The organism is Streptomyces sp. NBC_00829 (assembly GCF_045161795.1).
In the GTDB taxonomy this organism is placed as follows: domain Bacteria; phylum Actinomycetota; class Actinomycetes; order Streptomycetales; family Streptomycetaceae; genus Streptomyces.
Window position 1 is genome coordinate 4296065 of sequence record NZ_CP108867.1, and the last position, 225413, is coordinate 4521477.

Consider the following 225413-nt stretch of genomic DNA (forward strand, 5'->3'; position numbering starts at 1 on the left):
GTGAAATAGTACCTGAAACCGTGTGCCTACAAGCCGTGGGAGCGTCGGACATCAAGCTTGCTTGGTGTCTCGTGACTGCGTGCCTTTTGAAGAATGAGCCTGCGAGTTTGCGGTGTGTTGCGAGGTTAACCCGTGTGGGGAAGCCGTAGCGAAAGCGAGTCCGAATAGGGCGATTCAGTAGCGCGCTCAAGACCCGAAGCGGAGTGATCTAGCCATGGGCAGGTTGAAGCGGAGGTAAGACTTCGTGGAGGACCGAACCCACCAGGGTTGAAAACCTGGGGGATGACCTGTGGTTAGGGGTGAAAGGCCAATCAAACTCCGTGATAGCTGGTTCTCCCCGAAATGCATTTAGGTGCAGCGTCGTGTGTTTCTTGCCGGAGGTAGAGCACTGGATAGGCGATGGGCCCTACCGGGTTACTGACCTTAGCCAAACTCCGAATGCCGGTAAGTGAGAGCGCGGCAGTGAGACTGTGGGGGATAAGCTCCATGGTCGAGAGGGAAACAGCCCAGAGCATCGACTAAGGCCCCTAAGCGTACGCTAAGTGGGAAAGGATGTGGAGTCGCAGAGACAACCAGGAGGTTGGCTTAGAAGCAGCCACCCTTGAAAGAGTGCGTAATAGCTCACTGGTCAAGTGATTCCGCGCCGACAATGTAGCGGGGCTCAAGCGTACCGCCGAAGTCGTGTCATTCACGCATATATCCCCAACGGGAGTGTGGATGGGTAGGGGAGCGTCGTGTGCCGGGTGAAGCCGCGCCGGAAGGCAGTGGTGGACGGTTCACGAGTGAGAATGCAGGCATGAGTAGCGATACACACGTGAGAAACGTGTGCGCCGATTGACTAAGGGTTCCTGGGTCAAGCTGATCTGCCCAGGGTAAGTCGGGACCTAAGGCGAGGCCGACAGGCGTAGTCGATGGACAACCGGTTGATATTCCGGTACCCGCTTTGAAACGCCCAGTATCGAGCCCATTAATGCTAAGGCCGTGAAGCCGCCCTGATCTCTTCGGAGTTGAGGGGAGTGGTGGAGCCGCCGGCCCAAGGTGGTAGTAGGTAAGCGATGGGGTGACGCAGGAAGGTAGTCCAGCCCGGGCGGTGGTTGTCCCGGGGTAAGGGTGTAGGCCGTGTGATAGGCAAATCCGTCACACATGAGGCTGAGACCTGATGCCGAGCCGATTGTGGTGAAGTGGATGATCCTATGCTGTCGAGAAAAGCCTCTAGCGAGTTTCATGGCGGCCCGTACCCTAAACCGACTCAGGTGGTCAGGTAGAGAATACCGAGGCGTTCGGGTGAACTATGGTTAAGGAACTCGGCAAAATGCCCCCGTAACTTCGGGAGAAGGGGGGCCATCACTGGTGAGAGCACTTGCTGCTTGAGCTGGGGGTGGCCGCAGAGACCAGCGAGAAGCGACTGTTTACTAAAAACACAGGTCCGTGCGAAGCCGTAAGGCGATGTATACGGACTGACGCCTGCCCGGTGCTGGAACGTTAAGGGGACCGGTTAGTCACATTTCGGTGTGGCGAAGCTGAGAACTTAAGCGCCAGTAAACGGCGGTGGTAACTATAACCATCCTAAGGTAGCGAAATTCCTTGTCGGGTAAGTTCCGACCTGCACGAATGGCGTAACGACTTCTCGACTGTCTCAACCATAGGCCCGGTGAAATTGCACTACGAGTAAAGATGCTCGTTTCGCGCAGCAGGACGGAAAGACCCCGGGACCTTTACTACAGTTTGATATTGGTGTTCGGTTCGGCTTGTGTAGGATAGGTGGGAGACTGTGAAGCGGCCACGCCAGTGGTTGTGGAGTCGTCGTTGAAATACCACTCTGGTCGTGCTGGATGTCTAACCTGGGTCCGTGATCCGGATCAGGGACAGTGTCTGATGGGTAGTTTAACTGGGGCGGTTGCCTCCCAAAGGGTAACGGAGGCGCCCAAAGGTTCCCTCAGCCTGGTTGGCAATCAGGTGTTGAGTGTAAGTGCACAAGGGAGCTTGACTGTGAGACCGACGGGTCGAGCAGGGACGAAAGTCGGGACTAGTGATCCGGCGGTGGCTTGTGGAAGCGCCGTCGCTCAACGGATAAAAGGTACCCCGGGGATAACAGGCTGATCTTCCCCAAGAGTCCATATCGACGGGATGGTTTGGCACCTCGATGTCGGCTCGTCGCATCCTGGGGCTGGAGTCGGTCCCAAGGGTTGGGCTGTTCGCCCATTAAAGCGGTACGCGAGCTGGGTTTAGAACGTCGTGAGACAGTTCGGTCCCTATCCGCTGTGCGCGTAGGAGTCTTGAGAAGGGCTGTCCCTAGTACGAGAGGACCGGGACGGACGAACCTCTGGTGTGCCAGTTGTCCTGCCAAGGGCATGGCTGGTTGGCTACGTTCGGAAAGGATAACCGCTGAAAGCATCTAAGCGGGAAGCCTGCTTCGAGATGAGGACTCCCACCCCCTTTGAGGGGTTAAGGCTCCCAGTAGACGACTGGGTTGATAGGCCAGATGTGGAAGCCCCGCAAGGGGTGGAGCTGACTGGTACTAATAGGCCGAGGGCTTGTCCTCAGTTGCTCGCGTCCACTGTGTTGGTTCTGAAACAACGAACTGTCGAGTCCCCATGGCCGGGACTCCGGTGAACAGTTTCATAGTGTTTCGGTGGTCATTGCGTTAGGGAAACGCCCGGTTACATTCCGAACCCGGAAGCTAAGCCTTTCAGCGCCGATGGTACTGCAGGGGGGACCCTGTGGGAGAGTAGGACGCCGCCGAACAATCATTGTGGGAAAGCCCCGCACCTTCTGGTGCGGGGCTTTTCTGCGTTCAGGACCGGCCGGCACGAAACCACGTTGCCGCCCGCGGCGACGGCCGGTCAGTATCAGGACATGGACTATGTGATTCGCCCGGTACAGGCCGAGGAGTGGGCCAAGGCCCGCGAGATCCGGCTTGCCGCCCTGCAGGATCCTGTCGCGCCCCTCGCGTTCCTCGAAACGTATGAACAGGCCGTCGAGCGGCCCGACGCGTTCTGGGAGGAGCGCACGGCCGTCGCGTCGGAAGGCATCGGGGTACGGCAGTTCATCGCCGAGGCGCCCGACGGAACGTGGGCGGGCACGGTCACCGTGCTGGTCGAGCGGCCGGCGGGCGAGGTGAGGTTCGGAGAGGCTGCGAAGCTCGACCAGACCCATCTGGTCGGGGTGTTCGTACGTGCCGAGGCCAGGGGCGCGGGCGTGGCGGAGGCCCTGTTCCAGTCGGCCATCGCCTGGTCCTGGGAGCTGGCCGGGCCGCCGGTGAAGCGAGTGCGGCTCTATGTGCACGAGCGCAATGAGCGAGCGATGACGTTCTATCGGCGCGTGGGATTCATTGCGAGCGGGGACTCCGTTCCCGTGCCGGGCGATTCCGCGGCACGGGAGCTGGAGATGGAGGTTCTGCGCTAGCCGGTCGGCCCGGTCACTGCGGGAGCGGCTCCGCCCAGCGGGCGCGGGCCTGCTCGGCGGAACGGAGCAGGACCAGGGTGGGCAGCCCCTGGTCCTGGCCCTTGGCCAGTAGCTCCGGAAGCCGGGGAAGGGGAGCCACGGCCGCGACGTCGTCGAGGACGAGCGTCATTGGTGGGTCGAGCCGACCGTCGGATGACCGTGCGGCCATGCGGCGGCCGTGCTCGACCACGTCTGAGGCCAGTGCGGTGAGCAGGGGCATCGCGCCGGGGTGGGATCGGGGGTCCTCGATGGCTTCCCCCACCAGGTAGAGACTGCCCCCTTCGTTCATAAATGATTCCAAGGTGAGCGAATCGCTTCGGTTCGGGGTGCAAGCCTCGCGAATATGGATCGAAGAGAGGGCGGAAAGCGCCCGTACGACCAACTGCTGGGCGATCTCGCGGCGTTCGGGGTGGGCGGTGAGCGCGGACTCCAGGAGTCCGGCGAGACCGGCGGTGGCCTTGGGGTGCGTACGGAGGATGCGTACGGCGTCGTGGGCGCTGCCGCCCTGTGCCCAGCGATGGAGCTGTTTGAACGGGCGTCCGTCGACGGCCGCGGCATGGAGCCAGCAGCGAAGGAGTGTTTCGGCGGTGTCCGCCATGGCGGCGTCGAGGAGGGCACGGGGCCGTACGGGGGCGAGGAGCGCGGTGGCGCGTTCCTGGGCCGTGGCGGCGTCCTCGCAGTGCGCCGTGGGGGACCAGTGGAGGCGGGCCGGTGTGTCGCACAGGTGCCCGGGGTCATAGACGAGGACGGGGCCGAGCTTGGCCCTGGCGTCCTTGGTCTCGGCCCACACGGTGGGGTCGGAGGTGATGACGAGAGCGGGCCCGGCGGCGTCGAGGACTGCCTGAACGGCGGCGGGGCGCCGGGTGGCCGGGTCTCCGTACAGGAGCCGGGGGACGGGGGCGGCCCTGGGGGCGGGCACCGGGTTGCCGCAAGGGGCGTCCAGGTCCGCGCCCGGCCCTTGCCGTGTGGGCTGGTTGGGAGCGGTGGGGCCGGGGTGCGGGCTCGCGGCTGAGCCGCCCGCGGCGATGGGGTGCGGGCGGGCTTCTCCCGTACCGGGGAGGCCAGGGCCCTGCGCCTGAGGGGTGTCGGCATGCTCATGGACGGTGTTGGCAGATTCCGTACCGGTCCCGGCGTAGCCCGTGTCTGTGCCGCGGTCGCGGTCGAGGCCATGGCTCCGGCCACCGTCCCCGGCGTCCGAGGCTTCCGAGGACGGGAAGTCCCAGCCGGCCGCCCCCGTCCCCTGGCCCGAACGATCCGAACGATCCGAACGATCCGAACGATCCGAACGATCCGAATGAACCGAATGAACCGATTGGTCTGAGGGACGGGCACCCTTCGCGGTGCTGGTGTCCTTCGGTCGTCGCGCCGAGGTGCCACGGCCCGCGCGGACCGCTCGCCAGCGGGCCAGCGTGCCCATGGTGAAGATCGCCAGAACCACCAGGACCATCAGCTCGCCGATGGCCAGGCCCCAGAACAGGCCGTAGCCCGACAGTTCCGCCGGCGGGGTCTCCGGCCATGCGGAAGACAGGTCGTGCGGCTTGGACGCCAGCGCGCGCATCGCCAGGGGGGTGTTGGCGAAGGTCACGCCCGTCGGCCACGCGCCGTGCGACAGGACGCCCGACAGACCCGTCGCCGTCCACACCAGCAGCGTCAGGCCGAGCAGGAACCCGAGCAGGCCCACCAGCAGGCCGTCCGGGATACCCCGTTCCTCCTCGGCCGGTCGGCGACGATCGCGCATGTCAGGCCACCGTCGACTCGGAGGACGCGTCCAGCTTCTGACGTTCAATCAGGGCCGCGCGCTGCTCCGCCTCCCACTCCGCGGCTGCTACATCCTCCGGCAGTGCCGGACCGGACGACTCCGTCATCGCGCGGTCCGTGAAGACCAGTGGCCTCTCCGCCTCCGTCACCAGGTGCTTGACCACCTGGACGTTGCCGTTGACGTCCCAGACCGCGATGCCGGGTGTCAGCGTGGGGATGATCTCGACCGCCCAGCGGGGCAGGCCGAGCACGCGTCCCGTCGCTCTCGCCTCGTCCGCCTTCTGCGCGTAGATCGTCCGTGTCGAGGCCATCTTCAGAATCGCCGCAGCCTCCCGCGCCGCCGCGCCGTCCACCACGTCCGACAGATGGTGGACCACCGCCACGAAGGACAGGCCCAGTCGGCGGCCGAACTTCAGCAGCCGCTGGAAGAGCTGCGCCACGAAGGGCGAGTTGATGATGTGCCAGGCCTCCTCCACCAGGAAGATGCGCTTCTTGCGGTCCGGGCGGATCCAGGTGTGCTCCAGCCAGACACCCACGATCGCCATCAGGATCGGCATCGCGATGGAGTTCCGGTCGATGTGGGACAGGTCGAAGACGATCAGCGGAGCGTCCAGGTCGATGCCGACCGTGGTCGGGCCGTCGAACATGCCCCGCAGGTCACCGTCGACCAGCCGGTCCAGTACGAGCGCGACATCCAGGCCCCAGGCCCGTACGTCGTCTATGTCGACGTTCATCGCCTCCGCGGAATCCGCCTCCGGGTGGCGCAGCTGGTCCACGATGTCGGTCAGTACGGGCTGGCGGTCGACGATCGTCTCGTTGACGTATGCGTGGGCCACCTTCAGCGCGAAGCCGGACCGCTCGTCGAGGCCGTGGCCCATCGCGACCTCGATGATCGTACGGAGCAGGGCCAGCTGGCCCGTCGTGGTGATCGCGGGGTCCAGCGGGTTGAGGCGGATGCCGGCGTCCATCGCCGTCATCGGGTCGAGGCGGATGGGAGTTATTCCCAGCTCCTGGGCGATGAGGTTCCATTCGCCCACTCCGTCCTCGCCCTGCGCGTCGAGCACGACGACCTGGCGGTCGCGGAAGCGCAACTGCCGCAGGACGTAGGTCTTCTCAAGCGCGGACTTGCCGTTCCCGGACTCGCCGAGGACGAGCCAGTGGGGGGCCGGCAGCTGCTGGCCGTACAGCTGGAACGGGTCGTAGATATAGCCCTTTCCGCTGTACACCTCACGGCCGATGATCACGCCCGAGTCGCCGAGGCCGGGGGCGGCGGTGGGCAGATAGACCGCTTGTGCCTGGCCTGTGGACGTACGGACGGGCAGGCGGGTCGTCTCCACCTTTCCGAAGAGGAAGGAGGTGAAGGCATCCGTGAAGACGGACAGCGGATCTCGCATGGCGGACTGCCCTCTCGTTCAGCGTCGGATGCCGGTCGCGAACGGCAAGGTGTTCACAAAGGCACGGTGGTGTTCGCGGTCGCACCACTCCAGCTTGAGATACGACTTGCCGGCCGATGCCCTGATCGTCCGCTTGTCGCGAGCCAGCGCCTCCGGCGACCGCGAAGACACTGTGATGTACCCGACAAGGTTGACTCCTGCCGCACCGCTGGCGAGATCTTCACCCCTCTGGTCCAGCCGTCCGTGCGCGGCGATGTCGCGCGGGTCGACCGTCCGGTTCATCTTGGCGGCGCGGCTGGCGTCCGCCTCGTCGTTGGTCTTCTCGGTGAGCATCCGCTCGATGGCGACCTCGGTGGGCTCCAGATCCATCGTGACGGAGACCGTACGGATGACGTCGGGAGTGTGGACGAGCAGCGGCGCCAGGAAGTTGACGCCCACCGGGGTCATCGGCCACTCCTTCACCCAGGCGGTGGAGTGGCACCAGGGTGCGCGGGTGGAGGACTCACGGGTCTTGGCCTGGAGGTAGGTGGGCTCCATGGCGTCCAGTTCGGCCGGCCAAGCGTTTCGTTTCGTCATGGCCTGGATGTGGTCGATGGGGTGGTCCGGGTCGTACATCGAGTGGACCAGGGAGGCGAGCCGGCCCTGTCCGAGCGGCTGGCGGACCCGGATGTCGGCCTCGGCGAGACGGGCGCAGATGTCGGTGAGCTCGCGGGCCATGACGACGGCGAGACCGGCGTCCTTGTCGAGCTTGCGCGACGAGGAGCCACCCGCGAGGCGGGCGGCGCGGGCCATGACGTGGGACTCGGCGGCCAGCTCGCGGGAGTAGTGCATACAGGCCACGAGGTAGGCGCGGTGCTGCTCGCTGGAGGTGGAGACCATGGACTGGAGCTGGTTGTACGACTCGCGCAGCCAGCCGGGGGACTTCTGGTCCCCGCGCTGGGCGACGTCCTTGGCGTGGGCGTCCGGGTCGGCGGGGAGCGTACGGGCGAGCATCTGAATGCGGGTCACAAAGCCGTCGCCGTTGGCCACATGCTTGAGCAGGGTGCCGAAGCGGTCGACGAGGGCTTCCTGGTCCTCGCTGTCGCGCAGGCCGACGCCCGGTCCCTCGATCTCGATGGCGGCGGTGACCGTACGGCGGTCGGCGTGCAGGAGCACGGCGATCTCGTCGGGGCCGAAGGGCGCGGCAAGCCAGTTGATCCGGCCGATGCCCGGGGGTGGGCCGATCTCGATCTCACGGCCGTCGAGCCGGGTGCCGGCCTCGGCGGCGGAGGAGCGGTACACGGTGCCGCGGCGCAGGGAGCGCTTGTAACTGCGATTGATCTCGAACCACTTGTAGAAGGTCCGGTGCTTGTACGGGATGTACACGGCGGCGAGAGCGACGAGCGGAAAGCCCATCAGCAGCACGATCCGCAGGGACAGGACGGGAACGAGCAGCCCGCTCATCATGCCGAGGAACGCGCCGGCGATGATCAGGGCGATCTCGCCGGTCTCGCGGTTCTTGCCGACGATCGCATTCGGCCGGGCCCGGCCGATCAGATACGTACGGCGGGGCGTGATGGGTTGGGACTGGGTCGTCAACGCCCTCCACCTCCTGTGCTCTTGCGGTTGCTGTGCGGGGTGCCACTGGTGGGGCTGTTGCCGCTACGGGGCGGCGGCGCGGCGGAGGGGACGGATCCGCCGCCTCCCGTGCCCCCGCCGTTACGGCTGCCGTGCGCGGCGACGCCGCCGCTGATGGGGTTGGCGGGGCGTGGGGTGCTGCCGCTGGTGTCGCCGCCGGACTGGTTGCCGCGGCTGCTGTGGGTCTTGATGCCCTGGGAGACAAGGGCGGCGGGGGAGCTGATGACGGCGGCGGCGGCGTTCTCGGCGCCGTTCTGGAAACGGTTGTTGCGGGAGGCGACGATCTCGTCGCCGAAGCCGGGTACGAAGCGGTAGATCATCGCGGAGGCGAAGATGGCGAGCAGGATGATCGCGAGGCCGGAGACGACGGCGGAGAAGGAGTTGGGCCCGTCGTCGGCGGACAGGGCGCCGGCGAGCCCGAGCACGATGACGATGACGGGTTTGACCAGGATGATCGCGATCATGATTCCCGCCCAGCGGCGGACGTGGCCCCACATGTCCTTGTCCACGAGCCCGGCGTAGACGACGACGCCGAGGAGGGCGCCGACGTAGAGCAGGACGGCGCGGATGAAGAGCTCGAGGTAGAGCACACCGGCGGCCAGGACGGTGACGAGGGAGACGACGATCAGCATGATCGGCCCGCCGCCGATGCTGTCGCCCTTCTGGAGGGCCTGCTTGAACGCTCCGAAGAAGACGTCGGTCTGTTTGCCGGTGCCGGCGGCGATGACCTCGGTGACGGCGTCGGTGGCCGAGACGACGGTGTAGAGGATCAGCGGGGTGAAGGCGGAGGCGAGGACGGTGAGCCAGAGGAAGCCGACGGCCTCGGAGATGGCGGTGGTGAGGGGGACACCGCGGATGGCGCGCTTGGCGACGGCGAGGAGCCAGAGGATGAGGGTGAGGATGGTGGCGGCGGCGAAGACGATGGTGTAGCGGGCGAGGAAGGCGGAGTTGGTGAAGTCGACGTCGGCGGTTGTCTTCACGGCGTCGGAGAGGTGATCGATGATGTTGACGGCGGCGTCGGCGCAGCCGCGGGCGAGTGAGGAGAGGGGGTCGAGGGCGTCGGCGGGGTCGGGGGCGGTGCGGTGGGATCCGCCGGCTTTGTCGCCGTTCTCGCAGTAGTCCTTGGCGAGTCCGACGATGAGGTCGCAGGGATTGTTGCTTTTGCTCGGGGTCGGCTTGGGGGTGGGAGCCGGTGCAGCCGAGGCGTGTGCAGTCAGCAGGACGACTGACGTCGGAAGACTCGCCAGAAGCGTGAGAGCGAGGGCGCGAGGGCGCCGACTAGCGCGCATAGGTGAAGCCTCCGTATCCCTGGACAGCCGCAGCGATCTCGTCCGCGGAAGAGGCACGGTTGTCGCCGCTTACCGGGGTCGGGCCCTCCCTTTGGCTCGAGGAACCAATCTTCCAGTCGTGGCCGACCCACTTGAGGTTCTCGGTCATCGTGAACCACGTCTCGGTCACCGGCTTGGTGGAGTCGGGGCCCGCGAGGCCCACGAGCCCGGTGCACCAGACCTCGACTGTTGCTGTGTCGCCCTTCAACGCTGTCACCTTGGTGCCGACAGGCACCGTGCGTGAGATGAAGGTGAGGCCAGTCGGCGCGGTTCCATCGGGCTTCAGTCCGACGTTCGCCAGAAAGCTTGGGGAGTAGGCAGGGTCCAGGTTGCCCAGAAGGCTGTCGACGATGGCAGGGTCGTGAACGGTCTGGACGATGTCACGCCTCGTCCCCTTTTTGAACATACCGTCAGAACCCAGCGCCACAGCGTAATTCGCCGCCGCGCTCTGCGCCCCCTGCTCGTCCTTCGCGTACCCCGACGGGATCCCCCCGGCCTTCCCCTTCACCGGCTTCACGCCCGTCGCCGCCGTCGGCTGGGTCCCCGGGCCGCCCTTCGCCGGGTCCGCCGACGTGCCGTCGCCGCCGCCCTGGTTCGCGAACGCGATAGCCGCGATCAGCAGCACCACGACACCCACCACCATGATCAGCGAGCGTGAGCTCCGGACCGGCCTGCGTGCGCCGCCGTAGCCGTCATTGTCGCCGCCGCCGGGGAGTCTCGTGCGGGTCTGGCCCATGCCGCCGAAGCCCTCGTCGGTGCGGTCGGCCGGCTCGCTGCCGTAGCCGTGATCGTCGCCGAGGCTCATCTCGCGTACGCCCCCTCAACCAGTTGCAGTTTCGCGTAGTACGACGGTAGTCGTGCTGCTTCCCGTTCCCGTGTGGGCGTGGTGTGGTGACTCGACATCAGGGAGACGCAACCTCAAGGGGTGGGCCGGGCTCGCCGGGAAGGGCTGGCGGGTGGCTAGACAGCCATCCCGTACACGATGGTGAACAAGGTCCCCAGTGAGCCGATGATGAAGACGCCGGTCAGACCGGCGACGATCAGGCCCTTGCCCTGCTCCGCGCTGAAGGTGTCACGCAGAGCCGTCGCTCCGATGCGCTGTTTGGCCGCGCCCCAGATCGCGATGCCGAGGCAGAGGAGGATGGCCACGGCCATCACGACCTCGATCATCACTCTGGCCTCGTTCCCCAGGCTCCCGAAAGGCCCCCAGTTCGGGGCGATTCCGCCGATGATGGTGGTGATGTCGCCCTTTTCGGCTGCCAGGATCATGTAACTCACCGCCCCTGTTGGGTTGTTCAGTGCCCGTGCCCCTCGGCACGGGCCGTCGCTCTATCTTCGCTGATGAAACCGCGCGCGTAAGCCGACTTGCCGGGTCTCTTTGGCCGATCTCCGTACGGATGACCGATCCCACCGTCCTGATCTGCGTCGGCGGGGACCGGTCCGATGCGACGAGCACACATGGTAACTCTGTGTATCACGGAGAGTGACTCCGGGCAATGACTGTCGTTGTTCCACCTTTGGGGTGGTGCGTACGCTTCGAGACACCCGGTCGGCGGTACATGGCCTTCGGCCCGCCTCGTCGCGACGCGGGTCCGGGGTGGCTGCCCTGCGCCTCGCGGGCCCGGGACGTGGTCACGTCGGAGGGCCCTGTTCGCCCGGCTCGGTGAAGTGGTCGAATTCGCCCGCCCGGACGCCCAGGACGAACGCCTCCCACTTTCTGCGCGTCGTCGTGACCACGTTCCCAGGGTCGTCGGTCTCGCGCAGATGGACCAGACCGCCGGGCCCGAAGGCGACTTCGATCCACGGGCCGGGCCCCAGCGCGTTCTCGGGGGCGGCGCGGGTCCATTCGAGGCCGGACGGGAGGTCGGCGACAACGGCGGACGGGAGGTCGGCGAGGACGTCGGCGGGGAGGTCGGCCATGGGACGAGCGTACGAGCGGTGCATGGGCCCGGCCAAACCCGCGGGGGATCGCCTTGGTTTCCGGCCCAACTGCGTTTGGTTCAAGCGGAGTTGGATACCGTGGGCGTGTGACCGACAATGCGCCCCTGGCCTCCAGGATCGACACCACGCGCCCCCACACCGCCCGGATCTGGAACTACTGGACCGGCGGCAAGGACAACTACCGGGTCGACCGCGACGCCGGCGACCAGATCCGCAAGCTTCATCCCGGCATCGGTGACTATGCCCTCGCCGACCGGCTCTTCCTCGGGCGTTCCGTGCACCATCTGGCCGCCGAGCTGGGGATCCGGCAGTTCCTGGACATCGGGACCGGTTTGCCCAGCGCCGACAACACCCACGAGGTGGCCCAGCGCGCCACCCCCGAGGCGCGGATCGTGTACGTGGACAACGACCCGCTCGTCCTCGCGCACGCCCGCGCCCTGCTCACCAGTACGCCCGAGGGCCGGACCGACTACCTCGACGCCGATCTGCGCGACGCCGACGCGATTGTGGAGCGCGCCTCCGACACGCTCGACTTCTCCCGGCCCGTAGCGCTGATGCTGCTCGGCGTGGTGATCTTCATCGAGGACGACGAGGAGTCGTACGGCATCGTGCGCCGCCTCATGGACGCTCTGCCCTCCGGCAGTCATCTCGTGCTGTCCCACACCATCACCAGTGCGGCGATGCCCGATGTGGACGCGGCCGTGGCGTTCTGGAACGAGCACGGCACCCCCAGGCTCACCCAGCGCACCCCCGAGCAGGTCCGCCGCTACTTCGACGGACTGGAACTGCTCGATCCGGGTGTGGTCTCGTGCAACCACTGGCGGCCGGAGAACGCCGGTGGCGAGCTGCCCGCCGAGGTCGCGATGTTCGGCGGCGTCGGCCGCAAACCGTAGGGCGGGACTGCTGGGGCGGGACCCGTAGGGCGGGCAACCGCGGGCGCTGTCCGCCGGGAGTGATCCCGGGGCGCAGTCCACAAGGGCGCCGGTGGTGCATGCACAGCGGCGCCGAACTCTTCGAACGAGTCGATGAGTTCGGAGCCGCAGGGCCGGGCGGATTTCCGTTCAGCCGGTACTGGTCACCATGTAACCGAGCATGGCCACCGCCGCGGCGATGAGCCCGATGACGGCTACCGCGGCTACCGTTCCGCCGGCCGCGTCCCCGTTTCGGCGTGACTCTCTGTTCTTCACTCGCACTCCCGTGTCGCTTGCCCCGTCGTGGTCGTATGCGGGGATTGACCGCAGCCTTTCCATCTGTGTGACACAGAGTAGTGGCAGCGGGTTCAGGCCACCGTGGCGGGGGCAGGGTGAGTATCGGCCGCGCCCCGTTCGTCCACCCCCTCAGGTGCACTTACCCCGCCTACACTGGCGCAGGGCGGACTGCCGTGGGGTGAAAGGTGGTTGACGGTGCGTAAGGCATGGCTGGTCGCGGGCGCGTCGATCGGGCTCTGTCTGAGTTTCGTCGCGCTGCTCGTCGTCGGGACCTACTCCGCCGCCGCCGGCCTCATGGGCGGTGCGAAGGGCGGAGCGGTCGGCCTGGCCAAGGGTGCCGTGCCCGCGCTCTATCAGCCGCTCGTGGAGCAGTGGGGCAATCTCTGCCCGGCCATCAACCCCGCCCTCCTCGCCGCGCAGTTGTACCAGGAAAGCGGCTGGAACCCGAAGGCGCAGAGCGCTGCGGCGGCCCAGGGCATCGCCCAGTTCATCCCCGGCACCTGGTCCGCGCACGGCGTCGACGGGGACAAGGACGGTGACCGCGATGTCTGGGATCCGGCGGACGCGATTCCGTCTGCCGCGTCGTACGACTGCGAACTGGCCGGATATGTGAAGAAGGCGCCCGGCGACGCGACCGACAACATGCTCGCCGCGTACAACGCGGGTACCTATGCCGTCATCAAGCACGGCGGTGTCCCGCCGTACCGTGAGACACAGAACTATGTGAAGGTCATCCGCACTCTGGAGAAGAGTTTCGCCCGGCCCGTCGGGCGGGTCGCGCCGTCGCGCCAGGCCGCCGGAGCGATCTACTTCGCGCAGCAGAAGCTCGGCACGAAGTATCTCTGGGGCGGCAACGGCACCCCTGAGCAGGGCGGACGCTTCGACTGCTCGGGGCTGACGCAGGCCGCGTACCACACGGTGGACATCGAGCTGCCGCGTGTCGCGAACGATCAGTACAACGCCGGACCGCATCCCTCGCGCGACGAGCTGCTCCCCGGGGATCTCGTCTTCTTCTCCGACGACCTCACCGACTCGCGGGCGATCCGGCACGTCGGTCTCTACGTCGGCGGCGGATACATGATCAATGCGCCGTACACCGGGGCGGTGATCCGCTTCGACAAGATCGACACTCCGGACTACTTCGGTGCGACCCGAGTGACCAAGGATGGTGCAAAAGCGTTGCCCACCGTTCCTCCGGAAGCCTGACGAAGTGTTGGCCCTGGCCGGAACTCTCCGCTACGCCACGGTCCTGAGCTGCGACGACGTGTCACTCTTCGATAACGTCATGGTGATCGTTCGGTGGAGAGTGGAACGTAGACAGGGAACAGGCCGTTTCCTTGGACGAGTACAGCCGCACTGACCATGCAGCACTCACCGCACCGACCACGGGGGTTGGTGGAGGCGGCGCACCCGGATGGTGTGTCGTGCCAGGCAACAAGGCAAGGGGCCGCAGCAGATGGCTGGACTCGTGTGGGGTTTCCCCCTGGCGGAGTCGACGGTGTCCCCCCTGACGCAGTCGAGAGGCGGGTCGGATCCCGATCTCGGCCTGCTCTACGACATCAACGGCCTCGCCAAGGACGCCCCGTCGTGGCTCGACCGCACCATGGAGTTCGTCGGCGAGTACGGCATCATGCTCGCGCTCGTCCTGCTGGTGCTCTGGTGCTGGTGGAGCGTGCGCCGGCGCGGCACCGCGGAGGACTCGGTCGGGGCGGTCGCGGGACTGGTCTGGGCGCCGCTGGCCGCGGGTATCGCGCTGCTGATCAACATCCCCATCCGCGGGTTCGTCGAACGGCCGAGGCCGTTCCTCGACCATCAGGGCATCGAGGTCCTGGTGTCGGGGAAGACGGACTACTCGTTTGTCAGCGATCACGCGACGATGGCGATGGCCGTCGGCGCCGGGCTCTTCGTCGCGCACCGCAGGTTCGGGCTCGCGGGCATCGGCCTCGCTCTGGCCGAGGGCTTCTGCCGGGTCTACATGGGAGTGCACTATCCGACCGATGTGGTCGGCGGCTTCGCCCTCGGCACGGCGGTGGTGCTGCTTCTCGCACCCCTCGCGCTGGCGCTGCTGACGCCGCTGGTGTCGGCGGTCGCCGCCTCGGGACGGGCGGGCAGGCTCGTCCGGTCGCGGCGGGCGAGCCCCTTCGCGGCGGACCGGCACGAGACGCTGGGTATCCCCGAGCCGCGGACCGAGGGCTCGGGGACGGGCGAGAACGACCTGGCGGCCTGAACCTCACGGCCTGAACCTTCACGCCCGAACCTCACGGCCTGAACCTCATGGCTTGAAGCCGGCGACCTGAAGCCGGCGGTCTGGGCTGCTCGGTCTGGGCTGCTCGGTCTGAGCCTCACGGCGTGAGCTTCGCGTCCTGAGCCTCACGGTTTCGACCAGGTTTGTCCGAACGGGTCGCCCGATCCTCGCGGCCCGACCTGCGGCGCCGGGCAGGTGCGCCGCGGGCCGGACTGAATCCGGGCCGGACTGAATCCGGGCTGGGTCTGCATCCGGGCTGGGCCTGAATCCGTGCCGGGCCTGAATCCGTGCCGGGCCCCGCCTCTACAGCGCCTGCGGGAACGTGAAGACCCGCTCCGGGTCGTACTGCTTCTTCAGCCGGGTCAGCCGGTCCGCCGCCGGTCCGTAGTAGGCCTTGCGCCAGTCCGTGAGCGTGGGGTCGATGTAGTTCTGGTAGGCGGCGCCCGACGCATGACGGCGCATGGACGCATGGGAGTTCCTCAGCCATGCCTGCTGGGCGGAGCCGGCCGTGCCGGGCCGCCATGCCGCGATGTACTGGGCGAGCACCCTGGACCGCCGGTGCACGAACGCCGTCCCCAGCGGGTCGACCCGGTTGATCGCTCCGCCGAGCGCGGTGAGCGCGATGGAACCGCCGCCCCCGCCCTGCGAGGGGGAGATCCGCGTGAACGCCTCGGCTGCCGAGATCAGCGCCCGCAGTCCCGCGGGCGAGAGCTGGCGGTCGAAGAAGTCGGAGGCCGCCGAGTACGTCTCGCGCTGGAGCGCGCCTCGCTTCGTACGCCCGGGTGTGGTGCCTGGCAGATGGCACTGGGCCTGGCTGATCGTGGTGCAGCCCGCATAGCCGAGCATGGCGTCGCGGTAGCTGCGCCGGCGGATGGAGACCGAGCGCGCGGGCGAGCCCACCCGGTCGGCGAGGCGGTCGAGCGCATTGCGCAGATCGCTCTCGCTGCCGAGGGAGAAGGCGGCGACGGAGAGCGTCGGCGCGCCGCTGCCGGGACCGGCCGCGAGGTGCGCCGACGACCAGATCTCGTCCGGCTGCTCCGGCCCCCACCGCTGCCAGGCGCTGAGCACGGCCGCGGCCTTCGACCACGGCCAGGTGAGATAGGCGGTGACGGACGGGGGCGCGGGATGGGTACGGAAGCGGAGCCGGGTGACGACACCGAAGTTGCCGTTGCCCGCGCCCCGCAGAGCCCAGAAGAGATCCTTGTTCCGCGTCGGGCTCGCGGTCAGCACCTTGCCGTCGGCCGTGACAAGGGTCGCGGAGGTGAGGCTGTCGCAGGTCAGACCGTACGCACGGGAGGTGACGCCGTGCCCGCCGCCGAGGGTGAGCCCGGAGACGCCGACGGAGGGGCAGGAGCCCGCGGGAATCGTGCGGCCGCTGCGCGCGAGGGTGTTGTAGACGTCGATCAGCTTGGCGCCGGCGCCGATGGAGCCGTCGGCCGAGACATGGTTCAGCGGGGACACGTCGATGACGAGGCGGCCGTTGCCGGAGGACCAACCTGCGTAGGAGTGACCGCCGTTGCGGATGGAGACGGGGACGCGGTGGGCCCTGGCGTAGGCCAGGCACTCCTTGATGTCGTCCTCCCCGGCCACATAGGCGACGGCCGCGGGCTTCAGCGAGTCGAAGCGGGTGTTGTAGAGCTGCCGCGCGGTGGGGTACGCGGCGTCCCCGGGGCGTACGAGCTTCCCGTCGAGGCCGCGCGCGAGCGCGTTCCAGTCGGGCGCGGCGGCGGTGCCGGACGCCGTTCCCGTCTTTGCCCCGCTTCGGGGCGATGTCGTGGTGGTTGCCGCGTTCGCTCCGGTGCCGCTTTTGCCTGTGCAGGCAGTGGCGGTGAGAGCGAAAGCGGTGGTGAGCAGCGCGCGCCGGTCCATGAGGCCTCCTGCAAGGACCAGACGCCTGTGGTCTGCGGGAGGTTCCGGGGCGGGTGAATTTCCCGGCCCCGGGGCGGGTCACGGCGCTGTCAGGGAGGCGGAGAGGTGCACCTGCGCGTCCGTACGTGCCCTTTCGCGGGACCGCCGGGCGGGGCCGGTCCAGCCGCAGTTACAGCGGGCGATGGCGAAGGACCCCCGTTCGCCGGTGGTGGCGTGGTGGAGGACCGGGACATCTTGGGTGGGGTCCTGCTGGTGCACCCCTCCACGGTACTGGCGGTGCGCGCCCGGCGGCAGTCCGCGTGACGGGGGGACCAGGCCGTCGTTATGCGGGGCGGGTGGGGTCTCGTAGAAACAGCGTCCCGCGTTGGGGGTTGGCAGGCGATGGTGGTGCAGCAGCACAGGCTCAGAGGCGGGGCTTTCGCCGTCGCGACTGTCGTACTGGGCGTCCTGGCGACCAGCGGTTGTTCCGGCGGCGAGGGTGCGGTCGCCGACGACCGGCCGGGCGGGGGTCGGCCCGGGGATGTGCTCGGGGCGGCGGACGTGCTGGCCCGCGCGAAGAGCGCCAGGACGCGTACGTCCATGGAGATGGCCGCCGGCGGGACCCGGGTGACCATCCGCGGCGAAGGCGGCTATGACTTCGCGCGGCGGATGGGCCGGCTCACGGTCGTCCTGCCCACGGACCCGGCGGGCGCGGACGAGCACCACCCGGTGACCGAACTGCTGACGTCCGGCGCGTTGTACATGAAGAACCGTGGCGCGGGCGTGCCCGCGGACAAGTGGGTCCGGGTCGACACGACCACGCTGGCGGACGGGAATCTGGTCACCGGCGGGGCGACGGACCCGCTCGCCGCTGCCGAACTGCTGCGCAGCGCGCGGAGCGTGACCTATGTCGGCGAGGAGGAGCTGGCCGGGGTGAGGGTGCGCCACTACCGCGGTATGACGGACATCGCCCGGGCGGCCAGGGTTGCGGAACCCCATGCGCGCGCTTCGCTGGCCGCGGCGGCGAAGGGGTTCGCCGAGGACGCCGTGCCCTTCGACGCTTATCTGGATGACGACGGACGGCTGCGGAAGGTGCGCCACCGGTTCAGTTTCACCAATGAGACAGGCACGGTCGCCGTGACGTCGACCACGCTTCTGTACGACTTCGGGACACCCGTGACTGTGCATCTGCCGGACGAACGGGACATTTATGCCGGGAGGATCAGGGTCTAAATGGTCCGGACGTGCCATGCGCGGTTCGTGTCTCACTCCCTACGCTAGGAAGTCGACACCGGCAGGAAGAGGTGAATGCACGTGGCTCCACCCAGTACTGCGACCGTCCAGGACCACGTGGCTCTCGCCGAGATCGAGCTGTGCGGCGAGTTGATCATCGCGGCGTCCACTGCGGACGAGGAGCGGCTCAGCCCGGACCGTATCGATGAGGTGCTGAACGTGGGTGTCGAGCGATCCGCTCCGCCTCGGCAGTAGTGTCCGGGACCGGCAGGATCTGTGCGCATCGCACCGCGACGCACTGCACCACGACATTTCGCGCCATGACATTTCGCACGGTGTCACATCACAAGACGGCGCATCACAAGACGGCGCATCGCATCAGGCGTACGTCAGGTGCCTCGCATACCTCACATACCTCACGTGCCTCGCGTACTTCAGGTGCGGAGAAGGCGTGCGATCGCCTTCGTCGCCTCCTCGACCTTCGCGTCGATCTCGTCGCCGCCCTTCACTGCCGCGTCCGCGACACAGTGCCGCAGATGCTCCTCCAGGAGCTGGAGTGCGAACGACTGCAGTGCCTTCGTGGACGCGGACACCTGGGTGAGTATGTCGATGCAGTAGACGTCCTCGTCGACCATCCGCTGGAGACCGCGGATCTGGCCCTCGATCCGGCGCAGACGCTTGAGGTGCTCGTCCTTCTGTTTGTGGTACCCGTGCACCCCGTGGTCGTGGTCGGTGACCGGCGGGCCGGCCGCCTCGGTGGTCGTCATCGCGTCCTCCCGTTTGTCCTGCTGGCTGTCCTGCTGGTTGTCCAGAACCGGTCTACATACCCCTCGTGGGTATATGGTAACGAATCGTGCCGGATTGGGGGCGGGGGCCCCTGCTGATCGCTGTTGTCCATGGGCGACACTGAGGAACGCCGGTTAGTCGTGGCCGGATGATGCGCTTAGCATCACCCTGGCCGAATCCAGAGCACCCCGAGGACCCCACGTGCGCTTTCGTCTGACCCCCAGGGAGACGAGCTTCTACGACATGTTTGCCGCGTCCGCGGACAACATCGTCACGGGCTCGAAACTCCTGATGGAACTGCTCGGAGCGGATGCCTCCGGCCGGGCTGAGATCGCGGAGCGGATGCGGGCAGCGGAGCATGCGGGGGACGACGCCACCCACGCCATCTTCCACCAGCTGAACTCCTCGTTCATCACACCGTTCGACCGCGAGGACATCTACAACCTCGCTTCGTCGCTCGACGACATCATGGACTTCATGGAGGAGGCCGTCGACCTGGTCGTGCTCTACCAGGTCAAGGAACTCCCCAAGGGCGTGGAGCAGCAGATCGAGGTGCTGGCGCGAGCTGCCGAGCTGACCGCCGAGGCCATGCCGCACCTGCGGACCATGGACAACCTCACGGAGTACTGGATCGAGGTCAACCGTCTGGAGAACCAGGCCGACCAGATCCACCGCAAGCTCCTCGCACACCTCTTCAACGGCAAGTACGAGGCCATCGAGGTCCTCAAGCTCAAGCAGATCGTCGACGTGCTGGAAGAGGCCGCCGACGCCTTCGAGCACGTGGCGAACACCGTGGAGACCATCGCGGTCAAGGAGTCCTGAACTACGTGGACACCTTTGCGCTGATCGTGACCATTGGTGTCGCGCTCGGATTCACCTACACCAACGGCTTTCACGACTCGGCTAACGCGATCGCGACCTCGGTCTCCACGCGCGCGCTGACTCCTCGCGCGGCACTGGCGATGGCCGCGGTGATGAACCTCGCCGGCGCCTTCCTCGGCCAGGGAGTCGCCAAGACCGTGAGCGAGGGGCTCATCGAGACGCCCCAGGGCCCCCGCGGCATGGGCATTCTCTTCGCGGCGCTGGTCGGAGCGATCGTCTGGAACCTGGTCACCTGGTACTTCGGACTGCCGTCGTCCTCCTCCCATGCGCTCTTCGGCGGCATGGTGGGCGCGGCGCTCGCGGGCGGGACCGAGGTCATCTGGTCCGGCGTGCTCGACAAGGTCGTCATCCCGATGTTCGTCTCGCCCATCGTCGGTCTGATCTGCGGCTATCTGGTCATGGTCACGATCATGTGGATGTTCCGCAAGTCCAACCCGCACAAGGCCAAGCGCGGTTTCCGGATAGCCCAGACGGTCTCGGCGGCGGGCATGGCGCTCGGTCACGGTCTCCAGGACGCCCAGAAGACGATGGGCATCGTGGTGATGGCGCTGGTCATCGCCGATGTGGAGGACCAGGGCGCCGCGATTCCCGTCTGGGTCAAGATCGCCTGCGCGATGATGCTCTCGCTCGGTACGTACGCGGGTGGCTGGCGCATTATGCGGACGCTCGGCCGCAAGATCATCGAGCTGGATCCGCCGCAGGGTTTCGCCGCGGAGACGACGGGGGCGTCGATCATGTTCGGCTCCGCGTTCCTCTTCCACGCGCCGATCTCGACGACGCATGTGATCACCTCGGCGATCATGGGCGTGGGGGCGACGAAGCGGGTGAACGCGGTGCGCTGGGGCGTTGCCAAGAACATCATTCTCGGCTGGTTCATCACGATGCCTGCCGCCGGCTGTGTCGCTGCGCTGAGCTACGGCCTGGTCTACCTGACCTTCGGCTGACGCTCAACGCGCCCGTGGGGTCCCTCCGGGCGAAAACCGGCGAAATCCCGGGGAGAACGAGCCCCACCAATGTACTGGCAGGGGAGAACCAGGCCCCGAAGAACCGCGGGGAACCGAGCCCCGAAGGAAGAACGAGTTGGGCCCGCCCCTCTGGGAGAGAGGGGCGGGCCCTTCGCCTTGCGGTGGCACCGCCATGCAGCACCGCAGGACGCCTGTGGTCCGGCCTAGCCGAAGCGGCCGGAGATGTAGTCCTCGGTCGCCTGGACCGAGGGGTTCGCGAAGATCCGCTCTGTCTCGTCTATCTCGATCAGCCTGCCGGGCTGACCGACCGCCGACAGGTTGAAGAACGCCGTACGGTCCGAGACGCGCGCCGCCTGCTGCATGTTGTGCGTCACGATGACGATCGTGAAGCGCTCCTTCAGCTCGCCGATCAGGTCCTCGATCGCGAGGGTCGAGATCGGGTCCAGCGCCGAGCACGGCTCGTCCATCAGCAGGACGTCCGGCTCGACCGCGATCGCGCGGGCGATGCACAGACGCTGCTGCTGGCCGCCGGAGAGGCCGGAGCCGGGCTTGTTCAGCCGGTCCTTGACCTCGTTCCAGAGGTTCGCGCCCTTGAGGGACTTCTCGACGACGTCGGCCAGCTGGTTCTTCTTGAACGAGCCGTTGAGCTTGAGGCCAGCCGCGACGTTGTCGAAGATCGACATGGTCGGGAAGGGGTTCGGCCGCTGGAAGACCATGCCGACCGTGCGGCGCACGGCGACCGGGTCCACGCCGGAGGCGTAGAGGTTCTCGTCGTCCAGCAGCACCTTGCCCTCGACGCGGCCACCGGGGGTGACCTCGTGCATACGGTTCAGGGTGCGCAGGAACGTGGACTTTCCGCAGCCGGACGGGCCGATGAAGGCCGTCACGGAGCGGGGCTCCACCGTCATCGAGATGTCCTCGATCGCCTTGTGGGAGCCGTAGTAGGCGGTCAGGCCGCTGACGTCGATTCGCTTGGCCATGGGGTCACTTCCAATCTGCCGCCGTGTGGCGGCAGCCGCGTCGATGCTTAGCGGCCGGTCTTCGGGGCCTTCCAGCGGGCGATGCCGCGGGCCACCAGGTTGAGGAGCATGACGAAGGCGATCAGGACCAGGGCGGCGGCCCAGGCGCGGTCGTACGACGCCTCGCTGCCGACCCGGTACTGCTCCCAGATGTAGAACGGGAGCGAGGACTGGGCGCCTTCGAACGGGTTGGTGTTGATCAGCTGGCTTCCGAAGACCAGAAGCATGATCGGTGCGGTCTCGCCGGCGATACGCGCGATGGCGAGCATCACACCGGTGGTGATTCCGCCGAGCGCGGTCGGGATGACCACCTTCAGGATCATGCGCCACTTCGGTACACCGAGGGCCAGCGCGGCTTCGCGCAGCTCGTTCGGGACGAGCTTGAGCATCTCCTCGGTGGAGCGGACGACGACGGGGATCATCAGGATCGCCAGCGCCAGTGCGCCCATCAGGCCGGACGGCTCGAGTTCGGCCAGGAGCATGATCGAGAGGATGAAGAGACCCGCGACGATCGACGGGATGCCCGTCATGACGTCGACGAAGAAGGTGACGGCCTTGGCGAGCGCGCCCTTGCCGTACTCCACCAGGTAGACCGCGGTCAGCAGGCCGATCGGCACGGAGACCAGGGTGGCGAGGCCGACCTGCTCCAGCGTGCCGACGATGGCGTGGTAGACGCCGCCGCCCGCCTCGAAGCCGGGGACGCCGGCCATGGAGTGGCTGAGGAAGTAGCCGTTGAGCACCTTCAGACCGCGGCTGACCGTCACCCAGATCAGGGAGAACAGGGGGACCACGGCGAGGATGAAGCACACCCAGACGAGGCTCGTGGCGAGCCTGTCCTTGGCCTGGCGCCTGTTCTCGACGACCGAGGTCGCGATGTAGGAGATGACCACGAAGAAGAGGGCCGAGAGGAGACCCCACTGAACGCGGCTCTCCCAGCCGGCCGCGAGGCCGAGGCCCACACCGAGGCCGATGGCGAGGACCGCGAAGCCGAGCGGGGCGAAGCGGGGGAGCGTACGGCCGCGGAGGCCGCCCCCCGGGGGAACGGGGGCCGGGGTGGGCCTGTCCTTTATGGCGGTCTGGCTCATGCGTTGGCCCCCGAGTACTCCTTGCGGCGCGCGATGATCAGGCGGGCCGCGCCGTTGACCAGCAGGGTCAGGATGAACAGGACGAGACCGGAGGCGATCAGGGCGTCGCGCCCGAGCTCATTGGCCTCGTCGAACTTGGCGGCGATGTTCTGGGCGAACGTTCCGCCACCGGGATTGAGCAGGTGCCCGGAGATCAGGAAGCTCGGGGAGAGGACCGTGGCGACGGCCATCGTCTCGCCGAGCGCCCGGCCGAGACCCAGCATCGAGGCGGAGATGACGCCCGAGCGGCCGAAGGGCAGCACCGAGAGGCGGATGACCTCCCAGCGGGTGGCGCCCAGCGCGATCGCCGCCTCTTCGTTCATCCGCGGGACTTGGAGGAAGACTTCGCGGCTGACGCTGGTCACGATCGGCAGGATCATGATCGCGAGCAGGATGCCCACGGTGAACAGCGAGCGGGCGACGCCGACCTCGGTCTTGTCGAAGACGTACGTCCAGCCGAAGTACTCGTCGAGCCAGAGGTTGAGGCCTTCGAGGTACGGGACGAGGAAGAGGGCGCCCCAGATGCCGTAGATGATCGACGGCACGGCGGCCAGCAGATCGACGACGTAGGCGATGGGGGCGGCCAGCTTGCGCGGCGCGTAGTGCGAGATGAACAGCGCGATGCCGACAGCGACCGGGACGGCGATCACCATCGCGATGACCGAGCTGACGACCGTGCCGAAGAGCAGGACCGCGATGCCGAAGACCGGCGGGTTGCCCGCCGGGTTCCAGTCGAAGGTGGTGAGGAAGTTGCCCTCGTCCTGCGAGATGGCGAGCACTGCGCGGTAGGTGAGGAACGCGGCGATCGACGCCATGATCACCAGGAGCAGAATGCCCGAGCCGCGGGACAGACCGAGGAAGATCTTGTCGCCTGCGCGGCCCGTAGAGGTGCTCTTCCTGGAGACCGGCGGAGCCGGCGTTGGAGGAGGAGAGTCCATTGATGATGAGGTGAAAGCCATGATCTTTCCGGTCTGTGGTGGGGGAGCGGCAGACTCCCCCTGGCGGCGGTGCACCGGATGGGTGGGCCGGCGGGGGCGCAGGGCCCCCGCCGGCCGCGGTTGTTACTTCAGGCCCGTGATGGTTTCGCGGACCTTCGCGTTGATCTCGGCCGGGATCGGGGCGTAGCCGGCGTCGGCGAGAACCTTCTGGCCCTCGTCGCTCGCGGTGTAGGTCAGGAAGGACTTGACCGTGCCCAGCGTGTCGGCCTTGTTGCCGCTGTCGCAGACGACCTCGTAGGTGACGAGGACGATCGGGTAGGCGCCGTCGGCCTTGGTGGTGTAGTCGAGACCGAGGGCCAGGTCCTTGCCGGTGCCCTTGATCTTGGCGGCGGCGATGGCCTTGGAGGCGTTCTCGGAGGTGGCCTCGACCGGGGCGGCGGCACCGGTGGCGATCTTCACGGTCGGGATGGACTGCGAGGTCGCGTAGGAGAGCTCGAAGTAACCGATCGCGCCCTCGGCCTGCTTGACCTGGGCGGCGACGCCGGAGGATCCGGACGCGGCCTGGCCACCGGGGGCCGGCCACTTCTTCTCGGGCTCGTACGGCCAGTCGGCCTTGGCCGTGGCGCTGAGGTACTTGCCGAGGTTCTGCGTGGTGCCGGAGTCCTCGGAGCGGTGGAAGGCCTGGATCGCCTTGTCCGGGAGCTTGGCGCCCGGGTTGAGCTTGGCGATCGCCGGGTCGTTCCAGTTCTTGATCTTGCCGTTGAAGATCTTGGCGATCGTCGGCGCGTCCAGGGTCAGGCTGTCGACGCCCGGGACGTTGTAGCCGATGGCGATCGGGCCGCCGACCATGGGCAGGTTGACGCCCTGGCCGCCGGTGCAGATCTTCTTCGAGTCGGCGACCTCTTCGGGCTTGAGCGCCGAGTCGGAGCCGGCGAAGCCGACCGTGCCCTGGTTGAAGGCGATGATGCCCTCACCGGAGGAGGACGCCTTGTAGTTGATCTCCACGCCCTTGCAGCCGGCCATGTAGTTCTTGACCCAGAGGTCCATGGCGTTCTTCTGCGCGCTGGAACCGGACGCGAGGAGCTTGCCCTTGGCGCCGTCGCACTTGATGTTGGACGCAGCGCTGGTCTTCTCACCAGTGCCGCCAGTGCCGCCAGCGTTGTCGTCCGAACCACACGCCGTCAGGACCAGGGCGCCGGTCACGGCGAGGGCACCGAGCGCGGTGGCGCGAAGCCCGTTCTTGCGCTGAAGCTTCACTTCGGGTGTTCCTTCCAAGAGCCGCCGGACGCTGACTGTCGTCTGACACGTTCCATGGCGGCGTGTGTCGGGGTGAGGGACCGGCACTGCACCGGTCACCGTGTAGGGCCGAAATTAGGCAGATCAGGTGAAGCCGCCAACGGGAGAGAGTGAACGGAAGGTGAACCGTGTCGGGCAGCTGAGTGCCGGTCGGCACATGGCGGCCGACGGGGCCTCACGCGGAGTGCAGTGCGTCGAGCAGCGCGTCTATGAGCAGGCGGTCCCGGGGCTGGGTGAGGCGGTCGCGGGCCGCCGCCGGTGGAAGCCACAGCAGCCGGTCCACCTCCCTGTTCGGTTCGAACCGACCGCCGGTGGCCTCGGCCGCCCAGTAGCGGACCTCCTTGGGGCGGCCTTCGACCTGGTAGAAAGCGGTGGGCAGCTCGGTTCCCAGGTCGCATGTCATGCCGGTTTCCTCCAGCACTTCGCGCACCGCCCCCTGCCGGGCCTCCTCGCCGCGCTTCAGCTTGCCTTTCGGGTGTGACCAGTCATCCCATTTCGGTCGATGGACCAGGGCAAGTTCGATCCCGTGACCCGAGGGCGAGCGACGCCACAGCACGCAGCCCGCCGCGAGAACCGCTGAGTCATTGTTCATACGGCCCCTCCTGATAGAAACCGCTCCTCATGGAAACCGCTCCTGACGGGCGGCTTCCCTGGTCGGTTGCCGTGCCCCTCATGGGGTCGTCACGGCCGGCACCGCCGTGGTGAGCTGCCATACCTGCTGGAAGGCGAAGCGGGCGGCCTCCACCTCGTGCCGCTGGTCGGCGTGGAGCACGCCCAGGGCGTACGCGGTGGCCGGGGCGATCCGCGGTGTGCGGGCGGCGGCGGCAGCGGCGGCGGCGGCCTCGGCGGCGTCCCGGTGCCGGTCGAGCACCAGGCCCGCGCGGCCGAGCACCGGGTCCGCCTCCGGGTTCAGCACCTCCTGCGCGTACCGGTGCAGTCTCATCAGCAGCCGCACCTGGTGCCAGGGCGCGTCCTGGGTCTCCTCCGCCGATGCGGTGGCCAGGCCGTGGACCAGGGCTTCGGCGTTGTAGGGGTGCGCGGCCCGGCCGAGCGGCAGCGCCGAGACCGCTTCGAGCAGGCGGCGTTCGGTGAGCTCCGCGGGGTGTGACAGCGCTTCGGTGGCCGGCGCGCCTGCGGCAGGCGAGAGCGGCAGCTCGGAGGCGAGGACGGCGACGGCGTCGGCGACCGCGTGGAAGCGGGAGGAGCCGAGCGCCTGGAGCGCGGCGGAGTGGGCGCGGGTCCGGGCGAGGGTCAGCTGCCGCTCCAGCAGGGCACCCGCCCGCGCGGCGCCCACGGTCAGGCTGCCGGTGACGCGCGGGGCGGCGGCTCCCAGGGCTCCCAGCGTCCCGGAGGCACCCATGGCACCGGAGCGGCCGCCGGGTCGGGCGAGGGCATCGTTGCCGCGTGTGCGCAGCTCCCCCCGGGCCGACGGCAGCGGGCTCGCACCCGACAGCCGCGACAGCGCGTCCAGTAGCCGCCCGAGCCGGGAGGCGCAGGCGTGCTCCTGGGCCAGCGTCGCCGACAGCCAGGTCAGTTCGGTGCGCAGCTCGTCCGCCCAGGCGGGGTCGACCAGCGGCCGGAAGGTGTGCAGTGTCCCGCTGATGCGCCGGGCCGCCCGGCGCAGCGCGCGGGCGGCCTCCGCTGCGCCCGCCGCCTCCGCGCCGCTCTCGCTGTGCAGCCGCAGGCTGCGCAGGAAGTCGGCCGCCTGCGCGTGCAGGTAGCGGGCGAGGGCTTCGCCCGCGGTGACCGCGGCAAGGTCGGCGGCCGGGACGACGGGGGCGTCGTGCCGGGAGATATCAGGGCTGTGCACGCCGGCGCCTCCGGGCGTCTATGAGCATCTCCTGTACATGCCGTAGGGGCTGCCCGTCCGCGTCTGCCGAGTGCCGGGTCCATGCGCCGTCCGGGCCGAGGTGCCAGGAGGACGTGGTGTCGGACATGCCGGTCTCCAGCAGACGCGTGAGGGCTGCTCGGTGGGCCGGGTCGGTGACCCGGACCAGTGCCTCGATACGGCGGTCGAGGTTGCGGTGCATCATGTCGGCGCTGCCGAACCACACCTCGGGTTCGCCTCCGTTGCCGAAGGCGAAGACCCTGGAGTGCTCCAGGAAGCGGCCGAGGATCGAGCGCACCCGGATGTTCTCCGAGAGGCCGCTGACACCGGGGCGTATCGCGCAGATGCCGCGGACCCAGATGTCCACCGGCACGCCCGCCATCGAGGCCCGGTAGAGGGCGTCGATGATCGCCTCGTCCACCATGGAGTTGACCTTGATGCGTACGTAGGCGGGGCGTCCGGCGCGGTGGTGCGCGATCTCCTTGTTTATTCGGGCGACGAGCCCGTCGCGCAGGGACTTGGGGGCGACCAGGAGGCGGCGGTAGGTCTCGCGGCGGGAGTAGCCCGACAGCCGGTTGAACAGGTCCGAGAGATCGGCACCGACCTGCGGGTCCGCGGTCAGCAGTCCCAGGTCCTCGTAGAGTCTGGCGGTCTTGGGGTGGTAGTTGCCGGTGCCGACGTGGGAGTAGCGGCGCAGCGTCTCGCCCTCCTGGCGGACCACCAGCGACAGCTTGCAGTGGGTCTTCAGACCGACCAGGCCGTATACGACATGGCAGCCGGACTCCTCCAGCTTCCGCGCCCACTTGATGTTGGCCTGTTCGTCGAAGCGGGCCTTGATCTCGACGAGGACGAGGACCTGTTTGCCGGATTCCGCGGCGTCGATCAGGGCGTCGACGATCGGGGAGTCGCCGGAGGTGCGGTACAGCGTCTGCTTGATCGCCAGCACGTCCGGGTCGCCGGCGGCCTGTTCCAGGAAGGCCTGGACCGAGGTGGAGAAGCTGTCGTAGGGGTGGTGCAGCAGGACGTCGCGCTCCCGCAGCGCCATGAAGATGTCGGGCGCGGAGGCGGACTCGACCTCGGCGAGGTCCCGGTGGGTGCCGGCGATGAACTTCGGGAACTTCAGCTCGGGCCGGTCGAGGGCCGCGATGCCGAACAGGCCGGTCAGGTCGAGCGGGCCGGGCAGCGGGTAGACCTCGGCGTCGGACACCTTCAGCTCGCGGACCAGCAGGTCCAGGACGTACGGGTCGATCGACTCCTCGACCTCCAGGCGCACCGGCGGGCCGAAGCGGCGCCGCATGAGCTCCTTCTCCAGGGCCTGCAGGAGGTTCTCGGCGTCGTCCTCCTCCACTTCCAGGTCCTCGTTCCTGGTCACCCGGAACATGTGGTGCGCGAGCACCTCCATGCCGGGGAACAGCTCCTCCAGGTGTGCGGCGATGACGTCCTCGAGGGGGACGTACCGCTGCGGGGAGGCCTCCAGGAAGCGGGACAGCAGCGGCGGGACCTTCACCCGGGCGAAGTGGCGGTGGCCGCTGACGGGGTTGCGCACGACGACCGCGAGGTTCAGCGAGAGGCCCGAGATGTACGGGAAGGGGTGCGCGGGGTCCACGGCCAGCGGGGTCAGCACCGGGAAGATCTGCTGCCGGAAGAGCGTGAAGAGGCGCGCCTGCTCCTTCTCGGTGAGATCGGGCCAGCGGATGAGGTGGATGGACTCCTCGGCGAGGGCGGGGGCCACGTCCTGCTGGTAGCAGGCGGCGTGCCGGGCCATGAGTTCGCGGGAGCGGGTCCAGATCAGGTCCAGGACTTCGCGGGGCTGGAGGCCCGACGCGGAGCGGGTGGCGACGCCGGTGGCGATGCGGCGCTTGAGTCCGGCCACCCGGACCATGAAGAACTCGTCCAGGTTGGAGGCGAAGATCGCGAGGAAGTTCGCCCGTTCGAGGAGGGGGGTCGCCGGATCCTCGGCGAGTTCCAGGACGCGCTCGTTGAACCCGAGCCAGCTGCGCTCCCGGTCCAGGAACCGCCCCTGTGGCAGCTCGGGGCTGGCTCCCTCGTGCTCTTCCTCGTACGCGTCAAGATCGGCGTCGATGTCGGGTTCCAGGTCGGACACCGTGGCCGCGACAGTGTGCGGGCGGTGCGCGGCTATGGAACCGACGGACGGCTGGGGGTGCTGGACCGGTACCTCGGCGGGCTGCTGGCTCATGAACCCATTCTTCCGCGTGGAGCGCGGGACAGGCGCGTCGGAGAGGGCCGGAGTGTGAGGAATTTTCCCATTTGGGGATGCGGGCACAGCGGGCTGCATTGAGAGAGGGTCGCAAGGGTGTCTGAATGCCCGGTAACGACGACATGACGTGAGGGGAATCGGGGCGGGACCCCCCGGGGTGGGGTTTGTCCCAATCGCCGCAGGGCGATCCGCGCAGGACACGGTCGCGAGCCGGGGTTGGGCACGGCCGGGGACCCCGTCGGAGCCTGCCCCGGGATTCGTCGGGGGCGGCCCCGGGGGGATTCGTCGGGGCCGGGTTCGGACACGGCACAGGACCCGTCGAGGGGGGTTCACGCCGGGCACAGGACCTGTCGAAGCCGGTCGGAGCCCTTCGGGACCCCGGGCACGGCCCCGTCAGGATTCGGTGCGGTACATGAGATCCACTTCATGGGTCGCGAAGCCGAGGCGTTCGTACACCCTCAGTGCCGCCGTGTTGTCCGCGTCCACGTAGAGCATCGCCGTCGGCATGCCCTGCGCCGCGAGGTGGCGGAGCCCGACCGCGGTGAGCGGCTTGCCGAGGCCGCCGCCCTGGGCGTCGGGCCGGATGCCGACGACGTACACCTCGCCGAGGTGCTCCTCGGCGTGCACCTTCGTCCAGTGGAAACCGATGATCTCGCCGTCGCGCTCGGCCAGGAAGAAGCCCTTGGGGTCGAACCACGGCTCGGCCTTGCGGTCGTCGAGGTCGCGCTGGGTGAGCGAGCCCTGCTCGGGGTGGTGCGCGAACGCGGCGGCGTTCACGGCGAGCCAGGCGGCGTCGTCCTGGCCGGGCACGAAGGTGCGTACGGTGACACCGGCCGGGAAAACCGGCTCGGCGATGTCCAAAGGACTCAACGGCCGCCGCAGCTGGCGCAGTTCGCGGAAGAGGGTCAGCCCGAGGACCTGGGCGAGATGCCGGGCGGCGGACTTCCCGCCGTGCGCCCACACCCGCAGCCGCTTCCCGGAGGCGCCGAGCAGCGCGCTGCCGAGCGCCCGCCCGTGGCCGCGCCCGCGGTGCGCGGGATGTACGACCAGTTCGGCGGCCGGGGCCTCGACGGGGTCGGTGTCCTCCAGCTGCCCGTAGCCGATCAGTTCGCCGTCGACGCTGAGCAGAAGGTGCCGCACACCTTCGCGCCTGCCGCCGCGCAGCTGCAGCCGCCCCTGCTCGGAGACGGCCTGCATCCCGTCGGCGCGGGCGGCCTCACCGAGCATGTCGAGCACGGCCCTTGCCTGCTCGGGGCTGAGCTCGTCCAAGGTCTCGATCTGCCGACCGGGCTCCGGAATCACTGAGTCAGGGGTCATGGGACGAGGGTACGGCGGGGGGTGGTGAGCTGGGGTTCTGTGGGGTTCGGCAATTTGGCCGCCGCCCGCGGGCGGCCTTCGACGAACGATGGCAATCAGGTCGTAACCCGTACCCCCTGTCGCGCTACGCGCGTTGACCCTAGGCTTCCGCTGCATCCCTCACACAACGCTGAACTGACAAGGGGACAGATGTCAGCGACACCGCACAAGGCCCGCCGCCGCGCACTTGCCGCACTCGCCGGGCTGACCACCCTCGGCGCACTGGTCGCCGCGATGCCCGCCGGAGCTCAGGAGCGTGGCCACGGCCATGGGTACGGCCAGGGCCACGGCCGCACCGTGGACGTGCAGCTGCTGTCCTTCAACGACCTGCACGGAAACCTGGAGCCGCCCGCGGGCTCGGCCGGCCGGGTCACGCACGCCAATCAGGACGGAACCACCAAGACGATCGACGCGGGCGGTGTCGAGTACCTCGCCACCCATCTGCGTCAGGCCCGTCAGGGCAACAGGTACTCGGTCACGGCGGCGGCCGGCGACCTGATCGGTGCCTCGCCGCTGCTCTCCGGGCTTTTCCACGACGAGCCGACCATCGAGGCGCTGAACAAGCTGAACCTCGACGTCACCTCCGTCGGCAACCACGAGTTCGACGAGGGCGCCAAGGAAATTGCCCGGATGCAGTACGGCGGTTGTCACAAGACCGACGGCTGCTACGAGAAGGGCAAGAAGTTCAAGGGCGCGGACTTCCCGTACCTCGCCGCCAACGTGGCAAACGAGAAGACCGGCAGGCCGCTGCTCGACCCGTACTTCATCTGGAAGAAGAACGGCGTCAAGATCGGCTTCATCGGTGTGACCCTGGAGGGCACTCCGAACGTCGTCACCGCCGATGGCGTCAAGGGCCTCAAGTTCGGCGACGAGATCGAGACGATCAACAAGTACACCAAGGTGCTGGAGCGCAAGGGCGTCAAGTCGATCGTCGCCCTGATCCACGAGGGCGGCATGCCCGCGTCCTCCTCGTACAACTACAACTGCGACAGCCCCGGCCCCGGCGACGGTATCTCCGGTCCGATCGTGGACATCGCCAAGAAGGTGAGCCCGCAGGTCGACGCCCTGGTCACCGGTCACACCCACCAGGCGTACGCGTGCACGATCCCGGACCCGTCCGGCAAGCCGCGCATGGTCACTTCGGCCGCCTCGTTCGGCAGGCTGTACACCGACACGACGCTCACCTACGACCGTCGTACCAACGACATCGTGCGTACCGCCGTGGCCTCCGCGAACCACGTCGTCACCCGTGATGTGCCCAAGGCGGACGACATGACCCGGCTGATCCAGCGCTGGAACACGCTGGCCGCGCCGGTCGCGACCCGTCCCGTCGGCTACATCTCCGCCGACATCGAGAACCCCTCCGACTCTCCCGAGAAGCCGCTCGGCGACCTGATCGCGGACGCGCAGCTGGAGGGCCTCGCCCCGGCGGACAAGGGCGGTGCGCAGATCGCCCTCATGAATCCCGGCGGCATCCGCGCGGGCCTGGTCCACAAGGCGTCCGGCGCCGAGGGCGACGGGGTGGTGACGTACGGCGAGGCGTTCACCGTGCAGCCGTTCACCAATATGATGAACGTTGTCGACCTGACCGGCGCTCAGCTGGTCACCGCTCTCAAGCAGCAGGTCAGCGGCCCGAACCAGGCCGTCCCGAAGATCCTTCAGATCTCGAAGGGTCTCACCTACACCCTGGACATGACGAAGACCGGCGCGGACCGGGTCGTGGACTCCTCGGTGAAGCTGGGCGGTGTGGCGATCGACCCGGCGAAGACCTACCGGGTCGCGATGAACGAGTTCCTGGCGGGCGGCGGCGACGGATTCGCCGTACTGAAGGAGCACAAGAACAAGCTGGTCGGCGCCTCAGACCTGGATGTGCTCATCGCCTACCTGGCGGCGCACTCCAGCGCGAGCGTTCCGCTCGCGCCGCCGGTGCCCGGCCGGATCACGGTCGTGAAGTAGCGCGGAAGCAGGACGCGGTGGGGCGGCGGGCCACGGGGCCGCCGCCCCACCGGCCTTTGGGTACCCATGAGCCCATCGGCCGTTGGCGCACGGCCCATCGGCAGGTGGCACAAGGCCCGGCGGCAGGTGGCGCACGGCCCGGTGGTCGCCCGGTGGTCGGGATCCAGCCATTTGTTACTGGCCAGTCCCGAGGCTGGTGGTGTTTGACGTGACCCCGCCATAATCCGTGGCCATGGACCGACGGAGCTTTCTCGCGGGTGCCGCTGCCCTGACGGCGACCGCCCTCATCCCCCCACCGGCCGCGACCGCGCAGCCGCGCCGCATCCTGTCCGCACAGGACTGGATGGCCGGCCATGGCGACTCGACCGCACTCCAGCGTCTGACGATCCCCGGCACCCACGACTCCGGCGCACGCTTCGGCGGCCCCTGGGCGCAGTGCCAGACCACCACCATCGCCGACCAGTTGAACAGCGGCATCCGCTTCCTGGATGTCCGCTGCCGGGTCACCGGCGACTCGTTCGCCATCCATCATGGCCCGGCCTACCAGAACATGATGTTCGGCGATGTCCTCATCGCCTGCCGCGACTTCCTCCAGGCTCACCCGTCCGAGACCGTCCTGATGCGCGTGATGCAGGAGTACTCGTCCGAGAGCGACGCCACCTTCCGCCGTGTCTTCGACACCTATCTGGACACCAAGGGCTGGCGCCCGCTGTTCCGGATCGGCGACGGCATCCCGCCGCTCGGCGAGGCGCGCGGAAAGGTGGTGCTGCTCGGCGACAACGGCGGACTGCCCGGGGTCCGGTACGGGGACGGCAACCTCTTCGACATCCAGGACGACTGGAACGCCCTGCCCGGCGCCAAGTACCCCAAGATCGAGGCGCACTTCCGCAAGGCGGTCCAGCAGCCCGGAAAGCTGTTCGTCAACTACGTCAGCACGTCCGCGAGCCTGCCGCCGCGCTGGAACTCCGACAACCTCAACCCGCGGGTCCACCGCTTCATCGACGGCTCCGAGGCGAGCGGCTGGAAGGGCCTCGGGATCGTCCCGCTCGACTTCCCCGCCACCCGTTCCGGTCTGGTCGACTCACTCATCCGGCACAACTGACGCCCAGCCCGCGCGGGTGCGTCCGTGTCCGCGGCGGATCCGTGTCAGCTGCCGGGCGGCGGCGTCGCCGCCCCCGGCAGCCTGATCACCGTGCGCGTGCCGCCGCCCGTCGCCGGGCGGAGCGCGATCTCGCCGCCGGACTGCTGCACCGTGCGCGCCACGATCGACAGGCCGAGGCCGGACCCCGGCAGTGACCGCGCGGACGGCGAGCGCCAGAACCGCTCGAAGACATGCGGGAGTTCATCGGCGGGGATGCCCGGACCGTGGTCCCGCACCGTCAGCTCGCCGCAGTGCAGACCCACCTCGACCGTGCCGCCCGGCGGCGAGAACTTCACCGCGTTGTCCAGGACGTTGACCAGCGCGCGCTCCAGCGCGGCCGGCTCCGCGCGTACATACCAGGGCTCCAGCGCGGCCTCGAAGGTCAGCTCGGGACCCCGCAGCCGTGCCCGGTCGAGGGCGGCCCCGGCGATCTCGTGGAGGGCGACCACCTTCAGCGGCCCCCGGTCCACCACGTCGGGGCGCGACAGTTCCTGCAGGTCACCGATGAGTGAGGCCAGTTCCGTCATCTGCGCCTTGACCGACGCCATCAGCGCCAGCCGGTCGGCGGGCGGGATCGCCCGGCCCGTCCGCTCGCTGCGTGCCAGCAGTTCGATGTTCGTCCGCAGGGAGGTCAGCGGCGTCCGCAGCTCATGCCCGGCGTCCGCGATCAGCCGTGCCTGCCGGTCGCGCGAGGAGGCGAGCGCGGCGGTCATCGAGTTGAAGGAGCGGGACAGACGAGCGATCTCGTCCTCGCCCTCGACCGGGATGCGGACGGTCAGATCCTCGGTGCGGGCGACGTGTTCGACGGCCTCGGTGAGCCGGTCGACGGGCTTGAGGCCGGTACGGGCGACCCACAGGCCGGCCGCGCCCGCGCCCACCACACCGATGCCGGACACGATCAGGAGCAGCAGCGCCAGGTCGTTGAGCGTGCCCTCGGTCTCCTTGAGGGGGAAGGCGATCACCAGGGCGGTCTCCCTGACGGCCTCGTCAGGGCCCTGGACGAGGGTCGGGACGGTGAGCACACGGACGTCGTGCCCGTCGGTGTCCGTGCCGTTGCGGAAGGTCCAGAGGGTCGGGTTCCCGCGCCGCGCCACGTCCCGGTCGCCGCTTTCGACCTTGACCGTGCCCGCGGAGTTGGGGGAGACACATGGTTTGTCGGTGTCGGCCTGGACGAGCTGGACGTAGAACACCGGCTTGGGCCCGTAGCCGGTCTGGGCGGCCGGGGTTTGGGAGCAGTTGCGCACGGCCAGGAGGACCTCGGCGGTCGGCAGGGGCGCGTTGGCGCCGGCGGCTTTCAGCTTGGAGTCGACCTCGTCGTACAGCTTGCCGCGCACGACGAACCAGCACGTGGTGGAGACGGCGGCGACCGCGACCGCGACCGCGACCGCGACCAGTATGGCCAGCCGGGAGCGGAGCGGCAGCGAACGGAACCTTCTGATCACTCCGCGCCGCCGGACCGCAGCGCGTACCCCACTCCGCGCACCGTGTGCACCAGCCGCGGCTCCCCGGCCGCCTCCGTCTTGCGCCGCAGATACATCACATACACATCCAGCGAATTCGAACTGGGTTCGAAGTCGAAGCCCCATACGGACTTGAGGATCTGCTCGCGGGTGAGGACCTGGCGCGGATGCGCCAGGAACATCTCCAGCAGCGTGAACTCCGTGCGGGTCAGCTCGACCCGGCGCGTGCCGCGCTGGACCTCGCGGGTCGCGAGGTCCATCCGCAGATCGGCGAAGGCCAGCACGTCGTCGTCGGGTACCGCGCCCGCGGCCGTGGCGTACGAACTGCGCCGCAGCAGCGCGCGTATCCGGGCGAACAGCTCGTCCAGCTCGAAGGGCTTGACCAGATAGTCGTCGGCGCCCGCGTCGAGTCCGGTCACGCGGTCGCCGACGGTGTCCCGGGCGGTCAGCATCAGGATCGGCGTCGTCGACCCGGCGGCCCGCAGCCTGCGGGCCGCGGTCAGGCCGTCCATCCGGGGCATCTGGATGTCGAGCACGATCAGATCGGGGGCGTACGCCTCCGACCGGGTGAGGGCGTCGACGCCGTCGACGGCGACCTCGGTCCCGTACCCCTCGAAGGCGAGGGAACGCTGGAGCGCCTCTCGGACGGCGGGCTCGTCGTCGACGATGAGGATGCGTTCGCCTTCGCGCGGGGTCGTCATGGCTTCAGCCTCGCACGCGCTCAGCTGTCGCCGCCGGAGCGCAGGTCGTCCAGGTCGGCCTTGACCGTGTCGACCGGGATGGCGAAGCCGAGTCCGACGCTTCCCGCGGTGGAGCCGGTGGCGGAACTGGGCGAGTACATCGCGGAGTTGACGGCGATGATCTCACCGTTCATGTTGATCAGGGCGCCGCCGGAGTTGCCGGGGTTGAGCGAGGCGTCGGTCTGGATCGCCTTGTACGTCGTCTTCGACGAGCCGGTGTCGCCGTTGAACTGCTGCCCGCCGAATTCGAAGGGCCAGCCGCCGCCCTGCCCGCCTTGGTCCTGCTGGTCCCGCTCCTTCGCCACGGTCACATCGCGATCGAGGGCGGAGACGATCCCGCTGGTCACCGTGCCCGTAAGACCCTCGGGCGAGCCGATGGCGACGACCTCGTCGCCGACCCTGACCTTGCCGGAGTCGCCGAGCGAGGCGGCCCGCAGCCCGCTCGCGCCCTGCAGTTTGATCAGCGCCAGATCCTTGTCCGGGTCGGTGCCGACGACCTGCGCGATGTACGTCTTCCCGGTGCTCAGGCGTACCTTGACGGAGTCGGCCCCGGCGATGACGTGGTTGTTGGTGATGATCTCGCCGTCGGCGGTGATGATCACGCCGGATCCGGTGGACCGGCCGGTGTTGGAGGTCGCTCTGATCTCCACGATGCTCGGTGAGACGGCCTGGGCGACACCGGCGACGGTGCCCTTGCTGTTCTGCGCGATGGTGGTGCCGGTGACGCCGGAGCCGCTGCCGCTCGTGCGGTAGCCGGTGAGCTGCTGGACGAGCGTGGACGCGCCGCCGCCGACGACGGCCGCGGCGATGGCCACGGCGGTGATCAGCGCGACGGGACGCCGGGCCTTCGCCTGTGGGGGCCCGGAGGGACCCGGCGCGGGCACGGCGGCCGGTGGCGCGGGGTCGTGCGGTGGAGGCGGAGGGTAGGCACCCATGTCGTACGGCTGCGGCGAAGGCTCCGGCTGCTGCGGGTAGCGGTAGTTGTCCGTCATGGAAATGATCGTCGACCGCGCAGATGAGAGGAGCCTGAGGGAGTGCTGAGAAGCCCGACAGAACCGTGTGTGCCCGAAACACAGGACGGTGGCCGGCCGAGAGGGCGGGCGGCCGCGTCGAAGAGGCCTGCGGCTGCGTCTAGACGCAGCCGCAGGAGCGGCGGATCACCAATCCCGACGGGAACTGCTTCACCCGCTCCCGTCGCGATCCCGCGACCCGCAGGCCGTCGTCCAGCACCAGGTCGACGGCCGCCCGCGCCATGGCCGGGCGGTCCGAGGAGACCGTCGTCAGCGGCGGGTCCGTCAGACCGGCCTCCTTGACGTCGTCGAAGCCCGCGACCGCCAGGTCGCCCGGCACGTCGATCCGCAGCTCGCGGGCCGCACGCAGCACGCCGATCGCCTGGTCGTCCGTCGAGCAGAAGATCGCCGGCGGCCGGTCGGGGCCCGCGAGCAGCTTCAGGGCGACGAGGTAGGCGTCGTACCGGTTGTACGGGGCCTGAAACAGCCGCCCCTCGGCCGGCCGGCCCGACTCCAGCATCGCCCGCCGCCAGCCCTCGACGTGGTCCGCCACCGGGTCGCCGACCTTCGGGGCGGGCTCCATTCCGCCGAGACACGCGACGTACTCATGGCCGTGTTCGAGGAGGTGGCGGGTCGCGAGCTGCGCACCGCCGATGTCGTCGGTGACCACGGCGACGTCGTCGATGGCCTCGGGCCGCTCGTGGAGCAGCACCACGCGGGCGTCCCACGCCTCGATCTCCGCCGCGGCCCGCTCGCTGGGGCCCTGGCTGACCAGGATCAGCCCGGAGACGCGCATACCGAGGAAGGCCCGCAGATAGTGGACTTCCCGCTCGTCGCGGTAGTCGCTGTTCCCGACGAGCACCATCTTTCCGCGCTCGGCGGCGGCCTGCTCCACGGCATGCGCCATCTCGGCGAAGAAGGGCTGCCGGGCATCCGGGACGATCATGCCTATGAGGTCGGTCCGCCGCGAGGCCATGGCCTGGGCGACCCGGTCGGGCCGGTAGCCCAGCTCCTTGATCGCTGCGAGTACCCGCTCGCGCGTGGCCGGGGCGACCGGCCGGGGTCCGTTGTTGATGACATAGCTGACGACCGCGGTCGAAGTCCCCGCCAGTCGTGCCACATCGTCCCGCGTCACCTTGGCCACGCGCGGCAGTCTACGCGGGGTGACCTACCGCTGGGCAGGGCGTACGGCTTGTTCATGCTCTTCGGCCGTGTCCGCCGTATGGGCGACTGGAGCCGCCGCCTGGCCCGCGGCCTTCGCCTTGGCCTCTTCGGCCGCGCGTTCGACTTTCTCCGGCGCGACGAAGCGGTAGCCGACGTTGCGCACGGTTCCGATCAGCGACTCGTGCTCGGGGCCGAGTTTCGCGCGCAGCCGCCGTACGTGCACATCCACCGTGCGCGTACCGCCGAAGTAGTCGTAGCCCCAGACCTCCTGCAGGAGCTGCGCCCGGGTGAAGACCCGCCCCGGGTGCTGCGCGAGGTACTTGAGCAGCTCGAACTCCTTGAAGGTCAGGTCCAGGACCCGGCCCTTCAGCTTCGCGCTGTACGTCGCCTCGTCCACCGACAGATCGCCGTTGCGGATCTCCATGGGGGAGTCGTCCGAGGTGATCTGCTGACGGCCCATCGCGAGCCGCAGCCGCGCCTCGACCTCGGCGGGGCCTGCCGTGTCGAGCAGGACGTCGTCGATGCCCCAGTCCGCGGTCACGGCCGCGAGGCCGCCCTCGGTCACGACAAGGATCAGCGGACAGCCCGGCCCGGTGGAGCGCAGAAGCTGGCAGAGCGACCGCACCTGTGGCAGATCGCGGCGGCCGTCGACGAGGATCACGTCGGCGCCGGGGGTGTCGACGAGGGCCGGGCCCTCGGCCGGGGCCACCCGGACGTTGTGCAACAGCAGTCCGAGGGCGGGAAGCACCTCCGTCGACGGCTGGAGGGCGTTCGTGAGGAGCAGCAGAGAGCTCATCGGACTCCACCTGCCCTGGTCGTCCTGCGGTCGTGCACGGTTCGCTCGCCCATAACGTCGGTTCCTCCTCGGTCCCTGCGAGGACGTTTGCGGCACTGCTTCAAACGGTGGCTCCCGCGCCCTGAGAGCCTTTGTTCACCTGCCAGTAACAACGGCCAGGAAACACAAAAGGACCCGGGGGCGTCGTTGCCCGGATCCTCTGCCGAGCAGAATAGCCCACATGTGTTCCGTGTCAGAGGGCCCATTTCACACTTCGGACGCTTCCTTGACCACTCTTGGCCCTCGCCGCGCCATTCTCCGTACCGCTGACGGGGTCCGGATCGAGGCGTTGTACGAGCCGGGCGAGGCGGGTTTCACGGACACCGCGATCGTTGTCGCGCACGGGTTCACCGGATCGGTCGACCGGCCCGCGGTGCGCCGTGCGGCACGGGTGTTCGCGCGGTACGCGGCCGTCGTCACCTTCTCCTTCCGCGGGCACGGAGGTTCCGGCGGGCGCTCCACCGTCGGCGACCGCGAAGTGCTCGATCTCGCCGCCGCGGTCGAGTGGGCGCGTGGATTCGGTCACATCCGGGTCGTGACGGCCGGATTCTCGATGGGCGGCTCGGTGGTACTGCGGCATGCGGCGATGCACGAGGGGCGCAGAGAAGCGCATACGGACGCCGTGGCCGCCGTGAGTGCGCCCGCCCGTTGGTACTACCGCGGTACGGCGCCCATGCGGCGGCTGCACTGGGTGGTCACCCGCCCGCTGGGCCGGCTGGTCGGCCGCTACGGCCTGGCTACCCGTATCCATCCGGAGGGCTGGGACCCGGTCCCGCTCTCCCCGGTCGAGGCCGTGCCGCTCATCGCGCCGACCCCGCTGCTGATCGTGCACGGCGACCGCGACCCGTACTTCCCGCTCGACCATCCGCGGATGCTCGCCGCGGCCGGACCTGCGGAACTGTGGCTGGAACCGGGCATGGGCCACGCCGAGAACGCGGCCGGCGACGAGCTGCTCGGCCGTATCGCGCACTGGCTGGCCGCCGAGTAGGCCGACGGGGTGGCTCATGATGGAAGCCGACGAAAGGAGTGCCGTATGGCAGCGGGAACGATCCGCTACTGGGCCGCGGCCAAGTCGGCCGCCGGGGTAGCGGAGGAGCCGTACGCGGCCGGGACGCTCGCCGAGGCGCTCGATGCCGTGCGCGAACGCCACCCGGGAGAGCTGACGCGCGTACTGCAACGGTGTTCGTTCCTCATCGACGGCGATCCCGTCGGGACCCGTGGCCATGAGACCGTACGCCTTGCCGAGGGCGGCACGGTCGAGGTGCTCCCGCCGTTCGCAGGAGGGTGAACGACACAGCATGAGCAGCGATCAGCAGGATCCGTACGGCCGTCAGCAGCAGTACCCGCAGCCGTCCTACCAGGACCCCTATCAGGGACACCCCGGGCAGGACGGGCAGCACGGGCACGCGGGCCACCAGGGGCAGTACGCGCACGACGGGCACCCGGGGTACCAGGGGCAGTACGCGCAGGGCTATCCGCAGCAGCCCCGGCAGGAGACCACCCAGACCTGGGAGGGCGAGACCTGGGACACGCAGTACCAGCCGATCCTGCCGCCCACGCGGACGCCCGCCGCGGACGCCGCCCAGCTGCCGCCGCAGGCCGCCTACCCGCTGCCGCCCGAGGCCCCTGCCCCGCAGCCGGCCGCGTACGAGCCGCCCGCGGCCGACGACGGATACAGCGCCCCGACCACCCTCGGGAACGCCCGGATCACCGACGCCCAGCGCGCCCGCGCCGAGGGACGCTCGCCGGTCATCCCGCCCGGCGTGCAGCCTGCCGCGCTGACCGCCGTGCTCTCACTGCTGCTCGCGGGCGGCGCGGCCGTCGGCCAGTACGCCCTGCTCGTACCGCTCGTCCTGCTCCAGGCCGTCACCGCGGCCGGGTGGTTCCGGCTCAACGGCATGTGGCCCGCCCGCCAGGGCATCGCGCTCGCCTTCCTCGGTGGCCTGGCAGCCGATGCCGTACTGCTCGGCGTCGGCAGGGAGAACGCCCCAGCCGCGATCATCGGCACCCTCGGCGTCTGGGTGCTGCTCACGCTCGTGCTCCAGCTGCGCAGCCACGCCGACGCCGACGAGCGGATGTACGGCCTGATGGCGAGCGTTGCGTCGGCCGCGCTCGCCATCCTCGCGGCCGGGCACCTCGGGGCCGCGGACGACGCCGTCGTCATCGGCGGTATCGCCGTCGCCGTCGCCGTACCGGCCCGGTCGCTGCCGTTGCCGGGCGTCGCCTCCGTCGTCCTGTCGCTGCTGGCCGCCACCGGGGCCGGAATCGCGGCCGGTGGCCTGACCGGCGTCGGAGCGGACGGTGCGCTGCTGGGACTCGCGGTGGGCGTCTGCGCGCTCATCGGGCTGCGCGTGGCGAGTTACGACTACCCGTCCCGGTTCGTGCATATGACGGCGGGCGTGGCCCTGCCCCTGGCCGCAGCCGCCCCCGCGGTCTATCTGATCGGCCGCGCCCTGGTGTGACCTGCGCGCATCCGCCCGCTGGAACCATCGCCCCCGTCCGGACGTCGATCATTGAGAACCGATCATTTGTGAACAAGGCGTCATCGGCGCTGGTTTAGGCTCGCGGCGTCACGGGGGCGGACGGACAGGGTGGGGGACACAGCGCTATGCGCGCACTGCGAATACTTTTGATCATCACTGTGGTCCTCGGCGGTATCTTCGTCGCCGTCGACCGGATCGCGGTGAACATGGCCGAGTCCCAGGCGGCCGACAAGATCAAGAGCAGCCAGGGGCTGACCTCGACGCCTGAGATCTCCATCAAGGGCTTCCCGTTCCTCACCCAGGTCATGGGCAAGGAACTGGACGAGGTGGACGTCAGCCTCGCGGGCATCACGGCCACCGCGGGAGGCCACTCGGTCAATGTCACCGAGGTAGAGGCCGAGTTGCGCAGCGTGAAGATCGACAGCAGTTATTCGTCCGCCGTCGCGGACCGGGCCGACGGTTCCGCCCGGATCTCCTACGCCGACCTGACGAAGGCCGCGCCCAAGGGCGCCACCGTCGGTTACGCGGGCCCGGAGCGCGCCGCCAAGGGCCAGGTCAAGGTCACCGGCTCGCTTCTGGATCTGCTGGAGGGCGCGGGCATCCGGATCCCGGGCACGTTCGAGGGCCTGCTCCAGGGCCGCACGGTCAGCGCGTACAGCACGGTCTCGCTCAAGGGCGGCAGTACCGTGCAGCTGAAGGCGGAGTCGCTGCCGAAGCTGCCGCTGCCCGGGTTCGAGGCGAAGTTGCGCAAGGTCATCGACTACGACCTGAAGATCGAGGGCATGCCGTCGACTATCAAGCTGGACAAGGTGCAGGCGACGGACGCGGGGCTGAGGTTCTCGGGCAGGGGAACGAATGTGTCCCTGGCGGGCTGACCCCGGTCCGGGGAGAATCCCCCCGTGTCCCTCCCGCCCTGGCCGCATCGTGAGACGCCCCGTCCGCAGGGCAGAAGCGGCACCGGTTCATCGGCCCGGGAAGCCGCCCCGCGCCCGCTCTCAGCGGGGGTGTGTCCCACATAGTGGATGATCGCGTCTCAGTATCCGACACGCCGGTGACATCTCGGCCGACTCGTCCCTACGATCGGACGCATGAAGCGACAGGCGGACCTCACGAAGCGGCGGGCAGTAGACCTGTGCCGCGTCGCCGCCATGCTCTGTCGCACCTTCTGAGCGGGAGCCCGACTCCCGTATCCCCTGGGCCCTTCGACCACTGTCAGGGCCGCCCCGTGCCGGTCGGCCGCGCTCCGCGCATACCCGCACACCCCTCTTCGCATCACCCGCCGCACACTGCCCCGGAGGAGAAAGAGCATGAGCCGCAGCGACGTCCTGGTAGACGCCGACTGGGTCGAGGCCCACATCGATGACCCCAAGGTTGCCATCGTCGAGGTCGACGAGGACACCTCCGCGTACGAGAAGAACCACATCACGAACGCGATCCGCATCGACTGGACCAAGGACCTTCAGGACCCGGTCCGCCGCGACTTCATCGACCAGGAGGGCTTCGAGAAGCTCCTGTCGGAGAAGGGCATCGCGAACGACACCACCGTCATCCTGTACGGCGGCAACAACAACTGGTTCGCCTCGTACGCGTACTGGTACTTCAAGCTCTACGGCCACGAGGACGTCAAGCTCCTCGACGGCGGACGCAAGAAGTGGGAGCTCGACTCCCGCGACCTGGTCGCCGAGGTACCGCAGCGCCCCGCCACCGCGTACAAGGCCAAGGCCCAGGACACCTCCATCCGCGCGTTCCGTGACGACGTCGTCGCCGCGATCGGCAGCCAGAACCTGGTCGACGTGCGCTCCCCCGACGAGTTCAGCGGCAAGCTGCTCGCCCCGGCGCACCTTCCGCAGGAGCAGTCGCAGCGCCCCGGCCACGTGCCGAGCGCCCGCAACATCCCCTGGTCCAAGAACGCCAAGGACGACGGCACGTTCAAGTCGGACGACGAGCTCAAGGCCCTCTACGAGGACGAGCAGGTCGACCTGGCGACGGACACCATCGCCTACTGCCGCATCGGTGAGCGCTCGGCGCTGACCTGGTTCGTGCTGCACGAGCTGCTCGGCGTCGAGAACGTCAAGAACTACGACGGCTCCTGGACCGAGTACGGCTCCCTCGTCGGTGTGCCGATCGAGCTCGGCGCCAACAAGTAATCCTCCCTCCCCTCCCCGCTCACGAAGGACAACACCTATGTGTGGAGCAAAGGCCGGCGGCCCCGACGCTTCGACGATCAAGCCCGGCGAGACCACCATCCAGGGCAGCGTGACCCGTGACGGCGAGCCCGTCACCGGCTACGTCCGTCTGCTGGACTCGACCGGCGAGTTCACCGCCGAGGTCCCGACCTCGGCGACCGGACAGTTCCGCTTCTACGCGGCCGAGGGCACGTGGACCGTGCGTGCGCTCGTGCCGGGCGGCACGGCGGACCGTACGGTCGTCGCCCAGACCGGCGGCCTGGCCGAGGTGGCCATCGCCGTCTGAGGCACATCCGATGCCGGCCGAAGGGCCGCACCCCAGGGGGTTGGACGCTTCCTGAACGGGGTGCGGCCCTTCGTGCCGTCACCGGGCCGCCGTCCTACGCTGGAGGTATGTACGCGCGTCGCCGTCACGCCTACTTCCTGCTGATGGGCGGATGCCTGGTGCTCTTCGTGTCCGCCTGGGCCTTTGTGCGCCTGTGGTCGATTCCGGTGGCCGTCGGAATGTGTGTCGTCGCCATGGTCATTCCGCCGCTGGCGGCGATGGTCGCCAATCGGCGCGGGCCCGAAGACCGCTGGTGGGACGACCCTTCGGGCGACCCGAAGTCCGACGAATGGTGGGACGAACTCGACGGGAAGAAGAAGCACCAGTAGCCCGGCCCCGGCAGGGACGAGCGTCCGGTCGTCAGTAGACGAGCGCCTGGACGCCGTCCTGCATGATCTCGCTGACGAAAACCTGAGCGCCCGCGATCCGTACGCCGTCGAGCAGGTCCTTCTCCGTGATCTCCCGGCGCGCCGCGCACTGCGTGCAGAGCGTGATCCGTCCCGCCGCCTGGATCGACTCGATCAGATCGGGCAGCGGCGCGGCGTGCGGCAGCTCGAACTCCGCAGCCCGGCCCGGCAGCGCGAACCACGACGACTCGCCGGTCAGCCAGAGCGACACCTCCACACCACTGGCGACGGCGACGGCCGCCACCGTGAAGGCCTGCGAGCAGCGCTCGGGGGCATCGGCACCGGCAGTCACCTTGATCACGAGCTTCTTCGCCATGGACCGAACTGTAATGCGCGCCCCGTCGCGCAGACCTCGCAGAGAGGGCCGGATCCTCACCCATTAGGCTGGGGCACGGCCCCTTCCCGCCCACCGCTCAATTGCGAGGAGCACCCCGTGCTTGTGGCATTCTTCGAAGCCCTGCTGGTCCTGGTCTGCGTCGGCGTCGCCGCCTTCGCCGGTCTGACCGTGAAGAAGCTGTACCAGGGTCAGCGCTAGGGCCTCTCTTCGGGATCCGGCACGATCCCGAAGGCCCTGGCCGTAGCCAGTCGTACTCGTCGCTCGCCCCACTCGTATCTCTACAGATCGCCAGAGCTGCTCATGATCGAGATTCCGTCCGACCTGAACTCGGACCTCGTCCCCCTCGCCTTCCTCCTCGGTACCTGGGAGGGCGCGGGCGTCTCCGACTTCCCGGGCGCCGAGAAGTGCAACTTCGGCCAGTCCGTGACCTTCAGCCACGACGGCCGGGACTTCCTCGAGTACGTCTCGCACTCCTGGGTCCTCGACGCCGAGGGCAACAAGGTCAGGCCCCTGGAGTCCGAGTCCGGCTACTGGCGTATCGACTCCGACCGCAAGGTCGAGGTCGTCATGGTCCGCGACCAGGGCGTCATCGAGATCTGGTACGGCGAGCTCGCCGACCAGAAGCCGCAGATCGACCTGGTGACGGACGCCGTCGCGCGCACCGCCGGCTCCGGCCCGTACAGCGGTGGCAAGCGGCTCTACGGCTATGTGAAGAGCGACCTGATGTGGGTGGGCGAGAAGGCCACGCCGGAGGTCCCGCTGCGGCCGTACATGTCGGCGCACCTGAAGAAGGTCGTCACCCCCGACCAGGTCGCGGCCTGGGCCAAGGATCTCGGCGACCTTCCGGACGACGGCATCGCCTTCTTCAAGTAGGCCCTCCTACACTGGGGGCGTGGTGAGCATCGACTGGAAGACCGATCTGCGGCAGCGCGGTTACCGGCTGACACCGCAGCGCCAGCTTGTCCTCGAAGCCGTCGACACGCTGGAGCACGCCACACCGGACGACATCCTCTCCGAGGTCCGCAAGACCGCGTCCGGTGTGAACATCTCCACCGTCTACCGCACGCTGGAGCTGCTCGAAGAGCTCGGTCTGGTCTCCCACGCCCACCTCGGCCACGGCGCGCCCACCTACCATCTGGCCGACCGCCACCACCATCTCCACCTGGTCTGCCGGGACTGCGCGGATGTGATCGAGGCGGATGTCGCGGTCGCCGCCGGCCTCACCGCGACGCTGCGCGAGACCTTCGGGTTCGAGACGGACATGAAGCACTTCGCGATCTTCGGCCGGTGCAGGAAGTGCACGGCCGAGGCCGCCGCTACCGGGTCGTAGGCTTATCGGCATGAAGAGCCCCCTGCTGTCCCTGCCCGGCGCCGTCCCGGCCGAGGGGCACGACGAAGGAGTCGCCGCGCACTACGGCGATCTGTTCCGCGAACAGCGTGCTCTCGCGGACGGCACCGGTCTTGTCGACCTCTCCCACCGCGGTGTCGTCACCATCACGGGCGACGACCGGCTGAGCTGGCTGCATCTGCTGCTCACCCAGCATGTGAGCGACCTTCCGCCGGGACAGGCCACCGAGGCGCTGATCCTGTCCGCGCACGGCCACATCGAGCACGCGCTCTATCTCGTCGACGACGGCGCGACGGTCTGGGCCCATGTCGAGCCGGGCACACAGGAGGCGCTCATCGCCTATCTGGAGTCGATGAAGTTCTTCTACCGGGTGGAGGTCGCCGACCGCACCGAGGAGTTCGCGGTGGTGCATCTGCCGGCGGGCTCCATTGCCCCGGCGCCGGAGGGCGTGGCGGTGCGGGAGACCGCGCACGGCCGGGATCTGTTCCTGCCGCGCGCCGACCTCGACTCGTACGCCGCCGAGCACGGCCCGGCCATCGGGATCCTGGCGTACGAGGCGCTGCGCGTGGAGGCTCACCGGCCCCGCCTCGGCTTCGAGACCGACCACCGCACCATCCCGCACGAGCTGGGCTGGATCGGCACCGCCGTCCATCTCCAGAAGGGCTGCTATCGCGGTCAGGAGACCGTCGCGCGCGTCCACAACCTGGGGAAGCCGCCGCGGCGACTGGTCTTTCTGCACCTGGACGGCAGCGAGGTGCATCTGCCGGGGCCGGGCACTCCCGTCCGGCTCGCCTCGGAGGGAGCGGAGGGCCGCCAGCTCGGCTTCGTCACCACGTCCGCACGCCACCACGAACTCGGGCCGATCGCGCTCGCGCTGGTGAAGCGCAATGTTCCGGCGGACGCGGAGCTGCTGGCGGGCGACACGGCCGCCGCGCAGGAGCTCGTGGTCGAGCCCTGAGCGGCCCGGGAGAGGGCCCGGGAAGTCCCTAGACCTCGATGATCACGGTGAACGGGCCGTGGTTGGTGAGTGAGACGCGCATGTCCGCCCCGAACCGGCCCGTCCGCACGGTCGCGCCCAGCGCCCGCAGCTGCGCCACCACCTCGTCGACCAGCGGCTCGGCCACATCGCCGGGTGCTGCCGCGTTCCAGGTGGGGCGGCGACCCTTGCGGGCGTCCCCGTAGAGAGTGAACTGCGAAATCACCAGCAAGGGCGCATTCACGTCCGAGCAGGACTTCTCGCCCTCCAGGATCCTTACCGACCAGAGCTTGCGAGCCAGTTGCGCCGCCTTCTCCCTGGTGTCCTCATGGGTGGCTCCCACCAGCACACACAGTCCTTCGCCGACGATCTCGCCGACCGTCTCGCCCGCCACGACGACGCTCGCGCCGTCCACTCTCTGCACCACTGCACGCATACAGACCAACCTATCTGCGGCTGAACGGGTGCAGAGCACCTGCGTCAGGAGCGTCCGGAGTGGCACGATGCACCAAGGCGGTGCATCCCCTCGGCCCTCCGGGCCCGGGGAGACCTCAATGCACCGGTCGAGGGGACGGACGTAGGCATATGAACACATCTGGCGCCGGGCAGTCGCCCGGTCCCGTATCGATTCCCACGTCGATGTCCGCTTTTCCGGCCACGCCCAGGGCCACGGTCACCGCCACCGCCACGGCCACGGTCACCGCCACGGCCACGGCTGCCTGTGCCGGACGGCCGCCGCAGCAGCGCTCCACGGGCGCCCTCGGCGAGCCCCCGGAGCACGACCTCGGGGCCTTGAGACTGACCGAGTTGCGCACCCTGCGCCGCGACGCGCACCGCGACGAGGCGGACCTCAGCTATGTACGGCGGCTGCTCCAGGGCCGGATCGACATTCTCCGTGCGGAGCTGGCGCGGCGTACGGACCCGGAGGCCCCGGTCGTGGACCGGCTGTCGGAGATCCTGGCCGACGCCCCTTCCCGGCACCGCAGTTCCGCCCGTCACGTCACGCTCTCCCCACCGCACAGCGAGGAGTACGGACGGCTCGCCGCCGACATGCTGGCCGACGTCGAGCTCTCGGATCTCGACGCCCGTACGGACGAGGAGCTGCATTCGGCCATGGGGCGACTGATCCGCTACGAACAGCAGGTCTCGCGCCGCCGCCAGCTTCTCCAGCGCACGGCGGACGACTGCAGTGCCGAGATCGCCCGCAGGTACCGTGAAGGCGAAGCGCAAGTGGACGACCTGCTCACCTGAGTCGATCGTGCGAACCGGCACTTCCGGGAGTGGGCTGACGCCCCGGGAGGCCGACCAGGCGCTGCGCCTCCAAAATCGCGCGACTTTCTGACCGCGGCGTGCCTAAGGGGTGTCCCGTAATCCCCGGCGGGTCAGCGCATGGCGTCAGATGCGGTGCATCGCAAGGCGGAGGGTCGTCCTCATACTGGGCGTATTCGGATGAGCCCGACAACGCAGCGAGGTGCCGTAGCCGGCGTCGGGCGCCCGGCGGGGATTGCGGGACAACCCTTAGCGTGGCCGTATGAGCGTCGACCTCCGCACCGTTACCGAGTCCGAGTACCCCGACTGGCTGCGCGCACTGGCCACCGGCTTCCTGCGATCTCCGGTGATCTCCGACGAGGAGGTCGCCCAGCGTCTGGCGCACACCGACCTGGCGCGGGTGCGCGGCGCGTTCGACGACGGCCGCTGTGTGGCGACGTACCGCTCCTTCGCCCAGCGGCTGACCGTGGTGGGCGGCGCCTCGGTGGAGGCGAACGCCGTCTCCAATGTGACGGTCTCGCCGACACACCGGCGTCGCGGCCTGCTCAGCCGGATGATCACCGAGGATCTGACGGAGGCCAAGGAGCGCGGCGACGCACTGGCCACGCTGATCGCCGCGGAGTATCCGATCTATGGCCGCTACGGCTTCGGTCCCGTGGCATGGACGACCGAGTGGGCGGTCGACGTCCCGCGCACCGGCCTCGATCCCCGCTGGTCGGGCCCCGCGGACGGCGGTCGCATCGACCTGGTGGACGGCGAGGACGTACGCAAGTTCGGCCCGGAGCTGCATACGCGGTTCGCGGCCCGTCAGCCGGGTGCGGTGAGCCGCGACGAGCGCTGGTGGCAGCTCAACACCGGCCAGGCACAACTGCCCGGGGACCCCTGGAAGGAACCCTTCTACGCGGTGTACCGCTCGCCCTCCGGCGAGATCGAGGGTCTGATCGCCTACCGGTCGGACGACAACTGGGGCGATGCGAAGCAGCCGCTGGACACCGCGTCGGTGTCCGAACTGCTCGCGCTGACCCCGGCGGCGGAGCGCGCGCTGTGGCACTTCGTCTGCTCGGTGGACTGGATCACCACGGTGAAGTCCGGCTACCGCGCCCCCGACGACCTGCTTCCGCTGCTGCTCCCGGACCGGCGGGCGGCGCGGATTCTGACGCACGCGGACTTCCTGTGGGTGCGGATCCTGGATGTCGTGCGCGCGCTGGAGGCGCGGACATACGGCATGTCCGCGACCTTGGTCCTGGACATCCGGGACACGGCGGGCCTGGCGTCCGGCCGGTTCCGTCTGGACACCTCGCCCGAGGGCGGGTCGTGCGTCCCGACGTCCGAGTCGCCCGATCTGACGCTGGACGTGGGGGAGTTGGGCGCGCTGTACCTGGGTGACGAGTCGGCGGTACGGCTGGCGGCGCTGGGCCTGGTGGACGAGGGGGCGGCGGGGGCCGCGGGTGTGGTGGACGGGGTGTTCCGTACGTCACGGCGGCCCTGGTGCCCGGACATCTTCTGACGTCCGGGCGAGGTGGCGGCGCTCAGGTGCCGGCGGCGACGGAGGGGGCCACGAGCAGCAGGCCGCCGATGCCTGCGCAGGTGGCGTTCTCGGTCTTCAGCCCGGCGGCCAGCAGGGCGAGCCCGAGCGCGGCCAGCGCGCCGAACCGCCACTGCACGTACTGCTCGATGACAAGGGTGATCAAGGGCACGGCGATCCCTCCTCGTGGTGGGGAGTGGAGCGGCACAGGGATTGCGGACGGATCCGCACGCGGCACCCGTACGACGGTGGACGGGCGAGCGGGGAAGTACGAGACCACTGGAGCGGGTTGGCCAAGTTGGTCGCCAACTTCATTGAAGTTGTCCCCACTTGGTCGCAGTTCATAAACAACTTCCGGGGAACTCCCGCTAGATGGTCAGAAGTTGTAGCGTTCTGTTGTGACCCACGAGCACCATGCAGTCAACGGCACACGAAAGCCCTCCCCCGCCGATGTCGCAGACGTTCTCACCGAGCGCATCCGCACCGGTCTGCTGAAGGCCGGTGAGCGCATGCCGACGCAGGAGGTCCTGGCCGAGGAGTTCGGCGTGGAGCGCCGCGCCGTCCGGCAGGCCCTCGATCTGCTGCGGGAGGCCGGCCTGCTCACGGCTGCGACCAAGGGCGCCCCGGCCCGTATCGCACTCCCGGCCGAGGCGGACGCCTCCGTCGAGGAGCCCCAGCAGACGGCCGCGGGGCTCGGGCCCCGGGTCATGGAGGCGTTCGAGGCACCCGAGGTGCGGATCGACGCGATCTGTCTCACCGCCGAGTCGCTCAATCTCGCCCTTGCCGAGCCGCTCCAGCTGATCCGATCGGGCCAGATCGTGCCGGAGTCCGTGAAGCTCCGGCTCCTGCTGCCGTCGCGCAATCTGCACCTGGCCTTCCCCCGGCCGGCCGAGAAATCCGGCGACGAGAGGCGGGTGCACGAGCACTGGCTGTCGCTGCGCAACAACCACGGCGCCGTCCTGCGGCACAGTCTGCGATCGCTGCGCAGCACCCGTGGTATCGACGTCGAGGTGACGCTGAAGGCCCTGCCGTTCACCCCGCCCGTGAAGCTCTACCTCCTCAACGGCTCCGAGGCGCTGTTCGCCTTCTACACCGTCACCAAGCGCCAGGAGCAGATCGACGACACCGCCCTGGAGATCTACGACGTGCTCGGCAGTGACTCGATGCTCTTCCCCTTCGAGCGGGGCGGAGCGACGAGGGACGAGGCGTTCGTGACGCAGTCGCAGGCGTGGTTCGACGGTCTCTGGGGCACGCTGGCCATGGACATCACCCTCGGCAGCTGACCGGCCATCGCTCCTGTGACCCCTTGCGTCCCACGGTGACCGGGCCAACGGCACAGCTGCTGACGGCAGTTGAGGGCAGGATGGGGTGGATGGCACACCGGCAGTCCGCCCTCTGCCCCGACGGACGGAGCGACGTGACCGACTCGCACAACAACGACCTGGCCCGCCGCTTCGCCGACGCCACGTGCGTTCTCTTCGACTTCGACGGGCCGGTCTGTCACCTCTTCGACGGTCACCCGGCGCGGGAGGTGGCGGCCGAGCTGAGGGGCTGGGCAGCGCGGAACATGCCGGGCGGGGTGTCGGTGCCTCCGGAGTTCGCCGACGACCCCCTCGCTCTGCTGAGAGCGGCGGCCCGCAGCCACCCGGGCAGCCCCCTGGTCGGGCAGATGGAACGTCACCTCGCCGCGCAGGAGGAACTGGCCACACTCACGGCCGCCCCCACCGAGGGTGCCGACCGGTTGATCGGGCGGCTCAGCGCGGCGGGCTTCCGGCTGGCGGTCACGACGAACAACTGCGCCGAGGCGGCGCGTAGCTATCTCGATCGCACAGGGCTCGCTGTCTTCTTCGGCGAGCACATACACGGGCGTGAGCCGGATCCGCTGCTGATGAAGCCGGACCCGGACTGCCTCCGTCGGGCTCTGCGGTCGACCGGCTCGACCGAGGCCGAGGCCCTGATGATCGGGGATTCTCCGGCGGACTGTCTGGCCGCGCACACGCTGGGCGTCCCTTTCCTGGGATACGCGCGCAACGAGTCGAAACGCCTTCAGCTGAGCGATGCCGGAGCGAAAGTGATCGTTGCGACCATGTCGGAGCTGCTGCCGGTCCTCGACGATCTGCCGTCAGGTCTTCCGGTCCCCGAATGACCGGCCAAGTGATGGCCATCTATTCCAAGATGGCTGTATTCGAGGCCAACTTGCCCCGGCTGTTGTACCTTCTCAGGGCGCCTTCGATCGGGTGAGCGGGGGTACCCGGTGCTTCAGGCGTGCTTCGAGCGGGTGAGTTTACACAGGACAGAGCCGGACCTTCCGGCAATGGGCCCCGAGGGCACTGGCCGAAAAGGTAGCTTCCTCGCATCACTTCCTGCTCCGGAACACCAAAGGCACCAGCGATGACAGTCGATACGGCTTCAGACGTTCGTCGGCAGGCTGCCGGTCTGAGCCGTGACGAGGTGGTGGAGGGGCCGCTCAAGGGCTACCACCACGAGACGTACGCCCTCTCCCTGCCGCCGGAGAACCCGCTGAGCGCACGCTTCGCCCGCGGCAAGTACCGCGCCCCGCGGCCCGGCGTGCTCTGGTTCGACCGCCGGTGTTTCGCATCCGAGGAGCGTCTGCTGATCGCGCTCGCGGGCCGGATCGAGAGGATCCCCGAGGTCGCCGAAGTCGCCGAGGACGTCTTCGTCCAGGGCTTTGTCGAAGGCGGGACGCTCGGCAGCGGCCCGGTGCCCGGCCGGGTGCTCTCGCCCCGCCACCTCGGGCAGCTCGGCCGGCTCTTCCGCGAGACGGTCGCGGTCAAGGCGGACGAGCTCCGGGACGTGAAGCGCAGCTGCAGCCCCCACGGGCATCCGGCCGCGGGGGACTCGACCGCCTTCCTCAACCAGCTGATCGGATTCACCGAGCGAGAGGTCTACGACGCCAACGCCAAGGAGTACGGCGGGCTCTTCGGCAAGCTCGGCGTGCACCGCGAGGCGCTGGACACCCTCAGGGTGCCCGAGGGGCGCCTGGCCGGCCGGCCCTTCGTCCTGGTCCACGGTGATCTGCACCGCCACAACTTCATCGTCGACCCGGCCGGCGACCTCTGGACGATCGACTGGGAACTCGCCATGATCGGAGACCCGCTCTACGACCTGGCCACCCATCTTCATCTGATGCGCTACGCGCCGCGCGAGGCCGCCCGTGTCGCCCATCTGTGGGCGGCGGAGGTGGAGGCGGCGATGCCGGGGAGTTCGCTGGCGTGGGAGAGGGACCTGCCGTACCTGCTCGCCTACAAGCGCGCCCAGTCCGTCTTCACCGACGTCATCCGCGCCGCGGAGGCCCTGGGCCCTCGCACGGATCCGAACTGGCGGGCGCTGCCCCGCGCCGCGTGGAAGATCCGGCGCGCTCTGGTCGCGGCCAGGGGCCCGCTGGGCCTGGCGGGCGTGCCGACACTGCCTCAGGTGGTCTCGGCGTACACGAGCTGGCTCAGGGCAGACACCGCTTGATGCGCAGGCTCGATGTCATGAGCGGTGAGACGGGCCTGCGGGAGCGCAAGAAGGGTGCTGACGCGGGCGGTGTCGCGGCTGGACGTGCTGCACAGCCGCCCGCCACCGCCCGAACTCGTCGCGGCCACAGCTCACGGGGGAGGGCCGGGCCCCGACTGACGAGGGCGGGTCAGGCTCCGTCCGGGGTGGGTCAAGCTCCGACGGTCCCGTCGATGCCCTCGCGCAGGAAGTCGGCGTGGCCGTTGTGCCGGGCGTACCCGTGGATCGGATGCAGCATCACGAGCCGCAGCGACACGTCCTCGCCCCACCGGGGCTGGTGGCCCCGCACGTCGAGCGACGTCGCCTCCTCCTCTATCCGGCGGGAGCGCCCGACCTCGGCCTGCCAGGCGTCGAAGGCCTCCGAGCGCGTGGAGGCGCTGGCGTCGTACGCCACCTGGTGGTCGTTCTCGTCGGACCAGACCAGCGGGATGTCCTCCGCGTTGATCACCCGGCGGAACCAGGTGCGCTCCACCTCGGCCATGTGCCGTACCAGGCCGAGCATGGCTCCGGGCTGACGCCTCAGGGGAGGTCGTACCGCACCAGCGACCGGGCGATCGGCTCGCCGCTGGCCTTCGCGTACGCCATCCGCTCGCGCACCTCCCGCAGGCTCCGCGGTCGCCAACCCGGGCCGCCGCAGCAGCTCTTGTGGAAGCGGACGCCCGCGTGCAACAGCACCGTCAGGGTCCGCCACGCGGCGACATCGCGCCGCCGAGGGGCGGCGAACGCCGAGCCCACATGGATCAGCTCCTGAGCACACCGGGGACAGACGCGCGCGTGGTCCCCGGAGCGGGGCTGCTTGTACGACGCCCGGCAGGGCAGACAGACGTACGAGGTCTTCGCGGGGGTCATAACGGCCAGCCTAAGTCCGGGAGCATCAGGGGTTCGAGCGGGTTTCCGTGTGCGCGGCCGGGTTCCCCTCCCCGGTGCAGGCCGGCCGGCCGACCCGCTCCGTCAGGAAGTCCTCCCACGTCCGCCTGCCCACATCGGCACCGTCGAGCGAGAGGTTCTCGCCGGCACGGTAGGCGCGACCGGCCTTTCCGGGCATGCGGACCGGCATCATCAGCCGTTGCTTGCCGCGGGCCTTGAGGTATCCGCGGCTCAGCTCGGCGATTCCGTACACCTTCGGACCCGCCAGGTCGGGCACGAGACCCGCAGGCTCGCCGAGCGTCAGGTGCACGAGCCGGGCCGCCACCTCGCGCGCGTCGACCGGCTGCAGCCGCAGTCCGCCCGGGACCGGTATCACCGGCAGCTTCGCCGTCTTCTCCACCACGGTCAGGGCCAGGTCGTGGAACTGTGCGGCACGCAGGGTCGTCCACGGAATGCCGGATCCGGCGATGGCCCGCTCCGCGTTCAGCTTGGACCTGAGCCAGGCCAGCGGAAGCGTGTCCGAGCCGATGACCGAGACGTACACCAGGTGCTTCACCCCGGCCGCCGATGCGGCGCGCACCAGGTTCTCGGTCGCCACGTCGTCGCCCTTGGGGCCGCCCGCGAGGTGCAGGACGATCTCGACGCCGTCCACCGCGGCCTCGATCCCCTCGTCCCTGAACAGGTCGGCCGTCACATACGCGATTCCGTCCCCGGACTCGCGGCCGTGCCTGCTGAGGACACGCACGGTACGGCCCGCTTCCCGCAGAAGTGGGACGACGTGGCGCCCCAGCGTGCCCGTGCCGCCGGTGACCAGGATGGGTGCGGTCGTCACAGTCATCTCCAAATCGTTGGTCCGGGAGTCGATCTCCCGGTTACAACCGTTGCGTTTCGTGGGTCTACTGCCATGACCCGCCGCGAGGAAGGAATGTGACAGGTGGACGAGAGCGCAGTGCCGATCGAGCGGTTCGAGGAACACCGCACCCGTCTGCGGGCGGTGGCCTACCGGATGCTCGGCTCGTTCAGTGAGGCCGATGACGCCGTCCAGGAGGCCTGGCTGCGGTTTGACCGCACGGACACCGGCGGCGTCGAGAACCTCGGCGGATGGCTGACCACGGTGGTGGGTCGGGTGTGTCTGAACATGCTGCGCTCAAGGAAGCAGCGGCGTGAGGACCCCCTCGAGGCACGGATGCCCGACCCGGTCATCAGCCGCGAGGACGGCGTCGACCCCGAGCAGGAGGCGTTGCTGACCGACTCGGTCGGACTGGCCATGGGGGTGGTACTGGACTCGCTGGCGTCGGCGGAGCGGCTCGCGTTCGTACTGCACGACATGTTCGCCGTGCCCTTCGACGAGATCGCCCCGCTGATCGAGAAGTCCCCGACGGCGACGCGGCAGCTCGCGAGCCGTGCCCGGCGCCGGGTGCGGGGTCAAGCCCCGGCTCCCGACCCCGATCTCACCCGTCAGCGCGAAGTCGTCGACGCGTTCTTCGCGGCCGCGCGGGACGGCGACTTCGACGCGCTCGTCGCCGTACTCGCCCCCGACGTCGTGCTGCGCTCCGACGGTGGTGTCGCACGTGCCCGCCACACGGTCGTGTTCCACGGCGCGAAGACCGTGGCATCGCAGGCGATCACCTTCGGGCGGCTGTCCCCGTTCGTGCGCCCGGCGCTGATCAACGGAGTCGCCGGAGTCATGGTCGCATCGGACGTGCGGCGGCTGTCCGTCATGGCGTTCACGGTCACCGGCGGGAAGATCGTCGCCATCGACGTACTGGCCGATCCCGAACGGCTCAAGGAGCTCGACGCGAGCGCCCTCGACCGCTGAGGACCCGGGCGGGGCGTCGGGGGCGCGGCCGGGGAGACCGGCCGCGCCACCCGCCCGGACGGTGGGGGCACGCATTCTGCGAGCTCGATCACGCGGCCCGGTGTCACACCGGGCGCCGAACCGCTGCTGGGGCTGCCGGGGACATCAAGGCAGGTGTCCCCGGGGCCCGTTGTCGGTGAGCCGGGGTAGGGTCCCCTCTCACGATCCTGCACATCAAGATCCTCAAGGGGGAAATCTGCGATGAGCGACACCGGCAGCAGCGCACACGAGGGATTCTCGGCCGATGAGCGGGCCGCGATGAAGGACCACGCACAAGAGCTGAAGAAGGCCGCGCGCCGCGGCTCGCGCGCGGACAAGGCGGCGGAGGCGGAGCGGGACGTGCTGGCGAAGATCGCCGAGATGCAGGACTCGGACCGGATCATGGCCGAGCGTGTCCATGCCGTCGTCACAGCCAGCGCCCCGGTCCTCGCGCCGAAGCTCTGGTACGGGATGCCCGCCTACGCTCTGGACGGCAAGGTCGTCTGCTTCTTCCAGAGCGCGGAGAAGTTCAAGGCACGCTACGCGACGCTCGGGTTCAGCGACCAGGCGAAGCTGGACGAGGGCACGATGTGGGCGGCCGGTTTCGCTCTGACCGAGGTGACGGCCGAGGTGGAGGCGCGGATCGGTGCGCTCGTGAAGCAGGCGGTGAGCTGAGGCGGGCGCCCGGTCACCGGGCGGGGCTTCGATCTGCCTGTGGTGCTGCGGGCCGCACCGCAGGCAGATCGCCGAGTCCTCGGTGACCGCGCAGAGGGGGACGCTCACTGACGGTCGGCCACTGACGGTCGGCCAGTGACCGTCGGCATCGGCAGGTCAGGGACGGCGCTGGCAGTCATCGCGCAGGCACCCTGCTGTAACGCCGTACTGCCGACACTGCTGCAGCGCCTGACGGGCCGGCGAATCCGGGTGCTGAAGAGGGTGAGAAACGCTCGTTCCGCGGCTGCATGCGCAGGCCCTTGGGAGGTCCGCCCAGGTCCGCCCGGACCTCCCGGCATCGCCGTACGCGGCCCGTCACCGCTTCGGGAGGAGTTTGTCCGTCCGCAACGGACGGACAAAAGGCAAAGGCAAGGAGGTCACCCACTCCTTGCCACTTTCAACATATAGCGCACCGGGGGGCTTGCGGCAAGACCCGGGTCGTGCCGCAGAATCGTCGACCGAGGCCAGAACCTGCGGAAATCGGAGATTCGCGAAGTACGTGTGCTGTTGTCGACGTATGGGTCACGCGGGGACGTCGAACCGCCGGTGGGACTCGCGGTGCGGTCGCGGGCACTCGGCGCGGAGGTGCGGGTATGCGCGCCGCCGGACCGCGGGGAGCGGCCGGCCGAATTCAACATCGTTACATGGGGGTTTTCATGATTGACGTGATCGTGGTCGGCGGAGGACCGACTGGCCTGATGCTGGCCGGTGAGTTGCGGCTGCACGGCGTGCACGTGGTCGTGCTGGAGAGGTTGACCGAGCCGACCGAGCAGTCCCGCGGGCGTGGCCTGCACGCACGCAGCGTCGAGATGATGGACCAGCGCGGCCTGCTGGACCGGTTCCTCGCGGTCAGTGAGAAGTTCCAGGTCGGCGGCTTCTTCGGCGGAATCATGAAGCCGTGGCCGAACGGGTTGGACACGGCTCACCCCTACGGCCTCTCCACCCTGCAGCCGGTCACCGAGCGGCTGCTCAATGAGCGTGCGCTCGAACTCGGTGCCGAGATCCGGCGCGGCTGCGAAGTGGTCGGGCTGAGCCAGGACGAGGACGGGGCGACCGTCGAGCTGGCGAGTGGGGGCACCCCAGCCCCTGAGGGCGTAGTCGGCGGGGGAGGCACGCACCTGCGCTCGCGCTACCTCGTCGGGTGCGACGGCGGCCGCAGCGTGGTGCGCAAACTGCTCGGCGTCGGTTTCCCCGGCGAGAGCGCCAAGGTCGAGACGATGCTGGGCGACATGGAGATGACTGAGGATCCGGCGAAGGTCGACGCCGTCGTCGCGGAAGTCCGCAAGACCCAACTGCGGTTCGGCACCATCCCCAACGGGGACGGGACGTACCGCGTCATCGTGCCGGCCGACGGCGTGGCCGAGGACCGCACGACCGCCCCGACCCTCGAGGAGTTCAAGCAGCAGCTGCGGGCGGTCGCGGGTACCGACTTCGGCGTGCACTCGCCGCGCTGGCTGTCCCGGTTCGGCGATGCCACCCGGCAGGCCGAGCGCTACCGGGTCGGCCGGGTGATGCTGGCCGGCGACGCGGCGCACATCCACCCGCCGACCGGCGGGCAGGGGCTCAACCTCGGAGTGCAGGACGCGTTCAACCTCGGCTGGAAGCTGGCCGCCGAGGTCAACGGCTGGGCGCCGGAGGGTCTCCTCGACAGCTACCACGCCGAACGGCACCCGGTGGGCGCCCGCGTGCTGGACAACACCCGCGCGCAGATCACGCTGCTGGGGACCGATCCGGGTGCGACCGCGCTGCGGGAGCTGTTCTCGAAGCTGATGGACTTCGAGGAGGTGAACCGGTACCTGACCGAGATGATCACCGCGGTCGGGATCCGCTACGACTTCGGCGAGGGCCATGAACTGGTCGGCCTGCGGATGCGGGACGTGAAGCTGAAGCAGGGGCGTCTCTACGAGCTGATGCACGGTGGCCGCGGGCTGCTGCTCGACCAGACCGGCCGGCTTTCGGTGGAGGGCTGGGCAGATCGGGTCGACCACGTCGTCGACGTCAGTGAGGAGCTGGACGTGCCCGCGGCGCTGCTGCGGCCGGACGGCCATGTGGCGTGGGTCGGTGAAGATCAGCAGGATCTGCTGGGCCAGCTGTCCAAGTGGTTCGGGGCTGCTGTCGGCTGATCGCGCCGGGCGTCATCCCTACCTCGACTACCTGCGGCAACGCCGGGACGACGGCGAGCACAGTGCCAAGATCCTGTACCGGGAACTCCTCGGCAAGGGCTGCCCGGGCCACTGCCGGCGCGTGAAAATGGCCGTCGCACGGCCCTCCCCGGGAGCTCGCACGCCCCTCGAAGACACGAGCGGCTGAACCTGCCGCCGTGTGCCTAGGCGGCAGTTACCGGGCCCGTGACGCGCCGGTCCTGGAAGGCGGAGGTTGGAGCAGGCGACCTGTGGCCTGGGTGACCTCCGCTGGAGCACCGGCGAAGTAGCCTCTGAGGCGCGAGGGTGCCGGGCTATTTGATGCGGTCAAGGAAGCCGAGCACCCGATGGGTGACCTGCGTTGCGGCGTGGGCGTCGTGCGACGGAAGGCTGCTGTCGGCGAACAGGTGCTTGTCGCCTGGGTAGAGGAACAGTTGGGCATCCGCCGTCGTCTCGACGAGCGCGCGGGCCGCGTCCACATCGCCCTCTCCGGTGAAGAACGGATCAGCGTCCATGCCGTGAACCTGGACCGGGAGGTCCTGGGGCCAGGCACCGCCGAACTCCGAGACCGGGACGCATGCCTCAATCAACAGCGCGCCCTTTGCGCCGGGGCGGGTCTGGGCCAGCTTCTGCGCCGGCAGGACGCCAAGCGAGAACCCGAGGTAGACGAGTTCGGCAGGCAGTCCCTCGGCGGCGGTGGTTCCGCGCGCGATGATCGTGCCGAACCCGGTGTTCTCGGCGTAGCCGATGCCTTCCTCGAGGCTGTCGAAGACCTGCCCCTCGAACAGGTCCGGGACGTGGACGGTGTGTCCGGCTTGTCGCAGCTGCTCGGCAAACTCGCGGACGCCGGCTGTCAGCCCCTGCCCGTGGTGGAATACCAGCACCTCAGCCATGTCGCTCCCCTCGTGCTCAGCGGTGCCCGGGCGGCGCCGCAGCATGAGTATGACCCGCAGCACTGACACCCCCCTCGACGCTCTCCTGGACCCAGGCCGCTCGGACACGGGCCGCTGAACAGGTGCCCGAACTGGCTCAACCAGTGACACGTTTGAAGCGTGACTCTCACGTACGACGACATCGCGGAGCAGCAGGCGGACATCGCGCGCCTGCTGCTCCACCACATCCATGCCCCCTTGGCCGACGGCCGGTTCATCCGGGGTGTTCTGCCCTCGCCGCCTCCTGTCACGGAGGTCCGGGTCGTCACTGGCCCTCAACGCACGAGCGCGTCGGATGACTTGACGGCCTGGGAGATCCCTCTGCGCACCATCGGAGACCCTGAGGAACTGGCGGGCCCGAACGACGTCCTCGGCATCGTGCGTGCCTTGAACACCGGCACCCAGATCTTCTCCAGCAGCCGTGTCGACACGGTGATGGGCATGACCCTCATCCATGTGGATCCGGCGCAGGTCGCCCCCGTCGGCCCGGGGGAGTGCGACAACGCCTTCACCATCCTGCGCACCCTTACCTGCCCCTGGACTGAAGAACAGCCCGACCCACGACTGCGAGGGTTCCTTCTTCAGAGCCCCGACCGCATGCGCCTGTATGTCGACCACGAGGAAGACACCGACGTGGTCGCCGCCGACGTACGACCGTCCGGTGCCCTGACCGCCCTACTCGCGGCCCTTCCCTCCCTGATCGAGGAGGTGGAACGGACCGTGCCAGGCGACGTCGGCGACCCGCACTGCTCCCGCTTGATCAATCTCACCGACTGGTGACCCGAGAAGTCTGAGACGCCCAATGCTGGGATCGTCGCAAATTGCTCCGGGTAGCTTCTCGTTCGGCAGATGCGGAGAGGGAACTCTCGATCTCGGCGGCGGTCTCTCTCAGCATGGTGGCGAACCACATGGTTCCGTCGAACCTGGGGACCAGCTCCACCTGGAGCCGGTCGTTGAATTCGTCGATGAACTGCTGGAACCCGTGCCCCTCCCGGAGGGTGATTGATCGCCAGTGGGGTGGGGCGTAGAGAGCGGTGGTTGTGACGGTTTCCGGGTAGTGGGCGATGAGACAGCAGCACCAGCCGGTCTCGCTCCAGCCACGACTCGAACCCCACGTGATCACCGCAGGTCGCCGACCAATTCCAGCCGCACCAGTTGCCCTGACCTCGAAATGCCGGGAAACGCCGCTCAGGCGGCACGTCCTCGAACCGGACCGGCCACAACTCGCCCAGCGTGCCCCGCCGCCGTACGCCCGCCGCAGTGACGTACTCGACCTCGAAGGCCTCCGCGGACTCCGGAACCTGTCCATGCTCCGCCACCCCGGCCTCCGGTACGACGCTGACCTGCAAGTTGCCCGGTCATGACCGAGACACCCACTCACATGCCCGGAGATCTCCGAGACTGCCCGGACATCGCAGAGACAGGGTACTTATCGTGCTCAGGCTCATTGGGGCGGCATGTTGCGTGGAACACTATTGCAAGCAGGTGCTTGCAATAGTTAGCGCGGCCGGGCACCATTGTGGCATGGCATCACTCAACGTCGGCAATCTCGGCGAATACCTGCGCGAGCAGCGGCGCACCGCGCAGCTGTCGCTGCGGCAGCTCGCCGACGCCGCCGGGGTGTCCAATCCGTATCTGAGTCAGATCGAGCGCGGACTGCGCAAGCCCAGCGCGGAAGTGCTGCAGCAGGTCGCCAAGGCCCTCCGGATCTCCGCGGAGACCCTGTACGTCCGGGCCGGGATACTCGACGAGCGGGAGCGGGACGAGCTGGAGACGCGTGCCGTCATACTGGCCGACCCCTCGATCAACGAGCGGCAGAAGCAAGTGCTGCTGCAGATCTACGAGTCCTTCCGCAAGGAAAACGGCGCGGACACCGACGATGACGGCCCCCGCACGGCCGACACCAGTGATGCCGGACCACCCTCAGTCTGAACACCGAACTGCGATCCGGGAGGACCCCAGTCATGGCCATCACCGATGACCTGCGTAAGACCCTCACCGACCCGACCCCGCTCTACTTCGCGGCCGGCACCGCCGACCTCGCTGTTCAGCAGGCGAAGAAGGTCCCCGCGCTGATCGAGCAGATCCGGGCCGAGGCTCCGGGTCGTATCGACGCCGTGCGCAACACCGACCCCAAGGCCGTCCAGGAGAAGGTGACCACCCAGGCCAAGGAGGCCCAGGCCACCGTGCAGGCCAAGGTCACCGAGGTGATCGGGAACATCGACACCGACCTGAAGAAGCTGGGCGAGACCGCTCAGGACCTGGCGCTGCGTGGTGTAGGCGTGGCCGCCGAGTACGCCGTCAAGGCCCGCGAGACGTACGAGAAGGTCGCCGAGCACGGCGAGCAGACCGTCAGGGCCTGGCGTGGCGAGGCCGCCGAGGAGATCACCGAGATCGCCGTGGCCGTCGAGCCCGAGCCGGAGAAGGCACAGGAGCCCGCGGCCGAGACGTCGAGTGAGTCCTCCGAGGCCGGGGCCGAGGCGAAGAAGCCCGGCCCGCCTGCGGCCCGTAAGGCTCCGGCCCGCAAGGTCTCGGCGAAGAAGGCCACCCCGCCGGCCAAGTAGGCGCGTGGTCCGGGGGCCGGACCGGGCGGAATCCCGCCCGGCGGCCTCGCTCCGGCCAGGTCCGGGGAGCCGGATACGGGTCGGGCACCATTGGGGTGCCCGGCGCGTTCTCCCGGTACCTTGGCCGCGAGGCGCTACAACCACTCATGAGGCGGTGCTCAGCAATGTTGCGCGCGGGATTCGACTTCACTCTCTGGCTCGTCATCGACCTGGTCTTCCTGGTCACTGCCGTGACCGCACTGGTCATGGCGTTGTTCGCCCGTGACGACGCCTACCGCGCTGCCGACAAGCAGACCAAGTCCTTCTGGCTGATCATCCTGGGCATCACGGTCGCGTTGAACCTGTTCGTGAACGTGTTGTTCCTGTCGATCGCCGGGCTGATCGCCAGCATCGTCTTCCTCGTGGACGTCCGGCCCGCCCTCAAGCAGGTCTCGGGCGGCGGACGGCGCGGCGGCTCCAGCAGTGACGGTCCGTACGGGCCGTACAACGGCGGCAGGTAGGACACCGGCGGCAGGCAGGAACGGCGGCAGGAAGAACACCGGCGGCAGGAAGAACGCCTACGGCCGTCGCGACAAATCGGACGCATGTGGCTCCGACCCTGGCCGGTTCCCCGGGCCCGGTCCGCCGGTCGCCCGGCCGTATCCCGTCTGTGGGTCAGCCGGTCGCTCGGCTGCGAGAACCGCTTCTGCTCAGCAGCAGCACCGCCACATCGTCGGTGAGGTCCCCGCCGTTCAGCTCGCGCACCTCGGCGACCGCCGACTCCAGCAGCGCCTCGCCCCGCAGCCCCGCCGCCAGCTGCCGGTTGATCATCTCCAGCATCCCGTCCTGGCCCAGCCGCTGCTTCTCGCCCGGCCCGGTGCGCCCCTCGATCAGCCCGTCGGTGTACATCATCAGGCTCCACTCCCCGCCGAGCTCCACCTGTCTGCGCGGCCAGCGCGCACGCGGCAGCAGCCCCAGTGCCGGGCCGCTGTTCTCGTACGGCAGGAGCTGTGCCGCCCGTCCCTTGCGGGTGATCAGCGGGGACGGGTGGCCCGCGAGGCACAGGCCGGCCCGCCGTCCGTCCGGGGCGATGTCGACGGTGCAGAGCGTCGCGAAGATCTCCTCGCTCTCCCGCTCGTGCTCCAGGACCTGCTGAAGGGTCGAGAGCAGCTCGTCCCCGCACAGGCCCGCGAAGGTCAGGGCCCGCCAGGCGATGCGCAGTTCGACGCCGAGCGCCGCCTCGTCCGGGCCGTGCCCGCAGACGTCGCCGATCATCGCGTGGACCGTGCCGTCCGGGGTGCGGACCGTGTCGTAGAAGTCGCCGCCGAGCAGCGCGCGCGAGCGGCCCGGCCGGTAGCGCGCGGCGAACCGCAGATCCGATCCCTGGAGCAGCGGAGTGGGCAGCAGACCGCGCTCCAGCCGGGCGTTCTCCTGGGCGCGCAGCTTGGACTCGGCCAGTTTCACCTGGGCCGTGTCCGCGCGTTTGCGTTCCACCGCGTACCGGATGGCGCGGCTCAGCAGCCGCCCGTCGAGTTCGTCCCGGAAGAGATGGTCCTGCGCACCCACCCGTACCGCCTCGGCGGCGCGCTCCGCGTCCCCGGACGTCGTCAGCGCGAGGACCGCATGGCGCGGCGCGAGCCGCAGTACGTGTTCGAGCGAGGCGAGCTCCCCGTCGCCGCCGCCGGGCAGTGAGAGGTCGAGCAGGATGCAGTGGACGTCGTCCGTGAGCAGCCGCTCCGCCTCCGTGAGGTTGCGGGCGCTGCGGATACGGACGCGGGTGCCGGCCGCGTCGAGCAGCTCGGGGACGGAGAAGGTGCCCGCGGGGTCGTCCTCGATCACCAGCAGCGTCAGGTCGCTGCCGCTGGTGCTCACGGAGGAGCCCACGACGGCGGAGCCGACGGCGGCCGGGCTCACGGACGGGCGCATGACGGAGGAGCCCACGGTGGCCGGGCTCACAGCGGCCGGGGCCACGGTGGACGAGCGCGCGGAGAAGCCCGTCGCGGGGCTCGGGCCCGAGCCCCGGGCAGAGCCCTGGCTGGAGCCCGCGCCGGAGCTCGTGTCAGGGCTCGAGCTCCCGTGGGCAGTCTCCGCGACGGGGACATGCCTCTGTCGCGGTACGGGTACGGGCATCGGTTCCGGTTTCCTTCCCTCTCCCCGAGGGCGCGGCGAGGCGACGATCGAAGCCCCACCAGACGGGGACCATAGCGGTACCGGCCGCCACAACGGAATGCTGTGGAGCACACCGCAGATGGCATATGCCACGCATGCGGAGGTACTTGGTCAGGGGGCCATGACGAACATCACGCGTCCGCCGCCGTTTCTTCGCCAAAGCGTCACTTGTCGGGGCGTACGACCCCGAGAATCTCCATCGAACCCGCCCCTGTCATCGTCACATTCCGCCCCGGCCGCGGGGCATGCACGATCGCGCCGTCGCCGATGTACATCCCCACGTGGCTCGCGTCCGAGTGATAGATGATCAAGTCGCCGGGTCGCATGTCCTTGATGGCGATCCGGGGCAGCAGCCGCCACTGTTCCTGTGAGGTACGGGGGATGGGCCGGCCGGCAGCAGCCCACGCCTGGGACGTCAGCCCCGAGCAGTCGTACGACCCGGGCCCCTCGGCGCCCCACTCATACGGCTTGCCGATCTGCGCCGTCGCGTACGCGAGTGCCTTCTTGCCCTGCTCGCTCGCCTTGCCGTTGACCTCTGCGAGCGCGCCCGAGCTCAGCCAGGCCGACTGCGCCTTGTACTGCGCCTGCTGTTCCAGCTGGAGGAGCCGTGCCAGCTCCTCCTTCTCCAGCTGGTCCTCTATCTTCTTGGCCGCGTCGAGCTGGGCGGTGATCTCCTTCTTGGCCTTGGCCTGCCGCAGGCGGTTGGCCTCCAGCTTCTGCCACTGGGTGCTCGCGTCCTTGGTGTACGCCGCCAAGTCGGCCTGTGTCCTGCTCAGTTCCCCGAGGAGGTCGCGGGTCGCCTTCTGCCCCTGCTGGATCCTGCCCGCGCCGTCCAGGAAGAGTTGAGGGTCGTCGGTGAGCACCAGCTGAGCCTCGGGCGGCAGTCCGCCACCGCGGTACTGCTCGCGGGCCGCGGCGCCCGCGCGGTTCTTCAGATCGTTGATACGGGCCTGGCCTTTGACTATCTCCTGCGCCAGCCTGACGATTTCGGCCGACTGCTTGTCGGTCTGTTCCTCTGCGAGGTTGTACGCGTCGGTCGCGGACGCGGCCTTGCGGTAGAGGGCCTCGATCTCCAGACGCACCTGTTCGAGGGACTTCTTGGGTGCGCCGGCGGCGGTGCCGGAGGGCGGCGGCGGCTCGGGGGCCGCGAAGGCCTGGCCGGGTGACGCCAGCACGGTCAGCGCGCAGACCAAAGTGATCGCGGCAGTGGCACAGCGGCGTCGGTTCACGACTCCCCCTCCGGACTCAGGGTGAACGCCAGAACACCTGAATGTGATTTACCGTCAGTAACATATGGGCCAACGTCGCGATGGTGCCACGGCGTTCGTCAAATCGACAGGGTCGGTCGTCCCAGATCTGCCGACTGGTTGATCGGCCCCACCGTCAGGGACGAACAATGCGCCCGTCGCGTTCCCCTGTTCGAAGCCTTCACCCGGAATTGGGTGCTACCGCACTCCAGTTCACGGTCACTTCACCTTGACGCCACCGTCCGCGTCCGTCCGCCAGCGGCCAGTCGGCTGCCACGTCCTGTACGGCTCGGATCCAGCGCTGCCGCGCGCCCAGCGAGGCGTACGGCGCGGCGCCCGCCCACGCCCGGTCGAAGTCCCGCAGGAACGCGTGTACCGGCTCGCCCGGCACGTTGCGGTGGATCAGCGCCTTGGGCAGCCGCTCCGCCAGGTCCGAGGGCCGCTCCAGAGAGCCGAGCCGGGTCGCGAAGGTGAGGGTGCGCGGGCCTTCGGGGCCGAGTGCCACCCACACGTGCCGCCGCCCGATCTCGTCGCAGGTTCCCTCGACCAGCAGCCCGTCCGGCGCGAGGCGCGCGCACAGCCGGGCCCAGACGGCCGCGACCTCGCCCTCGTCGTACTGGCGCAGCACGTTGGCCGCCCGGATCAGCGCCGGCGGCCTTTCCAGGGGCACTTCGAAGCCGCCGTGCCGGAAGCTGAGCCCCTCCCGCTCGTAAGGCTTCGCCGCCGCGACCCGAGCCGGGTCGATCTCGATGCCGACGACCTCGCAGCGCGGGTCGGCGGTGCGCAGTCGCTGGAGGAGTTCCAGGGCCGTCCAGGGGGCCGCTCCGTATCCGAGGTCGACGGCGACGGGCGCCTCGCTCCGGCGCAGCGCCGGGCCGTGCGTGGCGGCGATCCAGCGGTCCATGCGGCGCAGGCGGTTGGGGTTGGTCGTCCCGCGGGTGGCGGTGCCGACGGGGCGGTTCATGGAAGCGAGGGTATGCGGTCACGACACGGCGGCCGGACCGTAATGATTTGGCAAAGGGGTGGGCCGCGGGAAATGGAGGAGAAGGGTCCGCTGTTGTGAGGCTGTATGGCTGCTCATGCCCGCAGCTTGCCGTGCCCGGAGCGAGGAGGACCTTCGACGTGAGCCAGTACGTCTCCCGCCTCAGCAGCAGTCTGGTGGCTCCCCGCATCAGGTTTCCCGGTGGCCACCGCAAGCCCCGCCGGGTGGCCATGCTCAGCGTCCACACCTCCCCGCTGCACCAGCCGGGGACGGGCGACGCGGGCGGCATGAACGTCTACATCGTCGAACTCGCCAAGCGGCTCGCCGCGATCAACATCGAGGTCGAGATCTTCACCCGGGCCACCTCGGGCGGGCTCGCGCCGGTCGTGGAGCTGGCCCCCGGCGTACTCGTACGCCATGTCGACGCGGGGCCCTACGAGGGCCTGGCCAAGGAAGACCTCCCGACCCAGCTGTGTGCTTTCACGCACGGCGTGATGCAGGCTTGGGCCGGCCACCGTCCCGGCCACTACGACCTGGTCCACTCCCACTACTGGCTCTCCGGCCATGTCGGCTGGCTCGCCGCCGAGCGGTGGGGCGTGCCGCTCGTGCATGCCATGCACACCATGGCCAAGGTCAAGAACGCCGCGCTCGCCGAGGGCGACACGCCCGAGCCCGCGTCCCGGGTCATCGGCGAGACCCAGATCGTCAGCGCGGCGGACCGGCTGATCGCCAACACCGCGGAGGAGGCCGACGAGCTCGTCCGCTTCTACGACGCCGACCCGGCGAAGGTCGCGGTCGTCCACCCCGGCGTGAACCTGGACCGCTTCCGCCCGGCCGACGGGCGCGCAGCGGCACGGGCCCGCCTGGGGCTGCCCCAGGACGCCTTCGTCCCGCTCTTCGCGGGCCGCATCCAGCCGCTGAAGGCCCCCGACATCCTGCTCCGCGCGGTGGCGCTGCTGCTGGACCGGGATCCCTCCCTGCGCTCCCGGCTCTACGTGCCGATCGTCGGCGGTCCGAGCGGCAGCGGCCTGGCCAAGCCGGAGGGCCTGCAGAAGCTGGCCGCACGCCTCGGCATCGCGGATCTCGTGCACTTCCAGCCGCCGGTCGGCCAGGACCGGCTCGCGGACTGGTTCCGCGCCGCGTCCACGCTGGTCATGCCCTCGTACAGCGAATCGTTCGGCCTGGTGGCGATCGAGGCGCAGGCGGCGGGCACACCGGTGGTGGCGGCGGCCGTCGGCGGCCTCCCGGTGGCCGTGCGCGACGAACTGAGCGGCTTCCTGGTCCAGGGCCACAACCCGGCGGACTACGCGGCTGCGCTGCACCGCTTCCTCGACGACCCGTCCCTGTCCGCGCGCATGGGCGCGGCGGCGGCCCGGCACGCCGGCTACTTCGGCTGGGACACGGCCGCGTCGGCGACAGCGGACGTCTACACGGCGGCGATGTACGAACATCGCCGGCGGGTACGCTCGCACCATGGCTGACGTACCGCCCGGGTACGCTCGCACCATGGCTGACGTACAGCAGACGGCGCAGGTCATCGAGCGGACGCTGAAGGACGCGGAACTCGAGTGGGAGAGTCCGGAACCCGGCTCGTACGTGGTCAAACTCCCCGGTACCCGCAAGCTCGCCACCACCTGCTCGCTGCGGGTCGGCAAGCACTCCCTGTCGGTCAACGCTTTCGTCGTCCGCCACCCCGACGAGAACGACGCGGCGGTGCACCGCTGGCTGCTGGAGCGCAATCTGCGTCTGTACGGGGTGAGTTACGCGATCGACCATCTCGGCGACGTCTACCTGGTCGGCCGGCTCCCGCTCTCCGTGATCACGCCCGAGGAGCTCGACCGTCTGCTCGGCACGGTCCTGGAGGCCGCGGACGGCGCTTTCAACACGCTCCTTGAGATGGGTTTCGCGAGTGCGATCCGCAAGGAGTACGCCTGGCGGGTGTCGCGGGGTGAGTCCACCCGCAACCTGGAAGCGTTCACACATCTGACTCACGACGCCTCCGACTGACCTGGGCCCGACGTCGGTCCGGCTTCTGACCTGGGCTTCGCCCGTCCCCCGTCCCCCGTCGCGCCATCCCCGCTCCGCGAACGCACTCTCCGTACAGCCGCCGGCTCCGGCGCGGACGCCATGACCTCGTCCTCCCGCCCGCCGTCCTCGACCGCCTCCGCCGGGAGGGTGCGCATCAGCAGCCAGTACCCGAGCCCGGCCACCGTCCCCAGCACCGCGGTCATGCCCCACAGCCACTGGGCCCCGAACCGGTCGATGACCAAACCGGCCATCAGCGGGGCGACCAGCGCGGCCACCGACCAGGACAGGGTGTACATGCCCTGGTACCGGCCGCGGCCGTGCAACGGCGAGAGGCGCACGACCAGTCCGGTCTGGGTCGGCGCGTTGACGATCTCGGCCAGCGTCCAGACACAGACGGTCAGCGCATAGACGGCGATCGACCCGGCGAAGGCGGTGAGCCCGAAGCCGTACCCGGCGAGCAGCGAGGAGATGATCAGCAGCCGGCGCGGATCGCGGTGCTCGATGCAGCGGGTGACGGGGATCTGGAGCGCCACGATCAGAACGCCGTTGACCGCGATCGCGATGCCGAAGTCCGAGGCGGAGAAGCCGTCCGCGCCCATCGCCAGAGGCAGTCCGGCATGGCCCTGCATGAAGACCAGCGCGACGAGGAAGGACAGGCCGACGACGCTCATGAACCGCCCGTCGCGCAGGACCGTGCCCATGCTGATCGGGGGCTCGACGGGGGCGTCCGTCGCCTCGACCCGCTCCGGCCGCGACTCGGGAAGCTTGACGAAGATGACGACCGCGCAGATCAGGGTCATCGCGGCCTCGCCCAGGAAGCCGGCGAGGTAGCTGTACTCGGCGATGAAGCCGGCAGCCGCGGAGGAGACGGCGAAGCCGAGGTTGATCGCCCAGTAGTTGAGCGAGAAGGCCCGCACCCGGTCCTCGGGCCGGACGATGTCGGCCATCATCGCCTGCACTGCGGGCCGGGAGGCGTTGGAGGCCATGCCCACCACGAAGGCGACCGCCGCGATGGCCACCGGATGCTGGACTAAGCCGAGCACGGCGACGGAGACGGCGGTGGAGGTCTGGGCGATCAGCAGCGTGGGGCGTCGTCCGAGCCGGTCGGTCATCACTCCGCCGCCGAGCGAGGAGACGACACCGCCGAGCCCGTGGAGCGAGGCCACCAGACCGGCGTACGAGGCGGAGTAGCCCCGGTCGACCGTGAGGTACAGGGCCAGGAAGGTGGCGACGAAGGCGCCGAGCCGGTTGACCAGGGTGCTGGTCCACAGCCACCAGAACTCCCGGGGCAGTCCCGCCACGCTTTCTCTCGCCGCACGTCGAAGATCTGCCATGGACATACGGTCCCCCCGGGAGCGGCGCTGGTAAGTGCCTGAGCAGGCATTCGCACGTTACATATGCGGGGCTCCCGGCCGCCAGTGAATTGACGCCGGCCGTCAACCGAGTCCGCTCTGCGGGCAGCGGAGCGGCGCGGGGGAGACGTCTATTAGTCTCGTACGCATGGCCGACGCACCGTACAAGCTGATCCTCCTCCGCCACGGCGAGAGCGAATGGAACGCGAAGAACCTGTTCACCGGCTGGGTGGACGTCAACCTGACGGAGAAGGGCGAGAAGGAGGCAGTCCGCGGCGGTGAGCTGCTGAAGGACGCCGGCCTGCTCCCCGACGTGCTGCACACCTCGCTCCAGAAGCGCGCCATCCGCACGGCGCAGCTCGCGCTGGAGTCAGCGGACCGCCTCTGGATCCCGGTCCACCGCTCCTGGCGGCTGAACGAGCGCCACTACGGTGCGCTGCAGGGCAAGGACAAGGCGCAGACCCTGGCCGAGTTCGGCGAGGAGCAGTTCATGCTCTGGCGCCGCTCGTACGACACCCCGCCGCCGCCGCTCGCCGACGACAGCGAGTTCTCGCAGGCGAACGACGCGCGCTACGCCTCGATCCCGAGCGAGCTCCGCCCGCGGACCGAGTGCCTCAAGGACGTCGTCGAGCGGATGCTGCCGTACTGGTACGACGGCATCGTCCCGGACCTCCTGACCGGCCGCACGGTCCTGGTCGCCGCCCACGGCAACAGCCTGCGCGCGCTGGTCAAGCACCTGGACGGCGTCTCGGACGCAGACATCGCGGGCCTGAACATCCCGACGGGCATCCCGTTGGTCTACGAGCTGGACGCCGACTTCAACCCGGTGAAGCCGGGCGGCACGTACCTCGACCCGGACGCGGCGGCGGCGGCGATCGAGGCCGTGAAGAACCAGGGCAAGAAGAAGTAGCTCCGACTGATCAGGCCCCCTGCCTGCGGGTTCTCCGCCGGCAGGGGGCTTGTCGCTGTGCTGGGGGCCGTGTCTGGGCCCCCAGGTGCCTGATCGGGCCGACACGGTTACGTCGTCACTCGAACGGGGCGCGGTGACCCGTTGCGCTTCACCCTGCGGGCCAGGAGCTTGCCCGATTCCCACAGGAGCAGGAGCACGACGGCGGACAGCAACGCCCAGCCGAACTGCCGCAGGTTGATCTCGGTGGTGCCCAGGATGTGGCGGAACCCGTCCATCTGGGTCACCAGCACCGCGAGGACGAACTGGGCCAGCGCCACCCAGTTCATCTGCTTGCTGTCGAACGTGCTCGTCGTCAGTACCGAATCCGTCTCGCTGCGGCATTCGAACGCGGCCACGATCAGGCAGAGCGCGAAGGCGGTGAACGCCATCGAACTGCCGATGTGGACGCTCCCGAAGTGGGACTCACCCAGCTTGATCAGCCCGAGCAGCAGCACGGTGATCGCCAGCCCGCCGAGCCCGACCGTCACCATCACGGGCCGGGTCAGTACCGACTCCCCGCGAGGACGCGGCCTGCGGCGCATGAGCCCCGGGCTCTCCTGGTCGAAGCCGAGCGCGAAGCCGAACGAGGCGTTGACCACGAAGTGGATCCACAACACCTGCGGCGGGGTGAAGGGTTCACCGGCCGCGATGTTGAAAAGGGTGGCTCCGAGGAAGGTCAGTACGAAGGTGACCAGCAGCAGGAGTACGAACCGGATGTACTTGGTGAGGTTGTCGTAGAGCTTTCTGCCCTGCTCCACGGCGTACACGATGGTGGCGAAGTTGTCGTCGGACAGGATCATCCGCCCCGCGTTCTTCGCCACGTCGGTGCCGCTGCCCATGGCGATACCGATGTCGGCGGACTTGATCGCGGGCGCGTCGTTGACGCCGTCGCCGGTCATCGCCACGACGTCGCCCTTCTTCTTGAGCGTGGCGGCGAGCAGCACCTTGTGCTCCGGCGCGACACGCCCCACCACGCCGATGCCGTCGATGCGGGCCAGTTGCTCGTGTTCGGGGAGCGCGGCGAAATCGGCGCCGAGGATGGCTTCACCCGAGATCCCCAGCTGCCGGGCGATGGCGGCACCCGTGGTGACGTCGTCCCCGGTCACCATGCGGACCCGGATATGGGCGGCCTGGGCGCTTGCCACGGCGGCCCGGCACTCGTCGCGCGGCGGATCGACCATGCCGACCAGGCTGGTCATCCGCAGGTCGGTGACGTAGGCGAGCAGGTCGGCGTCGGGATCGAAGCCGGCCGGGTCCAGATCCCGGGTTGCCGCTGCCATCACCCGGCGCCCCTCACCGCCCATGCGCTCGGCCTGCTCCTGGGCGCGCCGTCCGAGCTCGGCGTCCCACGGGACGGTCGCGCCGGCCGAGAGCGCGGTGGCCGCGCGGGCCGTCACCGCCGGTGCGGCGCCCTTGACGAAGCAGCGCACCACCGGCCGGCCGGATGAATCGACGGCGGAGTTGAAGGTGGCCATCAGTTTGTAGCTCGGGTCGAACGGCAGCGTGGCGATGCGGGACAGCCGCTCACGCGTGGCTTCGATGTCCAGCCCGGCCTTGTGGGCCAGTACCAGGAACGCCCCCTCGGTGGGATCGCCCACGACCTCGCCGTCCACCAGCTTGGCGTCATTCGCGACGAGGTACGGGAGGATCGCGTCCTCGATGCCCGCGGAGGAGCCTGCGGCGTGATGGATCCTCCCCTGGAGGCCGTAGCCCGTGCCCGAGACGGTGTACCGGTCGGCGGGGGTCACGACCTCGACCGCCGTCATCTCGTTCAAGGTCAGCGTGCCGGTCTTGTCCGAGTTGATCGCCGACGTGAACGCCAGGGTTTCGACCGACGGCAGCTCCTTCACGATCGCGTTGCGCTTGGCCAGGTTGAGGCTGCCGACGGAGAGGATCGCCTGGGTCACCGTCGGCAGGGCCTCGGGAATGGCGGCGATGGCCAGCGAGACCGCGCTGACGAACAGCACGTCCCATGCCTGGTCGCGGCTGCGCCCGAGGGCAAACATCACGATCATGGTCAGGCCCGCGGCGGCCGTGATCCACAGGGTCAGCCTGTCGAGCTCCCTGGTGAGCGGCGGCTCCTCCTTCTCGGTCGCCGACAGCATCTCCGAAATCTTTCCGAGCTCTGTGTCCTGGCCGGTCGCGGTGATGATGACGACACCGCTGCCATGCGTGACCGGGGTGTGCATGAACGCCGTGTTCGACTGGTCCCCCGGGCCCAGCCGGGCGTCCGGCAGCGTTCCGGCGTCCTTCACGGCCGGGACGCTCTCGCCCGTGAGGGCCGACTCGTCGATCTGCAGCGCGTGGGCTTCGATGATCCGCCCGTCCGCCGGGACCTGGTCACCGGCGGCGATGAGCACGACATCGCCCACGACCAGCTGTTCCGCCGCTATCTCCGACTCGGTTCCATCGCGCCTCACCCGGGACGTCGCCGTCAGCATGGACTTCAGCGCGTTCATCGCGCTCTCGGCCTTGCCCTCCTGGCGCAGGCCCACGATCGCGTTCAGCAGCGTCAGCAGGATGAGCAGGATCGCCGTGCTCCACTGCGCGATCAGCAGGGAGACCACCGCCGCTGCCACGAGGACGATCTGCATGTAGCTGCGGTACTGCTCGATGAAGCGCCGCCACGCCGGACTCGGCTTCTCCTCCGGCAGCTCGTTCGGTCCGTTCACGGCCAGCAGCTCGGCGGCCCGGGCCGCGGAGAGTCCGGACGCCGGATCGGCACCGAAGGCCGACGCGACCTCCTGAGGGGAACGCGCATACCAGGCCTCCGGGGCACCGGGCCGCTGCGCGTCTGCCCGCTTCGGCTGCATCACCATCGTCAGGCCTCCGATCCGGATCCGGTCCGCCCACGCTCCGACGGGTTTCAGGTCCGCTTGCTCTTCTTGGTCCGCCGCGCCGTATCGGACGACTGCCTACGCGTGTCCGTACGGCCGGTTCGGTGCTGTGAGCCGCCGGCTTCGGGGATCGGATGCCGGGCCGCGTACGGATCGGCCGGCGCGCCCTCGGGGGCCTCGGCCTCCAGCTCCCGCCTGGCGGCCCGGAGGTCCTTGCGCGCCTCCTTGCCGACCACGGGGTAGCGGGGGTCGATGTCCATCAGCGTGTGCGCCAGCACCGCTGCCGTGCAGATGCGCGCGAACCACTTCCGGTCCGCCGGTACGACGTACCAGGGCGCCCACGGCGTACTGGTCGCCGACAGCATCTCGGAGAACGCGTGCTGGTAGTCGTCCCACCGCCGGCGCTCCCGGACGTCGGCGGCGGAGAACTTCCAGTTCTTCTCGGGCAGGTCGAGCCGCTTCATGAAGCGGATGCGCTGCTCTTCCTTGGAAAGGTTCAGGAAGACCTTCACCACCTTGAACCCGTTGTCGGTCAGGTAGCGCTCCCAGTCGTTGATGTCCCGGTAGCGACGGGTCCAGACGTCCGCTCCGCGCACCTGCTCCGGCAGCCGCTGCCGATCGAGGACCTCCGGGTGCACCCGGACGACGAGGACCTCCTCGTAGTGCGAACGGTTGAAGATCGCGATGTCGCCGCGCGCGGGCAGCCTGGCGGCGTACCTCCACAGGTAGTCGTGGTCGAGCTCCTCGGCGGAGGGCTGCTTGAAGCTGCTCACCTTGACGCCTTGCGGGTTCACCCCGCTCATCACGTGCCGGATCGTCCCGTCCTTGCCTCCGGCATCGAGCGCCTGCAGACAGAGCAGCACTCCGTAGGTGTCCTGGGCGGCCAGACGCTCCTGGTACTCGGCGAGCAGCGACACACCCGTGTGCAGCAGCTCCACACCGTGCTTCTTCTTCAGGCCTGCCTTGTAGCGGGGGTCGAAGTCCCTGCCCAGGTTCACCCGCGATCCCGGCTTCACCCGCAGTGGCCCGATGAGCTTCGCGATGCGTTCGGCCCTGGCGTCCGTCATGACGACCCGCCTCGCTTCCCGTCACGCAGAGTGCCCCGCGGTTCAGGGCGTTCGCCCATATGGCGCACGTCCGACTCGGGCGGGGGCCGGAACCTCTTGGGTAGCCACCTGCTGCGCAGGGGAGAACGAGCCGTGCTTTCGCTCGACTGCTCCGACGTCCCTGGGGTCGTCGGCAGCGAGGGGGCCGAGCCGCGTTCGGCTGCCGACGCGGGGGAGCCGGCTTCACGGTCGCTGGCGCCGAGCATGTACCGGACCCGGCGTTCGACCAGAATCGGGACGTAAGTCCTGATCTTCGCCTGCTGGAACGTGCCGTGGGCTGTCGCGATCGCCGCGTCCACGATCGCCGCGTCGACCGAGGGGTAGGCGGTCTTCAAGCCTGCGGCCATCCGGATCAGGGCAACTGCCTCGTCCTGCCGGGCGGACGGCTCGGCCGCCTGGGGCGCGGCCGGACCGGTGCATACGTCCGGTCCGGGACCGCGACTCGTTCCCCGCGGCGGGGTGTTGTCGCCGGCCATGGGTGCCGGCTCATCCGTCTTCATAGCTCAACCGCCCGCGCGCTCGCAGGACCCAGTGCTCAAGGGTCGGAGACTGCATGGCCGGTGGCCCCGGACCCGACAACCCCGACGCGGTTCGACGGCCGGCTGCGAGGCCGCCTACCTCATTCTCGGGCTCCCCGGTCGAAACCGCCTCACGGGCAAAACGAAGGGGCACCCCTTCGTCATGGAGCCTGCCCCACTCTGAACCGCCCCCGCACCGCTTTGGATCATCACGTGTGGACCAGGTGTGGACCAGATGCCGACGTTGGCGGGTCACTGGGCCTGTGGGGCTACGGGAGGCCGCCGATGGGGACGGTCATAGCGGTCGCTTCGGCCTCCGTCTGCGGGGTCACGTGGGTGTCCGGTGTGCGGAACCGGTAGAGCAGGAGGAGGGCAACTGCGGGGACGACCAGGTAGAGCAGTAGGACGATGAGGGCCTGCGTGGTTCCGTGACCGTCGAAGTAGATCGAGTTGCGGAGCAGGAGGTAGGCGTTGCGCGGTGGCAGGTACGGGCCGATGGCGCGCCAGAACGCCGGGAGGTAGGGAACTCCGTTCGCTCCGCCGGACGAGGGGTTGCCGAAGAGGACGACCACGATGATGGTCACGAGGGTTCCGGCTGCTCCGAGGAGCTTTTGCAGGACGGCGGCGACGACGGCGACCGCCGCGATGATCAGGGACAGGATCGGCCAGACGATCCAGAACTTCTGGCTGGGGTAGCCCTGAAGCCAGAAGCAGACGACAACGTTGACCAGCAGACCGGCGACGATGGCGAACCCGGTGAGTGCGGGCAGGCGCCAGCGTCCGACCGAGGTCCCGGTCGTTGCCCGGAGCATCGTCGCGCTCATGTAGCCGCCGACGAGCAGCGGGATCAGCATCAGCGACTCGACCAGGCCGAAGGGGTCCTTCTTCGGCAGCGGATGGGGCGCGTACGGCTGGACGTGGAGCGGTTGTCGGAGCTTCTCCGCGGCGACCTCGAAGTTCCCCGCCAGGTCGAGGGGAGCGACGTCGCTGAGGGTGGGGACGACGAGAAGCGTGTTCGATGTCGGTCCGGGGATGAGCGCGCCGTAGATCTTGGCCTGGTCGATCGCCTCTTTCACGGCGGATTCGTCGGGATACAGGGTGACCTTGAGGGAGAGGTTCTTCTGGGCCGCGGTCAGGACCGGGGACCGGCCTGTGGCACCGAACGGCATGTTGGTCGCGACGGGCTCGTGCGCTGAGCTGATGTAGTTCGCGGTGAACAGGCACTGCATCACCCCGGCGATCGCCAACGCGACGAGGGCCCGCACGAGGGGTCTTGGCCCGGAGGAAGGTGCGGCTGTGGAGCCCGCCCTGTGGGAGGGAGCTGTCCTGCTCTTGGCCGGTCGCCACCGGCCCAGGTAGCCGATGACGATGCCCCCCACCAGCGCGTAGAGGCCGAGGACGATGAGCGGCGTGGTGATGTTGTTGCCGTCGAAGTAGATGACGTTGCGCAGCAGTGTGACGGCCTGCTGGGGCGGGAAGATGGCGCCGATGTGCTGCCAGTAGGAGGGCAGCAGGGAGATCCCCACCCCGCCGGCCGCGGACCCGCCGACGATGATGAACAGGGTCGCCACCAGGAGAGTGCCCACAGGTCCGAAGAGGCGTTGGAAGGCTGCGGCGGCGAGGGTGACGGCGCCGGCGATCAGGATGAAGCACGGCAGGAGCGGCCAGAAGCGGCTGTTGTCGTAGGCGCCGATCCCTGGCCCGGCGATCAGGTCGGTCACGAGAGCTCCGACCGCCGAGTAGCCGACGAGCATCGCCACGTGCCATGGTGCGGCGGCCGTCCTGGTCGCTTTGAGCACCAGGACGGCGGCCAGATATCCGCCGATGAGCAGCGGGATCAGGAGCAGTCCGGCGACGCCGCCGAGACGGTCGCTCTTGGGCAGCGGCTTGACGGTCTTCACCACCAGGGGCTTGCCGAGCTTCTTGGCCGCGTCGTCGAACGCGGCTTCCAGCTCCACGCGGCCGAAGAAGCTCTTGGCGGGGACCACGATCAGCGTGTCGGTCCTGGGACCGGGCAGATAGGCGCCGTAGAGCTTGCTCTGGTCGATCGCTTCGAGCACCGCCGGCTCGTCCGCGTAGCTCAGGGTCTGGAGCGACACCTTCTCCGTCACCGCGTTCACGACCGGGGACGCGCCGGTCACACCGAACGGAACGTTGCGCAGCACGAGCAGCTGCAGCGCGCTGACGAGGCAGAGGGCGAACAGGCTTTGCAGGATCAGCACGACCCCGAGCCCGCCCAAGATCTTCTTCATCATGCGAAAACCACCCGGCCCGCGTCGACCTCGCAGCACGAAATGCGCCCAGGTCGGCCGTGCTGGCCTTGAGTACTCAGCCCAGCCAGCCGATCAAGAACTCCCCTGTCGACCGGGTAGGTACGCATCGTGCCCATGCGGGCACACTATGTTTTCGCTGTGCGGGGGGCGCGCCGAGTAGCGCAGCCGGATGAAGCCGGATGAGCACGGACCATCACGGGCCGGTATCTCCGCGGATCGGCAGCCCGCGCAAGCCACGGTGAACGGGCTGCCTGTCGAGCGGGATCGCCTGGGGCACGGACCCTGTGGCCGGTACATGTGTGGGCCCCGTCCTCCCAGGACGGGGCCCACACATGTACGTACGCGAGTGGTCTGCCGGTCGCCACTACCCGCAGCAGCCGCCGCACTGGCAGGGTCCGCCCGACTGACAGCCGCAGCCACAGCCCGAGCCGCAGCCGCAGGCGCCGAGCAGGGGCAGGAAGACCACGTCGACGGGGGCTTCCTGCTGAGGGTCGGTCGTGGGGGATTCGGCCATGGGTCCCTCCTCATGGGCGCACCTGTGTGACGCCCCTGCCCAGTTCATGCCCGCGCGGGCAGGCGCATCAACAGCGCGCGGAGGCATTTCCGCCCGCCCCCCGCCCGTCTCCCCCCGGGTCGCGCGCCCTTGCCCGCCGGGGCGGTGGCCGATCACGGCCGGGATCGGCGCGGCTATACGCCCTCGACCTGCGTCGGCGGCTGGATATCGTCCGCGTGCTCGCCCGTGACCAGGTACACGACCCGCTTCGCCACCGACACCGCGTGGTCCGCGAATCGCTCGTAGTAGCGGCCGAGCAGCGTCACGTCGACCGCCGTCTCGATGCCGTGCTTCCAGCGGTCGTCCATCAGGTGCTGGAAGAGCGTGCGGTGCAGCAGGTCCATCTCGTCGTCGTCCTGCTCCAGCTGGAGCGCCAGGTCGACGTCCTTGGTGATGATGACCTCCGCCGCCTTGGCCATCAGCCGCTGCGCCAGCTGACCCATCTCCAGGATCGTGGCGTGCAGGTCGCGCGGCACCGCCGGGTCCGGGAAGCGCAGCCGGGCCAGCTTGGCCACATGCTGGGCCAGGTCGCCCGAGCGCTCCAGGTCCGCGCTCATCCGCAGCGAGGTCACCACGATCCGCAGATCCGTCGCCACCGGCTGCTGGCGGGCCAGCAGGGCGATCGCGCGCGCCTCCAGGTCGTGCTGAAGGTCGTCGACCTTCTGATCAGCGGCGATGACGCTCTCCGCCAGCTTCAGATCGGCATCGAGCATCGCCGTCGTGGCGCGCCCGATCGCCGACCCGACCAGCCGGGCCATCTCGACCAGGCCCTCGCCGATCGAGTCCAGTTCCTCGTGGTACGCGTCACGCATTGTGGGTGTCCCTCTCTCGATGCGTCCGGGGTCCGGGTGGGGCTCGGACCCCCACGCTCCCACGTTGCCGCTGAAACCCGTCCGGCTCCTCCACCGCAAATGAACCGGCACTATCCCCTTGGTGAACTCTGGGCGACGACTGTTCGAGGTGCCACCCGTTTGGCTGGGAGCATGTCGGAGACCACGCATAACCTGGATGCATGGACGTGAACGCGGCGGTCGCCGCAGCGGCAGCGATCGCCGGGTTGTGCACCGGTGTCATCGCCATGCTGGCGTTCCGCTGGAGCGAACGCGACCAGACGCGCCCCACCCGCACATCCCTGCACACCGACGCCGTGCTCCCGCCCGGCGTCGATACGGTCCTGTCCGTGCTCCGCTCCTCCGCAGTCGTCCTCGACGAGAGCGACTCCGTCGTCAAGGCCAGCTCCGCCGCATACGCCCTCGGTCTGGTGCGCGGCGGCAAGCTCGCCGTCGAACCCATGCTGCACATGGCCCGCGACACCCGGCGCGACGGCGAAATAAGACAGGTCGAACTGGACCTGCCTCGCCGCGGCACCGGCCGCGGCGAGGCCCTCGCCGTCTCCGCCCGGGTGGCCCCGCTCGGCTCCCGGCTCGTCCTGCTGCTGGTCGAGGACCTCACCGAGGCCCGCAGGATCGAAGCGGTACGGCGCGACTTCGTCGCGAACGTCAGCCATGAGCTCAAGACCCCCGTCGGTGCGCTCTCCCTGCTCTCCGAGGCCGTCATGGGCGCCTCGGACGACCCCGAGGCGGTCACCCGCTTCGCCGGCCGGATGCAGATCGAGGCGACCCGGCTCACCAACCTCGTACAGGAACTCATCGACCTCTCCCGGGTGCAGAACGACAACCCGCTGGAGGACGCCGAGCCCGTCCGTGTGGACGAACTGGTCGCCGAGGCCATCGACCGGTCCCGGCACCCCGCGTCCACCAAACAGATCACGATGGCCGCCGGAGGCACCGCCGACCTGCACATCTGGGGGAACCGTGGCCAGCTGGCCGCGGCCCTCGGAAATCTGGTCGAGAACGCCGTCAACTACTCCCCGGCCCGCACCCGCGTCGGTATATCGGCGCGCCGTGTGGCCGCGCCCGGCGGCGATCACATCGAGATCGCCGTCACCGACCAGGGCATCGGTATCTCCGAGAAGGACCGTGAGCGGGTCTTCGAGCGGTTCTACCGCGTCGACCCCGCCCGCTCGCGTGCCACCGGAGGCACCGGCCTGGGACTGGCCATCGTCAAGCACGTGGCCGCCTCGCACGGCGGGGAGGTCACTGTGTGGAGCTCCGAGGGACAGGGCTCCACGTTCACGCTGCGGCTTCCGGAAGCGGGCGCCGTGCGGGACCGTATCGCCACCGGTCCGGATCGCGTCGATGAGGACGACGACCGGCCTTATGACACCGACCCGAACGCCGAAATCCCTGCCCCGGAGGTCCTTCCGTGACCCGAGTGCTCGTCGTCGAGGATGAGGAATCATTCAGCGACGCCCTGTCCTACATGCTCCGTAAGGAGGGCTTCGAGGTCGCCATCGCGACCACGGGGCCCGAGGGGCTCGACGAGTTCGAGCGCAATGGCGCCGACCTCGTCCTTCTCGACCTGATGCTGCCCGGCCTGCCGGGCACCGAGGTGTGCCGCCAGCTGCGGGGCCGCTCGAACGTCCCGGTGATCATGGTGACCGCCAAGGACAGTGAGATCGACAAGGTCGTCGGGCTGGAAATAGGAGCCGACGACTATGTCACCAAGCCCTTCTCCTCGCGGGAGCTGGTCGCCCGCATCCGCGCGGTCCTGCGCCGCCGCGGCGAGCCGGAGGAGGTCACCCCGGCGGCCCTGGAGGCGGGCCCGGTCCGGATGGACGTGGACCGCCACGTCGTGACGGTCTCGGGCGGAAAGGTCGACCTCCCGCTCAAGGAGTTCGACCTGCTGGAGATGCTGCTGCGCAACGCGGGCCGGGTGCTGACCCGTATGCAGCTGATCGACCGGGTGTGGGGCGCGGACTACGTGGGCGACACGAAGACGCTGGACGTCCACGTGAAGCGCCTCCGCGCCAAGATCGAGCCGGACCCGGGTGCGCCGCGGTATCTGGTGACGGTGCGAGGGCTGGGCTACAAGTTCGAGCCGTAGGCCGGCCTGCGGCGTGACGGGCGGACGGAGTCCGGCACCGGGGACGCCGTGGCACACACGACCCGCCGGCGCAAACGCATGGGATACGAGGGGCGCCCCGCCAGAGCTTCTGGCGGGGCGCCCCTCGTCGTCTCCGTGCGGGGGTGGCTCAGTGACCCGCGTTGTTCGAGGCCGACGCCGAGTCCGACGGGGTGCCCGGGTCGCCCGACTGGCCGTTGCCCGGCTCGCCCGGGGCGCCCGAGACCGACGGGCTGCCCGAGGGGGCGGACGGCGTGCCCGAGGGCTCCTGCGCGGGCTTCTCCGGCGGCTTCGGCAGCGAACTCGGGCCGTACCCGGCGAAGTAGCTCGTCGCCGGGACGACGGCGGCCTGCAGCGTGACGTCGCCTGTCTCGCTGAAGCGGAACACGATGTCCTGCACACCGCCGGTGTTCTTGGCCGCGGCCTGGCCGTTCTCGATCACCGCGGACGCGTTCCCCGCGCCGCCGATGATGATCGAGCTCTGGGCCGGCACGGTGACCGGGCCGGAGCCCGTGGCCGGGGACAGCTTCACCGGCGAGCTGACGCCGGGCAGCGTGATCGTGTCGATCGTCTGCTGCTCGGTGCTGTTGTTGAAGATCGTCGCGGACACGACCGCGGGGCCCTCCGCCTCGGCCTTCGGCTGGGTGATCACCGCCGCGTTCTGGACCTTGATCCCGTCGACGGTCGTCTCGGCGTTGTCCGGGCGGACCTCAAGGGTCTGAGCGTCCATGCCCGCACCACAGGCGGAGAGCGAGGCGATCGAGAACACGACGGCGGTGGCGGCGAGGGCGCCGCGTCGAAGGCTGCGGCTCACGGCGGCGGCATCTCCTAGACGTACGGACTGGCTACGGACAGGCGTTGAGCTGACGTTGTACCGGCTGAACAGGTGCGAACCGGCGCGCGGAACCGGACCGCAGATCGCCGAGCCCGTGTCAGTTCGCGCTTAGGTTACCGAGCGCTCGCGCCCGCCCCGCACCCGACCCGCCCCTTCGTACGCCGCCACCGCCGGCCGTACGCCTCCGCGCAGGGCGAGGCGGAGCGATCTTGCTCTTTCCCTCTCCGTTCACATAACCACGGTGATCAATTCCGCGGGCCGCCACACATTCCTTCCGGAATACCTCCCGGTGATCAATTCGGGATTCTGCGGCGGATCCGTCCGTACGGGTGACCGACCGCCGAACGGAGTACGGTAAGTTCATCACTTGGAACCCGTCAAATCGGGACATACAACCCATGCGGCGGGGCTCGTGTTGCGTGTAACGTGCGCGTTTCTGTCCGCCCGTGCAGCCGCTCCGACCTGCGAATACCCCCCTCCGGAACCGGCCCGCAGCACGTTCGTGTTGCTGTTGTCAAGCCCCGAGATATGCCCTGACCTGCGAAAACGCCATTCAGTAGAAGGCGTATCCGTGTTACCCTGGATAGCCACGGAAGGGGTACCTGTCACATGACGTTCAAGGTTGGCGACACCGTGGTCTATCCCCATCACGGGGCCGCGCTGATCGAGGCCATCGAAACTCGCCAGATCAAAGGCGTGGACAAGACCTACTTGGTGCTCAAGGTCGCTCAGGGCGACTTGACTGTTCGCGTGCCGGCGGACAATGCAGAGTTCGTGGGCGTTCGCGATGTGGTTGGTCAGGACGGGCTCGACCGGGTCTTCGAGGTGCTGCGCGCACCGTATGCCGAAGAGCCGACGAACTGGTCCCGGCGCTACAAGGCAAATCTCGAGAAGCTCGCCTCCGGCGATGTCATCAAGGTCGCCGAAGTAGTGCGTGACCTGTGGCGTCGCGAGCGGGAGCGAGGGCTTTCCGCGGGCGAGAAGCGCATGCTCGCCAAGGCGCGCCAGATTCTGGTGAGCGAGCTCGCCCTCGCGGAGAACACCAACGAAGACAAGGCCGAGGCTCTGCTCGACGAGGTCCTCGCGTCCTGACGCACAAATGCCGCGGTGCCCGCTGACATGCTGTGACTACAGTTCTGTCGCCGGGCGCTGCGGCATGTTCTCTTCCTGATCACAGCACGCACAACCTGAATTGCTGGTGTGCCGGGCCCGGGCGGCTGGCGCAGACCAGTTCACGGAAGGGTCCGGTCAAGGCGTCGCGCCCGGCACGCTGTGGCCATACCCATGTCGGCCAAGGACACAAACCTGCCGGAGTGCAACCGATGTCAGACGAATCGCGCCCCTACCGCACCGCAGCGGTGATCCCGGCGGCCGGGCGGGGCGTACGGCTCGGTCCGGGTGCCCCCAAGGCTCTCCGGACACTGAACGGCACGCCCATGCTCATCCACGCCGTACGCGCCATGGCCGCATCCCGAGCCGTGTCGCTCGTCGTCGTGGTGGCCCCGCCCGACGGCGCCGGTGAGGTGAAGAACCTCCTCGACGACCACGCACTGCCCCAGCGCACCGACTACCTGGTCGTGCCGGGGGGCGAAACCCGCCAGGAGTCGGTCCGTCTCGGCCTCGACGCACTGCCGGACAACATCGACGTCGTGCTCGTCCACGACGCCGCACGTCCGCTGGTGCCCGTCGACACCGTCGACGCGGTGATCGAGGCGGTACGGGACGGAGCCCCCGCGGTCGTTCCGGCGCTGCCGCTGGCGGACACCGTCAAGGAGGTCGAGCCGGGCGGGAAGGGCACACCCGAGCCGGTCGTCGCCACGCCGGTGCGCGCGCGGCTGCGCGCCGTACAGACCCCGCAGGGCTTCGACCGGGACACACTCGTGCGCGCCCATGAGAGCGTCGTCGTCGACGGCGACGGCGCGACGGACTGCGCGGGCATGGTCGAGCAGCTCGGCGGGCCCGTCGTGGTCGTGCCCGGCCACGAGGAGGCGTTCAAGGTGACGCGTCCGCTCGATCTCGTACTCGCCGAGGCGGTTCTCGCCCGCAGGAGGGCCAACGATGGCTTCTAGCACCGTCCCCCTCGTCGGCATCGGCACCGATGTGCACGCCTTCGAGACGGGCCGTGAGCTGTGGTGCGCCGGGCTCCTGTGGGAGGGCGAGGAGGGGCTCGCCGGGCACTCCGACGGCGACGTCGCCGCCCACGCCGCCTGTGACGCGCTTTTCTCGGCGGCCGGTGTCGGCGACCTCGGCGCCCACTTCGGTACCTCGCGGCCCGAGTGGTCCGGCGCGTCCGGCGTCACGCTGCTCACCGAGGCGGCGCGGATCGTGCGGGCCGAGGGCTTCGAGATCGGCAATGTCGCCGTCCAGGTCATCGGCGTGCGCCCGAAGATCGGCAAGCGGCGCGAGGAGGCCCGCAAGGTGCTCAGCGAGGCGGTGGGCGCGCCCGTGTCCGTCTCCGGCACGACGACGGACGGGCTCGGGCTGACCGGACGGGCGGAGGGCCTCGCCGCGATCGCCACGGCGTTGGTGTTCCGCACGAACGGCTGAAATCCCTGGCACCGGGCGACGAATTGTCGCCCGGAAAGCCCGTGTTGTCGTCTGGAAGTCCCGTGTCCGACGCGTATCCCGCTCGGACTAGGTCACAAAGTCGTTCCCGGGTCCCGGAAGGGTCGCGGGGCACTGGTACCGGGCCACTACCCTTGACGCGTGACTATTCGCCTGTACGACACCAGCGCCCGGCAGATCCGTGACTTCACCCCGCTTCTGCCGGGTTGTGTCTCGATCTACCTGTGCGGCGCGACGGTGCAGGCCGCCCCGCACATCGGGCACATCAGGTCGGGGCTGAATTTCGACATCATGCGCCGCTGGTTCGAGTACCGCGGCTACGACGTGACGTTCGTGCGCAACGTGACCGACATCGACGACAAGATCATCAAGAAGTCGGCGGAGCAGAACCGCCCCTGGTGGTCGATCGGCTACGAGAACGAGCGGGCCTTCAACGACGGCTACGACGCCCTCGGCTGCCTCCCGCCCACCTACGAACCGCGCGCCACCGGCCACATCACCGAGATGGTCGAGATGATGCGCGGCCTCATCGAGCGCGGGCACGCCTACGAGACCGACGGGAACGTCTACTTCGACGTCCGCTCGCTCCCCGGCTATCTGCAGCTGTCCAACCAGGAGCTGGACAACCTCCTCCAGCCCGAGGGTGAGGGCGAGACCGGCAAGCGCGACTCGCGCGACTTCGCCATGTGGAAGACGGCGAAGCCCGGCGAGCCGAGCTGGGAGACCCCCTGGGGCCGCGGCCGGCCCGGCTGGCACCTGGAATGCTCGGCGATGGCCCACAAGTACCTCGGCGAGGCCTTCGACATCCACGGCGGCGGAATCGACCTGATCTTCCCGCACCACGAGAACGAGATCGCCCAGGCCAAGGGCTTCGGCGACGAATTCGCGCGGTACTGGGTGCACAACGCCTGGGTCACCATGAGCGGCGAGAAGATGTCCAAGTCGCTGGGCAACTCGGTGCTGGTCTCCGAGATGGTCAAGAACTGGCGTCCCATCGTGCTGCGCTACTACCTCGGTACGCCTCACTACCGCTCGATGATCGAGTACAGCGAGGAGGCCCTGCGTGAGGCCGAGTCCGCGTTCGCGCGGATCGAGGGCTTCGTCCAGCGCGTGGTGGAGAAGGCCGGGGGCGTTGTCGAGCCCGCGCCCGAGGTGCCGCCGGCCTTCGCCGAGGCCATGGACGACGACCTGGGCGTCCCGCAGGCGCTCGCGATCGTGCACACCACCGTCCGGCAGGGCAATTCCGCGCTGGCCGCCGACGACAAGGAAGCCGCCGTGGCGCGGCTCGCCGAGGTGCGGTCCATGCTCGGGGTCCTCGGCCTGGACCCCCTCGACGAGCACTGGTCGGGCGAGACCGACCGGGGCGAGGATCTGCACGGCGCCGTCGACACCCTGGTCCGGCTGGTGCTCCAGCAGCGCGAGTCGGCCCGGTCCCGCAAGGACTGGGCCACCGCCGATGCCATCCGCGACCAGCTCCAGCAGTCCGGCCTGGTCATCGAGGACGGTCCCGACGGGCCGCGCTGGACCCTCGGCCCGCGCTGACCAGCGACAATGTGCCGCCCGGGCTTCCGGGCGGCACACTTTCTTACGTACGTACGCATTCGAAGCTTCAGGAAACAGGTAGTCATGGCCGGGAACAGCCAGCGCAGGAACCGCCGCACGTCCAACAAGAAGGGCGCGCAGGTCGGCAGCGGTGGCCAGCGACGCCGCGGCCTGGAGGGCAAGGGCCCGACACCGCCCGCCTCCGCCCGCAAGGGGCACAAGAAGAACCGGGTCGCCAATGCCCAGGCCAAGAAGGCCGCCGCACGGCGTCCGGTCGCCCGTCGGGGCGGCAAGGGCACGTCCGAGATGGTCGTCGGCCGTAACCCGGTCTTCGAGGCGCTGCGCGACGGTGTGCCGGCCTCGACGCTCTACGTCCAGCAGTTCATCGACAACGACGAGCGGGTGCGCGAGGCGCTCCAGCTCGCCACCGGACGCGGCAACATCAACATCATGGAGGCGCCGCGCCCCGAGCTCGACCGGATGACGAACGGACTCAACCACCAGGGCCTCGTGCTGCAGGTCCCGCCGTACGAGTACGCGCACCCCGAGGACCTCGCCGCCGCCGCCTTCGACGAGGGCGAGGACCCGCTGATCGTCGCGCTCGACGGTGTGACCGACCCGCGCAACCTCGGTGCCGTCGTCCGTTCCGTCTCCGCGTTCGGCGGCCACGGCGTGGTCGTCCCCGAGCGCCGGGCCGCGGGCATGACGGCCGGTGCCTGGAAGACCTCGGCGGGCACCGCGGCGCGCACGCCGGTGGCCCGCGCGACCAATCTGACCCGCGCTCTGGAGTCGTACCAGAAGGCGGGCCTCACGGTCGTCGGCCTGGCGGCGGACGGCGACCACGAGGTCGCCGACCTCGAAGCGCTCGGCGGCCCGGTCGTCATCGTCGTCGGCAGCGAGGGCAAGGGCCTGTCCCGGCTCGTCGGCGAGACCTGTGACTACCTCGTCCGTATCCCGATGCCGGGCGGTGCCGAGTCGCTGAACGCCGGTGTGGCGGCCGGTGTGGTGCTGTACGAGGCGGCCAAACACCGCGTCTGACAAAACCGCCCGACCGGCTCAACCAGCCATTTCTGATGCTTTGACGGGTCTCGGACAGATAGGGCCCGTCGGGGCAGTGTCCTAAACCCACGTCACTCGGTTAGATGAGTGTGGACACGAGAACGCCCCGGCCCGGGTTCGATGATCAGCCTGCGCTGAGCATGGTCAAGGTGGACTGCGATCCCGCGCAGGTCATCGTGAACCACGCCAGCTTCCGGGTGCGGCTCGCCCAGAGCCCGCGCCCCGCACGCTCCCTGGCGGACACCGCACGTATCCCCGCCGTCGGCGCGGCGGTGCGGCGGAGGGCGCCCGTCGTATGGAGCGGCAGGTCGGCGCCCGGGGACGTCGGCGCGACCGGCCTGCTCCAGGCCGTACGCAACTCCACCGTGGAGCGCGGCGCCTACGACGCGGGCTCGACCCAGGTCATCCCGAGGATCGACCTCTCCGATGACACCGCGCGGACACCCGCCGCGGGCGTGCCCGCGGCCACCGGCCACCGCAGGCCGCTGCTGCCGCCGATGCGGCAGGCGGTCGGCGCCTACGACTCGTACGACTCCTACGGCCAGGAGCCGTACGAGGACGAGGAGTTCGAGGTCGGCGGCGACGAGAGCGGCGGGCAGCACCGGCAGGGCGGCGCCGACCTCGTCCGGCACGCCTACTACCCCGGGCGGCGGATGAACCTCGGAGTGGTGCTGCTGCCGCTGAGGGTGTTCCTCGGCTTCATCTCGATCTACGCCGGCATGGGCAAGCTCTGCGACCCCGTCTACTTCGACGGCGGCGAGCGCGGCTCGATGGTGAAGTGGCTCAACTCCCTGGACCCGTGGGGTCTTGCCGAGCCGCTGCGCGACTTCGCGCTGTCGCACCCGGTCGGGGCCGGCCTCACCGTGGCGTTCCTCCAGGTCGTCGTGGGCGTGCTCACCGTGCTGGGACTGTGGCAGCGGGTCGCGGCCGTCATCGGCGCGCTGCTGTCGGCGGCGCTGATCCTGACGGTCAGCTGGAAGACCGTCCCGGCGTACGACGCGCCCGACATCATCTATCTCGCCGCCTGGTCGCCGCTGATCATCGCGGGTGCCCCGGTCTATTCCATCGACGGGCGGCTCGCGGGCGAGGCCTGGCGCAAGCTCGGGCCGCGTTCGGAGCTGTGGGAGCTGCGGCAGCGCGTGCTGCGGCGCGGCACGGTGGTCGCCTCCGTGGTGGTCGGCCTCACGTTGTTGATCGGCTCGATGCTCGGCGGTGCGGTGCGCTCGACGGACATGGTGACCGTGCCGGGGCCGAACCAGGACCCGACCAACCACCTTCCCGGGTCCCCGCTGCCGCAGGAGCCCAGCGACGAAGCCAGTTCCTCGGGGACGCGGGGGGGCACCCGCAGCCCCTCGCCGTCCGCGAGCCGCTCCGAGGTCCCCGAGGCCGAGAAGGCCAAGCCGTCCAAGGACACGGTCCGCGAGACCGGCACGATCGGCGACCGGCCGAGCCAGACACAGGGGACGGGGCAGCAGCCGCCCCAGAACTCCGAGCCGGCGCAGCCGCCGTCCAGCAGCTCCGGCCCGTCGTCCAGCGGCGGCTCCGGCAGCGGGGGCGCGGGCGGCGGCACTGGTGGAGGCACCGGCGGTGGCGGCGGTGACGGCTCGGGGTCCGGCGGGGGCGGCGGCAACGGCGGTGGCTCGGGCAGCGGTCGGGTGATCGGCGGACTGCTCGGCTGAGAGGCAGCGGGCGGCCGAAGCGGGCAGCACGGCGAAGGGGCGCCACCGTCATCGGACGGTGGCGCCCCTTCGCGAGTGGCGGCGTGCCGCGGGCAGCGTGCGAGACCGGGTGTGCGGGCGGGTGCTGAGCCTTCGACGCCTTCGATGCCTTCAGTGCTTCAGCTCAGTGCTTCAGCTCGGTGTTCACTGCTTCAGCGCCTTCAACGCACCTGAGAGGCAAGCTCCTTCGCGGCCTCGGTGAGGTCCTTGGCGGTGTCGATGGCCCGCCAGTACGCGCCCTGGGGCAGCGGGAAGCCCGCCAGACGGCGCTCACGTGCCAGACCGGGGAAGGTGGTGCGCTCATGGTCGCCCACGTCCGGCAGCAGCTCCGTGAAGGCGGAGGAGAAGACGTACACACCCGCGTTGATGAGATACGGCGACGGCGGGGACTCGATGAAGTCCGTGATGTGGCCGAAGGCGTCCGTCTCGACGGCTCCCCAGGGGATCCGGGGGCGGGCGAGGGCGAGGGTGGCGATGGCGTCCCGCTCGCCGTGGAAGGCGGCCATCTCGCGCAGCGAGAAGCGGGTCCAGATGTCGCCGTTGGTGGCGTACCAGGGCTGGTCCGGGTGAGGGAGGTGCGCGGCGGCGTACTTGAGGCCGCCGCCGCGGCCCAGGGGCTCCGTCTCGACGACGGTGGTGACCCGCAGCGGCAGATCGGCGCTCTCCAGCCACTGCTGGAGGACCTCGGCGAGATGGCCGCAGGAGACCACGGCGTCGGTCACGCCCTCGGCGGCCAGCCAGGCAAGCTGATGGCCGATGATCGGGGTCCCGGTCCCCGGGATCTCGACCATCGGCTTGGGGCGGTCGTCGGTGTACGGGCGCAGCCGCGAGCCCTGGCCGCCCGCCAGGACCACGGCCTGCGTCGGATACGTAGGCGTATGCATGCCGTGAACGATAAGCGGTGCGGGCACGGCGCCCGCCGTCAGCTCCCCTGGGTCTGCGCGGCCACACCGCCGGCGAAGGAGGTGTCGCAGACAGGGCGGGAGAAGGTCTGGGCGCGCGTGGGCCCGTACCGGTCGACGGCGGCGCGGCCGAGGGCGCGGGCGATCGACATGCAGTGCCTGGCGAGCGACGGGCGTTCCTCGACCGAGCGCTGGAGGTGGGTGAGGGCGGTGCCCGGGTCCTTCTCCTGGAGCTCGGTCAGAAGCCGGTCGCGCAGAATGTCCTGCGGGGCGCGGGGCTTCGCGCGTACGGAGACGTTCTGCGAGGAGGCGGTGAGCATCTGCGTCTCGGAGGAGTGCCCTGCCCACGGGACGCTGGTGACCGCGAGGGTTCCGGAGAGCACCAGGACGACGGGCAGAACGAGGGCGAGAGAGCGGCCGATTCGGCGGGCTGTGTGGGTCACGCGAGCGAGCGTAGCGGTCAGTGATGATTTGGCGACATTTCGTCACTCGGGCGGGGGATGGTTCGATCGGGCTTTTCGAATCGGGTGTTGACGTACGGACTCGAAATGCGCCTGAAATGACCGATGTGCCGGGGTATTTGTCGACATACGAAAAACGGCCCCACATCGAAATGCGGGGCCGTTCCGGCGAATTGGGGCTTCGGGGCCCGGTCAGTCGCTGAGGCGCTCGCCCGTGGAGGTCGAGAACACGTGGATCTCACCCGGACGCGGCACGACGTGCAGCTCGGCACCCTTGTCCGGGACGGACCGGCCGCCGACGCGGACGACCAGGTCCTTGTGCTCGCCGCCGACCTGGGCGGAGCCGTAGACGTAGCCGTCGGCGCCGAGCTCCTCGACGACGTTCACCGAGACGGCGAGGCCGGCCGGGGCGTCCTCGGAGTCCTTCGTGAGGGCCTTGGCCGCGGCGCCGTTGTGCTCGACCACGTCGAAGTGCTCGGGGCGGACACCGACGGTAACGGTGTTGTCGCCCCTGTCGGCGGCGGCGGACAGGGCATCGCGGGAGACCGGCACGACGCTGTTGCCGAACTTCACGCCGCCGTCGGTGATCGGGACCTCGACGAGGTTCATGGCCGGGGAGCCGATGAAGCCCGCGACGAAGAGGTTCGCCGGGCGGTCGTACATGTTGCGCGGCGAGTCGACCTGCTGGAGCAGACCGTCCTTGAGGACGGCCACGCGGTCGCCCATGGTCATGGCCTCGACCTGGTCGTGGGTGACGTACACCGTCGTGATGCCGAGCCGGCGCTGGAGGCTCGCGATCTGCGTACGGGTCGAGACACGGAGCTTGGCGTCGAGGTTCGACAGCGGCTCGTCCATGAGGAAGACCTGCGGCTCACGCACGATGGCACGGCCCATGGCGACACGCTGGCGCTGACCGCCGGAGAGCGCCTTGGGCTTGCGGTCCAGGTACTCGCTGAGGTCGAGGATCTTCGCGGCCTCTTCGACCTTCTTGCGGATCTCGCTCTTGTTGATGCCGGCGATCTTCAGGGCGAAGCCCATGTTGTCGGCGACGGACATGTGCGGGTAGAGCGCGTAGTTCTGGAACACCATGGCGATGTCCCGGTCCTTGGGCGGCAGGTGGGTGACGTCGCGGTCGCCGATACGGATGGATCCGGCGTTGACGTCCTCAAGACCGGCGAGCATGCGCAGGGAGGTCGACTTGCCGCAGCCGGAGGGGCCGACGAGGACGAGGAACTCGCCGTCTTCGGTCTCGATCTCGAGCTGGTCGACGGCGGGCTTCTCGGAGCCCGGGTAGATCCGGGTCGCCTTGTCGAACGTGACAGTGGCCATGGGTGTGCTTCTCCTTCACCGGCAGGAACGTGCCGGACGATCCGAGTAAGGGAGTGGTCTGGTCCACACGACGCGGACCTGCCGTGACGCTACCTGGCGATATCCGATCTGTCAGTAGCCGGAAGGGGATGAAATATTCGACCGAGGCGGGGCGGGGGTTGGTTACACTGCTACGGCTGCCTCCTTAGCTCAGCTGGCCAGAGCACCGCTCTTGTAAAGCGGGGGTCGTCGGTTCGAACCCGACAGGAGGCTCCAGGGAGAAGACCCCCGGCCGATCATGGCCGGGGGTCTTCGACATCCACGGACGACATCAACGGCTCTGATCACTCACGACGCGGGCGGCGCTTGAGCAGCCGGTCCATGTGACTGATGGCCTCGCGCTGTGTGTCCTTCACCACGTGCGTGCAGACGTCCATCGTGCGACTGATCTGACTGTGCCCGAGGATCTCCATGACCACACGGGGCGCGAAGCCAGCGGCGGTCAGCAGGGTCGCACAGCCGTGCCGTGGTGCCGCCGGGGCGCCGTTCGTGAGGCCGGCCGAGTAGTGGCGTGCGCCACTGTACGAACGACCTGGACGCCAGGAACCACGCCCGGTCCATGGTGTGGGTCGAGGGCAGACGGGAGGGGAGCTGGGTTGAGGGTGGTGAGGGCAGGACTTCAACTGCCCGTCCTGGCGGGAACGATCACCGGGTCAGGGCCCGGAGTCTCCCCGGAAGACTGACAGGGTTCACCCAACGACCGTGGGGAAGGCGACTCATGAGCCACTAAGCTGCCGCGATGTCGCCGTGCGACACGGCAGTTGGCCGAAGACGAACGGGGGGAAGAGACATGGCAAGCGGAGGATGGGGGCCGGGCCCAAGATCGGGACAACCCGGCGACAACGGACCGGGCGGCCAGGGCTGGGGTCCTCCCGGGCCGCCGGCCAACAACCCCTACGGGCCAACGCCTGCCGGCGGTCCCTACGGTCCGCCCGCGCCGCACCCGTATCCACCTCAGAACCCGTACCCCTACGGCCAGTCGGCCCCGGCGCCCGCTCGCCCGCAGCGACGCCGCAGCCGCCTGTGGTACCTCTCCGTCCCGTTCCTCATCGGCCTCGTCCTCCGCTCGGCGCACCGCGTCGCTACCCGCCTCTTCGTACAGGAGGGCGACGGCCGGATCGAGGACCGCACCGTGGACCGCGTCCAGGTGGCCCGTTCGGTGCTCGGCGTCGTCGCCGCCCTCGCGCTGATCCTGGTCTACGGCGTGGATGCCGACCGCTGGAAGAACACGGCGACCGAAGGCGTCGCCAACATGATCATCACCCCGGTTCTGCTGCTCTGCACCGGCCCGCTGGTCATCCTCGGCTTCATCCTCTACGCACCCTCACACCTGCGCCCGCATCTGCGCACCCGGCTCCGTGCACCGCTCAAGGCGGTCGGCTGGTACCTGCTGACGGTGCTCGTCATCGCCGGTGTCCTGTACACGACGGCCCAGGTCGTCGTCGGGGATCGTAAGGACTGGTTGGTCTATGTGATGCTCCTCTTGTCGCTGGCCGTGATGGTGTGGGGTTTTCCCTTCTTACTCCTGGCGTCGCTGTACTCCGCCCGCAGTGCCTTCAACACCGCCCACGTCCACCCGATGCTGCCGCCCGTGCTCACCGGAGTGCTGGTGTGGGTGCTCGTGGTCTTCAACCTGATCGACAGCGGCATGCCGGAGGGCCCGCCGGTCTTCCAGTTCTGCTCCCTGCTGGGCGGGCCGCTGTCGGTGACCGCCGTCTCGCTGTGGGAGCTGCGGCGGATGCGGACCCGGTTCGGGGTCACCGTCCGCGGCGGAGCGGGACCGGCCGCCTCCGGCATCCGATGAAGGCGGTGTGAGGGTTCACTGGTGATCCGCGGGAGTCAGGTGTGGGTCGTGGGGGCCCCGCGTCCGGAGGAGGCTCTCGTGCGGGAGTACGGCATCGGGTCGGCCGACCGGCCGCGGCCCCATGCGAGCCCGGCCTGATCCGAACGAAAGACCCTAGTGCCGCCCCGAGATCCGGTCCGCCACCCGCGCGATGCGGTCCGTCTCCGCCGAGGTCGCCGATGCCTCACGGCGGTCCGCCGCGCGGTAGGCCGCGTACATGCCCTGGACGCCCAGCCACCGCAGTGGCTCGGGCTCCCACTTGCGCACCTTGTGGTTCACCCAGGGGAGCGCCGTCAGGTCCGTGCCGCCCGCCTGGCCGGAGTCCTGCTGGATCAGGTCGCGCAGGGTGCGGGCCGCCAGGTTGGTGGTCGCCACGCCCGAGCCGACGTAGCCGCCCGCCCAGCCGAGGCCGGTGGAGCGGTCGAGGGTGACCGTGGCGCACCAGTCGCGGGGGACGCCCAGGACGCCCGACCAGGCGTGGTCGATACGGACGCCCGCCGTGGTGGGGAAGAAGCGGACCAGGATCTCGCGGAGTGCCTCGATCGTGGCGGGCTGGGTGCGGCCGTCGTTGTCGGTGCGGGAGCCGTAGCGGTAGGGGACGCCCCGGCCGCCGAGTGCGATCCGGCCGTCGGCGGTGCGCTGCGCGTACATGTACGCGTGGGCCATGTCGCCCAGCGTCTCGCGGCCGTCCCAGCCGATCGTGTCCCATACCGACTGGGGAAGCGGCTCCGTCGCGATCATGGAGGAGTTCATGGGGAGCCAGGAGCGCCGGTGGCCCTTGAGGTTCGCCGTGAAGCCCTCGGTGCAGCGCAGGATGTACGGCGCGCGGACGGTGCCGTACGGGGTCACCGCGTGCTTGGGCCTGATCTCGGTGACCGGCGTGGATTCGTGGATGGTCACGCCGAGCGCCTCGACGGCCGCCGCGAGCCCCTTCACGAGCTTGACCGGGTGCAGACGCGCGCCGTGCGGGGTCCAGGTGGAGGCGACCGCGCCGCTGACGCGGATCCGTTCGGCGGTCTCCCGCGCGCCGAGCAGGACGCGGTCCTTCTCGCCGAAGGCGATCTCCACGGCGTGGAAGGCCTTGAGCCGGGTCAGCTGGGCGGGGGTGTGGGCGACTTCGAGGACACCGCCCTTGTGGATGTCGGCGTCGATGTCTTCCTCGTCGGCGACGCGTACGACCTCCTCGACGGTGTCGTTCATCGCCTGCTGGAGGCGGACGGCGGCGTCGTGGCCGTGGAGCTTGGCGTAGCGGTCGCGGCCGGCGATGCCGTTGTAGAGCCAGCCGCCGTTGCGGCCGGAGGCGCCGTAGCCGCAGAACCTGCCTTCGAGGAGCGTGATGTTCAGGAAGGGGACGGCCTTCTTCAGGTAGTACGCCGTCCACAGGCCGGTGTATCCGCCGCCGACGATGCACACGTCCGCCGTGGTGTCAGCGGGGAGCGGCTCCCGGGGTACGGGGGTGCCTTCCTCGGCGTACCAGAACGATATGCCGCCGTTGACGGTGCTCGTGCCGCTCGTGCTCATGATGCCCCTGCTGCTCGATCCGGCCGTCGGCCTGCGTCCTTGTGTGTGCCGGGAGGGTACTCGCACTGTAGGCACAATCGGGGTGAGCGGCCGAGCCGCGCCCCCAGGATCCGAAGCGTGATCCACATCCCGGACGAGCTGGTCGCGACCCAGGTCACATGCAACGGCGAGGCGGGCCGTGCGTTCGTCGCGGCCCTGCCGGAGCTGGCCGCGGACTTCGTGGGGCGCTGGCAGCTGCGGCAGACCGGCAGCCCGATGCACGGCTGGTGCGCGCTCGTCCTTCCGGTGGAGCGCGCGGACGGCACGCCCGCCGCGCTCAAGCGACCGGCTGCTGCACTGGGACCTGCACTACGACAACGTCCTGGCCGCGCACCCCGCCTCGCCGCGTGAGCCGTGGCTGGCCATCGACCCCAAGCCGCTCGCCGGTGACCCGGGCTTCGACCTGATGCCGGCGCTCGGCAACCGCTTCGACCCGGCGGAGTTGGTGTGGCGCTTCGACCTGATGACGGAGGTGCTGGGCCTCGACCGCGAGCGGGCACGGGCCTGGACGCTCGGGCGGGTCCTGCAGAACGGCCTGTGGGACGTCGAGGACGGAGAGCCGGCTCTCCAGGCGGAGCAGGTGGCCATGGCTCAGGCGCTGACGGGCCGAACGGGGCGTCCTTGGTGAGGGGGCGCTCGCCGTGGTCGCCGTACCCGTAGCCGAGGACCATCGATTCATGGCCAGGGGACGGAACAGGGAGGCGCGGATGTGACCCGGCTGCCTACCCTGCCCCCATGATTCGCACCGCCACACCCGCAGATGTCCCGGTCATCCACGCCATGGTCCGTGAGCTCGCCGCGTACGAGAAGGCCCTGCACGAGGCGAACGCCAGCGAGGAGCAGCTGCGGGAAGCCCTGTTCGGTGAGCGGCCCGCCGCCTTCGCGCACATCGCGGAGACGGACGGCGGGGAGGTGGCGGGCTTCGCGCTGTGGTTCCTGAACTTCTCCACCTGGCGTGGGGTGCACGGCATCTTTCTGGAGGATCTGTACGTACGTCCGCGGCTGCGCGGCGGCGGGCACGGCAAGGCGCTGCTGACCGAGCTGGCGAGGATCTGTGGAGAGCGCGGCTACGAGCGCCTGGAGTGGTCCGTCCTCGACTGGAATGTGTCTGCCATCGACTTCTACCGATCGGTAGGAGCGGTGCCCATGGACGAGTGGACCGTGAACCGGCTGACGGGCGACGCGCTCCGCAAGCTGGCGGGGGCGGAGTGAGCCCTTCGCCGTGCCCGGCGCCCGCGGCGTACGCCGACGGGGTGTCGGTGTACGCCGCCCTCGGGCGGGACGAGTCTGCGGGAGGTGGGCCCGCGTTGTCATGGCGGTTATTTCGGGTCGTCGTTGAATTTCGAGGTCGACCAGAGGTAGCCGAGCACCGTGAGGCCCAGGCACCAGCCGACGGCGAGCCATCCGTTGTTGCCGATCTCGGTGCCGAGCAGCAGGCCGCGCAGGGTCTCGATGGCGGGCGTGAACGGCTGGTACTCGGCGACCGGCTGGAACCAGCCCGGCATCGCGTCGATGGGGACGAAGGCGCTGGACAGGAGCGGCAGCAGGATCAGGGGCATGGCGTTGTTGCTGGCGGCCTCGGCGTTCGGGCTGATCAGGCCCATGCCGACCGCGATCCAGGTGAGCGCCATGGCGAAGAGCACGAGCAGTCCGAACGCCGCGAGCCACTCCAGGACGGTGGCATCGGTGGAGCGGAAGCCGATGGCCACGGCGACGGCGCCGACGAGGACCACGCTGATGACCGACTGCAGCACGCTGCCGATGACGTGTCCGATGATCACGGAGCCGCGGTGGATCGCCATCGTGCGGAAGCGGGCGATGATGCCCTCGGTCATGTCGTTGGAGACGGAGACCGCGGTGCCGACCACGGTGCTGCCGATGGTCATCAGCAGGAGGCCCGGGACGATATAGGCGATGTAGTCGGAGCGGTCCGGATCGCCGCCGCTGATGCCCGCGCTCATGGTGTCGCCGAAGACGTAGACGAAGAGCAGCAGCAGCATGATCGGGGTGAGCAGCAGGTTCAGGGTGAGGGACGGGTAGCGCCGGGCGTGCAGGAGGTTGCGGCGCAGCATCGTGGAGGAGTCGCGTACGGCGAGGGAGAGCCGGGTCGGGCGGGCGGGAGCCAGGGGAGAGCTCATCGGACAGCCTCCTTGGGCTGGTTGGGGACGCCGGCGCCGCCGGTCAGGGCGAAGAAGACGTCGTCGAGGTCGGGGGTGTGCACGGTCAACTCGTCGGCCTCGACGCCGGCCGAGTCCAGCCAGTCGAGGATGGAGCGCAGTTCGCGCTGGCTGCCGTCGCTGGGCAGCTGCAGGGCGAGGGATTCGTCGTCCCGGGAGGCCTCGCGCAGCTCGATGGCGGCGCGCTGGTACGTGGACGGGTCGGTGAAGCGGAGCCGGACGTGTCCGCCGGGGATGAGTCGCTTCAGCTCCTCGGCGGTGCCCTGGGCGGCGATCATGCCGTCGTGGAGCACGGCGATGCGGTCGGCGAGTTCGTCGGCCTCCTCCAGGTACTGGGTGGTGAGGAAGACGGTGACGCCGTCGGAGACGAGTTCGCGGATGATCTGCCACATGTTGTGCCGGGAGCGCGGGTCGAGGCCGGTGGTCGGCTCGTCGAGGAAGATGATCCGCGGATTGCCGACCAGGGTCATGGCGATGTCGAGGCGGCGCTTCATGCCGCCGGAGTAGGTGGAGGCGGGCTTCTTCGCGGCCTCGGTGAGGTCGAAGCGCTCCAGCAGCTCGGCGGTGACCTGCCGTCCCTCGCGCTTGGAGAGGTGGTGCAGGTCCGCCATGAGGAGCATGTTCTCCTCGCCGGTGATCAGGCCGTCGACGGCGGAGAACTGTCCGGTGACGCCGATCGCGGCGCGCACGGCGTGCGGGTCGGTGGCGAGGTCGTGGCCGCCGACGTCGATCCGGCCACTGGCGGGGTCGGGGGAGATGAGGGTGGACAGGATCTTGACGGCGGTGGTCTTGCCGGCGCCGTTCGGGCCGAGCAGGGAGAAGACCGTTCCTTCCGGGACGGCCAGGTCGACGCCGTCGAGGACGGTCTTGTCGCCGTAGGACTTGCGCAGCCCGTTCGCCGCGATGGCCAGGTTGCTCATGAGGGGTCCTCCTGCTTACAGGCTGCGGGCGGTGATGTCGCCGTAGGCGGTCGTCGCGTGGATGTTCAGGCCGGCGGCGCCGCCGTCGGTGTTCTTGAGCGCGTTGTGGATCCGGCCGTAGCTGGTGCCGGCGTCCAGGGAGGCGGAGACTCCGTGGGCGGCGCCGGCCGAGATCTCGCCGTGCTCGGTGCGCAGTGTGACCGTGCCGCGCACGGCTTCGGTGATGTGGATGTCGCCCTTTTGGGTGCTGATCTCCGCGGGGCCGCCCAGGCGGCCGACCGAGACGTCACCGGCGAGGAGGGTGAGGCGGGCGCTCGCGGCCTCGTCGAGCTTGACCGAGCCCTGCGCGCCCTCGAAGGCGACATCGCCGAGCCGTCCGACGCCCCGGAACTCGGCGCTGGCCGCCTTCGCCTCGATGCGGGAGCCGGCGGGCAGTTGGACCGTCACCTCGATGGATCCGGAAGGGCCGAGGATCCGGTTCTTCGCCGGTGAGGCCTCGATCCGCAGGACACCGTCGCCGTATGCGACCTCGGTCTGCTCCGCCGCCCTCACGTCGCGGGCCTTCGAGGCGTCCGCGGGCAGGACCTCGACTGCGGTGTCGGCCCGGTCGGCGGCGATGAACCGGATGCGTCCCGCGGGGATGTCGAGGACGGCCGAGACGGGGGCGGGGGTGTCGAACTTCTGCATTGTGCTCTCCTTCACCTCTGTTTCTGATGATGGAAACGCTACGTTGCATTCATAGATCTGCCAACAGAGTCGTTGCGCAGAATTGCCATAGATGCAGGTAGAAGCTGAGATTTCGTTGCAATGGTTTTGAGTCTAATGCAACAACCCCCACCCTGTTCGTTGCAATGGATTGAGGGTGAACGCTATAGTGGAGACACCGAGGACCACGAAGGAGACCGCGATGCCGGGAGGCAGACTCACCCAGCAGGAACGCCAGCAGATCGCGCTGGGACTGGCCGACGGCCTCGCCTACGCGGAGATCGCCAGACGCCTCGACCGTCCGACCTCGACGATCACGCGCGAGGTGATGCGCAACGGCGGCCCCACCGCCTACCGCGCCGACCTCGCCCACCGCGCCACCGAACACCGCGCACACCGCCGCAGGCAGGCCGCGCCCCGGGGCCCGAAGACGCCCCCGCAGGCCCACGGACGCGACGCCGAGGCGGTGCGCGAGTACGAGGAGATGTTCACCACCGTCCTCATGCAGTCGGGCCTGCCCAAGATGATGTCCCGGGTGCTGGTCTGCCTCTACACCACCGACGCGGGCAGCCTCACCGCGTCCGAACTCGTCCAGCACCTCCAGGTCAGCCCGGCGTCCATCTCCAAAGCGATCGCGTTCCTCGAGGGCCAGGACCTCGTCCGCCGGGAACGCGACGAACGCCGCCGCGAGCGCTACGTCGTCGACGACGACGTCTGGTACCAGTCGATGATGGCCAGCGCCCGGTCCACCACCCAACTCGTCGAAACCGCACGGCAGGGCGTCGGCGTCCTCGGCCCCGGCACCCCGGCCGCCGCCCGCCTCGAGAACATCGCCCGCTTCCTCGACTTCGTCTCCGAGAGCATCACCCGCGCCGCGGAGCAGGCCCGCGACGTCCTCTACACGAAAGCCGAAACGACCTCGGGCGGTACTGCCGAGCCAGGTTCAGATCGCTGATGGACAGCCGTCTTGATGGTCACGGCCATGGTCACGGCCATGGGAGGAGGATGGCGTGCACGGCGGGCTCCGGTGTGGTCGTGGGCTTCGGGGACCCACCGCTTCGGGGATCCACCCTTCAACCTCAGGTCCGCTTGAGGTCAAGCGGCTCCGTGGTGCGCCCGGCCGCGAGCAGGGCGAGGGAGGCGGCTTCGAGGCCGCTGTTGAAGGAGACCTCTGAGAGCAGGCCGGGAGCCGCGACCTGGTCGCCCGCGAGATAGATCCCGTGACCGCGGTCGATGGCGGGCCGGTCCCGCCAGGTGGTGCCCGGCAGGTCGACCGCGCCGGTCCGGCCCTGCGCGAGGGCCTCGCGCCGCCAGAGGGTCCGTTCGCGCCAGCCGGGAAAGCCGAGGTCCAGCAGGGCTTCGGCATGCGCGACGCCGTCCGCCTTGGACCGGCCGGGGGCGACGGGCAGCTGGCCCTGGACGAGTTGCTGCCGGGCGGGTGCGAGCGAGGGGTGCTGGGCGGTGAACCGCTCCAGCCAGCCCGGTGCGTCGAGGTCGCTGACGACGAACGGATCGCCCCTGCGCGTCCGCAGCGCCAGGTCGATCAGCGTCGTACGGCCGCTCTCCCAGCGCAGCGAGTCGTCGCCGAGCAGACGGCGGGCCGCGTCGAGCGATGTCGCGACGATCACCGGCCCGTCCCGCTCGGGCAGCGCGTCGACGCGTGAGGTGGTCTCGATCCGTACGCCGAGGTCCCAGGCGCGGGCGACCATCCGGTCGCTGAGCTGCCCCCAGCCGCCTCGCGGGTAGTGGGCCTCGGGAGGCAGCGCGGTGGCGCGCCGCAGCCGCTCCTGCACGAACGCGGCGGAGAGCGAACCCGGGTCGTGGTGGAAGAGGGCGACACCCATGAAGTGGGCGGCGGCGCGGGCGCCCTCCGCGCCGACCTCGGCGGTCGCCCAGGTGGTGAAGTCAGCGTCCACCGGGGCCTGTTCGGGGCGGCGGCGGGCGAGCCTGAGCATCGCGAGCGGTGGGGTCCGGCGGAGGGCGCCTCCGCGGCGGAAGCGGAAGCGTGCGCCTTCTCGCGGCGGCAGCGACGCCATCGCGCCGAGCAGGCCCCGCTGCTTGAGCCAGGTCCAGTGGGGCCCGCGGAGGTAGAGGGCGTGCGGGCCCTCGTTGGTCCTGTAAGGCCCCTCGCTCGTGCGGGCCCGGCCGCCCGGCGTGTGGTGGGCCTCGTACAGGCGGACCTTGGCACCCGACTCGGCGGCGGTGATGGCCGCGGTGAGGCCGGCGAACCCGCCGCCGATGACGGTGATCTGGTGCATGGCTGTCTCTCCCTTGGGTCCCCGTGGGTCGCTCTCGAGGAAGGGACGGAACGCGGGCCCCGATCTGTGACATCGGGTCGCCGGGTCGCCGGTGTGCCGAATGCGTCGGTGCGCCGGTCGGCGGTACGCGTTTCCAGGTGAGCCCGCTACACGCGGGGGAAACGGGCCTGCAGATCCCAGACGACGGGATTGTCGGCGAGCCCCTCGTGCAGATCGGAGAGGTCCGCGATCAGGTCGTGCAGGAAGTCGCGTGTCTCGCGGCGGAGCTCGGCGTGGTTGAAGGTGAGCGGCGGCTCGTCGCCGGGCATCCAGTCGGCCTCCACGTCGACCCAGCCGAAGCGCCGCTCGAAGAGCATCCGGTCGGCGGACTCGGTGAAGTCCAGCTCTGCGTACTGCGGCTTGGAGGCGCGGCTGCCGAGGGGGTCGCGGTCGAGGCGCTCGACGATGTCGCACAGGGCCCAGGCGAAGTCGAGGACCGGAACCCATCCCCAGGCTGTGGAGACCTCGCGGTCCTCCTTGGTGTCGGCGAGGTAGACGTCCCCGCAGAAGAGGTCGTGCCGCAGGGCCTGCACGTCCGCGCGGCGGTAGTCGGTCTGCGGGGGGTCGGGGAAGCGGCGGGAGAGGGAGTAGCCGATGTCGAGCACGGGCTGATGGTGTCACGGGGGAGGGGAAGCCGGGCGGGGAGGGGCGGCGGGGGCGGCGGGGGCGGGAAGTGCTGACGTACATGCCGGGGCCGGAGGGGCGGCGGGGGCGCGGGGGCGGGAAGTGCTGACGTACATGCCGGGGCCGAAGGGGCGGCGGGGGCGCGGGGGCGGGAAGTGCTGACGTACATGCCGGGGCCGGAGGGGCGCCGGGCGGGCCGAGCCGCTTGAGGACCGCGGACGGTGCGGGTCGTCCCGTACCCGGCACGTTCTTCCTCACGGGCGGCGCCCCGGTGCGGTCCAAGGGCGCCCCGATCGCGGGCATCGGCGTGGCCGGAGCGCCCAGCGGTGACCTGGACGAGCGGTTCGCCCAGGCAGGCGTGGCCGCACTTGGCCGATAAGCGCACCATTGCGCGCACAGGCCCCCCATAGGATCAAGTGCGTGGATCTGCGACGCCTCCTACGTGCCCTGACGCCCGCCGCCGCCCTGCTGCTCCTTGCGGGCAGCACCGGCGGCGGCGCGGGAGTCCACGGAAAGCCGGGTGCGTCGGGGGTGCGCGACCCGCTGTTCCGCGGGCTCGGCAACGGCGGTTACGACGTCGGGCACTACGCCCTGACCCTCGACTACGACCCTGCGACGCGCCGCCTCCAGGGCACCGCGGAGATCACCGCCCGCGCCACGCAGGCTCTGAGCGCCTTCAACCTCGACTTCCGCGGGTTGACGGTGGACGGCGTCACCGTCGACGGCGAGAAGGCCGCCGTGAACAGGGCCGGCGACGAGCTGACGCTGCGCCCGCACCGCGACATCGACAAGGGGGCGACCTTCCGCACGGTCGTCCGCTACTCCGGCGAACCGGAGGAGATCGTCGACGACGACGCCGAGGACCCCCGGGATCGCTCCAAGGAGGGCTGGCTGAAGACCCCGAACGGCGCGCTGGCGGTCGGCGAACCGGCCGGATCGATGACATGGTTCCCCGGCAACAACCACCCGAGCGACAAAGCCGTGTACGACATCACCGTCACCGTTCCCAAGGGGCTGACGGCGATCTCGAACGGGGAGCTCCGGAGCGAACGCAGTACGGGCAGCCGCACCACCTTCGCCTGGAAGTCGGACAGGCCGATGGCCAGTTATCTCGCCACGCTCGCCATCGGCCGGTACGACCTGCGCCGCGGCACGGCGGGCAGGACCGGCCCGCAGATCATCACGGCCGTGGACCGGGCCGTGGCCGGGGAGAGCGCCGAGGTTCTGGCCCGTGTCCCCGAGGTCATGGAGTGGGCGAAGGACAACTTCGGCCCGTACCCCTTCACGTCCATCGGCGCGACCGTCGTCCCGCAATACCAGATCGGGTACGCCCTGGAGACCCAGAACCGTCCCGTCTTCCCGATCGAGCAGTTCGATGTCGAGACGCTCGTCCATGAAGTCGCCCACCAGTGGTACGGCAACTCCGTGTCGCCCGCGACCTGGAAGGACATGTGGCTCAACGAGAGCTTCGCCCAGTACGCGGAGTGGATCTGGCTGGAGGACTTCGAGGACACCCCCCTCCAGGAGAGCTTCCAGGAAGCCTTCGACACCGAGGAGAACTGGGCCTTCCCGCCCGCCGATCCGCCGTCGGGGGCGGAGGTCTCCGATCCGCCGGTGTACGGGCGCGGCGCGATGGTGCTGTACAAGATCCGGCAGAAGGTCGGCAAGGAAACGTTCCAGGAGATCCTCACGGGCTGGCCTGCGACGCACCCCTACGGCAATGCCTCGACCGCCGACTTCACGGAGTACGTGGAGGAGGAGTCCGGCCAGGATCTCAGCGAGGTGTGGAACACCTGGCTGTACGGCACGGAGAAGCCCGCCCGGCCGTGACGGGACGCGGCGGAAAGCCCCCGGCCACGTGAGTTCACGTGGCCAGGGGCTTGCTCCTGCTGCCCTGCGGACGTCAGATGCTGACGCCGAAGTCGCGGGCGATGCCCTCAAGACCCGAGGCGTACCCCTGGCCCACGGCGCGGAACTTCCACTCCGCGCCGTTGCGGTACAGCTCGCCGAAGACCATGGCGGTCTCGGTGGCGGCGTCCTCGCTCAGGTCGTAGCGCGCGAGCTCGGTGCCGCCGGCCTGGTTGACGATGCGGATGTAGGCGTTGCGCACCTGACCGAAGTTCTGGCTGCGGTTCACGGCGTCGTAGATGGAGACCGGGAAGACGATCTTGTCGACGTCGGCCGGCAGACCCGCCAGGTTGACGTTGATCTGCTCGTCGTCGCCGCCGCCCTCGCCGGTGCGGTTGTCACCGGTGTGGACGATGGTCTGGTCCGGCGTCGCCTTGTTGTTGAAGAAGACGAAGTGGGCGTCGGAAGCGACCTTGCCGCCGGGGTTCACGCCGATGGCGGAGGCGTCGAGGTCGAAGTCGGTGCCGGTGGTGGTACGGACGTCCCAGCCGAGGCCGACCGTGACGGCGGTCAGGCCCGGTGCCTCCTTGGTGAGCGAGACGTTGCCGCCCTTGGACAGGCTTACTGCCATTGGGATGTCCCCTTCGTGATCGACTGTGCGGGCTTCGAACCCTCCCGAAGCTACCGTCAACCGTCATAACGCAGGCAGGGGACTGCGAGGTTCCACCCGTGTCCGGTTTCTTTGCGCGGACGGTACGCCCCCCGAAAAACGGGTGACGCGGACCGCACGGGCACGCGACCATGGACCCATGTCCGGGCCCTACATCATCCGCGGTTCGGTCTCCCTGCCGGAGGCCGAGCTCATGTGGCGTTTCTCGCGGTCGTCGGGTCCGGGTGGCCAGCACGTCAACACCAGCGACTCGCAGGTGGAGCTCCGCTTCGACCTCGCCAAGACCGAGGCGCTCCCGCAGGTCTGGAAGGACCGTGCGCTGCAGCGGCTGGCGAGCCGGACGGTCGGCGGTGTCATCTCCGTACGGGCGTCGGAGCACCGCTCGCAGTGGCGCAACCGTGAGACGGCCGCCGTGCGGCTGGCCGCGCTGCTCGCCGAGGCGACGGCGCCGCCGCCTCGGCCGCGGCGGGCGACGAAGATTCCGCGCGGGATCAACGAACGACGCCTGCGGGAGAAGAAGCAGCGGGCCCAGACGAAGCGCGGTCGCAGCGGCCACGACTGGTAGTCGCCCGGACGTTCCGGTCCCCGGGTCTGATCCGTGGGCCCGCCCTCGCCCCCGGGTCTGATCCGTGGGCCCGCCCTCGCCCCCGGGTCAGCCCAACTGGCGGTAGCGGCCCCGGAAGTACGTCAGCGGATCGCCGTCCCCGCTCCCGAGGCCGACCCCCAGCACCCGGCCGATCACCAGCGTGTGGTCGCCCGCCTCGTGCCGTTGCTCGGTGCTGCACTCCAGCGTCGCGAGCGCGCCCCGGACCAGCAGCGCCCCGCTCACCTCGCCCCTCGTGTACGGGATGTCCTCGAAGAGGAGCCGGTCGCTGACCCGGCCCTTCATCGCGAAGCGCCCGGCGATGTGCCGCTGGCTCTCCGCGAGCACCGAGACGCCCCACAGCGGCTGTTCGGCGAGCAGGTCGTCCATACGTGAGCCGTTGCGCAGGCTGACCAGCACCAGCGCAGGGTCCAGCGACACCGACATGAATGCGGTCGCGGTCATGCCGACGTCCTCACCGCGCGGGCCGTCGTCGGCGTCGTGCGCGGTGACCAGCACCACACCCGCCGCCAGCCGGGACATGGCGGCGCGGAACTCCTCGTTGCTCACCCCCTCAGCATGGGGGATGGCAACAACGGCGGGTGAAGGGGTCGTCGGCAACACACGAGGAACGCTAGTGTCGGCCGTCCCTCGCCCGCATCGGGCCAGGGGACCAGGCCAGGTCACGGAAAGGTCCTAGTACCCGCAGGCGGCCCTGGCCCGGCCCCGGCCCCGCCCCGCCCCGGCCCGCTCCCGGCCCGCTCCCGGCCCGCCCCCGGCCCGGTCCCGGACTCGTCTCGGAGCCGCGTCCGAAGCCGAATTTGCGACCAGAAAGCAGTGGGCCGGTAGGGTCCTCCGGGCACAACCTCTCAGCACTCAATGTGACTTGAGTCACAGAGTGGAGTAATTGTTGACCCTGTGTACCGAGTGGACAGCTCGCTGTGATTCAGTGGCCGTGATACCGCAACAAGAACGCCGATGAGAACCCTGGAGTTTGCTGTCGAGGTCTCGGGGAGAGCGAGCAATGGAGACCGAGTCGGAGCCCTACGTCCGTCTTGCGACCCTGCGGCAGCTGCATCAGGTGGTCGCGGACCTCAACACGGCCCGGAGCCTGGCGGACACTCTGCAGACCGTGGCGGACGGCATCGTCGCGGGACTCGGCTACGAACTGGCCTGCGTCAATCTCGTACGCCCCGACGGTGACCTCGTCGTCGCCGCGTTCGCCGGCAGTGCCGCCGCGGAAGCCCTGATCACCGGCCGGGTCGGCTCCCGCCCGTCCTGGGAGCGCCGCCTGTCCATGGGGGAGGCCTGGGGCGAGCTGAGGTTCATCCCGCACACCGAGGGCTGGGTGCTCATCGAGGACGACGTCCCGCAGTGGCACACGGAGGGCCCCGATCCCCGCTTCGACGACGAGTGGCATCCGCAGGACCGTCTTTACGCCCCCATGTACGCGTCGGGCGGCGGCCGTGAACTCCTCGGTGTGATCTCCGTCGACCGCCCGCGCAACGGACGTCGCCCTGGCCCCTGGGGCCAGGAAGCGCTCCAGATGTACGCATCCCAGGCTGCGATTGCGATCAGTAACGCTCGGCTTCGAGCAAATATGCAACGGGCCCTGGTCCGGCTGGAGCGGGAGCAGCAGGCCCTGCGCGCCAGCGAGGAGTCGTTCCGGCAGGCCTTCGAGTACGCGCCGAGCGGTATGGCCATCGCGGAAATGGGCGGCGACCAGCACGGACGGCTGCTGCGCACCAACGACGCGCTGTGCAGGCTGCTCGGCAGGCCCGCGTCCGCGATGCGCCGCTACTCCTTCGCGGACCTCGTCCACCCCGAGGACGTCGGCACGCTGCTGCGTACGTCCGCCGAGGGAGGCCGTGCCGAGCTGCGCCTCGGCCGCCGTGACGGGACCTACGTCTGGGTCTCGCTCCGTAACTCCGTCGTCGCGGACACCGCGGACGGCCCCCGCTTCCTGCTCACCCATGTCGAGGACATCGAGGAGCGCAAGCGCAACGAGCTCCAGCTCGCGCACCGGGCCAGCCATGACGCGCTCACGGGCCTGCCCAACAGCGCGGAGCTGCGCGCCCGGCTCAGCGCCCGGCTGTGCGAGCGGCCGAACGCGGCGCGCGAAACGGCCATCGAGGCGATGGACGCGGCGTACGGCGACGAGGGCGAGAGCATCTTCGGCAACGACGGCTTCGACTTCGAGACGACCGAGGTGGCCTACGACCACCATGTGCACACGATCGCGCCCGACGGTGAGATCGACGACGGCACGAAGGGTCTCGCGGTCCTCTTCTGTGATCTGGACGGCTTCAAGTCGATCAACGACCGGTTCGGGCACCAGACCGGTGACGCCGTGCTGGTCGAGGTCGCGCGCCGGCTCACGACCGGGGTGCGCGAGGGGGACACGGTCGCCCGGCTCGGCGGTGACGAGTTCGTCGTGCTCGCCGACGGTCTGGGCGCGGCGGACGCCGCCGACCTGGCCGTTCGTCTGCGGAACGCGATCATTCTGCCGATCCGGGTCGGCGGGCGCGGGGTCCGCGTCGGGGCGAGCTTCGGCATCGGCTGGGCGAGCTGCGGGATGTCGGTCGAAGAGGTGCTGCAATCGGCCGACCAGCGGATGTATGTGGAGAAGCGGTCCCGGGCGAAGGTGCACCGGAGGGCCGGTTGAGGTCAACACCACCCAATGGGTTACTTCGAAGCGGGTAGGCTCGCCCACGTCGGCGACGTGCTGACGACATGGTGAGGAGTGACTAGGGATGACGGCCGCGAACAACGGCGCGAGCACGCCCGAGGACGACGATCCGTTCGGCTACCTGTACGAGGACGGCCGGGCAGCGGGCGCCACACCCCCCGGCCAGAGCCGCGGATACGGCTACCCGGGTCCCGCCGCGCAGCCGGGGGTCCCCAGAACGTCGTACAACCAGGTGCGGACGGTCGGCGAGCGTCAGTACGGCCAGCAGGTCCCGCAGCAGCAGGCGTACGGCCAGCAGCACGGGCAGCCGACCGCGCAGTACGCGGCCCCCGAGACCTACCCCGGCGGCGCTCCCACCCGGCCGGTTCCACCGCCAGGCAACGGCGACGGTCATGGCGGCGGGCGCAGTGGCGGCCCCAACACCAAGGGCCTGCTGATCGGCGCGATCGCGGTGGTGGCCGTGGTCGTCATCGGCATCGCGGCGGCGCTGATGTCGAACGGCGGCGAGAAGGACAAGGCGGGCGACCAGCCGGGCGGCACGGGCGGGACGAAGGGCGGGCAGTCGGTGAAGCCGAAGCCGGAGCCGTCGGCTTCCGACGATCCGGCGGAGCTGCCGCAGCAGGACGCGGCAACGCTCCAGCTGGGTGCGCCTGCCGCGCTCGCGAAGGACATCAAGGGCGCCAAGGGCGCGGGCGGCGCGTATGTCTCGTTCAACGGTGTCGGCGGGTCGGCCAGCTGGTCGGTCAAGGTGCCCGAGGGCGGTGAGTACACCTTGTTCATCACGTACGGCGTACCGGGCAAGGACGCCAAGACCTCGCTGACGATCAACGGCGGAACGCCCCGCTCGATCAACATGTCGAACTTCGCGAAGGCCGCGGAGGGCGACTGGGAGAAGGGGTGGACGCGCACATATGCCTACGTCAACCTCGAAAAGGGCAAGAACGACCTGAAGATCTCCTGCGAGCAGGGCGATCAGTGTGAGGCGTATCTCGACCAGGTGTCCCTGGCGAAGGGGCACGCCAAGAGCTGAGCCACGGACGGGCGGATGCCGCGTTCCGCGCCGCTCGGGGACCACGAGGTGGGCCGTCGTGACGACGGCCCACCTTTTCAGTGCGCGACCGGCGACCGGCGACCGGCGGACGGCGGACGGCTCAGAGGAGCCGCAGGAACCCCCGCGTGCCGCGGTCACGGCCACCGCGGGTCACCGGGTGCCCGGGTGCTCGGTCACAGCGATGCGCGGCAGAAGCTCCTCGTACGCCGCCGCGTCGAACTCGCCCGCCGCCGGGGCCATGACCGTCGCCGCCGACAGCGCCACCGCCCGTGCCAGCCTGTCCTGCAACGGCAGGCCCTCCACCAGGCCGGAGAGCAGTCCGGCCACAGCCGAGTCGCCCGCGCCCGTCGGGTTGCCCTTCACCGGCTGCGGCGGGGCCGCCTGCCAGATGCCGTCGGGGGTCGCCGCGAGGATGCCGTCCGGGCCGAGGGAGGCGATCACCGTCTGCGCGCCCCGGCGGCGGGCGTCGAGGGTCGCGCGCAGCGGTTCACGGGAGCCGGTGAGCTCGGCAAGTTCGTCGGCGTTGGGTTTGACCAGGTCGGGGCGGGCTGCGATACCGCGGCGCAGCGGTTCGCCGCTGGTGTCGAGGAGCACGGGGACGCCGGCGCCGCGGGCCCGGCGGACCAGTTCGGTGTAGGCGCCCACGTGTATGCCGGGCGGGAGGCTCCCGCACAGGGCGACGGCCTCGGCGTCGCGCAGCAGCGAGTCGTACGCGGCGAGGAAGGCGGCCCATTCGTCGGGGGTCACGGTCGGGCCGGGTTCGTTCAGCTGTGTGGTGCCACCGCCCGCCTCGTCGACGACGGCGAGGGTGCGGCGGGTGGTCCCGGCGATGGGGACGAGCGCGTCGTGCGGGGCGAGCGGGGCCAGCAGTGCGCGCAGTACGGTTCCGACGGGTCCGCCCGCGAAGCCGGTGACGACGCTCTCGTGGCCCAGCGAGGACAGCACCCGGGCGACGTTGAGTCCCTTGCCGCCCGGCCGTTCACGGACCTCGCGGACGCGGTGACTGGCGTGCGGGGTCAGCGCCGGGACCGTGTAGGTGAGGTCCAGGGCGGCGTTGAGCGTGACCGTGAGGATCACCTCACCACACCCCCAGGGAGATCGCGCTGCCGTGTTCGTACGGGCCCTGATCATGCCAAAGGGAAGGCGGGTTGGCCCAGTCCCCCGGGCCAACCCGCTTTGTGGAATCTATGGTGAAATGCCCCATGTCGGAGAGTGTCGGCACAGCATCGGCGTCCGCCCCAAGGGCTTTGCGGACCGGGCCCGGCAAGATCCGAACGAGAGGCCCTGACTAAGGCTCAACCACCCATTCGCCCTTGCGCATCACGCCCTTGAGCGCGAACTGCGCGTCGAGCACCACCAGGTCCGCGTCCTTGCCCGGCTCCAGCGAGCCGACCCGGTCGTACATCCCGAGCAGCTTCGCCGGGTTCGCCGAGATGGCCTGGACGACGTCCCCGACCGGAAGGCGGTCGACGGTGACCGCCCGTCTGAACGCGGTGTCCTGAGTGAGCGTCGAGCCGGCGATCGAATCGCCCTCCACCAGCCGGGCCACTCCGTCGGTGACGTCGACGGCGAGCGGACCGAGCTGGTACCGGCCGTCGCCGAAGCCCGCCGCGTCCATGGCGTCGGTGATGAAGGCGACACGGCCGGCGCCCGCACGGTGGAAGGCGAGTTCGAGGGCGGCGGGGTGCAGATGCGTGCCGTCGTTGATCAGCTCGACGGTGACCCGCTCGTCCTCCAGCAGCGCGGCGATCGGGCCGGGCGCGCGGTGGCCGAGGCCGGGCATCGCGTTGAAGAGGTGCGTCGCCACGGTCGCGCCCGCGTCGATGGCCAGCACGGTCTGCTCGTACGTCGCGTCCGTGTGGCCGATCGCGGCGATCACGCCGTGCTCGGCGAGGAGCCGTACGGAGTCGATGCCACCGGGGAGTTCGGTGGCGAGCGTGACCATCTTCGCCGTACCGCGTGCCGCGTCGATCAGCTTGCGGACCTCGGCCGGGTCGGGGTCGCGCAGCAGCTCCTCGCTGTGGGCGCCCTTGCGGCAGGGCGAGATGAAGGGGCCCTCGAAGTGGATGCCGGCGAGGTCGCCCTGCTCGACGAGCTCGGAGAGGAACCCTGCGCGGTGCGCGAGAAAGTCCATCTCGCCGGTGACGGTGGAAGCGACGAGCGTGGTCGTGCCGTGCTCGCGGTGGGTACGGACACCCTTGAGGACGTCGTCGGTGTCGCCGGAGGTGAAGGAGGCCCCACCGCCGCCGTGGTTGTGGATGTCGACGAAGCCGGGGACGACCCAGTGGCCGGACAGATCGCGGACGCGCGCGTCCGCCGGTGCGGCACCGGCGATCCTGGTGCCTTCGACGATGACCCTTCCGTTCTCCACGGTTCCGGTCGGCAGGACCACCCGGGCGCCGGTGAGGACGGTGCTTTCGGCGCGTGCGGCGCTTGTGGCCATTAGACGGATACCTCCGAGTCGGTGGTGAGCAGATCCCAGGCGAGCAGCCCCGCGCCCAGGCATCCGGCGGTGTCCCCGAGGGCCGCGGGGACGATGGTGGGCAGCTTCTGGAACGTGACGCGTTCCTTGACCGCGGCCCGCAGTGGTGTGAACAAGGTTTCCCCCGCCTCGGCGAGACCGCCACCGATGATGAGCGTGCGCGGGTCCAGCAGGGTGAGTGCGGTGACGAGGCCGGCGGAGAGGGCGTCGACGGCGTCGTCCCAGACCGTGCGGGCTGCCGGGTCGCCCGACTCGACAGCCTTCGCGCAGTCGGCCGCATCCGCGTCCGGGTCGCCGCTCGCCCGCGCCCACGCGCGCGTGACGGCGGCGGCGGAGGCGAGAGTCTCCAGACAGCCGCGCTGGCCGCAGCCGCACTCGGGGCCGTCGGGACGGACGACGATGTGGCCGATCTCGCCCGCGTAGCCGTGGGCGCCGGCCTCGATCCGGCCGGCGATGCCGATGGCTCCGGCGATTCCGGTGCCGAGCGGCACGAAGAGGAACCGGTCGGCGCCCCGGCCGGCGCCGATCCGGCCCTCGGCGAGACCGCCGGCGCGGACGTCGTGGCCGAGGGCGACGGGGACGCCGAGGCGTTCGGCGATGAGGTCTCTGAGGGGTACGTCGCGCCAGCCGAGGTTGGCGGCGTAGACGGCGATGCCGCGTTCGGCGTCGACGATCCCGGGAACGGCGACCCCGGCGGCTCCGGCACTCACACCGAGCAGGGCTTCGCCGTACGCGCGTAGCTCGTCGGCGAAGTCGATGATCGACTCGACCACGGCATCGGGACCGCGTTCGCGCGCGGTGGCGCGACGGGCCTCGTGGAGCAGGGTGCCGTCTGCCGCGACGAGAGCGGCCTTCATGCCGGTGCCGCCCACATCGAGGGCGATGACGTGTCTCACGTGCACATTCTGGCGGGTGTACGGGGGAAAGGTCTAGTCCACTATGCCGGATTGTTGCGCGCCCATACAAATGGCGGTGCGGTCGGGGCTGGGGTGACGGGCCCTGCGGTGTGGTGCGGGGCCTGGCGGTGCGCCCTGCCCGGGGCTCCGCTCCCGTACCCGCGCCTCACGCACCGGCGGGCTGGGTGGCGATCTCTGCTGCGGTACGGGACAAGCGGCAAGGCCCCTCGCGACGGACGCGTAACTCGGGGTCGGTACCGGCCGCTTCGGGACTGACCGGATGGTCCGTGAGGTCGTGGGGCGGGAGGTGGGAGGCGGGGAAGCGGGACGGGCCGAAGGCCGTGCTCAGCGGGCGGCTGCCCACCCGGGCAACGGCAGTCCCAGGGCGGGCCGGGCGTTGTCGAAGTGATACGCATTGGAGTAGACCAGCTGGCTCCACATAGTGGAAAATCGCTCCTTATCTCACGGGACGTCACGGGGACCGACCGGGACGAAACCGGCAACCAACAGAAGAGGGTGGCAAAGAGCTGTGCATCAGCGCTTCTTGGGTCTGACCGCGGCGAGCGCCGCACTGGCCATGACGGTGGCCCTGTCGGGCTGTGGTGTGTCCAGCGGTTCCGGCGATGTCACGCTCAAACTGGTGGCGGCGGACTACGACGTGTCGGGCGGTCAGAGCAGCAAGAAGTACTGGGCGAACCTCGGGGCGGCGTTCGAGAAGGCCAACCCCGGTATCAAGGTCGACATCCAGATCGAGTCCTGGAACGACGTCGACCGCAAGGTCGGGGAGATGGTCAAGGCCGGAAAGGCCCCGGACGTCGCCCAGATCGGCGCGTACGCCGACTACGCCGCGGCCGACAAGCTGTACTCCGCCGACCAGTTGCTCTCCATACCCGTGCAGTCCAACTTCCTCCGTCCGCTCGTCGACGCCGGCGAGCAGAAGCGGGTGCAGTACGGAATGCCCTTCGTCGCGTCCACCCGGCTGCTGTTCTACAACAAGAAGCTCTTCAAAGAGGCCGGGATCAAGGGAACCCCCAAGACCTGGGACGACCTCAGGGAAGACGCGGAGAAGCTGAAGGCCGGCACCGACGCCAAGTACCCCTTCGCCCTGCCGCTGGGGGCGGAGGAGGCCCAGGCCGAGACGATGATGTGGCTGCTCAGCGGTGGCGACGCATATCTCGACCCGGTCGGCAACTACTCCATCGACTCCCAGCAGAACATCGCCACCTTCAGATGGATCAAGGAAAACCTGGTCGAGAAGGGACTCACCGGCCCGGTCGCCCCCGCCAAGCTGAACCGCAAGGAGGCCTTCGCCGCCTTCACACGCGGAGAGGTCGGCATGCTCAACGGCCACCCCTCGCTGATGCAGGAGGCGGCGAAGGCCGACATCGACGTCGGCAAGGTCGCGCTGCCCGGCACCACCGGCAAGCCGAAGGCCACGATGGGCGTCGCCGACTGGATCATGGGCTTCAAGCAGAACCATCACCGCGTGGAGATCGGCAAGTTCCTGGACTTCGTGTTCAGCGACAAGAACGTCCTCGACTTCGCCGGCCAGAACGACCTGCTGCCGTCGACGATCTCCGCGTCCGAGACGATGGTGAAGGACCCGGAGCACCAGGACCTCAAGGAGTTCCTGGAGGCGCTCCCGACCTCGGTTCTTCCGCCGGTCGGCAAGACGTCCTGGGCTGTCGTCAGCGACAGCATCAAGAAGAACATCGGCAAGGCCGTCGCGCCGGGCGGCAACCCGTCCGCGGTCCTCGAAGGCATCGCCCGCCAGGCGACCATCGCGGAAAGCGCCGAGTAGCGCGGAAGCGCCGGGCGGCGAGGGCGGTCCGGGGATATCGGGTGCCGTCCGCGGATAGGTTGGATCGTATGACCGACGACCAGGCGCTCTCCGAGCGCGACCGTGCCGTACTGGCCATGGAGCACCGTTCCTGGCCAGGGCCCGGCGCCAAGGAGCGGGCCATCCGCGAGCAGCTCGGCATCTCCCCGGTCCGCTACTACCAGCTGCTCAACGCTCTGCTCGACGACGAGCGCGCCCTCGCGCACGACCCCGTCACGGTCAACCGGCTCCGCCGTGTCAGGGACGCCCGGCGCAGTCGCCGATAGGGTCGGGTCATGGGCAGCTTCCCGCACGCGCATCCCTTGCCGACGCCGTCCACCCCCGCGGGCCGTGACGGTCTGGCCGCGCTCCTGGCCCGGCCGCGGAAGGCCGTCGTCGCCCTCGACTTCGACGGCACCCTCGCCGAGATCGTGCCCGACCCCGAGCAGGCGCGTGCCCACCCCCGCGCGGTTCCCGCGCTGGCCGCGCTCGCGCCGCGGGTCGCCTCGGTCGCCGTGATCACCGGCCGCCCCGCCGGTGTCGCGGTCCGGTACGGCGGCTTCGCCGGAGTGCCGGGCCTGGACCATCTCGTCGTCCTCGGCCACTACGGCGCCGAGCGCTGGGACGCCGTCAGCGGCACGGTCACCGCCCCGGCCCCGCACCCCGGGGTCGCGGCCGTCCGCGCCGAACTGCCGGGGGTCCTGGACCGCTTCGGCGCCTGGCACGGCACCTGGATCGAGGAGAAGGGCCAGGCGGTCGCGGTCCACACCCGCCGCGCCTCGGACCCCCAGGCCGCTTTCGAGGCGCTGCGGGGTCCACTGGCCGAGCTCGCCGCCCGCCACTCGCTGATCGTGGAGCCGGGCCGTATGGTCCTGGAGCTGCGCCCGCCGGGCATGGACAAGGGCGTGGCGCTCGCGCGGTACGTCGGCGAGGTGGAGGCCGAAGCCGTCCTGTACGCGGGGGACGACCTGGGTGACCTGCCCGCCTTCGCGGTCGTCGAGAAGCTGCGCTCGGACGGGGTCCCCGGGCTGCTGGTCTGCAGCGGCAGCGCGGAGGTCCCCGAACTGGCGGACCGCGCCGACCTGCTGGTTCCCGGTCCCGCGGCGGTCGTGGAGTTCCTAGCGGCCCTCGCGCAGCGCCTGTAGCTGGTCGAGGAACCACTGCTGCGGCGGCAGCGCGGTCGCCGCAGAGGCCAGCCGCTTGGTGCGCCGGGCGCGTTCGTCGTCGTCCATGCCGAGCGCCTCGTGCAGGGCGTCGGCCGTGCCCGTCACGTCGTACGGATTGACCGTCAGCGCGTCCTCGCCCAGTTCCTCGCAGGCGCCCGCCTCACGCGACAGCACCAGGGCGCAGCCGTTGTCCGAGACGACCGGGATCTCCTTGGCGACGAGGTTCATGCCGTCCCGGATCGGGTTGACGAGGGCGACGTCCGCGAGCCGGTACGCGGCGAGCGAGCGCGCGAAGTCGTCCTTCACATGGAGGACGACCGGGCTCCAACCCTCGGTGCCGTAGGTGGAGTTGATCTCGTCGGCGACCCGCTGGACCTCCGCGGTGTAGTCGCGGTAGACGGCCAGGTCCTGCCGGGAGGGGTAGGCGAAGGCGACATGGACGACTCGCTCGCGCCACTCGGGACGGGTTTCCAGCAGATGCCGGTAGGCGAGCAGCCCGCGCACGATGTTCTTGGACAGCTCGGTGCGGTCCACGCGGACGATCGACTTCCGGCCGGGGCCGATCTGCTCCCGGAGTACGGCCATCCGCTCCTCCACGTCCGGCCGGTGCGACCGCTCCCGCAGGAAGTCCGCGTCGGCGCCGAGCCCGTGCACCCCGATCCGGGTGCCGGAGGGGATACCCGGGCCCAGCACGGCGTGGCAGCAGTCGGTGAAGGTGTCCGCCCAGCGCCGGGTGAGGAACGCGGCCCGGTCGCCGCCGAGGATTCCGCCGAGGAGCTGGGCGGCGATGTCGTCGGGCAGCATCCGGAAGTACTCGGCGGGGGCCCACGGGGTGTGCGAGAAGTGGCCGATGCGCAGGTCGGGGCGGTGGGCGCGGAGCATGCGGGGCACCAGCGCCAGGTGGTAGTCCTGCACCAGCACATCGGCGCCGGGTGCGGCCTCCTCGGCGAGCGCGTCCGCGAAGGCGCGGTTGTACGCCTCGTACGACGCCCACTGCCGGCGGAACTCCGCGTCGAAGACCGGCTCCAGCGGGGTCTGGTAGAGCATGTGGTGGACGAACCACAGCACCGAGTTCGCGATGCCGTTGTACGCCTCGGCGAACACGTCGGGGTCGATGTCGAGCATCCGCACCCCCGGCTCGCCGACCCCGCGCCGCACGGCCTCGCGGTCGCCGTCGCTCAGCGCGGCGCACACCCACAGCGACCGCGCGCCGGAGCCGATGGCGGAGAGTCCTGAGACGACCCCGCCCCCGCCGCGGCGGGCGTCGAGCGTCCCGTCCTGGTGATGTGTGTACGAGACCGGACCGCGGTTGGACGCGACCAGTACTTCGGCGGCGGGCTGCTCGGAGACCATGTGCCGGTACCTAGCCCGTCCTCAAATCGTTCAAACGTGAGTACGGCATGAGGTCAATGGTCCCGGCGACTGCGCACGGCCGCAATCGCGACCACTCCGGCCGCGGTCAGGCTGAAGGCCAGGCCGCCCAGCAGCCACAGGAGCTCGGCTCCATGGCCGGGCTGCTGCGCGGGGGCGGCGGCGGCCATCGCCCGCTCCTGTGTGAGCGGGCCCGTGACCATGGTGGCGAGGACCGTCAGGACACCAAGAAATCTTCCCCAGTTCATACAGAGGGAATGTAGGCAAAATGCCGGGATCATCATGTTTATGCGGCGTGACGCGCCGCATACTCACCGATCTCGCGCATCGGCGGACGCTCCTCCGTGTCCACCGGATGGGTCCGCGGTACGAACCCCTGCTCGCCCCGCTCGAACTGCGTGAGCGCCGGACGCACCAAATGCCCCCTGGAGAGCCGGAGTTGGGCCGTACGGTAGATCGCCGCGGCCATCCGGCCCAGTGCCTGCCCGTCCTGATGGCGGTGCTTGCGCGTCCCGACGTCCACCTGTGCCAGCGCGTCCAGGCCCACCGTGTGCAGCGTGTCGACGAGCAGACCCAGCTCCACCCCGTACCCGACGGGGAAGGGGAGCCGCTCCAGGAGCGAGCGCCGCGCCGCGTACTCCCCGCCCAGCGGCTGGACGAACCCGGCCAGCTGCGGCCAGTGCAGATTGAGCAGCGGGCGGGCCACCAGCTCGGTCACCCGGCCGCCCTGACCCGGCGTGTCACCCAGGGGCCGGTCGTACATCGCCTTGACGAACTGCACCTCGGGGTCGGTCAGCAGCGGGCCCACGATCCCGGAGACGAAGTCCGCGGAGAAGTCCCTGAGGTCCGCGTCGACGAAGCAGACGACGTCGCCGCTCGTCACCAGGAGTGACCGCCACAGGACCTCGCCCTTGCCGTGGACGGCCGGAATCCGTGGCAGGATCGCGTCCCGGTGCACCACCCGCGCGCCGGCCGCGGCGGCCACCTCGGCCGTGCGGTCGCGGGAGCCCGAGTCGACGACGACCAGCTCGTCGACGAGCTGGACGGTCTCCATCAGCTCGCGCCGGATCACGGTGACGATGTCGCCGACGGTCGACTCCTCGTCGAGCGCGGGCAGGACGACACTGACGGTCGTACCGCGCTTCGCGGCCACCAGCCGGCCGAGCGAGCGGTCGGCTGCCGACCAGGAACGCCTGGTCAGCCAGCGCTCCACCTCTTCCAGCACGCTCATTACTCCCTGGCTCGTGATCCATCTCGCGGTTCGGACGACTATCTCAACCGTTCCCGCCTTCGGTTACAGTCTTGAACAACGCGGATGACCGTCGCATGCCGGGGTCATCACGCCGACAATCGAATACCGCTCATCCAGAGGGGCAGAGGGAACGGCCCGTTGAAGCCCCGGCAACCCTCCCGCCGACCGCGAGGTCACGGTGGGGAAGGTGCCAATTCCGTCTCGTGGCGAAATGCGTCACGGGGAAGATGAGGAGAAAGGGCCTCGCCACCATGGCTGTGCAGACTGTCGCAAGCACCACTCCCGTGAACCTCGGTCCCGCCGCGGCGCTCTCGTGCCGCGAGTGCGGAGAGCGTTTCGACCTCGGCCCGATCTTCGCCTGCGCCTTGTGTTTCGGGCCGCTCGAAGTCGCGTACGACCTGCCGAGCGGCGACCCCGAGGCGCTGAAGAAGCGGATCGAAGCGGGTCCGAACAACATCTGGCGGTACGCCCCGCTGCTGCCCGTCCCCGCCGACGTGGCCGAGAAGCCGAACATCAACCCCGGCTTCACCAAGCTCGTGCAGGCCGACAACCTCGCCCGTGAGCTCGGCGTCACCGGCGGCCTGTACATCAAGGACGACTCCGGCAACCCGACGCACTCCTTCAAGGACCGCGTCGTCGCCATCGCCGTCGAGGCCGCGCGCGCCTTCGGCTTCACCACCCTGTCCTGCTCGTCCACCGGCAATCTCGCGGGCGCGGTCGGCGCCGCCGCCGCGCGGGCCGGCTTCCGCTCCTGTGTGTTCATCCCGCACGACCTGGAGCAGGGCAAGGTCGTCATGGCCGCGGTGTACGGGGGCGAGCTCGTCGGCATCGAGGGCAACTACGACGACGTCAACCGCTTCTGCTCCGAGCTCATCGGCGACCCGCTCGGCGAGGGCTGGGGCTTCGTCAACGTCAACCTCCGCCCGTACTACGGCGAGGGCTCCAAGACGCTGGCGTACGAGATCTGCGAGCAGCTCGGCTGGCGGCTGCCCGACCAGATCGTCATCCCAATCGCCTCGGGCTCGCAGCTCACGAAGATCGACAAGGGTCTGCAGGAGCTGATCAGGCTCGGCCTGGTCGAGGACAAGCCGTACAAGATCTTCGGCGCCCAGGCCGAGGGCTGCTCCCCGGTGTCGGCGGCCTTCAAGGCCGGGCACGACGTGGTGCGCCCGCAGAAGCCGGACACCATCGCCAAGTCGCTGGCGATCGGCAACCCGGCCGACGGTCCGTATGTGCTCGACATCGCCCGCCGCACCGGCGGTGCGGTCGAGGACGTCAACGACGAGCAGATCGTGGACGCGATCAAGCTGCTCGCCCGTACGGAGGGCATCTTCGCCGAGACCGCGGGCGGTGTGACCGTCGGCGTGACGAAGAAGCTGATCGAAGAGGGTGTGCTCGACCCGGCGCTCACCACCGTCGTCCTCAACACGGGTGACGGCCTCAAGACGCTCGACGCGGTGGCGCCGACGACCGGCCCGAGCGCGACGATCCGCCCGAGCCTGGACGCGTTCCGCGACGCCGGCCTGGCAGGCTGACCCGAGATCCGAGACTCAAGGAAGGCACGCACCATGAGCGTCAACGTCCGCATCCCCACCATCCTCCGCACGTACACGGGCGGGCAGGCCCAGGTCCCGGCGGAGGGCGCGACGCTCTCCGAGGTGATCGCCGACCTGGAGAAGAACCACACCGGCATCGCCGCGCGCGTCCTGGACGACCAGGGCAAGCTGCGCCGCTTCGTGAACGTGTACGTCAATGACGACGACGTCCGATTCGAGCAGGGGCTGGCGACGGCGACCCCGGACGGCGCAGGCGTGTCGATCATCCCCGCCGTCGCGGGCGGCTGAGCTACGCGGTGTTATCAGAATTGCCCCCTCCGCAAGAGAAGCGGAGGGGGCAATTCTGTATGGTTGAGCGCGGTACAGTTGGGGAAGCCCCCTCCGCTGCTTGTGCCGAGCGCATATGAGAATGCGCCCCGCGCCATCAAGAAGCAGCCAATGTGTTCGATCGAATCGCCTCTTAAGTGCCGTTTGTCGGGCCCGACTTGCCCCGGAATATTTTGAATTCGGGTTAATTCTCCGTTTGCGCGTGCCCGGAATTCTCGTCCGATTGACCTGTTGCAGAGGGCAGTTGGGCAGATACATTCAGCCGCGGTCGACGCGTTCCGGCGCACACTCTCCTCCTGTCGGGAGGGTGAGGTCTGACCCGGGTCCGCGAAGTGCGGTCCTGTGCAAGGGCCAGTAATAGGGGAGTTAGGCATGGCTCAGGGCACCGTCAAGTGGTTCAACGCGGAGAAGGGGTACGGCTTCATCGCGGTCGACGGTGGTGCGGATGTTTTCGTCCACTACAGCGCGATCCAGATGGACGGGTACCGCACCCTTGAGGAGGGTCAGCGGGTCGAATTCGAGATCTCGCAGGGCCAGAAGGGGCCGCAGGCGGACATGGTCAAGCTCGCCGTCTGATCTCGGCGCGATCGGCCACCGACGCACTCACGCGACACACTCAAGCCGAAGGGTCCGCATCCTAGGGGGATGCGGACCCTTCGTGCGTCCGCCGCCCTGTCCGGCGCTCCCGTACTCCGGCTGCGGCCCCTGTCCGGCGCTCCCGTACTCGTCCGCGCCCCCGCCGGGCGCCCCCGCGCGCTTCCGCGATCCGCGGGAGGCGCTTGCACTCTCCTAGGTCGAGTGCTAATCATTGGCGTTAGCACTCTGACAGTGAGAGTGACAACGAGGACCGGGTCGGTGAGGTCCGCAGGCCGTGTGGTGCAAGGAATCACAAGGCGTGCAGGCCGTCCGTCGCGGGCGCCAGCGCGGTCCGGAGAATCCACCCCAGTCCGGGAGGACCACTTCACATGGCCAAGATCATCGCGTTCGACGAGGAGGCACGGCGCGGTCTCGAGCGCGGGATGAACCAGCTCGCCGACGCCGTCAAGGTCACCCTTGGCCCCAAGGGCCGGAACGTCGTCCTCGAGAAGAAGTGGGGCGCCCCCACGATCACCAACGATGGTGTATCCATCGCCAAGGAGATCGAGCTCGAGGACCCGTACGAGAAGATCGGCGCCGAGCTGGTCAAGGAAGTCGCCAAGAAGACGGACGACGTCGCCGGTGACGGTACGACCACCGCGACCGTCCTCGCCCAGGCGCTCGTCCGCGAGGGCCTGCGCAACGTGGCGGCCGGCGCCAACCCGATGGCCCTCAAGCGCGGCATCGAGAAGGCCGTCGAGGCCGTCTCCGGCGCCCTGCTGGAGCAGGCCAAGGACGTGGAGACCAAGGAGCAGATCGCTTCGACGGCCTCCATCTCCGCCGCCGACACCCAGATCGGCGAGCTCATCGCCGAGGCGATGGACAAGGTCGGCAAGGAAGGCGTCATCACCGTCGAGGAGTCCCAGACCTTCGGTCTGGAGCTGGAGCTCACCGAGGGTATGCGCTTCGACAAGGGCTACATCTCGGCGTACTTCGCCACCGACATGGAGCGTATGGAGGCGTCGCTCGACGACCCGTACATCCTGATCGTCAACTCCAAGATCAGCAGCGTGAAGGACCTCCTGCCGCTGCTGGAGAAGGTCATGCAGTCGGGCAAGCCGCTGCTGATCATCGCCGAGGACGTCGAGGGCGAGGCCCTGTCCACGCTCGTCGTCAACAAGATCCGTGGCACCTTCAAGTCCGTTGCCGTCAAGGCCCCGGGCTTCGGCGACCGCCGCAAGGCGATGCTGAACGACATCGCCATCCTCACGGGCGGCACGGTCATCTCCGAGGAGGTCGGTCTCAAGCTTGAGAACGCCGGCCTGGACCTGCTGGGCCGCGCCCGCAAGGTCGTCATCACCAAGGACGAGACCACGATCGTCGACGGCTCCGGTGAGAGCGACCAGGTTGCCGGTCGTGTGAACCAGATCCGTGCCGAGATCGAGAACAGCGACTCGGACTACGACCGTGAGAAGCTCCAGGAGCGCCTCGCGAAGCTGGCCGGCGGCGTGGCCGTCATCAAGGCCGGTGCCGCGACCGAGGTCGAGCTCAAGGAGCGCAAGCACCGCATCGAGGACGCCGTTCGCAACGCGAAGGCGGCCGTCGAGGAGGGCATCGTCGCCGGTGGTGGCGTGGCCCTGCTCCAGGCCGCCTCGGTCTTCGAGAAGCTCGAGCTCCAGGGCGACGAGGCCACCGGTGCCGCGATCGTCAAGCTCGCGCTGGAGGCCCCGCTCAAGCAGATCGCCGTCAACGGTGGTCTTGAGGGTGGAGTCGTCGTCGAGAAGGTGCGCAACCTGGCTGTCGGCCACGGTCTGAACGCCGCGACCGGCGAGTACGTCGACATGATCGCCGAAGGCATCATCGACCCCGCGAAGGTGACCCGCTCTGCTCTGCAGAACGCGGCCTCCATCGCGGCGCTGTTCCTGACCACCGAGGCCGTCATCGCCGACAAGCCGGAGAAGGCGTCCGCCGCCGCTCCGGGCGGCATGCCGGGCGGTGACATGGACTTCTGATCGGCCTCTGGTTGATCAACCGTCCTGACGAAGGGCGGCACCCCACTCCCAGGGGGTGCCGCCCTTCGGCGTTCCGGCTCCCGGAGGCCGGCCGACGGCGGGAACGGAGCTGTTGCCCGGCTCGCGGTGACCGTGGTGGATTCGGCGATATTCCGTCACAAAGCTGTGAAGCTTTTCCGCCACGCTGATGTTCTGTCCGGCGCACCCGCGCTGCTCACCCGGGGGGAACATCAGATGAGTACCGTTCGCAGATCCGCCGTCGTCCTCGCCGCCGTGTCCGCACTGGCCCTGACAGCCTGTGAGCCCACCGGGGGCTCCGGCGACCCGGCGGGCGGAGGAGCCGCGAAGCCGATCGCGAGCCCGTCCAAGGCCGTGAAGCCGCCGAAGCCCGCGATCCCCGTGGCCTCCCCGAGCGCAAAGCCGTCGAGCGCCCCCTCGGCCGAACCGTCGGCCGACCCCGAGTACTCCCTCTTCCCGTGCAGCACATACGACGTGACCTTCACCGCGAGCCTCGCCGACGTCACGACGAGCAGCTACCTGCTGAAGATCACGAACAAGAGCAAGAAGCCCTGCAAGGCCCTGGACTTCCCCATCGTGACCTTCGGCGACCTCGACGGCGCGGCGAACGAGCGCAAAGAGACGGACCCCGGGACCCCCCTCACGCTCAAGCCGGGGCAGTCGGCCTACGCCGGTCTGATGGGCGGCAAGAACGACGGCAAGGGCAAGACCGTCTCGTACATCAAGATGACCATGAACACGGAGTCCGACCTGGAGCAGAAGCCGCTGAAGGCGTCGACTCCCGGCCTGTACGTGTCGCCCACCAACTCCGTGACGGCGTGGCTGAGCAACGCGGAGGACGCGCTCAGCCTGTAGGCGGTGTGCTCTTGAGGTCCGCGACGAAGGACGACCACGCGGCGGTCCCGAACACGAGGTTCGGGCCGCCGGGGTTCTTGGAGTCGCGGACGGGGACGAGGTGGGGGTGGCCGTCGGCGACTTCGAGGCAGTCGCCGCCGTCGCCTCCGCTGTGGGTGGACTTGCGCCAGGTGGCCATCTCCAGGCAGTCGGCTCCGCTGCCGCCGCTGTAGCTGGACTTGTGCCAGACGGCTGTCGTCAGGTCGTACTCATGGCTGCTGATCCTCATGTGCGTAATCCTCCGCCACTGACGAGATCAGGGCCAAGGACGTTTCCGGCGACAGTGCGCAGGCCCTGATCAGATCGTAGGTCAGTTCGTGACTGGTGACGGTCGCGGGATCGTCCTGCAACTGACCTGAGCCCAGGCCCTGGAGATACGCCAGAGGGGGTGCGTCGGTGAAGGACATCAACTTGAGAGAGCCGTTCAGCGAGGCGTGCGCGCCCGCCTCGAAGGGCATCACCTGCACGATGATCCGGCGCTGCCGCGCCAGCCCCGCCACATGCCGCAGCGCCGTCGCCATCACCGGCGCCCCGCCGACCCTCCTGCGTAACACCGCCTCATCCAGAACCGCCCACAACAGCGGCTTCGTTGGATCGTCGAGAAGGTGCGCGCGGTCGAGCCTCGCCTCGACCAGTTCGTCGATCACGTCCTCCGTCGCCGTCGGCTGATACGCCCGGAACACCGCTCGCGCGTACGCCTCCGTCTGCAACAGGCCCGGAATCAGCAGCGGCGCGTACTCCTTGATGGTCGTCGCGATCGCTTCCGCCTCCGCCGCCTCGGCGAAATGGTCCGGATAGCGCGACTTGCAGGACACCCGGCAGTTCCGCTGGAAGAACCCGTCCGTCCCCAGGATCTCGTCTATCTGCCCCGCGTACTCCGGCTGCATCCTCCGCGTCCCCGACTCCAGCTGGCCGATGAACGAGCCGCTCACGAACAGCGGGCGGCCCAGTTCCTCCTGGGTGAGACCCGCCTTCTCGCGGGCGTGGCGCAGTTCCGCGCCGAGCAGGGCGCGGGGGGAGGACGACGGGTCGAGGTCCTTCGGGCCGGGCATGGGCAACTCCTCGTCTCACACGTGGGGTTGTTGGGCTGCCGTATCTGGCCAGGCTAACCAGCCACCGGCCACTCTGTGTACGTAATGCGAACACTCAGCGTGGTGGAGGTGCCTGGTCATGGTGGTGCGATCGGCGGAGCGGCTGCGAGCCGCCGAAGAGGTCGTGGCCCAACTGCGGGGCGAACTGGACGAGGTGGGCGTGAGCCTGCCGTCGCTGGGGGTGGATGTGGTGTCCCTGGCGAGCGAGTCGACGTATCCGCTCCTGGAGCTGGGCCGCTGCAATCTGGACACGGCACTGCGGCTCGCCGCCGTCCTGCACGCGGTACGGCGGTGAAGGCGGGGGACTTCGTGGTCGACGCCCGCGACGGGCGGGTCGGCGAGGTCATGGGCCACGAGGGCGTGTACGTACAGCTGAGGCCGCCCGGCGGCGGGCGGGAGTGGGACTGCCCGCCCGAGGCCCTGAGCCCGGCGCCGCCGGGTGACGTGCTGCGGGAGCGGGTGCGCCGGCTCAACACGGTGAGCCGTCAGGAGACCGGTCAGCTCACCGCCACCGGTGGTGCCGGGGAGCGGGCCGGGGGCTCGGGAACGGAACCCGGGGAGACGACCAGCAGGTCGCATCGGCCGACTCCGTAGGAGAGCAGACAGATCGTGTGAGGGCGCGGGAGCGCCGCGGAGCGGTTGATGTGGACGACGCGCCCACCGACGAGCAGGCTCTCGGGCCGTGCCCTCCACATCGACCTGCTGACGGTGACCCGGGTGATGCCGGGCCAGCGTTCCTCCAGTGCCGCGAGGAGCGCGGGCAGTTCACGGCCGAGGTCGTGGCTGCGGGGCCACCATGTGCCGTCGAGCCGGTGGGGTCCGGTGGGCAGCAGGGTCAGCCGGGCGGGAGGGCCGGGGTACGGGATCGTGGGCGGGGCCGGGGGCATCGTCCGTTCGGCGTTCACCATATTCTCCGCGCTCCTCTCACGGCGTGCACGGACGGTGGTGGAGCGTGGTTGCCGGGCGGCCGTGGGGTGTGTGTGGTGTCCACGGTGAGGTGGAGCCGGGTTCCGGTCGATGTGTCGCCGGCGGGGTAACTGCGCTGCTCCGTACTCGCGAACACGGCGCGCAGAGCCTGTGCCACCTTGCGTGCGACATCGGGAGAGGCCGCGACGATGCGAACCTCGGCGAGGCCCGGCTCGGGCAGCGTGTCATCGGGAGGAGCGGGAGCGTCGGTGATGATCCTGGGCATGAGCACAGGGTGTTCGGTCGTCGCGGACATGGCGCGAACCTGTCTCCGGTCACCGCCTGGGCGGTGGCCGACATAGTCGCTCACCGAGAACGGCGCCCGCGTGAAAGCTGACGTACGACATGCTCCCGATATCCCCACCCTACGCCCCTGGCCTCCGGTCCCGCGGCGGCGAGCGGCCCGGAGTTGGTCAGCGGGCGGGGGCCGGTTCGTCCGCGGAGGCGGGGGCGGCCGACGCGCCGGGCGCTGCTTCCGCGTTGAACTCCGTCAGCATCTGCCTGCTGAAGCCGAAGACGTAGGTGGCGAGGAAGCCCACCGCATAGCCCACCACCAGCCCGCACCCGTAGACCGCGATCGCCTCGCCAAGGCCCCTGTTGCCCTGGAGGAGCGGGAAGAGGGCCCAGCCCGAGGGGCCGATCGCCGTCGAACCCACCTTGTCGCCCAGCATGCTGAACAGGCCGATGAAGCCGCCGCCGAACGCGCCGCCGACGCAGGCCGTGACGAACGGGCGGCCGAGCGGCAGGGAGACGCCGTAGATCAGGGGCTCGCCGACGCCCAGGAGGCCCGCCGGGAGCGCGGACCTGATGGTGGAGCGGATCGCGGTGTTGTGGCGGAGGCGGACGTAGACCGCCGTCGCCGCGCCGACCTGGCCCGCGCCCGCCATCGCGAGGATCGGGAGCAGGACCGTGTAGCCCTGCTGCTCGATCAGCGTGGTGTGGATCGGGATCAGCGCCTGGTGCAGGCCCAGCATCACCAGCGGGAGGAAGAGCCCGCCGAGCACGAAGCCCGCGCCCGCGCCGCCGTGGGTCAGCAGCCGGTCCGCGAAGGTGCCGATCGCGGTGGAGACCTCACCGGCGACGTACATCAGGCCGAAGAGGGTGACCAGGCCGGAGATGAGCACGGTCAGGGTCGGGGTGACCAGCACGTCGAGCGACTCGGGCACCCAGCGGCGGCACCACTTCTCGACGTACACCGCCAGTGCCGCCGCACCCAGCGCGCCGAGGACTCCGCCCTGGCCCGGGGCGAGCGTCACGCCGAAGGCGGTCACCTTCGCCACCCCGGCGTACACGATGATCGCGGCGACCGCGCCGCCGAGGACCGGGGTGCCGCCGAACTCCTTCGCTGTGTTGTGGCCGACGAAGACGGCGATCAGCGACATGAAGCCGGACGCGACGGCGGCCAGCGCCGGGACGAGGGCGGGGGCCCGGCCGAGGTTGGTGAGCAGACCGCCCAGGCCGGCGATGATGCCGCAGCCGATGAGCGCCGGGATCAGCGGCACGAAGATGTTCGCGATCCGGCGCAGGAAGAGCTTCAGGGGCGTGGCGTTCCTGGCCTTCCGGGCGGCTTTCAGTGCCGCGCCCCGGTCGGCCAGTGCGTCCGCGGTGACGGAGGAGCCCGCGACGAGAGCCTCGAACTCGGGGGTGACCCGGGCGACCGTTCCCGGGCCGAGCACGATCTGGCAGGTGTCGTCCCGGACCACGCCCAGCACGGCCGGATGCGCCATGAGGGCCTTCTCCTGCACGAGCGACGCGTCACGCAGGCCGAGGCGCAGGCGGGTCATGCAGTGGGCGACGGAGGTGATGTTGCGGGCGCCGCCGACCAAGGGAAGGAGGTCGGCGGCGATGGCGCTGTGCTTCGCGTCGGACATGGTGCGGATGCCTTGCTGTGGGGGGTGTGGGCGGCATGGGCGGCGTGGGGGTGCCGCCGGAGGTTCCATGCGTGGGCTTCGCTGCGTGGGCTTCGCTGCGTGGCTTCGCTGCGTGGCTTCGGCGTGTGGGCTTCGGTGTGTGGGCTTCGGTGTGTGGGCGGGAGTTCAGTTCTTGCGGGCCGACTCCAGGGCGGCACGCAGATGGCCGTCGCTCTCGGCGAGCAGCCGCCCGGCGGTGGGGCCGTCGACCGAACCGAGGATGGTCAGGATCGCGTTCTTCACCTCTCCGTCCGTGGCGGCGAGAGCGGCCTCGATCTCCGCGTCGGACGCGCCGGTGGCCAGCGCGACGATCCGCCGCGAGCGGGCGCGCAGCTTCTCGTTGGAGGCACGGACGTCCACCATCAGGTTTCCGTAGGTCTTGCCCAGCCGGATCATCGTGATCGTCGAGATCATATTGAGGACGAGCTTCTGTGCCGTGCCTGCCTTCAGGCGTGTCGACCCGGTGAGCAGTTCGGGGCCGACGACGACCTCGATGCCGTGGTCGGCGGCCGAGCCGAGCTCGCTGCCGGCGTTGCAGGAGAGACCGATGGTGAGCGCGCCGAGCGACCGGGCGTGCTCCACGGCGCCTATGGCGTAGGGCGTGCGGCCCGACGCGGAGATCCCGACCACCGTGTCGTCGGCGGTCAGCTTCAGCGCGTCCAGGTCGGCGGCGGCCAGCTCCTTGCTGTCCTCGGCACCCTCGACGGCCGTGACCATGGCCTCGGGGCCGCCGGCGATCAGGCCCACCACCTGGGCCGGGTCGGTGTTGAAGGTGGGCGGGCACTCGCTGGCGTCCAGCACCCCGAGCCGTCCGGCGGTGCCCGCGCCCGCGTAGACGAGCCGACCGCCGCGGGACATCCGCTCGGCGGCGAAGTCGATGGCGGTGGCGATGCCCGGCAGTTGCGCGGCGACGGCGGCGGGGACGCTCTCGTCCTCGCCGTTCATGATCCGGGCGATCTCGGTCGTGGGCAGCCGGTCGATGTCGGCCAGCTCCGGCCGGAACGCCTCGGTGGTGAGCGTGGCCAGCTGAGCGCGGAGTTCGCCGTACGTGGACGACGACGCGGAGGACGTGGAGTTCATGAGGAGCTGCTCTGCTTTCTCGGTCTGCGCGGGGCTGCGTGGGGGCTCGCCGACTCAGCGGGTACGGGGGCTGTGCCGGTGGGCCAGGGCCTCGTACGACGCGGACAGGGCGGGCGCGGCCGTCTCGTACGTACGCTGCGCGACGCCTATGAACAGGCAGTCGACGACGAGGAGCTGACTGGTGCGGGACGACATCGCGGCGGGGCGCAGTTCGCTCTCGCGGGCGGTGGAGGTGGTCAGTACGTGGTCGGCGTACTGCGACACGGGCCCGCCGGGGCGGCCGGTGATCGCGACGGTCGTCGCGCCGCGGTCGAAGGCGACGCGCAGCGGCTCGATGACGTCGCCGGTCGACCCCGAGTGGGTGATCGCGATGGCCACGTCGCCGGAGCGGAGCTGCACGGCGTTGGTGACGGCGAGGTGGGGGTCGCAGTGGGCGTGGGCGATGAGTCCGATGCGCAGCAGCTTCTGGGCGAGGTCCATGCCGACGAGGGAGGACGCGCCGACGCCGTAGATGTCGATCCGGCGGGCGGTCGCCGCGGCGGCGACGGCCGCGCCCAGCTGGACGGTGTCGAGCCCGGCGGCCGTGTCGGCGAGGGTCTGCTGCTCGTCGTAGGCGAGCTTGGTGACGACGTCGGCGATGGGGTCGTCGACCGCGATGTCGGCGGTGACGGCGGGGGCACGGCCGGACTGCTGGTGGGCGGCGAGCCCGGCGAGCGCGAGGCGCAGATCGCGGTAACCGGGGTAGCCGAGGAGGCGGGCGGTGCGGACCACGGTGGCCTCGCTGGTGCCGGTGAGCTCGGCGAGACCGGTGACCGTGAGGGCCGCGCAGCCTGCCGGGTCCTCGGCGACGGCTTCGGCGACCCGCTGCATCGAGCGGGTCATGGACGGCGCGAGGGTCCGCACCTTGGCGGCGAGGGCGGCAGGGGCGGGAGGAGCCTCACCGCTGAAAATTTCCTTCACTGGATTGGTCACTCTTGAAAGATATTTTCGGCAATCATCAACCGTCAACCCCCTCCCGGACCGCCGCGGCGATCCCCTCCCCTCCCGGAGATTTCCGGGAGGGCCGGTGGGGTGACAATGGCACCATGGACGACGCGAACCCCCTGGAACAGGCCCTGCACGCCGCGCGCGCCCTGGTTCTCGCCGATCTGGCCGCCCGTGACGTGGCCGACGCCGGGGTCGTCTCGATGGTCGAGGAGGCGGTGACGCACCGCCGCTGGTGGGTCGAACAGTGGCCGGACGGCGTCGAGTACCTGCCTGGGCTGGTCGCCCAGGACGTTCAGGACGCGCTTCTGGAGCGGCACGGCCGCTGGCCCCTCTGCCCGGTGTGCGATGTCGGCGATCCGCACGCCCTGGATGTCGAGCCGGAGCTCGGGGCGGACCCGCACTGGGTCTGCGCGAAGGCGGGAATAGTCGTGGCGCGCGTCGGCGGCCTTCAGTGACCCTCTACATTGATCCGCCGACCTGGCCGGGACATGGCCACATGTGGTCGCACCTGGTCAGCGACGTGTCCTACGAGGAGCTCCACGCGTTCGCGGCCTCGATCGGCTGCCCGACGCGCGCGTTCGAGCGGGACCACTACGACATCCCCTCCCACCGCTACGACGCCGCAGTGCGGGCGGGGGCGGTCCGGATCGGCTCCAAGGAACTCGTCCGCAGACTCACCGAGGCGGGCCTGCGCCGGCCCAAGGGACGCCCCGCCTAGCCCGGACCCGGTGGAGGGGCGAGTGGCCGTGGCGCCGGACCCGGTGGTCGGGCGAGTGGCCGGACCCGGTGGTCAGGCCGATTCGGCGGCGACCTGTGGCGTGTTCCGTACGCCGGAGCGCGACGAGATCTCCACCCGTGACCTGCCGTGCAGCCGTAGCGAGAGAGCGACCAGGCCGATGGCCAGGACCGTCATCGCCGCGCCCGCCCAGGCGGTCGAGGCGAAGCCGAGGCCGGCGTCGATGACCGCGCCCCCGAGCCAGGGGCCGCCGGTGTTGCCCAGGTTGAAGGCGGCCGTCGTGGTCGCGCCCGCGAGGGTGGGCGCTGCGCCCGCGACGTTGAACATGCGCGCGTTGAGCGCGGGGGCCGTGAAGAAGGCAGCGAACCCCAGCAGGAACGCCAGTGCGACGGCCGCCATGGGGCTGGAGGCGAGAACGGCGAGCGCCGCCAGGAGGACGGTGCAGGCGGTGGTACCGCTCAGCAGCACACCGAAGAGATGCGCGTCCGCGACCCGGCCGCCGGCCGTCGTCCCGGCCAGCGCCCCGATGCCGAAGAGCGCGAGCACGCTCGGCACCCACCCCGAGTCGAGCCCCGCCACATCCGTGAGCAGCGGTGCGAGATACGAGAAGACGCAGAAGACGCCGCCCGCGGTGAGCGCGGTGATGACGATCGAGAGCCAGACCTGCCGGTCACGGTAGATCGACAGCTCGCGCCTGAGCCGCGGCTTCTCGGCCGGGAGCGGGATACGGGGAATCAGGGTCAGCACCCCGGCGAGCGCCACGGCGGATGCGAGGCCCACCGCCCAGAAGGCCGAGCGCCAGCCGAGGTGTTCTCCGAGGAAGGCTCCGGCCGGGACTCCGAGAACATTCGCGATGGAGAGCCCGCCGATCATGACGGCCATCGCGCGGGTGCGCGAGGTCAACGGAACCATCGTGATGGCGACGGCCGCGCCGACCGCCCAGAATCCCGCGCAGGCCAGGGCGCTCACGACACGGGACGCGAAGAGGATCTCGTACGAGGGCGCCAGCGCACCGGCGATCTGGCCGAGGCCGAAGAGGGAGATCAGGGCGATGAGGGTGGTCTTGCGCGGCAGCCGCAGCGTCGCCACGGCCAGGAGGGGCGCGCCGACGACCATCCCGACCGCGAAGGCGGATATGAGCAGCCCGGCCCGGGGGATCGAGACGTTCATGTCGTCCGCGATGGGCGGCAGCAGACCGGAGAGCATGAACTCGCTCGTGCCGAGGGCGAAGACCGACAGGCCGAGGACGTAGACGGCCAGGGGCATGCCGGAGCGGCGAGGGGCGAATTCGGGCATGACAGGGCCAACACGTCGGTTGTGCGTTACATTCCCGCCCGCTCCCACGGATTCCCTGCCGCTCAGGCCGTCAGGGAGGCCAGCTCCGCACCCAGGTTCTGGCGCGCCGCCGCCTCCCAGTGCTTCTCGCCGTACGGAGTGTGGAACAGCCGGGGCAGATCCAGAAGCTGCCGCAGCACCCCCGCGCGGCCCTCGCGGAACAACTCGTCCGGGACGAAGCCGTACTCCTCACGGACCGCTGCCACGTACGCGCCGTACGGCTTCGGTGCCGACGCCAGGATCGCCAGATCCGCGTCGCACAGCACCTGCCCGTTCGTGTCGGCCGGATCGGGGGCGTGTGTGACGGTGAGGCGGACCAGACGGGCGACCTCCGCCGTGCCCTTGGGGGGAAGCCCGGCCTCGGCGAGGGCGCGTTCGGCGAGATGGGCCGAGCGCTCCTCGTTCTCGGAGCGGTCGGGGAGGTAGACCGCGTCGTGGAACCAGGCCGCGAGGCGCACCAGCTCGGGGTCGTCGGCATGGTCGGCGAGGGTGTCGATGTGATCGAGGACCGCGGTCAGATGGGCGGTGGTGTGGTACCGGCGCTGCGGCTCCGCCCAGCGGGCGAGCAGGTTCTCGGCGTACGGCAGCGGGTCCGGGACGCTCGCCCCGTCACGGGCGGCGAGCAGAGTCTGCGTCCAGCGGTCGCGGAGGTCCGCGGCGGGGGCGGTCATGAGAAGACTCTAGGACGCGGCCCCCGCGCTGCGGTTGGCCGGGCGGCGGGGATCCCGGTTTCCCGGCAGCCTCGGCTGGAGCGGCGGCAACGGGGCCAAATGGGCGATAATGGCAGTAAAGGGCATGTGTGCCATTCCGTGTGCGGAGGCAGCCACCATGAACGCTGTGTTGATCGCCCAGACGGGCTCGGGCACCGAGCTGGCGGAGGGCGCGCACCTGGCCGGGGCCGGTCTGGTGCTCCTTGGAATCGTCCTCGTGGGGCTCCTCGCGGGCGCCATGTGGCGAGAGTCGAAACGGCGTGACGAGGAGGTTCCCCCGCTCCCCGACGAGCAGCCGAAACCTCCGGACCACCGTGCACACATCGAAGAGGTCCGCGACGAGGACGAGGACGACTTTCCCCACGACGGCGGACGGCTCCTCCCGTACAACATGAAGACGCACAGCAGTCACGGCACCGGCAAGGGGCCCGGCGAACGGCCCAAGCACGGCAAGAACGCCGGTGGAGGGGCGTTCGGCAGCGGGGGCCTGGGCGGCTGAATCCGTCCGGCGGCCCGGGGGTCGATGTTGCCCCCCGGGCCGCTGCTCGCGCCCGCGCTCATGCGGATGCCCGGCTCCCGGGTCACGCGGCTGCCCCGGTCGCGCGGTCATCCGGGTCACGCGGCGCGGAAGCGTCGCAGACGCAGTGAGTTGCCCACGACGAAGACCGACGAGAGCGCCATGGCCGCCCCCGCGATCATCGGGTTGAGCAGTCCCGCCGCGGCCAGCGGCAGTGCCGCCACGTTGTAAGCGAAGGCCCAGAAGAGGTTCGAGCGGATGGTGCCGAGCGTCCTTCGGGACAGCCGTACCGCGTCCGCGGCCACCCGCAGGTCTCCCCGTACGAGCGTGAGGTCCCCCGCCTCGATCGCGGCGTCCGTGCCCGTGCCCATGGCGAGACCCAGGTCGGCCTGGGCGAGGGCCGCCGCGTCGTTGACGCCGTCGCCGACCATCGCCACCGAACGGCCCTCGGCCTGAAGCCGCTTGACGACCGCGACCTTGTCCTCGGGCAGCACCTCGGCGATCACCTCGTCGATGCCCACCTCGGCGGCGACCGCCTTGGCGACCGCCCTGTTGTCGCCGGTCAGCAGAATCGGGGTGAGGCCGAGGGCGCGCAGCCGGGTGACGGCCTCTGCGCTGGTGTCCTTGACGGCGTCGGCGACTTCGAGGACGGCACGGGCCTCGCCGTCCCAGGCGACGGCGACCGCGGTACGGCCCGCTGCCTCCGCCTGCGACCGGGCCCGCTCCAGGTGGTCGGGCAGGCGGATTCCCCGCTCGGCGAGCAGTTGCGTACGGCCGACGAGCACCGCACGGCCCTCGACCACGCCCTGGACCCCGAGACCGGCGATGCCCGCGAAGTCCTCGACCGCGGGGAGCGTGCCGGTCCGCTGCACGGCCGCCTCGGCCACGGCCCGCGCCACGGGGTGTTCGGAGGCGTGCTCCAACGCTCCTGCCAGCCGCAGCACTTCGGCCTCGTCCCGCGTGGTGCGGACCGCCCGGAGCGTCATCCGGCCGGTCGTGACCGTCCCGGTCTTGTCCAGGACGACGGTGTCGACGCGCCGGGTGCTCTCCAGCACCTCGGGGCCCTTGATCAGGATGCCGAGCTGGGCGCCACGGCCCGTACCGACCATGAGCGCGGTCGGGGTCGCGAGGCCGAGCGCGCAGGGGCAGGCGATGATCAGTACGGCGACGGCGGCGGTGAAGGCGGCCGTCAGCCCCGCGCCGGCGCCGAGCCAGAAGCCGAGAGTGGCCAGGGCGAGCGCGATGACGACGGGCACGAACACGGCGGAGATCCTGTCGGCGAGACGCTGGGCGGCGGCCTTGCCGTTCTGGGCGTCCTCCACCAGCCGTGTCATCCGGGCGAGCTGGGTGTCGGCTCCGACGCGGGTGGCCTCGACGACCAGGCGACCGCCCGAGTTGAGCGTGGCGCCGGTGACGGCGTCGCCCGTCGAGACCTCGACCGGCATCGACTCGCCGGTGAGCATGGAGGCGTCGACGGCGGACGCGCCCTCGACGACCGTGCCGTCGGTGGCGATCTTCTCTCCGGGGCGTACGACGAAGCGGTCGCCGACCTTCAACTCGGCGGTGGGGAGCGTGACTTCGCGGCCGTCGCGCAGAACGGTGACATGCTTCGCGCCGAGTTCGACCAGGGCCCTGAGGGCGGCGCCCGCCGTGCGCTTGGAGCGGGCCTCGAAGTACCGCCCGGCCAGGATGAAGGCGGTGACCCCGGCCGCCGCCTCCAGATAGATGTTCCCGGCGCCGTCGCCGCGGGAGATCGTCAGCTCGAAGGGATGGACCATGCCGGGCATTCCGGCGGTCCCGAAGAACAGCGCCCACACCGACCAGAGGAACGCGGCCGAGACGCCGACCGAGATCAGTGTGTCCATGGTCGCGGCGCCGTGCCGGGCGTTGGTGAAGGCGGCGCAGTGGAAGGGCCAGGCGGCGTAGGTGACGACGGGGGCGGCGAGGGTCAGGGAGAGCCACTGCCAGTACTGGAACTGGAGGGCCGGGACCATGGCCGTCGCGATCACGGGTACGGCGAGGACGACCGCGGTGACAAGGCGTTCGCGCAGGGTGCGGAGCTCGTCGTCCTCGCGCCGGTCCTCACGTCCGCCCTCGTGCCGGTCGTTGTGCGTGGCGTCGGGGTCCGGTGTCCTGGCGGGCCGGGCGGCGGTGTAGCCGGCCGACTCCACCGTGGCGACCAGGTCCGAGACGGACACCTCAGCCGCGCTGAAGCTGACCTTCGCCTTCTCCGTGGCGTAGTTCACGGTCGCCTCGACGCCGTCCATGCGGTTGAGCTTCTTCTCGACACGGGCCGCGCAGGAGGCGCACGTCATACCGCCGATGGTGAGTTCGATCTCGGTGGGGGTGGCGGTGGGTGGCACGGTTCCTCCCGTATCGACTGCTCTATCATACCCCTAGGGGGTACTATTTCCTGCCTCCATGTATACCCCCCTGGTGTATGTGACGCAAGGTGTGATCCCGACGGCGAGGGTTTGCACTGCTGCCTGTGCGGTACATGCGCATTAGGCTGGCAGTGGACTAGACCTGTTAGAGCTGTAGTCGTCCCTGGAGGAATGGGAGTCTCATGAGCAACCGTGCAGTCCTGGAGGTGATCGCTCTCGATGCGGAGGACGCGGTCGCGGCCCAGTCCGGAGGGGCGGACCGCCTTGAGCTGGTCACCGACATGGCGGCGGACGGGCTGACGCCGTCCAGGGAGACGTTCGCGGCGGTCCGAGCCGCCGTCGGCATCCCGGTGCGCGTGATGCTGCGGCAGGCCGACGGATTCGCGGCGGGCGACGTCGGCGACGTGGACGCGCTGGTACGGGTCGCGAGTCAGCTCCGCGCGGAGGGGGCGGACGAGTTCGTCTTCGGCTTCCTGGACAAGGACGGCACGCCCGACCTGGTCGCGGTCGAGCGGCTCGTCGCCGAACTGGACGGCTGCCGCTGGACCTTCCACCGGGCGATCGACCACGCGGCGGACCGCGACGCGCTGCGCAAGCGGCTGGCGGACCTGCCGGGCCTGGACACGTATCTGACGGCGGGCTCGCCGACGGGCGTCGACGAGGGCCTGCCGACGCTCCTGGCGGAGGCGGCGCGGCGGGGGGAGCCCGGCTACGAGCCGCGGATTCTGGTCGGCGGGGGGTTGCGGCTCGGCCATGTGGCGCGGTTGCGGGAGGCGGGTGTGGACGCGTTCCACATCGGCGGGGCGGCGAGGCCGGGGGGTTGGTCGGAGCGGGTGGCGCCGTCGGCGGTCGCGGAGTGGCGCGCGGCGCTCGACGCGTAGCGTTCCGGCGGGGTTTGACGGCGCGGGCCGTTCGGTTGGGGCTCTGCCCGGCCGTTCCGGTGGGGATCTGCCCCACACCCCAACACCCCACGACTCAGTCGCCGACGGGCCTGATGCCTCTGCCCGGGACCGGCCTGAAGCCGATGCCCGTCGGCGATCGAGGACAACACCCGAAGGACGTACCGGAGTGCGCCCCGCGCAGGGGCGCACCCGCGGGGGGCGGGGGCGAAGGCCCCGTTACGGCGAGGCGCGGGGCGGAAGGAACGTCACCCCAGCTCCACCGGCAGCGCCCTCCCGTGCACCACCACCAAGCCCGACACCGCCCTCGTCAGCGCCACATACAGCCGCCGCAACCCCGTCCGCCCGTCCGGCTCACCGGACACCACCGCCGACGGTTCGTCGAGCACCACGTAGTCGTACTCCAGTCCCTTCGCCAGCGACGCCGGCACCAGCGTCAGGCGGGACTCGGCCGTCGTCTCCTCGCCCGGGGCGAGATACGCGTGGCACGCCGCCGTCAGGGCCGCCGCCAGTGACGGGATCCGCGCGTCCGCAGCGATCAGACCGATCGAGCCCTCGTGCCGCAGTGCCTCCTCGCACGCCGCGACCACCGCCGCGTCCAGGTCCGTCACCTCGCGGACCGACAGCGACCCCGGCGACTCACGGACCGAGGTCACCTCCGCCAGGCCGGGGGACATGTGCGGCAGCAGCCGCGAGGCGTACGCGATGACCTCCCGCGGTACCCGGAAGCCCGCCGTCAGTTCCTCGACCGCCGCGTCGGGCTTGCCCAGGTGGATCAGGGCTTCGTCCCAGCTCGCCGTCGCCCACGGCGTCGTGCCCTGGGCCAGGTCGCCGAGGACCGTGGCCGAGCCGGTCGTGCAGCGGCGGCCGACCGCGCGGTACTGCATCGGGGACAGGTCCTGCGCCTCGTCGAGCACGACATGGCCGAGGGAGTGCGTGCGCTGCACCAGATCCGTCGCCTCGTCGATCAGCACCGCGTCCGCCAGGGACCACTTCGCCGACCGCACGCCGCGGGCCGGCCTGTCCCACAGGATCGTCTTCTGCTCCTGGGCCGACAGGACGCCGTCCGCGTGCGCGGCGAGGAAGCCGGCGTCGCTCAGCAGCCGGAGCACCAGCTTCGCCGGGTCCACCGGAGGCCAGGCCGCCTTCACCGCCGCCTTCACCGCGGGGTTGCGCGCGACCGCGTCCTGCACACGGTCGTCCGGGGCTTCGCCCGACTGTTCCATCCGGACCAGCACGGCGTGCGCGATCCGCTGCGGCAGCGCGTCGCGCGCGGCGCCGTAGCGGATGTCGCGGTCGAGCAACTCCCGGACGATCTCTTCGAGTTCGTACGCCGGGACCCGCCAGCGCCGTGAGCCCCGCACGACCATGACCGGCTCGGCGGGGATCGTGACATGGGAGCGGACCGCCCGCCGCAGCACCTCCGCCATCCTCGCGTCGCCCTTGACGACCGCCGCCGCGGCCGGGTCCACACCGCGCACCTCCACATGGCCCACCAGGTCGTCCACGGTTGCCTGCTTGACCTCCAACTCACCCAGCGCGGGCAGGACTTGCTCGATGTAGTGGAGGAAGGAACGGTTCGGCCCGATGACCAGCGTGCCCGTCTTGGCCAGCCGCTCCCGGTGCGCGTACAGCAGATAGGCGACCCGGTGCAGACCCACCGCCGTCTTCCCGGTGCCCGGACCGCCCTGTACACACACCGTGCCGCCGAGCCCGGACCGCACGATCTCGTCCTGCTCGGGCTGGATCGTCGCGACGATGTCCCGCATCGGCCCCACACGCGGCCGTTCGATCTCCGCCTGGAGCAGCCTGCTGGTCTGCTCGTGCTCGGCCGGGTCGGTCAGATGCTCGTCCTCGTACGCCGTGAGCTCGCCGCCCGTGTAGCCGAAGCGCCGGCGCAGACCGACGTCGTGCGGGTCCTTCCGGGACGCCCGGTAGAACGGCTGCGACACCGGCGCGCGCCAGTCGATCACCATCGGATCGCCCTCCGCGTCATGGACGTGGCGGCGGCCGATGTAGAAGCGCTCGCCCGCGGCCCCCTCGGCCAGCGCCGCGCCCACGAGGTGCTGGTAGTCGAGCCGGCCGAAGAAGAGCGGGGTGTGGGAGAGATCGGCGAGCGCCTTGATGCGGTCCTCGATCTGCGCCTCCAGAACGGCCGCGTTGACCCAGTTCGCGGTGACGTCCCGGATGTCGAGGGCCTGGACGTCCTCGCGCATCGCGGTCAGCGCGGCACGTGAGGCGGTCAGATGGGCCCGCTCACGCGCGAGCGGATCGGCGGCACCGGGACCAGGACCGGAAGCAGGCGCGGGTGCGGATGCAGTGGCGGCACCGGGACCTGGGCTGTGACCGGGACCTGGGCTGTGACCGGGACCTGGGACGAGGGGGACGGGGTCAGGGGCGTGCGCGGGCACGGGTTGCCTCCGGGCGGGATGCTTCGAGGATCACGACATGGCGAACCGGCCGGTTTCCGTCCGGGCGGCGGCGCTCCTGCGAGGGAGGCGGGGAAGAGGGGGATCCTAGTCAGCGGGCGGCCCGAGGGCGAACGAGTTTCTCCCGTGGTTCATCCAGTGCCCGACCGGGGGAGTAGCCCGGCGCGTCATCCCTCTAGGGGACGGCGTATGCCTGGAGTCGTACACCGGCCGCCGCAGGGTTCAGCCCATGGTTCGATGTATCGGGCGGGCCAGAAAACCATCATGGAGACATGAGTACAGCAGCCTTTGGCCCACCCGCCCATGCCCCCCGCCCCCATCAGGGCGCGACCGCCAGCGGTGCCGCCCCGCATTCGCCCCACCGTCTCGGCAACGCCCTGCGAGCCGTCAAGGTCTTCGCCGAAGCAGTCTTCAACGTCGCCGTGCTCGGGGAGTACGCCGAGGAGGCAGGCGTCCGCCGCCGCTGACCGACGCCCATCCCTTCCGGCCCCTCGCCGATCCTGATCCCGACTCCTTCTGATCCCAGCCCTTTTGATCCCTCCCCTTTCGCTACCGGCCCCGATCCCATGCCGTTGAACCACCCTGTTGAACCACCGGCCCTGAAGAACCACCCGACCCTGAAGTACCACCAGGCGCCGTTGAACCACCGGCCCTGAAGAACCACCAGGGCCCGTTGAACCACCGGCCCGCCGACCCCGAAGATCCACCGGCCCCGCCGTTCCCCTAGTAGGGTCGCGGCCGTGAAGCTCCGGAATGTGACTCCGCGTTTACTCACCGCAGTAAGCGGCCTCGCTCTCGTGCTCTCCCTCGTCGCCTTCCTCGCCGTCTTCCTCCCCGTACCGACCACCTGGCCGCCACCGGCGCCCACGGTGGTCTTCTGCGTCGGGAACGCGCTGCTCCTCGGCCTGCTGACCCGGCTGTCCCTCCGCCTCGCGGGCTTCCCCGCGCCCTGGCCGCTGGTGACCACCGCTGCCGCCGCCGGGCTGTGGCTGGAACCCGTCTCCCGGACGCTCGTCTCCGGTGGGACCGGCCTCGTCCTCGTCTGCCTCGTCCTGTGGGACCTGCGCCGTGACGAACGGGCCATCGGCAGGGGCCTCGCGCTCGGTGTGGCGGCAGGCGTCGCGTTCACGCCCGCGGTCTTCATCCTCTATCTGCTGATCACCGGACGCGTACGGGCCGGACTCACCGCCCTCGCCTCTTTCAGCGGAACGGCACTGCTGGTCGTATTCGTTCTCGGCCGGGTTCCCGACGCCCCGCAACCGGGGGCCCTGTGGGCGCTCGGCGCGGGAACAACCGCGGCCGGCCTGTGGATCGCACGCCGCGCCACGAGCCCGGCGTGGGCGGTGCTCGCGGTTGCCGCGACCGCGATGCTCGTCCCGGCGCCGGGACGAGCGGGTACCTGGCTGTGGTGCGTGCCGCTGCTCGCGGTGCTGTTCGCGGAAGGGCACAGGCGTGCGGCAGCCGCGCTGGCGACGTTCCTTCTCGCCCGCACCCTGTGGCTCGCCGCGCACCAGGGCGGGCCAGGCCTGGCGCAGCTTTCCTGGTGGCAGCAGCCGATCGCGTCCCCGTATCCCCTCCTGGGCCTCGCCGTGCTGGCGCTCGCCGCCCGGCGCGGGCAGCCGCCCGGGAGTCCCGTGGTCGTACCGGGTCCACGAGCGGCGGAGCCTGCCGCGCCTTCGGGTCCGACGGGCGCCAAGTCCGGCGGCCGTCCGGCTCAGGCGGCCGTCCGGTGACCTGAGCCGGAGAATCTCCGGCTCAGGTCACCGGCCCAGGAGCTCGTCCGCGTCCACGATCCGGTACGCGTACCCCTGCTCGGCCAGGAACCGCTGCCGGTGCGCCGCGAAGTCCTGGTCGATCGTGTCCCGGGCGACGACCGAGTAGAAGTGCGCCTGGTGGCCGTCGGCCTTCGGGCGCAGCACCCGGCCGAGGCGCTGTGCCTCCTCCTGCCGGGAACCGAAGGTGCCCGACACCTGGATGGCGACCGTCGCCTCCGGCAGATCGATCGAGAAGTTCGCGACCTTCGAGACGACCAGCACGGAGATCTCGCCCTCGCGGAACGCGCCGAAGAGCTTCTCGCGCTGCGCGTTCGACGTCTCGCCCTTGATCACCGGCGCGTTCAGATGCTCGCCCAGCTCGTCGAGCTGGTCGATGTACTGACCGATGACCAGGATCTGCTGGCCCTCGAACCGCTTCACCAGCGCCTCGGTCACCTTCCGCTTGGTCGCGGTCGTGGCGCAGAAGCGATACTTCTCCTCCGTCTCCGCCGTGGCGTACGCGAGCCGCTCGGAGTCGGTGAGATTGACCCGTACCTCCACGCAGTCCGCGGGCGCGATGTAGCCCTGCGCCTCGATCTCCTTCCACGGGGCGTCGAAACGCTTCGGCCCGATCAGCGAGAAGACGTCAGACTCGCGGCCGTCCTCCCGCACGAGGGTCGCGGTCAGACCGAGCCGGCGGCGCGCCTGGAGATCCGCCGTGAACTTGAAGACCGGCGCGGGCAGCAGATGCACCTCGTCGTAGAGGATCAGGCCCCAGTCGCGGGAGTCGAAGAGCTCCAGGTGGGGATAGATCCCCTTCCGCTTGGTCGTCAGCACCTGGTAGGTGGCGATCGTGACGGGACGGATCTCCTTGCGCGTACCGGAGTACTCGCCGATCTCGTCCTCGGTGAGCGACGTCCGCCTGACCAGCTCGTGCTTCCACTGGCGGGCGGAGACGGTGTTGGTGACCAGGATCAGCGTGGTCGCCTTGGCCTGCGCCATCGCCCCGGCCCCGACGAGTGTCTTTCCCGCGCCGCAGGGCAGCACGACGACACCGGAGCCGCCGTGCCAGAAGCCCTCGACGGCCTGCTTCTGGTACGGACGCAGCGCCCAGCCGGTCTCGTCGAGATCGATCCGGTGCGCCTCACCGTCGACGTACCCGGCGAGGTCCTCGGCCGGCCAGCCCAGCTTCAGCAGCGTCTGCTTGATCTGCCCCCGCTCGGAGGGATGCACGGCGACCGTGTCCGGGTCGATCCGGTCGCCGACCAGCGGCTGGACCTTCCTGGAGCGGAGGATCTCCTCCAGGACGGGCCGGTCGGTCGAGGTCAGCACGAGCCCGTGGGTGGGGTGCTTGGAGAGGGTGAGGCGGCCGTATCGGGCCATCGTCTCGGCGACGTCGACGAGCAGGGCGTGCGGGACGGGATAGCGGGAGTACGCCACGAGCGCGTCCACGACCTGTTCGGCGTCGTGCCCGGCGGCGCGCGCGTTCCACAGGCCGAGCGGGGTGACCCGGTAGGTGTGGATGTGCTCGGGGGCGCGCTCCAGCTCGGCGAAGGGCGCGATGGCGCGACGGCACTCGTCCGCCAGCTCGTGGTCGACTTCCAGGAGGAGAGTCTTGTCGCTTTGGACGATGAGCGGACCGTTCACTTGCGCCCCTTTCCGGCGTGGGGTGGCTGCCCGGGGGCGGACGGCCAAACCTCCAGTCTGCCGTATGAAGGGGAGCGGTGGGTCACGTCCTGGGAGGGGAGGAGGACGGCGCCGAGCCTGTTCGGTGTGTGCCGTACTCAGTGCGCCGACCGCAGCGATGAGTATCCGCGCGCTGTCGCGGCAGTGGACCGGGGCGGTTGGGTGAGGGCATGGGAATCCAGCCGAATCCGTACGCCTCCCCTTCCCCCGGGGGCTTCGCGCCGTGCCCGCCGTACGTGTCGCCGGTCGTCCGTGACCCGCACTGGTGGGTGGCGCCGCTGGTCTTCACTCCCCTGGCCGCGCTGCTGGCGTACGTCGATTTCATGACGTCCGGGCTGCCGTCCGGCGGAGGGTGGGCGCTCGGTTATCTCGTACCGCTGGTGGTGGCCGCGAGTACCTCGCTCACGGAACGGACGATGCGGCGGCGGCCCCTGCGGCTCGCCCTCGGGGTGATGGCCTGCGCCTTCGCGGTCTTCTACTCCAAGCTGCTCGTCCTGGTGGGGATCGGAGCCTTCGTCGTGGCGCTGTTCACCGGCGACCTCGGTGCCTGATCGCGGCGGTCGGGGGTACGCGGACGATTCATGACGACAGATGCGCGGCCCCGTCCCCCCAAAGGAAGAACACTGATGCGCGTGTGTGCCACGGCGCTGGCGTTCGTGGCGCTGGTGGCCTTCTCGGCCGTGCTCGCCCGGCTGACCCTCGCGCCGTCGCACGCCTCGACCGGCATCGCCGGCGCCAATCTGCGCCCCGGCCAGTCGTTGCGCCAGTACGCCGAGGACTACACCTTCCTCGCCGCCTGCAAGCAGATCGGCGGCAACCTGGTGCTCGGAGCCCCCTTCGGTCTGATCCTTCCGGTGCTCGTGCCGCGCAGGCTGCGGATGCTCCGCGTCGTGGTGCTGACCGGGCTGGTGATGGTGCTCGTGGAGATGGCACAGGGCGCCATCGTCGAAGGGCGCGCCTTCGACGTGGACGACGTGATCCTCAACACCGGCGGCGCACTCGTCGCGTACGTCCTCCTGGGCCGGAAGATCGGGCGGCGCTTCCACCACCTCGGCGACCCGGACCCGGCAGCGGGCACCGTCACGCGCCGCGGGGGCACAAAGAAGGCCGGGCGCTCCCGGCGGCGGCTCCCCTGGCGGAACCGCTCGACGTCAAAGGCTGGACGGTGAGTCCTTCCACCAGGTGATCAGGTCGGCGGCCTGTTTGCTCTCGGCCACCACCACGACGGACTTGTCGTCGTAGGACCAGGCCACCCGGAAGTAGCCGTCGCCGGTCCAGTGGCAGACCAGTGCGCCCTGCGGGACGGAGTTGTTGTTCCAGGTGCCCTTGTAGTCCTGCTCGGACATGCACCGACCCGAGCTGTCGGTGACCTGGAACTTCGACTTCTCCGAGGTCATCCAGTCGGCCACGGCCGACGACGAGTCGAAGGACAGGACCAGCGGGCGGCGCGTCGGACCGCTTGCGGAGGCGGTGCAGTTGAGGGCCGCCGCGGCCGTGCCGTCCTCGGCGGATTCGCAGGCGGAGAGCCAGCCGTTGCCCACGAGGCCGGCCAGGTCCTGTTCGGCGGTGGTGAGGCTGCCGGTGGGGTCGTCCGTCGGCGTTTCCGTGTCGGTGGGGCCCGGGTCGGTCTCGGTCCCGGTGGGCCCGGGCTCCTCCGTCGTCGGTTCGTCCGTGGTCGGTTCGTCCGTGGGATCTTCCGTCTCACTGGTGATCACCACCCGCGGCTCGCTGTCGGACGAGTCAGACCGGTGACCGCCCAGCACGCCGGTCACTCCTCCCAGCAGGGTCCCGATGGCGGCAACCCCGGTGAAGACCAGGCCGATGCGTGCATATGGATACGAACTGCCGTGCGGTGGCGGCGGGTTGGGCGTGCCGTCGTCGTCCATCGAGGTCCCCCCTCGCATCTCCCCGATGTAGTTGAGACTGGGATAGCACACCCGACCTTGATCGATATTGCGGTTATGTCGTTCTTTGCCCGCACGGGTTATCCGGCCTCAGGCCGAGTCGTCCGCCAGTTCGGCGACGCCCGTGATGCGGTGCAGCGGATAGGTGCGGACCTCGTCCGCCGTGTGGTCGTACGCGGTGACGAACCCGCCCTCCACACGTACCGGGGCGATCACACGCTGGCTGGCCGCGCCGTCCGCGTTCACATAGCCGATCCAGATCGCCGTGCCGGTCATCGCCGCCGCCTGAACCGTGGCGAGGGTCTCGGCGGATGTGGTGCGGGGGAGTTCGCCGTTCTTCGCGGGTTCCGGGGCGGGTCTGCGTTCGACCGTGGCCGCCAGATCACCCGCGCGGATCGCCTTCACCGCCGCGCCGAGCAGGGTCGTGTCGGGAAGGGGCGGACCGTCCGGGACAGGGACGGGCGGTGTGCGGGGCGGTGTGCGGCGGGCGTGGGCGCGGGTGATCAGCACATCACCCTCCGCGGACTCGGCGGCCGGGGCGTAGCCCATGGCCCGCAGGCCGTCGAGGAGGGCCGTCGGGTCGACCTGGGCCGCGAGGACGGTGGGGGCGAGGCGGCGCAGCCGCAGGCCCTGGGACCGCTTGTCGGCGAGGATCTCGCCGAGCAGCGCGTCGTCGTCGCAGCGTACGTAGGCGGAGGCGGCGCCGATACGCAGATGGCCGTGGCGGCGGGCGACATCGTCGACGAGATAGCTGAGCGGTTGCGGGACGGGCGTGCGGGAGTGGGTGGCGAGGAAGGTGTGCAGGTCGGACGCGGACTTGCCCGCGTCGAGCGCGCGGCGTACGGATGCGGGCGTGAAGCGATAGACGGTCGCCCCGCCCTTGGACTCGACGTCGGCGAGGACGGCGAGGGTCTCGGCGAGTGGCCTCTGGAGGGGGCCGGGGGCGACGGCCGTGAGGTCGGCCTGGAGGAGGACGTGGTCGAGTGGCTCGGGCAGCAACGGGGCGAGGGCGCGGGCGGCTTGGGCGACCCGCTCCTGTGCGGCGGCACCGGTCCGGCCCGGTGCGGCGGCGACTGCTTCGGCCCCGCCCGGCCCGGCCGTCGCATACGGGGCAGCCGTCCCGAGAGCCGAGCCTGTCCCGGCACCCGAGCCTGTCCCGGCACCCGAGCCTGTCCCGGCACCCGAGCCTGTCCCGGCACCCGAGCCCGTCCCGGCACCCGCGCCCGTCTTGCCCAGCAGCGCCCGCGCGTGCGCCGACAGCGCGCCCCGGCCCGTGATGCCCAGCACCTCGGCTTCCGTCAGCGTCCAGGCCGCGAGGCGCGAGCGCAGATCCGCCGGGCCGCCCCCCGCGGCGTACCGCGCAGCGTTCGTGTCGGGGTCCGACGCGCCCCCGCGCAAGGGCCGTTCCCAGCGCAGGCGGGCCAGTACCGTCTCCGGGTCGGGGGCCGTGCCCTCCGGGAGGGTGGCCAGCAGTTCCAGCACCCGGTGACGGACCTCGGCCGCCGCCGAGCGGTCCAGATCCGGGCCGAGCGCGGAGAGCGTACGGCCCTTGCTGTCCTGGCCGCCGATCAGGCCCGCCGTGCGGGTCGCGATCAGCCAGGCCAGGGCGAGCCACGCCCAGCGCTCGGGCGCGGGACGCAGCAGCCATTCGTCGTACGCGGGTGTCGGCGCGTACCGCTCGTCCGCCTCGCCGTCCGACGCCAGCAGGCCTGCCGCATAGGCGAGTTCGAGCCAGAACCCGGCCATCGCCTCGGTCGTGTCCAGTGCGGCGGCGGTCCGCTTGAGGTCGCGTACGGACAGGCCGCCCGACCGCAGCACTGCGGGGCCGCCTTCGTGCCAGTCCTTCAGCAGATCCTCGATCGTGCTGAGGGCGGTGTACGCCTGACCCGCGGCCGTGCTGTCCACAACCTGTGGACGGCCCTGCGTCATCGACGTCGTCGAGGCCGGGGCGATCTTTGGCGGTACGGGCTCAGGGGTCCGGTGCGCGCGGCCCCCGCGCAGATGCAGGGCGACCTCGCGCGGCAGCACGACCGTGCGCGGGGACGCGGGCAGCAGCAGCCCGCGATCACGGAGCCACTGCACGGGTGTGGCGGGGCTGGCGGTCACCTCCCCGTACGGAGGGCCCCAGACCAGCCGGTCCAGGACCGTCAGCGACTCGGCCGGGGCGGTGTCCAGCAACGCGGCCATCCGCGCCCGGTCGGTGAACAGCGCCGTCAGTGAGGCGACGGCGGAGACCGGGTCGTGCGTGGCGGGGAGCCCGGCCACCGCCAGGATCTCCTGGAGCCGCCCCGGTGACATCCCGGCGGTGGACTCCGTGACGCTCGGCCCGAGGCCGGTCGGGGACGGACGGGTGGGGGAGGGCGCGAGGAGTTCGCGGGCGGTGCGCACCAGCCGCAGCCGGTCGTCACCGCCCCAGACCAGGGCCTGCGCCCGCAGGGCCTCCAGCGCGTGCGGCAGGGACGCCTCGATGGCGGGGTCGCCCTCGTCGCCGGTGAGCAGGGCGAGCAGCGCGGGGCGGGGGGCGGGGTCGGGGGCCACGGCCAGCGCTTCGGCGCACTGCAGCGTGAACCGGTCGAGCCGCTCCAGCGCCCGTACGACGGAGCCGCGTGTCCCGGCCCGCGTCGCGAGCTGCGTCAGATCGTTCGGCACGGGGTTCAGCAGATCGGGCCGGGCGCGCAGCAGTGCGGCCAGCTCTCCGTCGTCACGGCCGCGCAGGGCTTCGGCCAGTGTGCGCGGTCCGCTCCGGCCGGCCGGACTGCTTCCTTCGGGCATGGTCCCCATCCGCACCACGTTAGTCCCTGGAGCGCTACCGTCGGGGACAGGGCGGGCCCGGACGACAGGGCGGCCGGGCAGGGAACGTCAGGGGAACGCCGGTGGGGATCGAGAGTGACCAGCTCGTCTACGACTATCTGAGCCGGGTCGGTGATCTGGCCCAGCAGCAGCAATTGCCGTCCGGCACCCGGATGCAGCTGGTGTCGGCGCTGCGGAGCGAGATCGACCGGCAGCGGGCCGGGTTCGGTTCGGACACGCCCGCGTCGGTGCGCCGTATTCTCGGGCGGCTCGGTACGCCGGACGAGGTGGTGGCTGCCGCGTCCGGCGACGGTGGCGCGCCGCGGCCGGCACCCCGGGGCGCGTCGGCAGCCGTGCCGGAGCAGCGTGCGCGCCGTCGGGTCCCGCGCCCGCGCCGGTCCGCGGCGGCGGAGAAGCCCGAGGGCTCCGGGATGTCGGCCGGGGCGTCGCCGCCGCACCTCGCGGGGACGGACGAACTCGGCCCCTCGGGGAGCGAGCCGGACTGGTGGCGGGTCGAGCCGGGGCCGTTCGGCGCGGGCGAGAGCGTGGCCGGGTTCGTCGGTGGTGTGGAGATCCCCGAGATACTGAAACCGCCGCCCTCCAAGGAGGACTTGGCGGCCCGTGCCGCGGCGGCGGACGAAGAGGTGTTCGCGAAGGACACGGGCGAGTGGGCGGACGAGGGGGCCCAGCCGCGCCGTTGGCTGCCGCGGCTGCGCCGCCGTCGTACGGAAGTGGCTGCCGAGGAGGGCCAACTGCCCGCCTTCGCCCACCCGTTCCTGCTGGTCGCCGCCGCGTTGCTGGTCGCGGGCGCGCTGCTCGGCTCCTGGCTCGCACTCGGCGCGGGCTGGCTCCTCGCCTACGCCTCCCGCAGGCTGTCGCGCGCCGAGGCGAAATGGGCGGTCGTGGGGCTGCCGGGGGCGGTTGTCGCGGGCGGTCTCGTCTGGCTGTGGGGCAGGGTCAACGGGCGCTGGGGCGAGCCCATCCCGCAGGGAGGGATGCGCGAGGCGCTCGCCGGGACCTGGCCGTGGGTGCTGAAGGGGGCGGCGCTCGCCTCCGCGCTCTATCTGGTGCGGCGGGCGCGGAGGCGGTGAGCGGCCCCCTCTGCGACGGCGTCGGCGCCGGATGCACCGGCGCCGGCGGTCAGGTCGTCGCCCGCGACGCGGGGGGCGGGTGCGGGCGCGTAGGGAGTGCCGGGCACCACCAGCGGCGAACCCGTCACGGGGTCCGGGATCACCACCGAGTCCAGGCCGAAGACCTCCCGTACGAGATCCGCCGTGACGATTTCCCCCGGCCTGCCCTCGGCGACGATCCGGCCCGACTTCATGGCGACCAGATGGTCGGCGTACCGGGCGGCCTGGTTGAGGTCGTGGAGCACGGCCACGACCGTGCGCCCGCGCTCGTGGTTGAGCCGGCGCAGCAGGTCGAGCACCTCCACCTGGTGGGCGATGTCGAGATAGGTCGTCGGTTCGTCGAGCAGCAGCAGGTCCGTCTCCTGCGCGAGCGCCATCGCGATCCACACGCGCTGCCGCTGCCCGCCGGACAGTTCGTCCACCGGACGGTCGGCCAGCGCGGTCACGTCGGTGCGCTCCATCGCGTCGGTGACGGCCCGCTCGTCCTCGTCCGACCACTGCCTCCACCACGCCTGGTGGGGCTGACGGCCGCGGGAGACCAGGTCGGCGACGGTGATCGCCTCGGGCGGGACGGGTGACTGCGGCAGCAGGCCGACCGTCTGGGCGATCTTCTTGGTGGGGATCCTCGCGAGCTCCTGCCCGTCCAGCAGCACGGCTCCGCCCCGGGGCCTCAGCAGCCGGCCCAGCGCGCGCAGCGTCGTCGACTTGCCGCAGGCGTTCGGGCCGACGATCACCGTCACCCGGCCGTCGGGGACGGCCAGATCGAGCTCGTGGACGACCGTACGGTCCTCGTAGGCGAGCGTCAGCCCGCGAGCGGTGAGCCTGCTCATGCCTTGCCTCCTGCGGTACGGCCGCGCACGCTGTGACTTCTCACGAGGAGCCGGATCAGATACGGGGCGCCGACGGCCGCCGTCAGCACGCCCACCGGCAGTTCGGTGGGCGAGAGGAGCTTGCGCGCCAGCAGATCGGCCAGGACGACGATCACCGCGCCCATCAGGGCCGAGCACAGGAGCGGGATCTGCGCGGTGCGGGCCGTCCTGCGGGCGATCTGGGGGGCGAGGAGCGCCACGAAGTCGACGGGTCCGGCCGCGCCGGTCGCCACGGCCGCGAGGACCACGCCGAGCAGGACGAGCCCGAGCCGTACGCGCCCCAGACGGACGCCGAGCGCGGTCGCCGTGTCGTCGTCCGTGCTCACGGTCCGCTGGGCGCGGGCGGCCCACAGCATGGCCGGCACCAGGACGAGCAGCGTCCAGCCGAGCGGCGCGGCCTCCTCCCAGCCGCGGCCGTTGAGCGAGCCGGTCATCCAGATCTGGGCCTGCTGGGCGACGAGATAGTCGCCCTTGGTCATGAAGAGCGTGGTGACCGACCGGAGCGCGATCGCGAAGCCGATGCCGATCAGAACGAAGCGGGTGGCGTGGAGCCCGCCGCGCCAGGCGAAGACGTACACGAGCGCCGCGGCGGTGATGCCTCCGGCGACGGAGAGGTACGGCAGCACCGTGTACGAGGTGACCCCGAACGTCATCGCCCCGACCGTGACCGCGCTCGCGCCCTGACTGATCCCGATGATGTCGGGGCTGGCCAGCGGGTTGCGGGCGACGGTCTGGATGAGCGCGCCCGCGACGCCGAAGGCGGCGCCGACGAGGAGCCCGGTGACCATGCGGGGCAGCCGCAGCGTGCCGACGACGAGCTCGTCCCGCGACGGCTGCCCGACGAGCACCTTGATGACCTCGCCGGGGGCCACGAAGCTTTCCCCGACGCAGAGATACGCGACGCACACGGCGGTGAGGACGAGGGTGAGCCCGCAGGCGACGGCGGCGGCGCGCCGGTGCACCAGGAAGGTGCCGCGCCCGGCCCGGACGAGGGAGTACCCGACGGGCCTCACGGCGGTGGTGCTCATGCCGGGACCGCCTTGCGCCGCACCAGTGTGACCAGGAACGGCACTCCGATGAGCGCCGTCATCACCCCCGCCGGGATCTCGCCCGGCGGGAAGACCACCCGGCCGATCACATCGGACACCAGCAGCATCACCGGGCCGATGAGTGCCGCCATCGGCAGCACCCAGCGGTGGTCGCCGCCCACGATCGCGCGGGCGATGTGCGGAACCGCGAGGCCGATGAAGGCGATCGGGCCCGCCGCCGCGACCCCGGCGCCGGTCAGCACCGTCGCTCCGAGCCCGCCCACGATCCGTACCGTCGCGACCCGCCGGCCCAGGCCCTTCGCCACGTCCTCGCCGAGTGCCAGTGCGTCCAGGCCCCGGGCGACGGACACCACGAGCACCACGCCCACCAGCAGGAAGGGCCAGATCTGGCCGACGACCTCGGCGTCGCGTCCGGCCACCGAGCCGACCTGCCAGAAGCGGAACTCGTCGAGGGCCGCCGCCTTCGTCGTCAGCACCGCCATTGTCACGGACACCAGCAGCGCGTTGATCGCCGCGCCGCCGAGCGCCAGTTTCACCGGGGTCGCGCCGCCGCGTCCGCTCGACGCGATCGCGTACACCGCCACGGACGCGAGGGCCGCTCCCGCGAAGGCGAACCACACGTACCCGCTGAGGGTGTGGACTCCCGCGAACGCGATCGCGAGCACCACGCCCACCGAGGCGCCCTGGCTGATGCCGAGGATTCCCGGGTCGGCGATGGGGTTGCGGGTGATGCCCTGGAGGACGGTGCCGGCGAGGGCGAGCGCGGCCCCGACCGTGAGGCCGATGACCGTGCGCGGCACCCGCAGCTGCCGTACGACGTCGGCGTCGCCCTCTCCGCCGTGCAGCAGGGCGTCGAGGACGGCGGACGGCGCGATGGCGCGCGCCCCGACGGCAAGGCTGAGCAGGACCGCGAGCAGCAGGGCCACGACGGCAGTCGCGGTCCAGCCGATGCGGCGGACCGCGAGCGCGCGTCTGGCTGACATGGAGACCAATCGGAAGGACGAGAGGCCTCAGTCTAAGGGCGGGCCCGGACCGTCCGGATGGGCACAATGGCCCCTATGGCTACGCACCCGCTCACCGTCGGCTTCGACCTCGACATGACCCTGATCGACTCCCGCCCCGGCATCCATGCGGCCTTCCGCGCGCTGTCCGCCGAGACGGGCGTCTGGATCGACGCCGATCTCGTCGTGACCAGGCTCGGGCCGCCCCTGGAGCTGGAGATCGCGCACTGGTTCCCGAAGGAGCGCATCGAGGAGGTGAGCGACCGGTACCGCGAGATATACCCGGCTCACGCCATCGAGCCGACCCCCGCCCTGCCCGGCGCCCGGGAGGCCGTCGCCGCCGTCCAGGAGCTGGGCGGACGCGCGATCGTCGTCACCGCCAAGCACGAGCCGAACGCCAGGCTGCATCTCACGCATCTCGGGATCACCCCGGACGCGGTCATCGGCTGGCTGTGGGCGGAGGCCAAGGCGGGGGCGCTGCGCGAGCACGGCGCCCGTGTGTACGTCGGCGACCACACCGGGGACGTACGGGGCGCACACACGGCCGACGCTCTGTCGGTCGCCGTGCCGACGGGACCGTGCGACGCGGCGGAGCTGCGGGCGGCCGGCGCCGATGTGATCATCGACGACCTGACCGCGTTCCCGGCCTGGCTGCGTTCGTTCGGCGAGGCCTACATCCAGAACTAGAGTGCTGATTTGGCCTGTCGGCGCTGAGCGGCGATCGAACGCAGGACGCCCGCGGCGGCGATCAGGAAGCCGACGCCCATCAGCATGCACACGGCGTACGCGACGGACGGGAACGGTTCGGTGCCCAGGAACAGCGGGGCCACGGTGACCAGTGTGGCCACGGCGCCGACGATGAAGACGATCGCGCCGACGCGCACCAGTCCGTCACCCGGCGCGGGAGGAGTAGCAGTCATCCGGCCAGGGTAGTTCCCTGCGCGGAGGAACCGTTCGGCGACGTCTTGTCACCAGCCCCTGGACCATTAGCCTTGGGGGTGGCGGGTCAGGCGACCCGCTGTAGTGCTATCCAGAGCCGTTTTTCGGTGCCCAGGTTGGTGCCCAGCTTCCGGTGCCCCAGCGCCCCAACGAGTACGAGGACGAGGACAGACGTGCCTACCGGCAAGGTCAAGTGGTTCAACAGCGAGAAGGGCTTCGGCTTTCTCTCCCGCGACGACGGCGGCGACGTCTTCGTCCACTCGTCGGTGCTCCCCACAGGGGTCGACTCGCTCAAGCCCGGCCAGCGCGTCGAATTCGGCGTCGTGGCAGGCCAACGCGGTGACCAGGCGCTTTCGGTGACCGTTCTCGACCCGGCCCCGTCCGTGGCGGCGGCACAGCGGCGCAAGCCCGACGAACTGGCGTCCATCGTGCAGGACCTGACGACCCTGCTGGAGAACATCACCCCGATGCTTGAGCGCGGCCGTTACCCCGACAAGGTCCACGGCAAGAAGATCGCGGGCCTGCTGCGGGCGGTGGCCGACCAGCTGGACGTCTGAGACGTCCGGCCCGGACCAGGGCCAGGACCGGCGGAACGCGCGGGCCGGAGCCAGTACATGACCTGTACCGGCTCCGGCCCGCCTGCGTCGTGAAGGGGCGGGCGGAGAGTCAGGCGAAGGACAGCGCGTCCGGGGCCAGCGGTGGGACCAGGCCTTCTGCCGCCGCGCGGGTCAGAAGGCCGCGGACCGCCGCGTAGCCGTCCTCGCCGAGGTTGTGCGTGAACTCGTTGACATAGAGGCCGATGTGCTGGTCGGCGACGGCCGGGTCCATTTCCTGGGCGTGCTCCAGGACGTACGGCCGGGACGCGTCCGGGTCGTCCCACGCGGCCCGCACCGAGGTACGGATGGATTCGGCCAGCAGTTTCAGCGTCGCCTCGCCCAGCGACCGCTTCGCGATGATCGCGCCGAGCGGGATCGGCAGCCCCGTCGTCGACTCCCAGTGCTCGCCCATGTCGGCCAGAGCGTGCAGCCCGTAGTTCTGGTAGGTGAACCGCGCCTCGTGGATGACCAGTCCGGCGTCCACCTTGCCGTCCCGTACCGCGGGCATGATCTCGTGGAACGGCATCACGACCACCTCGCCGACGCCCTCGGGGACGACGTCCGCCGTCCACAGGCGGAACAGCAGATAGGCCGTCGAGCGCTCGCCCGGGACCGCCACCGTCCTGCCGGTGAGGTCGGTGCCCGCCTCGCGGGTCAGCACCAGGGGGCCGCAGCCGCGGCCGAGCGCACCACCACAGGGCAGCAGCGTGTACTCGTCCAGGACCCAGGGCAGCACCGCGTACGACACCTTCAGCACGTCGAACTCGCCGCGCTCCGCCATGCCGTTGGTGATGTCGATGTCCGCGAACGTCACATCGACGGCGGGCGCGCCGGGAACGCGGCCGTGCGCCCAGGCGTCGAAGACGAACGTGTCGTTCGGGCACGGCGAGTAGGCGACCCGCAGGGCGTCACTCATGGGTCGGCTCCTCCTTGAGGACGGGGGCGAGCTGCCGGAAGGCGCCCCGGAGCGCGTCCAGTGCCTCACCGATGCGCCAGGCCGCGCGGTCGCGGGGGCCGACGGGGTTGGAGATCGCGCGGATCTCCAGAACCGGCAGGGAGCGGGCCGTGGCGGCCTCCGCCACCCCGAAGCCCTCCATGGCCTCGGCCGCGGCACGGGGATGACGTGCGGCCAGTTCCGCGGCGCGGGCGGCCGTTCCGGTCACCGTCGAGACCGTGAGGACCGGGGCGTGTACGGCGTCGAGGGACTTCGCGGCACGCGCGGAGAGTCCGGCCGGCGGGAGATGGACACTACGGCCGAAGCCGAGGCTGTCGACGGCCACAAAGCCGTCGGGGGTCTCGGCGCCGAGGTCGGCGGCGACGATCGCGTCCGCGACGACGATCGTGCCGAGCGGCGCGTGGGCCGCGAAGCCGCCGCCGATACCGGCGGAGACGACGAGGTCGTACGGCGAGGAGGAGGTCGCGAGCGCGGTCGCGGTGGCCGCTGCGGCGGCTGCGGGGCCGACACCGGCGGCGATCACGTCCACGGCGCCGGGGCGTCCGGATGCGGCGAGCCCCGCGGCGACGGCGTCCGCCTCCGCGGCCACCGCGGTCACCACCAGTACGCGCACAGCAGGGACCTCCCGGTCAGGAGCCCGGTCGGGAGTCCGGTCAGGACTCCTTCTCGAACTTGAAGTGCCAGATCCCGATGACCCTCTTGCCCTTGGTCTCCAGAATGGACACGGCGGTGCTGTTGGTCGGCTCACCGGTCTGCGAGGAGAAGAAGGCGTTGCCCGGGATGGTCCGGTACGCCTTCTTGTACGGCTCCTGCTCGACGGGCTGGCCACCGAAGAGGAGCGTCCAGCCGTTGTCCGCGATCTCCGGGTCGACGCCGATGCGGACCTTGTCGTCGAGAGCGACCTTGATGGTCTTCGCGGGCTTCTTGGTCAGACAGCCCTGAAGCAGCGATTCCTTGATCGGCTCGCCGTCGTTGTAGCAGGCCGCCTCGGTGTGGACCGAGTCCGTCCCGACCGTCACGGTCGCGAGCGGGGTCGGCTTGTCGCAGGCGGAAAGGACGAGGAGCCCGGCGGAGACGGCACCGAGAGCGGCAGCGGCCCGGCGGCGCTTGCCCGAGAAGAACGCAACGGTCATGGCCCGAAGGCTATCGGGCGCGCGGCGCCCGCCGCCGCGGGGGGTGCGCGGCCTTCGGGTGTGTCCTCGATCCGCGAAGCGGGCCCGACGCCGTCCGAGGACGCCCGGAGCGTCCCGGCGCACGGGGCCTCGGACAAGCTCACGCAGCCCGGGAGGGGCCGGGGCGCCCACGCCACCGGAGGGGCCGTGGACGGTCGTGAACGTGCCGCAGAGACGCCGCGGATGGGTCCGAGCGGTTCTGGGAGGGGGCGTGGGCACCCACCGCCCCGAGGGGGCCGCGGACGGGACCGTACGCCGCCGCCGGACCCGCACCACCGCTACGCCACCCGGGGGCGCGGACGGCTGCCCCGGCGAGCTGCGACCAGCAGGCCGCGGACCGACGTCAGGACGCCGAGACCGACGATTCCCGCCGCCACCGACATGCCGAGCGTCCCGTTCAGCGGCAGCGCGATGCCGATCGCGCCGCCCGCCACCCAGGCCATCTGGAGGAGCGTCTCGGACCGCGCGAACGCCGAGGTGCGGACCTGCTCGGGCACGTCCCGCTGGATCAGCGCGTCCAGCGACAGCTTCGCCAGTGCCTGGCACAGACCCGCCGACGCGGTCAGCACCGCCACCATGCCCGCGCCGAAGAACACCGCCGCGGTGATCGCCGCGGCCAGCACCACGAACTCCACCGTGGCGATGATCCTCTCCGGGCCGCGGTCCTTCAGCCACGCGCCGACCGTCGTCCCCAGCGCATTGCCCACCCCGGCCGCGATGCCCACGATCGCCAGCGAGACCGCCGCGCTCTCCCCCGCCAGCGGATGCTCCCGCAGCAGGAACGCCAGGAAGAAGATCAGGAAGCCGGACAGCGCCCGGAAGGCCGCGTTGGCCTGGAGGCCGTGCAGCACGGCCGGACCGACCGTCCGCAGACTGGGCTTCTGCTCCCCGTGGGTGAGCATGTGCGCCTTGCGCTCGCCCTTCGCGGAGTCGACCTTGTGCGGCATCGTGAACGCCCAGTACGCGCCGAGCAGGAACAGCGCACACGCCCCGTACAGCGGCCACTGGGGGCCGATCTTCTGCAGCCCCACCCCGATCGGCGCCGCGATGCCCGTCGCCAGCAGCCCCGCGAGCGTCACCCGGGAGTTCGCCTTGACCAGCGAGAAGCCGTGCGGCAGCAGCCGCGGCACGACCGCGCTGCGCACCACGCCGTACGCCTTCGAGGCGACCAGCACGCCCAGCGCGGCCGGATACAGTTCCAGGCCGCCCGTCTCCACCGCGCCCGACATGGTCAGTGCCAGCACGGCCCGGGTCAGCATCGCGCCCGCCATGGCCGCCCTGCGGCCGTGCGGGATCCGGTCGAGAAGAGGCCCGATGACGGGTGCCAGCAGGATGAAGGGAGCCATCGTGACGGCGAGGTAGAGGGCGACACGGCCGCGAGCCTCGTCCGTCGGCACGGAGAAGAAGACCGTTGACGCGAGGGCAACCGTGATCATGACGTCACCCGCGCCGTTCACGGCGTGCAGCTCGATCAGTTTGCCGAGGCCCGACTCGCCCGCGCCATGGGCGTGCGTCGCCTTGCGGATCCCCCGGGCCGTGCCCGTGAAGGGCAGATGCAGGGCACGACCGAAAGACCGGCCCGCTCTTCTGAGCTGCCCGGCTCCCTCGGACGACCTCGCGGCTGCCACCCCGTCATAGTGCCCCAACCCCTGCCGAGGCGAACCGTGATGCGGTGTTGTTGCCCCTTGTTGGGGCAGGCATGTGGGCGGCGGGCGGCAGAGGGGGTAGCGTGCGTAGCGCGCCACCGGCGGTTGTTCTCGGCCGCGCGCCTCTCCGGCATCCCGCAGAATGGATGACGGTAGGTGTGCCCGAGACAGGAAGGTCCGGGCGCGGACGTTGATGCGGCCCCCTGGTCCGCTCCGCCTGCGCCCCGTACCTCGCGACTCGGCCGGCGCACCCGTGAGACGGCGTAGGAGAGAAGCGAGACCTGTGAGTGCTGCGACGACGCGAAGCCGTACCCCTGACCGTCTGTGCGCCGAGGCGGTAGACCTCGCCCGGGCGGCGGCCGAGGAGGCCGCGGCCCCGGGGGTGGTCGGCGAGCATGTGTCCCTCGTCTCGGAGGGAGATCGCGTCGTCACGCACTTCTTCGAGTCCAAGGAGATCGGCTACCGGGGCTGGCGCTGGGCGGTGACCGTCGCCCGGGCCTCCCGGGCCAAGGTCGTCACCCTGGACGAGACCGTGCTGCTGCCCGGCCCCGACGCGCTGCTGGCCCCCGAGTGGGTGCCGTGGAGCGAACGGCTGCGGCCGGGCGACATGGGCCCCGGCGATCTGCTGCCCACCGAGGCCGACGATCTGCGGCTGGAGCCCGGGTTCTCCGGCGAGGACGCGCCGCCGCCGAACTCGGCGGTGTCGGAGGAGATGGCCGAACTGGTCGAGGCGGAGGACGCGGAGGTCACCGCGGGCTCGCCCTCGTCCCTGCAGCTCTCCCCGTCCCGCGGTTCGATCGCGGCGGTGGCCGAGGAACTCGGCATGCGCCGGGCCAGGGTGCTCTCGCGGTACGGGCTGCACATTGCGGCGGACCGCTGGGACGAGTCGTTCGGTGCGAAGACCGCGATGGCCCAGGCAGCCCCGGCGACGTGCGTGACCTGTGCCTTCCTGGTTCCGCTCACGGGCTCGCTGCGGCAGGCCTTCGGCGTGTGCGCGAACGAGTTCTCGCCCGCGGACGGCCGGGTCGTCTCCCTGGCGTACGGCTGTGGCGGGCACTCGGAGGCGGCCGTGATGCCGAAGCCGCCGACGCCTGCGCCGCCGGTGCACGACACGATGGGCGCGGACGCGTTCCCGCTGCGCCCCGCCCGCGACGGCGGCTCGGTCAGCGGGGAACCGGACGGCGAGTCCGAGGACCTCGGTCACTCGTAGGTTCTCGCTGTCTCCGATCGCCGGACGGGCCGCGATCTCGGGCCTGCCCGGCGACGGGTCATATGCCCGACCGGACCGGGTCGGGCGGTTCGGCACCCCTTCGGAGGGTTCGGCACGGTCTGGCCCGTCATGCCTGTGCCGCGCTGCGGCCGATCGTCCCCGGCCGGGCCGATGCGGGCCCTCCCGTCGTCCGAGACCCGCAGGCCCGCGACGGAGTCCGCCCGCGTTCACCACGACCGCCCCCACCGATGTACCTTCGGCCGCACAGACACATACGCGGGTTACCGGAGAGAGCGGAGTCACAGCGTGGGCGTCAGGACGACCGAGTGGGCCGACCCGTTCGGGACGGCGCGGTTGCGGCGCGGGGTGCTCGACGCGTGGGGGGCCAGTCCCGCCCGCTTCCGGGAGGACGCCAACGCCGAGGAGGACCTCGCGCTCGGCGGCTACCGCGACCGCCTCGTCATCGAACTCGCCCAGAACGCCGCCGACGCCGCGGCCCGCGCCCACGTGCCGGGACGGCTCCGGCTGACCCTGCGGCCGGGCACGGGCGGCCGGCAGGCGGTCCTCGCCGCCGCGAACACCGGCGCGCCCCTGGACGCGACCGGCGTCGAGTCCCTGAGCACCCTGCGCGCCTCGGCCAAGCGCGAGGGCCACGAGTCCGCGGTCGGCCGCTTCGGCGTCGGCTTCGCCTCCGTCCTCGCCGTGAGCGACGAGCCCGCGGTTCTCGGACGGCACGGCGGTGTCCGCTGGTCCCTGGCGGAGGCCAGAGGACTGTCCGAGCAGGCTGCACAGGGGAGCCCCGGCCTCGGCGACGAACTGCGCCGCCGCGACGGTCACGTACCGCTGCTGCGGCTGCCGCTGCCCGCCGAGGGGACGGCACCCGAGGGCTACGACACCGTGGTCGTCCTGCCGCTGCGGGACGGCGCCGCGGTCGACCTGGTCGAGCGGCTGCTCGCCGGAATCGACGACGCGCTGCTGCTCACGCTGTCCGGACTCGCCGAGATCGTCATCGAAACCCCGGACGGCGTACGGCAGTTGCGGCGCTCCGTGCACGGGGGTTATGTCCATGTCGAGGACAGCGCACAGGGCGACCGGCGCTGGCGCGTGATCAGCCACGGCGGCGCCATCGAGCCCGCGCTGCTCGCCGACCGGCCGGTCGAGGAGCGGCTGCGGCCGTACTGGACCGTCACCTGGGCCGTGCCCGTGGACGAAGAGGGCGCGCCCGACCGGCCGCGCACCGCCCCCGTGGTGCACGCGCCGACCCCCACCGACGAACCTCTCGGCGTGCCCGCGCTGCTCATCGCCTCGCTGCCGCTGGACACCACCCGCCGGCACCCGGCGCCCGGACCGCTCACCGACTTCCTGGTGCGCAAGGCGGCGGATGCGTACGCCGAACTGCTCGGCGACTGGCAGCCGGTGACCGTCGGCACGATCGACCTGGTGCCGGGCCCGCTCGGCAAGGGCGAGCTGGACGGCAGGCTGCGGGCGGCGATCCTTGAGCTGCTGCCCCGTACCGCCTTCCTGGAGGCCGCGGCACCGCGCGAAGTCTCGGGCGAGGACACCGGGCTTCCGGACCGCGAGGTCTCCGCCGGGCTGCGGCCCATCGAGGCGGAGGTCCTGGAGGGCGCGGGCGCGGAGACCGTACGTGTGCTGGCCGAGGTGCTGCCGAGTCTGCTGCCCGCGGGCCTTGAGCGGCGGGTCGAGCTGCGGACACTCGGCGTGGCCCGGGTCCCGCTGACCGAGGCGGTCGACCGGCTGGCCGGCCTGGAACGTGAGCCCGGCTGGTGGCAGCGGCTGTACGACAGCCTCGCGGGCGTCGACCCGGACCGGCTGTCGGGGCTTCCCGTCCCGCTCGCCGACGGCCGTACGACGATCGGGCCCCGCCAGACGCTGCTGCCGCTGGCGGAGACGCCGCCGCGGCTGGCCCGGCTGGGGCTGAAGGTCGTCCACCCGGACGCCGTGCATCCGCTCCTGGAGAAGCTGGGTGCGCTGCCCGCGACGCCGCGTGCCGTGCTGACGACACCGCAGGTGCGGACGGCGGTCGCCGGATCCCTGGACGTCGGGGAGGTCTGGTACGACGGAGTCGGGGACGGCGCCGCCCTGGACGCGGACGAGCTCGCGGAGACCGTGCTGGCTCTCGTGCGGGACGCGGACCTGGAGCCCGGCGACGAACCGTGGCTGGGCGCGCTCGCGCTGCCCGACGAGGACGGTGAGCTCGCGCCCGCCGGTGAACTGGTGCTGCCGGGCAGCCCCTTCGCGTCCGTGATGCGCGAGGACGAGCTGGCGCTGTGCGACGGGGAGCTGGCCGAGCGCTGGGGCGAGCAGCCGCTCGCCGCCTGCGGCGTGCTGGCCGGCTTCGCGCTCGTACGGGCCACGGATGTCGTCCTGGACCCCGATGAACTGGAGCCCCGCGAAGGGGACTTCACCGAGCCCGACGACGCGGGCCTCCTCGACGCGGTCGACGTGTGGTGCGAGGACGTCCTCGACCGGCTGCCGGACACGCCGGTGCCGCCGGTCGCCACGGAACTCGTCGCGGTCCGCGACCTGGACCTGGTGGACGACGACTGCTGGCCGCAGGCGCTGGCGCTGCTGGCGCAGCCGCCGCTGCGGGACGCGCTCACCCAGTCCGTACGGATCCTGCTGCCGGACGGTACGACGGAGACGGTCCGTCCGTACACGGCGTGGTGGCTGCGGGACCATCCGGTCCTCAACGGACGCCGTCCGGCGGGCCTGCGGGCGGAGCACGGGGATCCGCTGCTGGAGGGGCTGTACGAATCGACCGACACGACGGGCTTCGAGGACGCCGAGGTACTGCGGGCGCTGGGCGTCCGCACCTCGGTCGCCGCCCTGCTCGACGAGCCGGGCGGCGCGGCCGAACTCATCGGCCGTCTCGCGGAACCGGACCGCCCGGTGCGCGCGGCTCAGCTGCACGCCCTGTACACGGCGCTGGCCGACCTCGACCCGGAGCAGGTCACACTCCCCGACGAGCTGCGGGCGGTCGTGGACGGCGAGGTCGTCGTCGTGGACGCGGCGGACGCGGTGGTCGCGGACGCGCCGGACCTTCTCCCACTGGCCTCCGGTGTCGCACTGCTGCCGGTGGCTCCCGGGCGGGCGGTCGAACTCGCCGAGCTGTTCCAGGTCCCGCGTCTGAGCGAGACGATCGAGGCCCAGGTCACGACGTCGGGCGAGGAGCACGAGGTCCCGGAGTCGGTCCATGTCCTGCTGGGACCGTCGACGCCGGCGACCTATGTGGAGCACGAGGAACTGGTCGCGGGCGCCACCGAACTCTCCTGGCGCCGCACCCCGGACGGCGTGCTCCACGCCTCCACGGTGGAGGGCGTGGCGGCCGGCCTGGCGTGGTCGACGGGCCAGTGGCCTCGCCGTTTCGAGGTGGCGGCGCTGCTGGAGGACCCCTCACGCACGGAGGAACTCGCGCGGGACCGCTGGTTCGACTGACGGATGGCGACCTTCGCCGCCGAGTGCGCACCGGGCGTGAAGCAGTCGTCCACCCCGCCGTCAGGGCCAGGTGCGCTCGATGCGGTCCTGCCGTACGGCATACGCGGCGGGGCCGCCCTTCTGGACGGCCCGGTACATCGCGCTCCGGTGTGCATCGAGGCGTTCGGCCATCTCGATGCTGCGGAGCTGCTGGTTGTTGCTAACCCTTGTCGTCAACCCCTAGGCATTCCCGTGTGGTTCGGCACGAGGCGGGAACGTTCCCTGTGAGGGTTGGGCCGAGTGGGCCGAGCATTCAGGGTGCTCCGTTCGCCCTGGGCGCATCGGTGGCGGGACCTACCATCGGAGTACAGCCACCGAGCCTGAGCAAACCCACCGAGGTGATCGTGAGCAACTGGGCCGACCTTACGAACGGTAAGCGCATCAAGCACCTACGGGGCTCCGATCTGACTCAGCAGGGGCTCGCCGATGCTGCGGGCGTCTCGCTCGCCCTGGTGCAGAAAGCCGAGCAGGATCGTGGCGAGCTGTCTGTCGGCTCGCTGCTCAAGCTCGCTAGCGCTCTCAAGAGTGACGTGGCGGTGATCCTGGGACAGCAGGCGCCACGCCAGGGCATGAACCGCGACGACCGCGCCGCGCTGCGCCACCTGTCCGATTCCGTGCATGAGAGTGCGCTCGGAGAGTGGGATGGCATCGACGACCCGAGCACGCTCGACGAACTGACCAGGGCGCGCGACCTCGCTTGGTCCGCCTACTGGGCGAGCGATACGGCGAAGGTGAGTAACCTCGCCTCGAAGGTCCTCATGGAAGGACAGGTTCGATACGCCAGCGCCACGGGGGCCGAGCGTGAGCAACTGGCCTTGGTGCTGGCAAGTACGTACAGGGTCGCCGCATCGTGTGCCAACGGCTTCGGACAACGCGACCTCGCATTGAGCGCGCTCACCTCCGCCAAACTCCTTGCCAAGGAAGCCGACGACCCGGTGATGACGGCGCTACTCGAATCCACGCTCTCGTGGATCTACCTACGCGGAGCCAAGACGCCCCGCGCGGTGGCTGTGGCGGAGCGGGCGGCACTGGCGATTGAGCCATCGTTCAGTAAGGCAGCACGCCCCGAGCTGCTCGCGTACGGGCGCCTGATGGTCTCAGCGGCTGTCGCAGCGTCGAGACGCGAGGATGAGAGCGCGGCCGACGACTACATTTCGCAGGCGCACGCCGCTGCGGCGAGGCTCGGCCGAGACGAGCGGCTGTACGGGACCAGCTTTGGCCCAACGGCGGCAAAAACAGAGGCAGTTGGAATCCATGTTGCGTTGAAGAACTACGGGCGCGCGCTCAAGCTCGCTAACCAGCCAGACATGAAGAAGCTCCCCAAGAGCATGTCGAAGGTGGCGCGCAATCGCTACAAGCTCGACGTTGCCCTCGCGCAATGCGCGGCCGGTCTCTACGACCAGGCCGGAGACACGCTGATCGAGGTGGGTCTCGATGCCCCGGAGTGGGTCAGGCATCAGGCGTTGCCCGGCGTCATCGGGAAGCGTCTTGCGAAGGTTTCGACGGCACGTGTGCGGAACATCAGCGAGCTAATCGGCGTGGCCCTGATCGCATAAGTCCTACGGAGCGTATGAGTTGGGGCCGCGCGACCTTGCCCGGTCCTACGCCCCGTCACTTCACCATCCGTGATCAACCGGACACGATTGATGCATGGTCAGCATCGAGAGCGGACAGAGTCAGGGGCCAACGACGATCCGTCGAACCGAGGGCGACCTGAGACGGCGTCGGGCACTTGCGGACGCGGCGGCGGGCATCTCGCCGACCGAGGCGGACGTACCGGCCGAGGCCGCGAAGATCGAGCGGTTCCGTTGCGTGATCTACCTGTGTGGTGCCCCCAACGCGAACATCGGGATGCCCCGCAAGGAGTGCACCGAGTACGCAGAGGCGTTCGGGTGGGAGATCGCAGGTGTGATCGAGGACCACGCGGGGTTGCTGCCCCCGGAGGGGCGCGACGGGCTTCGTCAGGCTGTCGACCGAATCAAGGGCGGCGAAGCTGGTGCGGTTCTCACGGCGTGGCGCTCGATGATCTCGCCTGTACCGCTGGAATACGACCAGGTCGTACGCGAGATCGAGAAGGCCGGCGGTTTTCTGCACGTCAAGGAGTCGGCGAGTGGCGAGCACGGCACCGAGCGATGCTGACGGCGTCTCGGCGGGCGGCGCGAATGGAGCCGAAGGCCGCCAACGACTACGCCGGGCGGAAGTTGTGAGCGCGCCGGGTTACGACACGAGCCGTCCGCCCGTTCCCGTCCCGGATTGTACGACGTGCGCCGACTTCGCAAGGCGACGTAAGGCCGCGCGGGCTGAGTTCGACGGCAGCAAGGAGACCGACGCCAACGTGTTGATGCGTCAGCACCAGCGGCGGGAGCACCGCGGATGACCCGGCGGACGTTCCGATACGTGCCCTTCTCGATCGTGCAGGACGCGACGGCAGAGCCGGAGTACGAGGCGCGTTGCGTCGCGGGGGACGAGTTCGAGTGTGGCGCTGAGTCCGGTGTGCAGCACGACCCGGCGGAGGTCGAGGAGTGGCAGCGCAGGCACACGCAGGAGACCCGGCATACGCGGTACCGACGAAACTTCGCGGATTACGCGGTCATGCAGCCCCCGGACGGTGTTCCGCTCGGGCTGGAACCGGCCCGCGTCGCACGGGTGCACGTGTCGTGAGTCGGTTACGCGGCTGGAAGGTCACGACCGACGGCGCGTTCTGGGGCGGGGTGCTCGTGGTCAGCAGCGTTGGCGGCCTGCTGGCCGTGATCGTCGTGGCCTTGTCCCATCAGCCTCCGTGAGGCTGCACCGCCAGTGCCAACCGCCCGAAGACTCCCGCCCCGGTCGGATCTTCTGCCCGCAACCCTTGGACAGGTCGAGCGCTTGCCGGGGCGGGTCCTGCACAACAGTCACCGTACGAATCGATCAAGGAGGAGACTTGCAGACAAGCACCGCAGGTATGGAGACGATCACGCACGCCCCATGGGGCATGCGTCGCATGGCTCCGCTGCGCAACGGTTCCCCCTCGTCGTGGCGTTATGCGGGCGTCGATCCGGCCACGCAGACCGGCCGATGGGTTGGGGAGGACGGAGCGATGATGCCGACTGAACTCGGCAAGCACGGTACGAGCGTGAACACCTACCCGCCCACGCAGGTCGGCAAGGACGGCAAGATGGACGCTGACTCCGGCCACGACGCCACGCAGGACTAGGGGTAGCGCCATGGACGGACGCCCGGTGCTGGTCTGCACGCAGGATGAAGACGCAACCGCTGATCTGGTCATCGCGGAACTGAACCGGCGCCGGGTGCCCGTCCTCCGGTTCGATCCCGGACGGGACTTTCCCTCCCCGGCGGTGCTCGCCGCACGTACCGAGGCGCACGGATGGGGCGGGCGGCTCACGGTCGGGGACCGTACGGCCGACTTATCCGCCGTGCGCGCCCTGTACCACCGTCGCCCGAACGTCTACCCGGACAGCGGCGAGCAGTCCGCTCGGTTCGCCGCGCAGGAGAACCGGCGCGGCCTGGGTGGCGTGCTGGGCGCGCTCCCGGGTTGTCTCTACCTGAGCCACCCGCTGGCCATCGCGCGGGCGGAGTACAAGCCCGCGCAGTTGGATGCGGCGACACGGGTTGGGCTCACGGTCCCCGCCACCCTGATCACGAACGACCCGATGGAGGCCAAGGCGTTCTGCGCAGAGCGGCCGACCATCTACAAGCCCTTGCACGCCGGGGCGTACGACGTCGAGGGCGAGGCTGCCGGAATCTGGGCCGCGCCGGTCGCGGCGGGCGAGATCGACGGCGCGGTAGGCCACAGCGCGCACCTGTTCCAAGCTCAGGTGCCCAAGGTGGCGGACGTGCGCGCAGTCGTAGTCGGCGAGCGGGTGTTCAGCGCCCTCATCGTGGCACCGTCCGGAGTCGTCGACTGGCGAGCGGAGTATCAGAGCCTCACCTACGAGCCGGTGGCCTGCCCGGACGTGATACGCGGCGCTCTGGTGCGGTTTCTCGCCGACTTCGGGCTGATCTTCGGTGCCTTCGACTTTGCCGTGACCGGCGACGGCGCATGGTGGTTTCTGGAGTGCAACCCCAACGGCCAATGGGCGTGGCTCGAAGACGCGGCCGGGCTGCCGATCACAAGTGCAATCGCAGACCTGTTGGAGAACGGAGCGAGCCACCATGACTGAACCGCTGTCCTCGGAACACCTACGCGCCGACCTCGCGCGGCACCTGACCAAGGCTGGCGCATTGCGCGGCCCCGAATGGGAAGCGGCCGTGTTGTCCGTGCCCCGCGAGGCGTTCCTCGCGCGCGGTTGGTTTGAGTACGAAGACGGCGGGTGGTACCGGCCCGCGTCCGGTGACTCTGCGGTCGGTCTTGCTCGGGTCTACGAAGACGACACGCTCGTGACAGAGGTGGCCGGGGGCGTGTTCCCCGATCAGGTCGAGGGGCGCATTGCGGCGGCCCCCTCGTCGTCGTCCACTCTGCCGAGCCTGGTCGTGCGGATGCTCGAAGAACTGCGGGTGACCGAAGGGACGCGCGTCCTGGAGATCGGCACGGGTACGGGCTACTCAACCGCGCTGCTTTGCCATGTCGTTGGCGAGGACAGCGTGACCACCGTCGAGGTCGACGCGGAGGTGTCCGCCCGCGCAGGAATGGCGCTCGCGGGCGCCGGTTACTGGCCTGCTCGCGTGGTGGGTGACGGCCTGGCGGGCTGCAAGGAGAGTGGCCCGTATGACCGGGTGATCGTGACATGCGGCGTGCACACCGTGCCTGCCGACTGGCTCGCGCAGACTCGGCCCGGCGGTGAGGTCCTGGTCACGGTCGGCGGATGGATGCACGCATCCGAACTCGTACGGCTGACGGTCGATGACAACGGCACGGCCAGCGGTCCGGTTCTCGGCGGGCAGGTCTCGTTCATGCTGGCTCGCCCGCACCTTCCGCCCCCGTTCGGGATGCTGCCGAATCTCAGCGAGGGCGACGCCGTGCCCACGGAATTCGGCGCGGATGTGCTCGACGACTGGACGGCCCGGTTCGTCGCGCAGTTCGCCGCGCCCCGCGCGCAGCGCCTCACGCTCGAACGGGACGGCCGGACCGAACACGTCGTGATCGACGTGGACGCCGAATCGTGGGCGGTCGTCTTCCGGGACGGCGCGCGATGGATGGTCCGGCAGGGCGGCGCGGCGCGCCTGTGGGATCAGATCTCCGAACGCGTCACGCGGTGGCAGGCGGACGGGCGACCGTCGGCCGATCGCATGCGGCTGCACGTCGGCCCTGACGGGCAACGCCTCACCTGGGCGTAGCGACGAGCTGACGCCCCTACGCTGCCCCGTCTGTCCGTCGTTCCCCCGTGGCGGACGGGCGGGGCTTTCTCATGTACTCGGGGGCGGCGCACCTCTTCTTGGCACCGACAGCCCCAGCGTGGCACAACCAGCTTTCCCGATTTCGCGCGGCGGCACACGGCGGGCTCAGCATGCCGCCTCCAGTGCGCCGTGGGCGGGTGGACAGCCGCGGCAGCGGCCGGGCTCGGCTGAGCGGAAGGCGCGTTCGCAGCCGTCGCAGGTCTGCCAGGGCAGGGCCGAGGGTGCGGCGGCCTGGGCGGGAAGGGGCGGGGGCAGTTCGCGGAGGCGGTAGGCGAGAATGCGGGCCGGGCGGGCCCGCAGTGGGACAGGCAGGCGTTCGGTGAGGTGGGTGGTGATGTCCTCGGGGCTGAAGCCGTGGGCGAGCCACTGGGCGACGGCCGGGGCGAGCTGATCGACCTCGCGCAGGGACAGGATCAGTCGGCGGTCGACGATGCGCAGCGAGGCCAGGATCACTCTCGCGCGGGGGTCCGGTTCACCGGCGGCGGCAGCGGGGGCGGGGGTCGGGTCCGGCTGGGGCTGGGGCTGGGGCTGGGGCTCGGGTGCGGGTGCGGGTGGTGGAGGCGACGGCTCGGACCTGCGGGGACGGGGAGGCGATGGCTCGGACCTGCGGGGACGGGGAGGCGATGGCTCGGACCTGCGGGGACGGGGTGGCGAAGGCGGCTCCGGAGGCTCGGGTTCCCCGCCACGCGGAACGTCGTGGAAGAACGTGCGGGTACGGAGCACGCCCCCGGGACCGCGCTCGCGGCGCCGCTCCAGATAGCCGTCCGCCTCCAGTTCCCGAAGGGCGCGGGAGATGAGGATCTCGCCCTCGGTGAAGTGTGCGCAGAGTGCGTCGATGCGTACGGGTGCGCCGTCCGGCAGCGACAGGATGTAGGCCGCGACGCCGACGGTGACCGCGCTTCCGCGGCGCTGTGCCAAGGCGTTGGCGATCACGGTGAAGTCGGCGGTGAGCCGGGTGCGGACGTGGATCACGCCGGAGGTCGGAGTTCCGGCGGGGGCGCGCAGGGGCGCGTTAGACTGCCGTTCAGCCATCGGGAAGCCTCTTACTTCCTGCTTGGTGAGGCCCTCGATCGGGATTGCCGTCCCGGCCGGGGGCCGTCATATGTCTTCGGTTGTTGCGGGGAACGTAACCGCCAACTTCCCGCCTCCGCAAGCCAGTCACCCGTCCGGGTGATGCGGGGAGGGGAGGGTGGGCAGGTGGTTCTTTTCCCCAGGTTCTTTGAGGGACTTCGTGGCCCACCGCCCCCTCGCGGGCGAGGCTCCGGCGGGCCGGGGAGAGCGGTCACCCGCCGGATCCCGATGGACTCAGGCCCGGTCGGCGGCCTTCAACTCGCCTATGAACGCTGCCCAGGACGCGGTCGCGAAAGTGAGCGCGGGACCGTGCGGGACCTTGCTGTCACGCACCGGAACAACGTCGGCGACTCCGTCCGCCACCTCGACGCAGTTGCCGCCCTCCTGATTGCTGTAACTGCTCCTGCGCCAGGAGGCGTCGTGCGGACCGGGAAGGGAGTTTCGTGTCACGGTAGTCGTCCTCCATCACGGATCGGATCACGCCGAGCGACCTACGCGGGGGCAGGGCCGCTTCCCGCAGCCGATCGTAGGTCACCGCGAAACGCCGGACCTCGTCCGGATCCTCGAAGAGCTGTCCGTGGTGTGCGCCCTCTGTGTAGGCGACTTCCGAGCCGTCCGGCAGCGTCAGCACGGTCAGGGACCCGCCCAGCATGTCGTGCTCGCCTTGGTCGAACGGCAGTATCTGCACGGTGATGTGCGGATCTGCGGCTGCCTCCAGCAGCCGGGCGAGCTGCCGTCGCATGACGTCGTCGCCGCCGACCGGGCGCCGCAGCACCGACTCATCGAGAATGACCAGCAGTTCCGGCCGTTCAGGCGAAGTGAGCCGCTCCTGCCGCTCCAGCCGGGCGTTCAGCCGCTCCTCCAACTGCCGCTCGTTCTTCAAGGACAGGCCTACACCCAGCACGGCCCGTGCGTACTCCTCGGTCTGCAACAGGCCCGGCACGACATGCGAGGCGTACTCGTGAATGGCGGCAGCCTGCGCCGAGTACGCCATGAACGTCCGTGACCAGTCGGGGAACGACTCCCGGTAGACATGCGGCCACAAGTCCACCAGCAACCCGTCCGCACCGAGCGCGTCGTCGAGCGCCCGCGCGAGCTCCAGAGTCGGTTTGGCACCGGACGACCGCTCGACCTGGGTGATCCGGGTGCTCACCACATGGGTCCTCGCCCCGAGTTCGGCCTGGGTCAGCCCAGCGGCCGTACGCAGTCTGCGGACCCGTGAGCCGAAAAGGGCGGCCATCGACACCTCGGGCTCAATTTCCTTGGCCATGGGCTCACTCCCGTTCCTTACGGCTTGCGAGGTAAGGGTGGATCCCCTTCCGAGCGTAGGGCCGCCCGACGATTCTTGAACACGGAAAGTCACCATCCGTACACCTATGGATGGTGCCCGGAGACGAAAGACCGAACGGGATGGGCGACGCGGTGCTGAAGACCACGACCACATCGGGCGAAGGCCCGGACCAGGAGGTGGCAGCGGAGGAGGGGCCGCGCGACGGGGCAGGCCAAGGCCGGGAGTTCGCGGCGCTGTTCGGCTCCACACCGCGAGGCGCACGGCTGGCGCGCCGGGTCGCCGTGCGGCATCTGGCGGAGTGGGGCCACCCGCCCGACTCGGATCTCTCGTGCACCGTCGCCCTGCTGGTGGCGGAACTCGCCGGCAACGCCGTGCGTCACGGCCGCGTACCGGGCCGCGACTTCCGGCTCCGGCTCAGCATCGGCGCGCGGCCGGGGCAGGTGCGGGTCGAAGTCTCGGACGCGTCCTCGACGCATCCCCCGACCGTCGTACAGGCCCCCGCCGCCGATGACGTCTCCGGGCGCGGTCTGGTTCTCGTTGACGTGTTGGCGGACCGCTGGGGCGTTGAGCCACGCAACCCTGTCGGGAAGACCGTCTGGGCGGAGGTGGCGGTCGAGCGGCGAGTGTCGCCGTAGCCGGTAACCCGGCTCTGCGGCGGGCGCCATGACGAGATCGGTCCCACAGCAAGCCGGTTGAGCTTTTGGCGGGCCGAAGTCGCCCTGGTCATCGGCTTGTTGAGCGATTGATCAGCCTTTGCCCACTGATTTCTGCTAATCCTGTGACCGGGGTTACGGGCGTCGGCCCGTCGCAGCGCCGGTGCGCTGTCGGGAGGGGATTGCGTGAGCACGACATCACGGGAAGCGGTCATCGCGGGCGAGCAGAAGGCCGTCGACCGTGCCTACGACTGTTACGAGGCGCGTCTTGCGGAGGTGACCGATCAGTCGCCCGCCCGGGCTTCGGCCTCCGGAAAGGACAGCATCGCCGTCCGCCACCAGGCGGAGGCCTGGGCCGACGAGTACGGCGGCTTACAAGGGGAAGCCCTTGTCGTCAGCAGGGTTGACGTCCAGGAGCCGGGGGCGAGCGAACCCGCGCCGTATTACGTCGGGCGGCGGGGGGTGTCCGATCCCGAGACGCACGAGCGCGTGGTTGTCCTGTGGACCAGCCCTCTGGCCAAGGAGTGGCACAGCGCCCTGCCCGAGGATCCTGGAGAGGTGCTTCTCCGCAGGCAGTTACGCTGCGCGCAACGCACCGTCGAGGACTACTTCGACGAGATCGCCTTGCCGCCGGCGCCGGGCGAGCGGAGCGACACCGCGCCGACGGCCGCCCCCGAAGAGGTCGCCCAACCGCGAACGGTGCCACCACCTGGCACCGTGCCGCCCCGCCGTGAGGTCGCCCGCAGGCGGCGGAAGAAGCCCCAGCAGGTCGACCGTTTCCTCCTCCGGGAACTGCGCCGCTCCCGCAGCGGGCGGATGCGGGACATCGTCGAGACGATCAGACGCGATCAGATGGCGCTGGTCACCGGCTCACCGCAGGATGTGCTGGTCATCCAGGGTGGTCCGGGCACCGGAAAGTCCGCGGTCGGCCTGCACCGCGTGACATGGCTGGTCAACAACAACCACTTTCGCGCGCGGGACATCCTGGTGGTGGGACCGCACCAGCGGTTTCTGGAGTACGTGGGCCGAGTGCTGCCCACCTTGGGGACCCTGAATGTCAACGCCGTTCAGCTCGCCCGCCTGTGGGAGGGAGAAGTCCGGGGCGCCGATTCCCCCAAGGCGCGGCTGGCCAAGTCCGACGACCGGATGGCGGCCGTCCTGCGACGGCGTGTGGAGAACGAATGCAGGCCGGAAGCGCTGGAATCCCTCACCACCGCTCCCTCGCACGAACATGACGAGCCGGCCTTCACCGTGGCCCTCGGCAGCACGACGCTGCGGCTGCCGCGCTCGGACGTGCTCGGCCTGTTGGGCGAGGCGCGAGAGGGGGCGGGGGCGTACCGGGTGCGCCGCGACCGCTTCCGTACTCTGCTGGTCGACCGGCTGCTGGTCGAACTGGTCCGGCTGGCTCCCCGGCGCAGCAGGGACACGGGCGTGCGCAAGGACCTGGAGCGCAACCGGCAGGTCGCGACCCTGGTCGAGCGGACCTGGCCCGCGCTGAGTCCTGAGGAGGCGCTGCGGAGCCTGCTCAATTCCCCCGACAAGTTGCGGGAGTGCGCCTCACAGGTCCTCAGCGACGGCGAACAGGCCGCGCTGCAGCGGCCGAAGAGCGAAAGGGCGGCAGACGAACCCTGGACGCTCGATGATCTGGTCTGTCTGGAGGAGCTGAGATTTCTCCTTGCCGGTGAGACCCCGCAGCGGTACGGCCACATCGTCATCGATGAGGCCCAGGACCTGACGCCGATGCAGGCGAGGTCCCTGCAGAGGCGCTGCCCGACCGGTTCGATGACCGTGCTCGGTGACCTGGCGCAGGCGACCGGACCCCATTCGTACGCCGCCTGGGGCCGCCTCGGCAGGCTTCTGTCCGGCCAGGGCGACTGGCGTGTCGCACAGCTGAACACCAGCTACCGCGTGCCTGCGGAGATCATGAGGTTCGTGGCTCCGCTCGCCCTGGCGGTCGCGCCCGCGCAGCCCTACCCGGTGGCTGTCCGTGAGGCGGGCGGCGAAGCGGTACGGCTGGTTCCGACGAAGCCCTGGGCGCTGCTGGACGAGACGGTGACCCGTGCGACCCGTCTCGTCGGTACGGACGACGGCCGGTCGCTGAGGTCGATCGCCGTCATCGTGCCCGACGACTACGACTGGCTGGACGAGGTACGCCGACGTATCGACGCGGCGGACGGCATGACCCCGGAGCGACGAGAGGCGGTGTCGGTCCTGGCCGCCGCCCAGGCCAAGGGCATGGAGTTCGACCACGTCCTGGTCCTGGATCCGACGACCATCGCCGACCGCGGACCTGCCGGGCCGCGCCAGTTGTACGTGGCTCTGACCCGCAGTACGCAGACGCTGACCGTCCTGCACACGTCACCGCTGCCTCAGGCGTTGGTCCGCGACGGCGACGGCGACGGCGACGGCTACGACGGGGACGGCGACGACAGGGACGGTGACGACACGGACGGCCGGGAAACGGGTGAGGACACGGGCACGGTGCAGGCGGGTGACGGGGAGGCGGGTGACGACATGGGCGGCGTGGAGCCGGGTGACGAGTCGGGCGGCGTGGAGGAGCTGCCGGTCGGCGCCGATGTGACGTTCCGGGTGCTCGGACCCGGTCCCGGTTCCCATCTGCGGGTCCAGGCCCTGTCACCTGCCACGGAACGCACCCTCCTTCTCGCCCTCCGCCACGGATCACCGGTCCCGGCCGTCGGCTCCGAGCTGGAGGGCTGGGTGTTCCGCAACGAGGCACGGGTGAGCCTGGTGTCGATCAGCGACTTCGGCCGCAGGCCCTTCTCGCCCGGCATGGCAGCGCGCTACGCGGCAGCGCTCGATGTTCCGGGCGACTTCGTCCGCGGCGGCGACGTGGTACCCGCGGATGCGGCGGCTCGCCTCTCGGAACTGAAAGGCATGGCAAACCGCTGTCTGCGCCGGGACCAGTCCGACTGGCTGAGCGTCTGGCGCCTGCTTGGGTCTCCCGACGTGGGCCGTCTGGGCGCTCTGCGCGAACTCGCGCAGGACATGCGTGACGCGGTTGTGTCCGGCGAGAGAGCGAGGGAAGCACGTGTCTCGGCGTGCCTTGACAAGAGCGGCTGGGCGGAGGCCCTGTCCGCAGCCCGGAAGGGCTTGTCCCATCACCTCGGGGCGGCGGCGGACACCGCTCCGGAAATCCGCAGCGACACCCGTTCCGAACCCGACAGCCAGCCCCCGACAGAATCTCAGAAGGAGCGCGAAGTGCAGGCCATGGACGCCAGGACCGTCGAAGAAGCGGGATCTCTCCGGCCGGCGGGTGAAAGGGAGGGCCTTCAGCACGCGCTGACGGCCGCATCGGAGAACGACCGGAACTGCAACACACATGAGGCTGTGCGGTTCGAGTTGAAGGCTGCCCTGCTGAGAGCGGGGCTGAAGCCGTCCGATTCGCCGTTCGTCGATGTCAGCCGGGTCGGCGAGGACGGTCTGTTCCTCTACGAGGTCCTCGGCTCGGGACACTCGGCGTACGCGGAACTCCGTACCGGGGCGGCCCGCCTCATGGAGATCAACAGCATTCTGCAGCGCACCGCGGACCGTATGTACCTGGTGTTGTCCGAACCGCCTGCCGACGACTGGGCGGCAGACACCGTGCGGGCCGTGTTCGGCGTGCATGTCCTGTGGCGTACGACGGAAGGCTGGTTGGGGCAGGACAGCGGGACGGCAGTCGGCGCGGGAGGCGGTCCTGCCGCATCCGACCGCTGAACCGGCGGCACTGCCAGGGCCTTGATGTGGACTGTCCGCGGAGTATCGGTATCGGCGTCCGCCCCACGGGCGTCGCGAGACGGGCGGGACTTTGCGGACACGTCCTGGGTCTTTCGATTGGATCAGGCCGGATCAGTGAGCGGTGCCAGGGCACGCGAGCGCGGCAAGATCCAAACGAAAGACCCTAGGCGAACCGGCGGTCCACCCACCGCCAGGTGACCTCCAGCAGTGCCGCCCCCACCGCGGCGATCGCCACCGCGGCCCAGGGCATCGTCGTGCCCACCAGCTTCAGCGCGAAGAAGTCCTGGAGCCACGGGATCACCAGCACGATCAGGAACGCCCCGCCCATCGCCGCCACCAGGCAGATCCGCCACCAGGTGTACGGGCGGGCGACGATCGCCAGGACCCACATCGAGACCAGGAACAGTGTCAGCGTCGCCGCGCTCGTCTCGGCGTCCAGTGAGCCGGGGCCGCTGTAGTACGAGCGGGCCAGCAGATACGTCACGAACGTCGTCGCCGCCGCGATCACGCCCGCCGGGATCGCGTACCGCATCACCCTGCGCACGAACTGCGGCTTCGCGCGCTCCTTGTTCGGGGCCAGAGCCAGGAAGAAGGCCGGGATACCGATCGTCAGCGTCGACAGCAGCGTCAGGTGCCGCGGCAGGAAGGGGTATTCGACCTGCGAGCAGACCACCAGGATCGCCAGCAGCACCGAGTACACCGTCTTCGTCAGGAAGAGTGTGGCCACCCGCGTGATGTTGCCGATGACCCGCCGGCCCTCCGCCACCACCGAAGGCAGCGTCGAGAAACTGTTGTTGAGGAGCACGATCTGGGCCACCGCCCGCGTCGCCTCCGAGCCCGAACCCATCGAGACGCCGATGTCCGCGTCCTTCAGTGCCAGCACGTCGTTGACGCCGTCGCCCGTCATGGCGACCGTGTGCCCGCGGGACTGCAACGCTCCGACCATGTCCCGCTTCTGCCGCGGGGTGACCCGGCCGAAGACCGCGTGCGAGTCCAGGGAGTCGGCCATCTCTCCCGGTTCCCTGGGCAGCCGCCGCGCGTCGACCGTGTTCTTCGCGCCCGGCAGGCCGAGCTTCCCGGCCACCGCTCCCACCGACACCGCGTTGTCGCCGGAGATGACCTTGGCGTGGACCTTCTGCTCGTCGAAGTAGCGCAGGGTGTCGGCCGCGTCCGGGCGCAGCCGCTGTTCCAGGACGACCAGCGCGGTCGGCCGTGCACGCTCGGCGACCGCGGGGGCGTCGAGCTCGCCCGCCGCCCGGGCGAGCAGCAGCACCCGCATGCCCTGTTCGTTGAGCTCCTCGATCTCGGACAGGGCCGGGGCGCCCGTCGGCAGCAGCACATCGGGCGCCCCGAGCAGCCAGGTGGAGCTCTCTCCGTTGCCCTCGCTGAACCTGGCGCCGCTGTACTTGCGCGCCGACGAGAAGGGCAGCGACTGGGTGCACCGCCAGTCCTCGCTGTCCGGGTAGGCGTCGATGAGGGCCTGGAGGGAGGCGTTGGGGCGCGGGTCCGAGTCGCCGAGTGCGCCGAGCACCTTGCGTACGTACGTCTCGTCCGCGCCGCCCAGCGGGCGCAGTTCGGTGACGTCCATGCCGCCCTCGGTGAGCGTGCCCGTCTTGTCGAGGCAGACCACGTCGACCCGGGCGAGGCCCTCGATCGCGGGCAGTTCCTGGACGAGGCACTGCTTGCGGCCGAGCCGGATGACCCCGATGGCGAAGGCGACCGACGTCAGCAGCACGAGGCCCTCGGGGATCATCGGCACGATGCCGCCGACGGTCCTTGCCAGCGAGTCCTTGAAGTTGTTGTCCTTGACGACCAGCTGGCTGATGATGAGCCCGATCGCGGTCGGGATCATCATCCAGGTCACGTACTTGAGGATCGTGCTGATGCCGCTGCGCAGCTCCGAGTGGACGAGCGTGAAGCGGGACGCCTCCTCGGCGAGCTGCGCCGCATAGGCTTCCCGCCCGACCTTCGTCGCGGTGAACGCCCCGCCGCCCGCGACCACGAAGCTGCCCGACATCACCGGGTCGCCGGGCTTCTTGATGACGGGGTCGGCCTCGCCCGTCAGGAGCGACTCGTCGATCTCCAGGCTGTCCGCCTCCGCGACCTCGCCGTCCACGACGACCTTGTCACCGGGCCCGAGTTCGACGAGGTCGCCGAGGACGATCTCGGCGGTGGAGACCTCGGCGGCGGTGCCGTCCCGCCGTACCGTCGGTCTGGCCTCGCCGATGACCGCGAGCGAGTCCAGCGTCTTCTTGGCGCGCAGCTCCTGGACGATGCCGATGCCGGTGTTGGCGATGATCACATAGCCGAAGAGGCTGTCCTGGAACGGCGCGACGAAGATCATGACCGCCCACAGCACGCCGATGATGGCGTTGAAGCGGGTGAAGACATTGGCGCGGACGATGTCGACGGTGGAGCGAGAGGAGCGGACGGGTACGTCGTTGACCTCGCCGCGGGCGACCCGCTCGGCGACTTCGGCGGTCGTCAGTCCGACGGCGCGGGGCGCGAGCGCGGAGCGTGGCGGTTCTGCGGGGTGTACGGGGTCGAGCTCGGCTCCCGCGTCGATGACGGGGCCGCCCGGCTCGGGGTCGTTCGCGTCGGTCCTCGCCCGCTGCGTCATGGTTTCGACGGTACGGCCGGACCGGCCGGTTCACCCGGCGAGGACGCCTGGGATCAGACCGCGGGATGATGCGAATCGTCCCCTGGCAGTACGGGGCCTTCCGGGGTCTCGCCCCAGGGGGTCAGTTCCCGTTCTCGTCCGGCTCCGGGGCCGTGGTCCCCGCTTTCGCGGCCTTGGCTCCGGTCTCTGCCTCCGCGGCTCCGGTCTCTGCCGTCCGTGCCTCCGCGGCCTCGGCCGCCTTCGCGCGCTTGATGGCCGCGTCCCGCCCGCGCACGTACCAGATGCCGATCAGCCCGAGTCCGCCTCCGGCCAGACAGGTCCACACCCACCACATCAGGTCCCGGTCGGAGAACCAGTTGTAGAAGGGGATCTGGACGAGGAAGAGGACGAACCAGAGGATCGTGCCGCCGGTGATGGTGGCGACGACGGGCCCCTCCAGGGGCTCGGGTGCCTCGTGCTTGGGGGTCCACTTCGCCATGCGGTCAGTCTAGGTCGCCCCGCATCAGCCCCACGCACCCCTCTGGCCCCTGTGACCTCCCTTATCTACGCGCGGAGATACCGCTCGGTCCTTTATAAGTTCATACTGAAGCGGTTTGTGTCCGCCTGGTTTTGTTCGTAGGAACATCTATAACCGGCCAAGAATCATCGACGAGGTTCAGATGCCCCCCACGGCCACCGCCAAGGTCGACTCCCCGTCCCCGGCCCCGTCGGGGCCGTTCGGCGGTCTTGACCGCTGCTTCCGGATCTCCGAGCGCGGCTCCACCCTCGCCCGTGAGATCCGCGGCGGATTCGCCACCTTCTTCGCGATGGCCTACATCATCGTGCTGAACCCGATCATCCTCGGCAGCGCGAAGGACATGTACGGGCACCAGCTCGACAGTGGCCAACTGGTCACCGCCACCGTGCTGACCGCGGCCTTCTCGACCCTCCTCATGGGTGTCATCGGCAATGTCCCGATCGCGCTCGCGGCCGGTCTCGGTGTGAACACCGTCGTCGCCCTCCAGCTCGCGCCCCGGATGTCCTGGCCGGACGCGATGGGCATGGTGGTCCTCGCGGGCTTCGTCGTGATGCTGCTGGTCGCCACCGGTCTGCGCGAGCGCGTGATGAACGCCGTGCCGCGCAGCCTGCGCAAGGGCATCGCCATCGGAATCGGCCTGTTCATCATGCTGATCGGCCTGGTCGACTCGGGCTTCGTCTCCCGCGTTCCGGACGCCGCCCACACCACCGTCCCGCTCCAGCTGGGCACCGACGGCCATCTCCTCGGCTGGCCGGTCCTCGTCTTCGCCCTCGGGACGCTGCTCACGCTCGCGCTGATCATCCGCAAGGTGCCGGGCGCGATCCTGATCTCGATCGTCGCGATGACGGTCGTCGCCATGGTCATCGACGCGGTGGCGACGGTCCCGTCCTGGGGCCTGACGACCCCCGAGTGGCCCGGCAACCCCGTCGCCTCGCCCGATTTCGGTCTCGTCGGCCAGTTCAGTCTCTTCGGTGGCTTCGGGAAGGTCGGCTATCTGACGGGCGTGCTGTTCGTCTTCACCGTGCTGCTGTCCTGCTTCTTCGACGCGATGGGCACCGTCCTCGGCGTCGGCGACGAGGCCGGGCTGATGGACAAGGACGGCAGGCTCCCGGGCATCAACAAGGTGCTGTTCGTCGACGGCATCGCGGTCGCCTCGGGCGGTGCGACCTCGTCGTCGGCCACGACCTGCTTCGTGGAGTCCACGGCGGGCGTCGGCGAGGGCGCGAGGACCGGTCTTGCGTCGGTCGTCACGGGCGCGCTGTTCTCGGTGGCGCTGTTCCTCACCCCGCTCGCCACGATGGTCCCGTCCCAGGCGGCGACGCCCGCGCTGCTGGCGGTCGGCTTCCTGATCCTCGCCGGGTCCGTCACGGGCATCGACTGGAGCGACTTCACGGTCGCGGTCCCGGCCTTCCTGGCGATGGTGATGATGCCGTTCACGTACTCCATCACCAACGGCATCGGCATCGGCTTCATCACCTTCAGCCTGCTGAGGCCGGCCGTCGGGCGCGGCCGTGAGGTGCCGGTCGCCATGTACATCGTGTCGGCGGTGTTCGTCTTCTACTACGCGATGCCGGCGCTGGGTCTCACCTGAGCCCCGGCCCGGCGCTTTTGGGCCTGTCTGACGCCCGAACCCTCGCGTCTCGGGCCTGTCCCGCCCGAGCTCTCGCGTCTGCGGGCCCGTTCCGCCCGAGCTCTCGCGTCTGCGGGCCCGTTCCGCCCGAGCCCTCAACGGGCTTGTCAGGTGAGCCCGTAGAACTTCTCCGTCTCGTCGACGGCCACCTTGAAGCGTTCGTCGAAGTCATCGCGCATGAGCGTACGGACCACGTAGTCCTGGACGCTCATGCCGCGTCTCGCGGCATGGCCCCTGAGCCGGTCGAGGAGCTCACCGTCTATCCGCAGGCTGAGCACTGTCGATCCCATGCCGGTCAGGGTCGCCGGACCGTCGCCGCCGGTGCGTCACTTTCCGGATGTCTCTCACTCATATGGGTGAGAAGTCAACCAAAGCCGTGACGCGCGGAGTGGTATTTAGACAGGGTAATGAGTTACGCTAACGAACATGCCCGACCTGACCCCTGGCAACGACGACGCCGACGTCGCCGCCGTGAACTCCCTGCGCTCGGCAGTCATGCGGCTGGGCCGGCGCCTGAAGCATCAGCGCGTCGACGAATCGCTGAGTCCGACCGAGATGTCGGTGCTCGGCACACTCGCACAATGCGGCCAGGCCACCCCCGGTGAACTGGCCCGCAAGGAGCATGTGCAGCCGCCGTCCATGACCCGGATCGTGGCGCTGCTCGAGGCCAAGGGACTGGTCCGGCTGGAGCCGCACCCCGATGACCGCCGGCAGAAGGTGGTCAGCCAGACCGAGGAAGCCGAGGCCATGCTCGAAGAGAGCCGCCGCAAGCGGAACGCCTGGCTGGCCTCGCTCGCCGAAGGCCTGAACGAGGACGAGTGGGCCAAGCTGCGCGCAGCCGCCCCCGTGCTGGAGAAGCTCGCACATCTCTAATCCGCACCACAGAGGAGGCGAACACTTTTGAGTTCGGGACCCGGAGCAGACTCCGCACCCGCACCCGCCCCTACAACCATGTTCAGCTCGCTGAAGATCCGTAACTACCGGCTCTTCGCCACCGGCCAGGTCGTCTCCAACACCGGCACCTGGATGCAGCGCATCGCCCAGGACTGGCTGGTGCTGAGCCTGACCGGATCGGCTTCCGCCGTCGGCATCACCATCGCGCTGCAGTTCCTGCCCATGCTGCTCCTCGGGCTGTACGGAGGGGTCCTTGCCGACCGGCTGCCCAAGCGGCCTCTGCTGCTGGCCACCCAGTCCGCGATGTCCCTGACCGGCCTCGCGCTCGCCGTCCTCACGCTCACGGGCCACGTCCAGGTGTGGCACGTCTACCTCACGGCCTTCCTGCTCGGCCTGGTCACCGTGGTCGACAACCCGGCACGCCAGACCTTCGTCGCCGAGATGGTCGGCGCGGACCAGCTGGCCAACGCGGTCAGTCTCAACTCCGCCAACTTCCAGTCCGCGCGCCTGGTCGGCCCGGCCTTCGCCGGTGTGCTGATCACGGCTGTCGGCAGCGGCTACGCCTTCCTGCTCAACGGCCTCTCCTTCATCGCGCCCATAGCGGGCCTGCTGCTGATGCGCACCGGAGAGCTGTACCGGATCGAGCGCCCGCCGCGGGCCAAGGGCCAGCTGCGGGAAGGGCTGAAATACGTCGCCGGGAAGCCGGAGCTGATCTGGCCGATCGTCCTCGTGGGCTTCATCGGCACCTTCGGCTTCAACTTCCCGATCTGGCTCTCGGCCTTCGTCGACGACATCTACCACTCGGGCGCCGGCACCTATGGTCTGCTCAACACCCTGATGGCCGCCGGTTCGCTGGCGGGCGCGCTGCTGGCCGCCCGGCGCGGCAGCGCACGCCTGAGGGTCCTGGTGGGCGCGGCGGTGCTGTTCGGCGCGCTGGAGATCGTGACCGCCTTCGCGCCGCAGTTCTGGATCTTCGCGGTGCTGCTGGTGCCGCTCGGGATGTTCGGCCTCACGGTCAATGTCACGGCCAACTCCAGCATCCAGATGGCGACGGAACCGGCCATGCGCGGCCGGGTGATGAGCCTGTTCATGATGGTCTTCGTGGGCGGTACGCCACTGGGCGCGCCCGTGGTCGGCTGGGTCACCGATACGTACGGACCGCGGATCGGCTTCGCGGCGGGCGGCACGGTGGCCATGGTCGCGGCGATCGGAGTCGGCGTGATGCTCGCCCGCGTGGGCGGGCTGCGCCTGAAAATAGATCTGCGGCCGGGGCGCCGCCATGTGGAGTTCGTGCCCAGGGAGCAACTGGCGACGGCGGCGTAGTGCCGCGGCGGGCCTGTTCCCCCACCCGAACCGGGGCTCCGCCCCGGACCCCCGCGCCTCAAACGTCGGCGAGGTCGGCGAGGCCGGAATGGCCGGAATGGCCAGCCTCATACTCCAGTCCGTCCGGCGATGAGGGAACGCCCGCCGCGGGCGCCGCGACCTGCGCCAGACTCGGACCATGAGACTCTTCGCCGCCGTACTGCCACCCGCCCAGGCCGTGGACGAACTCGCCCTCGCCGTCGACCGGTTGAGGGCCCTGCCCGGCGCGGACACGCTGCGCTGGACCGGCCGGGACGGCTGGCACTTCACGCTCGCCTTCATGGGCGAGGTCGACGACGGACTTCTGCCCGAGCTCCACGAGCGGCTCGGGCGGGCCGCCCACAGGACCGCCCCCTTCCCGCTGCGCATCCACGGGGGCGGCCGTTTCGGACGCCGCGCGCTGTGGGCGGGGGCGGCAGGTGGCCTGGAGGAGATGCGCCTGCTCGCCGAACGCGCGGACGCGGCAGCCCGGCGGGCCGGGGTCAGCATGGAGGAGCACCGCCGCTACCAGGCCCATCTCACGATCGCCCGCAGTCGCGACGAGGCGGATCTGCGGCCGTACGTCGAGGTGCTGGGCACGTTCGAGGGCGCGTCCTGGGAGGTCGGCGAGCTGGCGCTCGTGCGCAGCAATCTGCCGGTGAGCGGGGTGCGCGGGGAGCAGCCGCGGTACGAGACAGTGGGTAGCTGGGCGCTGGGCCGCTGACCGCGCGGGGTCCGGAGGAGAGGCGTGCGGGGGGCGCGGTGGGGACCTGGCGGGGATGCGATGGGGACTGGGCCGGGCGTCACGCCGGGGCGGCGCCGAGGCCGGGGACCGGGACAGGGGCCGGGGGAGAGGACGAGGCCGGGGACGGGAGTCGGGGGAGAGGAGGCGGGGCCACTCGAACGGGCGAGTTAACCTCGTTGCGTGAACCCCAAGACCAGAAACCAGATCATGGCCGGCGTCCTTGTGCTGATGTTCGCGGTCGTCGCCGTGTCGTCGTTGGCCAGATGACGGCCCGTATCCGGCTCGCGCGAGCGGCGTGCCGTTGAACGGACTCCGGCTGGACACCGGCCGGTCGACGGCCGGGACGACCGCCGTCGCCACGGCCACGGCAGGGGCGAGCAGGCCCAGCAAGCATCCCGCTCGCCCCATCGGTGAACCTCCGGGCTGACTTCCGGGCCGACGCCGGGCGGACTACCAGGCGAAGGCCTCCGGGGACGGACCCGTGCCCGGGAAGATCTCGTCGAGACCGGACAGCACCTCGTCGCTCAGCTCCAGCTCGACCGCGCGCAGCGCGGAGGCCAGCTGGTCCGCCGTGCGCGGGCCCACGATGGGCCCGGTGACGCCCGGGCGGGTGAGCAGCCAGGCCAGCGCGGCCTCGCCGGGCCGCAGGCCGTGCTTGTCGAGCAGATCCTCGTACGCCTGGACCTGCGCCCGCACCTCGGTGTTCGCGAGCGCGTCCGCCGAGCGTCCCGAGGTCCGGCGCCTGCCCTGGCTCTCCTTCTTGATCACACCGCCGAGAAGCCCGCCGTGCAGCGGCGACCAGCAGATGACCCCGAGGCCGTACTCCTGCGCGGCCGGGATGACCTCCATCTCGGCGCGGCGCTCGGCGAGGTTGTACAGACACTGCTCGCTGACGAGTCCGTACAGGCCCTTCTTCCCGGCGGCTTCGTTCATCTGGGCGATCTTCCACCCGGGGAAGTTGGAGGAGCCCGCGTAAAGGATCTTCCCCTGCTGGATCAGGGTGTCGACGGCCTGCCAGATCTCCTCGACCGGGGTGTGCCGGTCGACGTGGTGGAACTGGTAGAGGTCGATGTGGTCCGTCTGGAGCCGCTTGAGGCTCGCTTCGACGGCGCGGCGGATGTTCAGGGCGGAGAGCCGGTCGTAGTTGGGCCAGGCTTCGCCTTCCGGCCCCATGTTCGCGTAGACCTTGGTGGCGAGGACGACCTTGTCGCGGCGGTCGCCGCCCTGGGCGAACCAGGTGCCGAGAATCTCCTCGGTACGGCCCTTGTTCGCACCCCAGCCGTAGGCGTTGGCGGTGTCGAAGAAGTTCATTCCGGCGCCGAGCGCCGCGTCCATGATGCTGTGGCTTTCGGCCTCGTCGGTCTGAGGCCCGAAGTTCATCGTCCCGAGGACGAGTCGGCTGACCTTGAGTCCGGTGCGTCCGAGCTGCGTGTACTTCATGGGTAACAAGCCAACGCCTTGGAGCGTGCTCGAAGCAAGGGCATTCGGTCGCGGGGGACTCGCCGACGCCCACTGCGGCACGCCGTGCCGGGAACTCGTCAGGCGCCGCCGAACCAGCCCGCCGCGTCCAGGCGGAAGGCGCGTCGGCCCGGCTGATTTTGGCCGTAGCATGTCAATTCTTCGGAACCGGGCCTTCCTTTCTTCGGGTGTGCGTGCCCCAATGGCGCTGTCGCCGGCTGCCGCGACACCGTGAGCCGCGGTCGGAGAGGCGGAGTCGGCGACGCCAACCCGTAACCCCCACAAGAAGGCGGGACCCTCCATGAAGCATGGCAAGCTCGGCATAGGCGCGTTATTGGGCGGCGTGGTCGCCGCAGGCGCGCTCGTCATGGCCCCCACGGCCGGAGCGGTGACGCCGGACACGGCCACCCTCTCCTTCGACTGCGGTGCGTTCGGCTCGGGCACAGCGACGCTGACGGCCACGCAGGACGGGACGGCCGCGACGATCAGTGTGTCCACCTCGGCCATCACCTCGCCGATCAACCTCTCGCCCAACTCCGTCCGTTCCACCCTCGCGCTCACCAAGAACGGCTCGGACACGGCGACGTTCACCGGCAGGTCCAACCCCGCCATTCCGGCCGGCAGCCCCGTGACGACCGGTCCGCTGAACGGGACGGTCGCAGCGGGCGACAGCCTGGAGGGCAAGTCGCTCACGGTCGTGGTCTTCGGCATCAGCGTGACGTGCAACGCCACGTCTGCCCAGTTGCCCGGCCCCTTCGTGTTCTGACCCCTCTGACCCCTCTGATCCCCCTGACCCTCTGATCCCCCTGACCCTCCGGCCTTTTCCGGCCGCCAGGCGGCAGGCGGCAGGCGCGAGGGGGTGCCGTCACTCGCCCACGGGTGACGGCACCTCCGTCCGAAAGCGCCCCGGAGGGGTGCCGAACAGCCGGTTGAACGCGTGGGAGAGGGCGTACGGAGAGCTGTAGCCGACCCGGCGGGCGATGGTGTCCAGTGGCTCCTGGGTGTCACGCAGCAGCGCGGCGGCGCGGGTCAGCCGCCACCAGCCGAGATACGCCATCGGCGGGCGGCCGACCAGAGCCGTGAACCGCCGCGCCAGTGTGGCCCGCGAGACACCGACGCGTGCGGCGAGCCGTTCGTTGCTCCACGCGTCGGCGGGTTCCTCGTGCAGGGCGCGCAGGGCGGCGGCCACCAGGGGGTCGTTGAGCGCTGCGGGCCAGCCTGCCGTACCGGCGGCGGCGCCGTCCGCCATCCAGGCGCGCACCATGTAGACCAGCAGCAGATCGAGCAGGCCGGGGACGACCACCCCCGTGCCGGGTCGGTGCGCGCCGATCTCGCATCCCAACAGTTCGACTGCCGCGCGCAGTTCCGGGTGCCGGCCGCCCCGGTCGGACAGATGGACGACGTCCGGCAGCTCCGCCATGAGCGGGTGCGCGTGGCTGCGGTCGAGCCGGTACTTCCCGCACAGCAGGTCGGCCGCGTCCGGCGCGTCCGGGGGCGGAGGCGGCGAGGCCGTCCCCAGGCCGTGTCCGTCCAGCAGGCTCTCGAAAGGGACGGCGTTCTCGACGGTGTGCCGGTCGGCAGGGGTGTTGGCGAGCACATGGCCGGAGCCGTGCGGCAGGAGGACGACATCGCCCGCGACGAGGGACACAGCGGAGCCGGTGTCGGACAGCAGCCAGCAGCTGCCCTCCAGGACGACATGGAAGCCCGCCCCTTCGTACCCGGCGAACCGGCTGCACCACGAACCGGCCACCCGGACGCGGTTGGAGGACGGCCGTCCGGTGCGTACGGCCGAGATCGCGTCGCTGACCACATCCATCGCGCCAGTGTATGAGCCGAGCCGTATGCGTATCCGGATGAGTAGTTGGAGTACTGAGACACTCAACTCGCGCTTTCCAGGCCCGACCTGACGGAGAAGCCGGGAGAGAGCGGGAAAACCGTGCAGCGCATCGTGCTGGGAGACGTCGAGATCATCCGGGTCGTGGAGTGACAGGGCGAGTTCGCCCCCGCCCGGCTGTCTTTCGGACTCCGTCGACGGTGCTCATCGACACGGGGGTGGGCAACGGCCGGGAGCGGCCCGGCACCCCGCAGGTTGTCGGCGGCCGGAACGAACGGGACGTTCGAGATCAGCCGGTGGGCGACGTACGCCTGACGGCCTCGACGAAGGAGGGCGGGCGGAGCCGCACGTGGGCGGAGGTCTCGGGCGCGTACGGCCCGCCCAGCCCCCACGCCTGGTGCATCGCCCCCGCGAACGCCCCCGCCAGCTTGTGCTCGCCGGACGGGCCGGGATGGGTGCCGTCGTACGTGTCCGTGTCGATCGCGTACGACTCGGGGGACGATGCCAGCAGGACCGGTGACGCCGCCGCGTCCAGGTCCGCGACCGTCTTCGCGAGCAGTTCGTTGAAGCGGTCGCACTCCGCCGCGAACGGGGCGTCCGTGCGCGCGCGGATGTTGGGGATGACCGGGAGCAGGACCATCCGGATGCGAGGGTTCGCCGCGCGGGCCTCGGTGATGAACCGGTGGGCGTTCGCGGCCGTCCGGGTGCTGTCCGTGTAGAAGCCGAGGTCTATCAGGCCCAGCGAGACCAGCAGCACGTCCGCCTTATCCGCGGCGACCGTCTCGCGGATCACCGGGGCCATGTGGAGCCACCCCTCGCCCCAGCCCGCGAGATGGCGCCGGGCGGCGGGCGGGAAGGCCAAGGCGCCGTACTCGTACGACAGGGGTGCGTTCGCCGTCGTGTCGTACAGCTCGGTGCGCGGGCCGACGATGTCGTACGGGCCGCCGAAGGATGCGTCGAGGTGCTGCCACATGCGGTAGCGCCAGGTGAAATCGCCGGCGCGTCCGATGGTCATGGAGTCGCCGACGAACATGAAACGCATGGGGGCCATCATCGCCGATCAAGCCAGGCACCTGCGATGTGAGACCGGCCACGGCCCGGTGACCGGTGGCGGCCGTGGCAGGCTGGGGGGATGCGTTCGCTTCCGATCGTCGCCGCTGCCGCCGTCGTCCTGCTCGCCGCTGTCCCGGCCTCCGCCGACGACGACTCCGGGTTCACGATCAAGGACCCGAGAATCACGGAGTCCAGCGGGCTCGCCGCCAGCCATGCCCATCCGGGCGTGTACTGGACGCACAACGACCAGGACGAGCCGCGCGTCTTCGCCGTCGACTCCAGGACCGGGCGGACCGTCGCGACGATCACCCTCAGCGGGGTGGGCAAGCCCCGTGACATGGAGGCCATCTCCGTCGGCCCGGACGGGAACGTCTACGTCGGGGACATCGGCGACAATCTCAACGGCAGCTGGGACCACGTCTGGATCTACACGTTCCCCGAGCCGCAGGCCCTGAAGGACATGACTGTCCGGGCCACGCAGTACACGGTCAAGTACGCGGACGGCGCGCGGAACGCCGAGGCGCTGATGGTCCATCCCCGGACCGGCCGGGTCTACATCGCGTCGAAGAGCGAGGACGGCGGCGGACTGTACGAGGGGCCCGCCAAGCTCTCGTCCTCCAGGACCAACGTCTTCAAGCGCATCGGCGACGTGCCGTGGGTGACCGACGGGGCCTTCTCGCCGGACGGCAAGGAGCTGGTGTTGCGCTCCTACTTCAGCGCGCGCGGATACGAGTGGAAGAACGGCGGGCTGGGCGCCGACCACCGGGTGCAAGCGCCGATGCAGGGGCAGTCCGAGTCCGTGACGTACACCGCCGACGGCAAGGCGCTGCTGTTCGGATCGGAGGGGGAGCAGAGCGCGGTGGTGCGTGTTCCCCTCGGTAAGGAATCCGTGTCGGGCGGGGCCAGCGCGTCACCGTCACAGGGCGGCGGCGCCACCGCCGACGAGAGCGGGCAGAAGAACAGTTTCATGTACGGGCTGATCGTGCTCGCGGGAGGAACAGCACTCGTCCTCGGGATCAAGCGGCTGCTGCGTCGCGGGTAGGGGCGGTCGCGGCGACGCAACCGGGGGCCGGGCCCGCGCGTAGCCCGGCTCCCGGTGACGAACGATCAGGGGTCAGCGATCAGCCGTCAGCGATCAGTGGTTGGTCCCCGAGGCCCAGACCGCCTGGCTTCCGTCGTAGATGACAACGTTGCCGTCGTCCTGGACGACGAGGCGTGAACCGGGATGGCCGGCGGTGTTGGAGGCCCACACCGCTCGGTTGGAGCGGGTGTACACGACGAAGTTTCCGTCGGTCTGGAAGCGGGCCGTCCAGCCCTGGCCCACGGTGTTCGAGGCCCAGCGGGCGCGGTTGAACTCGTCGTAGATGACGAGGTTGCCGTCGGACTGCATGACCAGCCGGGCCGTGTTGGAGCGCACCGACTGGTTGCGGCTCAGGGTGAACGGCGCTTGGCGCGTCTGGTTCGCGGTGGCCCCCGGCTTCGCCGCCTTGCCCGTGGCGGCCGAAGGCGCGTGGTGTGCGGGTGCCGCTTGCGCCTGGCCTGCCAGGGTCATGACGGCGAGTGTGGCGGTTGCGAGAAGCGTTGTGGCTCTCTTCCCCACGAAAGAACTCCTTGCGTCAGGTAGTTCATCCATCGGTGCCCGGATTGGGCGCCGCCCCCGGACTCTGACACCGTGCGGCGCCGGAAGGACACGCTCCGTGGGGCAGTGACGGGTTTGTGGCACTGTTTGACCTGAAAATGCAGGAGGCATAGGCGCGAACCGCGGGAGGCGTGGAGGCGGCGCCGGACGGACAGCGGACGCCCGTGCCCCGTGCGAGAACCGGCACCGCGAAGCGCGGACCGCGCCGGTCGACGGGGAGGCGTACGCGCGAAGGGGCATGCGGGAAGGGGTGCGCGCGAAGGGCATGCGAGAGGGGTACACGGGAAGGGCTACGCGCGGACGGGCCCGGGCACGTGGCCCGGGCCCGTCGCCTCGTACCGCCGCTAGCGGCGGCCGAGCAGATCGCAGACGAAGTCCTCCTGGGTGGCCCGGAGTGTGGCGAGCAGCACCGGGTTGTTGGTCTTGTTCACCTGGGTGGTGATCGAGAAGGTCAGGGAGCGTTTGCCGTCCGGGGTCGCCGCCATCAGCTGGGTGTAGCCGGGGAAGTTGCCGGTGTGGCCGTACACGACACCGCAGCGGGTCGTGTAGCGGAAGATCGCCAGCCCGGCGTCGTTGGCCCCGGGGCCCGCCGGTTCGGAGGCGCCGCCCGCGACCCAGGTGAGCTGTTGGCGCCGGGTCGGCTTGGAGATCAGGTCGCCGCCCGCGTACGGGCGGATGAACGCGGTCGCGTCGTTGGGGGTCGAGACGATGCCGCCCGACGCCCACACGCTTGAGGCGCTGACGGCCGTGCTGACGTCCTCCGGAGGATTGGGCGGTTCGATGCTGTAGCCGTGCAGATAGGGCTCGGGGAGGCGGTAGTCCTGCGGGAGGCTGGTGTTCCGCAGGCCGAGCGGGCGGTAGACGCTCTGCTTCAGCAGTTGCTCGTACGTCTTGCCGCTCACCGCCTCCGCCATCAGCGCGACCGCGATGTTGTCGGAGTTCGAGTACAGATACTGCGAGCCCGGGGTGAAGTTGAGCGGCTCCCCGGCCACGTAGTCGAGCAGCGTGCGGGAGTCGAAGTGGCGACGCGGGTCCTGCGACCACAGCGCCACGAAGTCCGGGTCCGTGGTGTAGTCGGGCAGCCCGCTCGTGTGGTTCAGCAGCTCCCGCAGGGTGACCTCGCCCCAGGCCGCCGGCTGAGCGGGCAGCACCTTCGCGATCGTGTCGTCGAGGCTCAGCAGTCCGCGGTCGACGAGCTGGAGAGCGACGGCCCCGCTGAACGCCTTGGCCTCGCTCGCGAGCCGCATGTGGTCCTCCGGCTCCGGCGGGCGGTCGGTACCGAGCTCCGCGACGCCTGCCCGGAAGACCTCGGTGTCGTCCCCGCGCTTGAGTACGGCGATCGCCCCGGGCGGTCCGCCGGGCGTACGGACCAGTTCTTGGAGCCGCTTGTTCAGCCGGTGGTCCTGGTCGTGGTCGCCGGCCACGGAGGGCGACGACACAAGGCCGGTGAGGCAGGCGGCGGTCAGCAGGGCGACGGTGGGCAGCCGCAGCTTATGGAGGCGGGGGCGTGGGGGGCGTGGGGGGCGTGACAGCACGGTGGGTCTCCTGACGACGGTGGCGAGATCGCAGGCCCAGCATCACGCTGCGCTTCCGGGGCCGCCCGCTCCGGTGCGCCATCCGGCCGATCACGGCCCGGCCCGGTCACCGGCCCGGCCCATTGCCCGTCGTCCCGGTCACCGTCGCCGTTCCGTACGGTCGCCGTCGCTGCGGGACACCGTTCCGGCGTACGACAAGGGCCCGGGCGCACATCACATCGCACCCGGGCCCTCGCCGTACCTCGCTGTACCTCGTCGTCGGACCTGCCCGCCCGGACCCTCGCCGTCGGACCCTCTCGGTCGGACCGGCTGTGTCAGAGCTCTCCGGTCAGAGCTTCCCGGTCAGAGCTTCTCGATCACGTAGTCGATGCAGGCCGTCAGCGCCTGCACGTCCGCCGGGTCGATCGCCGGGAACATCGCCACACGCAGCTGGTTGCGGCCCAGCTTGCGGTACGGCTCGGTGTCCACGATGCCGTTCGCGCGCAGCGCCTTGGCGATCGCCGCCGCGTCGATCTCGTCCGCGAAGTCGATCGTGCCGATGACCTGCGAGCGCTTCGCGGGGTCGACCACGAACGGCGTCGCGTACTTGGACGCCTCGGCCCAGCCGTACAGGTTCCGCGAGGACGTCGCGGTGCGGGACACCGACCAGTCCAGGCCGCCCTGGCTGTTCAGCCAGGTCAGCTGCTCGTTCAGCAGGAAGAGCGTGGACAGCGCCGGGGTGTTGTACGTCTGGTTCTTCAGGGAGTTGTCGATCGCCGTCGGCAGGCTGAAGAACTCCGGCACGTGCCGGCCCGAGTCGTGGATGCGCGCGGCGCGCTCCAGCGCGGCCGGGGAGAAGACGCCGATCCACAGGCCGCCCTCGGAGGCGAACGACTTCTGCGGGGCGAAGTAGTAGACGTCCGTCTCGGTGATGTCGACCGGCAGGCCGCCCGCACCGGAGGTGGCGTCCACCAGGACGAGCGCGCCCTCGTCGGCGCCCGCGACCCGCTTGATCGGGGTGGCGACACCGGTGGAGGTCTCGTTGTGGGTGAAGGCGTAGACGTCGACGCCGGCCTCGGCCTGCGGGTCCGGGTGGGTGCCCGGGTCGGAGGTGATGACGGTGGGCTCGGCCAGCCACGGCGCGAGCTTCGAGGCCTTGGCGAACTTGGACGAGAACTCGCCGAAGGACAGGTGCTGCGACTTGTTCTCGATCAGGCCGTGCGTCGCGATGTCCCAGAAGGCGGTGGAGCCGCCGTTGCCCAGGATCACTTCGTAGCCCTCGGGGAGCTGGAAGAGGTCGCGTACACCGTCGCGCACCGCGCCGACCAGGTTCTTCACCGGGGCCTGGCGGTGGGACGTGCCGAGGAGAGAGGTGCCGGTCGCGGCCAGGGCGTCCAGCGCCTCCGTACGCACTTTGGAGGGGCCCGCGCCGAAACGGCCGTCGGCGGGCTTGATGTCAGCGGGAATCTGGATCTCAGCCACGTTCGGGAGCGTAGCCGTTCCGGCGGCGCGGCGGAGCCGCGGTCCGGCGGCTGAGACAAGCCCCCGGCTCCTGACCTGCGGATCATTCGTCTTTCTGATGCACCGCAAGGGTGTGCAGATACTCGACCAGTGCAATCAGCACGAACTTGCTGGACGAGTGGTCGCGGGCGTCGAACTCCACCAGCGGGACCTCGGGCCCCAGCGCGAGTGCCTGGCGGATCTGCTCGTCGCTGTGCAAAGGCCCGCCGAAGTCGTTGACGGCGATGATGAAGGGCGTGCCGTGGTGCTCCAGGCGGTCCAGCGCGTACCAGGCGTCGGGCAGGGAGCGGGTGTCGACGAGGACGACCGCGCCCAGCGTGCCCTCGAACAGCCGCTCCCACAGGAAGCCGAAGCGTTCCTGGCCCGGTGAGCCGAAGAGGTACAGGGCTGTCCGGTCGTCGATGGTGATCCGGCCGAAGTCGAAGGCGACGGTGGTGGCGCCCTTGGCGCTCTTGGCACTCCTGGGGTTCTTGGCGCCGGTGCGGCCGGTGTCGTCGAGGCTGCGCCCGGCATGGCTCATCACCTCCTCCGTGTGCAGCGGGCGTATCTCGCTGACGGAGCGGACCATCGTGGTCTTGCCCGCTCCGAATCCGCCCACGATGACGATCTTCAGGGCATTGACGGTCGTCCCGGCGCGCGCGGGGTGGGGCTGTGTCGGTGGGGCCACCCGTGTGCAGCGGGTCATCGGTTCTGGGCAGTGCCGGTCATCGGGTGTTGCCTTCCGGGGGGCGTAACTGGAGCCGCAGGTTCCCTGATCAAGTGGTCGTCACTATAGGAGAGTTGGCGATCACATTGGGCTGTTCTCGCGGGCTTTTCGTCGGGCGTCCGGGCGCAACGCGTACACCTGGCACGGTTCGCGCAGGTGTGACGCGAGCGACAGGGGCATCCTGAGAGACATGGGCGAGCAGCGAGGGCCGGCGCGGGGCCGACGCGGGACGAGCGATCCGGGCGAAACGGGCGAAATGGGCGAGCTGGCGCGGGAGCTCACCCGGGCGGTGCGCGGCGAGGTGGACTTCACCGCCGCTGCCCGTGCGCTGGTGACCATGGACGCGTCCAACTACCGGCGGGTGCCGGTCGGCGTCGTCGCGCCGCGCGACGCGACGGACGTGGCCGCCGCCCTGGAGGTGTGCCGCGCCCGCGGGGTGCCGATCGTGCCGCGCGGGGCCGGGACGTCCATCGCGGGCCAGGCCACCGGCGTCGGTGTGGTGCTCGACTTCACCCGCCACATGAACGCGGTGCTCGCGGTGGATGCCGGGACGCGCACGGCGGTGGTGCAGCCGGGCGTCGTCCTGGACGCCCTGCGCGACTCCGTACGGTCCGACGGGCTGACCTTCGGGCCCGATCCGTCCACGCACAGCCGCTGCACGCTCGGCGGGATGATCGGCAACAACTCCTGCGGCTCGCACTCGGTGGCGTGGGGTACGACGGCCGACAATGTGCGCGGCCTCTCCGTGGTGACCTACGGCGGCGCGGAACTGCGCCTGGGCCAGGGGTGGGAAGGCGCGCCCACCGGTCTGCGGGAGCTGGTCGACCGCAATCTGGCGCTGCTGCGGACCGGATACCCGCAGGGACTGCCACGGCGGATCTCCGGATACGCGCTGGACGCCCTGCTGCCCGAGAACGGCGCCGACCTGACGCGGGCGTTCTGCGGCAGCGAGGGCACGCTCGGCGTGGTGACCGAAGCGACCGTACGCCTGGTCGAGGCGCCACGCGCGCGTGCGCTGGCCGTGCTCGGCTACGCGGACGAGAGCGCCGCCGCCGACGCGGCGGCCGGAATCCTCGCCCACCGGCCGCTGACCGTCGAGGGCATGGCCGAGGATCTGGTGCCGGACCCGCGGGGGCTGCCGCGCGGCGGAGCCTGGCTCTTCGTGGAGACGGGCGGGGCGACGGCGGCCGAGGCGCGCGTCCGTGCGGAGGCCATCGTGCGGGCGGCGGACGCGCTGGAGGGCACGGTGCTGGACGACCCGGCGGGGATGCGCGCGCTGTGGCGGGTCCGCGAGGACGCGGCGGGCACGGCGACGCGCACGGCCGACGGAACCGAGGCGTGGCCGGGCTGGGAGGACTGCGCGGTGCCGCCCGCCGTGCTGGGCGCGTATCTGCGGGACTTCCGCGCCCTGCTCGCCGACCACGGGCTGCGCGGCACGCCGTACGGACACTTCGGCGACGGCTGCATCCATGTCCGGATCGACTTCGACCTGATGAGCGACCAGGGCGTGGCGCGGTTCCGGGCCTTCTCCGAGGAGGTGGCCGAGCTCGTCGTCGCGCACGGCGGCTCGCTGTCGGGCGAGCACGGCGACGGCCAGGCGCGCGCCGAACTGCTGCCGAAGATGTACGGCGACGAACTGGTCGCCCTCTTCGGCCGGTTCAAGGACGTCTGGGACCCGGCGGGCGGCATGAACCCGGGGATGCTGGCCCGCCCGGACCGGCTCGACGCCAACCTCCGCTTCTCCGTGCTGCCGCGCGAGCGGGTCGACGTGGCCTTCGGCTACCCGCACGACGGCGGGGACTTCTCGGCCGCCGTACGCCGGTGCGTCGGTGTCGCCAAGTGCCGTGTCAAGGGGCCGAGTTCGGGTGCGGACGTGATGTGCCCGTCCTTCCGGGCGACGGGCGAGGAGCGGCACTCCACCCGCGGCCGGGCGCGGCTGTTGCACGAGATGCTCGCGGGCGACGTCCTGCGCGACGGGTGGCGATCGACGGAGGTACGGGACGCGCTCGACCTCTGCCTCTCCTGCAAGGGCTGCCGCAGCGACTGCCCGGTGGGCGTCGACATGGCCACGCACAAGGCGGAGTTCCTGCACCACCACTACGCGGGCAGGCGCCGCCCCGCCGCGCACTACGCCATGGGACGGCTGCCGGTGTGGCTGCGGCTGGCCGCCCCCTACGCGCGGGTCGTCAACGCGGTGGCGCGGGTGCGCCCGCTGGCGGCGCTGGCGAAGGCCGCGGCGGGCATCGCGCCCGAGCGCGAGCTTCCCCGGCTCGCGACCACGACCCTGCGGCGCTGGCTCCAGGACCGGATGCGCGACCGGACCGACGTCTTGGCCGCGAGCCGTACGGCGGTGCTGTGGCCGGACACCTTCACCGACCACCTCGCACCGTCCGTGGGCCGGGCGGCCGTGAAGGTCATGGAGTCGGCGGGCATCGGCATCGCCCTGCCGCCGGGCCGGGTCTGCTGCGGGCTGACGTACGTCTCGACGGGCCAGCTCGACCGGGCCCGTACGGTCATGCGCCACACCCTGGACACGATGGAGCCGCTCCTCGACCCGGGCGTGCCGGTGGCGGTCCTGGAGCCCAGCTGCGCCGCGGCCCTGAAGACGGACCTCCCGGAACTGCTCGCGGACGACCCCCGCGCGGCCCGCCTGGCGGCCTCGGTGCGCACCTTCGCCCAGGTCCTGGAGGAATGCGCCCCGGACTGGACTCCGCCACGCCTGGACCGCCAGGTCGCGGGGCAGACGCACTGCCACCAGCACGCGGTCCTCGGCGACGGCGCGGAGCGCAGGCTGCGGGAACGGGCGGGCCTGGCCGGCGAGCTGAGTGGCGGCTGCTGCGGCCTCGCGGGGAACTTCGGCTTCGAGAAGGGCCACTACGAGGTGTCCGTGGCCTGCGCGGAGGACCAACTGCTCCCGTCCGTGAGGGCGGCGGGCCGGGCCGCGGAGATCCTGGCGGACGGCTTCTCCTGCCGTACGCAACTGGACCAGCTGGCGGGACGGCGGGCGAGGCACCTGGCGGAGGTGCTCGCGGAGGGGCTGGACGGGTGACCGGTCGTGCTCGCTCCGGCCGGTGGGTCCGTCACCGGGTCGAGCGCCCGCTCAGGCAAGCTCCTCGGCGGGCACCTCGACGACGAGCGGAGGGTCCTGGGTGAAATCGCTGTACCGCACCCAGGACGGCCGCACCCGCACATGCGTGATGCCGGGCCAGGCCAGCCGGTCCCGGCCGTCCGGATAGGCGGTGAAGTACCACTCCCGCACGCGTTCGAGCTCGGTGCCGGTGGGGAAGTCCGCGACGCCCTCGATCTGGGCGGTGATCGCGTCGTCCCAGCCGATGACGAGCGCGATCCGCGGATCGGCGCGCAGGTTGATGCACTTGCGGGTGGTGTCGACCGTATCGAAGACGATCTCCAGCTGGTCACTGACCGCGTAGCCGACGACCGCGGCCTGGGGTGCACCGTCCGGGCTGACGGACGCCTGGACGGCCAGCTTGTACCGGCGGAGGAACCAGATGAGCTCGTCGCGCTGCATAGGCCTTGCCTACCACGAGCGGGATCCATCGGCTCGCCGGACGAGCGCCCCTCGGACCACCATCGCGGAGGACCGTTTGCCGGGCCCCAGTGGGACACCGGTCTCGGCGGCTACCTCTGGCGTCCCGTCGGGTCGGTAGTTCAGGTGAACCACGGCGGTCTCGTCGAACATCCAGAAATCCTGGATCGGTACGCCCACTTCGCGGTCCGTCGCGTCCACGATCCGGTAGTCCTCCCCGGCCTCGACATTTCCCGGGATGGCCCACTCGAACAGGTAGCGGCTGTAGTCCGTCAATGGCCTGCCGACCAGTTTGCGCATGGGTGTGCCTTCCTGGTCGTCCGGTGACCACAGGGCGTGGCCGTTCCCCGCCCGTGCCGGGCGGAAGTCATGGGGTGCGAGCTCCGCCTCAGGCCGAGTGGGGGAGCTTGGACACGACGGTGACGCCGGGGCCCTTGGCGATGACGTCGGCGTGGAGCAGGGGCTGCAACGCCGACCCGGGGCCTTCGATGGCGTCGGTCAGCCGCTCGTTCAGCAACGCGGCTTCCGAGGGAAGCAGGATCATTTCCGTGTCCGCCGTGTGTCGGCCGTTCTTGGTCAGCCAGATGGGAATACGGACGTTCCCGTCGTCATCCTTGTATGCGGGTCGGCTCGGAATCGGATCCATCCGCCAGCCCTTGTCAGTGGGCTGCTCGCGCGTATTTCTCTGGTTGGTCGGCATGTGTCCATCGTCCCGGCGCAGCGGCGACGTATCCAGACCGATTCCCGTTGCGGCATAAATGTCAGGCTCGGTACAACTCGGCCCATTCGAAAAGCTGTTGGCGGGCCACATCCTGGAACAGGGCGTGCGCCTCGAAGAGCCTGAACACCTCCAGATGCTCCGCTATGTCACGGGAGTCTCGAAAGACCATGCGGCCGGTGAAGTTCTCCACCGTTGCCAGCCGGTCGTCATAGACCGTGAATGTGTTCATCGGGCCATGGGGGATAAGCGTCCCGAGAGTGATGACGCCCATGCGGACGTTGGGGAGGCGAGAGAGCGAGACCAGCCGGTCGATCTGGACGGCCATGGCCGCGGGCGGCACGATCGCCCAGTTCACGGCCTGCTCGGTGAGCAGGAAGGTGAAGGACTTGGAGGTGTCGTAGAGGACCGACTGCCGTTCCAGCTTGCGCGCCACTGTCTTCGAGACGTCGCCGGGGAAACCGCTCAGGCTTGCCCGCACATACTCCGGAGTGGCCAACAGGCCGGTCACCATGGCGGGTAGAAAGTACCGCAGGGTTGTCGCCTCGGCCTCCAGGGCGGCCAGTTCTGTCTGCCGCTTCTCCAAGCCTCTGCGGCGCGAGGACCGCTTGTCCTCCCACTGGGTATTGGCGATTCTGGCCAGAGCTGTCACTTCTGTCATCAGCTCCGGTGGAGCGCCAATCGCCCGGAGGATGCGCTCCACATCAACGAGGCTCGGGGTCCTCTTCCCCGTTTCGAACTTGCTGATCTGCGACTGGGACATGTTGCAGCGCTTGGCCAGCCGGTCTCCTGTGAGACCGGCTGCCTTGCGCAGCTCTCTCAGTCGCTCGGCCAGGTCGGTCCTGGTCTGGCCGAGCTCCTCAGGTTCGAACGTCACCCGTGTTCTTTCACGTACTCCGCAAACGGTACGGATTCGGCAAGCGCAGTGCGCTTCCACTCCCGGTACGGCTGTATGTCGCCCTCGAAGGTTTCGCGGTCGATCAGTGTCCCGTCCGGCCGGAAGTTCAGATGGACGATGCGTGCATGGTCGAACATCCACCAGTCCGAGCCACCGAGCGGTAGCCCGTAGTTCTCGTTTGTGATGTCGAGAACGCGGATATCTTCCCCGGCCTTGATGTTGCCCGGAATGCCCCACGCGAACTGATAGCGCTGATAGTCGGTGAGGGGCCGACGCACGACTCTCACGCGACCGATTCTCCGGCCCGAAGCCACATATGCGCGGACGTGCTCGTGCCAGCGTGAGTTGTGGTCACCGGGTTTGGCTTCCCCTCGCAGGAAGCGGGCAAGGCTCCTCGCCTCCTGCGGCATGGTGTACGTGGGTTGGGCCTCGAAACGCCACGCATCCTGCGTGAACGAGTCGAAAGCCCTGTTCCACTCGTCACCATCCAAGTGCATGGACAGCCTCCCTCAAGATGTGTTCCGGGATCTCCACTAGCCCTTCCCCGTCCGGGACCGCGAAGCCGTCATAGAGAGCGCCTTGGACGACAATTGACCCTCGGCCGTCGTGCCTGTAGAGGTTCGGGCAGTCGTTGTCGTCGCAGTTCGGACCGTTTAACTTGCCGGTGAGTCGGGTCAGTTGCTTTCGTGGCACGGTGCCCCCATTCCCTCAGCCCCGTTTGGACCGCGTGAGATCGACGCTACGGAGCACCGTTCCTCACGTCCATGCCGACTCGGGACTATTCCCGTTCCGGCATAGACGATCTTGACGGCTCGGCCGCCACCTCCCGCGCCAGCGCCGCCAGTTGCCCGACCGCCGGATGCGGTGCCGATGCCCGCCATGCCAGGACCACCGGGGCCGGCGGTGCGTCCGACAGCGGGCGGTAGACGACGCCCAGGTGCGGGTGCATCAGCGCGGTCGAGGCCACCGACACCCCCACGCCCCGGCCCGCCGCGATGGCCGTCAGCCAGTCGTCCGTGTTGGCGACCGTGAGGGTTGCCGTCGGGCGGATCCGCGGGGGCCACAGGTCCAGGTTGGTCAGGCCCGAGACCGTGTTCAGGATGACCGGGCCCGACGTCAGGTCCGCCAGGGTCAGGGACGGGCGGGACGCCAGTGGGCCGTCCGCGGTGACCGCCGCCACCCGGGGTTCCGTGAAGAGCAGTTCGGTGACCAGGCCGGGGGTGTTCACCGGACCCCGCAGGACCGCCGCGTCGACCTCGCCGCGCGTCAGGCCCGCCGTGCGGTCGTCGATGCGCAGGAGTTCCAGCGGGGTGTCCGGGTGTTCCTGTTCCCAGCGGCGCAGCAGCGGGGTGGTGTACGGGCCGAGGGCGGACCAGGCGTGGCCGAGCCGCAGCGGCCAGCGGCGGAGCCGGGCCGCGTCGAGGGCCTCGTCGAAGGCGGCGACCGCGGCCGCCGCCTTGTCGCGGAAGACGTGGCCCTCCGCGGTGAGGACGAGATGATGGGTGGAGCGGTCCACAAGCCGGGTGCCGAGGTGTTTCTCCAGCGCCGCGAGCGCGCGGGAGACGGCGGGCTGGGTGAGGTGCAGCCGCGCCGCCGCCCTGGTCACGCTGGATTCCTCGGCGATGGCCAGGAAACAGCGGAGATGACGCAGCTCGATGCTCATGCGCGTGGAGCATAACCGCAGCCCAGTCGGCATTTCACGCAGCGCGCCCAGGGCCGTAGCGTAAGGGGGTCCGGCCGAAACGCATTCAGGAGGTCCGCGGTGGACGAGACCCGTTCCGCTGTCGTCGCGAACGAGCCGGAGGCTGCCGCGGCGCTGGGTGCCTCGGGTGCCCCCGGTACCGGTTCCCGCCGCAGCCTCGGTCCTGTCTCCCTGGTCGTCGCGGGTGCGCTGTCCGTCCAGTTCGGTGCGGCCATCGCCGTGCTGCTCATGCCCCGGGCCGGGGCACTGGGGGTCGTCACCCTCCGTCTCGTTCTCGCCGCGCTCGTCCTGCTCGTCGTCTGCCGGCCCCGGCTCCGCGGGCACTCGCGCGCCGACTGGGGCACCGTCGTCGCGTTCGGCACCGCCATGGCCGCGATGAACGTCCTCTTCTACCAGGCCGCCGACCGGATTCCGCTCGGTGCGGCCGTCACCTTCGAGGTGCTCGGCCCGCTCGCCCTCTCGGTGATCGTCTCGCGGCGTCTGATCAATCTCGTGTGGGCGGGCCTCGCCCTCGGCGGTGTACTGCTGCTCAGCGGCGGCGGCTTCGACCGGCTCGACCCCGTGGGCGCGCTGTTCGCGCTCGCCGCGGGCGCGATGTGGGCCGCGTACATCGTCTTCAGCGCCCGCACCGGGCGGCGGTTCCCGCAGGCCGACGGGCTGGCACTGGCCATGGGGGTCGGGGCCGTGCTCAGTCTGCCTCTGGGGATCGCGGAGGCCGGGGCTGCGCTGGTCGTGCCCTCCACGCTCGGCCTCGGGCTCGCCGTCGCGCTGATGTCCTCCGTGCTGCCGTACACCCTGGAGCTGCTCGCTCTGCGCAGGCTGCCCGCGCCGACCTTCGCGGTGCTGATGAGCCTGGAGCCGGCGATCGCGGCGACGGCCGGACTCCTGGTGCTGCATCAGGATCTTTCCCTGCTCGACGCCATGGCGATCGCACTGGTCATCGCGGCGAGCATGGGCGCGGTACGGACCCAGGTGGCCAGAAAGTCCCCGTAACCAAAGCAAGCATGCTTGCTTGTTTCTCTGTGCGCTGCCATGCTCCGGACACACAACGCCGTGTCCCGAGGGAGCGCACCGTGTCCGACCCGACGTCCGTACTCGACGACCTGCGCAGCGAGAGCGACGACATCGACCGGCTCGTGGGGGAGCTGGCCCCCGAGCGGTGGGCCGCACCGACCCCGGCGGACCGCTGGAGCGTCGCCCACCAGATCGCCCATCTCGCCTGGACCGACGCGGCGGCCCTGCTCGCCGTGACCGACCCCGACGCGTTCGGCGCCCAGGTCGCCAAGGCTCTCGTTGCGCCGGACAGCTTCGTCGACGACGGTGCGGACGAGGGGGCCGCGCTACCGCCCGCCGAGCTGCTGGCCCGCTGGCGCGAGGGCCGCGAGCGGCTGCAGCGGGCCCTGCGCGCCGCCCCGGCCGGGGCGCGTTTCCCCTGGTACGGGCCTCCCATGAGCGCCGCGTCGATGGCCACGGGACGGCTGATGGAGACCTGGGCGCACGGCCAGGACATCGCCGACGCGCTCGGAGCCGTACGCGAGCCGACCCCGCGGCTGCGCCACGTCGCCCACATCGGCGTCCGCGCCCGCGACTACGCCTTCGGGGTACGCGGTCTGACGCCGCCCGCCGAACCGTTCCGGGTGGAGCTGACCGCGCCCGACGGCGAGCTGTGGACGTACGGACCCGAGGACGCCGCCCAGCGGGTGACCGGGCCCGCACTCGACTTCGCTCTGCTGGTGACCCAGCGGGCCAACCGCGCAGACGTCGCTGTGCGGGCCGAGGGCGCCGACGCCGACCGGTGGCTGGACATCGCCCAGGCGTTCGCCGGCCCTGCGGGACCCGGCCGCACCGCCAAGGGGGCCTGAGGGTGCTCCGTATCGGCAACGCCTCCGGCTTCTACGGCGACCGCTTCGACGCCGTCGAGGAGATGCTCACCGGCGGCCCCCTCGACGTGCTGACCGGCGACTATCTCGCCGAGCTCACCATGCTCATCCTCGGGCGCGACCGGCTGAAGGACCCTGGCCTCGGCTACGCCAGGACTTTTCTGAAGCAGCTGGAGCAGACCCTCCACCTGGCCCACGAGCGCGGCGTGAAGATCGTCGCCAACGCGGGCGGGCTCAACCCGGCGGGCCTCGCGGACGCCGTGCGCGAACTCGCCGCCCGGGTCGGCGTACCCGTCCGGGTCGCCCATGTCGAGGGCGACGACCTCGCCGCCCGCTTCCCCGGCGCCCTCACCGCCAACGCCTACCTCGGCGGCGCCGGGATCGCCGAGTGCCTGCGCGCGGGGGCCGACATCGTCGTCACCGGCCGGGTCACCGACGCGGCGCTCGTCACCGGGCCGGCCGCCGCGCACTTCGGCTGGGGACCCGAGGAGTACGACCGGCTCGCGGGCGCGGTCGTCGCCGGGCATGTCCTGGAGTGCGGCACGCAGGCCACCGGCGGCAACTACGCCTTCTTCGACGGCCACGACGTACGCCGGCCCGGCTTCCCCCTCGCCGAGATCCACGACGACGGCAGCTGCGTCATCACCAAGCACGAGGGGACCGGCGGCCTCGTCGACATCGGCACCGTCACCGCGCAGCTGCTCTACGAGACGGGGGACGTCCGCTACCTGGGACCGGACGTCACCGCGCGCCTCGACTCCGTACGTCTGACGCAGGAGGGGCCCGACCGGGTCCGGATCTCCGGCGTACGCGGCGAGGCCCCGCCACCCACCCTCAAGGTCGGTCTCAACAGCCTCGGCGGCTGGCGCAACGAGGTCGTCTTCGTGCTGACCGGACTCGACATCGAGGCCAAGGCCCGCCTCGTCCGCGAGCAGCTGGACGACGCGCTGGGCAAGCACCGCCCGGCCGAGGTGACATGGGAACTGGCCCGCACCGAGCGGCCCGACGGCAACACGGAGGAGCGGGCGAGCGCCTGTCTGCGGCTCGTGGTGCGCGACAGCGACCCGGACAAGGTCGGCCGAGCGGTGAGCGGGGCCGCCATCGAGCTGGCGCTCGGCAGCTACCCCGGCTTCCATGTGACCGCCCCGCCGGGCAAGGGCGCGCCGTACGGGGTCTTCGCCGCCGAGTACGTCGACGCGGCCGGCGTCCCGCACACCGCCGTACTGCCGGACGGCGAGCGGATCGCGGTACCGGATCCCGTACGCACCCGGAGGCCCGAGGCGCTCCAAGCCCCCGGCGCGCTGCCCGACCCGCTGCCCGAAGGGCCCCGCACGACCGCCCCCCTCGGCCTGGTCGCGGGCGCCCGCAGCGGCGACAAGGGCGGCGACGCCAACGTCGGCGTCTGGGTCAGGTCCGACGAGGCGTGGCGCTGGCTCGCCCACGAGCTGACCGTGGACCGCTTCCGTGCGCTGCTCCCGGAGACCGCCGAACTGCCCGTCCAGCGCCACGTCCTGCCGAATCTGCGCGCCGTGAACTTCACCGTCGAAGGGCTTCTCGGCGAGGGCGTCGCCGCACGGGCCCGCTTCGACCCGCAGGCGAAGGCGCTCGGTGAGTGGCTGCGCTCGCGGTACGTCGACATCCCGGAGGTACTGCTGTGATCCCGGAGGCCGTTGTGATCCCGGAGGTACTGCTGTGACCGTGCTCGCCTCGGCCCTGGATGCCACGGGCCCCGACTACGCCGCCTCCCGGGACGCGATGCTCGCCCGGCTCGCCGACCTGGAGGCCGAGCACGCCAAGGCGCTGGCGGGCGGCGGCGAGAAGTACGTCGCCCGCCACCGCAAGCGCGGCAAGCTCCTGGCCCGCGAACGCATCGAGCTGCTGCTCGACCCCGACACCCCCTTCCTGGAGCTGTCGCCCCTCGCGGCCTGGGGCAGCGACTACCCGGTGGGCGCGTCCATGGTCACCGGCATCGGAGTCGTCGAGGGCGTCGAGTGCCTGATCACGGCCAACGACCCCACCGTGCGCGGCGGGGCGTCGAACCCGTGGACGCTGAAGAAGGCCCTGCGGGCGAACGAGATCGCGTACGCCAACCGGCTGCCGTGCATCTCACTGGTCGAGTCCGGCGGCGCGGATCTGCCGTCCCAGAAGGAGATCTTCATCCCCGGCGGGGCGCTCTTCCGGGACCTCACCCGCCTCTCGGCGGCCGGGATCCCGACGGTCGCCGTCGTGTTCGGCAACTCGACCGCCGGAGGCGCGTACGTCCCCGGCATGTCCGACCACACCATCATGATCAAGGACCGTTCGAAGGTCTTCCTCGGCGGACCGCCACTGGTGAAGATGGCGACGGGCGAGGAGAGCGACGACGAGTCGCTGGGCGGGGCCGAGATGCACGCCCGCACCTCGGGACTCGCCGACTACTTCGCGGTGGACGAGGCCGACGCACTGCGGCAGGCGCGCCGGGTGGTCGCCCGCCTCAACTGGCGTAAGGCGCACACCGACCCGGGCCCGGCCGAGCCGCCGGCCCACGAAGGGGAGGAGCTCCTCGGGATCGTGCCCGAGGACCTGAAGACCCCCTTCGACCCGCGCGAGGTGATCGCGCGGATCGTCGACGGCTCGGACTTCGACGAGTTCAAGCCGATGTACGGGCCGAGTCTGGTGACCGGGTGGGCACGGCTGCACGGCTACCCGGTGGGGGTGCTCGCCAACGCCCAGGGGGTGCTGTTCAGCGCTGAGTCCCAGAAGGCGGCGCAGTTCATCCAGCTCGCCAACCAGCGCGATGTGCCGCTGATCTTCCTGCACAACACCACCGGCTACATGGTCGGCAAGGAGTACGAGCAGGGCGGCATCATCAAGCACGGCGCGATGATGATCAACGCGGTCTCCAACTCCAAGGTCCCGCATCTGTCGGTCCTGATGGGCGCGTCGTACGGAGCCGGGCACTACGGCATGTGCGGCCGGGCCTACGACCCGCGCTTCCTCTTCGCCTGGCCGAGCGCGAAGTCGGCCGTGATGGGGCCGCAGCAGCTCGCGGGCGTGCTGTCGATCGTGGCGCGCGCCTCGGCGGCGGCCAAGGGGCAGCCGTACGACGACGAGGCCGACGCCGGCCTGCGGGCCATGGTGGAGCAGCAGATCGAGGCGGAGTCGCTGCCCATGTTCCTCTCGGGACGGCTCTACGACGACGGGGTGATCGACCCCCGCGACACCCGGACCGTCCTCGGGCTCTGCCTGTCCGCGATCCACACGGCACCGGTCGAGGGCGCGCGCGGCGGCTTCGGCGTCTTCCGGATGTGAGGGCCTGATGATTCAGTCTGTACTTGTCGCGAACCGGGGCGAGATCGCCTGCCGGGTCTTCCGTACCTGCCGCGAGCTGGGTATCACGACCGTCGCCGTGTACTCCGACGCCGACGCGTCGGCGCTCCACGTCCGGGAGGCGGACGCCGCGGTACGGCTGCCGGGCTCCGCCCCCGCGGACACCTATCTGCGCGGCGACCTGATCGTGAAGGCGGCACTGGCCGCGGGCGCGGACGCCGTGCACCCCGGGTACGGCTTCCTGTCCGAGAACGCGGAGTTCGCGCGGGCGGTCACGGACGCGGGGCTGGTCTGGATCGGTCCTGCGCCGTCCGCGATCGAGGCGATGGCGTCGAAGACACGGGCCAAGGAACTCATGGGCGGCGCGCCCCTGGACCCGGCCGCGGTCACCGAGGCGGATCTGCCGCTGCTGGTGAAGGCGGCGGCGGGCGGCGGCGGCCGTGGCATGCGGATCGTGCGGGAACTCGGCGCGCTCGAAGCCGAGATGGCGGCGGCCCGCTCCGAGGCCGCGTCCGCGTTCGGCGACGGCGAGGTGTTCCTGGAGCCGTACATCGAACGCGGCCGGCACGTCGAAGTGCAGGTACTCGCGGACGCGTACGGCACGGTGTGGGCGCTCGGCACCCGGGACTGCTCCCTCCAGCGCCGCCACCAGAAGGTCATCGAGGAGTCCCCGGCGCCCGGCCTGGCCGCGTCGCTGGTGTCCGGCCTCCATGAGTCGGCGGCGGCCGTGGCCCGCGCGGTCGGCTACCGGGGCGCGGGAACGGTCGAGTTCCTCGTCTCCCCCTCGGGCCGCTCCCACTTCCTGGAGATGAACACCCGCCTCCAGGTCGAACACCCGGTGACCGAGGCGGTGTTCGGCATCGACCTGGTCGCGCTCCAGCTGGCCGTGGCGGAGGGCGACCCGCTGCCCCCGGCGCCGCCCGAGGCCAGGGGCCACGCGGTGGAGGCCCGGCTGTACGCCGAGGACCCGGCGCAGGAGTGGGCCCCGCAGACGGGTGTACTGCACGGGCTCTCGGTACCCTCCGGGGTGCGCCTGGACACCGGGTACGCGGACGGCGACACCATCGGAGTGCACTACGACCCGATGCTGGCCAAGGTGGTCGCCTGGGCGCCCAGCCGGGCGGAGGCGCTGCGCAAGCTCGCCGGGGCGCTGGAGCGGGCCCGCATCCACGGCCCGGTCACCAACAGGGACCTGCTCGTCCGGTCCCTGCGGCACCCCGAGTTCGCCGGGTCCCGGATGGACACCGGCTTCTACGACCGCCACCTGCCGGAACTGACGGCCGCGGCCCCCGAGCCGTACGCACCCCTCGTCGCCGCGCTCGCCGACGCGCACGGACGGTCCCGGTTCGGCGGCTGGCGCAATCTGCACGCCCAGCCGCAGACCAAGCGCTACCGCACCGAGGCCGACGGCATCGAGCACGAGGTCCGCTACCGCCACACCCGGGACGGTCTCGACGCCGGCGGCGTCAAGGTCGTACAGGCCACCGCCTCCCTCGTCGTGCTCGAAGTGGAGGGCGTGCAGCGGAAGTTCGAGGTCACGTCCCACGGCGACCGGGTCTTCGTCGGCAACACCGCCCTGACCGCCCTGCCCCGCTTCCCCGACCCCACCGCCCAGCACGCCCCGGGCTCACTGCTCGCCCCCATGCCCGGGACCGTCGTACGTGTCGGAGAGGGGCTCGCCGAAGGGGCCCGGGTCACCCAGGGACAGCCGCTCGTCTGGCTGGAGGCGATGAAGATGGAACACCGCATCCTCTCGCCCGCCTCCGGCACTCTCACCGCGCTCCACGCCGTCCCCGGCCGCCAGGTCGAGGTCGGTGCCCTGCTCGCCGTCGTCCAGGAGGAGGAACCCGCGTCATGAACATCGAGAGCCAGGAGCACACCGACCTGCGTGCCGCCGTCGCCGCGCTCGGAGCGCGGCACGGAAGCGGATACGAACGCGAGAAGCTGTGGGCCGAGGCCGCGAGGCTCGGCTACCTCGGTGTGAACCTCCCCGAGGAGCACGGCGGCGGTGGCGGCGGCATGGCCGACCTCTCCATCGTCCTGGAGGAGCTCGGGGCCGCGGGCTGTCCGCTGCTGATGATGGTCGTATCTCCCGCCATCTGCGGCACGGTCATCGCCCGGTTCGGGACACAGCGGCAGCGGGCCGCCTGGCTGCCCGGTCTCGCCGACGGCACTCTGACCATGGCCTTCGGCATCACCGAGCCCGACGCCGGATCGAACTCCCACCGGATCACCACCACCGCCCGCCGGGACGGCGACGGCTGGATCCTCAGCGGACGCAAGGTCTTCATCTCCGGCGTCGACATCGCCGACGCCACCCTCGTCGTCGGCCGCACCGAGGACGCGAGGACCGGCCGGCTCAAGCCCTGCCTGTTCATCGTCCCGCGCGACGCCGAGGGCTTCCACCGCTCGCAGATCGACATGGAACTCCAGGCCCAGGAGAAGCAGTTCGAGCTGGTCCTCGACGAGGTGCGGCTGCCCGCCGAGGCACTTGTCGGCGATGAGGACGCGGGTCTGCTCCAGCTCTTCGCCGGGCTCAACCCCGAGCGCATCATGACCGCCGCGTTCGCCATCGGCATGGGCCGGTTCGCGCTCGACCGGGCGGTCGACTACGCCAAGACCCGCCAGGTGTGGAAGGACCCCATCGGCGCGCACCAGGCCATCGCCCACCCGCTCGCCCAGGCCCACATCGAGCTCGAACTCGCCCGCCTGATGATGCAGAAGGCCGCGGTCCTCTACGACGCCGGCGACGACATCGGTGCGGGAGAGGCGGCCAACATGGCCAAATACGCCGCAGGCGAGGCCTGTGTGAAGGCCGTCGACCAGGCCGTTCACACCCTCGGCGGCAACGGCCTGACCCGGGAATACGGCCTCGCGCGGCTCATCACCGCCGCCCGCGTGGCCAGGATCGCCCCGGTCAGCCGCGAGATGATCCTCAATTACGTGTCCCACCAGTCCCTGGGTCTCCCCAAGTCGTACTGACACAGGCGATTCTGGCCGTCCACACACTGAGGGGGCCTCCATGGTGTTCCACAGCGAGTACGCAGATGTCCCGGCCGTCACCCAGCCGATCCACGAGGCGGTGCTCGGCCGGGCGGCCGAGTACGGCGACGCTCTCGCGCTCGTCGACGGCGTGAACGGCACCACCGTCAGCTACGCCCAGCTCGACCGCTTCCACCGGCGTATCGCCGCCTCGCTCGCCGAGGCGGGACTGCGCAAGGGCGACGTCCTCGCCCTGCACAGCCCCAACACCGTCGCGTTCCCCTCCGTGTTCTACGGGGCGACCCGGGCGGGCGCCTCGGTCACCACCGTCCATCCGCTCGCCACGGCGGAGGAGTTCGCCCGGCAGCTGAGAGACTCCTCCGCCCGCTGGATCGTCACCGTCTCACCGCTCCTGGAGACCGCCCGCAGGGCCGCCGAACTGGTCGGCGGCATCGAGGAGATCTTCGTCTGCGACCGCGCGGACGGGCATGCCAGCGTCCTGGACATGCTCGGCTCGACCGCACCCGAGCCGTTCGTCGCCATCGACGCCACCGAGGACATCGCGGCCCTGCCGTACTCCTCGGGCACCACCGGCGTCCCCAAGGGCGTGATGCTCACCCACAGCTCCATCGGCACCAACCTGGCCCAGCTCGATCCGCTGCTGCCGACCCGCCCCGGAGACCGGATACTGGCGGTGCTGCCGTTCTTCCACATCTACGGTCTCACCGCCCTGATGAACGCCCCGCTGCGCAAGGGCGCCACCGTCGTCGTCCTGCCCCGCTTCGAGCTCGACACCTTCCTCGCGGCTATCGAGAACCACCGGATCAACGCCCTGTACGTCGCCCCGCCGATCGTGCTCGCCCTCGCCAAGCACCCGGCCGTCGAGAACTTCGACCTCTCCTCGCTCGAGTACGTCATCTCCTCGGCAGCGCCCCTCGACGCGGAGCTGGCCGCCGCCTGCTCGAAGCGGCTCGGGCTGCCGCCCATCGGCCAGGCGTACGGCATGACCGAGCTGTCGCCCGGCAGCCATCTCGTCCCGCTCGGCGCCGACAACGCTCCTCCCGGCACCGTCGGCAAGCTCATCGCCTCGACCGAGATGCGTCTCGTCTCGCTCGACGACCCCGCCCAGGACGTCGGTCCCGGCGAGGAGGGCGAGATCGCCATCCGCGGCCCCCAGGTGATGAAGGGCTACCTCGGCCGGCCCGACGCGACCGAGGCGATGATCGACCCCGACGGCTGGGTGCACACCGGCGACATCGGACGCGTCGACGCCGACGGCTGGCTCTTCGTCGTCGACCGGGTCAAGGAACTCATCAAGTACAAGGGCTTCCAGGTCGCCCCGGCCGAACTGGAGGCGCTGCTGCTCACCCACGAGGGCATCGCCGACGCGGCGGTGATCGGCGTGTACGACGAGGACGGGAACGAGATCCCCAAGGCGTACGTCGTACGACAGCGGGCCGCCGAAGATCTCACCGAGGACGACATCGTCGCCTTCGTCGCCGAGCGCGTCGCGCCGTACAAGAAGATCCGCCGCGTCCAATTCATCGGCGGAGTGCCGCGCGCCGCCTCGGGAAAGATCCTCAGACGTGAACTGAGAGACCGCGAGAGGGAGAACACGTGACAGAGCGTATGCCGCTGGTCGCCACCGCGTACGAACGCGGCATCACCACCCTGACGCTGGACTCGCCGGACAACCGCAACGCCCTGTCGGCGCGGCTCGTCGGCGAGCTGGCGCAGGCCCTGTCGGACTGCGCCGAGGACGAGTCCGTACGGGCCGTGGTGCTCACCCACGCCGGGTCCACGTTCAGCGCGGGCGCCGACCTGAAGGCCCCGCCCAACCCGTACACCTTCGTCGCCCTGCTGCGGCAGATCGTCACCCTGCCCAAACCGGTCGTGGCCCGTATCACCGGGCATGTGCGGGCCGGGGGCCTCGGCCTGGTCGGGGCGTGCGACATCGCCGCCGCCGCCTCAGCCGCGGACTTCGCGTTCACGGAGGTACGCATCGGGGTGGCGCCCGCCGTCATCTCGCTGCCGCTGCTGCCGCGCATGGACCCGCGCGCCGCCGAGCGCTACTACCTCACGGGGGAGCGCTTCGACGCGGCGGAGGCGGCCCGCGCCGGACTGCTCACACTCGCCGCCGACGATGTGGACGCGGGGCTCGCCCCCGTACTCGCCGGTTTCAGGAGCGCCTCCCCACAGGGGCTGGCCGCGGCGAAAGGGCTGGTCACGGCTAGGGTGCTGGAAGCCTTCGACCGGGACGCGGAAGACCTGGTGCAGCGCTCGGCCTCCCTCTTCGCGTCCGCCGAGGCGCGTGAGGGGATGACCGCCTTTCTCGAACGACGGGATGCCGCATGGGTGTTGTGACCCCTCCGAAGCAGGACCGCAGCCGGGCCACCCGGCAGCGGCTCCTGGAGGCCGCCGTGTCCTGCCTCGCCGAACACGGCTGGGCGGGCTCGACCGTGTCCGTGGTCGCCGAGCGGGCCGGCGTCTCGCGGGGAGCGGCGCAGCACCACTTCCCGACCAGGGAGGATCTGTTCACCGCCGCCGTCGAGTACGTCGCCGAAGAGCGCTCGGGGGCCCTGCGGGAGCTGCCCACACACAACCGCGTGGCCGTCGTGGCGGCCCTGGTCGACCTCTATACCGGGCCGCTGTTCCGGGCCGCCCTGCATCTGTGGGTGGCCGCGTCGAACGAGGAACAGCTGCGGGACCGGGTCACGGAGCTGGAGGCAAAGGTCGGCCGCGAGACCCACCGGATCGCGGTCCAGCTCCTCGACGTGGACGAGTCGGATCCCGGCGTACGCGAAACCGTCCAGGGGCTGCTCGACATGGCCCGCGGGCTGGGCCTCGCGAACCTGCTCACGGACGACGCCGCGCGGCGCCGCAGGGTGGTTGCGCAGTGGGCGGCCCTGCTGGACGAGGCGCTGGGCTGACGGCCCGGCCGCCCAGGACCGGCAGGCGGCCCCTCGAATGCGCCGTGTGACCCGGGCCAGGCACCCTTCGGGACCCGCGCAGTATCCTGGGCGAATGCTTCTGCTCGTACGACGCCGCCACGTGGACTACGTCCGCGTCACGAGCATGGGCTGTCGGCGCTCCGTCTGAAACCCAGCGCACAGCCCCCTCTCCACCCAGGTACCCGTGGCCCCGCCCCACCCCCGGCGGCCCCACGGATCCCCGTACACCCCGCGGACGCATCCATGTCGTACCTTCAGCTTCCCGTCATCGACCTCTCGGCCGCCGACCGCGGCCCCCAGGCTCGTGCGCTGCTCCACGCCCAGCTGCACAGCGCCGCCCATGACGTGGGCTTCTTCCAGCTCACCGGCCACGGTGTCACCGAGGCCGAGACGACCGCCCTCACCACCGCGATGCGGGCCTTCTTCGCGCTGCCCGAGGCCGACCGGCTCGCCATCGACAACATCAACTCAGCGCACTTCCGGGGCTACACGCGCATCGGCGACGAACGCACCGGCGGCCTTCAGGACTGGCGGGACCAGCTCGACATCGGCGCCGAGCGCCCCGCCCACGTCCCCGGCCCGGGCGAGCCCGGCTACTGGTGGCTCCAGGGCCCCAACCAGTGGCCCGACGCACTGCCCGGCCTGCGTACCGCCGCGCTCGCCTGGATCGACCGGCTCAGCGCCGTCGCCGACCGGCTCCTGCACGAACTGCTCGCCGCCATCGGCGCGCCCGCGGACTTCTACGACGGCATCTTCGGCGACCGCGCCCACCTCCACCTCAAGCTGGTGCGCTATCCGGGCAGCGCCTCGGACGGCGGGCAGGGCGTCGGCGCCCACAAGGACTACGGCTTCCTCACGCTGCTCCACCAGGACGAGATAGGCGGACTCCAGGTCCAGCGCGGCGACGGGCTGTTCCACGAGGTGCCGCCGATGGCCGGCGCGTTCGTCGTCAACCTCGGTGAACTCCTCGAAGTCGCCACGAACGGCTACCTCAAGGCCACCAACCACCGCGTGGTCAGTCCGCCCGGGGCCCTCGAGCGCTTCTCCGTGCCGTTCTTCTACAACCCGCGCCTGGACGCCCGCGTCGAACCGCTGTCGTTCCCGTACGCGGCGAACGCGCCCGGTGTGACCGTCGACCCGTCGAATCCGCTGTTCGCGGAGTACGGACGCAACGAACTCAAGGGCAAACTCAGGGCCCACCCGCTGGTCGCAGCCCGCCACCACGCGGACCTGCTGGAGCCGGCGGCGTAGCGGCCCGGGCGGACCGGACCGGGCGGGCGGTGCGGGCGGGGCGGACCGGGCGGGCGGGGCGGACCGGGCGGGACCTCACCGCCCCGCACCCGCCCCTCAGCCCGCGTAGGCCGCGATGCCCTCGTAGCCGGGGATCTCGCGCGGGTTCCGCGAACCCGGACCGATGTACCGCGCGGACGGCCGCACGAGCCGGCCGGTGCGCTTCTGCTCCAGGATGTGTGCCGACCAGCCGGCGGTACGGGCACAGCTGAACATCGAGGTGAACATGTGCGCCGGGACCTCCGCGAAGTCCAGCATGATCGCCGCCCAGAACTCCACGTTCGTCGCCAGGACCCGGTCCGGGCGGCGGTTGTGGAGCTCTTCCAGAGCGGCCCGCTCCAGCGCCTCCGCGACCTCATAGCGCGGCGCGTCAAGCTCCTTCGCCGTACGCCGCAGCACCCGCGCCCGCGGGTCCTCGGCCCGGTAGACGCGGTGGCCGAAGCCCATCAGACGCTCACCCTTGTCCAGGGCCCGCTTCACATAGGCGCCCGCGTCGCCCGTACGCTCGATCTCCTCGATCATCCCCAGCACACGCGAGGGCGCACCGCCGTGCAGCGGCCCCGACATCGCGCCCACGGCTCCGGAGAGGGCGGCGGCGACGTCCGCGCCGGTGGAGGCGATGACCCGGGCGGTGAAGGTGGAGGCGTTCATGCCGTGCTCGGCGGCCGACGTCCAGTACGCGTCGACGGCCTTCACATGACGTGGGTCCGGCTCGCCGCGCCAGCGGATCATGAACCGCTCGACGACGGACTGTGCCTTGTCGATCTCCTTCTGCGGCACCATCGGCAGCCCCTGTCCGCGCGCACTCTGTGCCACGTACGACAGGGCCATGACCGCGGCGCGCGCCAGATCGTCGCGGGCCTGCTCCGCGTCGATGTCGAGCAGCGGTTTCAGACCCCACACGGGGGCGAGCATGGCCAGCGCCGACTGCACGTCGACGCGGATGTCGCCGGAATGCACCGGAATCGGGAACGGCTCCGCGGGCGGCAGACCCGGGTTGAAGGCGCCGTCGACCAGCAGACCCCACACATTGCCGAAGGAGACATGGCCGACCAGATCCTCGATGTCGACGCCCCGGTAGCGCAGCGAACCGCCCTCCTTGTCGGGTTCGGCGATCTCCGTCTCGAACGCGACGACTCCTTCGAGTCCAGGTACGAAGTCGGACATCGGGCGGCTCCTCAAGAGATGCGGACGACAAATGCGACAAAGGGGGTCGGTGTGGATCAGTCACCCCGGTGATGCCCCGTGCGGCCGGTGGTCACCCCATCGCCGGGAGGCAGGCACGATATCCCCTGCTGTATGGAAGCCACAGTGGCCAGACCCAAGATTTTGGCCGGTCCGGCTGATGCGGGGAAGCGTGACATCCGGCACACTGCCCCATTTCGGGCCGGAAGGATTAACGGCACTCCGTGCCGGGCAAACTCGACCCCTGCGGCAGGATGGCCTCGTGACCGACCACGCCGCCCCGCCCCCGGATCTCGACGCCCTGACCCCGGATTCCGCCGTCCCGGCCCCGGATCCCGCCTCGCACGCCGCCGCCGTCATGTCGCATGATCCCGCCGTCATGCGTGAGCAGTACCGCTCGACGCCCCTTCTGGAGTCGGATCTGGCAGCCGACCCCATGGACCAGTTCGCCCGCTGGTTCAAGGACGCGGCGGCCGTCGAACTGCACGAGCCGAACGCCATGATCGTCTCCACCGCCACCCCGGACGGCCACCCGTCCTCCCGGACCGTGCTGCTCAAGCAGTTCGACGCGCGCGGTTTCGTCTTCTACACGAACTACGGCTCACGCAAGGGCCAGGAGCTCGCCGCCAACCCGTACGTCTCGCTCCTCTTCCCGTGGCACCCGCTCGCCCGTCAGGTCATCGTCACCGGCACGGCGGCCCGGATCGGCCGCGACGAGACGGCCGCGTACTTCCGCAGCCGCCCGCACGGCTCGCAGCTCGGCGCGTGGGCCAGCGAGCAGTCCTCGGTGATCGGCTCCCGCGACGAACTGCTGCGCCGGTACGAGGAGTTGGTGACCCGCTACCCCGAGGGCGAGCAGGTCCCGGCGCCGCCGGAGTGGGGCGGCTACCGGGTGCAGCCGCGGGCCGTGGAGTTCTGGCAGGGCCACGAGAACCGGCTCCACGACCGGCTGCGCTACGTCCTGACCGGCGCCGACGAGCCGTCCTGGCGGGTGGAGCGCCTCTCACCCTGAACCTGCTGCCCTCCGGCCGGCGCGCGAGCCGCCGGGCGGCCTCCGGCGCGGCGTCGACCGCCGCGGGGATGTCGGTGCGTCCGGGAACGCGGAAGCCCGAGGAGGCAGCGACCTGAGCCGGGCGGGAACCGCAGAAAGCAGAAACCCGCGGGCTCTGGTCCCTCCTTGCGGAGGGGCCGGCCGGACGTACCGGCGAGCCCGCGGGTCGGTGACTGCTCGGGATTGCGGCAGGAGGCCTGCCGACTGCACAGAGTGCGACCACAGGCCGTTAGCCCGCAGTCACCTCACGCGTCCGAAATGAAATCACTTCCGGATCACCTCCTTTCGTGTGTGCCCTCACCCTAGAAAGCCGTCGCGGAGGCCACAACCGAATTTCCGGCAGGCAACGATTTAGGGGAACCACGTGTGTCCTGAGTCACGTTCCAGTTGAATGATCTGACGGGCATCAGCCCGCGCGGACACGTCCTGCAGGGGGTCCAGGATGAGTGCTTCCAGGAGTGAGACCACCAATGCGCTCGGCCCGGACGAGCCGGAGCCGGAGGGCGGCGTGGGCTCCGGGGCTCAGGAGCCGGCTCCGGTGCCGGGGTCGCAGTTGCTCGCGGCGCTGCTCGACGGGATGGACGCCGCGCTCTGCGCCTTCGACGCCGACGGCACCATCACGCACTGGAACCGCGAGGCCGAGCGCATCCTCGGCTGGTCGCCCGACGAGGCCGTCGGACGGTGCGGGTTCGCGGGGTGGGCCGTGCGGACCGCCGACGCCGACGAGGTGCAGGAGCGGCTGCTGGCCGCGATGGACGGGCCGGGACGGCAGGTCCATGAGTTCGCCCTGCTGCGCAAGGACGGCGGTCGGGTGCTCGTACGGACCCAGTCGGCACGGGTGCTCGACGCGAAGGGCAGACCGGCCGGGGTGTACTGCGCCTTCAGCGAGGTGCATGCGCAGATCGACCTGGAGCGGTCGATCGCGCTCAGCGAGGCGCTGTTCGACGACGCGTCCTGGGGTGTGGTGCTGGTCGACGTGGACCTGCGGCCGACCGTCGTCAACGGCTACGCGGCGCGGGCACTCGGCGCCGGGCGTACCTCTCCGCTCGGTCGCCCACTGGGCGAACTGGTCGTCCAGGGCGTGGAGGAGCTGGAAGGCGCGCTCCACCATGTGCTCGCGGAGGGCGCGCCGCGGGGACTCACCGAACTCTGGGTCACGCTGAACACCACCCAGGGGGAGCAGCGCCGCTGCTGGCGCAGCGGGTTCCTGCGGCTGGCGTCACCGCTCGCGGAGGAGCCGGTACCGCTCGGGGTGGGCTGGCTGTTCCACGATGTGACCGAGTCGAAGCTGGCCGAGCAGCAGGCGGACCGGATGCGTTTCCGGTCGAGCCAGCTGCACCGGGCGGGACGGGCCGCCGCGGAGTGCGAGGACCCGATGGAGGCGGCGACGGCGTATCTGGACTTCGCGCTGGCGGGCTTCGCGGACCATGCGCTGATCGATCTGATGGAGCCGGAGGGGGAGCGCCTGTTCCGCGCGGCGGCGAGCCCTTCGGGTGCGCCGGGGCCATGTGGACCGGTGGCAGGCGGGGGCATCCCGGTGCGCTACCCGCACGGCCACCCGGCCATCCAGGCGGCCGACCGCAACGGCTCGGTCCGCGCGAGCGCACCCGCGGGCGCGGCGCCCGGCGACTGGGCGGCGGACCGCCAGTGGCCGCGGGATACCGTGCACGCGCTGTGCACGGCGCTGCGAAGCCGTGGCAGAACGCTCGGCGTCCTGACCTTCCTCCGCGGCCCGAGCCGCCCGGCCTTCGAACGCCAGGACTCGGTGTACGCGGAGAGTGTGGCGGTGCTGGCGGGGGCGGCGCTGGATCTGTCCCGGGTGACGGGGGGCTGAGGGGCAGGGGTCCCTCGCGGCGCCTGTTCCCCGCCCCGGACCTCTCGGCCCGGGGTACCGGATCGAGCCCCCGCGCCCTTCCGTCCCCGGAGAAGCGGGTGCGGGGCGGAGCCGCTGGCTACCGCCGGTAGAAGATCCGGTCCCCGTACTCCTCCATCACCCGGCCGTTCCACTCATGGCCCCCGTCCACATTCCCCGACCTCAGCAGCGGCGGCTCGATCCCCCGCTCCACCAGCCTCTCCGCAGCCGCGGCCATCATCGCCTGCATCAGCGCACTGGTGACGACCGTCGACGCGGGCGCGAACGGCGCCTCGATGCCCTCGTGGGTGAGCTCCGCGTCCCCGACCGTGATCTTGGAGTCGAGCACGATGTCGCAGTGGTCCTTGAGGAACGTGCCGGAGACGTGCCGCGACGTGGTGTCCTTCGCGTACGCCACCGAGGTCACGCCGATGACCGTGAGCCCGAGCGCCCGCGCGTTCATGGCCATTTCGACGGGCAGGGCGTTGCGGCCGGAGAGCGAGATGATCACGAGTACGTCGCCGGACCTGACGGGTGAGCAGTCGAGGACCGCGGACGCGAGACCGTCCACGCGCTCCAGGGCGGAGCCCAGTGTCGCGGGCATGACGTCGACACCCACCGCGCCCGGGACGGCGAGCAGGTTCATCAGGGCGAAGCCGCCGGCGCGGTAGACGACGTCCTGCGCGGCGAGTGAGGAGTGCCCGGCGCCGAAGGCGAAGAGACGGCCGCCCGCGGCGACGGCGTCGGCGACGGCGACGCCCGCGGCGGCGAGGTTCGGCGCCTCGTCGTCCCGTACTCGCTGGAGCAGACCGATCGCGGCGTCGAAGAACTGACCGGCCAGCTTGCTCTCGCTCATCGCCGAGTCCTTTCCGGAGGTGGGAACGCGGTGTGGGGACACTGAGGAGGCCGCACGCGTCTGTCAGGAAAGAGCGCGACGGACGGGTACGGTGCCGCGGGAATAGCCGCGCCGCGGATCACGTTGCGGTCTGGACCATTGCCCTGTCAATACAGCCTCACGTACGGGCTCATCGACAGGCTTCCCGACAGGCTTCCCCGGGCACGGCACGGTTGTCAGTGGGATGCGTCAGAATTGAGTCGGGGCCGCAGCGCACGATCTCATCGAGGGGCACGTATGTCCGGATTGATCGACACGACGGAGATGTATCTCCGCACCATCCTCGAACTGGAAGAGGAAGGTGTGGTGCCCATGCGCGCCCGAATCGCGGAGCGGCTCGACCAGAGCGGTCCGACGGTGAGCCAGACCGTGGCGCGTATGGAGCGGGACGGACTGGTGACGGTCGCGGGCGACCGCCACCTGGAGCTGACCGACGAAGGGCGCCGGCTGGCGACGCGTGTGATGCGCAAGCACCGCCTCGCGGAGTGCCTGCTCGTCGATGTGATCGGCCTGGAGTGGGAGCAGGTCCACGCGGAGGCATGCCGCTGGGAGCACGTGATGAGCGAGGCGGTGGAGCGGCGCGTGCTGGAGCTGCTGCGTCACCCCACGGAGTCTCCGTACGGGAACCCGATCCCGGGCCTTGAGGAACTGGGCGAGAAGGCGGAGGCCGACCCCTTCCTCGACGACGGCATGGTCTCGCTGGCGGACCTGGACCCGGGTGCGGACGGCAAGACGGTGGTCGTACGCCGAATTGGCGAGCCGATCCAGACGGACGCGCAGTTGATGTACACACTGCGCCGGGCCGGTGTGCAGCCGGGCTCGGTGGTGAGCGTGACCGAATCCGCGGGCGGAGTGCTGGTGGGCAGCAGTGGTGAGGCGGCGGAGCTGGAGGCCGACGTGGCCTCGCACGTATTCGTGGCCAAGCAGTAGGCCGGCCGTCGGCGTCGGCCGGTAACCGAATTCCACCCGCGAGTAACCGATTTTCGTCCGGAATGGCAGCGCCCGGGCGAATCGCGTGCCACGCTGTGGCTGAGGCATATGACCCACGGCCGGGGAGGGATCAGGGTGATGCGCCCGCCGTACGCCCCGCGCGCGAGTCGGCGCGCTCAGTACACCCCGTATGTCCCGCAGGCCATGACCGAGCGCTGCGGGACTCTGCATGCCCGGACCGCCCCGTGGGCTGGTCCTTGCGCCTGGGCCGCCCCGCGCGGTGGCCCGTACGCCGATAGCACACAGGAGGGCCCCGGCGCCCATGAGCGCCGGGGCCTGTCCTCCCCTGTGCTGACCCGGAGCCCCGAGCTCCCAGGGTCAATCCCCTCGGACCGTCTTCCCCGAGCGGCCCGCCTCCCGCTGAAGATCTCCCCCCGGGAGCGGGAGTCAATCCTTGGGCGCTGTCACTCGAATGAGCGGTGTTGTGCGGCAGAACCGCGTTTTCGAATAAAGGTTCGATAGTCTGGCGGGGCTGGAGAAGGTTCGACGGCGGGGGAGAGAAGGGGGTGCCAGGCCAGATGGTGCGGCGCATCGATGTGACCGGAGCCGACGGTGTACGCCTGGCTGCCTGGGAGTACGCCGATCCGCCCAAGGGGCGCGGTGAAGCGGAGCATGCCCCGGGGGTGTTACTGCTCCACGGACTGATGGGCCGCGCCTCGCACTGGGCCTCCACGGCCCGGTGGCTGGCGGAGCGGCACCGGGCGGTCGCCCTCGACCAGCGAGGCCACGGCCGCAGTGACAAGCCCACGGAGGGTCCTTTCACCCGACAGGCCTATGTCGCCGACGCGGAGACGGCGGTCGAACAGCTGAACCTCGCCCCGGTGACCCTCATCGGCCACTCCATGGGAGCGCTCACCGCCTGGCAGCTCGCGGCGAAGCGCCCCGATCTGGTCCAGGCCCTGATCATCTGCGACATGCGGGCGTCGGCGCTCGGTGCCGCGTCGCAGCGTGAGTGGGACGACTGGTTCCGCTCCTGGCCCGTCCCCTTCGCGGCCCTGGCGGATGTCCGGAAGTGGTTCGGTGAGGACGACCCCTGGCTGGAGCGTCACCATCCCACACGCGGGGAGTTCTTCGCCGAGGTCATGGCGGAGCGGGCGGACGGCTGGCGCCCGGTCTTCTCCCGCCGTCAGATGCTCACGTCCCGCGAGACCTGGGTCTATGACGCCCATTGGGAGGAGCTGGCCCAGGTCCGGTGCCCGGCCCTGGTGGTCCGCGGCCTGGACGGCGAGCTGGGCCGCGCCGAGGCCCAGGAGATGGTGCGGGTCCTGCCCCGTGGTCAGTACGCGGAGGTGGCGGACGCCGGCCATCTGGTCCACTACGACCAGCCGGAGGGCTGGCGGACGGCGATCGAGCCGTTCCTGGACGGTGTGCTGACGTCCTGAACCGGGCGGAGGGCTCCGGTGGGGCCGCCTTGTCTGGATGAAGTGCCGGGGGATCGCCTTCAGCCGTGGCGGCAACGGCTGGGCGATCAGCGGGATCGGCGTGGTCGGCGACCGGCGGGCCCGCGGGGGTGGGGTGCCGGCTTCGTGGGCCGCCGGGGTGGGCATGGGCCGCCGGGCGGGCCGGACGGTCAGAACGAGAAGACCGTGCCCTGGCCCATGCTGGCTTCCATCTCGCACATGTTGCCGTACGTGGCCGACCAGGTGACGTACTTGCCCTGCCAGACACCCTGGGCGCTGATGACGACGGGGTTCCACTGGCGCGTGCACGCCTTGTGCGAAGGCGACCGGGTCAGCGCGGCGAAGTCGCCGCCCACGGCCTTCAGTTCGGTGCACGCGCTCACCGGCGTGGGGTGGGTGCCCTTCGCGCGGGGCGCACAGGTCAGGGTGACCGCACGCTCGACGGTCGCGGTGGGGACGTCCTCGCCCTTGGCGATCGTGAGGACGAGGTCGGAAGGCGCGTACAGGCTCTGCGTCCGGGCGGGCTGCGCGGCCGGGGCCGGGGCCGACGTGACGGGCTGGGCCTGGGCGATGCCCGCGGTGGCCGTGCCGATCAGCAGGAGCGCCGAGGCGGTGGCGGCTGCGGCGAGTGTGTTGGGGATGTAACGCATCTGTGAAACTCCTTCGCTAGAGGATTGATTGCGGTCGGGAGTCTTGCGCATGCGCACAGTGAAAGCACATTGATCGCGTGTTTCCGGCCGCGTACGTTGGTTCGAAGGTGACCGAATGGTCGTTCGGGCAGCTCGGAGCGGGTATGGGGCCATGTCCACCATATGGACGATCATTGATCGTCCAACGAAGAACTAACCCCTGACCTGCGAGTACGGGAAACTCATCCATCGGCCGTGAGGCCTGCATCGACTGGAAATTGCCGCTCGGCGCGAGGTCGGTCCCGATGGTCTGGACTGTGGCCGGCAGGGCATGCGGAGACAGAATGCAAACGGACGTCAATCCGCAACCCTCACCCGTGCGGCTTCCAGGTGGACGCGGAGTTGTGTGGATTCGGTGATGAGAACGGCCGACCGGGTCAGTCGCTCGCGGACAGCCGTATACGGCAGGGGCCCCGGACACCGGCGAACCGGGCGGGACCGCTCTCAGCCCCGCCCGGGGAGCGGCTGCCCGGCGCCGCTTCCAGGGTCAGCCCTTGCTGACTGCCGTCAGGATCTCCGGCAGCCTGTTCGCCGTCTGCGGTGCCGCCACCCGTACGCCGGTCCAGCCGATCAGCAGCCCGTACCCCGCGCCCACCGGCAACAGCAGCCACAGCGCCGGCTGGTGGCCCGCTGCGTGCAGCCAGATCGTCAGAGCGATCACCGGCGAGCACAGCACCGCAGCCGAGATCATCCCGCCGAAGATCGAGACCCAGGCCAGCCCGCCCTGTCCCGGGGCGACGTTCTTGTACGCGCTGTCCTGCGGGATCGAGTACGGGAACCGGGCCGAGGCCATCGCCCCGGTCGCCAGCATCGCCCCCAGCAGCGCGAAGGACAGCCCGAGGACCTCGGGCAGGGCCTTCCAGTCGCCGAGCAGCGAGGCGGTCAGGACCGTGACGAGCGCCGTATACGGGAGGGTGATCACCAGCAGGGCCAGGGCGCGGGCGCGCAGCTCCGCGTAGGCGTCCTTCGTGGACGAGATCGTCAGCGCCACCATCCAGAACGCGGAGGTGTCCTGCCCGAACTGGTTGTACATCTGGATGCCGAGCATCCCCGCGGCGAAGCACGCGAAGTAGATCGAGCCCGTGCCCTGAAGGGCATTGAACAGCGGCACGATCAGGCCGATCGCGAGCGCCGTCACCCATGCCGCCTTCGTCTTCGGGTCCCGCCACACATAGCGCAGGCTCCGCTGCATCACCGTGCCCGTGCGGCCCTCCGGCAGCAGCCGGTGGAGGCCGGTGGTGGACTCCCTGTGCGTCGGCTCGGACGCCGCCGCCAGCGTCGAGCCGTCCGGGGTCGTCATCAGCTTGGTCAGACTGTGCTGCCAGGACCACAGCAGGGCGCCCAGGGCCACGGCCGACAGCGCCAGCTGCACCGCGGCCATCCCGTACGAGCCCTCGCTCGCCGAGTCCACCGCGCCGATCGCGGAAGCCGGAGGAAGCCACCGGACGATCTCCGCCGCCGGGTCGAGCGCGGAGAGGCCGCCCGCCGATCCCAGGCGCTGCGCCCCGAAGTTCACCACCTGGATGCCCACCGCGATCACCAGACCGCTGAGCACCGCCAGGTCGCGTCCCTTGCGCGAGGTCAGCAGCCGGATGTTGGCCGCGGCGACCGCGCGCGCCAGCGCCACACAGACCAGCAGCGCGAGCGGCACGGCGATCACGGACACCACGACCGCCGTCGTGCCGCGGGCGACCGCGAACGCCGAGCCGACCGCCAGACAGAGCGTGAACAGCGGCCCGATGCCCACCAGCGAGGCCACGAGCAGCGCGGACACCAGGGGGCGCGGGCGCAGCGGAAGCATCACCAGACGCGTCGGGTCCAGCGTCTCGTCACCGCTCGGGAAGAACAGTGGCATCACCGCCCAGCCCAGCGCCAGGATTCCGATCAGCAGCACCACCAGCGGCGCCGCGTGGTCATTGCCACGCAGTGCGATCAGGCCGATCAGCTGGAGCGCCGCGAACAGGAGCGTGACGACGACGGACGTGATGTACGCGGCTCTGCGGCCGGACGACTGGAGCAGACCGTTGCGCAGCAGCGACAGTTTCAGCCGTACGAAGACCGGAGTGAGGGCGGCCGCGTTCACCGTGTGCCACCGCCGAGCCAGTCGAGCGACTCCCCGGCACCCCGGTTCTGTGCGCCCACCAGCTCCAGGAAGGCGCTCTGCAGCGAGGGCGCGTCGCCCCGCACCTCGGCCAGCGGCCCCTGCGCGCGGATCCGGCCCGCGGCCATCACCGCCACCCAGTCGCACAGCGACTCCACCAACTCCATCACATGGCTGGAGAAGACCACGGTCGCGCCCGAGGCGGTGTACCGCTCAAGGACCCCGCGGATCGTCTGCGCCGAGACCGGGTCGACGCCCTCGAACGGCTCGTCCAGGAAGAGCACTTCGGGGTTGTGCAGCAGGGCTGCCGCCAGACCGATCTTCTTGCGCATGCCCGTGGAGTAGTCGACGACCAGCTTGTGCTGCGCGCCCGCCAGGTCCAGCACGTCCAGCAGCTGCGCCGCGCGCTTGTCGACCTCGTCGCCCGGCAGGCCGCGCAGCCGCCCGCTGTACGCGAGCAGTTCGCGGCCCGAGAGCCGCTCGAACAGGCGCAGGCCCTCGGGCAGTACACCGATACGGGACTTCACCTCGACCGGGTCGCGCCACACGTCGTGGCCGGCGACCTCGACACGGCCCTGGTCCGGCCGGAGCAGACCCGTCACCATCGACAGGGTCGTCGTCTTGCCCGCGCCGTTCGGCCCGACCAGGCCGATGAACTGGCCCGCGGGGAGCGTGAGGTCGATGCCGGCGACCGCGATCTGCTCACCGAACCTCTTCCACAGCCCCTCGACGCGAACGGCGGGCGGCGCTGTCCGCGCTCCGCCCGCCGCTTCGGCTCCAATTGCCTGGTCCGGCATGGTGCCCCGCCCTTCGATGTCCCCGTGAGAATCTTTTTACGGGACCACCTTATGTACGGCACGCGCTAACCACGCCGTGCCCGTTCGGCGGCTGCCTCCCGTCCGCACGCGTACGCCAGGGGACTGATCAACTCGTCCGCGTCGGGCAGCCAGCGGTTGGCGGGGGTGGGGCGGCGCGCCCACTGCACCGCGCCCTGGCCGCCGATCCTGGTCGGCGGCGCCGCGATGTAGTGGCCTTCGCCGCGCGCGATCAGATCGATGGCGCTCGGGGTCCATCCCAGGGTGCGGATCAGATCGGGGACCTTCAGGGCCGCTCCGGGCAGGACGAAGAACAGCATCCGGCGGTCGGGGGTGCACGTCACCGGGCCCAGCGGGAGGTCCATCCGCTCCAGGCGCGCGAGGGCCAGGAAGCCCGCGGACTCCGGGACGTCCAGAGCGTCGAAGGTGCGGCCCGTCGGCAGCAGGACCGATGCCTTCGGATGCTTCGACCACAGGCGGCGTGCGGCGACCGCGCTGCCGGTCGCCTGGTTCGCCCAGTCCGGCCTGGCCGAGTGCGCGCCGGGAGCCGCGCACTGCGTGTCGCCGCAGGAGCAGTGTTCCCTGCCGTGCGCCGCCTCCAGCCAGGTGCCGGGGAACACGTCCCAGTGCCGCTCTTCCGCGTACCGCACGGCATTGTCCAGCAGCTGCTCACCTCGCTGTTGGGGGATCTGTGCGGCTTCCGTGACTCCGATGGTCTCTTCCACGACACACTCAACTACCGCCGTCACCTTGGGTTACGGGCGGTTCGCGGCAGTGGCCGGGAGCATCGATCCTGCACGCGGGGCGCACGGGTGCACGGGCGGGGGCGCGCGCGAGCGCGGGCTACGGCGGGTGGGTAGCCACCCGCGGGGGGAGTCGGCTCGTGATCGGGTCGTCCAGGAAAAACCCGACCAACTCACTCCAAGTCTGCATTCTCCGTGAAACAGCCGGGCAATGATCACCGTATGGATCATCGCGGTCTCAGGGGGTAGTCATGGCAGCCAGGCCTCTCGTCGCTCGACAACCGAACGAACGGTTGCAGGCGCTCATTCAGGAAGCCGGGTGCTCCAACGCCGGCCTCGCCCGTCGGGTGAACATGGTGGGCACGGAACGGGGGTTGGACCTTCGCTACGACAAGACATCGGTAGCACGCTGGCTGCGCGGGCAGCAGCCGCGCGGTCGCGCGCCGGGAATCATCGCCGAGGCACTCGGCCGCAAACTGGGCCGTACGGTCACGATCGACGAGATCGGCATGGCCAACGGCAAGAACCTCGCGTCGGGCGTCGGCCTGCAGTTCTCGCCGACCGTGCTCGGCGCGATCGAACAGGTCTGTGAGCTGTGGCGCAGTGACGTCGGCCGTCGCGACTTCCTGTCCGGCTCGGCGGTCGCGGCCTCCGCGCTGGTCGAGCCGAGCCGCGACTGGCTGATCACCGGCGCGGACAGTCAGGTGGCGCGATCGGCCGGGGCCCGGGTCGGGATCTCGGACGTCGAAGCGGTACGGGCGATGACGTCGGCGCTGACCGAACTGGACCACCGCTTCGGCAGCGGCCATGTCCGGCCGGTCGTCGTGCACTATCTGAACAGCGTGGTCTCCGGGCTGCTGTCCGGGTCGTACCGCGAAACGGTCGGCCGCGAACTGTTCGCCGCGGTGGCCCGGTTGACCGAGCTCGCCGGGTACATGGCGGTGGACACCGGACAGCCGGGCCTCGCCCAGCGCTACTACATCCAGGCGCTGCGCCTGGCCCAGGCGGCGGGCGACCGGGGATACGGCGGCTATGTGCTGGCCGCCTCCATGAGTCATCTGGCCGCGCAGCTGGGGAACCCGCGAGAGATCGCCCAGCTCGCCAGGGCCGCACAGGAAGGCGCGCGGGGGAGGGTCACCCCGCGGGCCGAGGCGATGTTCTATGCCGCGGAGGCGCGCGGACACGCCCTGCTCGGGGATGTCCGCACCTGTCACGAGGTGGCCGGCAGAGCGCTCCGGTCGCTGGAGCACGCCGAACCGTCCTCGGGCGACGACCCGCCCTGGATCGCCCACTTCGACGACGCCTATCTCGCCGACGAGCTGGCGCACTGCTACCGCGACCTGGGTCAGCCGGAGGCAGCCGCGCACCACGCGGCGCACGCCCTCGACGGCCACCCCGAGTCACGGGCCAGGCGGCGGGCGATCGGGCTCGTCCTGCTGGCCACGGCACAGGTGCAGCAGCGGGAGGTCGAGCAGGCCTGTCACACGGGCACGCGCGCGGTGGAACTGCTGGGGCGACTGCGCTCCAGCAGGGGCGCGGAGTACCTCGATGATCTTCAGCAGCGTCTTGAGCCGTATGCGGACGAGCCGTCGGTCCGCGAGTTCGGGGCGAGGATCGAGCTGCAGGCGGCGTAGGGAGCGAGCGAGGATTCGGAGGCCGGATTACAGCGTCGTGGGCGGCGGTCTTGTTACCGCCGTCACGCGTGTGTGCGGAGCGGCTGGGGCACCCGGTAGCGTGAACCGTCGCATACGCAGGTCCACACGTAGGAGTCCCGGTGACGCAAAGCGGACAGGGTGACGAGCAGCGGCAGCCTGCTGCTCCGCTCGCGCACGAAGGCGTCGTACTGCCCGCCGACGGTAGCGAGCCCTGGATACCGGGGGTCTCCGACGCTCAGGCGTCCCCGGCGGGCGGCAGACCCTGGGGCGAGCCGTGGGGACCTCAGCAGAGCGCTCAGGCGGGTCCAGGAGCGGGCGCTCAGGGTGGACCGGGCGGCTGGGGCGAGGCCACGGGGGCGGGGTACGGCGGTCAGCCGCTGCCGCCCGCGGGGTACGGCGGTCAGCAGCAGGGTGACCCGATGTCCGGGTACGACGGTCAGGCGCAGGGCCCGCAGCCCGGGTACGGCGCGCAGGGGCAGGGCCCGCAGGCCGGGTACGACGGTCAGGTCCCGGGTGGGTACGGCGCGCAGGCACAGGGCCCGCAGGCCGGGTACGACGGTCAATCGCTGCCCGGGGCCGGGTACGGCGGCCAGGCGCCGCCCCCGCAGGGCCCGCCCACGCAGGTCGGGTACAGCGGTGGGCCGCTCCCGCCGCACGCCCCCGCTCCGGACGCCGAGTACGGCACCCAGGTGCTGCCCGCGCAGAGCGGATACGGCACGCAGGTCCCGAACGCGCAGGTCCCGAACGCGCTGCCCCCGCACGCCGCCGTCGGCGGGGACTCCGACGTCACGCAGTTCATTCCGCCCGTCGCGCCGGGTGCGCTGCCGCCCGAGACCCCCGCCGAGTCGACCACCTTCCTCGGGGCGCACAGCGGCGGCCAGGCGCCCGCCCAGGGGTCCGACGCCGACGCCACGCAGTACATCGCGCCCGTACCGCCCGCGCCCGCCGGTGCCCCCTTCGGGATCCGGCCCGGGGCTCCGGAGGAGCGGCAGCCGCCCGCGGAGTTCGACAGCCTGTTCCGCACGGACGCGCCCGCCGCCCAGACGCCCGACTCCACCCAGCAGCTACCGCGGTTCGACGCTCCGCGGCCCGCGGCCCGGCCGCGGTACCAGCAGGCACAGCCTCAGCATGCACAACAGCAGTACCAGCAACAGCAGTACCAGCAGCAGCGCCGTCAGCCGCCGTACGAGCCCGAGGACTTCGACTCCGAGCCCCGCTCGCGCAGGTCCTCGCGCCTGCCGGTCGTCGTGGCCGTCGTCGTCGGCTGCGCCGTCCTCGGACTGGGCGTCAGCGCCCTGATGTTCAGCGGCGGGGACGACGCCAAGGACGACCCCGGCACCGGCACGAACGTGGCCGCCGGTTCTCCCGCCCCGAAAGTCAGCCCCAAGGCCGCCGACGATCCCGCCAAGGCGCAGGCCGAGGCGCTCGACAAGCTCCTCGCGGACAGCAACAACAGCCGCTCCGCGGTGATCCGCTCGGTGGAGAACATCAAGCAGTGCCAGAACCTGGACCAGGCGGCCACGGATCTGCACGGCGCGGCCGAACAGCGCCGCGGTCTGGTGACCCGGCTCCAGGGTCTGACGGTCGACAAGCTGCCCGATCACGCCGACCTGACCTCGTCGCTCACCAGGGCGTGGCAGGCGTCGGCATCGGCCGACGACCACTATGCGTCCTGGGCCCAGCAGGTCAAGGGCAAGAAGGGCTGCAAGGGCGGCAAGGCGCGCAACACCGGCCAGACCGCCCTGGCCAACCGGGCCAGCGGCGACGCGACCAGGGCCAAGAAGGAGGCCTCGGGGCTGTGGAACACGATCGCCGCCAAGTACGGGCTCACCGAGCGGCGCAGCGACCAGCTCTGACAGCCGCGCCTTACAAGGTCGCGGACTTCGACAGCGTCTTGCCGACGTCCACGAATCCCTGCTTCTGAGCCACGAGCCGCCCGTCGCGCACCACTTGGAAGGTCACGCTCCGGTTCACGATCCGCGGGAATCCGGGCGCGCCGAGCATGTCCTCGAATCCCCAGCGCAGGGTGGGGGTGAGCCCGCCGGTCGACACCCGCACCCCGGCGTCCAGGGCACGCGCGATCATGCGCGGGTTGATCGCGTCGGCGTTCAGCGACTTGATGACGGTCCGCAGCACGGTGTAGGCGATCCAGGTGGTCTGCACGCCCGCGTCGGCCGGGTCGATCCGGTTGTCGCCGAAGGCGTGCGTACGGATGACCGACTGCATCTCCGACCAGCGCGTGTCGCCCGCTTCCGGGTACCAGCCGGTGATGTACGCGCCCTCCAGCGGGCCGTTGCGGCCGCCCGTGCTGTCGATGAGCGGCTGGCCGACGCTGCCCATGACCGAGGAGATCCGGATCTTCCGGTTGTCCTCGGGCAGTCGCCGGAAGGAGTCGACGAAGGTTTCGGTGCGTTCGCCGAGCGCGGCCGTGACACAGCCCGGACGGTCCGCGGTCCCGAGGCCGGCGGATGCCTTCTTGCGGGCCTGCTTGGCCTGGGCGGTGTAGTCGGTGGCGTCCTCGGCGGCCAGGACGTCCGTGGAGCCGCGACGACGGCCTGCCGCGAGGCCGGAGTTGAGCAGCGAGGGCAGCTCGTCCCCGGCGATGCTGTCCGGCCGCACGAGCGAGACCCGCCCGCACACGTCGGCGAGCTGCCGGCCGTTGCCCGCCAGAAGCGCCGCCTGGCCGCCGTTGACGGGGAAGGAGAGGTAGCTGGTGAACTCCTCGCTGGATATCCCGTACCCGCCGATGAAGGGGATGCCGGCGGCCTCCAGCGGCGCCATGAACGCGTCGCCGTGCTGGCTGTACGAGCCGACGACCGCGACGACGTTCTCCTTGACCGCCTGCCGGGCGCAGGCCGCGGCTCCGGTCGAGGTGTTCCCCTCGTTGCAGGAGATGACCCGCAGCTCGTGCCCGTCCAGTCCGCCGTCCACGTTGGCCCAGCGGGCGTACGCCTTCGCGATCGCCGGCATGCCGGGCATGTTCGTGGACCGGGTGTCCTCGGGGGCGAAGGTCATCACCTTGACGGGCTCCCTGGAGCCCCCCGATCCCCCAGG

General features: G+C 70.3%; 212 protein-coding genes, 1 tRNA gene, 2 rRNA genes, 4 pseudogenes and 1 riboswitch (2 of these 220 running past the window's edge). Of the genes and pseudogenes, 111 read left to right on the forward strand and 108 right to left on the reverse strand.

The features are described from left to right. The 3 genes from OG293_RS18840 to OG293_RS18850 all read left to right on the forward strand — a co-directional run. Nucleotides 1-2542 (forward strand): 23S ribosomal RNA (locus tag OG293_RS18840); it begins 583 nt to the left of the window's first position. An 86-nt stretch (nt 2543-2628) separates the two neighbouring features. Further along, nucleotides 2629-2745: ribosomal RNA gene (gene rrf / locus OG293_RS18845) — 5S ribosomal RNA — on the forward strand. A 111-nt stretch (nt 2746-2856) separates the two neighbouring features. Further along, the gene (locus OG293_RS18850; protein ID WP_405999939.1) at nt 2857-3405 is read left to right on the forward strand and encodes a GNAT family N-acetyltransferase; all 549 of its coding nucleotides are present in this window, start codon (nt 2857-2859) and stop codon (nt 3403-3405) included. Nucleotides 3406-3418: 13 nt separating this feature from the next. Here OG293_RS18850 and OG293_RS18855 read toward each other — a convergent pair whose 3' ends face one another. The 7 genes from OG293_RS18855 to OG293_RS18885 all read right to left on the reverse strand — a co-directional run bounded on the left by OG293_RS18855 (nt 3419) and on the right by OG293_RS18885 (nt 11461). Continuing rightward, nucleotides 3419-5182: a type VI secretion protein gene (locus OG293_RS18855; RefSeq protein ID WP_405999940.1), complete on the reverse strand. Its 1764-nt coding sequence runs from the start codon at nt 5180-5182 to the stop codon at nt 3419-3421. A gap of 1 nt (nt 5183) precedes the next feature. Continuing rightward, on the reverse strand, nt 5184-6596 hold the full coding sequence (locus tag OG293_RS18860) for an ATP-binding protein (RefSeq protein WP_405999941.1): 1413 nt from the start codon (nt 6594-6596) through the stop codon (nt 5184-5186). Between the two features lie 18 nt (nt 6597-6614). Continuing rightward, the gene (locus OG293_RS18865; RefSeq protein ID WP_405999942.1) at nt 6615-8174 is read right to left on the reverse strand and encodes an SCO6880 family protein; all 1560 of its coding nucleotides are present in this window, start codon (nt 8172-8174) and stop codon (nt 6615-6617) included. Beyond that, the gene (locus tag OG293_RS18870) at nt 8171-9502 is read right to left on the reverse strand and encodes a hypothetical protein (protein ID WP_405999943.1); all 1332 of its coding nucleotides are present in this window, start codon (nt 9500-9502) and stop codon (nt 8171-8173) included. The genes OG293_RS18865 and OG293_RS18870 overlap by 4 nt, the downstream gene beginning before the upstream one ends. Further along, nucleotides 9492-10346, reverse strand: a complete 855-nt coding sequence (locus OG293_RS18875; RefSeq protein WP_405999944.1) for a hypothetical protein — start codon at nt 10344-10346, stop codon at nt 9492-9494. Before OG293_RS18875 ends, OG293_RS18870 begins: the two co-directional genes overlap by 11 nt. Before the next feature lie 155 nt (nt 10347-10501). Further along, nucleotides 10502-10810: a hypothetical protein gene (locus OG293_RS18880; RefSeq protein WP_142217964.1), complete on the reverse strand. Its 309-nt coding sequence runs from the start codon at nt 10808-10810 to the stop codon at nt 10502-10504. Between the two features lie 363 nt (nt 10811-11173). Beyond that, complete coding sequence (locus OG293_RS18885; RefSeq protein WP_405999945.1) at nt 11174-11461, reverse strand: DUF397 domain-containing protein; 288 nt, start codon at nt 11459-11461, stop codon at nt 11174-11176. Nucleotides 11462-11568: 107 nt separating this feature from the next. Between OG293_RS18885 and OG293_RS18890 the strand changes: the two genes are divergently transcribed. Continuing rightward, entirely contained in the window at nt 11569-12375 is an 807-nt protein-coding gene (locus OG293_RS18890; protein ID WP_405999946.1) for an SAM-dependent methyltransferase, read from the forward strand. Nucleotides 12376-12543: 168 nt separating this feature from the next. Here the strand turns inward: OG293_RS18890 and OG293_RS18895 are convergent, their stop codons facing one another. After that, entirely contained in the window at nt 12544-12669 is a 126-nt protein-coding gene (locus tag OG293_RS18895; protein WP_405999947.1) for a hypothetical protein, read from the reverse strand. Nucleotides 12670-12885: 216 nt separating this feature from the next. Between OG293_RS18895 and OG293_RS18900 the strand changes: the two genes are divergently transcribed. Next, complete coding sequence (locus tag OG293_RS18900; protein WP_405999948.1) at nt 12886-13896, forward strand: NlpC/P60 family protein; 1011 nt, start codon at nt 12886-12888, stop codon at nt 13894-13896. Between the two features lie 250 nt (nt 13897-14146). Next, nucleotides 14147-14917, forward strand: coding sequence for a phosphatase PAP2 family protein (locus OG293_RS18905; protein WP_405999949.1), 771 nt, complete (start codon nt 14147-14149; stop codon nt 14915-14917). 321 nt (nt 14918-15238) lie between these two features. Here the strand turns inward: OG293_RS18905 and OG293_RS18910 are convergent, their stop codons facing one another. Beyond that, entirely contained in the window at nt 15239-16804 is a 1566-nt protein-coding gene (locus OG293_RS18910; RefSeq protein ID WP_405999950.1) for an FAD-binding oxidoreductase, read from the reverse strand. A 78-nt stretch (nt 16805-16882) separates the two neighbouring features. Further along, the gene (locus OG293_RS18915) at nt 16883-17062 is read right to left on the reverse strand and encodes a hypothetical protein (RefSeq protein WP_405999951.1); all 180 of its coding nucleotides are present in this window, start codon (nt 17060-17062) and stop codon (nt 16883-16885) included. A 123-nt stretch (nt 17063-17185) separates the two neighbouring features. On the opposite strand from OG293_RS18915, the gene OG293_RS18920 reads away from it, so the two are divergent. Next, nucleotides 17186-18016: a hypothetical protein gene (locus tag OG293_RS18920; RefSeq protein ID WP_405999952.1), complete on the forward strand. Its 831-nt coding sequence runs from the start codon at nt 17186-17188 to the stop codon at nt 18014-18016. Between the two features lie 75 nt (nt 18017-18091). Then, complete coding sequence (locus OG293_RS18925) at nt 18092-18271, forward strand: hypothetical protein (protein ID WP_405999953.1); 180 nt, start codon at nt 18092-18094, stop codon at nt 18269-18271. A gap of 179 nt (nt 18272-18450) precedes the next feature. On the opposite strand, the gene OG293_RS18930 is transcribed toward OG293_RS18925, so the two are convergent. Further along, a complete protein-coding gene (locus OG293_RS18930) occupies nt 18451-18783 on the reverse strand; it encodes a metal-sensitive transcriptional regulator (RefSeq protein ID WP_244882955.1) in 333 nt (110 codons plus the stop codon). A 220-nt stretch (nt 18784-19003) separates the two neighbouring features. Between OG293_RS18930 and OG293_RS18935 the strand changes: the two genes are divergently transcribed. Together OG293_RS18935 and OG293_RS18940 are read left to right on the forward strand one after the other, a co-directional pair. Continuing rightward, nucleotides 19004-19624, forward strand: a complete 621-nt coding sequence (locus tag OG293_RS18935) for a DUF47 domain-containing protein (protein ID WP_405999954.1) — start codon at nt 19004-19006, stop codon at nt 19622-19624. Between the two features lie 5 nt (nt 19625-19629). Next, complete coding sequence (locus OG293_RS18940) at nt 19630-20628, forward strand: anion permease (protein WP_405999955.1); 999 nt, start codon at nt 19630-19632, stop codon at nt 20626-20628. 224 nt (nt 20629-20852) lie between these two features. Here OG293_RS18940 and pstB read toward each other — a convergent pair whose 3' ends face one another. The 8 genes from pstB to mshD all read right to left on the reverse strand — a co-directional run bounded on the left by pstB (nt 20853) and on the right by mshD (nt 30389). Continuing rightward, nucleotides 20853-21629 carry a phosphate ABC transporter ATP-binding protein PstB gene (pstB, locus tag OG293_RS18945; RefSeq protein ID WP_405999956.1) on the reverse strand — a complete coding sequence of 259 codons (777 nt, stop codon included), beginning with the start codon at nt 21627-21629 and terminating at the stop codon, nt 20853-20855. Nucleotides 21630-21676: 47 nt separating this feature from the next. Next, nucleotides 21677-22753 (reverse strand): phosphate ABC transporter permease PstA, encoded by a 1077-nt coding sequence (gene pstA, locus OG293_RS18950; RefSeq protein ID WP_405999957.1) that lies wholly within the window; start codon nt 22751-22753, stop codon nt 21677-21679. Continuing rightward, nucleotides 22750-23751 (reverse strand): phosphate ABC transporter permease subunit PstC, encoded by a 1002-nt coding sequence (gene pstC, locus OG293_RS18955; RefSeq protein WP_405999958.1) that lies wholly within the window; start codon nt 23749-23751, stop codon nt 22750-22752. Before pstC ends, pstA begins: the two co-directional genes overlap by 4 nt. Nucleotides 23752-23853: 102 nt before the next feature. Beyond that, the gene (pstS, locus tag OG293_RS18960) at nt 23854-24987 is read right to left on the reverse strand and encodes a phosphate ABC transporter substrate-binding protein PstS (RefSeq protein WP_405999959.1); all 1134 of its coding nucleotides are present in this window, start codon (nt 24985-24987) and stop codon (nt 23854-23856) included. Nucleotides 24988-25201: 214 nt separating this feature from the next. Beyond that, complete coding sequence (locus tag OG293_RS18965; RefSeq protein ID WP_405999960.1) at nt 25202-25618, reverse strand: NUDIX hydrolase; 417 nt, start codon at nt 25616-25618, stop codon at nt 25202-25204. A 78-nt stretch (nt 25619-25696) separates the two neighbouring features. Then, entirely contained in the window at nt 25697-26836 is a 1140-nt protein-coding gene (locus OG293_RS18970; protein ID WP_405999961.1) for a CHAD domain-containing protein, read from the reverse strand. Then, nucleotides 26823-29051 carry an RNA degradosome polyphosphate kinase gene (locus OG293_RS18975; protein WP_405999962.1) on the reverse strand — a complete coding sequence of 743 codons (2229 nt, stop codon included), beginning with the start codon at nt 29049-29051 and terminating at the stop codon, nt 26823-26825. The genes OG293_RS18970 and OG293_RS18975 overlap by 14 nt, the downstream gene beginning before the upstream one ends. Nucleotides 29052-29465: 414 nt before the next feature. Beyond that, nucleotides 29466-30389 (reverse strand): mycothiol synthase, encoded by a 924-nt coding sequence (gene mshD, locus OG293_RS18980; protein ID WP_405999963.1) that lies wholly within the window; start codon nt 30387-30389, stop codon nt 29466-29468. A 189-nt stretch (nt 30390-30578) separates the two neighbouring features. On the opposite strand from mshD, the gene OG293_RS18985 reads away from it, so the two are divergent. Together OG293_RS18985 and OG293_RS18990 are read left to right on the forward strand one after the other, a co-directional pair. Next, nucleotides 30579-32384: a bifunctional metallophosphatase/5'-nucleotidase gene (locus OG293_RS18985; protein WP_405999964.1), complete on the forward strand. Its 1806-nt coding sequence runs from the start codon at nt 30579-30581 to the stop codon at nt 32382-32384. A gap of 232 nt (nt 32385-32616) precedes the next feature. After that, a complete protein-coding gene (locus OG293_RS18990) occupies nt 32617-33486 on the forward strand; it encodes a phosphatidylinositol-specific phospholipase C (protein ID WP_405999965.1) in 870 nt (289 codons plus the stop codon). A 44-nt stretch (nt 33487-33530) separates the two neighbouring features. Here the strand turns inward: OG293_RS18990 and OG293_RS18995 are convergent, their stop codons facing one another. The 5 genes from OG293_RS18995 to OG293_RS19015 all read right to left on the reverse strand — a co-directional run bounded on the left by OG293_RS18995 (nt 33531) and on the right by OG293_RS19015 (nt 38695). Beyond that, nucleotides 33531-34964 carry a sensor histidine kinase gene (locus OG293_RS18995; protein WP_406003640.1) on the reverse strand — a complete coding sequence of 478 codons (1434 nt, stop codon included), beginning with the start codon at nt 34962-34964 and terminating at the stop codon, nt 33531-33533. Then, nucleotides 34964-35686 (reverse strand): response regulator transcription factor, encoded by a 723-nt coding sequence (locus OG293_RS19000; protein WP_405999966.1) that lies wholly within the window; start codon nt 35684-35686, stop codon nt 34964-34966. Before OG293_RS19000 ends, OG293_RS18995 begins: the two co-directional genes overlap by 1 nt. Nucleotides 35687-35706: 20 nt before the next feature. After that, nucleotides 35707-36717 carry a S1C family serine protease gene (locus OG293_RS19005; RefSeq protein WP_405999967.1) on the reverse strand — a complete coding sequence of 337 codons (1011 nt, stop codon included), beginning with the start codon at nt 36715-36717 and terminating at the stop codon, nt 35707-35709. Nucleotides 36718-36856: 139 nt separating this feature from the next. Continuing rightward, nucleotides 36857-37879: a LacI family DNA-binding transcriptional regulator gene (locus tag OG293_RS19010; RefSeq protein ID WP_405999968.1), complete on the reverse strand. Its 1023-nt coding sequence runs from the start codon at nt 37877-37879 to the stop codon at nt 36857-36859. A 24-nt stretch (nt 37880-37903) separates the two neighbouring features. After that, entirely contained in the window at nt 37904-38695 is a 792-nt protein-coding gene (locus OG293_RS19015; RefSeq protein WP_405999969.1) for a response regulator transcription factor, read from the reverse strand. Between the two features lie 220 nt (nt 38696-38915). Between OG293_RS19015 and OG293_RS19020 the strand changes: the two genes are divergently transcribed. The 8 genes from OG293_RS19020 to OG293_RS19055 all read left to right on the forward strand — a co-directional run bounded on the left by OG293_RS19020 (nt 38916) and on the right by OG293_RS19055 (nt 44057). Beyond that, nucleotides 38916-39722 (forward strand): alpha/beta hydrolase family protein, encoded by an 807-nt coding sequence (locus OG293_RS19020; RefSeq protein ID WP_405999970.1) that lies wholly within the window; start codon nt 38916-38918, stop codon nt 39720-39722. A gap of 45 nt (nt 39723-39767) precedes the next feature. Further along, the gene (locus OG293_RS19025; protein ID WP_328675476.1) at nt 39768-40022 is read left to right on the forward strand and encodes a MoaD/ThiS family protein; all 255 of its coding nucleotides are present in this window, start codon (nt 39768-39770) and stop codon (nt 40020-40022) included. Between the two features lie 10 nt (nt 40023-40032). Beyond that, nucleotides 40033-41196, forward strand: coding sequence for a hypothetical protein (locus OG293_RS19030; protein WP_405999971.1), 1164 nt, complete (start codon nt 40033-40035; stop codon nt 41194-41196). A 167-nt stretch (nt 41197-41363) separates the two neighbouring features. Continuing rightward, the gene (locus OG293_RS19035; RefSeq protein WP_405999972.1) at nt 41364-42092 is read left to right on the forward strand and encodes a DUF2993 domain-containing protein; all 729 of its coding nucleotides are present in this window, start codon (nt 41364-41366) and stop codon (nt 42090-42092) included. Nucleotides 42093-42305: 213 nt separating this feature from the next. After that, nucleotides 42306-42386 (forward strand): putative leader peptide, encoded by an 81-nt coding sequence (locus OG293_RS19040; RefSeq protein ID WP_350310325.1) that lies wholly within the window; start codon nt 42306-42308, stop codon nt 42384-42386. A gap of 138 nt (nt 42387-42524) precedes the next feature. Further along, on the forward strand, nt 42525-43364 hold the full coding sequence (locus OG293_RS19045) for a sulfurtransferase (RefSeq protein WP_405999973.1): 840 nt from the start codon (nt 42525-42527) through the stop codon (nt 43362-43364). A 37-nt stretch (nt 43365-43401) separates the two neighbouring features. Continuing rightward, complete coding sequence (locus OG293_RS19050; RefSeq protein ID WP_018101653.1) at nt 43402-43689, forward strand: DUF1416 domain-containing protein; 288 nt, start codon at nt 43402-43404, stop codon at nt 43687-43689. A 107-nt stretch (nt 43690-43796) separates the two neighbouring features. Next, the gene (locus tag OG293_RS19055) at nt 43797-44057 is read left to right on the forward strand and encodes a DUF3099 domain-containing protein (protein WP_405999974.1); all 261 of its coding nucleotides are present in this window, start codon (nt 43797-43799) and stop codon (nt 44055-44057) included. A gap of 31 nt (nt 44058-44088) precedes the next feature. On the opposite strand, the gene OG293_RS19060 is transcribed toward OG293_RS19055, so the two are convergent. After that, complete coding sequence (locus OG293_RS19060; protein ID WP_405999975.1) at nt 44089-44451, reverse strand: DsrE family protein; 363 nt, start codon at nt 44449-44451, stop codon at nt 44089-44091. A gap of 321 nt (nt 44452-44772) precedes the next feature. Here OG293_RS19060 and OG293_RS19065 point away from each other — a divergent pair, with 321 nt between their 5' ends. Genes OG293_RS19065 through OG293_RS19075 form a run of 3 tightly spaced genes read left to right on the forward strand, consistent with a single transcriptional unit; the run spans nt 44773 to nt 46778 of the window. Then, nucleotides 44773-45345, forward strand: coding sequence for an FABP family protein (locus OG293_RS19065; protein WP_405999976.1), 573 nt, complete (start codon nt 44773-44775; stop codon nt 45343-45345). A 19-nt stretch (nt 45346-45364) separates the two neighbouring features. Then, nucleotides 45365-45802 carry a Fur family transcriptional regulator gene (locus OG293_RS19070; protein ID WP_405999977.1) on the forward strand — a complete coding sequence of 146 codons (438 nt, stop codon included), beginning with the start codon at nt 45365-45367 and terminating at the stop codon, nt 45800-45802. Between the two features lie 10 nt (nt 45803-45812). After that, nucleotides 45813-46778, forward strand: a complete 966-nt coding sequence (locus OG293_RS19075) for a YgfZ/GcvT domain-containing protein (protein ID WP_405999978.1) — start codon at nt 45813-45815, stop codon at nt 46776-46778. Nucleotides 46779-46806: 28 nt separating this feature from the next. Here OG293_RS19075 and dtd read toward each other — a convergent pair whose 3' ends face one another. Then, nucleotides 46807-47232, reverse strand: coding sequence for a D-aminoacyl-tRNA deacylase (gene dtd, locus OG293_RS19080; RefSeq protein ID WP_405999979.1), 426 nt, complete (start codon nt 47230-47232; stop codon nt 46807-46809). Nucleotides 47233-47381: 149 nt separating this feature from the next. Between dtd and OG293_RS19085 the strand changes: the two genes are divergently transcribed. Together OG293_RS19085 and OG293_RS19090 are read left to right on the forward strand one after the other, a co-directional pair. Then, nucleotides 47382-48047: an ABC transporter substrate-binding protein gene (locus OG293_RS19085; RefSeq protein ID WP_405999980.1), complete on the forward strand. Its 666-nt coding sequence runs from the start codon at nt 47382-47384 to the stop codon at nt 48045-48047. 280 nt (nt 48048-48327) lie between these two features. Beyond that, the gene (locus OG293_RS19090) at nt 48328-49572 is read left to right on the forward strand and encodes a GNAT family N-acetyltransferase (protein ID WP_405999981.1); all 1245 of its coding nucleotides are present in this window, start codon (nt 48328-48330) and stop codon (nt 49570-49572) included. A gap of 22 nt (nt 49573-49594) precedes the next feature. Here OG293_RS19090 and OG293_RS19095 read toward each other — a convergent pair whose 3' ends face one another. Then, nucleotides 49595-49762 carry a hypothetical protein gene (locus OG293_RS19095; protein WP_405999982.1) on the reverse strand — a complete coding sequence of 56 codons (168 nt, stop codon included), beginning with the start codon at nt 49760-49762 and terminating at the stop codon, nt 49595-49597. Between the two features lie 226 nt (nt 49763-49988). Here OG293_RS19095 and OG293_RS19100 point away from each other — a divergent pair, with 226 nt between their 5' ends. The 3 genes from OG293_RS19100 (at nt 49989) to OG293_RS19110 (ending at nt 53070) form a co-directional block, all read left to right on the forward strand. Beyond that, nucleotides 49989-50873, forward strand: coding sequence for a GntR family transcriptional regulator (locus OG293_RS19100; protein ID WP_405999983.1), 885 nt, complete (start codon nt 49989-49991; stop codon nt 50871-50873). Between the two features lie 89 nt (nt 50874-50962). Beyond that, a complete protein-coding gene (locus OG293_RS19105) occupies nt 50963-51736 on the forward strand; it encodes an HAD family hydrolase (RefSeq protein WP_405999984.1) in 774 nt (257 codons plus the stop codon). A 245-nt stretch (nt 51737-51981) separates the two neighbouring features. Next, nucleotides 51982-53070 carry a phosphotransferase gene (locus OG293_RS19110; RefSeq protein ID WP_405999985.1) on the forward strand — a complete coding sequence of 363 codons (1089 nt, stop codon included), beginning with the start codon at nt 51982-51984 and terminating at the stop codon, nt 53068-53070. A 190-nt stretch (nt 53071-53260) separates the two neighbouring features. Here the strand turns inward: OG293_RS19110 and OG293_RS19115 are convergent. The 3 genes and pseudogenes from OG293_RS19115 to OG293_RS19125 form a co-directional block, all read right to left on the reverse strand. Further along, nucleotides 53261-53614 (reverse strand): annotated as a pseudogene (locus OG293_RS19115) (DUF664 domain-containing protein); the annotation flags it as partial. A 14-nt stretch (nt 53615-53628) separates the two neighbouring features. Continuing rightward, complete coding sequence (locus OG293_RS19120; RefSeq protein ID WP_405999986.1) at nt 53629-53958, reverse strand: deoxyxylulose-5-phosphate synthase; 330 nt, start codon at nt 53956-53958, stop codon at nt 53629-53631. A gap of 25 nt (nt 53959-53983) precedes the next feature. Further along, nucleotides 53984-54814, reverse strand: coding sequence for an SDR family oxidoreductase (locus tag OG293_RS19125; RefSeq protein WP_405999987.1), 831 nt, complete (start codon nt 54812-54814; stop codon nt 53984-53986). A 96-nt stretch (nt 54815-54910) separates the two neighbouring features. Here OG293_RS19125 and OG293_RS19130 point away from each other — a divergent pair, with 96 nt between their 5' ends. From OG293_RS19130 to rox, 3 genes are all read left to right on the forward strand, one after another. Beyond that, nucleotides 54911-55795, forward strand: a complete 885-nt coding sequence (locus tag OG293_RS19130) for a sigma-70 family RNA polymerase sigma factor (protein ID WP_405999988.1) — start codon at nt 54911-54913, stop codon at nt 55793-55795. A 240-nt stretch (nt 55796-56035) separates the two neighbouring features. Continuing rightward, entirely contained in the window at nt 56036-56488 is a 453-nt protein-coding gene (locus tag OG293_RS19135; protein ID WP_405999989.1) for an iron chaperone, read from the forward strand. A gap of 695 nt (nt 56489-57183) precedes the next feature. Continuing rightward, on the forward strand, nt 57184-58650 hold the full coding sequence (rox, locus tag OG293_RS19140; RefSeq protein ID WP_405999990.1) for a rifampin monooxygenase: 1467 nt from the start codon (nt 57184-57186) through the stop codon (nt 58648-58650). Between the two features lie 332 nt (nt 58651-58982). Here the strand turns inward: rox and OG293_RS19145 are convergent, their stop codons facing one another. After that, a complete protein-coding gene (locus OG293_RS19145; protein ID WP_405999991.1) occupies nt 58983-59561 on the reverse strand; it encodes a dienelactone hydrolase family protein in 579 nt (192 codons plus the stop codon). 159 nt (nt 59562-59720) lie between these two features. Between OG293_RS19145 and OG293_RS19150 the strand changes: the two genes are divergently transcribed. The 4 genes from OG293_RS19150 (at nt 59721) to OG293_RS19165 (ending at nt 62664) form a co-directional block, all read left to right on the forward strand. Continuing rightward, nucleotides 59721-60380: a hypothetical protein gene (locus OG293_RS19150; protein ID WP_405999992.1), complete on the forward strand. Its 660-nt coding sequence runs from the start codon at nt 59721-59723 to the stop codon at nt 60378-60380. Between the two features lie 744 nt (nt 60381-61124). Next, a complete protein-coding gene (locus OG293_RS19155) occupies nt 61125-61532 on the forward strand; it encodes a helix-turn-helix domain-containing protein (RefSeq protein WP_405999993.1) in 408 nt (135 codons plus the stop codon). A 32-nt stretch (nt 61533-61564) separates the two neighbouring features. After that, nucleotides 61565-62164: a hypothetical protein gene (locus OG293_RS19160; RefSeq protein WP_405999994.1), complete on the forward strand. Its 600-nt coding sequence runs from the start codon at nt 61565-61567 to the stop codon at nt 62162-62164. 164 nt (nt 62165-62328) lie between these two features. Further along, nucleotides 62329-62664 (forward strand): DUF2516 family protein, encoded by a 336-nt coding sequence (locus OG293_RS19165; RefSeq protein WP_405999995.1) that lies wholly within the window; start codon nt 62329-62331, stop codon nt 62662-62664. A gap of 154 nt (nt 62665-62818) precedes the next feature. Here OG293_RS19165 and OG293_RS19170 read toward each other — a convergent pair whose 3' ends face one another. The 3 genes from OG293_RS19170 to OG293_RS19180 all read right to left on the reverse strand — a co-directional run bounded on the left by OG293_RS19170 (nt 62819) and on the right by OG293_RS19180 (nt 66523). Further along, nucleotides 62819-64273, reverse strand: coding sequence for a PP2C family protein-serine/threonine phosphatase (locus OG293_RS19170; RefSeq protein WP_405999996.1), 1455 nt, complete (start codon nt 64271-64273; stop codon nt 62819-62821). Nucleotides 64274-64476: 203 nt separating this feature from the next. After that, nucleotides 64477-65541, reverse strand: a complete 1065-nt coding sequence (locus tag OG293_RS19175; RefSeq protein WP_405999997.1) for an NlpC/P60 family protein — start codon at nt 65539-65541, stop codon at nt 64477-64479. 199 nt (nt 65542-65740) lie between these two features. Then, nucleotides 65741-66523 (reverse strand): class I SAM-dependent methyltransferase, encoded by a 783-nt coding sequence (locus tag OG293_RS19180; protein WP_405999998.1) that lies wholly within the window; start codon nt 66521-66523, stop codon nt 65741-65743. Between the two features lie 158 nt (nt 66524-66681). Here OG293_RS19180 and mshA point away from each other — a divergent pair, with 158 nt between their 5' ends. Next, entirely contained in the window at nt 66682-68022 is a 1341-nt protein-coding gene (gene mshA / locus OG293_RS19185) for a D-inositol-3-phosphate glycosyltransferase (RefSeq protein WP_405999999.1), read from the forward strand. 25 nt (nt 68023-68047) lie between these two features. Then, nucleotides 68048-68548, forward strand: a complete 501-nt coding sequence (locus tag OG293_RS19190; RefSeq protein WP_406000000.1) for a YbjN domain-containing protein — start codon at nt 68048-68050, stop codon at nt 68546-68548. Here the strand turns inward: OG293_RS19190 and OG293_RS19195 are convergent. Then, nucleotides 68530-69909 (reverse strand): MDR family MFS transporter, encoded by a 1380-nt coding sequence (locus OG293_RS19195; protein WP_406000001.1) that lies wholly within the window; start codon nt 69907-69909, stop codon nt 68530-68532. The genes OG293_RS19190 and OG293_RS19195 overlap by 19 nt on opposite strands. Nucleotides 69910-70069: 160 nt before the next feature. On the opposite strand from OG293_RS19195, the gene OG293_RS19200 reads away from it, so the two are divergent. Beyond that, nucleotides 70070-70831, forward strand: coding sequence for a phosphoglyceromutase (locus tag OG293_RS19200; RefSeq protein ID WP_406000002.1), 762 nt, complete (start codon nt 70070-70072; stop codon nt 70829-70831). A 107-nt stretch (nt 70832-70938) separates the two neighbouring features. Here OG293_RS19200 and OG293_RS19205 read toward each other — a convergent pair whose 3' ends face one another. The 6 genes from OG293_RS19205 to phoU form a co-directional block, all read right to left on the reverse strand. Beyond that, nucleotides 70939-73689, reverse strand: a complete 2751-nt coding sequence (locus tag OG293_RS19205) for a cation-translocating P-type ATPase (RefSeq protein ID WP_406000003.1) — start codon at nt 73687-73689, stop codon at nt 70939-70941. Between the two features lie 47 nt (nt 73690-73736). After that, on the reverse strand, nt 73737-74774 hold the full coding sequence (locus OG293_RS19210) for a polyphosphate kinase 2 family protein (protein WP_406000004.1): 1038 nt from the start codon (nt 74772-74774) through the stop codon (nt 73737-73739). Beyond that, entirely contained in the window at nt 74771-75313 is a 543-nt protein-coding gene (locus tag OG293_RS19215) for a three-helix bundle dimerization domain-containing protein (protein ID WP_406000005.1), read from the reverse strand. The genes OG293_RS19210 and OG293_RS19215 overlap by 4 nt, the downstream gene beginning before the upstream one ends. 287 nt (nt 75314-75600) lie before the next feature. Further along, complete coding sequence (locus OG293_RS19220; protein WP_406000006.1) at nt 75601-77586, reverse strand: hypothetical protein; 1986 nt, start codon at nt 77584-77586, stop codon at nt 75601-75603. Nucleotides 77587-77968: 382 nt separating this feature from the next. Beyond that, nucleotides 77969-78118, reverse strand: a complete 150-nt coding sequence (locus OG293_RS19225; RefSeq protein ID WP_406000007.1) for a hypothetical protein — start codon at nt 78116-78118, stop codon at nt 77969-77971. Between the two features lie 173 nt (nt 78119-78291). Further along, nucleotides 78292-78969: a phosphate signaling complex protein PhoU gene (gene phoU, locus OG293_RS19230; protein ID WP_406000008.1), complete on the reverse strand. Its 678-nt coding sequence runs from the start codon at nt 78967-78969 to the stop codon at nt 78292-78294. Between the two features lie 200 nt (nt 78970-79169). On the opposite strand from phoU, the gene OG293_RS19235 reads away from it, so the two are divergent. Both OG293_RS19235 and OG293_RS19240 read left to right on the forward strand, forming a co-directional pair. Beyond that, nucleotides 79170-80426, forward strand: a complete 1257-nt coding sequence (locus tag OG293_RS19235; protein WP_406000009.1) for a sensor histidine kinase — start codon at nt 79170-79172, stop codon at nt 80424-80426. Further along, complete coding sequence (locus OG293_RS19240) at nt 80423-81103, forward strand: response regulator transcription factor (RefSeq protein ID WP_142217884.1); 681 nt, start codon at nt 80423-80425, stop codon at nt 81101-81103. Before OG293_RS19235 ends, OG293_RS19240 begins: the two co-directional genes overlap by 4 nt. 148 nt (nt 81104-81251) lie before the next feature. Here OG293_RS19240 and OG293_RS19245 read toward each other — a convergent pair whose 3' ends face one another. Continuing rightward, nucleotides 81252-81935, reverse strand: coding sequence for a DUF461 domain-containing protein (locus OG293_RS19245; protein WP_406000010.1), 684 nt, complete (start codon nt 81933-81935; stop codon nt 81252-81254). Nucleotides 81936-82565: 630 nt separating this feature from the next. Here OG293_RS19245 and OG293_RS19250 point away from each other — a divergent pair. From OG293_RS19250 to OG293_RS19275, 6 genes are all read left to right on the forward strand, one after another. Next, entirely contained in the window at nt 82566-83048 is a 483-nt protein-coding gene (locus OG293_RS19250) for a CarD family transcriptional regulator (protein ID WP_003953493.1), read from the forward strand. A gap of 230 nt (nt 83049-83278) precedes the next feature. After that, the gene (gene ispD / locus OG293_RS19255; protein WP_406000011.1) at nt 83279-84025 is read left to right on the forward strand and encodes a 2-C-methyl-D-erythritol 4-phosphate cytidylyltransferase; all 747 of its coding nucleotides are present in this window, start codon (nt 83279-83281) and stop codon (nt 84023-84025) included. Beyond that, entirely contained in the window at nt 84015-84503 is a 489-nt protein-coding gene (gene ispF / locus OG293_RS19260) for a 2-C-methyl-D-erythritol 2,4-cyclodiphosphate synthase (protein WP_406000012.1), read from the forward strand. The genes ispD and ispF overlap by 11 nt, the downstream gene beginning before the upstream one ends. A gap of 159 nt (nt 84504-84662) precedes the next feature. Continuing rightward, on the forward strand, nt 84663-86063 hold the full coding sequence (gene cysS, locus OG293_RS19265) for a cysteine--tRNA ligase (protein WP_406000013.1): 1401 nt from the start codon (nt 84663-84665) through the stop codon (nt 86061-86063). Between the two features lie 84 nt (nt 86064-86147). Next, a complete protein-coding gene (rlmB, locus tag OG293_RS19270) occupies nt 86148-87101 on the forward strand; it encodes a 23S rRNA (guanosine(2251)-2'-O)-methyltransferase RlmB (RefSeq protein ID WP_406000014.1) in 954 nt (317 codons plus the stop codon). Nucleotides 87102-87205: 104 nt separating this feature from the next. Beyond that, nucleotides 87206-88801: a DoxX family membrane protein gene (locus tag OG293_RS19275; protein WP_406000015.1), complete on the forward strand. Its 1596-nt coding sequence runs from the start codon at nt 87206-87208 to the stop codon at nt 88799-88801. Nucleotides 88802-89001: 200 nt separating this feature from the next. Here OG293_RS19275 and OG293_RS19280 read toward each other — a convergent pair whose 3' ends face one another. The 3 genes from OG293_RS19280 to OG293_RS19290 all read right to left on the reverse strand — a co-directional run bounded on the left by OG293_RS19280 (nt 89002) and on the right by OG293_RS19290 (nt 91532). Continuing rightward, on the reverse strand, nt 89002-89724 hold the full coding sequence (locus OG293_RS19280) for an NDP-sugar synthase (protein ID WP_406000016.1): 723 nt from the start codon (nt 89722-89724) through the stop codon (nt 89002-89004). 38 nt (nt 89725-89762) lie between these two features. Then, complete coding sequence (locus OG293_RS19285) at nt 89763-90185, reverse strand: hypothetical protein (protein ID WP_406000017.1); 423 nt, start codon at nt 90183-90185, stop codon at nt 89763-89765. Nucleotides 90186-90395: 210 nt separating this feature from the next. Beyond that, nucleotides 90396-91532, reverse strand: coding sequence for an ABC transporter ATP-binding protein (locus OG293_RS19290; protein ID WP_406000018.1), 1137 nt, complete (start codon nt 91530-91532; stop codon nt 90396-90398). Between the two features lie 178 nt (nt 91533-91710). On the opposite strand from OG293_RS19290, the gene OG293_RS19295 reads away from it, so the two are divergent. Next, nucleotides 91711-91787: transfer RNA gene (locus OG293_RS19295), tRNA-Thr, on the forward strand. A gap of 68 nt (nt 91788-91855) precedes the next feature. Here the strand turns inward: OG293_RS19295 and OG293_RS19300 are convergent. Beyond that, nucleotides 91856-92041, reverse strand: a pseudogene (locus OG293_RS19300) (site-specific integrase); the annotation flags it as partial. A gap of 320 nt (nt 92042-92361) precedes the next feature. Here OG293_RS19300 and OG293_RS19305 point away from each other — a divergent pair. Continuing rightward, nucleotides 92362-93375 carry a hypothetical protein gene (locus tag OG293_RS19305; protein WP_406000019.1) on the forward strand — a complete coding sequence of 338 codons (1014 nt, stop codon included), beginning with the start codon at nt 92362-92364 and terminating at the stop codon, nt 93373-93375. Between the two features lie 153 nt (nt 93376-93528). On the opposite strand, the gene OG293_RS19310 is transcribed toward OG293_RS19305, so the two are convergent. Then, nucleotides 93529-94935: an NAD(P)/FAD-dependent oxidoreductase gene (locus OG293_RS19310; protein WP_406000020.1), complete on the reverse strand. Its 1407-nt coding sequence runs from the start codon at nt 94933-94935 to the stop codon at nt 93529-93531. Between the two features lie 117 nt (nt 94936-95052). Between OG293_RS19310 and OG293_RS19315 the strand changes: the two genes are divergently transcribed. The 3 genes and pseudogenes from OG293_RS19315 to OG293_RS19325 all read left to right on the forward strand — a co-directional run bounded on the left by OG293_RS19315 (nt 95053) and on the right by OG293_RS19325 (nt 96186). Next, entirely contained in the window at nt 95053-95325 is a 273-nt protein-coding gene (locus OG293_RS19315) for a hypothetical protein (RefSeq protein ID WP_406003859.1), read from the forward strand. Continuing rightward, nucleotides 95258-95602, forward strand: a pseudogene (locus OG293_RS19320) (aminoglycoside phosphotransferase family protein); the annotation flags it as partial. The gene OG293_RS19315 and the pseudogene OG293_RS19320, both read left to right, overlap by 68 nt. A gap of 107 nt (nt 95603-95709) precedes the next feature. Next, the gene (locus OG293_RS19325) at nt 95710-96186 is read left to right on the forward strand and encodes a GNAT family N-acetyltransferase (protein ID WP_406000021.1); all 477 of its coding nucleotides are present in this window, start codon (nt 95710-95712) and stop codon (nt 96184-96186) included. Between the two features lie 107 nt (nt 96187-96293). On the opposite strand, the gene OG293_RS19330 is transcribed toward OG293_RS19325, so the two are convergent. From OG293_RS19330 to OG293_RS19340, 3 genes are read right to left on the reverse strand one after another with little or no spacing between them, the layout of a single operon-like run. Then, complete coding sequence (locus OG293_RS19330; protein WP_406000022.1) at nt 96294-97112, reverse strand: ABC transporter permease; 819 nt, start codon at nt 97110-97112, stop codon at nt 96294-96296. Further along, a complete protein-coding gene (locus OG293_RS19335) occupies nt 97109-98071 on the reverse strand; it encodes an ATP-binding cassette domain-containing protein (RefSeq protein ID WP_406000023.1) in 963 nt (320 codons plus the stop codon). The genes OG293_RS19330 and OG293_RS19335 overlap by 4 nt, the downstream gene beginning before the upstream one ends. Nucleotides 98072-98086: 15 nt before the next feature. Next, nucleotides 98087-98758 (reverse strand): DUF4097 family beta strand repeat-containing protein, encoded by a 672-nt coding sequence (locus OG293_RS19340; protein ID WP_406000024.1) that lies wholly within the window; start codon nt 98756-98758, stop codon nt 98087-98089. A 220-nt stretch (nt 98759-98978) separates the two neighbouring features. Here OG293_RS19340 and OG293_RS19345 point away from each other — a divergent pair, with 220 nt between their 5' ends. Further along, entirely contained in the window at nt 98979-99731 is a 753-nt protein-coding gene (locus tag OG293_RS19345; RefSeq protein ID WP_406000025.1) for a helix-turn-helix domain-containing protein, read from the forward strand. Between the two features lie 124 nt (nt 99732-99855). On the opposite strand, the gene OG293_RS19350 is transcribed toward OG293_RS19345, so the two are convergent. Continuing rightward, a complete protein-coding gene (locus OG293_RS19350) occupies nt 99856-101034 on the reverse strand; it encodes an FAD-dependent oxidoreductase (protein WP_406000026.1) in 1179 nt (392 codons plus the stop codon). 146 nt (nt 101035-101180) lie between these two features. Continuing rightward, nucleotides 101181-101678, reverse strand: coding sequence for a hypothetical protein (locus tag OG293_RS19355; protein ID WP_406000027.1), 498 nt, complete (start codon nt 101676-101678; stop codon nt 101181-101183). Between the two features lie 248 nt (nt 101679-101926). On the opposite strand from OG293_RS19355, the pseudogene OG293_RS19360 reads away from it, so the two are divergent. Both OG293_RS19360 and OG293_RS19365 read left to right on the forward strand, forming a co-directional pair. Next, a pseudogene (locus OG293_RS19360) lies at nt 101927-102076 on the forward strand (heme-binding protein); the annotation flags it as partial. A gap of 41 nt (nt 102077-102117) precedes the next feature. Further along, nucleotides 102118-103527 (forward strand): M1 family metallopeptidase, encoded by a 1410-nt coding sequence (locus OG293_RS19365; protein WP_406000028.1) that lies wholly within the window; start codon nt 102118-102120, stop codon nt 103525-103527. Nucleotides 103528-103600: 73 nt separating this feature from the next. Here OG293_RS19365 and OG293_RS19370 read toward each other — a convergent pair whose 3' ends face one another. Continuing rightward, nucleotides 103601-104176 carry a TerD family protein gene (locus OG293_RS19370; protein ID WP_406000029.1) on the reverse strand — a complete coding sequence of 192 codons (576 nt, stop codon included), beginning with the start codon at nt 104174-104176 and terminating at the stop codon, nt 103601-103603. Between the two features lie 178 nt (nt 104177-104354). On the opposite strand from OG293_RS19370, the gene arfB reads away from it, so the two are divergent. Then, complete coding sequence (arfB, locus tag OG293_RS19375; RefSeq protein WP_406000030.1) at nt 104355-104780, forward strand: alternative ribosome rescue aminoacyl-tRNA hydrolase ArfB; 426 nt, start codon at nt 104355-104357, stop codon at nt 104778-104780. 87 nt (nt 104781-104867) lie between these two features. On the opposite strand, the gene OG293_RS19380 is transcribed toward arfB, so the two are convergent. Continuing rightward, entirely contained in the window at nt 104868-105422 is a 555-nt protein-coding gene (locus OG293_RS19380) for a flavin reductase family protein (RefSeq protein ID WP_406000031.1), read from the reverse strand. A gap of 400 nt (nt 105423-105822) precedes the next feature. On the opposite strand from OG293_RS19380, the gene cdgB reads away from it, so the two are divergent. Together cdgB and OG293_RS19390 are read left to right on the forward strand one after the other, a co-directional pair. Further along, nucleotides 105823-107463: a diguanylate cyclase CdgB gene (gene cdgB / locus OG293_RS19385; protein WP_406000032.1), complete on the forward strand. Its 1641-nt coding sequence runs from the start codon at nt 105823-105825 to the stop codon at nt 107461-107463. Between the two features lie 88 nt (nt 107464-107551). Beyond that, entirely contained in the window at nt 107552-108517 is a 966-nt protein-coding gene (locus OG293_RS19390; protein WP_406000033.1) for a carbohydrate-binding protein, read from the forward strand. Between the two features lie 171 nt (nt 108518-108688). Here the strand turns inward: OG293_RS19390 and OG293_RS19395 are convergent, their stop codons facing one another. The 3 genes from OG293_RS19395 to OG293_RS19405 all read right to left on the reverse strand — a co-directional run bounded on the left by OG293_RS19395 (nt 108689) and on the right by OG293_RS19405 (nt 111916). Continuing rightward, on the reverse strand, nt 108689-109615 hold the full coding sequence (locus tag OG293_RS19395; RefSeq protein WP_406000034.1) for a 1-phosphofructokinase family hexose kinase: 927 nt from the start codon (nt 109613-109615) through the stop codon (nt 108689-108691). A gap of 211 nt (nt 109616-109826) precedes the next feature. Continuing rightward, nucleotides 109827-110981, reverse strand: coding sequence for an N-acetylglucosamine-6-phosphate deacetylase (nagA, locus tag OG293_RS19400; RefSeq protein ID WP_406000035.1), 1155 nt, complete (start codon nt 110979-110981; stop codon nt 109827-109829). Continuing rightward, nucleotides 110981-111916 (reverse strand): ROK family protein, encoded by a 936-nt coding sequence (locus OG293_RS19405; protein ID WP_406000036.1) that lies wholly within the window; start codon nt 111914-111916, stop codon nt 110981-110983. Before OG293_RS19405 ends, nagA begins: the two co-directional genes overlap by 1 nt. A 529-nt stretch (nt 111917-112445) precedes the next feature. On the opposite strand from OG293_RS19405, the gene OG293_RS19410 reads away from it, so the two are divergent. From OG293_RS19410 to otsB, 3 genes are all read left to right on the forward strand, one after another. Then, nucleotides 112446-113717, forward strand: coding sequence for an ABC transporter substrate-binding protein (locus OG293_RS19410; protein WP_406000037.1), 1272 nt, complete (start codon nt 112446-112448; stop codon nt 113715-113717). A 68-nt stretch (nt 113718-113785) separates the two neighbouring features. Next, nucleotides 113786-114022 (forward strand): DUF3263 domain-containing protein, encoded by a 237-nt coding sequence (locus OG293_RS19415; protein ID WP_406000038.1) that lies wholly within the window; start codon nt 113786-113788, stop codon nt 114020-114022. A gap of 9 nt (nt 114023-114031) precedes the next feature. Beyond that, complete coding sequence (gene otsB, locus OG293_RS19420; protein WP_406000039.1) at nt 114032-114880, forward strand: trehalose-phosphatase; 849 nt, start codon at nt 114032-114034, stop codon at nt 114878-114880. On the opposite strand, the gene OG293_RS19425 is transcribed toward otsB, so the two are convergent. The 3 genes from OG293_RS19425 to OG293_RS19435 are packed head-to-tail and all read right to left on the reverse strand — an operon-like array spanning nt 114854 to nt 117497. Next, nucleotides 114854-116254 (reverse strand): trehalose-6-phosphate synthase, encoded by a 1401-nt coding sequence (locus OG293_RS19425; RefSeq protein WP_406000040.1) that lies wholly within the window; start codon nt 116252-116254, stop codon nt 114854-114856. The genes otsB and OG293_RS19425 overlap by 27 nt on opposite strands. A gap of 53 nt (nt 116255-116307) precedes the next feature. Beyond that, nucleotides 116308-116520, reverse strand: coding sequence for a hypothetical protein (locus tag OG293_RS19430; protein ID WP_406000041.1), 213 nt, complete (start codon nt 116518-116520; stop codon nt 116308-116310). 38 nt (nt 116521-116558) lie between these two features. Next, on the reverse strand, nt 116559-117497 hold the full coding sequence (locus OG293_RS19435) for a glucosyl-3-phosphoglycerate synthase (protein ID WP_406003641.1): 939 nt from the start codon (nt 117495-117497) through the stop codon (nt 116559-116561). A gap of 133 nt (nt 117498-117630) precedes the next feature. Then, nucleotides 117631-117758, forward strand: a riboswitch (SAM riboswitch). Between the two features lie 17 nt (nt 117759-117775). Between OG293_RS19435 and thrC the strand changes: the two genes are divergently transcribed. The 5 genes from thrC (at nt 117776) to OG293_RS19460 (ending at nt 122868) form a co-directional block, all read left to right on the forward strand. Beyond that, nucleotides 117776-119059, forward strand: a complete 1284-nt coding sequence (gene thrC, locus OG293_RS19440; RefSeq protein ID WP_406000042.1) for a threonine synthase — start codon at nt 117776-117778, stop codon at nt 119057-119059. Between the two features lie 33 nt (nt 119060-119092). After that, nucleotides 119093-119368 carry a MoaD/ThiS family protein gene (locus OG293_RS19445; protein WP_406000043.1) on the forward strand — a complete coding sequence of 92 codons (276 nt, stop codon included), beginning with the start codon at nt 119093-119095 and terminating at the stop codon, nt 119366-119368. A 411-nt stretch (nt 119369-119779) separates the two neighbouring features. Next, nucleotides 119780-119983: a cold-shock protein gene (locus OG293_RS19450; RefSeq protein ID WP_005315736.1), complete on the forward strand. Its 204-nt coding sequence runs from the start codon at nt 119780-119782 to the stop codon at nt 119981-119983. A 389-nt stretch (nt 119984-120372) separates the two neighbouring features. Continuing rightward, nucleotides 120373-121995: a chaperonin GroEL gene (groL, locus tag OG293_RS19455; protein WP_406000044.1), complete on the forward strand. Its 1623-nt coding sequence runs from the start codon at nt 120373-120375 to the stop codon at nt 121993-121995. Between the two features lie 234 nt (nt 121996-122229). Beyond that, complete coding sequence (locus tag OG293_RS19460) at nt 122230-122868, forward strand: DUF4232 domain-containing protein (protein WP_406000045.1); 639 nt, start codon at nt 122230-122232, stop codon at nt 122866-122868. Here OG293_RS19460 and OG293_RS19465 read toward each other — a convergent pair. Further along, nucleotides 122858-123136, reverse strand: a complete 279-nt coding sequence (locus OG293_RS19465; protein ID WP_406000046.1) for a DUF397 domain-containing protein — start codon at nt 123134-123136, stop codon at nt 122858-122860. The two genes, OG293_RS19460 and OG293_RS19465, sit on opposite strands and share 11 nt — an antisense overlap. Next, nucleotides 123117-123959, reverse strand: a complete 843-nt coding sequence (locus OG293_RS19470; RefSeq protein WP_406000047.1) for a Scr1 family TA system antitoxin-like transcriptional regulator — start codon at nt 123957-123959, stop codon at nt 123117-123119. Before OG293_RS19470 ends, OG293_RS19465 begins: the two co-directional genes overlap by 20 nt. A gap of 118 nt (nt 123960-124077) precedes the next feature. Here OG293_RS19470 and OG293_RS19475 point away from each other — a divergent pair, with 118 nt between their 5' ends. After that, on the forward strand, nt 124078-124293 hold the full coding sequence (locus OG293_RS19475) for a hypothetical protein (protein WP_406000048.1): 216 nt from the start codon (nt 124078-124080) through the stop codon (nt 124291-124293). Between the two features lie 202 nt (nt 124294-124495). On the opposite strand, the gene OG293_RS19480 is transcribed toward OG293_RS19475, so the two are convergent. The 4 genes from OG293_RS19480 to OG293_RS19495 all read right to left on the reverse strand — a co-directional run bounded on the left by OG293_RS19480 (nt 124496) and on the right by OG293_RS19495 (nt 128926). Then, the gene (locus OG293_RS19480) at nt 124496-124906 is read right to left on the reverse strand and encodes a DUF5994 family protein (protein ID WP_406000049.1); all 411 of its coding nucleotides are present in this window, start codon (nt 124904-124906) and stop codon (nt 124496-124498) included. Between the two features lie 471 nt (nt 124907-125377). After that, nucleotides 125378-126835 (reverse strand): PTS transporter subunit EIIC, encoded by a 1458-nt coding sequence (locus OG293_RS19485; protein WP_406000050.1) that lies wholly within the window; start codon nt 126833-126835, stop codon nt 125378-125380. 165 nt (nt 126836-127000) lie between these two features. Further along, nucleotides 127001-127954, reverse strand: coding sequence for an N-acetylmuramic acid 6-phosphate etherase (murQ, locus tag OG293_RS19490; RefSeq protein ID WP_406000051.1), 954 nt, complete (start codon nt 127952-127954; stop codon nt 127001-127003). A gap of 54 nt (nt 127955-128008) precedes the next feature. Beyond that, nucleotides 128009-128926, reverse strand: coding sequence for a MurR/RpiR family transcriptional regulator (locus OG293_RS19495; protein ID WP_406000052.1), 918 nt, complete (start codon nt 128924-128926; stop codon nt 128009-128011). A 113-nt stretch (nt 128927-129039) separates the two neighbouring features. Here OG293_RS19495 and OG293_RS19500 point away from each other — a divergent pair, with 113 nt between their 5' ends. Continuing rightward, nucleotides 129040-129396: a hypothetical protein gene (locus OG293_RS19500; RefSeq protein ID WP_406000053.1), complete on the forward strand. Its 357-nt coding sequence runs from the start codon at nt 129040-129042 to the stop codon at nt 129394-129396. Beyond that, the gene (locus tag OG293_RS19505) at nt 129393-129659 is read left to right on the forward strand and encodes a DUF4031 domain-containing protein (protein WP_406000054.1); all 267 of its coding nucleotides are present in this window, start codon (nt 129393-129395) and stop codon (nt 129657-129659) included. Before OG293_RS19500 ends, OG293_RS19505 begins: the two co-directional genes overlap by 4 nt. Before the next feature lie 72 nt (nt 129660-129731). Here OG293_RS19505 and OG293_RS19510 read toward each other — a convergent pair whose 3' ends face one another. Next, the gene (locus tag OG293_RS19510) at nt 129732-130943 is read right to left on the reverse strand and encodes a Cmx/CmrA family chloramphenicol efflux MFS transporter (RefSeq protein ID WP_406003642.1); all 1212 of its coding nucleotides are present in this window, start codon (nt 130941-130943) and stop codon (nt 129732-129734) included. 92 nt (nt 130944-131035) lie between these two features. After that, entirely contained in the window at nt 131036-131683 is a 648-nt protein-coding gene (locus OG293_RS19515; RefSeq protein WP_406000055.1) for a hypothetical protein, read from the reverse strand. A 157-nt stretch (nt 131684-131840) separates the two neighbouring features. Between OG293_RS19515 and OG293_RS19520 the strand changes: the two genes are divergently transcribed. Then, complete coding sequence (locus tag OG293_RS19520; protein WP_406000056.1) at nt 131841-132221, forward strand: DUF6479 family protein; 381 nt, start codon at nt 131841-131843, stop codon at nt 132219-132221. A gap of 116 nt (nt 132222-132337) precedes the next feature. Here OG293_RS19520 and OG293_RS19525 read toward each other — a convergent pair whose 3' ends face one another. Further along, nucleotides 132338-134554, reverse strand: a complete 2217-nt coding sequence (locus OG293_RS19525; RefSeq protein ID WP_406003643.1) for a heavy metal translocating P-type ATPase — start codon at nt 134552-134554, stop codon at nt 132338-132340. 251 nt (nt 134555-134805) lie between these two features. Between OG293_RS19525 and OG293_RS19530 the strand changes: the two genes are divergently transcribed. Then, nucleotides 134806-135504 carry a copper homeostasis protein CutC gene (locus tag OG293_RS19530; protein ID WP_406000057.1) on the forward strand — a complete coding sequence of 233 codons (699 nt, stop codon included), beginning with the start codon at nt 134806-134808 and terminating at the stop codon, nt 135502-135504. A gap of 266 nt (nt 135505-135770) precedes the next feature. Here the strand turns inward: OG293_RS19530 and OG293_RS19535 are convergent, their stop codons facing one another. Then, nucleotides 135771-137738: a HelD family protein gene (locus OG293_RS19535; protein WP_406000058.1), complete on the reverse strand. Its 1968-nt coding sequence runs from the start codon at nt 137736-137738 to the stop codon at nt 135771-135773. Nucleotides 137739-138223: 485 nt separating this feature from the next. Here OG293_RS19535 and OG293_RS19540 point away from each other — a divergent pair, with 485 nt between their 5' ends. Together OG293_RS19540 and OG293_RS19545 are read left to right on the forward strand one after the other, a co-directional pair. After that, nucleotides 138224-138418, forward strand: a complete 195-nt coding sequence (locus OG293_RS19540) for a hypothetical protein (protein ID WP_406000059.1) — start codon at nt 138224-138226, stop codon at nt 138416-138418. Nucleotides 138419-138691: 273 nt separating this feature from the next. Beyond that, entirely contained in the window at nt 138692-139684 is a 993-nt protein-coding gene (locus tag OG293_RS19545; protein WP_406000060.1) for a glycosyltransferase family 87 protein, read from the forward strand. Nucleotides 139685-139711: 27 nt separating this feature from the next. Here the strand turns inward: OG293_RS19545 and OG293_RS19550 are convergent, their stop codons facing one another. Further along, on the reverse strand, nt 139712-141352 hold the full coding sequence (locus OG293_RS19550) for a DNA repair helicase XPB (protein WP_406000061.1): 1641 nt from the start codon (nt 141350-141352) through the stop codon (nt 139712-139714). A 209-nt stretch (nt 141353-141561) separates the two neighbouring features. On the opposite strand from OG293_RS19550, the gene OG293_RS19555 reads away from it, so the two are divergent. Then, complete coding sequence (locus OG293_RS19555) at nt 141562-141942, forward strand: hypothetical protein (RefSeq protein WP_406000062.1); 381 nt, start codon at nt 141562-141564, stop codon at nt 141940-141942. A gap of 75 nt (nt 141943-142017) precedes the next feature. Continuing rightward, nucleotides 142018-142560, forward strand: coding sequence for a VanZ family protein (locus OG293_RS19560; RefSeq protein ID WP_406000063.1), 543 nt, complete (start codon nt 142018-142020; stop codon nt 142558-142560). Here the strand turns inward: OG293_RS19560 and OG293_RS19565 are convergent. Both OG293_RS19565 and OG293_RS19570 read right to left on the reverse strand, forming a co-directional pair. Next, nucleotides 142543-143328 (reverse strand): hypothetical protein, encoded by a 786-nt coding sequence (locus OG293_RS19565; protein ID WP_406000064.1) that lies wholly within the window; start codon nt 143326-143328, stop codon nt 142543-142545. The genes OG293_RS19560 and OG293_RS19565 overlap by 18 nt on opposite strands. A gap of 57 nt (nt 143329-143385) precedes the next feature. After that, nucleotides 143386-146076, reverse strand: a complete 2691-nt coding sequence (locus OG293_RS19570; RefSeq protein WP_406000065.1) for a helicase C-terminal domain-containing protein — start codon at nt 146074-146076, stop codon at nt 143386-143388. A 92-nt stretch (nt 146077-146168) separates the two neighbouring features. On the opposite strand from OG293_RS19570, the gene OG293_RS19575 reads away from it, so the two are divergent. Beyond that, nucleotides 146169-147176, forward strand: coding sequence for a hypothetical protein (locus OG293_RS19575; RefSeq protein WP_406000066.1), 1008 nt, complete (start codon nt 146169-146171; stop codon nt 147174-147176). On the opposite strand, the gene OG293_RS19580 is transcribed toward OG293_RS19575, so the two are convergent. The 3 genes from OG293_RS19580 to OG293_RS19590 are packed head-to-tail and all read right to left on the reverse strand — an operon-like array spanning nt 147146 to nt 150116. Then, nucleotides 147146-148045, reverse strand: coding sequence for an ABC transporter ATP-binding protein (locus OG293_RS19580; protein ID WP_406000067.1), 900 nt, complete (start codon nt 148043-148045; stop codon nt 147146-147148). The genes OG293_RS19575 and OG293_RS19580 overlap by 31 nt on opposite strands. Further along, the gene (locus OG293_RS19585; protein WP_406000068.1) at nt 148042-149112 is read right to left on the reverse strand and encodes a FecCD family ABC transporter permease; all 1071 of its coding nucleotides are present in this window, start codon (nt 149110-149112) and stop codon (nt 148042-148044) included. The genes OG293_RS19580 and OG293_RS19585 overlap by 4 nt, the downstream gene beginning before the upstream one ends. Then, the gene (locus OG293_RS19590; protein WP_406000069.1) at nt 149109-150116 is read right to left on the reverse strand and encodes a FecCD family ABC transporter permease; all 1008 of its coding nucleotides are present in this window, start codon (nt 150114-150116) and stop codon (nt 149109-149111) included. The genes OG293_RS19585 and OG293_RS19590 overlap by 4 nt, the downstream gene beginning before the upstream one ends. A 66-nt stretch (nt 150117-150182) precedes the next feature. On the opposite strand from OG293_RS19590, the gene OG293_RS19595 reads away from it, so the two are divergent. After that, entirely contained in the window at nt 150183-150821 is a 639-nt protein-coding gene (locus tag OG293_RS19595) for an HAD family hydrolase (protein WP_406000070.1), read from the forward strand. Here OG293_RS19595 and OG293_RS19600 read toward each other — a convergent pair. Continuing rightward, complete coding sequence (locus OG293_RS19600) at nt 150818-151054, reverse strand: hypothetical protein (RefSeq protein ID WP_406000071.1); 237 nt, start codon at nt 151052-151054, stop codon at nt 150818-150820. The genes OG293_RS19595 and OG293_RS19600 overlap by 4 nt on opposite strands. 192 nt (nt 151055-151246) lie before the next feature. On the opposite strand from OG293_RS19600, the gene OG293_RS19605 reads away from it, so the two are divergent. After that, nucleotides 151247-151630 carry a cold-shock protein gene (locus tag OG293_RS19605; protein WP_406000072.1) on the forward strand — a complete coding sequence of 128 codons (384 nt, stop codon included), beginning with the start codon at nt 151247-151249 and terminating at the stop codon, nt 151628-151630. Between the two features lie 109 nt (nt 151631-151739). Here OG293_RS19605 and OG293_RS19610 read toward each other — a convergent pair whose 3' ends face one another. The 4 genes from OG293_RS19610 to OG293_RS19625 all read right to left on the reverse strand — a co-directional run bounded on the left by OG293_RS19610 (nt 151740) and on the right by OG293_RS19625 (nt 155424). Continuing rightward, nucleotides 151740-152585 carry a 1,4-dihydroxy-6-naphthoate synthase gene (locus OG293_RS19610; protein ID WP_406000073.1) on the reverse strand — a complete coding sequence of 282 codons (846 nt, stop codon included), beginning with the start codon at nt 152583-152585 and terminating at the stop codon, nt 151740-151742. After that, entirely contained in the window at nt 152578-153237 is a 660-nt protein-coding gene (locus OG293_RS19615) for a futalosine hydrolase (protein WP_406000074.1), read from the reverse strand. The genes OG293_RS19610 and OG293_RS19615 overlap by 8 nt, the downstream gene beginning before the upstream one ends. A 40-nt stretch (nt 153238-153277) precedes the next feature. After that, the gene (locus OG293_RS19620) at nt 153278-153757 is read right to left on the reverse strand and encodes a DUF2771 domain-containing protein (protein ID WP_406000075.1); all 480 of its coding nucleotides are present in this window, start codon (nt 153755-153757) and stop codon (nt 153278-153280) included. 317 nt (nt 153758-154074) lie between these two features. Next, nucleotides 154075-155424: an MFS transporter gene (locus OG293_RS19625; RefSeq protein WP_406000076.1), complete on the reverse strand. Its 1350-nt coding sequence runs from the start codon at nt 155422-155424 to the stop codon at nt 154075-154077. Between the two features lie 301 nt (nt 155425-155725). Here OG293_RS19625 and OG293_RS19630 point away from each other — a divergent pair, with 301 nt between their 5' ends. Beyond that, nucleotides 155726-156652 (forward strand): DUF3027 domain-containing protein, encoded by a 927-nt coding sequence (locus OG293_RS19630; protein ID WP_406000077.1) that lies wholly within the window; start codon nt 155726-155728, stop codon nt 156650-156652. A 306-nt stretch (nt 156653-156958) separates the two neighbouring features. Further along, nucleotides 156959-160108 carry a sacsin N-terminal ATP-binding-like domain-containing protein gene (locus tag OG293_RS19635; RefSeq protein ID WP_406000078.1) on the forward strand — a complete coding sequence of 1050 codons (3150 nt, stop codon included), beginning with the start codon at nt 156959-156961 and terminating at the stop codon, nt 160106-160108. Nucleotides 160109-160168: 60 nt separating this feature from the next. Here OG293_RS19635 and OG293_RS19640 read toward each other — a convergent pair whose 3' ends face one another. Continuing rightward, a complete protein-coding gene (locus OG293_RS19640) occupies nt 160169-160324 on the reverse strand; it encodes a hypothetical protein (RefSeq protein WP_406000079.1) in 156 nt (51 codons plus the stop codon). A gap of 167 nt (nt 160325-160491) precedes the next feature. Between OG293_RS19640 and OG293_RS19645 the strand changes: the two genes are divergently transcribed. The 7 genes from OG293_RS19645 to tgmC all read left to right on the forward strand — a co-directional run bounded on the left by OG293_RS19645 (nt 160492) and on the right by tgmC (nt 165421). Continuing rightward, nucleotides 160492-161703, forward strand: a complete 1212-nt coding sequence (locus OG293_RS19645) for a helix-turn-helix domain-containing protein (protein ID WP_406003644.1) — start codon at nt 160492-160494, stop codon at nt 161701-161703. A gap of 94 nt (nt 161704-161797) precedes the next feature. Further along, nucleotides 161798-162286, forward strand: coding sequence for a hypothetical protein (locus OG293_RS19650; RefSeq protein WP_406000080.1), 489 nt, complete (start codon nt 161798-161800; stop codon nt 162284-162286). A 234-nt stretch (nt 162287-162520) separates the two neighbouring features. Next, nucleotides 162521-162808: a hypothetical protein gene (locus OG293_RS19655; protein WP_406000081.1), complete on the forward strand. Its 288-nt coding sequence runs from the start codon at nt 162521-162523 to the stop codon at nt 162806-162808. Further along, on the forward strand, nt 162805-162930 hold the full coding sequence (locus tag OG293_RS19660; RefSeq protein WP_406000082.1) for a hypothetical protein: 126 nt from the start codon (nt 162805-162807) through the stop codon (nt 162928-162930). Before OG293_RS19655 ends, OG293_RS19660 begins: the two co-directional genes overlap by 4 nt. 137 nt (nt 162931-163067) lie before the next feature. Next, nucleotides 163068-163340 carry a putative ATP-grasp-modified RiPP gene (gene tgmA, locus OG293_RS19665; protein WP_406000083.1) on the forward strand — a complete coding sequence of 91 codons (273 nt, stop codon included), beginning with the start codon at nt 163068-163070 and terminating at the stop codon, nt 163338-163340. Between the two features lie 10 nt (nt 163341-163350). Next, nucleotides 163351-164307, forward strand: a complete 957-nt coding sequence (gene tgmB, locus OG293_RS19670; protein ID WP_406000084.1) for an ATP-grasp ribosomal peptide maturase — start codon at nt 163351-163353, stop codon at nt 164305-164307. Next, nucleotides 164300-165421, forward strand: coding sequence for an ATP-grasp peptide maturase system methyltransferase (gene tgmC / locus OG293_RS19675; protein ID WP_406000085.1), 1122 nt, complete (start codon nt 164300-164302; stop codon nt 165419-165421). Before tgmB ends, tgmC begins: the two co-directional genes overlap by 8 nt. 165 nt (nt 165422-165586) lie before the next feature. On the opposite strand, the gene OG293_RS19680 is transcribed toward tgmC, so the two are convergent. The 3 genes from OG293_RS19680 to OG293_RS19690 form a co-directional block, all read right to left on the reverse strand. Continuing rightward, a complete protein-coding gene (locus OG293_RS19680) occupies nt 165587-166513 on the reverse strand; it encodes a hypothetical protein (protein WP_406000086.1) in 927 nt (308 codons plus the stop codon). Between the two features lie 273 nt (nt 166514-166786). After that, on the reverse strand, nt 166787-166915 hold the full coding sequence (locus OG293_RS19685; RefSeq protein ID WP_406000087.1) for a DUF397 domain-containing protein: 129 nt from the start codon (nt 166913-166915) through the stop codon (nt 166787-166789). Beyond that, complete coding sequence (locus tag OG293_RS19690) at nt 166878-167792, reverse strand: Scr1 family TA system antitoxin-like transcriptional regulator (protein WP_406003645.1); 915 nt, start codon at nt 167790-167792, stop codon at nt 166878-166880. Before OG293_RS19690 ends, OG293_RS19685 begins: the two co-directional genes overlap by 38 nt. 170 nt (nt 167793-167962) lie before the next feature. On the opposite strand from OG293_RS19690, the gene OG293_RS19695 reads away from it, so the two are divergent. Next, entirely contained in the window at nt 167963-168478 is a 516-nt protein-coding gene (locus OG293_RS19695; RefSeq protein WP_406000088.1) for an ATP-binding protein, read from the forward strand. A gap of 204 nt (nt 168479-168682) precedes the next feature. Then, a complete protein-coding gene (locus tag OG293_RS19700; RefSeq protein ID WP_406000089.1) occupies nt 168683-172213 on the forward strand; it encodes an AAA family ATPase in 3531 nt (1176 codons plus the stop codon). Between the two features lie 184 nt (nt 172214-172397). Here OG293_RS19700 and OG293_RS19705 read toward each other — a convergent pair whose 3' ends face one another. Together OG293_RS19705 and OG293_RS19710 are read right to left on the reverse strand one after the other, a co-directional pair. Next, nucleotides 172398-174854 (reverse strand): HAD-IC family P-type ATPase, encoded by a 2457-nt coding sequence (locus OG293_RS19705; protein WP_406000090.1) that lies wholly within the window; start codon nt 174852-174854, stop codon nt 172398-172400. 121 nt (nt 174855-174975) lie between these two features. Continuing rightward, nucleotides 174976-175332, reverse strand: coding sequence for a DUF2530 domain-containing protein (locus OG293_RS19710; protein WP_406000091.1), 357 nt, complete (start codon nt 175330-175332; stop codon nt 174976-174978). A 181-nt stretch (nt 175333-175513) separates the two neighbouring features. Between OG293_RS19710 and OG293_RS19715 the strand changes: the two genes are divergently transcribed. After that, on the forward strand, nt 175514-176962 hold the full coding sequence (locus tag OG293_RS19715; protein ID WP_406000092.1) for an NCS2 family permease: 1449 nt from the start codon (nt 175514-175516) through the stop codon (nt 176960-176962). A gap of 146 nt (nt 176963-177108) precedes the next feature. Here the strand turns inward: OG293_RS19715 and OG293_RS19720 are convergent, their stop codons facing one another. Then, nucleotides 177109-177291 carry a ribbon-helix-helix protein, CopG family gene (locus tag OG293_RS19720; RefSeq protein WP_406000093.1) on the reverse strand — a complete coding sequence of 61 codons (183 nt, stop codon included), beginning with the start codon at nt 177289-177291 and terminating at the stop codon, nt 177109-177111. Between the two features lie 136 nt (nt 177292-177427). Here OG293_RS19720 and OG293_RS19725 point away from each other — a divergent pair, with 136 nt between their 5' ends. The 3 genes from OG293_RS19725 to thpR all read left to right on the forward strand — a co-directional run bounded on the left by OG293_RS19725 (nt 177428) and on the right by thpR (nt 179960). Then, a complete protein-coding gene (locus OG293_RS19725) occupies nt 177428-177874 on the forward strand; it encodes a MarR family winged helix-turn-helix transcriptional regulator (RefSeq protein ID WP_406000094.1) in 447 nt (148 codons plus the stop codon). A 27-nt stretch (nt 177875-177901) separates the two neighbouring features. Beyond that, nucleotides 177902-179218, forward strand: coding sequence for an MFS transporter (locus OG293_RS19730; protein WP_406000095.1), 1317 nt, complete (start codon nt 177902-177904; stop codon nt 179216-179218). A 178-nt stretch (nt 179219-179396) separates the two neighbouring features. Then, a complete protein-coding gene (gene thpR / locus OG293_RS19735) occupies nt 179397-179960 on the forward strand; it encodes an RNA 2',3'-cyclic phosphodiesterase (protein ID WP_406000096.1) in 564 nt (187 codons plus the stop codon). Between the two features lie 471 nt (nt 179961-180431). Here the strand turns inward: thpR and OG293_RS19740 are convergent, their stop codons facing one another. Then, nucleotides 180432-181421 (reverse strand): aldo/keto reductase, encoded by a 990-nt coding sequence (locus OG293_RS19740; RefSeq protein ID WP_406000097.1) that lies wholly within the window; start codon nt 181419-181421, stop codon nt 180432-180434. A 319-nt stretch (nt 181422-181740) separates the two neighbouring features. Here OG293_RS19740 and OG293_RS19745 point away from each other — a divergent pair, with 319 nt between their 5' ends. Next, nucleotides 181741-182205, forward strand: coding sequence for a hypothetical protein (locus OG293_RS19745; protein ID WP_406000098.1), 465 nt, complete (start codon nt 181741-181743; stop codon nt 182203-182205). A 99-nt stretch (nt 182206-182304) separates the two neighbouring features. Here the strand turns inward: OG293_RS19745 and OG293_RS19750 are convergent, their stop codons facing one another. Both OG293_RS19750 and OG293_RS19755 read right to left on the reverse strand, forming a co-directional pair. After that, nucleotides 182305-183255 (reverse strand): AraC family transcriptional regulator, encoded by a 951-nt coding sequence (locus OG293_RS19750; protein WP_406000099.1) that lies wholly within the window; start codon nt 183253-183255, stop codon nt 182305-182307. 307 nt (nt 183256-183562) lie between these two features. Further along, entirely contained in the window at nt 183563-184315 is a 753-nt protein-coding gene (locus tag OG293_RS19755) for a GDSL-type esterase/lipase family protein (RefSeq protein ID WP_406000100.1), read from the reverse strand. A 90-nt stretch (nt 184316-184405) separates the two neighbouring features. Here OG293_RS19755 and OG293_RS19760 point away from each other — a divergent pair, with 90 nt between their 5' ends. Beyond that, the gene (locus OG293_RS19760) at nt 184406-185368 is read left to right on the forward strand and encodes a WD40 repeat domain-containing protein (RefSeq protein WP_406000101.1); all 963 of its coding nucleotides are present in this window, start codon (nt 184406-184408) and stop codon (nt 185366-185368) included. A gap of 93 nt (nt 185369-185461) precedes the next feature. Here the strand turns inward: OG293_RS19760 and OG293_RS19765 are convergent, their stop codons facing one another. The 4 genes from OG293_RS19765 to OG293_RS19780 form a co-directional block, all read right to left on the reverse strand. Beyond that, nucleotides 185462-185926, reverse strand: coding sequence for a hypothetical protein (locus OG293_RS19765; protein ID WP_406000102.1), 465 nt, complete (start codon nt 185924-185926; stop codon nt 185462-185464). Between the two features lie 383 nt (nt 185927-186309). After that, on the reverse strand, nt 186310-187500 hold the full coding sequence (locus OG293_RS19770; protein WP_406000103.1) for a serine hydrolase domain-containing protein: 1191 nt from the start codon (nt 187498-187500) through the stop codon (nt 186310-186312). Nucleotides 187501-187842: 342 nt separating this feature from the next. Continuing rightward, nucleotides 187843-188961 (reverse strand): phosphoserine transaminase, encoded by a 1119-nt coding sequence (gene serC / locus OG293_RS19775; RefSeq protein ID WP_406000104.1) that lies wholly within the window; start codon nt 188959-188961, stop codon nt 187843-187845. An 82-nt stretch (nt 188962-189043) separates the two neighbouring features. Then, nucleotides 189044-189685 carry a GTP-binding protein gene (locus OG293_RS19780; RefSeq protein ID WP_406000105.1) on the reverse strand — a complete coding sequence of 214 codons (642 nt, stop codon included), beginning with the start codon at nt 189683-189685 and terminating at the stop codon, nt 189044-189046. A gap of 277 nt (nt 189686-189962) precedes the next feature. Between OG293_RS19780 and OG293_RS19785 the strand changes: the two genes are divergently transcribed. After that, the gene (locus OG293_RS19785) at nt 189963-192755 is read left to right on the forward strand and encodes an FAD-binding and (Fe-S)-binding domain-containing protein (RefSeq protein ID WP_406003646.1); all 2793 of its coding nucleotides are present in this window, start codon (nt 189963-189965) and stop codon (nt 192753-192755) included. A 51-nt stretch (nt 192756-192806) separates the two neighbouring features. On the opposite strand, the gene OG293_RS19790 is transcribed toward OG293_RS19785, so the two are convergent. The 6 genes from OG293_RS19790 to OG293_RS19815 all read right to left on the reverse strand — a co-directional run bounded on the left by OG293_RS19790 (nt 192807) and on the right by OG293_RS19815 (nt 196532). Next, the gene (locus tag OG293_RS19790; RefSeq protein ID WP_406000106.1) at nt 192807-193235 is read right to left on the reverse strand and encodes a pyridoxamine 5'-phosphate oxidase family protein; all 429 of its coding nucleotides are present in this window, start codon (nt 193233-193235) and stop codon (nt 192807-192809) included. A 9-nt stretch (nt 193236-193244) separates the two neighbouring features. Then, nucleotides 193245-193553 carry a DUF6879 family protein gene (locus tag OG293_RS19795; protein ID WP_406000107.1) on the reverse strand — a complete coding sequence of 103 codons (309 nt, stop codon included), beginning with the start codon at nt 193551-193553 and terminating at the stop codon, nt 193245-193247. Between the two features lie 88 nt (nt 193554-193641). After that, nucleotides 193642-193953, reverse strand: a complete 312-nt coding sequence (locus OG293_RS19800; RefSeq protein WP_406000108.1) for a hypothetical protein — start codon at nt 193951-193953, stop codon at nt 193642-193644. Between the two features lie 61 nt (nt 193954-194014). Further along, on the reverse strand, nt 194015-194848 hold the full coding sequence (locus OG293_RS19805; protein ID WP_406000109.1) for a helix-turn-helix domain-containing protein: 834 nt from the start codon (nt 194846-194848) through the stop codon (nt 194015-194017). Further along, on the reverse strand, nt 194845-195366 hold the full coding sequence (locus tag OG293_RS19810) for a DUF6879 family protein (RefSeq protein WP_406000110.1): 522 nt from the start codon (nt 195364-195366) through the stop codon (nt 194845-194847). The genes OG293_RS19805 and OG293_RS19810 overlap by 4 nt, the downstream gene beginning before the upstream one ends. Nucleotides 195367-195647: 281 nt before the next feature. Continuing rightward, a complete protein-coding gene (locus OG293_RS19815) occupies nt 195648-196532 on the reverse strand; it encodes a LysR family transcriptional regulator (protein WP_406000111.1) in 885 nt (294 codons plus the stop codon). A gap of 99 nt (nt 196533-196631) precedes the next feature. Between OG293_RS19815 and OG293_RS19820 the strand changes: the two genes are divergently transcribed. The 10 genes from OG293_RS19820 (at nt 196632) to OG293_RS19865 (ending at nt 208944) form a co-directional block, all read left to right on the forward strand. Then, nucleotides 196632-197564, forward strand: coding sequence for an EamA family transporter (locus OG293_RS19820; RefSeq protein ID WP_406000112.1), 933 nt, complete (start codon nt 196632-196634; stop codon nt 197562-197564). A gap of 80 nt (nt 197565-197644) precedes the next feature. Beyond that, nucleotides 197645-198433, forward strand: coding sequence for a TIGR03084 family metal-binding protein (locus tag OG293_RS19825; protein WP_406000113.1), 789 nt, complete (start codon nt 197645-197647; stop codon nt 198431-198433). Nucleotides 198434-198495: 62 nt separating this feature from the next. Then, the gene (locus OG293_RS19830; protein ID WP_406003647.1) at nt 198496-200109 is read left to right on the forward strand and encodes an acyclic terpene utilization AtuA family protein; all 1614 of its coding nucleotides are present in this window, start codon (nt 198496-198498) and stop codon (nt 200107-200109) included. A 34-nt stretch (nt 200110-200143) separates the two neighbouring features. After that, nucleotides 200144-201742, forward strand: a complete 1599-nt coding sequence (locus OG293_RS19835; RefSeq protein ID WP_406000114.1) for an acyl-CoA carboxylase subunit beta — start codon at nt 200144-200146, stop codon at nt 201740-201742. Between the two features lie 7 nt (nt 201743-201749). Continuing rightward, nucleotides 201750-203618 (forward strand): acetyl/propionyl/methylcrotonyl-CoA carboxylase subunit alpha, encoded by a 1869-nt coding sequence (locus tag OG293_RS19840; RefSeq protein WP_406000115.1) that lies wholly within the window; start codon nt 201750-201752, stop codon nt 203616-203618. Next, a complete protein-coding gene (locus OG293_RS19845) occupies nt 203615-204742 on the forward strand; it encodes an acyl-CoA dehydrogenase family protein (protein ID WP_406000116.1) in 1128 nt (375 codons plus the stop codon). The genes OG293_RS19840 and OG293_RS19845 overlap by 4 nt, the downstream gene beginning before the upstream one ends. Before the next feature lie 40 nt (nt 204743-204782). Next, entirely contained in the window at nt 204783-206363 is a 1581-nt protein-coding gene (locus OG293_RS19850; RefSeq protein WP_406000117.1) for a 4-coumarate--CoA ligase family protein, read from the forward strand. A gap of 8 nt (nt 206364-206371) precedes the next feature. After that, nucleotides 206372-207106: an enoyl-CoA hydratase family protein gene (locus OG293_RS19855; protein ID WP_406003648.1), complete on the forward strand. Its 735-nt coding sequence runs from the start codon at nt 206372-206374 to the stop codon at nt 207104-207106. Beyond that, a complete protein-coding gene (locus OG293_RS19860; RefSeq protein ID WP_406000118.1) occupies nt 207094-207672 on the forward strand; it encodes a TetR/AcrR family transcriptional regulator in 579 nt (192 codons plus the stop codon). Before OG293_RS19855 ends, OG293_RS19860 begins: the two co-directional genes overlap by 13 nt. Nucleotides 207673-207936: 264 nt before the next feature. Further along, nucleotides 207937-208944, forward strand: a complete 1008-nt coding sequence (locus tag OG293_RS19865) for an isopenicillin N synthase family dioxygenase (RefSeq protein WP_406000119.1) — start codon at nt 207937-207939, stop codon at nt 208942-208944. 96 nt (nt 208945-209040) lie between these two features. On the opposite strand, the gene OG293_RS19870 is transcribed toward OG293_RS19865, so the two are convergent. After that, nucleotides 209041-210150 carry a citrate synthase 2 gene (locus tag OG293_RS19870; protein WP_406000120.1) on the reverse strand — a complete coding sequence of 370 codons (1110 nt, stop codon included), beginning with the start codon at nt 210148-210150 and terminating at the stop codon, nt 209041-209043. Nucleotides 210151-210526: 376 nt separating this feature from the next. Between OG293_RS19870 and pdxH the strand changes: the two genes are divergently transcribed. Both pdxH and OG293_RS19880 read left to right on the forward strand, forming a co-directional pair. Continuing rightward, on the forward strand, nt 210527-211180 hold the full coding sequence (gene pdxH / locus OG293_RS19875) for a pyridoxamine 5'-phosphate oxidase (protein ID WP_406003649.1): 654 nt from the start codon (nt 210527-210529) through the stop codon (nt 211178-211180). Nucleotides 211181-211661: 481 nt separating this feature from the next. Next, on the forward strand, nt 211662-213053 hold the full coding sequence (locus tag OG293_RS19880) for a PAS domain-containing protein (RefSeq protein ID WP_406000121.1): 1392 nt from the start codon (nt 211662-211664) through the stop codon (nt 213051-213053). 118 nt (nt 213054-213171) lie between these two features. On the opposite strand, the gene OG293_RS19885 is transcribed toward OG293_RS19880, so the two are convergent. Then, complete coding sequence (locus tag OG293_RS19885; RefSeq protein WP_406000122.1) at nt 213172-213927, reverse strand: SIS domain-containing protein; 756 nt, start codon at nt 213925-213927, stop codon at nt 213172-213174. A gap of 276 nt (nt 213928-214203) precedes the next feature. On the opposite strand from OG293_RS19885, the gene OG293_RS19890 reads away from it, so the two are divergent. Together OG293_RS19890 and OG293_RS19895 are read left to right on the forward strand one after the other, a co-directional pair. Beyond that, complete coding sequence (locus OG293_RS19890) at nt 214204-214896, forward strand: metal-dependent transcriptional regulator (protein ID WP_326650719.1); 693 nt, start codon at nt 214204-214206, stop codon at nt 214894-214896. 578 nt (nt 214897-215474) lie between these two features. Then, a complete protein-coding gene (locus OG293_RS19895; RefSeq protein WP_406003650.1) occupies nt 215475-216338 on the forward strand; it encodes an alpha/beta fold hydrolase in 864 nt (287 codons plus the stop codon). 188 nt (nt 216339-216526) lie between these two features. Here the strand turns inward: OG293_RS19895 and OG293_RS19900 are convergent, their stop codons facing one another. The 4 genes from OG293_RS19900 to OG293_RS19915 all read right to left on the reverse strand — a co-directional run bounded on the left by OG293_RS19900 (nt 216527) and on the right by OG293_RS19915 (nt 220686). Further along, the gene (locus OG293_RS19900) at nt 216527-217006 is read right to left on the reverse strand and encodes a subtilase-type protease inhibitor (protein ID WP_406000123.1); all 480 of its coding nucleotides are present in this window, start codon (nt 217004-217006) and stop codon (nt 216527-216529) included. A 526-nt stretch (nt 217007-217532) separates the two neighbouring features. Next, nucleotides 217533-219128, reverse strand: coding sequence for a transporter (locus OG293_RS19905; protein ID WP_406000124.1), 1596 nt, complete (start codon nt 219126-219128; stop codon nt 217533-217535). Next, the gene (locus tag OG293_RS19910) at nt 219125-219943 is read right to left on the reverse strand and encodes an ABC transporter ATP-binding protein (RefSeq protein ID WP_406000125.1); all 819 of its coding nucleotides are present in this window, start codon (nt 219941-219943) and stop codon (nt 219125-219127) included. The genes OG293_RS19905 and OG293_RS19910 overlap by 4 nt, the downstream gene beginning before the upstream one ends. 65 nt (nt 219944-220008) lie before the next feature. Then, nucleotides 220009-220686 (reverse strand): bifunctional DNA primase/polymerase, encoded by a 678-nt coding sequence (locus OG293_RS19915; RefSeq protein WP_406000126.1) that lies wholly within the window; start codon nt 220684-220686, stop codon nt 220009-220011. 269 nt (nt 220687-220955) lie between these two features. Between OG293_RS19915 and OG293_RS19920 the strand changes: the two genes are divergently transcribed. Together OG293_RS19920 and OG293_RS19925 are read left to right on the forward strand one after the other, a co-directional pair. Continuing rightward, nucleotides 220956-222338, forward strand: coding sequence for a transcriptional regulator (locus OG293_RS19920; protein ID WP_406000127.1), 1383 nt, complete (start codon nt 220956-220958; stop codon nt 222336-222338). A gap of 140 nt (nt 222339-222478) precedes the next feature. Continuing rightward, complete coding sequence (locus OG293_RS19925; protein WP_406000128.1) at nt 222479-224215, forward strand: hypothetical protein; 1737 nt, start codon at nt 222479-222481, stop codon at nt 224213-224215. Between the two features lie 10 nt (nt 224216-224225). On the opposite strand, the gene OG293_RS19930 is transcribed toward OG293_RS19925, so the two are convergent. Further along, nucleotides 224226-225413, reverse strand: the 3' portion of a protein-coding gene (locus OG293_RS19930) for an ABC transporter substrate-binding protein (RefSeq protein ID WP_406000129.1). Its footprint extends 126 nt past the window's final position; only the last 1188 of its 1314 coding nucleotides appear in the window; its start codon lies off the right edge, out of view; it ends in the stop codon at nt 224226-224228.

Excerpts from the sequence above, each read along its gene's own strand:
- OG293_RS19845 (WP_406000116.1), top strand. The coding sequence starts at position 203,615 with ATGAACATCGAGAGCCAGGAGCACACCGACCTGCGTGCCGCCGTCGCC.
- OG293_RS18975 (WP_405999962.1), bottom strand. The coding sequence starts at position 29,051 with ATGAGCCAGCAGCCCGCCGAGGTACCGGTCCAGCACCCCCAGCCGTCC.
- OG293_RS18905 (WP_405999949.1), top strand. The coding sequence starts at position 14,147 with ATGGCTGGACTCGTGTGGGGTTTCCCCCTGGCGGAGTCGACGGTGTCC.
- dtd (WP_405999979.1), bottom strand. The coding sequence starts at position 47,232 with ATGCGTGCAGTGGTGCAGAGAGTGGACGGCGCGAGCGTCGTCGTGGCG.
- OG293_RS19475 (WP_406000048.1), top strand. The coding sequence starts at position 124,078 with ATGGTGGTGCGATCGGCGGAGCGGCTGCGAGCCGCCGAAGAGGTCGTG.
- OG293_RS19135 (WP_405999989.1), top strand. The coding sequence starts at position 56,036 with ATGAGCGACACCGGCAGCAGCGCACACGAGGGATTCTCGGCCGATGAG.
- OG293_RS19600 (WP_406000071.1), bottom strand. The coding sequence starts at position 151,054 with ATGACTGCTACTCCTCCCGCGCCGGGTGACGGACTGGTGCGCGTCGGC.
- OG293_RS19280 (WP_406000016.1), bottom strand. The coding sequence starts at position 89,724 with ATGCATACGCCTACGTATCCGACGCAGGCCGTGGTCCTGGCGGGCGGC.
- OG293_RS19125 (WP_405999987.1), bottom strand. The coding sequence starts at position 54,814 with ATGACTGTGACGACCGCACCCATCCTGGTCACCGGCGGCACGGGCACG.
- OG293_RS19870 (WP_406000120.1), bottom strand. The coding sequence starts at position 210,150 with ATGTCCGACTTCGTACCTGGACTCGAAGGAGTCGTCGCGTTCGAGACG.
- OG293_RS19040 (WP_350310325.1), top strand. The coding sequence starts at position 42,306 with ATGAAGCGACAGGCGGACCTCACGAAGCGGCGGGCAGTAGACCTGTGC.
- OG293_RS19895 (WP_406003650.1), top strand. The coding sequence starts at position 215,475 with ATGGTGCGGCGCATCGATGTGACCGGAGCCGACGGTGTACGCCTGGCT.
- phoU (WP_406000008.1), bottom strand. The coding sequence starts at position 78,969 with ATGCGTGACGCGTACCACGAGGAACTGGACTCGATCGGCGAGGGCCTG.
- OG293_RS19680 (WP_406000086.1), bottom strand. The coding sequence starts at position 166,513 with ATGGCTGAACGGCAGTCTAACGCGCCCCTGCGCGCCCCCGCCGGAACT.
- OG293_RS19725 (WP_406000094.1), top strand. The coding sequence starts at position 177,428 with ATGCCCGACCTGACCCCTGGCAACGACGACGCCGACGTCGCCGCCGTG.
- pstB (WP_405999956.1), bottom strand. The coding sequence starts at position 21,629 with ATGGCCAAGCGAATCGACGTCAGCGGCCTGACCGCCTACTACGGCTCC.
- rlmB (WP_406000014.1), top strand. The coding sequence starts at position 86,148 with ATGGCCGGGAACAGCCAGCGCAGGAACCGCCGCACGTCCAACAAGAAG.
- OG293_RS19305 (WP_406000019.1), top strand. The coding sequence starts at position 92,362 with ATGGCAAGCGGAGGATGGGGGCCGGGCCCAAGATCGGGACAACCCGGC.
- OG293_RS19235 (WP_406000009.1), top strand. The coding sequence starts at position 79,170 with ATGGACGTGAACGCGGCGGTCGCCGCAGCGGCAGCGATCGCCGGGTTG.
- OG293_RS19050 (WP_018101653.1), top strand. The coding sequence starts at position 43,402 with ATGTGTGGAGCAAAGGCCGGCGGCCCCGACGCTTCGACGATCAAGCCC.
- OG293_RS19060 (WP_405999975.1), bottom strand. The coding sequence starts at position 44,451 with ATGGCGAAGAAGCTCGTGATCAAGGTGACTGCCGGTGCCGATGCCCCC.
- OG293_RS19720 (WP_406000093.1), bottom strand. The coding sequence starts at position 177,291 with ATGGGATCGACAGTGCTCAGCCTGCGGATAGACGGTGAGCTCCTCGAC.
- OG293_RS19710 (WP_406000091.1), bottom strand. The coding sequence starts at position 175,332 with ATGGCGAAGTGGACCCCCAAGCACGAGGCACCCGAGCCCCTGGAGGGG.
- rox (WP_405999990.1), top strand. The coding sequence starts at position 57,184 with ATGATTGACGTGATCGTGGTCGGCGGAGGACCGACTGGCCTGATGCTG.
- OG293_RS19450 (WP_005315736.1), top strand. The coding sequence starts at position 119,780 with ATGGCTCAGGGCACCGTCAAGTGGTTCAACGCGGAGAAGGGGTACGGC.
- OG293_RS19170 (WP_405999996.1), bottom strand. The coding sequence starts at position 64,273 with ATGCCCGTACCCGTACCGCGACAGAGGCATGTCCCCGTCGCGGAGACT.
- OG293_RS19840 (WP_406000115.1), top strand. The coding sequence starts at position 201,750 with ATGATTCAGTCTGTACTTGTCGCGAACCGGGGCGAGATCGCCTGCCGG.
- OG293_RS19500 (WP_406000053.1), top strand. The coding sequence starts at position 129,040 with ATGGACGACGCGAACCCCCTGGAACAGGCCCTGCACGCCGCGCGCGCC.
- OG293_RS19460 (WP_406000045.1), top strand. The coding sequence starts at position 122,230 with ATGAGTACCGTTCGCAGATCCGCCGTCGTCCTCGCCGCCGTGTCCGCA.
- OG293_RS19325 (WP_406000021.1), top strand. The coding sequence starts at position 95,710 with ATGATTCGCACCGCCACACCCGCAGATGTCCCGGTCATCCACGCCATG.
- OG293_RS19815 (WP_406000111.1), bottom strand. The coding sequence starts at position 196,532 with ATGAGCATCGAGCTGCGTCATCTCCGCTGTTTCCTGGCCATCGCCGAG.
- OG293_RS19650 (WP_406000080.1), top strand. The coding sequence starts at position 161,798 with ATGGTCAGCATCGAGAGCGGACAGAGTCAGGGGCCAACGACGATCCGT.
- OG293_RS19425 (WP_406000040.1), bottom strand. The coding sequence starts at position 116,254 with ATGGTCTCCGAGCAGCCCGCCGCCGAAGTACTGGTCGCGTCCAACCGC.
- OG293_RS19190 (WP_406000000.1), top strand. The coding sequence starts at position 68,048 with ATGGCTGACGTACAGCAGACGGCGCAGGTCATCGAGCGGACGCTGAAG.
- OG293_RS19470 (WP_406000047.1), bottom strand. The coding sequence starts at position 123,959 with ATGCCCGGCCCGAAGGACCTCGACCCGTCGTCCTCCCCCCGCGCCCTG.
- OG293_RS19520 (WP_406000056.1), top strand. The coding sequence starts at position 131,841 with ATGAACGCTGTGTTGATCGCCCAGACGGGCTCGGGCACCGAGCTGGCG.
- OG293_RS19090 (WP_405999981.1), top strand. The coding sequence starts at position 48,328 with ATGAGCGTCGACCTCCGCACCGTTACCGAGTCCGAGTACCCCGACTGG.
- OG293_RS19540 (WP_406000059.1), top strand. The coding sequence starts at position 138,224 with ATGAGTACAGCAGCCTTTGGCCCACCCGCCCATGCCCCCCGCCCCCAT.
- OG293_RS18860 (WP_405999941.1), bottom strand. The coding sequence starts at position 6,596 with ATGCGAGATCCGCTGTCCGTCTTCACGGATGCCTTCACCTCCTTCCTC.
- OG293_RS19350 (WP_406000026.1), bottom strand. The coding sequence starts at position 101,034 with ATGCACCAGATCACCGTCATCGGCGGCGGGTTCGCCGGCCTCACCGCG.
- OG293_RS19480 (WP_406000049.1), bottom strand. The coding sequence starts at position 124,906 with ATGGTGAACGCCGAACGGACGATGCCCCCGGCCCCGCCCACGATCCCG.
- OG293_RS18850 (WP_405999939.1), top strand. The coding sequence starts at position 2,857 with ATGGACTATGTGATTCGCCCGGTACAGGCCGAGGAGTGGGCCAAGGCC.
- OG293_RS19005 (WP_405999967.1), bottom strand. The coding sequence starts at position 36,717 with ATGACGGACAACTACCGCTACCCGCAGCAGCCGGAGCCTTCGCCGCAG.
- OG293_RS18885 (WP_405999945.1), bottom strand. The coding sequence starts at position 11,461 with ATGGCCGACCTCCCCGCCGACGTCCTCGCCGACCTCCCGTCCGCCGTT.
- OG293_RS19560 (WP_406000063.1), top strand. The coding sequence starts at position 142,018 with ATGCGCGTGTGTGCCACGGCGCTGGCGTTCGTGGCGCTGGTGGCCTTC.
- OG293_RS19510 (WP_406003642.1), bottom strand. The coding sequence starts at position 130,943 with ATGCCCCTGGCCGTCTACGTCCTCGGCCTGTCGGTCTTCGCCCTCGGC.
- thpR (WP_406000096.1), top strand. The coding sequence starts at position 179,397 with ATGAGACTCTTCGCCGCCGTACTGCCACCCGCCCAGGCCGTGGACGAA.
- arfB (WP_406000030.1), top strand. The coding sequence starts at position 104,355 with ATGTCCGGGCCCTACATCATCCGCGGTTCGGTCTCCCTGCCGGAGGCC.
- OG293_RS18870 (WP_405999943.1), bottom strand. The coding sequence starts at position 9,502 with ATGCGCGCTAGTCGGCGCCCTCGCGCCCTCGCTCTCACGCTTCTGGCG.
- OG293_RS19485 (WP_406000050.1), bottom strand. The coding sequence starts at position 126,835 with ATGTCCGACGCGAAGCACAGCGCCATCGCCGCCGACCTCCTTCCCTTG.
- OG293_RS19800 (WP_406000108.1), bottom strand. The coding sequence starts at position 193,953 with ATGCCGACCAACCAGAGAAATACGCGCGAGCAGCCCACTGACAAGGGC.
- OG293_RS19790 (WP_406000106.1), bottom strand. The coding sequence starts at position 193,235 with ATGCAGCGCGACGAGCTCATCTGGTTCCTCCGCCGGTACAAGCTGGCC.
- OG293_RS19215 (WP_406000005.1), bottom strand. The coding sequence starts at position 75,313 with ATGAAGACGGATGAGCCGGCACCCATGGCCGGCGACAACACCCCGCCG.
- OG293_RS19250 (WP_003953493.1), top strand. The coding sequence starts at position 82,566 with ATGACGTTCAAGGTTGGCGACACCGTGGTCTATCCCCATCACGGGGCC.
- OG293_RS19610 (WP_406000073.1), bottom strand. The coding sequence starts at position 152,585 with ATGAGTGACGCCCTGCGGGTCGCCTACTCGCCGTGCCCGAACGACACG.
- OG293_RS19865 (WP_406000119.1), top strand. The coding sequence starts at position 207,937 with ATGTCGTACCTTCAGCTTCCCGTCATCGACCTCTCGGCCGCCGACCGC.
- cdgB (WP_406000032.1), top strand. The coding sequence starts at position 105,823 with ATGGAGACCGAGTCGGAGCCCTACGTCCGTCTTGCGACCCTGCGGCAG.
- OG293_RS19780 (WP_406000105.1), bottom strand. The coding sequence starts at position 189,685 with ATGACCCGCTGCACACGGGTGGCCCCACCGACACAGCCCCACCCCGCG.
- OG293_RS19465 (WP_406000046.1), bottom strand. The coding sequence starts at position 123,136 with ATGAGGATCAGCAGCCATGAGTACGACCTGACGACAGCCGTCTGGCAC.
- mshD (WP_405999963.1), bottom strand. The coding sequence starts at position 30,389 with ATGACCCCTGACTCAGTGATTCCGGAGCCCGGTCGGCAGATCGAGACC.
- OG293_RS19390 (WP_406000033.1), top strand. The coding sequence starts at position 107,552 with ATGACGGCCGCGAACAACGGCGCGAGCACGCCCGAGGACGACGATCCG.
- groL (WP_406000044.1), top strand. The coding sequence starts at position 120,373 with ATGGCCAAGATCATCGCGTTCGACGAGGAGGCACGGCGCGGTCTCGAG.
- OG293_RS19705 (WP_406000090.1), bottom strand. The coding sequence starts at position 174,854 with ATGACGCAGCGGGCGAGGACCGACGCGAACGACCCCGAGCCGGGCGGC.
- OG293_RS19065 (WP_405999976.1), top strand. The coding sequence starts at position 44,773 with ATGATCGAGATTCCGTCCGACCTGAACTCGGACCTCGTCCCCCTCGCC.
- OG293_RS19810 (WP_406000110.1), bottom strand. The coding sequence starts at position 195,366 with ATGCACTTGGATGGTGACGAGTGGAACAGGGCTTTCGACTCGTTCACG.
- OG293_RS19795 (WP_406000107.1), bottom strand. The coding sequence starts at position 193,553 with ATGCGCAAACTGGTCGGCAGGCCATTGACGGACTACAGCCGCTACCTG.
- OG293_RS19335 (WP_406000023.1), bottom strand. The coding sequence starts at position 98,071 with ATGAGCAACCTGGCCATCGCGGCGAACGGGCTGCGCAAGTCCTACGGC.
- OG293_RS19760 (WP_406000101.1), top strand. The coding sequence starts at position 184,406 with ATGCGTTCGCTTCCGATCGTCGCCGCTGCCGCCGTCGTCCTGCTCGCC.
- OG293_RS19370 (WP_406000029.1), bottom strand. The coding sequence starts at position 104,176 with ATGGCAGTAAGCCTGTCCAAGGGCGGCAACGTCTCGCTCACCAAGGAG.
- OG293_RS19330 (WP_406000022.1), bottom strand. The coding sequence starts at position 97,112 with ATGAGCTCTCCCCTGGCTCCCGCCCGCCCGACCCGGCTCTCCCTCGCC.
- OG293_RS18925 (WP_405999953.1), top strand. The coding sequence starts at position 18,092 with ATGCACGTGGCTCCACCCAGTACTGCGACCGTCCAGGACCACGTGGCT.
- OG293_RS19920 (WP_406000127.1), top strand. The coding sequence starts at position 220,956 with ATGGCAGCCAGGCCTCTCGTCGCTCGACAACCGAACGAACGGTTGCAG.
- nagA (WP_406000035.1), bottom strand. The coding sequence starts at position 110,981 with ATGGCCACAAGCGCCGCACGCGCCGAAAGCACCGTCCTCACCGGCGCC.
- OG293_RS19165 (WP_405999995.1), top strand. The coding sequence starts at position 62,329 with ATGTTGCGCGCGGGATTCGACTTCACTCTCTGGCTCGTCATCGACCTG.
- OG293_RS19020 (WP_405999970.1), top strand. The coding sequence starts at position 38,916 with ATGTGTTCCGTGTCAGAGGGCCCATTTCACACTTCGGACGCTTCCTTG.
- OG293_RS19310 (WP_406000020.1), bottom strand. The coding sequence starts at position 94,935 with ATGAGCACGAGCGGCACGAGCACCGTCAACGGCGGCATATCGTTCTGG.
- OG293_RS19000 (WP_405999966.1), bottom strand. The coding sequence starts at position 35,686 with ATGACGACCCCGCGCGAAGGCGAACGCATCCTCATCGTCGACGACGAG.
- OG293_RS19555 (WP_406000062.1), top strand. The coding sequence starts at position 141,562 with ATGGGAATCCAGCCGAATCCGTACGCCTCCCCTTCCCCCGGGGGCTTC.
- otsB (WP_406000039.1), top strand. The coding sequence starts at position 114,032 with ATGGGCAGCTTCCCGCACGCGCATCCCTTGCCGACGCCGTCCACCCCC.
- OG293_RS19785 (WP_406003646.1), top strand. The coding sequence starts at position 189,963 with ATGGGCGAGCTGGCGCGGGAGCTCACCCGGGCGGTGCGCGGCGAGGTG.
- OG293_RS18855 (WP_405999940.1), bottom strand. The coding sequence starts at position 5,182 with ATGCGCGATCGTCGCCGACCGGCCGAGGAGGAACGGGGTATCCCGGAC.
- pdxH (WP_406003649.1), top strand. The coding sequence starts at position 210,527 with ATGTCGCATGATCCCGCCGTCATGCGTGAGCAGTACCGCTCGACGCCC.
- OG293_RS19515 (WP_406000055.1), bottom strand. The coding sequence starts at position 131,683 with ATGACCGCCCCCGCCGCGGACCTCCGCGACCGCTGGACGCAGACTCTG.
- OG293_RS19590 (WP_406000069.1), bottom strand. The coding sequence starts at position 150,116 with ATGTCAGCCAGACGCGCGCTCGCGGTCCGCCGCATCGGCTGGACCGCG.
- pstC (WP_405999958.1), bottom strand. The coding sequence starts at position 23,751 with ATGGCTTTCACCTCATCATCAATGGACTCTCCTCCTCCAACGCCGGCT.
- OG293_RS19855 (WP_406003648.1), top strand. The coding sequence starts at position 206,372 with ATGCCGCTGGTCGCCACCGCGTACGAACGCGGCATCACCACCCTGACG.
- tgmC (WP_406000085.1), top strand. The coding sequence starts at position 164,300 with ATGACTGAACCGCTGTCCTCGGAACACCTACGCGCCGACCTCGCGCGG.
- OG293_RS19340 (WP_406000024.1), bottom strand. The coding sequence starts at position 98,758 with ATGCAGAAGTTCGACACCCCCGCCCCCGTCTCGGCCGTCCTCGACATC.
- OG293_RS19570 (WP_406000065.1), bottom strand. The coding sequence starts at position 146,076 with ATGGGGACCATGCCCGAAGGAAGCAGTCCGGCCGGCCGGAGCGGACCG.
- OG293_RS19025 (WP_328675476.1), top strand. The coding sequence starts at position 39,768 with ATGGCAGCGGGAACGATCCGCTACTGGGCCGCGGCCAAGTCGGCCGCC.
- tgmB (WP_406000084.1), top strand. The coding sequence starts at position 163,351 with ATGGACGGACGCCCGGTGCTGGTCTGCACGCAGGATGAAGACGCAACC.
- OG293_RS19145 (WP_405999991.1), bottom strand. The coding sequence starts at position 59,561 with ATGGCTGAGGTGCTGGTATTCCACCACGGGCAGGGGCTGACAGCCGGC.
- OG293_RS19200 (WP_406000002.1), top strand. The coding sequence starts at position 70,070 with ATGGCCGACGCACCGTACAAGCTGATCCTCCTCCGCCACGGCGAGAGC.
- OG293_RS19860 (WP_406000118.1), top strand. The coding sequence starts at position 207,094 with ATGGGTGTTGTGACCCCTCCGAAGCAGGACCGCAGCCGGGCCACCCGG.
- OG293_RS19830 (WP_406003647.1), top strand. The coding sequence starts at position 198,496 with ATGCTCACCGGCGGCCCCCTCGACGTGCTGACCGGCGACTATCTCGCC.
- OG293_RS19745 (WP_406000098.1), top strand. The coding sequence starts at position 181,741 with ATGAAGCATGGCAAGCTCGGCATAGGCGCGTTATTGGGCGGCGTGGTC.
- murQ (WP_406000051.1), bottom strand. The coding sequence starts at position 127,954 with ATGAACTCCACGTCCTCCGCGTCGTCGTCCACGTACGGCGAACTCCGC.
- OG293_RS19290 (WP_406000018.1), bottom strand. The coding sequence starts at position 91,532 with ATGGCCACTGTCACGTTCGACAAGGCGACCCGGATCTACCCGGGCTCC.
- OG293_RS18985 (WP_405999964.1), top strand. The coding sequence starts at position 30,579 with ATGTCAGCGACACCGCACAAGGCCCGCCGCCGCGCACTTGCCGCACTC.
- OG293_RS18920 (WP_405999952.1), top strand. The coding sequence starts at position 17,186 with ATGGTGGTGCAGCAGCACAGGCTCAGAGGCGGGGCTTTCGCCGTCGCG.
- OG293_RS19045 (WP_405999973.1), top strand. The coding sequence starts at position 42,525 with ATGAGCCGCAGCGACGTCCTGGTAGACGCCGACTGGGTCGAGGCCCAC.
- OG293_RS19695 (WP_406000088.1), top strand. The coding sequence starts at position 167,963 with ATGGGCGACGCGGTGCTGAAGACCACGACCACATCGGGCGAAGGCCCG.
- OG293_RS19105 (WP_405999984.1), top strand. The coding sequence starts at position 50,963 with ATGGCACACCGGCAGTCCGCCCTCTGCCCCGACGGACGGAGCGACGTG.
- OG293_RS19525 (WP_406003643.1), bottom strand. The coding sequence starts at position 134,554 with ATGACGTGCGCCTCCTGCGCGGCCCGTGTCGAGAAGAAGCTCAACCGC.
- OG293_RS19220 (WP_406000006.1), bottom strand. The coding sequence starts at position 77,586 with ATGATGAAGAAGATCTTGGGCGGGCTCGGGGTCGTGCTGATCCTGCAA.
- OG293_RS19160 (WP_405999994.1), top strand. The coding sequence starts at position 61,565 with ATGGCCATCACCGATGACCTGCGTAAGACCCTCACCGACCCGACCCCG.
- OG293_RS19120 (WP_405999986.1), bottom strand. The coding sequence starts at position 53,958 with ATGACCCCCGCGAAGACCTCGTACGTCTGTCTGCCCTGCCGGGCGTCG.
- OG293_RS19110 (WP_405999985.1), top strand. The coding sequence starts at position 51,982 with ATGACAGTCGATACGGCTTCAGACGTTCGTCGGCAGGCTGCCGGTCTG.
- pstA (WP_405999957.1), bottom strand. The coding sequence starts at position 22,753 with ATGAGCCAGACCGCCATAAAGGACAGGCCCACCCCGGCCCCCGTTCCC.
- OG293_RS19690 (WP_406003645.1), bottom strand. The coding sequence starts at position 167,792 with ATGGCCGCCCTTTTCGGCTCACGGGTCCGCAGACTGCGTACGGCCGCT.
- OG293_RS19585 (WP_406000068.1), bottom strand. The coding sequence starts at position 149,112 with ATGAGCACCACCGCCGTGAGGCCCGTCGGGTACTCCCTCGTCCGGGCC.
- OG293_RS19580 (WP_406000067.1), bottom strand. The coding sequence starts at position 148,045 with ATGAGCAGGCTCACCGCTCGCGGGCTGACGCTCGCCTACGAGGACCGT.
- OG293_RS19595 (WP_406000070.1), top strand. The coding sequence starts at position 150,183 with ATGGCCCCTATGGCTACGCACCCGCTCACCGTCGGCTTCGACCTCGAC.
- OG293_RS19715 (WP_406000092.1), top strand. The coding sequence starts at position 175,514 with ATGCCCCCCACGGCCACCGCCAAGGTCGACTCCCCGTCCCCGGCCCCG.
- OG293_RS18930 (WP_244882955.1), bottom strand. The coding sequence starts at position 18,783 with ATGACGACCACCGAGGCGGCCGGCCCGCCGGTCACCGACCACGACCAC.
- OG293_RS19885 (WP_406000122.1), bottom strand. The coding sequence starts at position 213,927 with ATGAGCGAGAGCAAGCTGGCCGGTCAGTTCTTCGACGCCGCGATCGGT.
- OG293_RS18910 (WP_405999950.1), bottom strand. The coding sequence starts at position 16,804 with ATGGACCGGCGCGCGCTGCTCACCACCGCTTTCGCTCTCACCGCCACT.
- OG293_RS19195 (WP_406000001.1), bottom strand. The coding sequence starts at position 69,909 with ATGTCCATGGCAGATCTTCGACGTGCGGCGAGAGAAAGCGTGGCGGGA.
- OG293_RS19430 (WP_406000041.1), bottom strand. The coding sequence starts at position 116,520 with ATGAACTGGGGAAGATTTCTTGGTGTCCTGACGGTCCTCGCCACCATG.
- OG293_RS19015 (WP_405999969.1), bottom strand. The coding sequence starts at position 38,695 with ATGAGCTCTCTGCTGCTCCTCACGAACGCCCTCCAGCCGTCGACGGAG.
- OG293_RS19750 (WP_406000099.1), bottom strand. The coding sequence starts at position 183,255 with ATGGATGTGGTCAGCGACGCGATCTCGGCCGTACGCACCGGACGGCCG.
- OG293_RS19180 (WP_405999998.1), bottom strand. The coding sequence starts at position 66,523 with ATGAACCGCCCCGTCGGCACCGCCACCCGCGGGACGACCAACCCCAAC.
- OG293_RS19910 (WP_406000125.1), bottom strand. The coding sequence starts at position 219,943 with ATGCCGGACCAGGCAATTGGAGCCGAAGCGGCGGGCGGAGCGCGGACA.
- OG293_RS18875 (WP_405999944.1), bottom strand. The coding sequence starts at position 10,346 with ATGAGCCTCGGCGACGATCACGGCTACGGCAGCGAGCCGGCCGACCGC.
- OG293_RS19075 (WP_405999978.1), top strand. The coding sequence starts at position 45,813 with ATGAAGAGCCCCCTGCTGTCCCTGCCCGGCGCCGTCCCGGCCGAGGGG.
- thrC (WP_406000042.1), top strand. The coding sequence starts at position 117,776 with ATGGCTGTGCAGACTGTCGCAAGCACCACTCCCGTGAACCTCGGTCCC.
- OG293_RS19655 (WP_406000081.1), top strand. The coding sequence starts at position 162,521 with ATGACCCGGCGGACGTTCCGATACGTGCCCTTCTCGATCGTGCAGGAC.
- OG293_RS19530 (WP_406000057.1), top strand. The coding sequence starts at position 134,806 with ATGAGCAACCGTGCAGTCCTGGAGGTGATCGCTCTCGATGCGGAGGAC.
- ispF (WP_406000012.1), top strand. The coding sequence starts at position 84,015 with ATGGCTTCTAGCACCGTCCCCCTCGTCGGCATCGGCACCGATGTGCAC.
- OG293_RS18990 (WP_405999965.1), top strand. The coding sequence starts at position 32,617 with ATGGACCGACGGAGCTTTCTCGCGGGTGCCGCTGCCCTGACGGCGACC.
- OG293_RS19275 (WP_406000015.1), top strand. The coding sequence starts at position 87,206 with ATGAGTGTGGACACGAGAACGCCCCGGCCCGGGTTCGATGATCAGCCT.
- OG293_RS19415 (WP_406000038.1), top strand. The coding sequence starts at position 113,786 with ATGACCGACGACCAGGCGCTCTCCGAGCGCGACCGTGCCGTACTGGCC.
- OG293_RS19055 (WP_405999974.1), top strand. The coding sequence starts at position 43,797 with ATGTACGCGCGTCGCCGTCACGCCTACTTCCTGCTGATGGGCGGATGC.
- OG293_RS18965 (WP_405999960.1), bottom strand. The coding sequence starts at position 25,618 with ATGAACAATGACTCAGCGGTTCTCGCGGCGGGCTGCGTGCTGTGGCGT.
- OG293_RS19030 (WP_405999971.1), top strand. The coding sequence starts at position 40,033 with ATGAGCAGCGATCAGCAGGATCCGTACGGCCGTCAGCAGCAGTACCCG.
- OG293_RS19620 (WP_406000075.1), bottom strand. The coding sequence starts at position 153,757 with ATGACCGTTGCGTTCTTCTCGGGCAAGCGCCGCCGGGCCGCTGCCGCT.
- OG293_RS19740 (WP_406000097.1), bottom strand. The coding sequence starts at position 181,421 with ATGAAGTACACGCAGCTCGGACGCACCGGACTCAAGGTCAGCCGACTC.
- OG293_RS19850 (WP_406000117.1), top strand. The coding sequence starts at position 204,783 with ATGGTGTTCCACAGCGAGTACGCAGATGTCCCGGCCGTCACCCAGCCG.
- OG293_RS19225 (WP_406000007.1), bottom strand. The coding sequence starts at position 78,118 with ATGGCCGAATCCCCCACGACCGACCCTCAGCAGGAAGCCCCCGTCGAC.
- OG293_RS19205 (WP_406000003.1), bottom strand. The coding sequence starts at position 73,689 with ATGGTGATGCAGCCGAAGCGGGCAGACGCGCAGCGGCCCGGTGCCCCG.
- OG293_RS19155 (WP_405999993.1), top strand. The coding sequence starts at position 61,125 with ATGGCATCACTCAACGTCGGCAATCTCGGCGAATACCTGCGCGAGCAG.
- OG293_RS18880 (WP_142217964.1), bottom strand. The coding sequence starts at position 10,810 with ATGATCCTGGCAGCCGAAAAGGGCGACATCACCACCATCATCGGCGGA.
- ispD (WP_406000011.1), top strand. The coding sequence starts at position 83,279 with ATGTCAGACGAATCGCGCCCCTACCGCACCGCAGCGGTGATCCCGGCG.
- OG293_RS19535 (WP_406000058.1), bottom strand. The coding sequence starts at position 137,738 with ATGCGCGAGGACGTCCAGGCCCTCGACATCCGGGACGTCACCGCGAAC.
- OG293_RS19345 (WP_406000025.1), top strand. The coding sequence starts at position 98,979 with ATGCCGGGAGGCAGACTCACCCAGCAGGAACGCCAGCAGATCGCGCTG.
- OG293_RS19880 (WP_406000121.1), top strand. The coding sequence starts at position 211,662 with ATGAGTGCTTCCAGGAGTGAGACCACCAATGCGCTCGGCCCGGACGAG.
- OG293_RS19210 (WP_406000004.1), bottom strand. The coding sequence starts at position 74,774 with ATGACGGACGCCAGGGCCGAACGCATCGCGAAGCTCATCGGGCCACTG.
- OG293_RS19890 (WP_326650719.1), top strand. The coding sequence starts at position 214,204 with ATGTCCGGATTGATCGACACGACGGAGATGTATCTCCGCACCATCCTC.
- OG293_RS19085 (WP_405999980.1), top strand. The coding sequence starts at position 47,382 with ATGAACACATCTGGCGCCGGGCAGTCGCCCGGTCCCGTATCGATTCCC.
- OG293_RS19445 (WP_406000043.1), top strand. The coding sequence starts at position 119,093 with ATGAGCGTCAACGTCCGCATCCCCACCATCCTCCGCACGTACACGGGC.
- OG293_RS19900 (WP_406000123.1), bottom strand. The coding sequence starts at position 217,006 with ATGCGTTACATCCCCAACACACTCGCCGCAGCCGCCACCGCCTCGGCG.
- OG293_RS19755 (WP_406000100.1), bottom strand. The coding sequence starts at position 184,315 with ATGCGTTTCATGTTCGTCGGCGACTCCATGACCATCGGACGCGCCGGC.